This is a genomic window from Bacteroidota bacterium (assembly GCA_017303905.1).
Classification (GTDB): domain Bacteria; phylum Bacteroidota; class Bacteroidia; order B-17B0; family Aurantibacillaceae; genus JAHEYG01.
The window spans coordinates 461,371-692,056 of the sequence record JAFLBH010000002.1 but is presented as its reverse complement, the minus strand read 5'-3'; the positions used below and the strand labels follow the sequence as shown (position 1 = coordinate 692,056).

At 36.7% G+C, this 230,686-nt stretch carries 196 protein-coding genes, 2 tRNA genes, 1 other RNA gene, 1 pseudogene and 1 riboswitch (2 of these 201 running past the window's edge); of the genes and pseudogenes, 113 read left to right on the top strand and 87 right to left on the bottom strand.

Annotated features, from left to right (window positions below; translation table 11 throughout):
* Positions 1-726 carry the 5' portion of a GWxTD domain-containing protein gene (locus J0L69_10705; protein ID MBN8693657.1) on the bottom strand. Its footprint begins 507 nt before the window's first position, so the window shows 726 of its 1,233 coding nt (coding positions 1-726); its start codon is at positions 724-726; its stop codon lies beyond the left edge, outside the window.
* 90 nt (positions 727-816) lie between these two features.
* Between J0L69_10705 and J0L69_10700 the strand changes: the two genes are divergently transcribed.
* Both J0L69_10700 and J0L69_10695 read left to right on the top strand, forming a co-directional pair.
* A complete protein-coding gene (locus tag J0L69_10700; protein MBN8693656.1) occupies positions 817-1,902 on the top strand; it encodes an AI-2E family transporter in 1,086 nt (361 codons plus the stop codon).
* 5 nt (positions 1,903-1,907) lie between these two features.
* On the top strand, positions 1,908-2,570 hold the full coding sequence (locus J0L69_10695; GenBank protein ID MBN8693655.1) for a DUF2461 domain-containing protein: 663 nt from the start codon (positions 1,908-1,910) through the stop codon (positions 2,568-2,570).
* 161 nt (positions 2,571-2,731) lie between these two features.
* On the opposite strand, the gene J0L69_10690 is transcribed toward J0L69_10695, so the two are convergent.
* Together J0L69_10690 and J0L69_10685 are read right to left on the bottom strand one after the other, a co-directional pair.
* The gene (locus J0L69_10690; GenBank protein ID MBN8693654.1) at positions 2,732-2,992 is read right to left on the bottom strand and encodes a GIY-YIG nuclease family protein; all 261 of its coding nucleotides are present in this window, start codon (positions 2,990-2,992) and stop codon (positions 2,732-2,734) included.
* 45 nt (positions 2,993-3,037) lie between these two features.
* Positions 3,038-3,111 (bottom strand) — tRNA-His (locus tag J0L69_10685).
* Between the two features lie 99 nt (positions 3,112-3,210).
* Between J0L69_10685 and J0L69_10680 the strand changes: the two genes are divergently transcribed.
* Positions 3,211-4,446: a polysaccharide biosynthesis C-terminal domain-containing protein gene (locus tag J0L69_10680; protein MBN8693653.1), complete on the top strand. Its 1,236-nt coding sequence runs from the start codon at positions 3,211-3,213 to the stop codon at positions 4,444-4,446.
* Here J0L69_10680 and J0L69_10675 read toward each other — a convergent pair whose 3' ends face one another.
* Both J0L69_10675 and J0L69_10670 read right to left on the bottom strand, forming a co-directional pair.
* Positions 4,447-4,731, bottom strand: coding sequence for a DUF2752 domain-containing protein (locus J0L69_10675; GenBank protein ID MBN8693652.1), 285 nt, complete (start codon positions 4,729-4,731; stop codon positions 4,447-4,449).
* 60 nt (positions 4,732-4,791) lie between these two features.
* Positions 4,792-5,058 (bottom strand): hypothetical protein, encoded by a 267-nt coding sequence (locus J0L69_10670; GenBank protein ID MBN8693651.1) that lies wholly within the window; start codon positions 5,056-5,058, stop codon positions 4,792-4,794.
* Positions 5,059-5,208: 150 nt separating this feature from the next.
* Here J0L69_10670 and J0L69_10665 point away from each other — a divergent pair, with 150 nt between their 5' ends.
* The 4 genes from J0L69_10665 to J0L69_10650 all read left to right on the top strand — a co-directional run bounded on the left by J0L69_10665 (position 5,209) and on the right by J0L69_10650 (position 9,989).
* Positions 5,209-6,252, top strand: a complete 1,044-nt coding sequence (locus tag J0L69_10665; GenBank protein MBN8693650.1) for a quinone-dependent dihydroorotate dehydrogenase — start codon at positions 5,209-5,211, stop codon at positions 6,250-6,252.
* Between the two features lie 72 nt (positions 6,253-6,324).
* Entirely contained in the window at positions 6,325-7,179 is an 855-nt protein-coding gene (locus J0L69_10660; GenBank protein ID MBN8693649.1) for a hydroxymethylglutaryl-CoA lyase, read from the top strand.
* A gap of 82 nt (positions 7,180-7,261) precedes the next feature.
* Entirely contained in the window at positions 7,262-8,119 is an 858-nt protein-coding gene (locus tag J0L69_10655) for a hypothetical protein (protein ID MBN8693648.1), read from the top strand.
* Positions 8,120-8,162: 43 nt separating this feature from the next.
* Entirely contained in the window at positions 8,163-9,989 is a 1,827-nt protein-coding gene (locus J0L69_10650) for a T9SS type A sorting domain-containing protein (protein ID MBN8693647.1), read from the top strand.
* 52 nt (positions 9,990-10,041) lie between these two features.
* Here the strand turns inward: J0L69_10650 and J0L69_10645 are convergent, their stop codons facing one another.
* Entirely contained in the window at positions 10,042-10,998 is a 957-nt protein-coding gene (locus tag J0L69_10645) for a hypothetical protein (GenBank protein ID MBN8693646.1), read from the bottom strand.
* 122 nt (positions 10,999-11,120) lie between these two features.
* On the opposite strand from J0L69_10645, the gene J0L69_10640 reads away from it, so the two are divergent.
* Positions 11,121-11,780: a PorT family protein gene (locus tag J0L69_10640; protein MBN8693645.1), complete on the top strand. Its 660-nt coding sequence runs from the start codon at positions 11,121-11,123 to the stop codon at positions 11,778-11,780.
* A complete protein-coding gene (locus J0L69_10635; GenBank protein ID MBN8693644.1) occupies positions 11,761-12,333 on the top strand; it encodes a UbiX family flavin prenyltransferase in 573 nt (190 codons plus the stop codon). Before J0L69_10640 ends, J0L69_10635 begins: the two co-directional genes overlap by 20 nt.
* Before the next feature lie 15 nt (positions 12,334-12,348).
* On the opposite strand, the gene J0L69_10630 is transcribed toward J0L69_10635, so the two are convergent.
* From J0L69_10630 to J0L69_10620, 3 genes are all read right to left on the bottom strand, one after another.
* Positions 12,349-12,873 (bottom strand): GNAT family N-acetyltransferase, encoded by a 525-nt coding sequence (locus J0L69_10630; protein MBN8693643.1) that lies wholly within the window; start codon positions 12,871-12,873, stop codon positions 12,349-12,351.
* 378 nt (positions 12,874-13,251) lie between these two features.
* Positions 13,252-13,339 (bottom strand) — tRNA-Ser (locus J0L69_10625).
* Between the two features lie 39 nt (positions 13,340-13,378).
* Positions 13,379-15,058 (bottom strand): hypothetical protein, encoded by a 1,680-nt coding sequence (locus J0L69_10620; protein MBN8693642.1) that lies wholly within the window; start codon positions 15,056-15,058, stop codon positions 13,379-13,381.
* Between the two features lie 73 nt (positions 15,059-15,131).
* Between J0L69_10620 and J0L69_10615 the strand changes: the two genes are divergently transcribed.
* Positions 15,132-15,896: a class I SAM-dependent methyltransferase gene (locus J0L69_10615; protein ID MBN8693641.1), complete on the top strand. Its 765-nt coding sequence runs from the start codon at positions 15,132-15,134 to the stop codon at positions 15,894-15,896.
* A 44-nt stretch (positions 15,897-15,940) separates the two neighbouring features.
* On the opposite strand, the gene dapB is transcribed toward J0L69_10615, so the two are convergent.
* From dapB to dacB, 4 genes are read right to left on the bottom strand one after another with little or no spacing between them, the layout of a single operon-like run.
* A complete protein-coding gene (dapB, locus tag J0L69_10610; GenBank protein MBN8693640.1) occupies positions 15,941-16,651 on the bottom strand; it encodes a 4-hydroxy-tetrahydrodipicolinate reductase in 711 nt (236 codons plus the stop codon).
* Position 16,652: 1 nt separating this feature from the next.
* A complete protein-coding gene (locus J0L69_10605) occupies positions 16,653-17,219 on the bottom strand; it encodes a hypothetical protein (protein MBN8693639.1) in 567 nt (188 codons plus the stop codon).
* A complete protein-coding gene (locus J0L69_10600; protein ID MBN8693638.1) occupies positions 17,219-18,535 on the bottom strand; it encodes a YihY/virulence factor BrkB family protein in 1,317 nt (438 codons plus the stop codon). The genes J0L69_10605 and J0L69_10600 overlap by 1 nt, the downstream gene beginning before the upstream one ends.
* Before the next feature lie 18 nt (positions 18,536-18,553).
* On the bottom strand, positions 18,554-19,963 hold the full coding sequence (gene dacB, locus J0L69_10595; protein ID MBN8693637.1) for a D-alanyl-D-alanine carboxypeptidase/D-alanyl-D-alanine-endopeptidase: 1,410 nt from the start codon (positions 19,961-19,963) through the stop codon (positions 18,554-18,556).
* Between the two features lie 162 nt (positions 19,964-20,125).
* Here dacB and J0L69_10590 point away from each other — a divergent pair, with 162 nt between their 5' ends.
* Positions 20,126-20,500 (top strand): hypothetical protein, encoded by a 375-nt coding sequence (locus tag J0L69_10590; protein MBN8693636.1) that lies wholly within the window; start codon positions 20,126-20,128, stop codon positions 20,498-20,500.
* Between the two features lie 16 nt (positions 20,501-20,516).
* Here J0L69_10590 and J0L69_10585 read toward each other — a convergent pair whose 3' ends face one another.
* The 6 genes from J0L69_10585 to J0L69_10560 form a co-directional block, all read right to left on the bottom strand.
* Positions 20,517-21,710, bottom strand: coding sequence for a T9SS type A sorting domain-containing protein (locus J0L69_10585; protein MBN8693635.1), 1,194 nt, complete (start codon positions 21,708-21,710; stop codon positions 20,517-20,519).
* 114 nt (positions 21,711-21,824) lie between these two features.
* A complete protein-coding gene (locus J0L69_10580) occupies positions 21,825-22,553 on the bottom strand; it encodes a hypothetical protein (GenBank protein MBN8693634.1) in 729 nt (242 codons plus the stop codon).
* 32 nt (positions 22,554-22,585) lie between these two features.
* Entirely contained in the window at positions 22,586-23,527 is a 942-nt protein-coding gene (gene trxB / locus J0L69_10575; protein ID MBN8693633.1) for a thioredoxin-disulfide reductase, read from the bottom strand.
* 114 nt (positions 23,528-23,641) lie between these two features.
* Complete coding sequence (gene prmA, locus J0L69_10570; protein MBN8693632.1) at positions 23,642-24,469, bottom strand: 50S ribosomal protein L11 methyltransferase; 828 nt, start codon at positions 24,467-24,469, stop codon at positions 23,642-23,644.
* On the bottom strand, positions 24,469-25,224 hold the full coding sequence (locus tag J0L69_10565; GenBank protein ID MBN8693631.1) for a triose-phosphate isomerase: 756 nt from the start codon (positions 25,222-25,224) through the stop codon (positions 24,469-24,471). Before J0L69_10565 ends, prmA begins: the two co-directional genes overlap by 1 nt.
* Positions 25,225-25,228: 4 nt before the next feature.
* Positions 25,229-26,305: an ABC transporter permease gene (locus J0L69_10560; GenBank protein MBN8693630.1), complete on the bottom strand. Its 1,077-nt coding sequence runs from the start codon at positions 26,303-26,305 to the stop codon at positions 25,229-25,231.
* Positions 26,306-26,456: 151 nt separating this feature from the next.
* Between J0L69_10560 and J0L69_10555 the strand changes: the two genes are divergently transcribed.
* Positions 26,457-28,697 (top strand): patatin-like phospholipase family protein, encoded by a 2,241-nt coding sequence (locus tag J0L69_10555; GenBank protein MBN8693629.1) that lies wholly within the window; start codon positions 26,457-26,459, stop codon positions 28,695-28,697.
* Positions 28,698-28,764: 67 nt separating this feature from the next.
* Here the strand turns inward: J0L69_10555 and sucD are convergent, their stop codons facing one another.
* Both sucD and J0L69_10545 read right to left on the bottom strand, forming a co-directional pair.
* The gene (gene sucD, locus J0L69_10550) at positions 28,765-29,649 is read right to left on the bottom strand and encodes a succinate--CoA ligase subunit alpha (protein MBN8693628.1); all 885 of its coding nucleotides are present in this window, start codon (positions 29,647-29,649) and stop codon (positions 28,765-28,767) included.
* A gap of 48 nt (positions 29,650-29,697) precedes the next feature.
* Positions 29,698-30,138, bottom strand: a complete 441-nt coding sequence (locus tag J0L69_10545) for a hypothetical protein (protein ID MBN8693627.1) — start codon at positions 30,136-30,138, stop codon at positions 29,698-29,700.
* A 130-nt stretch (positions 30,139-30,268) separates the two neighbouring features.
* On the opposite strand from J0L69_10545, the gene J0L69_10540 reads away from it, so the two are divergent.
* The 7 genes from J0L69_10540 to dnaJ all read left to right on the top strand — a co-directional run bounded on the left by J0L69_10540 (position 30,269) and on the right by dnaJ (position 37,121).
* Positions 30,269-30,904, top strand: a complete 636-nt coding sequence (locus J0L69_10540) for a DUF4290 domain-containing protein (protein MBN8693626.1) — start codon at positions 30,269-30,271, stop codon at positions 30,902-30,904.
* A 17-nt stretch (positions 30,905-30,921) separates the two neighbouring features.
* Positions 30,922-32,226, top strand: coding sequence for a UDP-N-acetylglucosamine 1-carboxyvinyltransferase (murA, locus tag J0L69_10535; GenBank protein MBN8693625.1), 1,305 nt, complete (start codon positions 30,922-30,924; stop codon positions 32,224-32,226).
* Entirely contained in the window at positions 32,195-32,812 is a 618-nt protein-coding gene (locus tag J0L69_10530; protein ID MBN8693624.1) for a TlpA family protein disulfide reductase, read from the top strand. Before murA ends, J0L69_10530 begins: the two co-directional genes overlap by 32 nt.
* On the top strand, positions 32,809-34,047 hold the full coding sequence (locus J0L69_10525; GenBank protein ID MBN8693623.1) for an OmpA family protein: 1,239 nt from the start codon (positions 32,809-32,811) through the stop codon (positions 34,045-34,047). Before J0L69_10530 ends, J0L69_10525 begins: the two co-directional genes overlap by 4 nt.
* A complete protein-coding gene (locus J0L69_10520; GenBank protein ID MBN8693622.1) occupies positions 34,047-35,351 on the top strand; it encodes an OmpA family protein in 1,305 nt (434 codons plus the stop codon). Before J0L69_10525 ends, J0L69_10520 begins: the two co-directional genes overlap by 1 nt.
* 78 nt (positions 35,352-35,429) lie before the next feature.
* Positions 35,430-35,969 carry a nucleotide exchange factor GrpE gene (locus J0L69_10515; GenBank protein MBN8693621.1) on the top strand — a complete coding sequence of 180 codons (540 nt, stop codon included), beginning with the start codon at positions 35,430-35,432 and terminating at the stop codon, positions 35,967-35,969.
* Between the two features lie 3 nt (positions 35,970-35,972).
* On the top strand, positions 35,973-37,121 hold the full coding sequence (dnaJ, locus tag J0L69_10510; protein ID MBN8693620.1) for a molecular chaperone DnaJ: 1,149 nt from the start codon (positions 35,973-35,975) through the stop codon (positions 37,119-37,121).
* Between the two features lie 81 nt (positions 37,122-37,202).
* Here dnaJ and J0L69_10505 read toward each other — a convergent pair whose 3' ends face one another.
* A complete protein-coding gene (locus J0L69_10505) occupies positions 37,203-38,249 on the bottom strand; it encodes a hypothetical protein (GenBank protein MBN8693619.1) in 1,047 nt (348 codons plus the stop codon).
* A gap of 70 nt (positions 38,250-38,319) precedes the next feature.
* Here J0L69_10505 and J0L69_10500 point away from each other — a divergent pair, with 70 nt between their 5' ends.
* Entirely contained in the window at positions 38,320-39,126 is an 807-nt protein-coding gene (locus J0L69_10500; GenBank protein MBN8693618.1) for a 4-(cytidine 5'-diphospho)-2-C-methyl-D-erythritol kinase, read from the top strand.
* 184 nt (positions 39,127-39,310) lie between these two features.
* Positions 39,311-39,523: a hypothetical protein gene (locus tag J0L69_10495; protein ID MBN8693617.1), complete on the top strand. Its 213-nt coding sequence runs from the start codon at positions 39,311-39,313 to the stop codon at positions 39,521-39,523.
* Between the two features lie 3 nt (positions 39,524-39,526).
* Here J0L69_10495 and mtaB read toward each other — a convergent pair whose 3' ends face one another.
* A complete protein-coding gene (gene mtaB, locus J0L69_10490) occupies positions 39,527-40,873 on the bottom strand; it encodes a tRNA (N(6)-L-threonylcarbamoyladenosine(37)-C(2))-methylthiotransferase MtaB (protein ID MBN8693616.1) in 1,347 nt (448 codons plus the stop codon).
* Between the two features lie 113 nt (positions 40,874-40,986).
* On the opposite strand from mtaB, the gene J0L69_10485 reads away from it, so the two are divergent.
* Positions 40,987-41,424, top strand: a complete 438-nt coding sequence (locus J0L69_10485; protein ID MBN8693615.1) for a hypothetical protein — start codon at positions 40,987-40,989, stop codon at positions 41,422-41,424.
* Positions 41,417-42,337: a TIGR01777 family oxidoreductase gene (locus J0L69_10480; GenBank protein MBN8693614.1), complete on the top strand. Its 921-nt coding sequence runs from the start codon at positions 41,417-41,419 to the stop codon at positions 42,335-42,337. Before J0L69_10485 ends, J0L69_10480 begins: the two co-directional genes overlap by 8 nt.
* On the opposite strand, the gene J0L69_10475 is transcribed toward J0L69_10480, so the two are convergent.
* The 3 genes from J0L69_10475 to J0L69_10465 form a co-directional block, all read right to left on the bottom strand.
* On the bottom strand, positions 42,318-44,750 hold the full coding sequence (locus tag J0L69_10475; protein MBN8693613.1) for a TonB-dependent receptor: 2,433 nt from the start codon (positions 44,748-44,750) through the stop codon (positions 42,318-42,320). The two genes, J0L69_10480 and J0L69_10475, sit on opposite strands and share 20 nt — an antisense overlap.
* A 189-nt stretch (positions 44,751-44,939) precedes the next feature.
* On the bottom strand, positions 44,940-45,476 hold the full coding sequence (locus tag J0L69_10470; GenBank protein ID MBN8693612.1) for an AAA family ATPase: 537 nt from the start codon (positions 45,474-45,476) through the stop codon (positions 44,940-44,942).
* Complete coding sequence (locus tag J0L69_10465; protein MBN8693611.1) at positions 45,455-46,000, bottom strand: nicotinamide mononucleotide transporter; 546 nt, start codon at positions 45,998-46,000, stop codon at positions 45,455-45,457. Before J0L69_10465 ends, J0L69_10470 begins: the two co-directional genes overlap by 22 nt.
* Positions 46,001-46,018: 18 nt before the next feature.
* Positions 46,019-46,182, bottom strand: a riboswitch (TPP riboswitch).
* A 65-nt stretch (positions 46,183-46,247) separates the two neighbouring features.
* Here J0L69_10465 and purB point away from each other — a divergent pair.
* From purB to J0L69_10430, 7 genes and pseudogenes are all read left to right on the top strand, one after another.
* Positions 46,248-47,603, top strand: coding sequence for an adenylosuccinate lyase (gene purB / locus J0L69_10460; protein MBN8693610.1), 1,356 nt, complete (start codon positions 46,248-46,250; stop codon positions 47,601-47,603).
* Between the two features lies 1 nt (position 47,604).
* Entirely contained in the window at positions 47,605-48,066 is a 462-nt protein-coding gene (locus tag J0L69_10455; GenBank protein MBN8693609.1) for a hypothetical protein, read from the top strand.
* Positions 48,059-48,535, top strand: a complete 477-nt coding sequence (locus J0L69_10450; protein MBN8693608.1) for a hypothetical protein — start codon at positions 48,059-48,061, stop codon at positions 48,533-48,535. Before J0L69_10455 ends, J0L69_10450 begins: the two co-directional genes overlap by 8 nt.
* A 145-nt stretch (positions 48,536-48,680) precedes the next feature.
* Positions 48,681-50,210, top strand: coding sequence for a transcription termination factor Rho (gene rho / locus J0L69_10445; protein ID MBN8693607.1), 1,530 nt, complete (start codon positions 48,681-48,683; stop codon positions 50,208-50,210).
* 95 nt (positions 50,211-50,305) lie between these two features.
* Positions 50,306-50,812: a DUF4199 domain-containing protein gene (locus tag J0L69_10440; GenBank protein ID MBN8693606.1), complete on the top strand. Its 507-nt coding sequence runs from the start codon at positions 50,306-50,308 to the stop codon at positions 50,810-50,812.
* A 72-nt stretch (positions 50,813-50,884) separates the two neighbouring features.
* Positions 50,885-51,283, top strand: coding sequence for a hypothetical protein (locus J0L69_10435; protein MBN8693605.1), 399 nt, complete (start codon positions 50,885-50,887; stop codon positions 51,281-51,283).
* Positions 51,284-51,399: 116 nt separating this feature from the next.
* Positions 51,400-52,032 (top strand): annotated as a pseudogene (locus tag J0L69_10430) (hypothetical protein).
* A gap of 2 nt (positions 52,033-52,034) precedes the next feature.
* On the opposite strand, the gene J0L69_10425 reads toward J0L69_10430, so the two are convergent.
* From J0L69_10425 to recA, 9 genes are all read right to left on the bottom strand, one after another.
* The gene (locus tag J0L69_10425) at positions 52,035-52,460 is read right to left on the bottom strand and encodes a hypothetical protein (GenBank protein MBN8693604.1); all 426 of its coding nucleotides are present in this window, start codon (positions 52,458-52,460) and stop codon (positions 52,035-52,037) included.
* A gap of 25 nt (positions 52,461-52,485) precedes the next feature.
* Entirely contained in the window at positions 52,486-53,454 is a 969-nt protein-coding gene (locus J0L69_10420; GenBank protein ID MBN8693603.1) for a hypothetical protein, read from the bottom strand.
* A gap of 78 nt (positions 53,455-53,532) precedes the next feature.
* Positions 53,533-54,252 (bottom strand): MBL fold metallo-hydrolase, encoded by a 720-nt coding sequence (locus J0L69_10415; protein MBN8693602.1) that lies wholly within the window; start codon positions 54,250-54,252, stop codon positions 53,533-53,535.
* 289 nt (positions 54,253-54,541) lie between these two features.
* Positions 54,542-54,748, bottom strand: coding sequence for a hypothetical protein (locus J0L69_10410; protein MBN8693601.1), 207 nt, complete (start codon positions 54,746-54,748; stop codon positions 54,542-54,544).
* A gap of 163 nt (positions 54,749-54,911) precedes the next feature.
* On the bottom strand, positions 54,912-55,844 hold the full coding sequence (locus J0L69_10405; protein ID MBN8693600.1) for a hypothetical protein: 933 nt from the start codon (positions 55,842-55,844) through the stop codon (positions 54,912-54,914).
* Between the two features lie 206 nt (positions 55,845-56,050).
* Positions 56,051-57,331: a hypothetical protein gene (locus tag J0L69_10400; protein ID MBN8693599.1), complete on the bottom strand. Its 1,281-nt coding sequence runs from the start codon at positions 57,329-57,331 to the stop codon at positions 56,051-56,053.
* 245 nt (positions 57,332-57,576) lie between these two features.
* Positions 57,577-57,846 (bottom strand): hypothetical protein, encoded by a 270-nt coding sequence (locus J0L69_10395; GenBank protein MBN8693598.1) that lies wholly within the window; start codon positions 57,844-57,846, stop codon positions 57,577-57,579.
* A gap of 437 nt (positions 57,847-58,283) precedes the next feature.
* Positions 58,284-58,559, bottom strand: a complete 276-nt coding sequence (locus J0L69_10390; GenBank protein MBN8693597.1) for a hypothetical protein — start codon at positions 58,557-58,559, stop codon at positions 58,284-58,286.
* Positions 58,560-58,777: 218 nt separating this feature from the next.
* Entirely contained in the window at positions 58,778-59,803 is a 1,026-nt protein-coding gene (gene recA, locus J0L69_10385; GenBank protein ID MBN8693596.1) for a recombinase RecA, read from the bottom strand.
* Between the two features lie 590 nt (positions 59,804-60,393).
* Here recA and J0L69_10380 point away from each other — a divergent pair.
* Positions 60,394-61,938 carry a T9SS type A sorting domain-containing protein gene (locus tag J0L69_10380; protein MBN8693595.1) on the top strand — a complete coding sequence of 515 codons (1,545 nt, stop codon included), beginning with the start codon at positions 60,394-60,396 and terminating at the stop codon, positions 61,936-61,938.
* Positions 61,939-62,334: 396 nt separating this feature from the next.
* Here the strand turns inward: J0L69_10380 and J0L69_10375 are convergent, their stop codons facing one another.
* The 4 genes from J0L69_10375 to J0L69_10360 are packed head-to-tail and all read right to left on the bottom strand — an operon-like array spanning position 62,335 to position 65,835.
* Positions 62,335-62,490, bottom strand: a complete 156-nt coding sequence (locus tag J0L69_10375) for a hypothetical protein (protein MBN8693594.1) — start codon at positions 62,488-62,490, stop codon at positions 62,335-62,337.
* A 32-nt stretch (positions 62,491-62,522) separates the two neighbouring features.
* On the bottom strand, positions 62,523-63,797 hold the full coding sequence (fahA, locus tag J0L69_10370; GenBank protein MBN8693593.1) for a fumarylacetoacetase: 1,275 nt from the start codon (positions 63,795-63,797) through the stop codon (positions 62,523-62,525).
* Between the two features lie 3 nt (positions 63,798-63,800).
* Positions 63,801-65,033 (bottom strand): NAD(P)/FAD-dependent oxidoreductase, encoded by a 1,233-nt coding sequence (locus tag J0L69_10365; GenBank protein ID MBN8693592.1) that lies wholly within the window; start codon positions 65,031-65,033, stop codon positions 63,801-63,803.
* 49 nt (positions 65,034-65,082) lie between these two features.
* Positions 65,083-65,835: a M15 family metallopeptidase gene (locus J0L69_10360; GenBank protein MBN8693591.1), complete on the bottom strand. Its 753-nt coding sequence runs from the start codon at positions 65,833-65,835 to the stop codon at positions 65,083-65,085.
* Positions 65,836-65,930: 95 nt separating this feature from the next.
* Between J0L69_10360 and J0L69_10355 the strand changes: the two genes are divergently transcribed.
* From J0L69_10355 to J0L69_10325, 7 genes are all read left to right on the top strand, one after another.
* A complete protein-coding gene (locus J0L69_10355) occupies positions 65,931-66,419 on the top strand; it encodes a YajQ family cyclic di-GMP-binding protein (protein MBN8693590.1) in 489 nt (162 codons plus the stop codon).
* A gap of 42 nt (positions 66,420-66,461) precedes the next feature.
* On the top strand, positions 66,462-67,490 hold the full coding sequence (locus J0L69_10350) for a dehydrogenase (GenBank protein ID MBN8693589.1): 1,029 nt from the start codon (positions 66,462-66,464) through the stop codon (positions 67,488-67,490).
* Between the two features lie 47 nt (positions 67,491-67,537).
* Positions 67,538-68,485: a phosphoribosylaminoimidazolesuccinocarboxamide synthase gene (locus J0L69_10345; GenBank protein ID MBN8693588.1), complete on the top strand. Its 948-nt coding sequence runs from the start codon at positions 67,538-67,540 to the stop codon at positions 68,483-68,485.
* A 2-nt stretch (positions 68,486-68,487) separates the two neighbouring features.
* Positions 68,488-70,692 carry a tetratricopeptide repeat protein gene (locus tag J0L69_10340; protein ID MBN8693587.1) on the top strand — a complete coding sequence of 735 codons (2,205 nt, stop codon included), beginning with the start codon at positions 68,488-68,490 and terminating at the stop codon, positions 70,690-70,692.
* A 62-nt stretch (positions 70,693-70,754) separates the two neighbouring features.
* Positions 70,755-72,980 (top strand): tetratricopeptide repeat protein, encoded by a 2,226-nt coding sequence (locus J0L69_10335; protein MBN8693586.1) that lies wholly within the window; start codon positions 70,755-70,757, stop codon positions 72,978-72,980.
* 77 nt (positions 72,981-73,057) lie between these two features.
* Complete coding sequence (locus J0L69_10330; GenBank protein ID MBN8693585.1) at positions 73,058-75,226, top strand: tetratricopeptide repeat protein; 2,169 nt, start codon at positions 73,058-73,060, stop codon at positions 75,224-75,226.
* A gap of 59 nt (positions 75,227-75,285) precedes the next feature.
* Positions 75,286-77,499: a SpoIIE family protein phosphatase gene (locus J0L69_10325; protein MBN8693584.1), complete on the top strand. Its 2,214-nt coding sequence runs from the start codon at positions 75,286-75,288 to the stop codon at positions 77,497-77,499.
* A gap of 23 nt (positions 77,500-77,522) precedes the next feature.
* Here J0L69_10325 and J0L69_10320 read toward each other — a convergent pair whose 3' ends face one another.
* From J0L69_10320 to J0L69_10310, 3 genes are all read right to left on the bottom strand, one after another.
* Positions 77,523-78,524 (bottom strand): acyltransferase, encoded by a 1,002-nt coding sequence (locus J0L69_10320; GenBank protein ID MBN8693583.1) that lies wholly within the window; start codon positions 78,522-78,524, stop codon positions 77,523-77,525.
* Positions 78,525-78,608: 84 nt separating this feature from the next.
* Positions 78,609-81,038, bottom strand: a complete 2,430-nt coding sequence (lon, locus tag J0L69_10315) for an endopeptidase La (GenBank protein MBN8693582.1) — start codon at positions 81,036-81,038, stop codon at positions 78,609-78,611.
* A 123-nt stretch (positions 81,039-81,161) separates the two neighbouring features.
* Entirely contained in the window at positions 81,162-82,418 is a 1,257-nt protein-coding gene (locus J0L69_10310; GenBank protein MBN8693581.1) for an aminotransferase class I/II-fold pyridoxal phosphate-dependent enzyme, read from the bottom strand.
* Between the two features lie 142 nt (positions 82,419-82,560).
* Here J0L69_10310 and J0L69_10305 point away from each other — a divergent pair, with 142 nt between their 5' ends.
* The 3 genes from J0L69_10305 to J0L69_10295 are packed head-to-tail and all read left to right on the top strand — an operon-like array spanning position 82,561 to position 84,545.
* A complete protein-coding gene (locus tag J0L69_10305) occupies positions 82,561-83,418 on the top strand; it encodes an aminotransferase class IV (GenBank protein ID MBN8693580.1) in 858 nt (285 codons plus the stop codon).
* On the top strand, positions 83,415-84,227 hold the full coding sequence (gene pyrF / locus J0L69_10300; protein MBN8693579.1) for an orotidine-5'-phosphate decarboxylase: 813 nt from the start codon (positions 83,415-83,417) through the stop codon (positions 84,225-84,227). The genes J0L69_10305 and pyrF overlap by 4 nt, the downstream gene beginning before the upstream one ends.
* A 6-nt stretch (positions 84,228-84,233) precedes the next feature.
* Complete coding sequence (locus J0L69_10295; GenBank protein ID MBN8693578.1) at positions 84,234-84,545, top strand: DUF3467 domain-containing protein; 312 nt, start codon at positions 84,234-84,236, stop codon at positions 84,543-84,545.
* Positions 84,546-84,568: 23 nt separating this feature from the next.
* Here the strand turns inward: J0L69_10295 and J0L69_10290 are convergent, their stop codons facing one another.
* Positions 84,569-85,264, bottom strand: coding sequence for a Crp/Fnr family transcriptional regulator (locus tag J0L69_10290; protein MBN8693577.1), 696 nt, complete (start codon positions 85,262-85,264; stop codon positions 84,569-84,571).
* Positions 85,265-85,540: 276 nt separating this feature from the next.
* On the opposite strand from J0L69_10290, the gene J0L69_10285 reads away from it, so the two are divergent.
* From J0L69_10285 to J0L69_10195, 19 genes are all read left to right on the top strand, one after another.
* Positions 85,541-86,875 carry a lysine 2,3-aminomutase gene (locus tag J0L69_10285; protein ID MBN8693576.1) on the top strand — a complete coding sequence of 445 codons (1,335 nt, stop codon included), beginning with the start codon at positions 85,541-85,543 and terminating at the stop codon, positions 86,873-86,875.
* Between the two features lie 60 nt (positions 86,876-86,935).
* Positions 86,936-88,714 (top strand): chloride channel protein, encoded by a 1,779-nt coding sequence (locus J0L69_10280; GenBank protein ID MBN8693575.1) that lies wholly within the window; start codon positions 86,936-86,938, stop codon positions 88,712-88,714.
* Between the two features lie 105 nt (positions 88,715-88,819).
* Positions 88,820-89,641: a sulfite exporter TauE/SafE family protein gene (locus J0L69_10275; GenBank protein MBN8693574.1), complete on the top strand. Its 822-nt coding sequence runs from the start codon at positions 88,820-88,822 to the stop codon at positions 89,639-89,641.
* 124 nt (positions 89,642-89,765) lie between these two features.
* Positions 89,766-91,178 (top strand): MBL fold metallo-hydrolase, encoded by a 1,413-nt coding sequence (locus J0L69_10270; protein ID MBN8693573.1) that lies wholly within the window; start codon positions 89,766-89,768, stop codon positions 91,176-91,178.
* Positions 91,179-91,188: 10 nt separating this feature from the next.
* Positions 91,189-91,572, top strand: coding sequence for a rhodanese-like domain-containing protein (locus J0L69_10265; protein ID MBN8693572.1), 384 nt, complete (start codon positions 91,189-91,191; stop codon positions 91,570-91,572).
* An 89-nt stretch (positions 91,573-91,661) separates the two neighbouring features.
* Positions 91,662-93,395 (top strand): multicopper oxidase domain-containing protein, encoded by a 1,734-nt coding sequence (locus J0L69_10260; GenBank protein MBN8693571.1) that lies wholly within the window; start codon positions 91,662-91,664, stop codon positions 93,393-93,395.
* A gap of 2 nt (positions 93,396-93,397) precedes the next feature.
* A complete protein-coding gene (locus tag J0L69_10255) occupies positions 93,398-93,718 on the top strand; it encodes a DUF202 domain-containing protein (protein ID MBN8693570.1) in 321 nt (106 codons plus the stop codon).
* A gap of 108 nt (positions 93,719-93,826) precedes the next feature.
* Positions 93,827-94,135, top strand: coding sequence for a rhodanese-like domain-containing protein (locus tag J0L69_10250; protein MBN8693569.1), 309 nt, complete (start codon positions 93,827-93,829; stop codon positions 94,133-94,135).
* A gap of 4 nt (positions 94,136-94,139) precedes the next feature.
* Positions 94,140-94,967 (top strand): universal stress protein, encoded by an 828-nt coding sequence (locus J0L69_10245; protein ID MBN8693568.1) that lies wholly within the window; start codon positions 94,140-94,142, stop codon positions 94,965-94,967.
* Positions 94,968-94,972: 5 nt separating this feature from the next.
* Positions 94,973-95,530, top strand: a complete 558-nt coding sequence (locus J0L69_10240) for a YeeE/YedE family protein (GenBank protein ID MBN8693567.1) — start codon at positions 94,973-94,975, stop codon at positions 95,528-95,530.
* A 3-nt stretch (positions 95,531-95,533) separates the two neighbouring features.
* Positions 95,534-95,947, top strand: a complete 414-nt coding sequence (locus J0L69_10235; GenBank protein MBN8693566.1) for a YeeE/YedE family protein — start codon at positions 95,534-95,536, stop codon at positions 95,945-95,947.
* Positions 95,948-95,958: 11 nt separating this feature from the next.
* A complete protein-coding gene (locus J0L69_10230) occupies positions 95,959-97,062 on the top strand; it encodes a c-type cytochrome (GenBank protein ID MBN8693565.1) in 1,104 nt (367 codons plus the stop codon).
* 11 nt (positions 97,063-97,073) lie between these two features.
* Positions 97,074-97,517 (top strand): DsrE family protein, encoded by a 444-nt coding sequence (locus tag J0L69_10225; protein MBN8693564.1) that lies wholly within the window; start codon positions 97,074-97,076, stop codon positions 97,515-97,517.
* 14 nt (positions 97,518-97,531) lie between these two features.
* On the top strand, positions 97,532-98,947 hold the full coding sequence (locus J0L69_10220; protein MBN8693563.1) for an OprD family outer membrane porin: 1,416 nt from the start codon (positions 97,532-97,534) through the stop codon (positions 98,945-98,947).
* 8 nt (positions 98,948-98,955) lie between these two features.
* Positions 98,956-100,677, top strand: a complete 1,722-nt coding sequence (locus J0L69_10215; GenBank protein ID MBN8693562.1) for a 5'-nucleotidase C-terminal domain-containing protein — start codon at positions 98,956-98,958, stop codon at positions 100,675-100,677.
* Between the two features lie 40 nt (positions 100,678-100,717).
* A complete protein-coding gene (locus tag J0L69_10210; protein MBN8693561.1) occupies positions 100,718-101,350 on the top strand; it encodes a Crp/Fnr family transcriptional regulator in 633 nt (210 codons plus the stop codon).
* 196 nt (positions 101,351-101,546) lie between these two features.
* Positions 101,547-102,968 (top strand): MBL fold metallo-hydrolase, encoded by a 1,422-nt coding sequence (locus tag J0L69_10205; protein MBN8693560.1) that lies wholly within the window; start codon positions 101,547-101,549, stop codon positions 102,966-102,968.
* 60 nt (positions 102,969-103,028) lie between these two features.
* On the top strand, positions 103,029-104,144 hold the full coding sequence (locus J0L69_10200; GenBank protein MBN8693559.1) for a hypothetical protein: 1,116 nt from the start codon (positions 103,029-103,031) through the stop codon (positions 104,142-104,144).
* The gene (locus J0L69_10195; protein MBN8693558.1) at positions 104,144-105,292 is read left to right on the top strand and encodes a glycosyltransferase family 4 protein; all 1,149 of its coding nucleotides are present in this window, start codon (positions 104,144-104,146) and stop codon (positions 105,290-105,292) included. Before J0L69_10200 ends, J0L69_10195 begins: the two co-directional genes overlap by 1 nt.
* On the opposite strand, the gene J0L69_10190 is transcribed toward J0L69_10195, so the two are convergent.
* Positions 105,276-105,689 carry a hypothetical protein gene (locus tag J0L69_10190; protein MBN8693557.1) on the bottom strand — a complete coding sequence of 138 codons (414 nt, stop codon included), beginning with the start codon at positions 105,687-105,689 and terminating at the stop codon, positions 105,276-105,278. The genes J0L69_10195 and J0L69_10190 overlap by 17 nt on opposite strands.
* A gap of 2 nt (positions 105,690-105,691) precedes the next feature.
* Positions 105,692-107,320 carry an acyl-CoA carboxylase subunit beta gene (locus J0L69_10185; protein ID MBN8693556.1) on the bottom strand — a complete coding sequence of 543 codons (1,629 nt, stop codon included), beginning with the start codon at positions 107,318-107,320 and terminating at the stop codon, positions 105,692-105,694.
* A gap of 157 nt (positions 107,321-107,477) precedes the next feature.
* On the opposite strand from J0L69_10185, the gene J0L69_10180 reads away from it, so the two are divergent.
* The 4 genes from J0L69_10180 to J0L69_10165 all read left to right on the top strand — a co-directional run bounded on the left by J0L69_10180 (position 107,478) and on the right by J0L69_10165 (position 112,988).
* A complete protein-coding gene (locus tag J0L69_10180; protein MBN8693555.1) occupies positions 107,478-109,481 on the top strand; it encodes a SpoIIE family protein phosphatase in 2,004 nt (667 codons plus the stop codon).
* Between the two features lie 181 nt (positions 109,482-109,662).
* Entirely contained in the window at positions 109,663-110,238 is a 576-nt protein-coding gene (locus tag J0L69_10175) for a sigma-70 family RNA polymerase sigma factor (GenBank protein MBN8693554.1), read from the top strand.
* A 1-nt stretch (position 110,239) separates the two neighbouring features.
* Entirely contained in the window at positions 110,240-112,006 is a 1,767-nt protein-coding gene (locus tag J0L69_10170) for a hypothetical protein (protein ID MBN8693553.1), read from the top strand.
* A 166-nt stretch (positions 112,007-112,172) separates the two neighbouring features.
* Positions 112,173-112,988, top strand: coding sequence for an SUMF1/EgtB/PvdO family nonheme iron enzyme (locus J0L69_10165; GenBank protein MBN8693552.1), 816 nt, complete (start codon positions 112,173-112,175; stop codon positions 112,986-112,988).
* A 3-nt stretch (positions 112,989-112,991) separates the two neighbouring features.
* Here the strand turns inward: J0L69_10165 and J0L69_10160 are convergent, their stop codons facing one another.
* The 6 genes from J0L69_10160 to J0L69_10135 all read right to left on the bottom strand — a co-directional run bounded on the left by J0L69_10160 (position 112,992) and on the right by J0L69_10135 (position 120,603).
* Entirely contained in the window at positions 112,992-113,687 is a 696-nt protein-coding gene (locus J0L69_10160) for a TerC family protein (GenBank protein ID MBN8693551.1), read from the bottom strand.
* A 3-nt stretch (positions 113,688-113,690) separates the two neighbouring features.
* Positions 113,691-115,139: a TolC family protein gene (locus tag J0L69_10155; protein MBN8693550.1), complete on the bottom strand. Its 1,449-nt coding sequence runs from the start codon at positions 115,137-115,139 to the stop codon at positions 113,691-113,693.
* On the bottom strand, positions 115,126-118,284 hold the full coding sequence (locus J0L69_10150) for an efflux RND transporter permease subunit (protein MBN8693549.1): 3,159 nt from the start codon (positions 118,282-118,284) through the stop codon (positions 115,126-115,128). Before J0L69_10150 ends, J0L69_10155 begins: the two co-directional genes overlap by 14 nt.
* 9 nt (positions 118,285-118,293) lie before the next feature.
* A complete protein-coding gene (locus J0L69_10145; protein MBN8693548.1) occupies positions 118,294-119,403 on the bottom strand; it encodes an efflux RND transporter periplasmic adaptor subunit in 1,110 nt (369 codons plus the stop codon).
* An 88-nt stretch (positions 119,404-119,491) separates the two neighbouring features.
* On the bottom strand, positions 119,492-119,815 hold the full coding sequence (locus J0L69_10140) for a hypothetical protein (protein ID MBN8693547.1): 324 nt from the start codon (positions 119,813-119,815) through the stop codon (positions 119,492-119,494).
* A 98-nt stretch (positions 119,816-119,913) separates the two neighbouring features.
* Positions 119,914-120,603, bottom strand: a complete 690-nt coding sequence (locus J0L69_10135) for a uroporphyrinogen-III synthase (GenBank protein ID MBN8693546.1) — start codon at positions 120,601-120,603, stop codon at positions 119,914-119,916.
* 391 nt (positions 120,604-120,994) lie between these two features.
* On the opposite strand from J0L69_10135, the gene J0L69_10130 reads away from it, so the two are divergent.
* From J0L69_10130 to J0L69_10120, 3 genes are read left to right on the top strand one after another with little or no spacing between them, the layout of a single operon-like run.
* Positions 120,995-121,357 carry a GreA/GreB family elongation factor gene (locus tag J0L69_10130; GenBank protein ID MBN8693545.1) on the top strand — a complete coding sequence of 121 codons (363 nt, stop codon included), beginning with the start codon at positions 120,995-120,997 and terminating at the stop codon, positions 121,355-121,357.
* Between the two features lie 7 nt (positions 121,358-121,364).
* On the top strand, positions 121,365-122,006 hold the full coding sequence (locus J0L69_10125) for a hypothetical protein (protein ID MBN8693544.1): 642 nt from the start codon (positions 121,365-121,367) through the stop codon (positions 122,004-122,006).
* Between the two features lie 3 nt (positions 122,007-122,009).
* A complete protein-coding gene (locus tag J0L69_10120; GenBank protein ID MBN8693543.1) occupies positions 122,010-122,333 on the top strand; it encodes a hypothetical protein in 324 nt (107 codons plus the stop codon).
* A gap of 229 nt (positions 122,334-122,562) precedes the next feature.
* Here the strand turns inward: J0L69_10120 and J0L69_10115 are convergent, their stop codons facing one another.
* From J0L69_10115 to J0L69_10085, 7 genes are all read right to left on the bottom strand, one after another.
* On the bottom strand, positions 122,563-123,117 hold the full coding sequence (locus J0L69_10115; protein MBN8693542.1) for a PhnA domain-containing protein: 555 nt from the start codon (positions 123,115-123,117) through the stop codon (positions 122,563-122,565).
* 274 nt (positions 123,118-123,391) lie between these two features.
* The gene (locus tag J0L69_10110; protein MBN8693541.1) at positions 123,392-123,901 is read right to left on the bottom strand and encodes a hypothetical protein; all 510 of its coding nucleotides are present in this window, start codon (positions 123,899-123,901) and stop codon (positions 123,392-123,394) included.
* Positions 123,901-124,851 carry a hypothetical protein gene (locus tag J0L69_10105; protein ID MBN8693540.1) on the bottom strand — a complete coding sequence of 317 codons (951 nt, stop codon included), beginning with the start codon at positions 124,849-124,851 and terminating at the stop codon, positions 123,901-123,903. Before J0L69_10105 ends, J0L69_10110 begins: the two co-directional genes overlap by 1 nt.
* Positions 124,848-125,393, bottom strand: a complete 546-nt coding sequence (locus J0L69_10100) for a hypothetical protein (GenBank protein ID MBN8693539.1) — start codon at positions 125,391-125,393, stop codon at positions 124,848-124,850. The genes J0L69_10105 and J0L69_10100 overlap by 4 nt, the downstream gene beginning before the upstream one ends.
* The gene (locus J0L69_10095) at positions 125,393-126,619 is read right to left on the bottom strand and encodes a hypothetical protein (protein ID MBN8693538.1); all 1,227 of its coding nucleotides are present in this window, start codon (positions 126,617-126,619) and stop codon (positions 125,393-125,395) included. The genes J0L69_10100 and J0L69_10095 overlap by 1 nt, the downstream gene beginning before the upstream one ends.
* A complete protein-coding gene (locus tag J0L69_10090; protein ID MBN8693537.1) occupies positions 126,619-128,532 on the bottom strand; it encodes a type II and III secretion system protein in 1,914 nt (637 codons plus the stop codon). The genes J0L69_10095 and J0L69_10090 overlap by 1 nt, the downstream gene beginning before the upstream one ends.
* Entirely contained in the window at positions 128,522-129,961 is a 1,440-nt protein-coding gene (locus tag J0L69_10085; GenBank protein MBN8693536.1) for a type II/IV secretion system protein, read from the bottom strand. Before J0L69_10085 ends, J0L69_10090 begins: the two co-directional genes overlap by 11 nt.
* A gap of 283 nt (positions 129,962-130,244) precedes the next feature.
* On the opposite strand from J0L69_10085, the gene J0L69_10080 reads away from it, so the two are divergent.
* The 4 genes from J0L69_10080 to J0L69_10065 are packed head-to-tail and all read left to right on the top strand — an operon-like array spanning position 130,245 to position 144,794.
* Complete coding sequence (locus J0L69_10080; protein ID MBN8693535.1) at positions 130,245-134,990, top strand: hypothetical protein; 4,746 nt, start codon at positions 130,245-130,247, stop codon at positions 134,988-134,990.
* A gap of 9 nt (positions 134,991-134,999) precedes the next feature.
* Complete coding sequence (locus J0L69_10075; protein MBN8693534.1) at positions 135,000-135,425, top strand: hypothetical protein; 426 nt, start codon at positions 135,000-135,002, stop codon at positions 135,423-135,425.
* A 7-nt stretch (positions 135,426-135,432) separates the two neighbouring features.
* Positions 135,433-144,057, top strand: coding sequence for a hypothetical protein (locus J0L69_10070; GenBank protein ID MBN8693533.1), 8,625 nt, complete (start codon positions 135,433-135,435; stop codon positions 144,055-144,057).
* 53 nt (positions 144,058-144,110) lie between these two features.
* Positions 144,111-144,794 carry a hypothetical protein gene (locus J0L69_10065; protein ID MBN8693532.1) on the top strand — a complete coding sequence of 228 codons (684 nt, stop codon included), beginning with the start codon at positions 144,111-144,113 and terminating at the stop codon, positions 144,792-144,794.
* A 60-nt stretch (positions 144,795-144,854) separates the two neighbouring features.
* Here the strand turns inward: J0L69_10065 and J0L69_10060 are convergent, their stop codons facing one another.
* On the bottom strand, positions 144,855-147,293 hold the full coding sequence (locus tag J0L69_10060) for a T9SS type A sorting domain-containing protein (protein ID MBN8693531.1): 2,439 nt from the start codon (positions 147,291-147,293) through the stop codon (positions 144,855-144,857).
* A gap of 302 nt (positions 147,294-147,595) precedes the next feature.
* Between J0L69_10060 and J0L69_10055 the strand changes: the two genes are divergently transcribed.
* From J0L69_10055 to J0L69_10025, 7 genes are read left to right on the top strand one after another with little or no spacing between them, the layout of a single operon-like run.
* A complete protein-coding gene (locus J0L69_10055; GenBank protein MBN8693530.1) occupies positions 147,596-148,306 on the top strand; it encodes a hypothetical protein in 711 nt (236 codons plus the stop codon).
* The gene (locus J0L69_10050) at positions 148,306-149,556 is read left to right on the top strand and encodes a hypothetical protein (protein ID MBN8693529.1); all 1,251 of its coding nucleotides are present in this window, start codon (positions 148,306-148,308) and stop codon (positions 149,554-149,556) included. Before J0L69_10055 ends, J0L69_10050 begins: the two co-directional genes overlap by 1 nt.
* Positions 149,538-149,882 (top strand): hypothetical protein, encoded by a 345-nt coding sequence (locus J0L69_10045; GenBank protein ID MBN8693528.1) that lies wholly within the window; start codon positions 149,538-149,540, stop codon positions 149,880-149,882. Before J0L69_10050 ends, J0L69_10045 begins: the two co-directional genes overlap by 19 nt.
* 28 nt (positions 149,883-149,910) lie before the next feature.
* Positions 149,911-150,369: a hypothetical protein gene (locus J0L69_10040; GenBank protein ID MBN8693527.1), complete on the top strand. Its 459-nt coding sequence runs from the start codon at positions 149,911-149,913 to the stop codon at positions 150,367-150,369.
* A 1-nt stretch (position 150,370) separates the two neighbouring features.
* Positions 150,371-151,525 carry a type II secretion system F family protein gene (locus J0L69_10035; GenBank protein ID MBN8693526.1) on the top strand — a complete coding sequence of 385 codons (1,155 nt, stop codon included), beginning with the start codon at positions 150,371-150,373 and terminating at the stop codon, positions 151,523-151,525.
* Positions 151,526-151,535: 10 nt separating this feature from the next.
* On the top strand, positions 151,536-151,955 hold the full coding sequence (locus tag J0L69_10030; protein ID MBN8693525.1) for a type II secretion system protein: 420 nt from the start codon (positions 151,536-151,538) through the stop codon (positions 151,953-151,955).
* A 1-nt stretch (position 151,956) separates the two neighbouring features.
* Positions 151,957-152,427 (top strand): hypothetical protein, encoded by a 471-nt coding sequence (locus tag J0L69_10025; protein ID MBN8693524.1) that lies wholly within the window; start codon positions 151,957-151,959, stop codon positions 152,425-152,427.
* Here the strand turns inward: J0L69_10025 and J0L69_10020 are convergent.
* Positions 152,420-153,076, bottom strand: a complete 657-nt coding sequence (locus J0L69_10020) for a response regulator transcription factor (GenBank protein MBN8693523.1) — start codon at positions 153,074-153,076, stop codon at positions 152,420-152,422. The genes J0L69_10025 and J0L69_10020 overlap by 8 nt on opposite strands.
* A gap of 287 nt (positions 153,077-153,363) precedes the next feature.
* Between J0L69_10020 and J0L69_10015 the strand changes: the two genes are divergently transcribed.
* Positions 153,364-153,918, top strand: a complete 555-nt coding sequence (locus J0L69_10015; protein ID MBN8693522.1) for a response regulator transcription factor — start codon at positions 153,364-153,366, stop codon at positions 153,916-153,918.
* A gap of 1,175 nt (positions 153,919-155,093) precedes the next feature.
* On the opposite strand, the gene J0L69_10010 is transcribed toward J0L69_10015, so the two are convergent.
* The gene (locus J0L69_10010) at positions 155,094-155,369 is read right to left on the bottom strand and encodes a hypothetical protein (protein MBN8693521.1); all 276 of its coding nucleotides are present in this window, start codon (positions 155,367-155,369) and stop codon (positions 155,094-155,096) included.
* A 180-nt stretch (positions 155,370-155,549) separates the two neighbouring features.
* On the opposite strand from J0L69_10010, the gene J0L69_10005 reads away from it, so the two are divergent.
* The 4 genes from J0L69_10005 to J0L69_09990 all read left to right on the top strand — a co-directional run bounded on the left by J0L69_10005 (position 155,550) and on the right by J0L69_09990 (position 158,527).
* A complete protein-coding gene (locus J0L69_10005; protein ID MBN8693520.1) occupies positions 155,550-156,140 on the top strand; it encodes a C39 family peptidase in 591 nt (196 codons plus the stop codon).
* A 190-nt stretch (positions 156,141-156,330) separates the two neighbouring features.
* Positions 156,331-156,903: a hypothetical protein gene (locus tag J0L69_10000; protein ID MBN8693519.1), complete on the top strand. Its 573-nt coding sequence runs from the start codon at positions 156,331-156,333 to the stop codon at positions 156,901-156,903.
* Complete coding sequence (locus J0L69_09995; protein ID MBN8693518.1) at positions 156,904-158,022, top strand: ImmA/IrrE family metallo-endopeptidase; 1,119 nt, start codon at positions 156,904-156,906, stop codon at positions 158,020-158,022. It abuts the gene before it with no gap.
* A 43-nt stretch (positions 158,023-158,065) separates the two neighbouring features.
* On the top strand, positions 158,066-158,527 hold the full coding sequence (locus J0L69_09990; GenBank protein MBN8693517.1) for a hypothetical protein: 462 nt from the start codon (positions 158,066-158,068) through the stop codon (positions 158,525-158,527).
* Here J0L69_09990 and J0L69_09985 read toward each other — a convergent pair.
* Entirely contained in the window at positions 158,506-159,576 is a 1,071-nt protein-coding gene (locus J0L69_09985; GenBank protein ID MBN8693516.1) for a hypothetical protein, read from the bottom strand. The two genes, J0L69_09990 and J0L69_09985, sit on opposite strands and share 22 nt — an antisense overlap.
* 1,351 nt (positions 159,577-160,927) lie before the next feature.
* Here J0L69_09985 and J0L69_09980 point away from each other — a divergent pair.
* The 8 genes from J0L69_09980 (at position 160,928) to J0L69_09945 (ending at position 183,959) form a co-directional block, all read left to right on the top strand.
* Positions 160,928-161,599: a response regulator transcription factor gene (locus tag J0L69_09980; GenBank protein ID MBN8693515.1), complete on the top strand. Its 672-nt coding sequence runs from the start codon at positions 160,928-160,930 to the stop codon at positions 161,597-161,599.
* Positions 161,600-162,016: 417 nt separating this feature from the next.
* Positions 162,017-172,036, top strand: coding sequence for a hypothetical protein (locus J0L69_09975; protein ID MBN8693514.1), 10,020 nt, complete (start codon positions 162,017-162,019; stop codon positions 172,034-172,036).
* 12 nt (positions 172,037-172,048) lie between these two features.
* A complete protein-coding gene (locus J0L69_09970; protein MBN8693513.1) occupies positions 172,049-179,146 on the top strand; it encodes a VCBS repeat-containing protein in 7,098 nt (2,365 codons plus the stop codon).
* A gap of 1 nt (position 179,147) precedes the next feature.
* Positions 179,148-180,005 carry a hypothetical protein gene (locus J0L69_09965; protein MBN8693512.1) on the top strand — a complete coding sequence of 286 codons (858 nt, stop codon included), beginning with the start codon at positions 179,148-179,150 and terminating at the stop codon, positions 180,003-180,005.
* Positions 180,006-180,051: 46 nt separating this feature from the next.
* Positions 180,052-181,392 (top strand): T9SS type A sorting domain-containing protein, encoded by a 1,341-nt coding sequence (locus J0L69_09960; GenBank protein ID MBN8693511.1) that lies wholly within the window; start codon positions 180,052-180,054, stop codon positions 181,390-181,392.
* Positions 181,393-181,394: 2 nt separating this feature from the next.
* Complete coding sequence (locus J0L69_09955) at positions 181,395-181,925, top strand: hypothetical protein (GenBank protein ID MBN8693510.1); 531 nt, start codon at positions 181,395-181,397, stop codon at positions 181,923-181,925.
* Between the two features lie 46 nt (positions 181,926-181,971).
* Positions 181,972-182,706, top strand: a complete 735-nt coding sequence (locus J0L69_09950) for a hypothetical protein (protein MBN8693509.1) — start codon at positions 181,972-181,974, stop codon at positions 182,704-182,706.
* A 2-nt stretch (positions 182,707-182,708) separates the two neighbouring features.
* Positions 182,709-183,959 carry a patatin-like phospholipase family protein gene (locus J0L69_09945; protein MBN8693508.1) on the top strand — a complete coding sequence of 417 codons (1,251 nt, stop codon included), beginning with the start codon at positions 182,709-182,711 and terminating at the stop codon, positions 183,957-183,959.
* Positions 183,960-184,093: 134 nt separating this feature from the next.
* Here the strand turns inward: J0L69_09945 and J0L69_09940 are convergent, their stop codons facing one another.
* From J0L69_09940 to J0L69_09920, 5 genes are all read right to left on the bottom strand, one after another.
* Positions 184,094-184,810 (bottom strand): hypothetical protein, encoded by a 717-nt coding sequence (locus J0L69_09940; GenBank protein ID MBN8693507.1) that lies wholly within the window; start codon positions 184,808-184,810, stop codon positions 184,094-184,096.
* A gap of 13 nt (positions 184,811-184,823) precedes the next feature.
* Positions 184,824-185,192 carry a hypothetical protein gene (locus J0L69_09935; protein ID MBN8693506.1) on the bottom strand — a complete coding sequence of 123 codons (369 nt, stop codon included), beginning with the start codon at positions 185,190-185,192 and terminating at the stop codon, positions 184,824-184,826.
* 15 nt (positions 185,193-185,207) lie between these two features.
* Complete coding sequence (locus tag J0L69_09930; GenBank protein MBN8693505.1) at positions 185,208-186,557, bottom strand: hypothetical protein; 1,350 nt, start codon at positions 186,555-186,557, stop codon at positions 185,208-185,210.
* A 587-nt stretch (positions 186,558-187,144) separates the two neighbouring features.
* Positions 187,145-187,381 carry a hypothetical protein gene (locus J0L69_09925; GenBank protein MBN8693504.1) on the bottom strand — a complete coding sequence of 79 codons (237 nt, stop codon included), beginning with the start codon at positions 187,379-187,381 and terminating at the stop codon, positions 187,145-187,147.
* 10 nt (positions 187,382-187,391) lie between these two features.
* Positions 187,392-187,898, bottom strand: coding sequence for a hypothetical protein (locus tag J0L69_09920; GenBank protein MBN8693503.1), 507 nt, complete (start codon positions 187,896-187,898; stop codon positions 187,392-187,394).
* An 82-nt stretch (positions 187,899-187,980) separates the two neighbouring features.
* On the opposite strand from J0L69_09920, the gene J0L69_09915 reads away from it, so the two are divergent.
* From J0L69_09915 to J0L69_09905, 3 genes are all read left to right on the top strand, one after another.
* A complete protein-coding gene (locus J0L69_09915) occupies positions 187,981-188,916 on the top strand; it encodes a MerR family transcriptional regulator (protein MBN8693502.1) in 936 nt (311 codons plus the stop codon).
* 75 nt (positions 188,917-188,991) lie between these two features.
* Positions 188,992-189,180, top strand: a complete 189-nt coding sequence (locus tag J0L69_09910) for a hypothetical protein (protein MBN8693501.1) — start codon at positions 188,992-188,994, stop codon at positions 189,178-189,180.
* Entirely contained in the window at positions 189,143-190,696 is a 1,554-nt protein-coding gene (locus J0L69_09905; protein ID MBN8693500.1) for a recombinase family protein, read from the top strand. The genes J0L69_09910 and J0L69_09905 overlap by 38 nt, the downstream gene beginning before the upstream one ends.
* Here the strand turns inward: J0L69_09905 and ssrA are convergent.
* Positions 190,659-191,029: a transfer-messenger RNA gene (gene ssrA / locus J0L69_09900) on the bottom strand. The two genes, J0L69_09905 and ssrA, sit on opposite strands and share 38 nt — an antisense overlap.
* A gap of 134 nt (positions 191,030-191,163) precedes the next feature.
* Here ssrA and J0L69_09895 point away from each other — a divergent pair.
* The 4 genes from J0L69_09895 to J0L69_09880 all read left to right on the top strand — a co-directional run bounded on the left by J0L69_09895 (position 191,164) and on the right by J0L69_09880 (position 196,845).
* On the top strand, positions 191,164-191,688 hold the full coding sequence (locus tag J0L69_09895) for a hypothetical protein (GenBank protein ID MBN8693499.1): 525 nt from the start codon (positions 191,164-191,166) through the stop codon (positions 191,686-191,688).
* 15 nt (positions 191,689-191,703) lie between these two features.
* Positions 191,704-193,953, top strand: coding sequence for a tetratricopeptide repeat protein (locus J0L69_09890; protein MBN8693498.1), 2,250 nt, complete (start codon positions 191,704-191,706; stop codon positions 193,951-193,953).
* Positions 193,954-194,079: 126 nt separating this feature from the next.
* Positions 194,080-194,457: a DUF1987 domain-containing protein gene (locus tag J0L69_09885; GenBank protein ID MBN8693497.1), complete on the top strand. Its 378-nt coding sequence runs from the start codon at positions 194,080-194,082 to the stop codon at positions 194,455-194,457.
* A gap of 102 nt (positions 194,458-194,559) precedes the next feature.
* Complete coding sequence (locus J0L69_09880; GenBank protein MBN8693496.1) at positions 194,560-196,845, top strand: SpoIIE family protein phosphatase; 2,286 nt, start codon at positions 194,560-194,562, stop codon at positions 196,843-196,845.
* Positions 196,846-196,863: 18 nt separating this feature from the next.
* Here J0L69_09880 and J0L69_09875 read toward each other — a convergent pair whose 3' ends face one another.
* Positions 196,864-197,709 (bottom strand): carboxypeptidase regulatory-like domain-containing protein, encoded by an 846-nt coding sequence (locus J0L69_09875; protein ID MBN8693495.1) that lies wholly within the window; start codon positions 197,707-197,709, stop codon positions 196,864-196,866.
* Positions 197,710-197,890: 181 nt separating this feature from the next.
* On the opposite strand from J0L69_09875, the gene J0L69_09870 reads away from it, so the two are divergent.
* The 5 genes from J0L69_09870 to J0L69_09850 all read left to right on the top strand — a co-directional run bounded on the left by J0L69_09870 (position 197,891) and on the right by J0L69_09850 (position 201,209).
* A complete protein-coding gene (locus J0L69_09870) occupies positions 197,891-199,039 on the top strand; it encodes a pirin family protein (GenBank protein MBN8693494.1) in 1,149 nt (382 codons plus the stop codon).
* A 72-nt stretch (positions 199,040-199,111) separates the two neighbouring features.
* Positions 199,112-199,441 carry a winged helix-turn-helix transcriptional regulator gene (locus tag J0L69_09865; protein MBN8693493.1) on the top strand — a complete coding sequence of 110 codons (330 nt, stop codon included), beginning with the start codon at positions 199,112-199,114 and terminating at the stop codon, positions 199,439-199,441.
* A 32-nt stretch (positions 199,442-199,473) separates the two neighbouring features.
* Positions 199,474-199,947 carry a hypothetical protein gene (locus J0L69_09860; protein MBN8693492.1) on the top strand — a complete coding sequence of 158 codons (474 nt, stop codon included), beginning with the start codon at positions 199,474-199,476 and terminating at the stop codon, positions 199,945-199,947.
* A 4-nt stretch (positions 199,948-199,951) separates the two neighbouring features.
* A complete protein-coding gene (locus tag J0L69_09855; protein MBN8693491.1) occupies positions 199,952-200,578 on the top strand; it encodes a protein-tyrosine-phosphatase in 627 nt (208 codons plus the stop codon).
* Entirely contained in the window at positions 200,565-201,209 is a 645-nt protein-coding gene (locus tag J0L69_09850) for an aquaporin (GenBank protein MBN8693490.1), read from the top strand. Before J0L69_09855 ends, J0L69_09850 begins: the two co-directional genes overlap by 14 nt.
* 31 nt (positions 201,210-201,240) lie before the next feature.
* Here J0L69_09850 and J0L69_09845 read toward each other — a convergent pair whose 3' ends face one another.
* From J0L69_09845 to J0L69_09800, 10 genes are all read right to left on the bottom strand, one after another.
* Positions 201,241-202,218: a YitT family protein gene (locus J0L69_09845; GenBank protein MBN8693489.1), complete on the bottom strand. Its 978-nt coding sequence runs from the start codon at positions 202,216-202,218 to the stop codon at positions 201,241-201,243.
* Positions 202,219-202,310: 92 nt separating this feature from the next.
* Complete coding sequence (locus J0L69_09840; GenBank protein MBN8693488.1) at positions 202,311-203,516, bottom strand: DEAD/DEAH box helicase; 1,206 nt, start codon at positions 203,514-203,516, stop codon at positions 202,311-202,313.
* Positions 203,517-203,586: 70 nt separating this feature from the next.
* Positions 203,587-204,252: a nitroreductase family protein gene (locus J0L69_09835; protein MBN8693487.1), complete on the bottom strand. Its 666-nt coding sequence runs from the start codon at positions 204,250-204,252 to the stop codon at positions 203,587-203,589.
* Positions 204,249-205,223: a GSCFA domain-containing protein gene (locus J0L69_09830; GenBank protein MBN8693486.1), complete on the bottom strand. Its 975-nt coding sequence runs from the start codon at positions 205,221-205,223 to the stop codon at positions 204,249-204,251. The genes J0L69_09835 and J0L69_09830 overlap by 4 nt, the downstream gene beginning before the upstream one ends.
* Complete coding sequence (locus J0L69_09825) at positions 205,223-206,623, bottom strand: HD domain-containing protein (protein ID MBN8693485.1); 1,401 nt, start codon at positions 206,621-206,623, stop codon at positions 205,223-205,225. The genes J0L69_09830 and J0L69_09825 overlap by 1 nt, the downstream gene beginning before the upstream one ends.
* Positions 206,624-206,644: 21 nt before the next feature.
* The gene (locus tag J0L69_09820) at positions 206,645-207,607 is read right to left on the bottom strand and encodes a PorP/SprF family type IX secretion system membrane protein (GenBank protein MBN8693484.1); all 963 of its coding nucleotides are present in this window, start codon (positions 207,605-207,607) and stop codon (positions 206,645-206,647) included.
* Positions 207,608-207,642: 35 nt separating this feature from the next.
* Complete coding sequence (locus J0L69_09815; protein MBN8693483.1) at positions 207,643-208,980, bottom strand: PrsW family intramembrane metalloprotease; 1,338 nt, start codon at positions 208,978-208,980, stop codon at positions 207,643-207,645.
* Positions 208,981-209,049: 69 nt separating this feature from the next.
* Positions 209,050-209,496 (bottom strand): 50S ribosomal protein L9, encoded by a 447-nt coding sequence (locus J0L69_09810; protein ID MBN8693482.1) that lies wholly within the window; start codon positions 209,494-209,496, stop codon positions 209,050-209,052.
* 19 nt (positions 209,497-209,515) lie between these two features.
* The gene (locus J0L69_09805; protein MBN8693481.1) at positions 209,516-209,782 is read right to left on the bottom strand and encodes a 30S ribosomal protein S18; all 267 of its coding nucleotides are present in this window, start codon (positions 209,780-209,782) and stop codon (positions 209,516-209,518) included.
* A gap of 25 nt (positions 209,783-209,807) precedes the next feature.
* Entirely contained in the window at positions 209,808-210,179 is a 372-nt protein-coding gene (locus tag J0L69_09800) for a 30S ribosomal protein S6 (protein ID MBN8693480.1), read from the bottom strand.
* Positions 210,180-210,400: 221 nt separating this feature from the next.
* On the opposite strand from J0L69_09800, the gene J0L69_09795 reads away from it, so the two are divergent.
* Positions 210,401-213,124: a T9SS type A sorting domain-containing protein gene (locus J0L69_09795; GenBank protein ID MBN8693479.1), complete on the top strand. Its 2,724-nt coding sequence runs from the start codon at positions 210,401-210,403 to the stop codon at positions 213,122-213,124.
* On the opposite strand, the gene J0L69_09790 is transcribed toward J0L69_09795, so the two are convergent.
* A complete protein-coding gene (locus J0L69_09790) occupies positions 213,121-213,360 on the bottom strand; it encodes a hypothetical protein (protein MBN8693478.1) in 240 nt (79 codons plus the stop codon). The two genes, J0L69_09795 and J0L69_09790, sit on opposite strands and share 4 nt — an antisense overlap.
* Position 213,361: 1 nt before the next feature.
* Between J0L69_09790 and J0L69_09785 the strand changes: the two genes are divergently transcribed.
* Positions 213,362-216,205, top strand: a complete 2,844-nt coding sequence (locus J0L69_09785; protein ID MBN8693477.1) for a PD-(D/E)XK nuclease family protein — start codon at positions 213,362-213,364, stop codon at positions 216,203-216,205.
* Position 216,206: 1 nt separating this feature from the next.
* On the opposite strand, the gene J0L69_09780 is transcribed toward J0L69_09785, so the two are convergent.
* Positions 216,207-217,100, bottom strand: a complete 894-nt coding sequence (locus tag J0L69_09780) for a DMT family transporter (protein MBN8693476.1) — start codon at positions 217,098-217,100, stop codon at positions 216,207-216,209.
* 26 nt (positions 217,101-217,126) lie between these two features.
* Here J0L69_09780 and J0L69_09775 point away from each other — a divergent pair, with 26 nt between their 5' ends.
* From J0L69_09775 to frr, 5 genes are all read left to right on the top strand, one after another.
* Positions 217,127-218,248 carry a cysteine desulfurase gene (locus J0L69_09775; protein ID MBN8693475.1) on the top strand — a complete coding sequence of 374 codons (1,122 nt, stop codon included), beginning with the start codon at positions 217,127-217,129 and terminating at the stop codon, positions 218,246-218,248.
* Positions 218,249-218,343: 95 nt separating this feature from the next.
* Positions 218,344-218,826: a hypothetical protein gene (locus tag J0L69_09770; protein ID MBN8693474.1), complete on the top strand. Its 483-nt coding sequence runs from the start codon at positions 218,344-218,346 to the stop codon at positions 218,824-218,826.
* The gene (locus J0L69_09765; GenBank protein ID MBN8693473.1) at positions 218,826-221,453 is read left to right on the top strand and encodes a gliding motility-associated C-terminal domain-containing protein; all 2,628 of its coding nucleotides are present in this window, start codon (positions 218,826-218,828) and stop codon (positions 221,451-221,453) included. Before J0L69_09770 ends, J0L69_09765 begins: the two co-directional genes overlap by 1 nt.
* A 72-nt stretch (positions 221,454-221,525) precedes the next feature.
* Entirely contained in the window at positions 221,526-222,320 is a 795-nt protein-coding gene (locus tag J0L69_09760; GenBank protein ID MBN8693472.1) for a thymidylate synthase, read from the top strand.
* 38 nt (positions 222,321-222,358) lie between these two features.
* On the top strand, positions 222,359-222,919 hold the full coding sequence (gene frr / locus J0L69_09755) for a ribosome recycling factor (GenBank protein MBN8693471.1): 561 nt from the start codon (positions 222,359-222,361) through the stop codon (positions 222,917-222,919).
* 22 nt (positions 222,920-222,941) lie between these two features.
* Here the strand turns inward: frr and J0L69_09750 are convergent, their stop codons facing one another.
* From J0L69_09750 to J0L69_09730, 5 genes are all read right to left on the bottom strand, one after another.
* Entirely contained in the window at positions 222,942-224,000 is a 1,059-nt protein-coding gene (locus J0L69_09750) for a PKD domain-containing protein (GenBank protein MBN8693470.1), read from the bottom strand.
* A gap of 142 nt (positions 224,001-224,142) precedes the next feature.
* Positions 224,143-224,796, bottom strand: coding sequence for a hypothetical protein (locus J0L69_09745; protein MBN8693469.1), 654 nt, complete (start codon positions 224,794-224,796; stop codon positions 224,143-224,145).
* Between the two features lie 4 nt (positions 224,797-224,800).
* Positions 224,801-227,029 (bottom strand): TonB-dependent receptor, encoded by a 2,229-nt coding sequence (locus J0L69_09740; protein MBN8693468.1) that lies wholly within the window; start codon positions 227,027-227,029, stop codon positions 224,801-224,803.
* 135 nt (positions 227,030-227,164) lie between these two features.
* A complete protein-coding gene (locus tag J0L69_09735) occupies positions 227,165-227,536 on the bottom strand; it encodes a hypothetical protein (protein ID MBN8693467.1) in 372 nt (123 codons plus the stop codon).
* Positions 227,537-227,620: 84 nt separating this feature from the next.
* Positions 227,621-227,950: a hypothetical protein gene (locus tag J0L69_09730; GenBank protein MBN8693466.1), complete on the bottom strand. Its 330-nt coding sequence runs from the start codon at positions 227,948-227,950 to the stop codon at positions 227,621-227,623.
* Positions 227,951-228,038: 88 nt separating this feature from the next.
* Between J0L69_09730 and J0L69_09725 the strand changes: the two genes are divergently transcribed.
* Positions 228,039-228,407, top strand: a complete 369-nt coding sequence (locus J0L69_09725; protein ID MBN8693465.1) for a phage holin family protein — start codon at positions 228,039-228,041, stop codon at positions 228,405-228,407.
* Here the strand turns inward: J0L69_09725 and msrB are convergent, their stop codons facing one another.
* On the bottom strand, positions 228,408-228,926 hold the full coding sequence (gene msrB, locus J0L69_09720; GenBank protein ID MBN8693464.1) for a peptide-methionine (R)-S-oxide reductase MsrB: 519 nt from the start codon (positions 228,924-228,926) through the stop codon (positions 228,408-228,410).
* 127 nt (positions 228,927-229,053) lie between these two features.
* On the opposite strand from msrB, the gene J0L69_09715 reads away from it, so the two are divergent.
* Together J0L69_09715 and sucC are read left to right on the top strand one after the other, a co-directional pair.
* Positions 229,054-229,776, top strand: a complete 723-nt coding sequence (locus J0L69_09715) for a YfiR family protein (protein ID MBN8693463.1) — start codon at positions 229,054-229,056, stop codon at positions 229,774-229,776.
* A 98-nt stretch (positions 229,777-229,874) separates the two neighbouring features.
* Positions 229,875-230,686, top strand: partial view of an ADP-forming succinate--CoA ligase subunit beta gene (gene sucC, locus J0L69_09710; GenBank protein ID MBN8693462.1) — the 5' portion only. 385 nt of this gene lie beyond the right edge of the window; only the first 812 of its 1,197 coding nucleotides appear in the window; its start codon is at positions 229,875-229,877; the stop codon falls past the right edge of the window.

The window sequence follows — 230,686 nt, the reverse complement described above, 5'->3', positions numbered from 1 at the left end:
ACTTTCCGGTTCTGTGATTAAATGAATAAAACCTTGTGGTGGCACAACTAATTTAAAATCGTTCTGGGTGCGGCTTATGGTATAAAAACTATCCGGTTTATATTGGAAAACTTCTCTTTGCCCTGCCGTAAACGGAGGTAATGGCAAAGCAAAATCGCGCTGAAAATAATCAACAACAAGATTCACGCTCTTATTGCGTTGGCTTTGCAAAACAAGTGTATCACCGGGATTAACATAATAACTGAACAATACATTGCCATTATTTTTTCTAACCAAAAAATTCTGACGGGAATAAACATTTTCCTTCTCTATTCGTACGGAATAAGCGCTTTTTGAGCGTTTGTTCAAATCATACACAGCAACTTCACAAGTCAGATTTCCTTGTTTTGCTTTCATGAATAAGCTGCCGCTAATGTCTTTGGCAAAAACATCAGTGCCTTGTCGGTCGAAAAACACAAGACTTCCACTATCGGCAACGGTTTTATTGCCATTATCGGAGTACAGAGCGTATTTTACACGACAAGAGGCGTAAAATGCTAAAGTAGTGTCCGGACGTTTGTATACAAGATTCTCATTTGGGATGTTAAAAATCAATTCGCTGACAGAGTCGTTGAGATGATAAACTAAAAAACGTGCGTTTAAAGATTGATTGCTCTTCTGGTAAATGTTTTCTTTACTCTGATAAGATTGTTTTGGTGTACTACAGCAAAATGCCAGCAGAAACACGCTGAGTAGAAATAAATGAAAAGTTATGTTAAACCTGCGAAATGGCATGACAGCATAAAGTTAAACTTTTACTACATTTGTTTTAGATAAATGAATATAAAAAAATATATATTGCCAATAACTATTATTGCCATCGTGGCATTAGCGTCCTGGTTATTTTTAAAAGTGCTCATTTATCTGGTTATTTCTTTGGTGTTATTTTTAATTGGTTATCCTTTAACGAGCACCCTCGAGAAGATAAAGATTAAAGGAAAACCAATGAATGATGGTTTGGCTTCATTAATTACTCTCATGGCCATTTTTTCAGTTTTTGGATTGTTTTTCTTTTTAATTGTTCCTCCGCTAATTCAGCAAATAGAGTTTATGTCGGAGTTAAATTTTTATGATGTCGTAAATCAAATCATTCAACAGTTTCCAAGTTTACAAGCACTCACAGCTAAATTAGGCGACAGAAGCGCTTTGAATTCTGCGATTAACGAGCAATTGAATCAAGCATTTAATTTTGATACAATATCGCTGGTCATAAATAATATTTTTGATTACACATCAGCCATTCTAGGCGGATTGTTTTGTGTTTTATTCATTACTTTTTTTCTTTTAAAAGATCAAAACACGGTAAGTCGTACTTTTTTATTGTTAACACCTCAGCGCTACGAAGATGAAATGAAAGATATATTGCGAACGTCGAAGCGTATGCTCAGTAAATATTTTTCGGGACTCATCATCGATGTTTTAATTGTGGGAACATTAGCGGGTGTGTTAATGTGGATATTGGGAATTAAAAACGCGCTGATTATCGGGTTTATCGCCGGACTATTTAATGTAATTCCGTATATCGGTCCGTTTATTACTTTATTGCTAGCCTTGTTTTTAGGTGTGAGTGGTTGTATTGAAGCGGGACAATACGATTTAATTCAATCCACCATCACTAAAATTATTATCGCGTTATTAAGTATTAATATTATTGATGCGGTGTTTCTACAACCTTATATTTTTTCCAATACGGTTAAAGCGCATCCGTTAGAAATATTTTTAGTGATTTTAATGGCCGGAACCTTAGCCGGAATAGGAGGAATGGTAGTAGCGATTCCGGTTTATACATTAATTAGGATTGTCGCTAAAGAATTTTTAACGCAATTCAGATTTTTCAGAAAGATTACCGAGAAAATAGATTAACACGTATGCTTGATAAATCATTACAGTTTTTAAAAAAGTTAAAGAGCAATAATAACCGCGATTGGTTTGAAGCTCATAAGGAAGATTTTAATGAAGCAAAATTGGAATTTGAGGAGTTTGTACAAAAACTCATTGGCATAATTTCAAAATTTGATAAGTCTGTATCGCCTGACTTAAAAGCAAAGGATTGTGTGTTTAGAATTTATAAGGATGTACGTTTCAGTAAAGACAAAACACCCTACAAAACTAATTTCGGAGCGAGTATAAATCCCGGAGGAAAAAAATCTTTACAGGCGGGTTATTATTTTCATTTGCAACCGGGTAATGTTTTTATTGCCGGAGGAAATTACATGCCACCGGCCGATATGTTACAAGCGATTCGTCAGGAAATAGATTATAATGGGGATAAACTCGAAAAAATCATCAAGTCCAAAGCATATACGGCTTATTTCAACGGATTGGATCAGGAAGATAAATTAAAGACCGTTCCGAAGGGATATGATAAAGAACATAAACATATTGACCTCTTGAAATTAAAGAGCTTTATCGCTTTTACGAATGTGGAGGATAAGAAACTGAATGCAAAAGATGTGTTCACTTATTTAGGTAATGGTTATAAGGCGATGTTGCCTCTCAATCAGTTCTTACGCGAGGCTATCGACAATTAGTTAAATTCCGCTGTGCGGTCTTTTTTTATTTTACACCTTCACTTATGAAAGCGGAGCTTTCAACGCTCAGTTGTAAAATAAAAAAACCGTGCCAAAGGCACGGTTTAATTGTTTGGGTAAATGATGGGATTCGAATGGCGAGGTAAACTCGCCATCGCGAGCTATGCCTCGCGACCCACGATATGTTTCAAAATAAACTTTTTCAAATCTTCTGTATTTAGGTTCTTAAGCTTCTTTTCAAGTATCATAGCTTCAGAGCGTGTTCCTTTTTCAATACTTCCAATCATTCTCCAAGGAATAAAAGGTGAAGTGGATTTTTCCATGCCTGAATTATGACGATAAAGTCTGTTTGTGAGATCATTGGTTTGACCAATGTAGTATCTTCCATGGCTTTCCGAAAAGAGTATATAAACGTAAAACATATGGCAAAAAGAAAACCTTGCATTTCTGCAAGGTTTAATTGTTTGGGTAAATGATGGGATTCGAACCCACGACCCTCAGAACCACAATCTGATGCTCTAACCAACTGAGCTACATCTACCGTTTTGGGAGAGCAAATGTAATAAATTTTTTATTTACTGAAATATATTATTTAAAAATCCGTTTTTGATGTATTTTCGTTTGATACAATATCTTCACTATGATTAAAAACATCCTGCAAACTCTTTTTTCTAAGGGATTTGTAGCTGTCATAAATTTTTTAATCCTTATCCTTTCGGCTAAGTATCTGGGCGTTAATACCCGCGGAGAAATAAGCCTATTTGTATTAAACATTGCCAATATTCAAATCATTAACGAAATCTATACCGGATACTCCCTGGTTTATTTTGTTCCTAAGTTCAACCTCAAACGAATATTTATAAATGGCATCATCTGGACTTTCATCACCACCAGTTTGTCCAATTTGGCTTTCTTTTTAATGGGTAAGGAAATTAAGGGATTCGAAATTGATATGTATCTCCTTTCGTTATTAATCATTTTAAACACATTTAATATGGTCAACCTTTTAGCTCGTGAAAAGGTGAAAACTTATAATTTTCTAAGTGTACTGCAGCCTTTACTTTTATTACTAGGCATACTTTACTTCACCATCATAAAAAAAGATTACACATTTAAAGCTTACGTTTGGCCTTTATATATTTCTTTCTCCGTAGCCTTTATCATCTCCTTTATTTCGGTACTTAAACTGGTGAAACTTCCCGACTCCAAAAACGAATTTAATTTGAAATCCATCCTTGAAAACGGTTTTTTCTGTCAGTTAGCCGGCTGGTTTCATTTATTGGCGAACCGATTTAGTTTATATTTTTTTAGCACAAGCGCGCTGGTTGGTTTATATTCGGCAGCTTCCTCATTAATCGAATCGGTTTGGATTATTGCCACAGGAATTTCTCCCATTGTGTTATCTAAAATTTCCAATACAGGTGACACTGATTTTAACCGCAGCATTACTTTAACACTCGCTAAGGCCAGTTTGCTTTTAAGTACCTTGGCTGTTGTAGTTGTTTATTTTCTGCCCAATGAATTATTTACCTATCTCTTGGGAAAAGATTTTAGTCCGATTAAAGGCGTCATGCTCTGGATAGCTCCCGGTATCTTGTTTATTAGTTTCTCAACCATCATTAGTCATTATTTTAGCGGACTTGGTAAACTAAAGTTCATTGCTTTTTGTAATTTCTGTGGCTTTGCCATTACCTTGGCTTTGGCTCCTTTTTTAATTAAACTATATGGTGTGAAAGGGGCTGCTTTTGTTGCCAATTGCAGTTATGGCATTTCGTCGCTGGCACTTTTGATAGGATTTGCCATAAATACAAAATTGAAGTTGAGGGAAGTTTTCAATTTCACAAAAGATATTGAAAACATTAAAAAGGCTTTTTAATCAAATAAATTTTAGTGTATAATTAATCACCGTAATTGCCGAGGTGATAATAAAGAGCCAAAGTGCCAATAATCCGCCTTTAGGATGTTTTATTTTAATCTGAATTAAAACAATGGCTACTGTGAGCATAAAAGGGATAAGAGCGGGGTGGTAGTGTATAGATTCGGATAGATTTCCTTTTAAGAGGGCTATGAAAGCACGTTGCATGCCGCAACCCGGACAATCAATACCGAAGTGGCTTTTGAAAAAGCAAGAAGTTAAATTATTTTCCAGCCATTGTAGCATGATGTAAAATAAAAAACCCCGCACAAACTGCAGGGTTTTTTAATGCTTGTGTGGTTAAAATTATTTTTTACCACCTTTTGCGTTAGCAGCAGCAGCAATTGAATCAGCTACACGAGCAGAGTCAGCAGCAGCTTTAGCTTTAGCTTCAGCTTCAGCAGCAGCAGCAGCTTCAGCAGCAGCGATTGAATCAGCTTTTGCTTTTTCTACAGCAGCAATTGAATCAGCTTTAGCTTTTTCTTTTGCTTCGATTTCTTCTTTAGATGGGCCGCAAGCTACGAAAGCAGCAGATAAAGCGGCAACAGCTACGATTGATAATACTTTTTTCATTGTTGTGGTTTTGTTTTAGTTTTAATTTGAGCGCAAAGATATAAGTATTTTGAATTGAAACACAAAAAACCTTAAAAAACGCTAAATTTTTCAACTTTGAGTGCCGCCCTTCCAACTTTGCCGCACATTGCCTAATTTTACCCTACCATTATGTACAAACTTTTAAAACGCTATCTCTTTACTTTAGACCCCGAAAAAGCCCATTATTTTACTTTTTCTCTAATCAAAAGAGCTTCCATTATTCCTGGTATGCCATTCATTATGAATAAGATGTATTCTTATTCGCATCCTGCCTTGGTAAGGGAGGTGTTCGGATTACGCTTTACTAATCCTGTTGGGTTAGCAGCGGGTTTGGACAAGGACGCTAAACTTTTTAACGAACTGGGGAATCTTGGCTTCGGTTTTATTGAGATCGGGACCTTAACCCCTAAGCCACAACCGGGTAATGATAAACCCCGTTTGTTCCGAATTATTCAGGATGAGGCTATCATTAACCGTATGGGTTTTAATAATGAAGGAGTGGAGCCGGCAGCTTTGCGTTTAAAAAAACGTTGGGATAAAAGTGTATTAATAGGTGGTAACATTGGTAAAAATAAAATCACACCTAATGAAGAAGCGGTAAATGATTACGTGATTAATTTTAATGCGTTGTTTGATGTGGTGGATTATTTTGTGGTGAATGTAAGTTCTCCGAATACGCCTAATTTGCGCGATTTGCAAGAGAAGGAGCCTCTAACCAAATTATTAAATACACTGCAAGATCTAAATCGCAAGAAAAGTAATCCCAAACCAATATTATTAAAAATTGCTCCTGATTTAACCGATAGTCAGCTTGATGATATTATTGAAATTGTAAAAACCACCCAAATTGCCGGTGTTATTGCAACGAATACAACGATTAGCCGCGCCGGACTAACCGTTAGTAAGGAAGAAATTGAAAAGATTGGTGCAGGCGGACTTAGCGGAAAGCCTTTAACAAAACGCAGCACGGAGGTAATTCGTTACCTGAAGCAAAAATCAAATAATGCATTTCCTGTGATTGGGGTGGGAGGAATTCACACAGCGGAAGATGCCATCGAGAAAATTCAGGCCGGAGCCGATTTGATTCAGCTTTATACCGGATTTATCTATGAAGGTCCGGCATTGATAAAAGAAATTAATAAAGCTCTTATTGAGAAAAATATATTGAAATGAAATGAGCCGTAAATTTCTTATGGGTATAAGAGTTTATGGCGAATAACATGTGACAATAAAAAAACACTACACATGAAAATTACAGAATGTCCGCGTGATGCCATGCAAGGTATCAAAACAATGATTCCAACTGAATTAAAAGCCGAATACATTAATCAGCTTTTAAAAGTTGGATTTGATACGATTGATTTTGGAAGTTTCGTTTCTCCAAAGGCTATTCCGCAAATGCAGGATACAGCGGAAGTTTTAAAACGTTTGGATTTGAGTTCAACCAAATCAAAATTATTAGCCATTATTGCCAATGCCCGCGGTGCGCAAGACGCTGCAATGTATGATGAAATTACCTATTTGGGCTTCCCTTTTTCCGTTTCAGAAACATTCCAGCAACGTAATACCAATTCTTCTATAGCCGAATCATTATTACGCGTTGAAGAAATTCAAAATCTATGTTTGAAACACAACAAGCAATTGGTGGTTTATATTTCCATGGCTTTCGGAAATCCTTATGGTGATGATTGGAATTCTGATATCGTGATTAAATGGACAAAGAAAATGGCGGATATGGGCATAAAAATAATTGCATTATCTGATACGATTGGTTGTTCTACGCCTGATTCTATTAATTACTTGTTCTCAAATATCATTCCTGAATTTAAAGGCGTACAAATTGGTGCGCATTTACATTCAACACGCGACACGGCCATCGAAAAAATTGAAGCTGCCTACAACAACGGTTGTCAGAGTTTTGATGTAGCCATTCATGGCTTCGGTGGTTGTCCGATGGCGAAAGATGATTTAACCGGCAATATGGCCACTGAAGATTTAGAAGCCTTTACCAATAAAAAAGGTATCCAGTTAAACCTGAATACTTCTGAATTATTAAAATCTTACGAGCTAAGCTGGAAGATTTTCAATAACTATCATTAAAGCTTTTGTTAATAAAACATTTAATTGTTTTTTTTCTTTAAGTCTGATTTGCAGGTAAAAAGCCTATTTTAGTAATGCAAAAATGGTCAGATTTATTTTTATATTAATTTTCTTCGCAGTTAATTTTTTATCATTCGGACAAAATGAATTCGATAAATACGGTCCGCTTGGAAGTCGTGTTTATACAGATTTGAAAGAAGCCCTCAAGATTAATGCCGGTGTGTATAAAATGGATTTGAGTTACAAAACGCTTGATCCAAAATCCTACGAAAAACTAAGTACGCTTAAAGATTTGCAAGTACTAAAGCTTAGCGGAAACATGGTGACTGATTTTCCGAAGAATATCGGAGATTTATACAACTTAATTTATTTCGCCAGTTATAATAATCCCTTTACCGCATTACCGGCCGATTTTAAAAAATTAGTGAATCTGTATCATTTAGAATTAAGTCATACTAAAATGGATAGCATCCCTGCAAGTATCGCTTATAATTCAAAACTCAAAACCATTAAATTCACCGATACAGAAGACACCTTAAAGCTTCCTGAAACTTTAAAGTATTTAAAATACCTCGAAGATTTTCAAGTGGAGAATTGTATCATGGATAGTTTTCCGCGTCAAATTTTCCGCGTACAATCGCTCAAGTTTTTATACCTGGCTAAAACAAATACACACTTTGTATCCGGGCATTTTGAGCGTTTACCAAACCTGGAAATTTTAATTTTAGAAAATAATCCGATTACTTCAATTCCTGTTACCATATATAAAGCAAAGAAATTGAGAGTTATTTCGTTAAGAAATAATCAGCTTACCAAACTCCCTTCTTCCATTAGTCAGATGGAGAATTTAGCCTTGCTTGATTTACGCGGCAATCCCATGAGTAAGGAATATATCGAAGAAATTCGCGCCATGTTACCCGGCTGTGAAGTGAAGTTTTGATTTTACTTGCTTTTTTATATCTTAGTTACATAAAACCTATCACATGAAAGCGATTTACTATTTGGCTTTGTTTTTATTTCCTGTTGGATTATCAGCACAAAGTCATAGCACTAATTTTATTATCCCTAAAAAGGCAACCATCAATTTTTCTGATGTAAAGGAAGATTATTTTACGGCTCTTCAATGCATCGAAAAACCTGTGCCGGGAGGTATTCCTGATAAATCGAAAATGAATTTAAATGCACCATCGAATTCAAAAATTGCTTCACCCAGCGGTACCTTGAGTCCGATTTTTTTAGGAAAGAATTTCTTGGGAAATCCTTTTGGTAATTCAACGCCTAATGACAATGATATCGCTGTTTCTAACAATTGTAAAATCGTTTCTGTTTCTAATACACTTATTTATTTTCACGATTGTGTGGTAGATTCTTCAAAAGGGGTAGTTTCCCTTTCTGCTTTCTCAACACCCTTAGGAACTTTTTCGCAAGCTTTCGATCCTAAAGTAGCCTATGATCCAATTGCAGATAGATTTGCATTGGTGTTTTTAAACGGTTTCACGCCTGCAACGAGTACAATAGTTGTGGCTTTCTCTCAAACAAACGATCCAAAAGGTAACTGGAATTTTTACATGATTCCGGGCAATCCTTTCAATAATAATTTATGGTCGGATTACCCTATGATTTCGTTTTCGCAAAAGGAATTATTTCTAACTATTAATCTTTTAAATCCGGGTGGTACATGGCAAACCAGTTTCAATGAAACCGTTATTTGGCAAATAAACAAAGCCAATGGTTATGCCGGACAACCTTTAACTACACAATTGCATAATAACATTCAATATGCCGGAAATAATATTCGAAATATTTGTCCTGTTAAAGGCGGAAGTACTTTATATGGTCCGCAACAATATTTTTTGAGTAATAAGAATTTTGGTGTTAACTGCGATTCTGTTTTTGTCATCGATATTTCAGATACAGCTAATGCACCCGGTCAAACACTTACGGTTAAGTTAACAAACGCGAGCGTTCCTTATTCAATGCCACCGGATGCGCGTCAAACACTTCCACATTTATTTGCAACCAATGATGCCAGGGTGTTAGGAGCGTTTATCGAAAATAATAAAATTCAATATGTACATAATACAAAAGACCCCGCTACCAATTTTTGTGCCGTATATCATGGCGTGATTGATGGTTATGCAACAACTACGCCAACGGTTACAGGAAATATTCTGGGACATCCGGTAATGGATTTTGGTTACCCGAATATTTCTTATGTAGGTTCATCATCTACCGATCACACATCCATTATTAGCTTCAACCATTGTGCGCCAACCGTTAGTGCAGGATGTTCGGCCATGAAATCGGATGCTGCCGGAAATTATTCGGCCGTATTTGGAATCAAAAACGGCACAACGTATGTCGATGTATTATCAGCCACGCTTGAACGCTGGGGCGATTATTCAGGTTCACAAAGAAAATATAACGAAACAGGGAAGGTGTGGATGAGTGGTTATTACGGACAATTAGTTGGTACTTCTGCAAGAAGACATGCTACCTGGATTGCTGAGATTGGATTGAATGCCATCACCGGAATAAATGAAGTAAAAGAAAACGAGAATGCGTCTGTATTTCCAAATCCATTTGAGAATTTAATTAGCGTTGAGTTTGAAAACAAAAATGCGGAGACCATTCATTTCAAATTGTTCGATGTGCAGGGTAAAGAAATGAAAACTTTATTAAGTGAATACATTAAACCGGGCAAGCAACGCTTTTCATTTACCTTGAATCCACTTCCTTCGGGGATTTATTTCTTGAAGATATTCTCGGATAAAGAGGTTTACGGCTCTCAAAAATTAGTGAAGCAATAAAAAAAGCCCCGAGTAAAAACCTCGGGGCTTATTATTTATTTAATAATGAAAATTAGAAATTGAAAGAGTAAGTGATGCCTTTAATGGTTACTGTAGCGTTTCTATCACAGCTTCCTGAACCGTAATTGATGTAACGGGTAGGACGGGTTCCAGGCGTGAAATCTAAATTTCCTGAAATGAAAGGGTACATGTTTCCAATTTTACATCCACCGAAATCACGAACCAGGTTAGTAATTGTAGCTGTGTAATTTTCACCACCTGCAGTCATGCCGCTCGCACTACCATTTAAGCGAACTTTAGCTTTTGTCCAGTCGATAGGGAAGGCCTGACCTTTATAGCAATTTGGATCATTAGTATTTAATAATTCCTTTGTACGTGAACAATTCCAGGTTACAGTACCTCCGTTGCTAGGTTTAGCAATACTCACATTTGCACTAACGCTCCAGGTTAAATTAGTACCCGGATTTGTACCGGTTGGAATACTCATCGGTGTAGTATTTTCAATGGTTTTATTTGAAATGGTAACGGTATAATTATCTACCACGTAATTGTTAGAGGTAACAGACATTTTAAAGCCCGGTGTGCGGTAGTAAATCGGCGTTATAGTATTTGTAGACATTGAATAATCAAAATACAATTGACCTGAACGCGTTCTGTTATCAGCACATAAACATCCTGAACCAAAATCAACAGTAAATGTCTTTGCTCCTGTGTTAAAGCTCAAAGTAGCGCAAGCTGCAGCCATTAAACTGTTTAGCTCCATCGGAACAGAAACAACGCCATTAAAGCCTTGTTTGTAGGTAGTAAGGGTAGTGTTTTCAGAAGCCTGAGAACCCATAGCTGCCACATCATTCATGAAGCTTTCAGCTAAGTTATTGTCGCTAATGGTACCTTGTTCGGTATCTGGTTCTTCTTCTTCCTCTTTTTGTTTTTTCTTACAGCTCGTTAATGTTAGCGATCCTGCTAAAATAAAGGCTGTTAATCCAAATACTAATTTTCTTGTTTTCATAACGTATATTTTATTTGTGTTTTAACGAATTTGAACTTTTGACGATAGGAACTGTTGAAGGTTTAATCTAATTTAAAAAAAAAGTTTAAAAAGTCGTAAATTTGAGTGATTATCAGATTTTTTTGAAAGCCAGAACCCTCATATTTTTCCTTTGTATAGCCTTTTCAGCCTTAAAGGCGCAGGAGCAAAAATTTGCTTTGATGCCGGCTTTGGGCTTAACGGCCAGCCAAATTCATGGCGATAATTACGCGGGCTATAATAAATTGGGATTTATGGGTGGTTTGCTGATTGAAGCCAAATTAAATAAAGTATTGGATGCCGATTTTGGAATTACATTTATTCAAAAAGGCTCACGCAGGAACCAAAACCCTGAAAAATTTGATTATCGTTTTTATTATGTGAACTTAAATTATGTAGAAGTTCCATTGATGTTAAAGTACAATACCAAAAGAGTTTTTTTAACCATCGGAGGAGCTTTTGCCTATCTTATTAATTATGTTGAAGAAAGTGAAATAGGTAGCCTAACTGGTATGTTTCCTTTTCAAAAATATGATTACAGTGTCAATGTTGGGATGGGTATGAATATAATGCCCAAGCTCGCCTTTGAGTTAAGATGCAGTAACTCCTTTATGACGACACGTCCGTTTGGAGGAAACTTCGCGCCTTATTACAATAATATATTAGCAAGAACTTTCAATAAGGGATATTACAACAATGTGTTACAAATGTTGTTTACTTATAAAATAACGCCAAAGAAGAAAAGTGAGTCAGCCCAAAATTAAAATAGTAGTCGCCATTACCGGCGCTAGCGGTAGTATTTATGCCAAAGTGTTGTTAGATAAATTAGCTAAACACAAAGAGCAATTAGAAGCTGTTGGCGTGGTAATGAGTGATAACGCGAAGGAAGTTTGGAAACATGAGTTAAAGCAAAATGATTTTGACAAGTATCCATTTACTTTTTATTCAAAGAATGATTTTAACGCGCCTTTCGCATCCGGTTCGGCAAAATATACGGTAATGATTGTAGTGCCTTGCAGCATGGGAACGATGGCGCGTATTGCTTCAGGAATCAGTAACGATTTAATCACACGCGCCGCAGATGTTGTATTAAAGGAGCGACGAAAATTAATTTTGGTAATGCGCGATACACCTTTAAGTCTTATTCATATCAGTAACATGAAAACCGTTACCGAAGCAGGCGGAATTATTTGTCCGGCTTCACCATCGTTTTATTCAAATCCTACCAATTTTGAAGAGCTGGCTGCAACGGTAGTCGACAGAGTTCTGGATTTGGCAGGCATTGAGCAGAAAACCTATAGATGGGGCGAGAAATAGCCTGAAATTTTTCTTTTAATAATTTAATTCCAGTTTCATCATAATATCGGTTTGTTTGTCGTTACCGAGAACGAAAATATGTTTATCGAACTCAAAAAACCCGTTTTTCTTATAAAAACTAATGGCTCTCAGGTTCTTTTCCCATACCCCTAACCAAACATACTTCATCTTTTTTTGATGTGCTATATCAAGTGCCTTTTGGTAGAGTAGTTGACCAATCTTTTTACCATGAAATTCTTTTAGAACATAAATGCGTTCAATCTCTAAAGCATTGGTGTCTTTCAATTCTGTTTGTGAGGAACCAAAATTTATTTTCAGATAGCCGATTATTTGTTTGTCTTGTTCCGCGAAATAAAATTCAGAATGGATGTTTTGAAGTTCAGTCTGCATTTTTTCTGCAGAAAAACCTTCCTCCAAATATTTTTTCATATTCTCTTCGGTATTTTCTTCTGAGAATGTTTCTATAAAAGTTTCACGTCCGATTTTTTGTAATTGCATTACATCATTAGTTAACGCTTTTATGATTTTGATTTCTGACATATTTTGAATCAAGGAAATATTATAAGTGCAATTTAATAAGAATAATTTATTGTCACGATCAGATTAACTTCGTTGATCTCTCATAACCGAGAGTCATAATGAAAACCATATTTGCTACGCAAATCAGGTTTTTTAGTTCTCATGCTAATGCAAATGAATTTGCAACGCATTCAAACTAAAAAACCCGCTAAAAGCGGGTTTTCATTTATCAGCGGTGAATAAGAGATTATTAAAATGATCTCTTATTCACCGGAAGTCAAAATCAAATTATCCGCTACGCTGATTTTTATTTTCCTACAAGACCTTAAAAGCAAGCTTTACGGTCTTTCCGGAAAACAAAAAGTCCCGCTTTGGCGGGACATAATTTGATTTATTCAGCGGAGACTGAGAGATTCGAACTCTCGATACGCTTTTGGCGTATACACACTTTCCAGGCGTGCTCCTTCAACCACTCGGACAAGTCTCCTGATTAAGGGCTACAAAAATACGAGATTTATTGAATTAATTACTTCTTTATCTCAAACAAATAGCATTGTTCTGCTACACCTTCTGTATGAATAAGTCTAAGCTTATCCGGATATTTTTGCATGATAGGCTGTACAATGTTGTGAACCGTATTAATGATTTGTCCGGTATTTTTGCTCGGATCAATTCGCAAGCTTGCCACCATAATATGCGTTACATTTTGTGACGCAAAATAAGCCAAGGCGCTGTCAGGATGCGATTGCTGTGTTAAAGAATCTTTTTTAATGACACTGTAAATAGGGAAGAACTTCTTACCCTTTCCATACACGAAACTCATTGGCGCTTTACGGCAAGCTACCAGGTCTTCTTTCTTTAAACTGTCGGCACACCATTCGCTGCAACGTAAATAGTTTACCCAATCAGGTGAATAACCAAAATATTTATCGCCTTTTAAATTCTTCTGTACAATCGGAATATTTGGCATACCACGTTTTACGCTTGATAAAAACACAGAACCAATAATTAAAACAGTAATGGCAATGTAAATTAATTTGCCCATGCTCATTTTGTGGGTGTAATTGTAGAATAAGTTAAAGATGAGTAATAACATGATAGGCATACACACTAATACAATACGTGGTTGATCCCATCTGGCTTGTAATATCACAAAAGAGAGAACTAATTGCGCGCCTGTAAATAAACCAAACAGAAACAAAGGTTTATTCTTTTGTTTAAACACCATCCACAAACCCAGTAAAGTAACTGTAATCACTAGAAAAGCTAATAGACCATAAACTTCCAATGATGCTTCATCACGCCATCCGATAATTTGAAAGAAACGTTTTGATAAGTATAATTCACTGTTGTCAAAAAAGCGCTGAATAAATCCTGAAACATCTTCATCACCTAATGATTTATCATAGGGATCTTTCTGCATTAAGATGCGGCTTTGTCCTTTAAATTGATTTTGCGCACCCCAGATAATTCTTACAATGCCTTCGTAAGCAATTTTGAAAATAAGATATGATGCAATAGAGAAACCTAAGGCTTTGTAGTTTTTCTCCAGGAAGAAATATAAAACGATAGCAGGAACAACAACTACCGCCGCACTTTTCGCGGTACTCATTAAAAACATACTTAAGCCCAACATTAACCAAAGTTTCCATTGGGTATTCATGTTTACGTTTTCTTTCTGAACGGTTTCTACGGTTTTAGTTGCATAAAAGAAAAACAAGCCTTGTAAGAAAAAGTAAAACGCCTCCGTAAAAGTCATGCTGGCGTAATACATGATTAAATGGTTGATGGCTACGAATACAGCAACCGGAATAAACACCGCGTATGGCAAACGTTTTTCAAAGGCTTTATAGAAGAAAACAAATCCGAAGAAGTTAAAGGCAACTGAAAAAAGTTTAAAGAGAATAAGTTTTAATCCGAATAACTTAGTGAGTAAGGCAAGGAACAAAGGATAGAGCGGGGCATTTTGCGTGTAAAAATAATTTGGGAATTCATTCACAAAACGCCAGCCGGCTTCAAGATACAAAGCATCGTCATGCGCCTCGCTGATGCGGGCATTAAAAAACATGAGGGAGAACAATAAACATAAGGAACTTAAGGTGTAAAAAGTTTTCTTGCTGTTTACGGTAAACCAGTTTTCCAACTTACTGATAGTGTCGCTCGGCTTTTTTACTGTTGTTTTTGCTTTAGCTTGTACTTTGCTCATAACTCTGCAAATGTAACAATTTAGGCTGTTTTTTTGGTTATTTAAGCCGAATAAACCCTATTTTTGCACCTGTATGTTTCACTTTTTATTAAGGGTTATTCCACGCCCCATATTAATTCAATTTAGCTTGCTGTTTAGTAAAATAGCGCCATTGTTATATTATGGAACACGTTACGAAGATCCTATTAGCGGTAAGACCTATCGTAAATTTTTACCTTATGGTTATTCGGGTCGTGCCAAACGTAAAAACGTACTTTGTCCGGGTAGTTTGTCTTTAGAGCGTCACCGCTTATTATGGTTGTATCTAAAACAAAAGACTGATTTCTTTACTTCTAAACACAAAGTCCTTCATATTGCGCCGGAGCAATGTTTTTATAAGTTATTCCGCGCCATGCCGAATTTGGATTATACAACCGGTGATTATAACTCACCAATAGCAGACATACATTTCGATTTACACAATGCGCCTTTTCAGGATAACACTTTTGATGTTATTTTTTGTAATCATGTTTTGGAACATGTAGAGGATGCGGATCGTTGTATGCGTGAGCTACACCGCATCATGAAGCCGGGAGGATGGGGTATTTTTCAGGTTCCTTTGGATACGACCAGAGCAACCACTTACGAAGATAAAAGTATTACCAGTGAAGCTGATCGCGAATTGCATTACTGGCAAAAAGATCACGTGCGTTTATTCGGATTGGATTATAAAGATAAATTGGCTGCAGCCGGATTTAATGTAACGGTGGATGATTTTGTGAATACAATCGGCGCCGATTTAGTAGATCGTTATCGCTTACCGGCTGGAGAAATGATTTATTTGTGTAGGAAGAGTTAGGTTGCTCTCTGCGTAAATCCGCGTCATCAGCGGGGAAAAGAATCCTAAATCAAATCACTCATCGTGTAAATCCCTTCTTTCTTATTGTGCATAAATTCGGCAGCTAGTACGGCGCCTAAGGCAAAGCCTTTGCGGTTATGTGCCTTATGCATGATTTCAATATCATCAATTACTGAGGAATATTTAATGATGTGCGTTCCCGGAACCTCACCTTCGCGGATGTCTTTAATAAATAAAGTATCCGGATTTTGTTGGTCGATGCTCCATCCTGTTTTGCGGTCAATCTTCTGAATGATTTGCTCTGCTAAGGTGATAGCAGTTCCGCTAGGTTTATCTAATTTGTGGATATGATGAATTTCTTCCATGCTCACATTATAGTCAGGGTAGTTGTTCATCAGCTCCGCTAAGTATTTATTCACTTTAAAAAATAAGTTAACTCCGATACTAAAGTTAGTGGCGTAAAACAGAGAACTTTTTTTAGTAGCGCAATCACTTTTTATTTTTTCAAATTGCTCGTACCACCCTGTTGTTCCAACTACGATGGGTAATTGTGCATCTAAACATTTATAAATATTATTGACTACGGTGTGAGGTGTGCTAAATTCAATGGCAACATCTCCCTTTTTTAAATCTTCTTTGGTAATGGTATTGGCATTCGTTTCGTCAACTTTTAAAACGATTTCATGTTTTCTGTCGAGGGCAATTTTTTCTATCTCTTTGCCCATTTTTCCATAGCCTAATAAAACAATACGCATATTACTTGAAGTTTAAATGTATGGCGATTCCGTTTTGGATACCGCTGTTGTTATTGAATGAATAAAAATTGCTGTAAGGTTTAATTTGCAAACTCAAATCATCGCTTACATCAAAAGTGGTTAAGTGCGCGTCCACGTTCGCGTCTAAAATATTTAAAGCATAAAATACAGCACAACCAATTAGTCCCAAATCACGCGTTTTGCGATAATCTGCCTTTAAAGTTTGTAATTGCGTTCCGCTGTAACCGGTTTCATTAATAGTTGAAGCATCATCGTCGTATTCTGCTTTTAAATTTTTGCTGTAGTAAGAAAATCTTTCCTGATTGACATAAAATAAATAACCAAAACCGCCGAGTCCGGCATAGATGATAGGAACTTTCCAATACTTTTTATTGTAAACTTGTCCGGCACCGGGTAAAACAGCACTCATGATGGAAGCGGTTCGAGCACGGCGGTATGTAGAAACCGTTTTTTTCTTTTCCACTTTTACGGTATCTGTTTGCGCAAGATTTTTTCCGCTGAAGAAAATTAAGAGAGATAAAATAATTATTGCTTTAACCGACTTCATTACACAATGTCTTTCACCGGTAAATTTCCCTTAGGATTATCCATTACATTATCTAAATCAACCAACAAACGGTTAATTATTTCTAATTCTTTTTGGTCAGTTATTGGTAAGGAGTTAACACCCTTTTCATCCAAACGATCCATAATGAATTTTATGGTGAGTTTAGAATCTGAAATAGCCGGTTGATAAGCGATTTCTTTATCGTTCTCGGTTTTTACTTCTGCCAAAACTTTTGTTTCAACCAATTCATTAATTACATTTCTGGCTAATCTTACCGGTAAATCCAAGTCATTTGCAATTTGTATCGATGTGTAAGGTTGATTTCCTTCTGCGAAATTTTTCACCACTCTGTTGCAAATAATTAAAGCCATTACGCGTTTATAGCGCACACTTATGTTTTTAATTTCATTTTCCAACTCATAATGGTCCACATTTTGATTCGCGAAAGCGATTTCAGCTCCAAATAAAACAATGTACCAACTATACTGTACCCAAATTAAAAATAAAGGTAAAGCAGCGAAACTTCCATAAATTTTGTTGTAGTTAGAAGCGCCGATCTGAAAAGTAATGTAAGCCCATTCTAATAGTTCAAATAAAACAGTGGCAATTAAGGCTGCAGAAAAAGCTGACTTAAATGTAACGCGCGTATTTGGAAGCACCATGTAAATAAAGGTAAATACGCCGGCTAACATTAAAAACGCTACGAGCTTTAATACGATGGCGGTTGCGCCGGAAAAAAGTAATGTATCAGCATTGCTTTGAATCATTACTGTTAAACTTCCGGAGAGAATTAAAAAAATTGGAGAAACCAACATGATTGTTAAGTAATCGGTGATCTTACGGTACCAGGTTCTGCCTGTTTGAATTTCCCAAATATCATTGAAGCTGTTTTCAATATTCATTAAAAGCGAAATGATACTCCACAATAACAATACAGTTCCAAATCCCGCGATGATTCCACCACTGGTAGTTTGCAAAAGCGAATCTGCATAAACAAACACATTATTTAAAATGGTGGAGTACTCGTTATAATCTTGCAACATTTGCTGCTTTAGTGTTTGATCAAAACCAAAGCCTTTACCAATGGCGAAAATAAGCGCTACAATTGGTACAATGGAAAATAATGTATAGAAAGTAAGCGCGGTGGCTTTAATTAAACATTTGTCTTCGTTAAAGCCTTGAATAGATAAGGAAAAAATACGGAGTTGTTTTACTAAAAAGCCCTGACGCTTACTTAATTTATCTAAACGGATGATCCAAAGTTTTTCGGTTAAAAAACTCCAGCCTTTTTTAATAATGGTGACAACATTTGCCATGCTATACAAAAATAGCAATTATAGCTCAGCCAACGCAATTAAAAACTGCTCAATTTTGAGCTTCATATCCTTTGGACTGCAATTGTAATTGTTGAAGAGGACTGAAAAACAAAGGTCTTTGCCTGCTTTGGTCTTCACATAGCCGCAATAACCGCGGGCACGGTTAATATAACCCGTTTTGGCACGCATGTTCTTTTCTATGAATGTTCCTTTACCAACTTGTCGCATACTGCCGCTAAATCCGGCTTGCGGAAGTGAGTTGTAAAAGGGTTTGAAATTGATACTGTCCGAATACATTTTTTGTAGTAAGCTTGTTTCAAGATGGGTTGTTACCGTATTTGCGCGTGAAAGTCCGTTGCCGTCTACCATAAATAACTCATCCACATTCAAACCTTTTTGTTTCCAATATTCTTTTGTTTTCTCAATACCTGTATAGGAGCTTCCTTTGCCAATGGTTTTCAAAAGGGTTTCGCAGAACAAATTATTACTATAGAGATTTGTGTAAAAAACGATTTTTTCAAGCGCTGAAGAATAATGGGTGTGCATGAGATTTTTTTCTTTCTTCAAAACTTCATTTTCCGCATCGTAATTACTGTAGGCGCAAAGTGTCGGTGTTTTAATGCCTGCTTTGTTAAGTGATTGTTGTAAAAACTCGGCGCATAAAAGAGCAGGGTCGGGGAGAGTGGCGCGCACTTCTAACGCCGCTTTGTTAGGAGGAATGGTTCCACTGATAATGCGTTTATTTCCGAAAGGGTCACCGGTAACATAAGCTTCATCTTCTTTACCTGCAGCTTTGACATTGGCAATGTGTTCTAATTGAATGGTGGTGTAATTGGGTTTGATTTCTTTAATGCTTGCTTTGGTTCCTGCTTCTCCACTTTTGAATATTATTCCATATAAGTTATCGTTGAAGGAGAGTCCGCATGGTGCTGCTCCAAAATAATTGGTAATGTCGCCCCAAATCCAATTAGCCGGAATGTGTTGTTCGAAACAGGAAGCATCAGCAATGATTTTACCATTCAGTTCCTTCAATCCTTTTTTAATAAGAACTTCAACCCATTTATCGGTGATTTCGTTACTGTCTTTTTTTGATTTAAAATGTTCGGAGTTTAAGGTAGGATCGCCGGAACCTTTAATGATGATATCACCATTTAATATTCCTGTGTTTTTATCAAAACTTCCGGTGAAATATATTTTTGTTTCGTAGCGGTAATATTTCCCTAAAATACCCAGCGCAGCTGAGGTGGTTATTACTTTTAATGTGCTCGCGGGAATGACAGATGTATGAGCGTTTAATTCTTTTAAAACTGTTCCTTCTTTTGCATCCATGACGCAGAAGGAATGTGTGCCATTAATTAAGGCTTTGTCGGTCTTCCAAGATGAAATTACATCGTCGAGGCCGGTTTGCGCGATTAATTTCGTAAACAAAAAAAAGATTATGGTAAATGTACGCAGCATGGTTGGCGGCGCAAAGTTCAAAAATTATTATTGATATGCTGAGTGTATTTAATAACATGTTAAAAATATTTGCTCCGTTTATTTTCTATCAATCATTCGTTATTTTTCATATATTTGATTATAGCTTATTCAATGAAAAAAATTCTTACACTATCAATTCTTGTTGTTCTAGGCAACAAAAATTTGTCGGCTCAAAGCTTGCAAAGTCCGAAAACAGAAGAGCTGGAATACGTGTCGGCTATTTTTGATCCTGCCAGTGAAGAAACGCAAATACATTTTGTTAATGCAAGTAATGGTAAGCGCATTTTTTATTATAACAAACAGGATAGTTTAAAATTGGAAGAGTCATTTTTTAATAAACCGGCTTATCCAATTAACACCAATAATCTTAATTTAACCAAGACCGAATTGGTTGGAAAGAAGTATAAAGTTCAATACTACGCACTCACCGAGACAAGTACGTCAGAGTGTTGTTTCAAGATTAAAAAGGCCGACGAAGTAAAATAGAATTGAAATAAATTCTTTATTCGAATACTATGAATTTTCGGCTAATCGTTTTTCCTTCAGATGTATTTAACACAGCAATGTAATTTCCTGCTGCGAGATTGTTTAATTTAATATTTTGGTAACAGTCGAAGTTTTGATTGTAAACTACAATTCCGGCAGAATTCATGATAATTAAATTGCAAACTTTATTATCTGAATTGAATTCAATGTTTAATTCATTATTGGCAGGCACCGGATATACATTGATATAAACATTCATTTCTCCTTTTGGTTCTATGGCAACCATGGTTGAATAATGCGATTTACCATTATTATCAAATTGATGTAAGCGGTAGTAACTTGTTTTCCCGTAAACAGGGAAATTATCTGTAAAGGAATAAGTATGTTCTGTTTGAGTGGTGCCATTTCCGTTAACGCGACCTAATTCTTCAAACGTTTTTCCGTCCGTGCTTCTCTCAATTACAAAGTGTTTACATTGAAGTTCAGCCGCTGTTTTCCAATCCAATTCCACTTTTCTGTTTTCAGCTTTTCCTGAAAACGATAATAATTCTACGGGTAAAACAATTCCGCATGCGCCCGGCGGACCTAAACACGCATCGTCCATAAAATAATATCCATAGTAAAAACTTGATGCTGGACCAACATATTGCCAGGTGGTTGTAGCTTGTGTATTGAAGTTGCCAATAATTACCCAGGCATCAGCTGAAGTAGCCACAAATGTTCCGAATACCTGCGACCATCCTGTTTTATTAGTCATAACACTTGGTGTTGCGTATACGGGAGTAAGTGGAATAGGTGCATTGCTAAATGCATAGTAAGGATTAGCAACTGTGGTAACAAAACCAATTTGATTGCAAGCATAAGAACCATAATTTTCAGATAAGGAAACCCAAATAGAGCATTCGTATGTGTTTCCCGGAATTAGTGGTGTTGTTAAGGAGTTCTTGATGTACTCTCTGAAATCGGTTGCGCCACCGGCAGGAGATCGTCCCATGGATTCTCCCATATAACGTGTGCCCGTTCTTGCATTTTCCGCGCCAAAAACATTGGTGGGTCCGGTTAGCCAATCGGCACTACCGCTGTTAGCTTGTGCCCAACCTGCTGTTTCAAAACTCGGATTTGGAATAAGATTCTGAGCAATTAAAGATGAGTTTAGAAGACAACTAAAATAGATTGTAATAAGTGAAATATTGTTGGAGAAAACTTTCATCGTGATTACTCACCACTAATATAGTGTAAGAATCAAGGAAAGCAAGGCTAAAGGGAAAATACTTCTGAGAATATTTATGTTTACAGTAACTAAATCGATGAAGGAAAAGAATGGTTAAGGTTTTGTGAGCGTGTTTTTGAAGCTTTCCTTCTTCACCGCTTCGCCTTTTTCATCGTAATAAGTCCATTCACCTTCTTTGATGTATTGTTTGGTGTCTGGTTTGTACAATAAAAAACCTTCTTCTTTTAACTTTCCGTTTTCGTAATATTCTTTGGCTTCGTACTTCTTAATTTTCTTATCAATGAGTGTAAGTTCACTGGCAGGAAATCCATTCTCATAATAATATTTTCGCTTAAAAATATATTGAACTTCCTTGTCTTTTTCTACAATACTTTCCGGACTTCCGTTTTGAAAATACGTGTATTCGTTTTGCGGTTGTCCGTTATAATAAAGAATTTGTTTCTGAACTTTTCCGTTAGGATAATAAATGTCAAAGGAGGAACGGGCCGGATCGGAATTAATAAAACTACGTTCAATTTGTCCGTCTTCATAGAAATTTTTAAAAACTTTTATTTGCCCGTCCACATAAAATCCTTTGTGTAATATTTTTCCACTCGAATAATAATCTTCCTGCCAGCCTTGTAAATTATAGCCTGCTTTGTTGTAGCGAATAGAATCACCGCCAATTGTTGGAATTAAGCGATTATACATTTTAATTCCGCCATTTGGATCAAATGCGTCATCCTGGGTGTAGCGTTTTAATTGAGGCACCTGATCAGCAAAACGTTGAGCAGAGCAAACACTGCTTAAAATCAAACTTGATATGATAATAATATGCCTCATTTACTTTGTATCAGCAAAAACCATGCTGGTTTTTAGTGAATGCCCATGTCTGCTAAATATCTTTCCGCATCCAGCGCACCCATGCAACCGCTTCCGGCAGCCGTAACCGCCTGACGATATACTTTATCTTGAGCATCACCAACAGCGAATACACCTTTTATATTCGTTTTACTTGTACCCGGAATTGTTTTAATATAACCTTGCTCATCTAAGTCTAACCACTCTTTAAAAATGTCGGTGTTCGGATGATGACCAATAGCCACAAAGAAACCTGTTACATCTAACTGGCGTGTTTCACCGGTTTTGGTGTTTTTAATACGTGCTCCGCTTACACCTTTTTCGCCTAAAATATCTTCCGTTTCAGAGTTAAATAACACTTCAATGTTTGGTGTGTTAAGTACACGTGCTTGCATGGCTTTACTAGCGCGCATTTCTCCTTTACGAACAATCATGTATACTTTTTTACAGAGCTTTGCTAAATAAGTTGCCTCTTCAGCAGCAGTATCTCCGGCACCAACAATGGCTACGTCTTGTCCTTTAAAGAAAAATCCGTCGCACACCGCACATGCAGAAACACCAAATCCGTTTAAGCGTTGTTCGTTTGGCAGGCCTAACCATTTTGCGGATGCACCTGTAGCAATGATTACAGTGTGAGCTTGCAATTCGGTTGTTTCATCCACCCATACTTTGTGCACCGGACCGCTAAAATCAACTTTATTTACATAGCCAAAGCGAATGTCTGTACCAAAACGCTCAGCTTGCTTTTTAAAATCTTCCATCATTTCCGGACCATGTGTTCCGTTAGGATAGCCCGGAAAGTTTTCTACTTCTGTAGTTGTTGTTAATTGTCCACCCGGTTGCATGCCGGTGTACATTACCGGTTTTAAATCAGCACGGGCAGCGTAAATTCCGGCAGTATAGCCTGCAGGACCTGAACCTATAATAAGGCATCTTAAAATGTTAGAATCTGACATAAGAAATGGGGCAATTAATGATTAGAATAAAGAACAAATTTACAGTAAGATTTGTTCGTGACACACAATTTTAATCTTTTTTATCAAACAATGAAGGCAGGTTGTTAAGAACGATTATTGTTTCTTTAGAATCACAACAGCCCACTCGTTTTTATGTTCTTGTTTGTGTAAGCTTAACAAATGGTTTGAGGCTAAGGCTATTAATTCGTCGCAATCGGTTTTGAAAAAGCCGCTTAGAAAAAGAAATCCACCGGATTTTATGGTAAGCGCAATTTTAGGAATATAAGATTTAAGTACATTTTTATTGATATTGGCTAGAACAATGTCGTAAGCGTTGTGCTTCGAAAACAAATCATTATCGCCTTTAACTATCTTAATGTCTTTGCAATTATTGTTGCTGCAATTTTCGAGCGCGTTTTCAACCGACCAATCATCGATATCATTCCCCACAATTTGAGTGGCACCAAGTTTTTGAGCAAGAATCGCCAACACACCTGTACCACAACCCATATCAAACACGTACTTGTTTTTAAAATCGAAATCCAGCATGTTTTTACTCATTAACCAGGTGGTATCGTGATGACCTGTGCCAAAACTCATCTTTGGCATAATAATGATATCGTATTTTGGTTGATTTTCTAAGTGATGAAAAGGAGCACGAATAACACAGTCTTCGGTGACAATAACCGGATTGAAATTTTTTTCCCATTCTTCATTCCAGTTCACTTGCTCTATTTTTTTTGATTCGAAAGAATAGGAAAAATCATCGAAAGCTAAATCCGATAAATCGAGAGTCGCGTTTTCTGCTTCAGGTATATAAGCGACAAATCCGCTTTCATTGGTTTCAAAACTTTCAAAGCCGTAATCCGCTAATAAAGCAATGAGAATATCGGATCCGGGTTCAGGAGGCGTAACAGTAAAATTATATTGAAAATAATGCATTAAGCAGACGCGATAATTTTGCAGAAATCTTCAGCCTTAAGGGAAGCACCGCCAATTAAACCACCATCAATATCTTCACAAGAGAATAAATCCTTTGCATTGCTTGCGTTGCAACTGCCGCCATAAAGTAGGATGGAGTTATCGGAAACAGACGAATCAAATAAATCCTTCATACACGTACGAATAAAAGCGTGCATTTCCTGGGCTTGTTGTGGTGTGGCGGTTTCGCCGGTTCCAATAGCCCAAACAGGTTCATAAGCGATAACTACTTGTTTAATTTGATCGGAATTTAAACTACTTAAAGCTTCAGTAATTTGCGACTTTACAATTTCGAAGTGAGTGTTGCTTTTTCGTTGTTGAAGTGTTTCACCTACGCAATAAACCGGTTTAATATTATTGTTGAGTGCCTGCACTATTTTTTTAGAGCACAAGACATTTGTTTCGTTATAATATTGTCTTCTCTCTGAATGACCAATTAATACGTAAGAGCAACCTAAAGAATTAAGCATAGAGGCGGACACTTCCCCGGTATATGCTCCGGCATTGTGTTCACTGCAATTTTGTGCACCGACAAAAAATCCTTTTTTGTTTTTTAAAATTTCATTGACAGATTGTATAAACGGGAAAGGCGGGAAGATAATTTTTAGGCTATTGTTTTCAGGAGAAGAATGAATTATTTCCTGTGCGAGCGATACGGCTTCACTCAGGTTTTTATTCATTTTCCAATTCCCAGCAATAATTTTGTTTCTGCCCATGAGTTTATTTAAATCTTACACGTGGGTCGAGGATGCCATAAGCGATATCCACTAAAATATTTATGAATACGAATATGGTTGCAAAAATTAAAGTGGCACCCATCACAACCGGTAAATCATTTTTAGTTAGAGCTTCAAAAACTTCGTAGCCGATACCTTTCCAACTGAAAATAAATTCAACAAACACCGCACCTGCCATTAATCCTGCAAACCAACCTGAAATAGCTGTTACTACAGGGTTCAATGCATTCTTTAGCGCATGTTTGAGAATTATAGCGTAAAAACTCAAACCTTTAGCTTTAGCTGTACGAATGTAATCTTGCGACATAACATCCAATAAGGAGCTGCGCATTAATTGAACAACAATGGCAAGCGGACGAATACCTAAGGTGATAGAAGGCAGGATTAAGTTTTTTAATTCAAGCACTTCACCGTTCCAAACATCTATATCATATAAACTTCCGGTAGGGGATAAACCTGTATATTCCGTTAAAACGTAACCAAATAACCAGGCAATAATTAATCCTACAAAGAAGGAAGGTGCGGCCATTCCTAAAACAGATAAAACCAAGGATAGCTTATCGTAAAAAGTATTACGTTTTACGGCGGCTACAATACCTAAAAACACCCCAATGATAGATGCAATGACAATGGATGTAAAAGCTAAAACGGCAGTTTCAGGTAAGGTCTCAATGATAATATCCGAGACAGGTCTTTTAGTGATGTATGAACGACGTAAAAAAGGGATTTTAAGAACTATTACTTTCGATTCACTTACCTGAAACAGAGGAATCCAACTGTATTTTTGAGGATTAAGGTACCAATGACTTTCTGTATCCTTGAAATCGTGGAAAGAAACTACGAATAAGTCGTTAAGGTACAGGGCATATTGCTCCATAATAGGCAGGTTGGTCCCTAAATCACGGTGAATGGCTTCAACCGCTTCTTTATTCGCACGCTGCCCTAACATAATGGAAGCTGGGTCGCCGGGCAAAACATTAAACAAGAAGAAAACGGTGGTAATTACCCCTAAAAGAACCACTATACCGTAAAATACCTTCTTGGCTATAAATTTTAACACAAATTCCTGTTTTAGAACAAACTGCTAAATAAATAAATATATTTATGATTTAAAACTGTTTTTAGATAAAGTTTAACTTTGAGCAAACTAGTTTTTGACTAAAAATCCTAAATATTTCTGCTTTTTTCTGGCATTGATTCTATTCTCCAAAATGTTTCCACAAAAAGTGGGCTTGGTGTTAAGTGGTGGTGGATCAAGTGGAATTGCTCATATTGGTGTAATTAAGGCTCTTGAAGAGAATAATATTCCGATTGATTATATTACAGGTACTTCTATTGGTAGTTTAATTGGAGCTTATTATGCGGCGGGTTATAGTCCGGCCGAAATGGAGCAATTAGTTAAAAGTGAATTTTTTTCACAAGTCACGCAGGGCGAAATGCCGGCCAAATACAATTATCATTTCAAGAAAAATGGTGAAAATGCTTCATGGATTAGGTTAAAACTTTCTTTGAATACGAATTTGATTAACAACCTTCCAACGAATGTCATTAATTCAGTGCCCATTGATTTTTATTTGATGGAAGCTTTTTCTGGAGCAAATGCCTTAGCAAAAAATAATTTTGACAGCTTATTGGTGCCTTTTCGATGTATTGCCTCAGACGTTGAGAATAAGAAAACAATTGTGTTTAAAGATGGAGATTTATCAAGCTCTGTGAGAGCCAGCATGAGTTATCCTTTTTATTTGCGTCCTATTGAACTCGACGGAAAATTGTTGTTTGATGGAGGATTGTATAATAATTTTCCGACGGATGTGATGTACGACGAATTCTATCCTGATTTTATCATTGGTTCTTCGGTGGCAGAGCGAACAGCGCATCCGGATGATGATAATCTATATCTTCAACTACGACACCTATTGATGAAGCAAACCAATTTTGATCCTATTTGTGAAAATGGAATTTTAATTGAACCCTGGAGTAATGTCAATACATTTAGTTTTGATGAGATTGACCGTTTAATTGATAGCGGATACGTGAGTACTTTACGCATGCTTCCTCAAATTAAACAACATGTAGAAAGAACGATTAATGCGGAAGAATTGGAGAGGAATAGAAAGCGCTTTAAAGCAGCATCTGTACCCGACGATATAATTTTTAATCAGGTAGAAATTTCAGGAGTTAAGAAGCCAGCGCAAAATTTCATCCGTAAAAGTATTATTCATAAAAACAGACCCTTTTCATTATCACAGCTGAAGAAACAGTACTTCAGGCTAACAAGTGATGATAAAATCAAATCAGTTTATCCCATTGCGGAAAAAGATTTACCAAGCGGCTATTATAAGTTAAAATTACTGGCAAAACGAGAGAAAAGTTTTTACCTGGATATAGGTGGAAATGTTTCTAACCGTCCGATAAGCGAGGCTTTTTTAGCAGCTCAGTACAATTATTTGGGTAATATTGGTTTTACAGCCTATGCGAATGGCTATTACGGAAAACTTCACAGTAGCGGACACGGAAAATTACGTTTTGATTTTCCGGGTAAAGTTCCTTTTTACATCGAGCCTACCGTTACTTATTCGCGTTGGGATTATTATCGAAGCAGTGCTTTGTTTTATGATTTTTTGAAACCGGCGTATTTGTTACAGGAAGATGTTTTTGGTGAGCTGAATGTTGGTTTTCCGCTCGGAAATATGTCAACCGCTATTATTTCAGGAGGGGTTGCCGAATGGGGAACAAAATATTACCAAACCGAAAATTTCACCAAATTGGATACCGCAGATGCTTCGTATTTCGGTTTTGCATTCGGACAATTCTCATACGAACTCAATACACTGAATAGAAAACAATACGCAACGGATGGAACTCGTTTGTGTTTTAAAGCGAAATATGTAAGCGGTTCTGAGAGTTATTATCCGGGTACTACATCCATCGATTCATTAAAATCGATTAACTATCCGCATCATCAATGGTTAACGCTAAAATTAACTTTTGATAGTTATATCAGAACTATTAAACGCTTTAAAATTGGCGTGTTTGCGGAGGGTGTTTATTCAACCCAAACCTTTTTTACAAATTACACTTCCAGTATTTTATCGGCTCCTGCTTTTAACCCAACATTGGAAAGTCAAACTTTATTCATTCCTGCTTATCGCGCGCATCAATACGTTGCCGGAGGGCTTAAAACCGTTACTACTCCGATTAAAAATTTCGATATCAGGCTGGAGGGTTATTTGTTTCAACCAATTAATACCATTACTTCAACACCGAAGCAAACCGCGCAATATTCCTTACCATTATTGTATCGTAATTTCATTGGTACGTTTGCATTGGTATACAACACACCGGTTGGCCCACTTAGTGTTGGTGTGAACTACTACGATAAAAACGAAAACAGCTTCTCGTTTTTCTTCCATTTCGGATACATTATCTTCAATAAAAAATCAATTGATTAGAATTGAATGGAAATAAAAAAGTCGCAAGTTTTTTCTTGCGACTTTTTATATTTTTTATGTAAAAGAATTAAGCGACTACTTTACCTAACACTTTTGCCATTGTTTTACCAATTTCGGCAGGTGATTCACAAACGTGTAATCCACACTCTTTCATGATGGCCATTTTAGCTTGTGCTGTATCATCTTTACCACCTACAATTGCACCGGCATGTCCCATAGTACGACCTTTAGGCGCAGTTTGTCCGGCAATAAAACCTACAACAGGTTTTTTATTGCCATTGGCTTTAATCCAACGTGCCGCATCCGCTTCATAAGTACCACCGATTTCTCCAATCATAATGATACCTTCTGTTTCAGGGTCATTCATTAATAATTCAACCGCTTCTTTTGTGGTAGTTCCAATGATAGGGTCGCCACCAATTCCAATAGCTGTTGTTACGCCTAAGCCTGCTTTTGCCACTTGATCAGCAGCTTCGTAAGTTAAAGTACCTGATTTAGAAACAATTCCGATTTTGCCTTTTTTGAAAACAAAGCCCGGCATAATTCCAACCTTCGCTTCTCCTGCAGTGATAACACCGGGACAGTTAGGGCCAATTAAACGGCAATCTTTACCTTTCAAATATTCTTTCGTGTAAATCATGTCCTTCACAGGAATACCTTCAGTAATACAAATAATTACTTTGATACCGGCATCAGCAGCCTCCATAATTGCATCAGCAGCAAATGCCGCAGGAACAAAAATGATAGATACATCCGCACCGGTGTTTTTTACCGCATCGGCAACTGTGTTAAATACCGGGCGATCCAAATGTTTAGTACCGCCTTTGCCCGGCGTTACTCCGCCCACAACGTTAGTACCATATTCAATCATTTGTGTAGCGTGGAAAGTTCCTTCGCCACCGGTAAAACCTTGAACAATGATTTTAGAATTTTTATTTACGAGAACTGACATAAAGTATGTTTTTAAAGAGGGCTAAATATAAGATTTATTTTTTGATTCTTAGTTTTTGTCGCCGCCAAAATAAAGTGATTCAATCGCATCCGCGTTAAACGCCACGTCATAAATTACCTCATTTAGAATCGCTTCATTGGTAAACTCAATCGGCTGAACAGCTTGAACGATAACTGTCTCACACGGAGAGCCATCGGCACGCTTATCTGTTGTTACAGTTACAGCAGAATAAGTACCATAACCACCTTCTTTTAATAATTTGTATAAATTTAAATTTTGCGTGAATTCACCGCAGCGGCTGTTCATATACACTACGTCCTTACCGAAATAACGTCCTTGAATTATCCAAACGTACACAAACTGGTAACGGAAAGTTCCATCTTTCATTTTAATGGCTACATCCATTCTGTATACCCCAGGAGAAACTTCGTCTACTTTGTAGTTCCAACGCGCTGCAATATTCGTCACCGCTACTTTTAAATCAAACATAATTGTAATTTTTTAATGGTTTATGACGTAAAAATAAAAAATCAGGTAATAAACATGCGATTGGTTAATAAATAGTTTAAAACTTTAAATCCTACCCTTATTTTAGCTATATTTATACTTTGAAACTACTATGGAATACAACACCCAACAGCCCAAAATGATTATCCCCGAATATGGTAGAAATATTCAGGGAATGATAGAATATTGCTGTACCCTTAAAGACCGTGATGAAAGAAATTTGTGTGCTCGCGCAATTATTCAGGTAATGGGGCAGTTAAATCCGCATTTGCGTGATGTAGCGGACTTTACGCACAAATTATGGGATCATCTTTTTATTATTTCAGAATTTAAATTGGATGTGGACTCGCCTTATCCGAAACCATCACCTGAAACCTTTAAAGAAAAGCCGGAACGGTTAACCTATCCTAGCGGAAAAATCCGTTATAAACATTATGGAAAATCCATCGAAAAAATCATTGAGCAAGCTAAAAAATTGAAGGATGGTCCGGAGAAGGATGAATTAACTCGTCACATAGCCAATCATCTAAAAAAGTCTTACCTCAACTGGAATAAAGATTCGATAACTGATGATGTCATTTTTAAAAATCTTCAGGAATTATCGGGAGGTGAGTTAAAAATGGATGAATCAGCGGTATTGAGTTCTCATCAGGAATTGAGAGGGAATAATAACAATAACAAACCTCGCCACAAGTTCCAAAATAACAAGCATAAGCATAAACATAATAAACACCATCGCAAACATTAATCTCATTTCCCTATACTATGGCCATTTTTGAAGTTACCGGAGGCAAACAATTAAAAGGAGATATCATTCCGCAAGGAGCTAAAAACGAAGCGCTGCAAATCATTTGCGCCGTTTTACTTACCAACGAAAAAGTTACCATCAGTAATATTCCTGATATCGTTGACATCAATAAGCTTATTGATTTATTACGTGATTTGGGTGTAAAAATTGAAAAAACCGGCCATGAAGAATATACTTTTCAGGCCGATGAAGTGAAGGTTGATTATCTCGTATCGCCTGAGTTTAAAAAGAAGGGCGGAGGTTTACGAGGCTCAGTAATGATAATTGGTCCGATGTTAGCACGATTTGGAAGAGCTTACATGCCGAAACCGGGAGGTGATAAAATTGGCCGTCGTCGTATGGATACTCATTTCTTGGGCTTCCAAAATTTAGGAGCGCAATTTGATTACGACGGACATGATGAAATGTTTAAAGTGCATGCCGATAAATTAAAAGGCACTTACATGTTGTTGGATGAAGCTTCTGTTACAGGAACTGCCAATATCATTATGGCAGCTGTTTTAGCAGAAGGCACAACCACCATCTACAATGCGGCTTGCGAACCTTACATTCAGCAATTATGTAAAATGCTGGTGAGCATGGGTGCGAAAATTAGCGGTATTGGTTCTAATTTGTTAAACATTGAAGGTGTAACATCATTGAAAGGAACAAAACATCGTTTGTTACCTGACATGATTGAAATTGGTTCATTCATTGGCCTAGCAGCCATGACTCAATCTGAAATTACCATTAAGAATGTTTCGTATGATAATCTAGGTTGTATTCCTCGTGTGTTTTCTCGTTTAGGAATTCAAATGGAACGTAGGGGTGATGATATTTACATTCCAAGCCAAAGTCATTACGAAATCGATACTTTCATCGATGGTTCAATCTTAACCATTGCAGATGCTATTTGGCCTGGATTCACGCCTGATTTATTAAGTATTGTTTTAGTTACTGCAACCCAAGCACGCGGAAATGTTCTCATTCATCAGAAAATGTTTGAGAGCCGTTTATTTTTCGTAGATAAACTAATCGACATGGGTGCCCAAATTATTTTATGTGATCCGCACCGTGCTACTGTGATTGGTTTAGATAAAAAAGTTCAGTTGAAAGCAATTCAAATGGCATCGCCGGATATTCGTGCGGGTGTATCGTTATTAATTGCAGCTATGAGTGCAAAAGGCAAGAGCACCATCTTTAACATTAATCAAATTGATAGAGGCTATCAGAATATAGATGGAAGGTTAAATGCTATTGGTGCTGAAATTATCAGAAAGTAAAATGGAACTTAAAAGAATATATTTAGTATTAAGCATTTTTTTGACGTTTGCTTTTGCATGTAAATCTAAGAAGGAAACAAGTACCGATTCAAAAAAAGAAACGATAGTAGCGACTACAACAGTAGAAGCTCCTGTAGGGTTGAATCTGGGAAACAAAGCACCGGAAATTGAATTGAACTCTCCGCAAGGAAAACCGGTTAAATTATCTTCATTAAAAGGACAGTTAGTACTGATTGATTTTTGGGCCAGTTGGTGCCGTCCGTGCCGAATTGAAAACCCATCGCTCGTTGTAGCTTATAATGTTTTCAAAGATCAGAAATTTAAAGGCGGTAAAGGATTTACAATATACAGCGTTTCATTAGATAATAATAAAGACGCATGGCAACAAGCTATTTTAAATGATGGTTTGGTTTGGAACAATCATGTAGGTGATTTAGGCGGTTGGAATAATTCGGCAGCTGTAAAATATGGCGTGTATTCAATTCCAACCAATTTTTTAATTGATGGTAACGGCATTATTGTAGCAAAAGCATTAAGAGGTGATGATTTGCATAAAAAGTTAGAGGAACTCAGAATTAAAGAATGATAAAACGCTTGTTAAAAATAGTTGTTGTTCTGAACGTTTTGTTTGCTTTTAAATTAAGCGCGCAAACACCGAATACTGTATTAAAACAAGGTGATCCCACCCCGGCTCTTATTCTTTATAATAATCAAAACACGCAGCAAAGTATTTCATTCCCTTATATTAATAAAGTTGTATTACTTCATTTTTGGTCATCAAGTGTAAGTAAATCGAAACCATTTATACCTCGTTTATTGGATATTCATGAACGTTACAGTAACGCGGTTTATCGTAATGCCGACGGATTCGAAGCTTTTACTATAGCTGTGCAAAGTGATAAAACTGCATGGAATGAGGATATCGTGAATATGAAAATGGAGGGTGTCAGTAATTTAATTGCTCCTCGTGGATACAATGATTTAACTATACGTAATTTTAAAATCACTCAATTGCCACTCACGTTATTAATCAGCGAAACCGGACAAGTACTTATGGTGAATCCAACTCAATTGGAAATAGAAGATGTGTTAGACGGAAAGAAAAACTCACCGGTGAATACAAAAGATTTAAAAGCCCGCTTATTGTTTTCAGAAGCGCCAACCGACGCAGTGAAGAATCAAAAAATGGTTTTGAAGAATAAATTTGGTGATACTTTAAGTCGTACAACCACTGATAACTCAGGTGTATTTACTTTTTACGGCGTTAAGTTTTTAAAAGATTATATTATCAAATTAGATACATCGGGTAGTTTGCAAAACGTTTCTAAAGCTTATTTAAGCACTTCAGCCGGTGCTGTATTTGGTATGATTAACAAAACTGAGGTAGGATTTGAATTGCCTTTAACACTAAACGAGATTAATAAAATGAATGCTTCCGACAAGGAAACAATGGCTCAGAAAAATGCACTGACAGTGAATCCTAATGTTACATTTAAGGCCGGTACAGCACAAATTGATGAAGGAACTACTCCTGAATTGGATAAGGTAGTTACCATGATGACAAAAAATAAGGAATATACTTTGGAAATTATTGTGCATACAGATAGCCGTGGAGATGATGCCGCAAACCTTGAGCTTTCAAAAAAACGCGCAAGCGCAGTAAAAACGTATTTAGTGTCGAATGGTATCGTTGCGACTAAAATACGAACCATAGGGAAGGGTGAAACCATGCTTCTGAATAAATGCAAAAACAATGTGAATTGTACTGAAGCAGAGCACCTCGAAAACAATCGTGTTGAATTAAAATTCATTAAACCTTAATGAAAAAAATCGCCGTCATAGTTTGTCTGTTTTTTGTCTGCAACGTTGTGTTCGCACAAAAAAAATTAAGAGTCGGTGAGAAAATTCCTTTTGCTAAAGTTGAGGTTTATAATAAAGACAATCAGAAAACTTCCATCGATTTACCTACAGGAAAACCGGGGAGTCCCGATCGCTTTGTGTTAGTTTTGTTTTTCACCACACAACAACCCCTTAAGCAAATTGTAGATATTAATCAACGCATCGAATTTATCTTGAATCGTTTTCAAAATAATGCTTGCAAGGGCGCTTCAGAAATTGAATACGTAACTGTTTGTGCCGAGGAAGATGACGCTAAATGGCAAACCTATCTCAAAGATGGTAATTTGGTTAATTCTAAATTCAAGGGTAAAAAAACAAATTACTTGGCAAAAGGCGGAATTCAGGATAAGGCTGTTCAGGTATTTGGTGCCGATAAATTCCCATCTTTTTTCGTTGTGAATCCTAAAGGTCGTTTATGGATGGAAACCGATAGTGCTAAAGTATTGGAAAGAGCATTTGTAAATATTTGTCGCACCAATGCGGCTTATTCAACAGCGGATATTTCGGGTAAACTGTTGATTGGTGAAGCCGTTAAAAAGCCATTGACTGATCACAATGTTTATTTGGTGAATCAATTACAGGATACTTTGAAAACTGCTAAAACAGATGGCTACGGTGATTTTCTTTTTACAAAAATAGATACCACTCAAACTTTGTCGATTCGCATTGAGCAAAACGACAAAGTTAAAGGCGGACCAAAAGTATACTTGGCCAAGCAAAATGGCGAGATGGTTGGTGAATTAACCAAATCAAGTAAAGGTTTTTTTGAATATAAATTACTTAAGGCCGATGTGGTGACTTTAGCGCCTATTGAAGAGGAAGATGATATCACCATGAAGTATAAGAAGTTTGATAAATCCGGAGAAAAAACTTTATCGGTTACCGAAAACATCTATTACGAATCAGGGAAGTTCAATATCACTTTTGAAGGGGAATTGATTTTAGATCAGGTGATCACAATTCTTGAAGCCAATCCGGGCGTGAAATTGGAGGTAATCTCACATACCGATAGTAGAGGTGATGATGCTTCGAACCTTGCCTTATCCGAAAAACGTTCCAAGGCCGTAGTTGATTATCTGGCCTCCAAAGGGATTGATAATTTCAGATTAACACCAACCGGAAAGGGTGAAGCACAAATCAAAAACCGCTGTTTAAATGGGGTTGAGTGCTCTGACAAAGAACATGAATTAAACCGGCGAACAGAGTTTAATTTCCTTAAAAACTGACAGAATTTCCACTTATTTTTATTGGCAAAATTATTGATTGACAATTAAGCAATCACGAACTTATATTGATTTGATACTATGAAAGAACAGGATAATGTAAATAATACCGAGAATAATACCGAGGGGCAAGAAGAAAATACTGCCACTAATGCTGAAAATACGTCAGTTTCTGAGGTAGATCAATTAAAGCAGCAAGTAGCGGAATTAAACGATAAATACCTTCGTTTATATTCAGAGTTTGATAATTACAGAAAGCGTACCATGAAGGAAAAAAGTGAGCTGATAAAAACTGCATCTGAAGATGTTTTTAAAGCCATTTTGCCTGTCATTGATGATTTGGAAAGAGCAATAAAGGCGAATGAGAACAATAACGATCCTGCTTCCATTAAGGAAGGTATTGTTTTGATTAGTAATAAAATGAAGCATAATACCCAACAAAAAGGTTTAACGGCATTTGAGAGTGTTGGTTTAGCTTTTAGTGAAGATACCATGGAGGCGATTACACACATTCCTGCCAGCGATGAGAATCAAAAGGGGAAAGTAGTGGATGAGGTGGAGAAAGGTTATAAATTAGGTGATAAAGTAATTCGCTACGCAAAGGTAGTGGTAGCAAATTAAACTATGGCAAAGAGAGATTATTACGAAGTACTGGGCGTAGCTAAAAACGCAAGCGATGACGAAATAAAAAAGGCGTATCGTAAGCTGGCTATTAAATACCATCCTGATAAAAATCCGGATGATAAAGCTGCTGAAGAAAAATTTAAAGAGGCCGCAGAGGCGTATGAAGTTTTAAGTAATGCAGAGAAAAAACAACGATACGATCAGTTCGGACATGCGGGCATGAGTGGTGCAGCAGGTGGCGGCGGCTATGGTGGCGGTGGAATGAACATGGATGATATTTTCTCTCAGTTCGGAGATATTTTTGGCGGTGCATTTGGATTTGGTGGCGGAGGCGGAGGAAATGGCGGTGGCCGTCGTGTAAACCGTGGCTCCAACTTACGCGTTAAGGTTAAATTAAACCTGAACGAAATTGCTCATGGCGTAGAGAAAAAAATAAAGGTGAATAAACAAGTCGCCTGCGGAACCTGTAAAGGAAGCGGCGCTAAAAATAATAATTACGATACCTGTAAGATTTGTAATGGTTCAGGAGTACAAACCCGTGTTCAGCAAACCATATTGGGTGCTATGAGAACGCAAACAACTTGTAGCTCTTGCCATGGCGAAGGAAAAATTATTAAGGAGAAATGCGGGACCTGTCATGGCGATGGTGTTGTAAGAGGTGAAGAGGTTATCTCTGTAAATATTCCGGCCGGTGTTGCAGAAGGGATGCAACTTTCTATGAACGGAAAAGGGAATGCAGCACCAAGGGGTGGCATTAACGGTGACTTATTAATATTAGTAGAAGAGGAAGAGCATCCGGAGTTAAAACGCGATGGAAACAACCTTATATACCATTCATTTATTAGTTTCCCTGAGGCAGCTCTCGGAACTCAGGTCGAAATTCCAACAATTGATGGTAAAGTAAAAATTAAGATTGATCCGGGTACACCAAGTGGAAAAATCCTTCGTTTAAAGGGCAAAGGTATTCCTGATATAAACTCTTATGGAAAAGGCGATTTATTGGTGGATGTGAACATTCATGTGCCAACCAATTTGAGTGCTGATGAAAAGAAAATGATGGAGCAATTACAGGATTCTAAAAACTTCAAGCCTAATCCAAATAAAAAGGAGAAGAGCTTCTTTGATCGCATGAAAGAGTATTTTGAATAAATGTCATAAAGAGAAATAAATGCCAATAAAAAAGCCCCGAGGTTTGCGCTCGGGGCTTTTTGTTTTATGATAATGCTTTTATTAGCGGATATCGTGAGAGTAAGTAATACCTTCAATAGTTACTTTGGCATTGTAATCTACGATAGTTCCAGACTCACCAAAGTCAATAACTCTGTCAGACTTACCTGTTGGTTTAAAGTTTAAAACTCCCGTTAAGAATGGGTGACGTTGAACTGTAATTACTTCGCTACCTACAACTACGAATAATTCAGGAGAGCTAACAAAATTACGTGTTAACGGATTTGAAGTAGCAAGTGTATAAGCAGTTCCGTTAGCTAAAGTTCCTGTACCTTCAACAGTATAAGAAGAGTATTGTAAGTTTAACTTTAAGAAGTTATTGTTTACACCACTATATCCAAATACGGTATAAGTTGTAGCAGATGGGCCCGGAGGCATTGGAATTGAAGTGTTATTGGTGTTTTCTAATGTTTTATTGATAGTACCGTTAAATGTAGTGGTAGAAGTGCTTGTTCCATTTGCCCACATTACGCTAACATCAGCTGTTTGTTTCCAGCTCATTTTGGTAGCGCTAGGTAAAAAAGGAGCAGTACCAGGGAAACCAATTGGAGTGGTATTTGAAATACGCATGTTGTTGATGCTGATAGTGTAGTTATCTACTGAATAACCAACAGAAGTTACATCCACAATAAAGCCGGGAATACGATAAAATTTATTAGGTACAGTAGCAGGAGTTGCAGTATAATCAAATACTAAAACACCATTACGAACGCGACCATCACGACCTACAGTATTGTTGAATGTTAAAGTGTATGAGTTTGACCCAACATTAACCAATGCATTACTACTATTAATAGTGTTTGTTCCTTGCATAATGGTAACCGGAGTTGCATCATGATCGTTCAATAAAAATGCATTCGATTCACATACTTGTCCGCATAACTCCTGGATATCGTTAACAATCATTTGAGTGTTTACGGCCTCAGTAGTAGTGGTCATATCTTTATCCGGTTCAGGCTGAGGATTCGTTTTGTCTTTGGTACAATTAGTTAAAACTAACGAACCAGCCATTAATAACATTAAACCAATAGTAGATTTTTTATTTTTCATGGTTGTGTTTTTATAAAATTTTAGTGCAATTTAGTAAAAAATATTTAACAAAGCCAAAAAAGCCCAAAAAATGATACTTTTTCCAAATGCTAAGATTAACCTGGGACTGAACGTGATAGAGAAAAGACCGGACGGTTTTCATAACATCGAGACGGTTTTTTATCCCATTAATTGGTGTGATGCCCTCGAAGTTTTGGATGGAGGCTCTCAGCCTTTTGATTTGGAAACAAGCGGTTTAACAGTAGCCGGACCCATTGAAGAAAACATCATTTATAAAGCCTGGAAGGCCTTGAGCGCTGAGGTTAAATTACCCCATTTAAAAGTCAATTTACGTAAGGTTTTGCCAATGGGAGCCGGACTCGGCGGGGGCAGTTCCGATGCGGCTTTTTTTCTGAAAATTATCAATCAAAAGTTTAGTTTAGGATTGAGTCAAGAGCAGTTAACCAATATTGCCCGCAAATTAGGGTCTGATTGCGCTTTTTTTATAGAAAATACCCCCGTTTTTGCGGTGGGCAAAGGGGATGAGTTCAGTTCGGTTAAGGTAAACTTAAAGGACTATCGTATTTTAGTGGTACATCCGGGCATTAATAGTAATACCAAGGAAGCTTACGATGGCGTTATTCCCAACAAACCATTACGTTCGGTTAAGGAAATTGTAGAAAATGAACCCATTTCCAATTGGAAAAATTGCTTGGTTAACGATTTTGAAAAAAGCATTTTTAAAAAGTATCCCGAAGTGGAGAAATTAAAAAACCAACTCTATGAAGCCGGTGCCGTTTATGCATCAATGAGCGGAAGCGGAAGCGCAGTGTTTGGGATTTTTAAAGATAAACAAACCATCACATTTCCGGATACATATAAATCAATGTGGACTTAGTTTCCACATTAAAAAAACAACCACTTATAAACCCAAACCGGGTATCCACACTGTAAATCTTGTTTAGGTAAAAGTTCAGGATTACATTTAAACGCACCCATTGATTTCTTTAGATATACCCACAGGCGGGTATTTATAAAAGAAAGTACAATTCATAATTTGGCTAAAACAGATCCCTTGTACTATGAACTTAATCATTGATACCGAACAACGCACCTTAACGGTTCAACATGATTCCGATATCCATTCGTTTAAATTATTTAATCAGGATGGATTTCTTGTAGAAAGCAACTTTGAAAAGAACACCTATAATTTTTCACATTTACCTAAAGGAACCTATACGGTTTGCGTAACCGATAAAGAAAGTCGTTTTTTTTCTGAAAAGTTTGTGGTGTGATTTTTAAGCAGGAATCTCCTCTGAAATTTTACAGATTACATTTCCTTCTTCATCGAAGTCGTTCAGTGTAACTTTTACGGCTGTATTTACTAAGTCGGCATTGTAAGTGTGCTTCACCTTTACGTAATTCTCCGTAAAACCAAACATGAAATCACCTTTTGATTCGTTCTCGAAAATAACCGTTGAGGTTTTACCAATGTTTTGCTCATAAAAAGCGCGCAGTTTTTTCGCCGATAAAATTCGTAACATCTTATTGCGTCTTTTTCTTTCAGAAACAGGAATCGGATTTGGCATTTCAATGGCCTCGGTATTATCGCGTTCGCTATATGTAAACACATGCAAGTACGAAACGTCTAATCCATTAATAAAATTATACGTGTCTAAAAATTGTTCTTCCGTTTCTCCCGGAAAACCTACAATTACATCCACACCAATACAGCAATGCGGCATTAAAATTTTTATTTTCGCTACTCTGTCGGAATACAGCTCTCTTAAATAACGGCGCTTCATGCGCTTTAATAATTCGTTGTTACCGCTTTGAAGTGGAATGTGAAAGTGCGGCATAAAACGTTTGGATTGCGCCACAAATTCAATGATTTCGTCTTTTAATAAATTGGGTTCAATAGAAGAGATGCGGAATCGCTCAATACCTTCCACTTCATCCAATGCCTTGATTAAATCTAAAAACGTATAGTTCTTTCTCTTCTTTACATCCCCATCAATATCTCTTCCGTAACCAAAATCACCAATGTTAACTCCTGTTAACACCACTTCTTTCACGCCGCTGGCTGCAATCTTTTTAGCATTCTCCACTACATTCTCAATAGTATCGCTTCTGCTTTTGCCTCGTGCGAGAGGTATGGTGCAAAAAGTACAACTGTAATCACAGCCATCTTGCACTTTTAAAAACGAACGGGTTCTGTCGCCAACCGAATAAGCATCTACAAAGAAATCAGCATCGTTAATTTCGCAACTCTGAATTTGAGTTGATTCGTTTTTACTGCTGAGGTTAATGTAGTTTAAGAGTTTGAATTTTTCTGTAGCGCCTAATACAACATCCACTCCTTCAATTTGCGCGATTTGTTCCGGCTTTAATTGCGCGTAACAACCTACAATAGCCACAAAAGCTTCCGGATTTTTTTGCAAGGCCGATTTTACAATTTGCTTACATTCTTTATCGGCATTTTCGGTAACCGAACAGGTATTAATCACATACACATCAGCCGGACTCCCAAAATCTACTTTCTTAAAACCTTTCTCCAGCATTAAACGGGCAATGGTAGATGTTTCTGAAAAATTCAGCTTACATCCCAGTGTATGAAACCCAACGGTTTTGCCCTCAAAATTCATGGCGCAAAGATAATCAAATACTCTTGGTTTTATAAGCTTTTTTAGTCTGTTAAAAAGCACTAAATAATACCAATTTAATGATCATGAAGAATTGCTTTGGTTACATTTATACTATGAAATTAACCAATATCATCACTCAAGGCATCTTATTAGGTGTTTCGTTCATCACCATCTTCTTGGCCATTATCAATAATCCATCTTATGAAGGAGGTATAAAATGGAAGGAGGTTTTAATTTGGACAGCCCTTGTGCAATTTTTTGTGGGTTTATATCAACTTATTAACGCCATCATTGTTACTATACGTAAAGTGGCTAAAAAACAAATGAACGATTACTTAAAAATATATTGGTTAGCGGTATTGAGTTATTTTGTAATTGGTGGATTATTGGCTTTTTTGATTGAAGAGGTGGCACATGGAAGCATTCCAAATAATAAAGCCGAACGAATTTATGCGTATTGGTTTGTGAGTGCATGGGGCATTGCCATTTTTTATTTTGTAATTACGATTAAGGATTGGCTCGAATATAAACAGCAAAAGACAAATGCGTAAAATAGTTTTAGCAGGAGGTACAGGATATTTAGGGAAAGTGTTGTCACAACATTTTCTTAATTCTTTCGATGAAATAGTGGTGTTAAGCAGATATGCAAAAACTTCAGAAGGGAAAATCAAATTTATGAAATGGGATGGTGTTCAACAGGGCGAGTGGACAAAAGAACTCAATGGAGCCGAAGCGATTATTAATTTAAGTGGAAGAAGTATTAATTGTCGTTTTAACGAAACGAATAAAAAGGAAATTTTAGAATCCAGAGTGAAGTCTACCCAAGCTATTGGAGAAGCCATACAAAAACTCAATCTGCCGCCAAAGGTGTGGATTAATTTTTCGGCCGCCGCGGTTTATCAAAATGCGGTAGGCGGACCACACGATGAGTCGAGTCAAAGTGAAGGTTCGGGATTTATGTTTGAGGTGTGTAAGCAATGGGAGCAGGCTGTCAAGTCGTTTCAACTTCCTCAAACGCGTCAGATTATTTTAAGAATTTCCATGGTATTAGGGAAGAGTGGAGGCGTGGTGCCGACACTTTTGCCATTGGTGAAATTAGGGTTAGGAGGTGCTGCAGGTAGTGGCAAACAAATGGTAAGCTGGATTCACGAAAAAGATGTATGTCGTTTAACCGAATGGTTGATAAACACTCCGGAAGCTAACGGTGTGTACCATGCGGCTTCACAAAATCCGGTAACTAATTCCGACATGATGAAAGCATTTAGAAAAGCTTGTAAAATGCCGATTGGTTTTCCTGCACCAACACCGGCAGTTAAACTTGGCGCTTTGTTCATGGGAACAGAAGCGTCTTTAGTATTAGATTCTGTAAATATAATCCCCCGAAAATCACTCTCCGGGGGATTTGTATTTGAGTTTCCTGAAATAGAGAAAGCTCTTTGTAACCTTATTGAAACTTCAAACTAATACCGGCTAAAAAGTTGATAGGTGCAGCCGGCGCCAAATAATTAAAGGTGTTCAAGGTTTGATCAGTGTAATAACTGAATGTATAGCCATTGGTTTCATATCGTGTATTAAATACATTATTCACGGTCAAGTTCAAACCTAATTCGGTATGGTATTTAGTTTTGATACTGTAATAAACGCGCGCATCTGCAACGTAATACGGATTGATACTTCTGTTTACATTGGTCGTATTATCTAAATACTGACGACCTACATATTTATTAATTAAGGAAATCTCCAAGCCTTTAATTGGTTTAGCCGTTAATACACCACCTGCAATCACATTTGGGGAGAAAGAAATATCTGTCTCCACATAATTGATTTTATATTGGGTATAAACACTCCAGTCGGCATTGGCGCTATCCAGATATTCCGTAAATGTTTTTATTTTATTGCGTGATAAAGTTAAATTCCCGCTCAAAGTAAAATATTTACTAAGGTTAACACCGGCCTGTATTTCAATTCCTCTTCTGTAACTTCTGTCAACGTTAACGCGATTATAAGCCCCCACATCATTTACTTCACCGTTTAATACTAATTGGTTGGTATAATCCATGTTGTAGAAATTAATTTCACCAAACACATCTTTGGAAGCATAAGTAGCGCCAATTTCCAAATCATTTAATGATTCATATTTCGGACGACTTTTCCCGCTGCTATTAACAAAATCATCACGGTTTGGTTCTTTGTTTGTCATGGCATAGGAAGCATACACGCGAATTTTATCATTTACGTTATAGTTCAAGCCGATTTTCGGATTAAAAAAATCATACGTTACGCTTTGTTGCACTTGTGCCAATGTTGTATCAAATCCTAAAAAGGAATAAAATACATTGCGGTATTGCACATCTAAAAACACAGTCAATCCTTTTGTGAGGGTAACTGTTGATTTAAAATAAATGTTATTGTCATTTTTAAATGCCTGGTTTTGATAATAGCGTTTACCCATATCACTTGTGCTTGCATAACGTGCCCAGATGACTTCACCCATATGTCTACCATAATAACCATTGTTGCCTCCACCGATGTTAAATTTTAATTTGGAATTTGGGTTGTAATTTAAACTGTAAACAACGCCGGCAAAATCATTGTCGAGCCATCGTCTTCTGATTAAATCGGTCGAAGTAATAGTATTTGTTCCAATCACAATATCTTCCATGCCGTAATTGGCAAAATCATCGTTGCCGCGGTATTGTTCATAATAACCTTTTCCTTCGGTATAATGTCCGGCAATGGTAAAATTTAATTTATTATTAATGGTTTGAATCCAGTGAATCTGATAATTATCCTGAACGTAATTATCGGTTTCGTTATCATAATATTTTACGTTACCATTTCCATCCCAGTATTCTCCTGCCGGATTATAGGTTCTGTTTCCGTTTTTAATGGAATCTTCCGGTACATAATACCAAGCTTGATAGGTTTTTTCCTTTCCGGAAAACATAATGGCTTTCACAATTGTTTTTTGTCCGTAATAACCGCCCGCTAAATAATACGACGATAAATTGGATTTGGCTCTATCTATGTAGCCATCACTTTTAATATTACTTAAGCGGGCATCTACTGCAAAATGGCCGCCTATCAATCCGCTCCCTACATTCAAGGTGTTGCGCATGGTTCTATAGGATCCTGCCGAATGAATGAGCTCGGCGTATGGTTTTTCATTCAGTGTGTTAGTTTGCATATTAATGCTGGCACCAAATGCACCGGCGCCATTACTGGAAGCACCAACGCCGCGTTGTATTTGCACCGAATTAACAGACGAAAGCAAATCAGGCATATTAACATAAAACACACCCTGACTTTCGGCATCGTTAACCGGAATGCCGTTAATGGTTACATTAATACGTGTTCCATCGGTACCTCTAATTCTTAATCCGGTATAACCAACACCATTGCCGGCATCACTATTACTGACAACGCTGGGCGCCTGACTTAAAATCATTGGAATGTCTTGCCCTAAATTCAATTTGGCTATTTCCTCTTTACCTATTTCCGTATAAGCCATGGCGCTTTGTTTGGTAGCGCGCGTTGAACTTACGGGAATTTCATCCAGCCGTATGTCGTCGACCGTTAGTGTAATATCCAGTTTTAGGTTTTCGTTCAATTGAACCGTATCATAACGCATTTTATAACCAATGCAATTCGTTATCAGAACATATGTTCCGGCTTTCAGGTTGGTGATTTTATATTCGCCAAAAGCATTTGCTTGCGACGAAATAAAGGTGTTTTTAACGCCAATGACCGAATAGGGTATGGCATTTTTATCCGGAGCGGTGACAGTACCATTGATAGAAAATTGCGCTTTCACCATGGGCATATACAATACACCGAAGGCAAGGCTGCACAAACGAGCCGCTTTTTTTAGTTTCATTTTTGTTTCTTTTTTATGTTAAACCATCAAATGCAAAGGGGTTGCATTTGCTTTTTAACTGTTCCCTACGCAGGCATTATCCTGTTCAGGTGCATAACAACAGTGGTTGGACACTTATTGTTATTGGGTATAATCTCAGCCTATAGTAAACTATAAGCACCCCTTAAGACCGAGGCAAATATACGAAAATTAAGTCAGCGCAAAATGCTTTTTAATAATACTGACAGCATTCGTTAAGCGTTGTTCTTGCAAACCTTTCACTATTTCGTAACTTGCCTTAAGTTCCTTTAGTAGTTCAATGTTTTTGTTGAGTAATTCGCCGCGGTTATGCGGATTTTTTCTTTGTCCGTCGGCCACCCAAGGCACATCATTATCAGTGACCAAGTAAAAATCGTAATGATGTTTGAAAATTCTTTCGTTTATAAAAGGAGCGGTTTTTCCGAAAACCTCTTCGCTCCAAATCTTACCTGTTATTAAGGTTGTATCACAAAATAAAAATCTTGTAGCATGTACAGATTTTAATTCTTCATTCTCCAATTGTTTGCTGTATATTTTATCAAACACATCAATCGAATAATCATCGATGTTGTGTGTGTTAAAATATTCGCGGGCATATTCCTCCACATATTCGGTATGGAAATACTGAGCCAATTCTTTTACAAGAGTAGACTTACCGGTACTTTCGGCGCCGATGACGGCAATTTTTATGATACTGTTTTTTTCCAATTTAAGTAGCTATATAAAGCAATGATGGTAAAGAATAAATATAAAAGAGCATACAAATAAAGATCTTTTGAAAAATAGAGACCAATGTAAGCGAAATCAATCAGCACCCAAAACGCCCAGTTCTGAACCCATTTCTTCGTCATCATATAAGTGGCCGTTAAACTACATGCTGTGAGCAAAGCGTCCATAAAAACTTTATCACCTTTAAATACAACGAGCAAATAGTAATAAATAAAAAATTGAGCAACCGTGAATGCGCTGAGCGGTAAAATAAGTTTTATAGGTAGCGATGTAACTTTAAAATCATCTTTCTTTTTTTTATTCCAATATACCCAGCCGTAAACACCGCTGATAAAATAAAACACTTGTAAGGCCATGTCGCCATACAAACGCGATTCATAAAATTCAATACCGGAAGTAAGCACCGAAATTAAGGCCATTGGCCAGCACCAAATACTTTGTTTGATAGTGAGGATAACGCCCGCTACACCGCTAATTAAAGCTATGATACCAAGTAATGTCATAATTTAAAAGGGGAGCGCGAAAACAGAATTACTTTTCCCTTCGTCGGCATTACCCGCATCAGGTAGTAAGGGTGTTTTCTCAGCTTACTATTGATTATTTCTTGTTTAATGTTTCTTGTTAGTTATTAACTAGAAACCAGAAACCTCAAATAACCTAATAGTCAGCACCCCTAAAGTGCCCTAAAGGTAAGTTTTTAATGTGAGATTACAGATATAAAAAAACCGTATCTTTGCTTTTTACATTTTTATGGAATTAAGTGCTCTTACAGCCATATCGCCGGTTGACGGCAGATACAGAAAAGCAACAGAAGATTTAGCGGCCTACTTTTCGGAGTATGGCTTAATTAAATACCGCGTATTAATTGAAATTGAATATTTCATCGCGTTAACTGAGAACAAGCTTCCACAGCTCAATTTGTTAAGCGCGGCGCAAAAAGAAAGCTTACGTAAAGTGGTGAGTGAATTTTCTTTGGCGGATGCGCAAAAAATTAAAGACACAGAAAAAACAACCAATCATGATGTGAAAGCGGTGGAATATTTCGTTAAAGAAAAATTAACCGCAGTTGGTTTGGAAAAATATTTGGAGTTTGTACACTTCGGATTAACTTCTCAGGATATTAATAACACTGCCATTCCTTTATCCTTAAAGGATGCTACTCACAACGTATTATTCAGGCAAACCGATGCTTTAATATCCAAACTCAAAGATTTAGCGAAAACCTGGGAAGCAGTTCCGATGTTGGCGCGCACTCACGGACAACCCGCCTCTCCTACAAAATTAGGAAAGGAAATTTATGTGTTTGTAGAAAGACTGGAAAAGCAAATCAATCAATTAAAAGCCGTTCCTTATTCAGCAAAGTTTGGCGGCGCAACCGGTAATTTCAATGCGCATCAAGTAGCTTATCCAAAATATAATTGGGTTGAATTCGGAAATAATTTCGTGAATGGGACATTAGGTCTATCACGCTCGCAATTCACCACACAAATCGAACATTACGATAATTTAGCGGCTTATTGTGATGCCTGCAAGCGCATCAATACAATCTTAATCGATTTGTGTCGCGATATATGGTCGTACATCAGTGTGGAATATTTCAAACAAAAATTAAAAGCGGGTGAAGTAGGATCATCAGCCATGCCACATAAAGTAAATCCGATTGATTTTGAAAACGCGGAAGGAAACTTAGGTGTGGCGAACGCCTTGTTGGAGCACCTTGCTGCTAAACTTCCTGTATCACGTTTACAACGCGATTTAACCGACAGCACTGTTTTAAGAAACATTGGTGTGCCGATGTCGCATATGTTGATTTCATTCAGAAGTATTTTAAAAGGATTGGATAAATTGATTTTAAACGAAAAGGCTTTTGAATTAGACTTGGAAGATAACTGGGCTGTTGTGGCGGAAGCGGTACAAACGATTTTACGTCGCGAAGGCTATCCTAAGCCATACGAAGCATTAAAAGATTTAACACGTACCAATACACATGTAACGAAAGATTCTATGCACGCGTTTATCGATACATTAAATGTAAGTGCGACCATAAAAGAAGAATTAAAGAAGATTACACCTCATAATTACACCGGTATTAATCCTAAATATTAACATGACAGAAAGAGTTTGGATATACGTTATCAGCAAAGAACTTAGCAACGAACAATTACAAATGCTAAGTGAGAATTGCAAGAACTTCGTAGCGGGTTGGACTGCACACGAAATTAAGTTGGCAGCTTCATTTGAAATATTTAAAAAGCGTTTGTTGATTTTTAAAGTGGATGAAAGCGCTTATAACGCCAGCGGATGCAGCATTGATAAATTACAACGTTTTGTTAAAGAGCAAGAAATTCATTTCAATATTGAGTTGTTAAACCGTTTATTGGTTGTATACGATAAAAACGAAGAGCCTATTGTCATTCATTCATCTAAAATTACAGAGCTGTTACAATCGGGTGAAATTACCGGCGATACGCTTATTTACGACAATACCATCAGCTCTTCCTTACAATGGGCAGAGTGGAAGAAGCCTCTTAAAAATACATGGCTCGCTAAATATGTAGTGAATGTTTAAGTATGTAATAATATTATCTGCAGTTTTTTTAATTGCATGTAGGAAGGATAAGGGAATTAACCCTGACTTAGCTTACAAGGATTATTCTTTATTGGATAGTTGTAAAAACGAGGCAGCCTTTAATTATTATAAAAACGATCCAAACATTATTTATCCCGGCAATAACGGAGCACACGGCAGTTTTAAATTAAAATTTAATAAAACCGCATTTGCCGCATTAACAGATAACGGTAAACTTCCATTAAACACAAAATTCCCTGAGCGATCCATGGTAGTAAAGGAAGTGATGTCGGGAACCAGTTTGAATTTTTATGCATTTATGTATAAGTATAAAGGTGCCTGGATTTGGGGAGAAGTCAAGCCAAACGGAGAGGTTATTTATAGTGTAGAAAAAGACCCTGCATTATGTATTAATTGTCATCAACAGACCGGAAATCGTGATCTTGTGGATACTTTTATTTTTTATTGAAATATTTTTGGATTTCAGAAAAATCCCTTATACTTGTACTACGATATCTGAATGCCTTATATTCTTGAGGCATAAAAATCAGAACCCATTTTAGTATAAAAAAATTATCACATAATTAATCTCTTAATTTAATCTACTTAATCCTATGTTTCAAGTAATGGATTTAAGCAATCGCTTATTGTCAGACCTAAAAGACATCGCTAAAAAGTTTGGTATTGATACCAAAGGCATGAATAAAGGCGACATTGTTTTAAAAATTATTGATGCTCAAAACGCTAATCCTGATTTGGCTGCTAAATTAAGCGGCAAAAAAGGAGAGGTTAAAACCGAACGCAGAGACCCCGATGGGAAACGTCCGCGTAAATCGGTGAAATTAGAGCCTATTGTTGACGATACAGTGGAGCCTATTGCGGAAGAAGAAGTTATTCCCGTTGTGGAAGCAAAAGTGGAAGAGCCTGCCGTTACAGAACCTGTACAGCAAGCTGAATCATCCGGAATGCCGGAAGTTCATGAGGAGCCTGTTGAACATAAGAAAGCAGAGAAGGTACATTACAACTGGGATAATATTGTGTTTGCAGAAGGTGTACTTGAAATTATGCCAGATGGTTATGGTTTCATGCGTAGTTCGGATTACAATTATTTAAACTCACCGGATGACGTATATGTTTCTCAATCGCAGATAAAATTATTCGGATTAAAAACGGGTGATGTAATCCGCGGTGGAATTCGTCCGCCACGTGAGGGTGAAAAATATTTCCCTTTAATTAAAGTAGATAAAATTAACGGTCGCGAGCCGGCCTACGTGCGTGATCGTGTAGTGTTTGATTATTTAACACCATTATTCCCGAACGAAAAATTAAAATTAACCGGACATCCTCAAGAAACCATGAGCACACGTATCATTGATATGTTTGCACCTATTGGTAAAGGTCAGCGTGGATTAATTGTAGCGCAACCAAAAACCGGTAAAACGGTTTTATTAAAAGAAGTAGCTAATGCGATTGCATATAACCATCCTGAAGTTTATTTAATTATTTTATTAATTGATGAACGTCCGGAAGAGGTAACCGATATGGCACGCAGTGTAAAAGCGGAAGTAGTTTCTTCTACATTTGATGAGCCGGCAGAAAAGCATGTGAAGATTGCCAACATTGTATTGGAGAAATCAAAACGATTGGTAGAGTGCGGACATGACGTAGTTATTTTATTAGACAGTATTACACGTTTAGCGCGTGCTTATAATACCGTTTCTCCTGCCAGTGGTAAAGTATTAACCGGTGGTGTGGATGCAAACGCCTTACACAAACCAAAACGTTTCTTTGGTGCTGCCCGTAAAATTGAAAACGGAGGTTCCTTAACCATTATTGCAACCGCGTTAACTGAAACCGGTTCTAAAATGGATGAAGTTATCTTTGAAGAATTTAAAGGAACCGGTAACATGGAGTTGCAGCTCGACCGTAAGTTAGCGAATCGTCGTATTTATCCGGCGGTAGATTTATTGGCCAGCTCAACACGTCGCGATGATTTATTATTAGAGAAAGACATGTTAAGTCGTTTATGGGTGTTAAGAAAACATTTGGGCGACATGACACCGCAGGAAGCGATGGAATTTTTACAAGACCGCTTACGCAGAACGCAAACTAACGAAGAATTTTTAATTAGTATGAATGGATAGGGGATTTAGTTGGTAGTTGAGAGTTCGTAGAAACTTCCTTTCAACTCTAAACAACTAACTATTCTCTCCCAAGTACAAACTCCGAACTAAACAACATGAACAAACGCGTACTTTATATAGGATTAACTTACAGTATTCTTGTTATTATTTACAAGCTCATTATTGTATTAGGAGGTTATCAGCTAACTAAATTCGGATTTTATTATTCGCACATCCTATCGGTGTTTGCTATTATTCCTTTTATGGTATTAGCCATAAAGCAGGTGAGAGATAAAGATTTGGGTGGATTTATTGCAGGCAGAAATGCCATGGCCGTAGGCATGACTGTAGCAGCCATCGCCATGGTGATTTTAAGTGTGTATCAATACATAGAGTTTGAATGGAAATTAAAAGACTTATCCATTCAGTATTATAACGGCGCAGAGTATTTAGAGTTTTTAAAGAAGAATCCGAAAATAAAGGCGGAGATGTATCCAAAAATCATCGAAGAAAACATCGCGGCTTTATCGGCTTTTAAAGCGATAACAGCTAAATTATTTAGCTTCTTATTCATTACCGTAAGTACCGCCTTTATCAGCGCGGTGTTTATGAAGAAAAATTAAATCTTTTTACAGGATTTACTTGTTGTAACACTTTCTTTTATTAATTTCATAATAAATTATTAAACCCTTTTTATGAGATTATTTTATGTTTTGGCTACTGTGCTCGTTATGAGCGCCTGCGGAAATAAAGATGCCGCTAACGGAGAAGAAAGTGGAGCTGCCACTGAGCAAGCAGGATTTGAAGCGGCTGATAAATTCATCGGTAAATGGCATGCCGAAAATGCGCCAACCGAAACAATCAACATCGCGAAGGCCCCTGATTTCGATAAAACGCATAACTGCGTGGTGAATGATGGTAAAACCGAATTCTCATTTAATTTTTTGAAAGATGAAAAAATGCTGCGTTTACGTCAGCCTGAATACTGGATACAAATTTTGCACGACGAAGCCGCAAATCAATTATTATGGAAAGTTGTACACTTTGATGAAACCGAAGGGAAAGTAGTAAAGAAATATATTTTTCAAGAATAAAAAAAAGGAGAGCAAACGCTCTCCTTTTTTTTATATGGTATAAAAACGCACTTTCATATGCGCTATCTTGCTTATTGACATAGTCGTAAAAGTATTGTAACTTTGTATAAATGTCTATTAAACATGAATTACAGAATATCATTTCAGGAAATGGATCGGTTAGGAATGGAGAAATTATCCAAGCAATCAACCACCACCTTAGAGGAAAAAAGAAGGCAATTTCAGAATCTGAATAAACAAAGCTCCTCAAGAAGCAAGAAGCGAAAATCTTAATTGAATTTATCGATGCTCAAGGTCTTTGGGTTAAGGAAATCGATAAAACAAAATATATCGGAGAAGGGGCAGAGCAAAAAATTTTCGAGTTTTCAAATCCTCAATTTGTACTTAAATTAAACGATTCCATTTTTTATGAATTCTGGGAGGATTATTTTAATAGTCTCCTTATTCATAATTTTTTCTTTCCTCATTTGGCGTATGAACTATTAGGATTTTATCATTCAGACGATAATCTGTGTGCCGTTGTTAAGCAGCCTTTTGTTAAATCAACCGAAATCACTAATCTTAATAATGTGAAGGAATTCCTTGCTGAAAATGGTTTCATTAACAAAAAGGACAATGATTACTATCATCCTGATTTAGGTATCATATTAGAAGATTTGCATGACGAAAATGTATTGACTGAAGAAGGGTCGTTACAATTCATCGATACTGTTTTCTTTTTGATGCCCTCATTTTTCGAGAAGGAATGAAATTATTGATTCCCGATTAATTTTCCATCCTGATAAACTTCCATTTTATTAACCGAACCATCTTCGTTGTAATAGGTCCAGGTCCCGTGTTTTTTATCATCCATATATCTGCCTACACTCAAAACTGCAGGTTGAAAAACAATCTCCGCTTTTAATGTGCTGTCAATTCCCTTAATGGAATCTTTCGGAATTTTAGGTAAACCCGCCGCGCAATCGGTTTTAATAAACCAGCGTCCTTGTTTACCTTTTGGTGTTGTTACATTAATGGTATCGTTTGTAACGGGATCTAACTCAAATGAAAGTTTGGTGTCTTCATAGGATTCCTGACTTTCACAAAAAATAAAAAGGAGGGAAATCAAACACACTACTAAAGAATTAAACACTTTCATGGCAACTAAAGTAGAGATTTTTTGTTTCGATGCGTTCAAAATAATGTTAACGCACAATATTATCTCATTGTTTTTCTTTTATTCTGTCGAGGAAGAAAAGAATCACCGCGAGATTTACATCAGAAGTGGTCCAATGCCCAACGTTTTCAAATGTTTTAAATACGGGTGAAATACCATTCGCCTGATAAAGTTTTTGGCAGGCTACATAACGTTCTTGCACTGTTTTCGCGAGGTGACGGTTAATGATAGCACGTTCTTCTTCATTATACGCATCATCAAATTGAACCGCATCATTATCATCTAATTTTCCCATGTAAATAAACTGAGGAATCGTTGCATAAGTTGCTTTATCAAAATTTTTCCCGAATAATTTATTGAAATCATTTATTCCGAGCGGATAATTAAGCGCGGTGTTGTTTATTTGTTTTTGCGGTAACATCAATTCTCCGTTAAATCCGCCGATGGCTAAGGCTTGAATTATGTTGGGATGTATAAACGAAAAACGATTGGTAAAAGTAGCGGAAGCGGAAAAACCATTCATGAAAATTTTCTCGTTAACCGAAATACCCATCGACTTCAATACTGTTTTAGCATCTTTAATCATTTCCAGTAATTGTAAATCGAGACGTTTAAATTCCTGTGATTTTTCCATAATCACATCCCGGTCTAATGCATGCGTGTACATAAGTGGTTGTGAGGCGGGACGAGAAAAAACAGGCACCAACAAAGGAATTTTAAGTTCTGTAGAAATGTTATTGCCCACCGAACTCACCGAAGCCAAATCAATGGCGTATTTTTTATGGAATTCGATACTATCCGAAAGTTTACCGGTATTATTAGGTTCAACAAGCAGGAAAATAGTTTTGTTAAGTGGTGTGCCTTTAGGAATAAATAAAATATAATCGTTATAAAATCCTTTTGTCGGATTTTTTGGAATGATAATTAAGCTGTCTCTCTGCAATTTTGATACGGCAGATTGAGTATAGGAAGCAAGAGAGCAGAGCAGGAAACTAAAAATATAAATCGCACGCATTTTAAGGGTTTTTATAATACGACGATGAAGTAGGGGAAAAAGTTACAGGTGGAGGGTTAATTAAGAATAAAATATTTCTCACTTCTTAATTTCTACTACATCTTTGGCTACCGTTTTGAATTTGCTAAACACCAAAGGGTCATGTCCCGGAATAATAAGATCTGTATCTCCCCCGGAATATAGTTTCATGTTTCTTAAGTTACGGATATAGGCTTTTTGATCGCTGGTAGCCGGACTCGACAGCATGTTGGTGATATTGCGGTAATATTTACAATTGTCGGAAGCAATAATCACATTTTGATTGCCATTATGTGCCATTACATATTGTGATCCGGGGGTGTGTTTGGAACCGGAAATTAATACAGTAACGTTGGGAAGAATCACGTGATCATGAAGAGGCTTTAAAAGCGTGAGACGACCTTTAGCTTTTAAGTCGATGACTTTTTGAATATCTTTTTTATTGAAACCAAAGGCTTCGGGATTTTTCTTTTTCGAAAGCAACTCATTGTAATCTTCTTCCTGCAGCCACACCATGGCGTTTGGGTAAAGATGAATGCCACCGATATGGTCCCAATGCGGATGCGTGATAATAATGTCGGTAACCTCCTCAGGTTTTATCTGAATGGAAGCAAGTAATTTATCGGGTTGAATGAAACTAATGGTGTTCGTATCAATGTCTGCATCCGAGGTAAAGCCCGCGTCAACCAAGATGATTTTATCTTTATTTCTCAGAACCCAATACATAAAGAAAACTTTTGTGCTATCACCGCCATTGTAACCCACGACTTGATCCGACATATGGACATAATTTTTTCGCTCACCGAATTTGAGAGCGTATATGTCGTAGCTTTGCGCGTTGAAAGTAAAAGCAAGACCAATAAAGAAAAGTATAAATAAGCACCGTGTCATAAATTAAAGGTAAGAAGTATTTATTAATATTCCCCGCATTTGATACGCTTCACAAACCTTTTTGAAATGCATCCTGCAAAAAGGACTATAAAAATAAAAGCAAGGATTTTTTTCATTTTTTATTTCCTATAATTCAGTGTCGTTTTAAGCGATAAAGTAGGGCTGATTATTGTTAATGTTACAGGTGTTTGTTATTTTGATTCTTTTTAAATTGATAGCGATTGATGAAGAAGAATACAGTTCCGGAAAGTATTAAGAACAAAGGTAAAGCCCCGGGTTCATCCTCTACAGTAATCATAAAAATCAATAATATAATTCCTAAAAGGATGGTTACAATGGAGAGTATTTTCCCCCATTTTAGTTTTTGACTAATTTCTGTTTTCATGAGTTACTGATCATAAAAAATAAATCCTACTCGTATGGCTTTTCGGTGTCGCCCCGTTTATGGAATGGTTGCCGGCTCCATTTTAATTGTCTTTTTATAAATGGAGTTAGTAAAAGTCGAAGTTCAAAGTGAGGGATTGTTTTAGGCAAATGTTAGCTCTCTTTTATTTAAGGCCTTTGTTCAGAAATTCAATAAACTCTTCTTTATTGTTAGTATAACCAATTTCAGATAAAACTTTTCCAGAGTCGTCTATAATGCAAAAATATGGTTGGTAGTTTGTTTTAAAATTGTCTGTTTGCATTTTAATGAATTTTTTACCCATAGTAGTTTTTGTTATTTCGTCTTCACTATTGTCATCTGTGTATGCAATAAAGTAGTTAAAGTTTTGTACAATTAAAGTTTTAATTTTATCGTCAATCAAAATTCTGTCTTCTATTTTTCTAGCGTTAATGCAACCATAGCATGAGAAATATAACAATATTTTTTTTCCATTTTCTTTACCTGCCTTAATTGCGGTTTCAATTTCTGTAAGTTTGCTAAACTCGATTTTAGAGGGAATGCCTGAGGTTTTATTTTCTTTTGATGTGGTGTATAGGCTGAAGGCTTCTTTATATGTTAACTTTTGCGATGGATTAGCTTCAATGAATTTTTTAAAATTATCAAGTTCCGAATTAGGCATTCCAATTTTTTGAAGTAGTAAACGATCGTTTTCAAACTCTTCAATTGTTACAATTTTTTTCTCAAGAGTTTTTGAAACAATAAATATTTCACGATTGGTTAAATAAGTCGTTGTTTTTTTAAATTCATTAAAACTGTCTATTATTGCTTTATAAGTGACTTTTTTCTTGTCGTTTGTTAATTGGATTGTAATTTGGGCAACCATAGGACCATTTAAAATATCAACGTCAATTGAGTCAAGATTACCGCAAGTTTTTATAATCTCTAAATCTAAAAGTATTGAGTCTTTTGATGGAGATGAGTTTTGTCTTGCGAAATAAGGGACTTTATTAATTGTCTTACTACAGTCGATATTGCTCCTTTGTCCAAATGAGGATATAGATAGAATTAAGGTTAGGGATATTATTAGTGTCTTCATAAATAAGTGCTAACGTTTTGCAAATAGACGAAGGCGGGTTTTAAAGCTTCCTTTGTCTCACGCACAATGTTAATTTAAAGATACAAATGATTATTAGCAAAGCCAAAACAAATTGAAGGTCTGTAAAGCGAGTAATAAATAGCTTTTCGATTACTATGTCTGTGCTAATTTATGGTAAGTGTAGTTATCCGTACGGGTACGTATTACTATGGAAATATTTTATCTCTGTCCATAGTGCTTAAAAAATCAATGCAATTTTTTACACCAGTTTTTCGTCTTTGGACTTTAGTTAAGCCATACGTGTTTGCGTTTTTGTATTTTATTTCACGTAAATATTTTGTCTTAATACCGAAATCAAAATTTCTAAAAACGTTATAAAGTTGAATGTCTACGTAATCGTCGATTAACGGAATATCTCGTTCAAGGTCAACAAATTTAAAGGCAGCTAGCCAACCTTCAAGTAGATTTCTTGTCTTAGTTAGAACTGTAATAAGATTTTTGTTTGAATTGGTATCAGTAACATCTCTTATTTTCTCTTTTAATGATTGAATTTTTTTCTTGTCAACCCACAAGGTTTTTCCATCGAATCTAATTGAAAGAAATTGAAATTTGTCAAATGAAGGATTTACAATTTTAGTTTTGGCGTCTTCTGCAGTATTCAATTCATGAATTTTTAATTTTAGTTTCTCTTCAAGAATTGATTTGGTTAATTGGTAAGCTTTTTTTGCTTCATCATGAGATTTACATAGTATAACAAAATCGTCAGCATACCGAACTAGTTTATATCCGGAATTTAAAACTTCTGCATCAAAGTCTGATAAATAAATGTTTGCAAATAGAGGAGATAGTGCGTTCCCTTGTGGAATACCATTAACTGAATCTTCAAAGTAATGTGCATTGATGGTATGTTCATTCATGTTTCCAACTTCCTGACTTAGTCCGCTTTTTATTAAGTCGTTTAAACTGTTGTCTGGAATATTTTTGAAAATTTTCTCTAAAAGAATCTCTCTATTAACATTGTCAAAAAACTTAATAATATCTGCCTCCAATATTATTTTGTTACCGTTGTTATAGTGCTTTACAATTTGTTTTATAGCATCGGCTATGCCAGTATTTTTTCTGTAAGCAAAGCTTGCCTCGTTGTTTAAATTAAATACGGGTGTCAATAGCTCATCAAGTTTAATAGCGATTGCTTTGCAAACTAATCTATCACCAATGTCGGCTATTCTTAGCGGTCTGTATTTACCTTTTTCTTTTTTAGGGATTAAAACTCCACGATAAGGTTGAAAAGTATAAGTTTTTTTACGAAGTTGTTTTGAAATATCTTGGATCCTCGTTTCAAGAGTATCCTGAAACTCTTTTATAGTTTCATTATTTAAACCTTTTGAATCTTTATTGGCTTTGTTTAGTGAGCTCCATGCTTTTCTAAGAAAGCTAGGTTCGGAAATTTCCGATAGTAGGTCGATTGTCTTTTTTTCGCTTTTCATTTCTTTGTCGTTTCCATTTTCATCTGTGATGAACCAGCAGACACAAAGCTAAAGACACATAGTATTGAGCCTAATACCCAAATGAACAAAATTGTCTTTGTCCTATTGAACGGCAATAGCTCCATCGCATTGGTTAAACAGTCAACAAAAGTTGAATGGGTAACATTTCCGCCAGACTTGCGCGCGAAATCCGCCACAAAACTGAGCTTAACCTTAAGCGTTTTTTCACCATATTAAATTGTATTTTAGTTGTAAGGTCGATTTGCGGTAAATGTCCGGCTTTTTTCGACTTTTGCAACTTTTTTGCAATTTTCTTTGGCTTGCGTCCCACCGCTGCACTTTAAAATTCCTTCATCCACCAAATTGGAAACGGGAAGCCCGCTGGTTTTAGTGGTTAAAGGAGCACAGAGTAGTGAGCCTAATACCCAAATGAACAAAATTGTCTTTGTCCTATTGAACGGCAATAGCTCCATCGCATTGGTTAAACAGTCAACAAAAGTTGAATGGGTAACCATAATATAAAGATAACATAAATGCCTCAGTAATTTAGGAGAAATAAATTAACATAAAGTTAATTTATTATGTTGATAAAGTTAGAACGCGTTTTTTGAGATCTTTCCACGCCTTGCGATTAATATTTGGTGGCTACTCGTTATTAGGATTTTGAACCACCAACATACTATAACTTCAGATGTTTATTTAAGTATGCCCAAGATAATTAGTCGCTGCAAATAAAAATTCATGAAGTAACCTTTTAATAGCGCATGGCGATGCGATACTTCTGTCTAATAGCCATTAGGTGCTGTTAGCTGTGGTTATGAGATAAACAGATTCTGTTAGTTGTTTTCAAAACTGAAGATTTGTTCAACGTGCCTGTCGAGCCAAAGAAAATAAACCACAAGAAGTAAAATTGTCACCAAGACAGTAATCAAAATCTTTCTTCTTTTGAACATTATTTTTTATATTTCGGTTCGCTGCCTGGTATGTCATATCCAATAGGAGTCGGCTTATGTTTTATTCTTGGAACGCCTTTTACTTTCGAATTTAATATTTCCAAAAAGTCAATAAGGTTCATCTTCTTGATATCATCAAGTTTTGTAATGTCATTGTCAGCTAGAAAAAGCATAATGTCATTCCAAATTTCCTTAGTGTTCTTTAGTTTTTTGATTTGAGGAATGTCCACATCGGCTCCGTAAACCAGTTTAAAAACGTTGTCTGATAACTCCATTATTATTAATTTTTATTTGTCCGCGTTGCAATTGCAGTTAACTAATTTATATCCGTAATTCAATCGCAAATTATTCTAAAATTATTTATTCTTCATATACTCAAAAACCATCGCTGTTTTCACAACGATGGTTTTCTTTACCAAAACAATGTGGCGTCCCTTATTCGCCACCGCGGGTACCACCCCGCAAACAAAACTCATAAAACCAAACCAATGGCTTATTCAGTAGGGGCAGAGTCTTCTTTTAAGGCTTCCTTAATTTTGTACTCTATCTCTCCTGCTAATTCAGGATTATCACTAAACAATTGTTTCACCGCATCACGTCCTTGTCCTAATTTGGTGTCGTCATAACTAAACCATGATCCGCTCTTCTTAATAATCCCTTTCTCCACACCAATATCTAATATCTCTCCAACACGGCTAATACCTTCTCCAAAAATGATGTCAAACTCCGCCTGACGGAATGGAGGCGCAACTTTATTCTTAATTACTTTCACACGTGCACGGTTTCCACTCACGGTTTCTCCGTCTTTCAACTGACTAATTCTGCGGATATCCAAACGCACCGATGCATAAAACTTTAACGCGTTACCGCCGGTTGTTGTCTCCGGATTTCCAAACATGATACCAATCTTTTCACGTAACTGGTTAATGAAAATACAGCAGCATCCTGTTTTATTAATGGTACCGGTTAACTTACGTAAAGCCTGGCTCATTAAACGTGCTTGTAATCCCATGCGGCTGTCGCCCATTTCTCCTTCAATCTCCGCTTTTGGCGTTAATGCCGCTACCGAGTCAATCACAATTAAATCAATCGCGCCCGAGCGAATTAAATTATCGGCAATTTCCAGTGCCTGCTCACCGTTATCTGGCTGAGAGATTAATAAACTTTGTGTGTCTACACCTAATTTCTCGGCATAAAAACGATCGAAAGCGTGCTCCGCGTCAATAATAGCTGCAATGCCGCCTTGTTTTTGTACGTTAGCAATCGCGTGAATCGCTAAAGTAGTTTTACCTGAAGACTCCGGACCGTAAATTTCTACGATACGTCCTTTTGGTAAACCGCCAATGCCTAAAGCGATGTCTAATCCTAAAGAGCCGGTTGAGATGGCTTCAATAGGTTCAACTACATTGTCGCCTAATTTCATGATGGCGCCTTTGCCATATGTTTTTTCTAATTTATCGAGTGTAAGTTGCAAAGCTTTCAGCTTTTCGCCGCTTACTTGTTTTTTGTTATCTGCCATTTCTAAAACTTCGTCTGATGATTTACGTGCCATGATTTCTGATTTTTTTGAGGTTATACTTTTTGCTTTTTACAATTAATTACGCTTTATACTACTACTATATTCTAAATTTACCGCTCTTATCTTTTATTCTTTTTTTTACTTATTCACTTCTTGTTTGAGTTATTCACGCTTTCCCTTCATTCAACAAAACAAAGGTATGCACGTTTTATAGCAAGCTGTTGCTACAAATTGTAGTAATTTTGAAAATACCTGATTTTCAGTAGTTTTACGATGTTAACAGGCCCATTTTGGACTATTTTTTCGCCCGCTATAAATAGGCAATGGCTCATTTAAATCGACGTTTGGCTCAGTATTACCTAGGTGTGGCTAAATAGCACAAGGGAGTACAAGATACTTGAGTACCTTTACTAGTGACTCGTTGTTTGTTTGTAGAATAAAAGAATGTTTGTTTGAAGCCTCACAGAAATGTGGGGCTTTATTTTTTTCGTTCACTCAGTCACTTTTTTCTTACTCATTAAATCTTCTGCTTTACTAATTTGCTCGTTTATGTTTTAGAAATTGAAATACATTCGTTCAAAATTTAAAACATGAAAAAATTATTTACGTTTCTTTTATTGATGGCGGCTTTCAATTTCATGAAGGCGCAAACATTACACAAACAATATCCCATTAATTATTGCGGTACTGGATATTGTCATCAATCTACTTTATTGCATGGCGGAAGATATTACATCGCTTACGTGGAAGATACAACCATGATGCCAAGTAATAAATTATGTTTAACGGTGTTGAAGAATGACGCGAATGGTAATTTAATTTGGAAACGTCATTACCGCATTAACGGAACGTATACCGCCACTGCGGCTCCAAAAAAGATTTTAGCAGGCGGCGCTAATTTATACATCGGCGGAAATTTATTTGAGTCGGCAGGAAATTATCCTTTCATCACCAGTATTGATACAACTAACGGTAACGTGAATTATTTTAATAAATACACGTCGTCGTTTACCAGCAGTGATATTATGATTAACGATCTCACTGTTTTAAACAATGGAGATATCATGGCGGTGGGAAGAATTATTAGTGGTCTTAATCGTTTCTTTTATGCTTTACGTGTTGTTGGCACTACGGGAACAATCGTTAATAATGGCATGAGTACTTTTTACACCGATCAGGAAGCTTTTAGTGTATGTCAGTTTAGTAACAGTTCCATTTTTGTGGTTGGACGCAGAGGTTCTTACCCTTTCATCGCGAAGTTGAATAATAATTCCGGTTTGTCGCCTGTAGGTTCTTATACCATTAACGCGGGAGCCATGCCGGTTTCCTCAAGCTTTAATCAAATTATTAAAGCCGGAAATAATTTAGTGGTGATGGGATCAAGTAGCGGAACGGGTCAGAACGATTTTATAGCACGCATCGATTCGAATGTAAACATGAGCTCTACACCACCTTATATTTTAAACAGATTTACAATGAATAGTTATTTGCCTACTTATCTTTATCAAAGAGGTTCACTAACCTTGGTTGCCGGATTATCGGGAAGCGGAAACTCATTGGCCTTTTTTAATTCAGCGCTAAACTTTGTAAGTGGATATTCTTACGGAAGCACAGGTTCTATGAATCACAGTTTGCAGTATTATAACAGCAAAACGTATTTAACTACCGGTACTTATTTCACGGCCGGAAATTTATACTTATACAAAGGAGATTCTACAGGTTTAACTTCATGTGCCATGATGATTAATCCAACTTACTCTGTACTTACCGTAACTACTGCTATGGCGCAAATAGGTGTATTTACCTCAGGAAGTATTACGCCGGTAAATCCTTCTCCGGTTGTTGTTCCAACAAATCCTATTACTACTTGCTTAAGCACAGGTTTAAATTCATTGAGTGAAAATTTAGCGGAAGTAAAATTATTAACCTTGAATGAAGCCTATGTATTCAGTTCAGTAATGGAAACAATTAATGCGGTGCAGATTTATGACATCAACGGAAAATTAATCAGCGATGAAGCAAATTTAAAAACGAATGAGTATCGTTTTGAAACTTCTTCATTACCATCCGGAATTTATTTAGCAAGAGTAGGGCATGGCAATCAGCAAAAAGTATTTAAGCTGATTAAGAATTAAGATAAGTATTTTGTGTGAATGAAAGGCCCTGTTCCGGAATGGAATGGGGCTTTTTACTTTTTTCCTTGATGCAGTTAGTTTGGGTTTTCTTTTTTGCTGCCATCAAATGATTATCTCCTTTCTTTTCTGCCTTGATGCAGAAAAGAAACAAAAGAAATCAAGGCTTCATTTTATCCTTTACTCCCTACGGTCGTAATTTTTTATGCTTACAAATTGCTACCAAATGGGTGATCTCCTTGGTCCACCTGCGGAGCTTCCCATTTGGTTTAACGCAATTTGTTGCGCATAAAAAACCGGATAAAATGAGGCCGGATTACGGTTGTATCGTCTTCGATGATCTCTCCGAATGGAGTACGTTAGAATATTGGGAACGTTTAGATACAATCGAGTAAAATGTTAATCGGAGGAGCCGACGCCAGGCAGCATAGTGAACAAAAAGCAGGGTGGGGTCTCCCGGCTCGGCACAGCCGAGTTGGGGCCTGCTTTTTGGAACGGTGCGGCTACCGCCGCAATGCCTTCTGGCGTCTTGATTTTTTTGTTTACTTTTTTCATCAAGGAAAAAAGTAAAAGAAAAAAGAAAAAAATTATTTCGCGGGTAACAACTTAGCGCGGCACTCGCCAAATCCAATTCTTAATTTTTCATTCTTGCAAAATCCTCTGATAATAATGCTGTCATTATCATTTACGAATTTTCTTTCGGTGCCATCACTTAATTTAATAGGCTTAGTGCCTCTCCAGGTTAATTCTAATAAAGAACCAAACTCATGCGGTTGCGGACCACTAATCGTTCCGCTGGCCATCATATCCCCCACATTAATGTTACAACCATTCACGGTGTGATGCGCTAATTGTTGCTCCATCGTCCAGTACATGTATTTATAATTGCTGGTAATGATTTTATTTTCATCGCCACCTTCGGGTTGTAAATACACTTCGAGATTGATGTCTAAATTTCTGTCGCCGCTGTATTCCAAATACGGTAATACTTTTGGTACTTGTGTGTAGCCTTTTGTGCGGAATGGTTCCAATGCTTCTAGAGTAACAATCCAAGGAGAAACTGTTGACGCGAAATTCTTCGCTAAGAACGGACCTAATGGAACATATTCCCATGTTTGAATATCACGCGCGCTCCAATCGTTAAACAACACCATTCCGAAAATATAATCATCGGCTTTTTCGGTGCTCACGCTTTCTCCCATGTTGGTTGATTTACCAATGATGAAAGCGGTTTCTAATTCAATATCCAATAATTTACTCGGACCAAACACAGGTAATTCCGCATCCGCCGGTTTTGTTTGTCCTTTCGGACGGTGGAAGGAATGTCCGCTTACACAAATACTCGATGCTCTGCCATGATAGCCCACCGGTAAATGTTTCCAGTTAGGCAGCAGGGCATTCGCCGGATCGCGGAACATAGTACCAACGTTAGTAGCATGATCAATACTGCTGTAGAAATCGGTGTAATCACCAACATGCACAGGCAATAACATTTTTACTTCACTTTGTTTTTTGAAAACAAGAAAATGTAATTCTTTATGATTTTGTAATTCTGTGTTCGTGTCGCGTAATAATTCGGAGATGCGTTCACGTAAATGATTGGTGGTTGTTTTTCCCATCGCAATCAAATCGTTTAATACCGGCGATTTAAAATATTCTTGCGGAATATTTAAGGCATCAAAATAACCGTTACGAGAGAGTTCGTATAAATCCACAATATGTTCACCAATGGCAGTACAGGCATGATGTGCTACTTTGTTATCGGAATAAACGCCAAAAGGAATGTTTTGTATAGGGAAATCTGAATTTTCGCTTACAGGCATCCAGCTTTTTAAGAGGGGATTGTTGGCTTTAGAACTCATACATTATTTTTTAAACGGTTTTATGATTAAGCGTAAGGATTGGTCAAACGTAAAGTATTTCCACATCCAGTTTACAAATATGATTAATTTATTTTTTACTCCAAGTATAAGCATTAAATGGAGAAACATCCAGAATAACCAGGCAAAAAATCCCTGAAATTTAAATTTAGGCAAATCTACCACCGCTAAATGTCTTCCTACAGTGGCCATGGAACCTTTATCGCTGTATTCGTAAGGTGTAGCGCTGTTGTTTTTTAAATTATTTGCCAAATGTTTGGCTTGTTCAATAGCCACCGTTGCCACTTGTGGATGTCCGTTAGGGAATTTTTCGGTTTTCATCAGCGCTATGTCGCCAATAGCATAAATGTTTGAATGACCGTTCACTTTATTGTTACGATCCACCAATAAGCGATTACCGCGGGCGATGGAATCTTTTTCTACACCATCAATCAAATTTCCCTTAATGCCGGCGCTCCAAACCACTGTTTTAGTAGCAATGGTGTTACCGTTATCTAATTCTACTTTTTCGCCATCAAAACTTTTTACCTGTGTAGAAGTTAAAACATTCACGCCCAATTTTTGCAAATATTCTTTTGATTTTTGAGAGGCATTCTCCGACATGGCACCAAGTGTTTTAGGACCGGCTTCTACGAGGTAAATATTCATTTTTGAGAAGTCGAGTTCGGGGTAATCCTTCGGGAGAATGAATTTTTTCATTTCTGCTAAAGCGCCTGATACTTCAACGCCTGTTGGTCCGCCACCCACTACCACCACATTCATGTACGACTGACGTTGAATATCGTTCGCCGAGAGAGCATCTTCAAAATTTTGTAAAATGCGATTACGTAAATAAAGCGCTTCGTTCACCGACTTCATTGGAATGGCATTGCTCTCGATGAGTTGATTGCCGAAGAAATTAGTAGAAGCACCGGTAGCAATGATAAGCGTATCGTATGGAATTTCACCAATGAGCGTATGCACAACATTTTTCGGCGCATCAATTTTGGTAACCTCTGTGACGCGAATGTGAATGTTTTTATGGTTTTGAAAAACTTTGCGTAGTGGAAATGAAATGGAACTTGGTTCTAAACCCGCTGTAGCAACTTGATAAAACAAGGGCTGAAATTGATGAAAATTATTTTTATCAATCAACCATATTTCAAAGGGTTGGTTTTTTAATTCGCGGGCTAATTTTAGTCCGGCGAAACCTCCTCCTATGATAACAATACGTTTCATTTTGCGATGTAAAATTACGAAAATATCAAAGGAGAAAATCTTTTTTATCTCATTCTATGAGCTTGTAATTAGCGGCCGCATACGCTTTATTGCAGGCGTTAAAATGCCACCATTCGGAAGTTATTGGATAGAAGCCGCTTTGTATCATAATCTTACGTAATAATAAGCGGTTGCAATAGGCTTTTTTGCTTAAAGCCCCGGATGTATAAAATTCATTTTCCATACTGGGGCGGGCTAAATCACCGAAAAAATCATAGGGAGTTCCCATGTCCAATAAAACACCATTTTCATTGATGATGCTCACGTCAACCGCGGCTCCGTAATTGTGTAAAGAAAGCTCATCCGGTCGCGCCAAATAATCGTATTTCACAATGGGTTGGAGCTTTAATGAATCCCACATGAGTTTTTGAATGTGCGCCGGTCGGGTAGCATCAAACACAATGAGATTATAGAAAGGAAATTGTTGTTTTAATAATTTTTGAGCGTTATTAAGTTTGGTAGCGGCATCACAGTTCAGGTAACATTGATTGAGTCCTTTGTAAAAGCTTTTTCCTAAAAAATTCTTATCGGAGTTATACATCAATACCACTCTGATATCACTGTCCATTTCACAGATATTGACCAGCCCGTTTTTTACGAATAGCTTTTCATAAATCGAAGAATCGCTACGAAGAACAGTGTTTTTTTGGGTGTCGGAAGTGTTGCTTTTTTTATTGGATTTCAAGAAGGATGCGCCGCTGTTTTTGTCGATACAGGCATTAAACAGGATAAGAATGAAAAAAGTATAGAAAAAAGCTCTCAAAATGGTTAATTAATTGTGCAAACAATGCCCTTTTACCAAGGGGCTTTTTGTTAAATTTACCTTCACTAAAATAACAGCTTAAAATTAGAAATAATATGCCATCTTTTGACATAAGCAGTAAAGTAGATCCGCAATTATTGGATAACGCCATTAATGTGGCTAAGAAGGAAATATTAAACCGTTGGGATTTTAAAGACAGCAAGAGTACCATTGAATTAAACAAAAAGGATTTGGTGATTAATATTACTACTGAAAACGACATGCGTTTGGATGCGATTTTAGATGCCATTCACAGTCGCATGATAAAGCAAGGTTTAGATCCGCGTTCTTTGGATGAGAAGAAAGAACATTATCCGAGTGGACCCATGATAAAAAAAGATATTACGGCGCGACAAGGGATTGATGCAGAAGCTTCACGTAAAATCATGAAGGATATTAAAGAGAGCAAAATAAAAGTAACGGCACAGAAAATGGATGATATCATTCGTGTGTCGAGCAAAAGCATTAATGATTTGCAAGCTGTGATTGCGTTGTGTCGTAAGAACAATTACGAAGTTCCTTTGCAATTTGTGAATATGAAATAAATATCAGTTTTCATTGCCAACCAAAACAAACTACGAACTCACATGATCATAAGAAGTAAAGCTCCATTACGAATTGGTTTAGCCGGCGGCGGAACAGATGTGTCGCCTTACAGTGATATTTATGGAGGAGCAATTTTAAATGCCACCATCGACTTATACGCGTATGCTTCGCTCGAACCGTTGAATAATGGTAAAATTGAATTTTGCATCGATGGTACCGATAAATGTTTGGTGTTGGATTCGAAAGCGCAATTGGAATTAATAGAGGGATTCGAATTATTCATTGGAGTTTATAACCGCGTTATTAAACAATTTAACTTAAAACCTTTATCCTTTCGTTTAACTTCATTCATAGAAGCACCGCAAGGTTCAGGTTTAGGAACATCTTCTACTATTGTTGTTTCCATCTTAGGTGCGTTTATCGAATGGTTGAAGTTGCCCTTAGGGAAATATGATATCGCGCATCTCGCGTACGAGATTGAACGCATCGATTTAAATATGGCAGGCGGAAAGCAAGATCAATACGCGGCTACTTTTGGCGGTATCAATTACATCGAGTTTTTAGCGAATGACCGAGTGATTGTAAATCCCCTTCAGTTAAAGCGTGAGGTGATGAATGAACTGGAAGTGAATTTGCTTTTATACTTTACGGCAACACAACGTTTATCGGCTGCCATCATTAATGAACAAGTAAAGAACGTGAACGATAAGAATGAAAAGTCGGTGGATGCCATGCATAATTTAAAAGAGCAGGCGCATCAGATGAAAGAGAGTTTACTGCGAGGTGAACTCAATAAAATAGGTGAGATTTTACATTTTGGGTGGCAAAACAAAAAACAAATGGCGCAATCCATTTCCAATCCTTTAATTGATTCGATTTATGAAACCGCCCTTAATAACGGTTCTACCGGCGGAAAAATTTCAGGCGCGGGTGGAGGCGGATTTATGTTTTTCTTTTGTCCGAAGGTCACCAAAATAAAAGTGGCGCACGCCATTGAACAAAAAGGCGGACGCGTTCAACCATTTAAATTTACAACCGAAGGTCTTACTACATGGACCATTGATTATTAAAACACTAAACACCAAACATTAAACATCAAACAATAAAACATCTAAAAATGCAAACAATAACCAGTACCAATTTTAATTTTCCTAAGCAAAAGAGTGTTTACAAAGGTAAAGTACGTGATGTGTATAACATCGACGGTAAATATTTAGTAATGGTGGCGAGCGATCGTATCAGTGCTTTTGATGTGGTATTACCAAAAGGTATTCCGTATAAAGGACAAGTTTTAAATTTAATCGCTTCTAAATTTTTGAATGCGACTAAGGATATTGTGCCGAATTGGTTAATGGGAACGCCGCATCCAAACGTTAGCGTTGGTAAAATGTGTGAGCCTTTTAAAGTAGAAATGGTTATCCGCGGTTATTTAGCCGGTCATGCAGCGCGTACTTACAATTCTGGTAAACGCGTTTTATGCGGTGTAACTTTACCGGAAGGATTGAAAGAGAACGATAAATTACCGGAGCCAATTATTACGCCAACTACAAAAGCTTCTGAAGGACATGATGAAGATATCAGTCGCGAAGAAATTTTAAAACAAGGTATTGTGGAAGAGAAGTATTATGTGCAATTGGAAAAATATACGCGTGCCTTGTATCAGCGCGGACAAGAAATTGCGAATAAGATGGGATTGATTTTGGTGGATACGAAATATGAGTTTGGTTTGTATAATGGTGAAGTAACATTAATGGATGAAATTCACACGCCGGATTCATCACGTTATTTTTATTTGGAGGGGTATGATGACCGTCAGAAGAAAGGTGAGGAACAAAAGCAGTTGAGTAAAGAGTTTGTACGTCGTTGGTTAATCGAAAATGGATTTCAAGGGAAGGACGGACAGAAAGTTCCGGAAATGAATGAAGCTTGGGTGAATGAAATATCAGAACGATATATTGAATTGTTTGAGAAAGTAACCGGTGAAAAATTCCCGCGCCATTCAACGGATAATTTTACGAGTGATATTGAAAAAAGTGTTACTGATTATTTAAACAAATTATCGTAAGCTTGAGATTTAAAATCACGTTCATATTTTGTTTGTTTGGATTGATTGTATTCTCTCAGGATGCGGAACTGGATTCTTTATTGGCGCTATATAAGAACGTCAAACATGATACGGTTAAATGTGAATTGCTTTATCAGTTGGGGGATTTAGTGCCCGAAGAGGAATTGGAAAAGTATTCCGACGAGTTAGAATTATGCGCGAAACGCTTACTGAATACAAAGCTTGATGAGAAGAAGGCGATTAAGTATCGCGGTTATATCGCCACCGCTTACAATAATAAAGCATTAGCGCTTCAGCATAATGGCGATGATTACAACGCGCTCATTTATTACAAAAAAAGTTTAGAGTTTAGTGATAGCGATGAATGGTTGGCTCAGAAAGCCAGCACGCTGTTAAATATTGGTACAGTTTATTTTTCACGAGCCGACTATCCGAAGACAATCGATTATTATTTGAAATCGATTAAAATTTCAGAGAAAATAAGAGATACAGTAGAATTGGCGAATGCCTGGAATAACCTTGCCTTAGTATACGCTCAACAAAACGATCGGAAAAAAGCCATTGAAATTTATACCAAAGCTTTGAATTTGCGGGAGGCTATACATGATATGAAAGGTGTGGCAAACTCATACTATAATATAGCTACGAGTCATTTAGCGATGAAGGACTTCGAAAGCTCAATGGAATATTTCAAAAAGTGTTACGAAATCAGATTGCAATTAGGAAATGGACATTATATTGCCAATACTTTAAATGGAATTGGGAAATTATGGAATACCATCGGACAACCGGATAGCGCGATAAAATATTTGAACCAATCCATTGAAATTTCGAAAGAAATAAAAAACAAAGAGCCCAAGGTAAACGCCATGTTGAATTTAGTAATGGCGTATGCCAAAAAAAAAGATTATAAGAAGGCTATTTTAATTGGGGAAGAATGTTTAGCGTTGGCAAAGGAATTAGAAAATCCAAGACTGATAGAGTCAGGTTCAAATCAGTTGTATAAACTGTACCAATTAACGGGGAATTCGGAGAAGGCCTTCAATGCTTACGTGCTTTACATAAGCATGCGTGATAGTTTAATGAGTACTGAAAATCAAAAGGCGGCAATAGAGGCCGAGATAAAATACAATTTTGATAAGAAAGTGCTTGAAGATAGTCTCTCACACGTAGCGAATATTGAAAAGGAAAACATGCGTCATCAGCAAGAAATTAAAACGCAAAGGACATATACCTACGGTGGATTTATAGGATTAGCATTGATGTTGGTAGTAGCGGGTGTATCGTTTAAAGCCTATAAGGATAAGCAAAAGGCGAATGTTCTTATTACCGAACAAAAGCAAATTGTAGAAACACAAAAGCATTTAGTAGAAGAAAAGCAAAAAGAGATTTTAGATTCCATTGCTTATGCCAAACGATTGCAGGAAGCCATATTGCCTCCTCAAAACATAGTAACTAAATATTTACCTGATAATTTTATTTTGTATCTGCCGAAGGATATTGTAGCAGGTGATTTTTATTGGTTCGAGCATTTAGATAACGGTTCATATATTGCGGCGGCTGACAGTACCGGTCATGGCGTACCGGGCGCGATGGTGAGTGTGGTGTGCAGTAACGCGTTGAATCGTGCAGTGCATGAATTTGGGTTAAGAGTTCCCGGCGAAATATTGGATAAGACACGTGAATTGGTATTGGAAACATTTGCCAAGAGTGATAAAGATGTGAAGGACGGAATGGATATCAGTTTAGTGAAAATAACGGAATTACCTGCCGAGAAAGATATTCCCGGAAGATTAGTGATACCAAAAGGACAGACATTGAAAGATGTGATGAGTTCTCAAACTAAATATAAAATTGAGTGGGCAGGAGCGAATAATCCGCTTTGGTATTATTCAGAAGGACAAATACACGAAATAAAAGCGCACAAACAACCTATCGGGAAGACAGAACAACCCACATCTTTTCCGACTCATTCGTTTGAATTAATAAAAGGTGATGAATTGTTTTTGTTTACAGATGGTTTTGCCGATCAGTTTGGTGGTACGAAAGGAAAGAAGTTTAAGTATAAGCAATTAGAAGAAGTATTGCTTCAATCATCCACATTACCATTATTAGAGCAAAAGCAACATTTAGCGAGTGTTTTTAATAATTGGAAGGCTAATTTAGAGCAAGTGGATGATGTAACAATAATTGGAATTCGGATATGAGACTTCTCTATTTGTTTATCATACTAAGCTTGCATTCTGTTATTGTGAATGGCCAAAATCGGATGGCTGATTCACTTAATCGCGCGTTTAATTCAACTCATGATGATTCTCTGAAGTGTCAGATTTTGTATTATTTGATGGAAAGTGATTATGATCCTGCTGTTTGGTCGCCATACAATGATAAGTTAGGCGCCCTTGCATTAGAAAATTTCAGAAAACAAAAAGGGCATATCAGGTCGTATTATCTTTTTTATTATTCTATCTACATTTCAAATGTTGGTTATCTATACAATATAAGAGGTGACTACCAAAACGCATTGAAGTATTATAATTTCGCTCAAAAATTTCAGAAGGGATTAGAAAACTATGAGGGCGCGGGGGGTACACTCAATAACATTGGTTATATCTATCGGATGCAAGGTAATATACCAATGGCATTAAATCATTATTATGAGGCTTTAAAAATGTTCGAGAAGGCAGGTGATCAAAATAATATGGCAGCTTGCTACAATAATATTGCCTATGTAAATGTATCCCAAGGCGAGTATTTAAAAGCCGAGGGATTATATGATAAGGCGATTGCTATTGTTGAAAAATTGAATGACAAAAGCAGTCTTGGAAATTATTTGGCAAACAAAGCTAAGTTATATTATTCGGGTAATATTAAATTAAAAGGAGGGTTAAAAGAAGGTGTCGTTGTTGGAATTAGCTTGTTGGAAAAAGCCCGTCAATTACAAACAGAAATTAATGATACCGAAAAATTATCCGGGACTTTAAATGTGTTGGCAAGCTTAATAGAAGCGTATGGTGATCCCCAATGCAAAGATGATTCATTGAAGTGTACGATACATTCTAAAAAGCGCGCGTATGAGTTGTATCTGGAAGCACTTAGTATACGAGAGAAAATGGGAGATAAACCAGGTTTGGCTCAATCCTATTCGGCGCTTTCTTCCTATTACGCAAGAAAAGGTGACATGAAGGCTGCGATAGATTTTGCGCAAAAATCGCACAGTTTAGCCTTGGAATTAGGTTTTCCGGAATTAATAGAGAATTCATCAGAAGAATTAAGTGCATACTATAAAAAAAGCGGATTATTTGACAAAGCGCTTGACATGCGGATTTTATTTGTTCAAATGCGCGATAGTGTCAACAACATAAACACCAGAAAGGAAAACATTAAGAAGCAATTTGAGTATGAATATAAATCACAAGCAGTAAAAGATAGTGTAAGCAATGCCAATAAACTAATTGAAGAAAAATTCCGTCATGAGCAAGCTATCGGACAACAGAAGTTATATACCTACGGTGGATTTATAGGATTAGCATTGATGTTGGTAGTAGCGGGTGTATCGTTTAAAGCCTATAAGGATAAGCAAAAGGCAAATGTTTTAATTACCGAACAAAAGCAAATTGTAGAAACACAAAAGCATTTAGTAGAAGAGAAACAAAAGGAGATTTTAGATTCCATCGCCTATGCCAAACGATTGCAAGAAGCTATTTTACCGCCTCAAAACATTGTTACAAAATATTTACCCGATAATTTTATTTTGTATTTACCAAAGGATATTGTAGCGGGTGATTTTTATTGGTTCGAACATTTAGATAACGGTTCATATATTGCGGCAGCTGACAGTACCGGTCATGGCGTACCGGGTGCGATGGTGAGCGTGGTGTGCAGTAACGCGTTGAATCGTGCAGTGCATGAATTCGGATTGAGAAGTCCGGGAGAAATTTTAGATAAAACCCGTGAATTAGTTTTAGAAACATTTGCCAAGAGTGATAAGGATGTGAAGGACGGAATGGATATAAGTTTGGTGAAAATAACGGAATTACCTGCCGAGAAGTCAGTGCCCGGACGATTGATCATACCAAAGGGACAAACCTTGAAAGAAGTGATGAGTTCTCAAACCAAGTATAAAATTGAATGGGCAGGAGCGAATAATCCGCTTTGGTATTATTCTAACGGAACCATTCACGAAATAAAAGCGCATAAACAACCAATCGGGAAGACGGAGCAACCTACATCTTTTCCGACTCATACTTATGAATTAATGAAAGGTGATGAATTGTTTTTGTTTACAGATGGTTTTGCCGATCAGTTTGGTGGTCCGAAAGGAAAGAAGTTTAAGTATAAACAACTTGAGGAGATTTTAGTATCTTGTAGTGATAAGGCACTTGTTCAACAAAAGGAAATTTTGAACACTTCGTTTAATGAATGGAAGGGTAATTTGGAGCAAGTGGATGACGTAACAATAATTGGAATAAGATTGGGAGAAGTATTCTTTTGAATTTATTTTGTAATGAAATTTTATACGTATACTCTGGTACTTTCATATTAACTTGTAAGTTTAAATATTAACATATAATGATAGAAAGATTACTAATATTTTGTTTGTTTATTTGTTTGGGTCGAAGTTATTCACAAGTACCGGCATTAGACTCCTTAAATAAAATATATGCGTCTATAAAAAATGATAGTTTAAGGATTAAAACACTCATTGCAATCACGGATATATATTTACAACAAGATTTAAAAAAGGCAGAATCTACAATCCATAAAGCAATATCAGCCAGTAAAAGAATTAAATCCAAATACCTTCAGGCAGAAACGATGGGGTATATGGGGTATATTAAGGACGCATTAGGTGAATTAGATAGTTCGTTTGCATATTATAACAAAGCTGTTGAGTATTGCATCGAGGTAAAAGATGAAGAGACTTATCCGGTACTTTTAAATAATCTTGCTTCAATAAACCAGCGGAAAGGGAAATTTAATGAAGCCATTGATTTGCAAATGCGCGCAGTTAAGGTGTTTGAAAAAAATAATGATAAGAAAGGAATGGCCTATTCGTATAATAATATCGGAGAAATGTTTTGGCAACTTAAGCAAAAACAAATGGCTTTTAAATACGTGTTACTTGCGCAAGAACTTGCTGATTCAATTGGCTATGTGCTTGTTTCAGCTTATTCTGCCAATAATTTAGGTTCATTTTATAATTTTTCAGATGAATATGATAAAGCGATTATTCAATTAGAAAAAGCGGTTAAACTTTATGAATCAATTGGTGATGAGGCTGCTAAAGCTCGCTCGTTACAAAATATAGGAAGTACTTATAAGAATTTAAAGGATTTTAATAAGGCCATATTTTATACGCATCAAGCTTACGATATTTATTCACGACTTAATCATAAGGATGGATTAGTACGATGTGGTTATGCTATTGCCTCAGTTTATCATGATCAGGGAAATGACGCCGAGGCGTTAACTTGGTTGAATAAGACCTACAAATTAGCTATGGAGATTAAAGCTGTCAGCCATTTGCCGGGCGTATTAAGGTCTTTAAGTGAAATTTATGCCAAAAAAAAGCAGTTTGAAAAGGCCTATAATTATTTTGTAGATTTTAAAAATCTAAAGGATAGTATTTTTGATTTAGAAACCACGAATAAATTTCAAGAATTAGAGGCGCAGTATCAAAATGACAAAAAGACACTCGAGATAGAAAATTTAAAAACAAAAGAGGCGCTTAGTAAAGTGGAACTGGATAAACAGTTCTCTGAAATTAAAAAGCAAAATCAGCAAAAGATATTTTTCGCTATTGGATTTTTGTTCATGCTGATAATTGTGTTTTTTGTTTATAGAAGTTATAAGCAAAAGCAAAAAGATAATTTAATAATAACAGAACAAAAACATTTAGTAGAAGAAAAACAAAAGGAGATTTTAGATTCCATCGCCTATGCCAAACGATTGCAAGAAGCTATTTTACCGCCTCAAAACATTGTTACAAAATATTTACCCGATAATTTTATTTTGTATTTACCAAAGGATATTGTAGCGGGTGATTTTTATTGGTTCGAACATTTAGATAACGGTTCATATATTGCGGCAGCTGACAGTACCGGTCATGGCGTACCGGGTGCGATGGTGAGCGTGGTGTGCAGTAACGCGTTGAATCGTGCAGTGCATGAATTTGGGTTAAGAGTTCCGGGAGAAATTTTAGATAAAACCCGTGAATTAGTTTTAGAAACATTTGCCAAGAGTGATAAGGATGTGAAGGACGGAATGGATATAAGTTTGGTGAAAATAACAGAATTACCTGCCGAGAAGTCAGTGCCCGGACGATTGGTCATACCAAAGGGACAAACCTTGAAAGAAGTGATGAGTTCTCAAACCAAGTATAAAATTGAATGGGCAGGAGCGAATAATCCGCTTTGGTATTATTCTCAAGGAACCATTCACGAAATAAAAGCACACAAGCAACCGATTGGTAAAACTGAGCAAGCAACGCCATTCCCAACCCATTCATTGGAGTTAAGCAAGGGTGATGAATTGTTTTTATTTACGGATGGCTACGCTGATCAGTTTGGTGGAGTGAAGGGAAAAAAATTTAAGTATAAGCAATTGGAAGAAGTGTTGCTTCAATCAGCACAATTATCATTATTGGAGCAGAAACAAAATTTAGAAAACAAATTCCATGATTGGAAAGGGAATTTAGAGCAAATAGATGACGTAACCATAGTTGGAATTAGAGTATGAGATTTTTAAAGTTTATTTTTTTATTTTTTCTTTTATCCTTGCAGGTAAAATCCCAAAAAGTGGATTCACTTGTTAGAGTGTTTAATAGTTCGCCTTCCGATACAAATAGCATTCGGCTAGCTTTAAGAATCGCAGATCTTTATAGAAAGGAAAAAAATGAAAAGGCTTTAGAATATTCTAATAAGGCTCTTTTAAGGAGTGGTTTGGCAAATAGTAATTATTTAAAGGCATTATCTCTTGAATCATACGCTAATTTTTATTTTACCATAAAAAAGTTAAGCGAAGGCTATAATTATCTGATTCAGATGGAGTCTTTGTATGATGAAACAAAAGATACACTCATTCTTTTGCGATCTCTTGATACGCGCAATAGTTTAATGCAAGATTTACAAATGCTTCCTAAATGTGTTGATATTAGAGAGAGAATGGCGGCTATCTACCGAGTTAAAAAAGATAAACAAAGAGAAGCTCGAATGTTGTGGTTGGCAGGTTGGCATGCGTTTAATGGAAAAGTGTTTAATCGTGGAGTGGATGATTTACACAGATCGGCCGCACTTTATAAGACACTGAAAGATAATCAGAGTTATTTTAATGCATTAGGGTGGCTTGGTCAGAATTACAGCGCTTTAAAAATGTTCGATTCAGCCCTTTATTACCGCGATCAGGTATTGAATTATTATTTAACAACAACCAATATATCAGGTATAGCGGAAGCATATCGTTATCGTGGTGATGTTTATTTAGTGAAACGTCAGTATGATTTAGCATTAAATGATTATGAAAAATCAATTGAATACTTCGCTAAGGCGAAATGGAAGGGACGTGAATTGTTACTGTATGAATATAAGGTAAGGGTATATGACAGTATAAATAATACAAAGGAAGCTATTCGTGCATTAGATACGGTTAAAATGCAATTAAACGATAAAATTGAAGGGATTGTCTGGATGTTCTATTATCAAATGGGTAAGCGGATTTATTTTAAGAATGGCGACTATCAGCAAGCACTTTATTGTTTTAATAAGTACGATAGCATTAAAACAGCTAATAATCAGGATCAGGCACAACAACAAATTGTGTTAGCTGAATTTAAAAAGGATGTAGAAAAAAATGAAGCCATTTTAAAAGCTGAATTTGATAAGAAGGAAGCACTGTCTTCAGCCGAGTTGGCCCGTAAGCAAGCCATGCTCGAAAGAAATAAGCAAATGTATTTGATTTTGGAGCAGGAAAGTAAACTCAAAGAAATGGATCTTGCTAAATCTGAACTTGAACTAAAACAAAAGGCAACTGAAACCGAAAATCAAAAGAAGCAATTACAATTATTGGCGCAAGACAAACAACTTAAGGAAATAGAAGCTAAACAAAAGGAAGAAGAATTAAATAAGCAGCGCATAGTCAATTATGCAGTTAGTTCTGGGGGATTACTGGTAGCAGGTTTATTGTTTTTCGCTGTAAGGGGTTATAACCAAAAGAAGAAGGATAATAAAACTATTCAGCAGCAAAAGATAATAGTAGAGGAGAAACAAAAGGAAATTTTGGATTCGATTACCTATGCCAAACGATTGCAGGAAGCTATTATGCCTCCTACTAATTTATTTAGAGCTACTTTGCCAAACAGCTTTATTTACTATAAACCCAAGGATATTATCGCAGGAGATTTTTATTGGATGGAGCGAGTGAATGAGGTGGTGTTCTTTGCCGCTGCAGATTGTACAGGTCATGGTGTTCCAGGTGCGATGGTAAGCGTGGTTTGTAGTAATGCCTTAAATCGTGCGGTGAAGGAATTTGGAATTAAGTCTCCTTCAAAAATTTTGGATAAAACGCGTGAGTTGGTTATAGAAACTTTTGAAAGAAGCGAAAGTGAAGTGAAAGACGGTATGGATATTTCTTTATGCGCTTTGAATTTAAAATCCATGGAAATGGAGTGGGCGGGCGCCAATAATCCATTGTGGCTGGTAAGAAATAGGGAATTGTTGGAGTATAAGGCGGATAAGCAACCCATCGGAAAATACGCGGATGAAAAACCATATACCAATCATACTGTTAATTTACAAAGTGGAGATTCTATTTACATTTTCACGGATGGATTTGCCGATCAGTTTGGCGGACCGAAAGGAAAGAAATTTAAATACAAGCATCTGGCCGAATTATTAATTGAAAATTCAAATAGAAATCCGGATGAACAAAAGAACACTTTAAGCGTCACTTTTGATTCCTGGAAAGGAAATCTCGAGCAAATTGACGATGTGTGTGTAATTGGCTTAAGATTGTAAATTAAGTTTTATTCTTTCAGGAATTACTTAAATTTTTTTACCAGCCATTTTCGGCTTGGTTCCTCAATCATCTTATAACTTAGAAAAGCAAGAAAAATTGTTAGTACGAAGGCTGCAACTAAATTTATTGAACTAGAGCCGAAATGTGTTTGTGTTATTTTTAGAATCGGACGGTGCGCCATGTAAAATCCATAGGAAATTTCTCCAAACAGAACAACCGGTTTAGTACCTAGAATAAAAAAATATTCACTATTGGCGATGAGTGACGTAAAGAATAAAAATAGCAGTGCCAATTGAAATGGATCATACCAACCACCAAGAAATAAAAAGTTTAAGTATGTTTTTGTGAATGGCATAAGTAAAAATAACAGTAAACAAATGCGTCCTATCCACATCATTACCGGTCTTTTGAAAAAGGATAAACTGTTGTTTTCTTCGCCTATGGCTACCATACTTCCTCCAAAATAAAAAATAGCCATGGAGGGCATGATATGAGGAATTTTATGGATGTAAAGAGCAATGCTAATAGATACTATCAAAAGTGAAATACCTATTCCTACCGCAATAACATAAGGTGATATTTTTGTTTTTTTGCTAAGGTACCAGAGTAAAATAAAAAAGATGTATAGTTGAAATTCTACAGGAATCGTCCAGGGCTCGTAAGGTGAATTGATTAAAAACAGTGTAGTAACAAATTTGATTGGTGCTGTAAAATCGTAATGAAAATCCGGATAAATAGTTAGCGTAATGAGAACTGAAATAAAAAGAACAAAGAAATACAAGGGGAGTATTCGAGCCGAACGCGCGATAAAGTATGATTTTAAATTTTCACGGTTAAAATCCCGGTTTAAGTAGATGCGTGTAATGAGATAACCACTTAAAATAAAAAAGGCAATGATGGCAGGTTTGTTATAGGCGCCTTCTAAGAAAGCTTTCGGAAGAAAACCATCTTTTACGGCGTGAACAACAAAAATCATAAGGGCTGTTAATCCACGTAAACCGGTTAATTGCGGAATGTATTTCATTGGTATAATGAATGTACTTAATCCGTTTCAATAAAACAAAACCCCACTTTTTATAGCGGGGTTTCTGATTTAATCCGTAAATAATTATTTTGCTTTTTCTTTGAGTAAAGCCTGTTCCAGTACCTCACTCATTTGTGTTACATACGTGAATTTTAAACCTTTTAAGTAATCGGCTTTAATTTCATCCACGTCTTTTTTATTGTCGGCACATAAAATAATTTCTTTAATACCTGCACGTTTAGCTGCCAGTATTTTTTCTTTGATACCTCCCACAGGTAATACTTTTCCGCGTAACGTTATTTCTCCTGTCATTGCGATGCTTTTCTTTACTTTACGGTGCGTTAAAGCGCTGGCAATGGAAGTTAACATGGCAATCCCGGCACTCGGACCATCTTTAGGTGTAGCGCCTTCCGGAACGTGTAGGTGAATATTATAATTATCAAAAATCTCGTGATCCAAATTCAACACATCCGGATGTGCTTTCAAAAATTCCAAAGCTAAAGTAGCGCTTTCTTTCATCACCTCTCCTAAATTACCTGTTAAGGTTAATTTTTGAGATTTCCCTTTGCTTAAACTGGTTTCAATAAATAATATATCGCCGCCCACTTGTGTCCAGGCCAAACCTGTCACCACACCGGGAGTGTCATTTCCTTGATATTTATCTTTGATATGAGCAGGCCCTAATATCTTAATTAATTCTTCTTCTGTGATTTTTGGTTCCGGTTTTTCACCGGCAATATGTACAGCTACATAGCGTGCAATTTTCGAAATTTTCTTTTCCAGATTACGCACACCGCTTTCTGCTGTGTAATTTTCAATCACATGTTCAATAACTTTATCGCTTAATTTTAATTGCGATTTCTTTAATCCGTTTTCTTCTATTTGCTTCGGTACTAAATGACGCTTGGCGATTTCCAGTTTTTCCTCAATGGTGTAGCCATTTACTTCAATAATCTCCATACGGTCGCGAAGCGCAGGCTGAATGGTGTTTAAATTATTGCAGGTAGCAATGAACATCACTTTACTTAAGTCGAAATCCAATTCTAAAAAATTATCATAGAAAGTAGAGTTTTGCTCAGGATCTAACACTTCTAATAGAGCAGAGGAAGGGTCGCCATGAAAATCACTACCTACTTTATCAATTTCGTCCAATACAAAAACAGGATTGGAGCTTTGCACCTTTTTTAAATTTTGTAACACACGTCCGGGCATAGCACCAATGTAAGTTTTGCGGTGACCGCGAATTTCACTCTCGTCTTTTAATCCACCCAAACTCATTCGAACGTATTTTCTGCCTAAAGCCTTAGCAATACTTTTTCCTAAAGAGGTCTTTCCTACGCCCGGAGGTCCGTATAAACAAATAATCGGCGCTTTTAAATCACCTTTAAGTTTAATAACAGCTAAATGCTCTAAAATGCGTTCTTTTACTTTCTCTAAACCATAATGATCTTCGTTCAGAATTTTCTCCGCATGCTTGATGTCGAAATTATCTTTAGTATAATCGCCCCAAGGTAATTCCAACATTAACTCAATATAATTTGTTTGTACAGCGTATTCGGCCGCATTTGGATTCATGCGTTGTAATTTGCTGAAATTTTTATCGAATACCGCCTGAACTTCCTTACTCCATTTTTTGCTTTTCGCTTTTTCTTTAAACTCATTCAATTCTTGTTCGAAATTATTTCCGCCCAATTCTTCCTGAATGGTTTTCATTTGTTGGTGAAGAAAGTATTCGCGCTGCTGTTTATCTAAATCATGTTTGGTTTTATTTTGAATCTGATTTTTTAATTCAAGCATTTGTAATTCCTTATTCAGATTAGCCAACACCAACATCGAGCGTTGTTTCAAATCCGGCACCTCCAGCATGCTTTGTTTATCCTGCGTGCTGGCATTCATGTTGGAAGAAATGAAATTGATTAAGAAAGTTGTACTCTCTATATTATTAAGTGCAAAACCTGCTTCGGTCGGAATGTTTGGTGATTGCTTAATGATTTGATGAGAGATTTCTTTCAGGTTAGAAATAATGGCCTGAAACTCTTTATCGTTTTTAGGCGGTTTAATTTCATCAAAAGCTTCCACAGCGGCTTTATGAAATGGCTCGCTCTGAATAAATTCTTTTATTTTAAAACGCTTTTTACCCTGAATAATAACGGTTGTATTACCATCGGGCATACGCAACATTTTTATGATGTGTGCTACAGTTCCAATATTGTTTAAGTCCTCATAATTGGGTTCTTCAACGGCATCGCTTTTTTGAGAAACCACGCCAATAGTTCTATCACCTTTATAGCTTTCTTTTATAAGAGCTATGGATTTATCACGACCAACAGTAATGGGAATAACCACACCCGGAAATAAAACTGTATTACGGAGCGGTAAAATTGGCAGAACATCAGGCAATTTCTCAGCCTGCATGTTATCTTCATCCTCTATAGACAAGAGGGGAATAAAGTCAGTATCCTCGTCAATCCCAGGGTTAAAGGGCATTCTGTCGCTATCACTAAAAAAATTCATACGTAAAATGTTAAATGCTTAGTGTAAGTTACCATTATTGTGCCAAATGGCAAAACCCGACTTTATGGCATAAAAAAGCCCCCTTAGTTCAGGAGGCTTTTTATTACAATGATTATAATTTGATTACAAATCCACTTTTACTTTCGCGAATCCTGCCTTAGCATATTCACCGCTCTTCAACTTATGTACGATTTTAGAGAAAGTGTCTACTGTGTATTTCACATCTTCTAAAGTGTGTGTTGCAGTTGGAATAACGCGAATAATAATCATTCCTTTCGGAATAACAGGGTAGGTTACCACCGAACAGAAGATGCCGTAATTTTCACGTAAATCGTGAATAATATTGGTTGCTTCAGCAACTTCTCCACTTAAATAAACAGGCGTTACGCAACTATTAGTATCTCCTAAATTAAAGCCGGCATCTCTTAATCCTTTTTGTAAAGCATTAGTGATTTCCCATAATTTCGCTTTGTATTCAGGGTGTTTGTTGATTAATTCAAGACGTTTTAACGCGCCAACTACCAATGGCATTGGCATTGATTTAGCATAAATCTGCGAGCGCATGTTATAACGTAAATAGGTAATGATTTCTTTTTTCGAGCTGATGAATCCACCAATTAACGCAAATGATTTTGCAAAGGTTCCGAAGTAAACATCAATACCATCCTGACAGCCTTGTTCTTGTCCGGTTCCTCCACCTTTAGCGCCTAATGTTCCGATACCGTGCGCATCATCAACAAATAAACGGAAATTGTATTTTTTCTTTAATGCAACAATCTCTTTTAATTTACCTTGGTCGCCACGCATTCCAAAAACACCTTCTGTAATTACTAAAATGGCACCACCTGTTTCATTGGCTAATTTAGTGGCGCGCTCCATTTGCTTTTCAAAGTCAACCATGTCGTTATGCTTATAAACATAACGTTTACCCATGTGAAGACGAACTCCATCTAAAATACAAGCATGACTTTCAGAATCGTAAACAATTACATCATGACGGTCAACCAAAGCATCAATTGCGCTAACCATAGCCTGGTAACCAAAGTTGCAAAGAATAGTATCTTCTTTTTCTACTAATTGCGAAAGACCTTTTTCAAGTAATTCGTGATTGTCCGAGTTTCCACTCATCATCCTTGCACCCATAGGTAAGCCCAAACCGTACTGTTGTGCAGCTTCCGCGTCTGTTTTTCTTACTTCAGGATGGTTTGCTAAACCTAAATAATTATTTAAACTCCAGTTCAACATTTTTTTGCCACGATACTCCATATGAGGACCGATTTCTCCTACTAGTTTAGGAAAAAAGAAATAGCCATGACCACTTTCGGCATGCATACCAAGAGGTCCCATATTTTTTACAACTTTTTCGAATATATCTTTCATAATGTGTGTAGATTAAGATGCACAAAAGTAGGCATTTTTAATGGATTTTCATAGGCTTAAGACCCTGAGTTAGAGAGGTACTTTATTGTTCAATTATCAACATTCACGCTACTTTGGAGGCATATCCTTAACTTTGGAACTTATGCTTGATACGCACTGCATATATAACGGACATATCATCAGTATCTACGAACCGGCGGTAACTTTCAGTAATCGTGCGTTCAGGTACGGTGATTCTATTTTTGAAAGCATACGCGTAGCTAACGGGAAAATCATGTTTTTAAAAGACCATATTACCCGCTTGAAATTGGGTATGACGGTGATGCGCATGAATCTTCCGGCTGAATTTAATACGGAGAATATCGAAGCATTAATTAAACTCCTATTGGTGAAGAATCATTTAGGCAGGGACGCAAGAGTTCGATTCACTGTTTTTAGAAATGAAGGCGGTTTTTATACTCCCGAAACAAACGATATCTCTTTCTTAATTGAAGCAGAAGCAATAGAGAATGAGGGGTATGTGTTGAATCAAAAAGGATTGTGGGTAGATATTTATACCGACATAAAAAAGCAGTTAAATAAACTCTGTAATTTAAAACACGGTAACGCGCTTTTTTACGTGATGGCAGGATTGGCAAAAACGTCGATGAAGCTCGATGATTGTTTGCTGATAAACGAAAACGGAACTATTTGCGAAGCTATCAGTTCAAATATTTTTGTAGTTAAAAATGGCGCACTATATACACCGCCTTTAAATGAAGGTTGTGTAGATGGTATCATGCGTAAACAAATCATGCGACTGGCAACTGCCAATAAAATATTGACTTTTGAAATGCCGATTACGATTAACTCACTCATGAATGGCGACGAATTGTTTTTAACCAATTCTATAAGAGGAATTGAGTGGGTTGGACAGTATAAAAATAAATTTTATACTAATCGAATGGCCACATTTTTTACTGATAAATTAAACGAACTTACACGACACGAACAGTTATGAACCGCAAAAAATTAATTGAAGAAATTAAAAAGAAAAAAAGTTTTTTATGCGTTGGACTCGACCCCGACGTAGATAAAATGCCAAAACAGTTTTTGGACGAAGAAGATCCCATCTTCGAATTTAACATGGCCATCATTGATGCTACTGCCGACTATTGCGTAGCCTTTAAACCGAACACAGCTTTTTATGAAGCTTATGGTTTAACAGGCATGGAGAGTTTGGAAAAAACCATTAAGTACATCAAAGCAAATTATCCGGATCACTTTGTAATTGCGGATGCAAAGCGTGGTGACATCGGAAATACCTCGATGATGTACGCGAAAGCATTCTTTAAACGTTTAAATGCGGATGCTATTACCATTGCACCTTACATGGGAAGTGATTCCGTAAAACCATTTTTGGATTTTGAAAACAAATGGGCCATTATATTGGGGTTGACAAGCAATGAAGGTTCGGCTGACTTTCAAATGAAAGCGGTTAACAATGAACCTTTATTTATGAATGTGATTAAAACCTGTGCCACGTGGGGAACTTCAGAAAACATGATGTTTGTTATCGGCGCTACCAAAGCAGAGATGATGGAACCTATTCGTGCAGTAGTACCTGATCATTTTTTCTTAGTACCCGGAGTAGGCGCGCAAGGCGGTTCGTTGGAAGAAGTTTGCAAATACGGTTTAAATAAAGATATTGGATTATTAGTCAACGCATCGCGAAACATTATTTACGCGAGTAATGGAGAGGATTTTGCGGAGAAAGCAGCTGAAGAAGCCAAAAAATTAAGTTCACAAATGAGTATGTACATAAAATAAAATACAATGGAAGAAAATAAAAATCCCAACCAAATTGATATAGAATTAAGCGAAGAAATTGCTGAAGGAATTTATTCAAACTTAGCGATTATAACCCATTCACAAAGCGAGTTTGTTCTTGATTTTATAAAAATGATGCCGGGTGTGCCAAAGGCAAAAGTTAAATCACGCATTGTGCTTACCCCTCAACACGCCAAGCGTTTGGTAAAGGCCCTAGCGGATAATGTGAATCGTTTTGAAGCCGCTCATGGTAAGATAAAGGACTTGGAAGCGGGAGCACTCCCATTAAACTTTGGCGGACCAACAGCTCAGGCCTAAATGTAATTTCTCGGATTGTTTATTTAGAATCCATCTACCAGATGACGAATAGCTTCTTCATCTTGAAGAATGATTTTTGTTCCTTTTGATACAATCATGTTTTCATCTTTATAAAAACGAAGCATTCTAACGAGTGTTTCTTTGGCCGTTCCGACAAATCCCGCAAAATCATTTCTGCTTATATTAATGATTACTTTTTTATTGTTATCATTGGATACACGATAAACTTCATTGAGGATTAATAGACTTAATGCTACTCTTTCTTTTACACCAAATTGCGAAAACACGGTCATCTTATTAATCCAAACCGAAAATTCTTTCGATAATGAAACGAGTAGTTTATTGGCAAGATTACCTGAAAATTCGAGCAGCTCCATAAAAGTTTCTTTTGGTATGAAGCTTATTACAACATTATCCATGGCTACCGCAGAAACAGGTTGTGCTTCACCGGCTAAAATTGGCCGGTATCCAAAATAATCTCCCTTCTTATATATGTAAACAATGCTCTGTTTACCCTCACTGTTGGTTTGAAAAATTTTAACCTTTCCCTTTCTTATTACGTAAATACCTTTAGGATAACTTTTTTCTCTAAATAAATAAGCTCCTTTGTTAAATTCTTTTCTCTGAATTTTATTTTTAATAAAATTCTTTTCAGTTACCGATAAGTAATCAAGTAGTGCCGTTGATTTTAAGTGATAGTTCTCTATATTAAATTCCATATTTTAAGTATAATGTTTTTATTTGTTTCATGGATTGACAATTGTCAATTTTAACAATAATTGATTTTGTAACTTTGTCCATTCGAATAAGAGTTCTGTTTTAGTTAAGCCTGTTAACGATTCAATTGTTAACGGGCTTTTTTTATTTATAAGTAGTTCTTGTTTTGATTTTTTAACGAATGAAAATCAAACACAGATATTTAATTGATGATTGTCAATGACTTTCCATTTGTTGTTTTGTTACTTGCATCTTATTAACTTTTAAATCTGTTGATTATGAAAATGCAAGCTTATTCTTTACACAATTACAAAAGTATCCCACAGATTAATAAACTTAATTCGCAGCAACTGGAAGCAATTGAAGTAGTTGGTAATGTTTTACCATTTAAGGTAAATAATTATGTTATTGAGCAATTAATAAATTGGGATAATCTCGATAATGATCCGATTTTTAAATTGACATTCCCTCAAAAAGGAATGCTTTCAGAAACACATTATGAAATGATGAAAAATTGTATATTGACAAATTCATCAAAAGACGCGATAAAAGCCTGCGCCAATAAAATTAGAAATGAGTTAAATCCACACCCGGCCGGACAATTAGAACATAACGTACCGGAAATTAATGGCGAAAAAATTGAAGGCATGCAACATAAATACCGTGAAACTGTTTTATTTTTTCCGAGTCAGGGACAAACCTGCCATGCTTATTGCACTTTTTGTTTTCGGTGGCCACAATTTGTTGGTATGAACGAATTGAAATTTGCAAGCAAGGAAGCGTCGCTACTTCAAACATATTTAACTGAACATACTGAAGTTACGGATGTGTTGTTTACAGGTGGCGATCCAATGATAATGAAAGCGAAAATTTTGGCAACTTACATTGAACCACTCATTAATTCTGACATAAAAAATTTACAAACCATCAGAATCGGAACAAAAGCATTGTCTTATTGGCCTTATAAATTTGTAACAGATGATGATGCCGATGAAATGTTGGCTCTCTTTGAATCAGTAATAAAAAAGGGAATTAATTTATCCATCATGGCTCATTTTTCACATCCGGTGGAGTTAGACACACCAATTGTGAAAGAAGCCATAAAACGTTTACGTGCTATAGGTGTTCAAATAAGAACCCAATCCCCAATTTTAAATCATATTAATAATTCACCCGAAGTATGGGCTGAAATGTGGCGAAAGCAAGTGAATTTAAATTGCATTCCTTATTATATGTTCATACCACGTGATACCGGTGCACAGGAATATTTTGCAGTAACTTTGGAAAATGCTTGGGAGGTTTTCCGAAAAGCTTACCAATCGGTAAGTGGAGTTTGCAGAACTGTACGCGGACCAAGTATGTCTTGTCAGCCCGGTAAAGTTCAGGTATTAGGCATCACTCAAATTAACGGGAAGAAATATTTTGTTTTAAGAATGTTGCAAGGACGCAATCCTGATTGGGCGGCTAGACCATTTTTCGCCGAATATGACAAAAATGCGATATGGATGGACGATTTAAAGCCGGCATTCGGGCAAAAAAAGTTTTTCTTTGAAGATGAAGGGAATAGTTTAATACAACTCTTTAAATCAAAATCAGAAGAAGAAGCGGCATAATTTTATTAAATGCTATATTTGGGTCGGGAAATCTTGTTTGATGTGTTATAGGCCCGACAAATGAACTTAAAGAAGCATAATATTGTTGAAAAACTCATTAACTGGATTCATGAGAAAACCAGCGAAAAGCAATTTTTGATATTCGCCAGTATTTTAGTTGGATTAAGCGCGGGGTTGGCTGCGGTTATTCTTAAGTTATTTGTTTCGGCGATAAAGCACTACTTAGTCGAAGGCTATCTTTTAAAAATAGATTTCAAGTATATTTATTTGCTGCTGCCATTAATTGGTATTGGTGTAACTGTTGTAATTGTTTCGTACTTTTTTCGTAACCAAATTCATAAAGGGGCCTCTTATATTTTGTATGCGATTGCTAAGCGCAGTAGTTTTTTACCATTCCATCAAATGTATTCTCATATAATTACGAGTGGACTTACCATCGGATTTGGAGGTTCTGCTGGTTTAGAGTCGCCTATTGTGAGCACAGGTTCAGCCATTGGTTCTAATTTCGCGCGTACCTATAAACTTAATTATAAGGATAGAACAATGTTACTCGCTGCAGGAGCCGCCGGTGGAATTGCAGGCGCTTTTAATGCACCAATAGCCGGTGTATTGTTTGCTCTCGAAGTGATTTTGGTGGATATTAGTATAAGTGCTTTCATTCCTTTATTAATTGCAAGCGCTTCCGGAGCATTACTGTCTAAAATTATTTTGCACGAAAGCAGTTTGCTTTTTTTTAAACTTAAACAACCCTTCGATTACCACAATGTGTTATTTTATATTTTATTGGGCTTGTTGTCAGGAATCATTTCCCTTTACTATGTTAACTTTTTTGAAAGGGTAGATCAGTTTTTTTCAAGAGTTAATTCGCGCATTACAAAATGGGTGATTGGGAGTTCGGCTTTGGCTTTGCTTTTTGCCTTGTTTCCTTCCTTGTTCGGAGAGGGTTATGAAAGTATCAAATCCTTGTCGGAAATGAATGTAGAGCAATTGTATCATAATAGCGTTTTATTTGAATCGATAAATAATCAATGGATTGTTTTGATTTTTATTCTTTCAGTTATGTTGTTAAAATCGGTTGCTGCCGCTATCACACTGGGGAGTGGAGGTAATGGCGGTAACTTTGCGCCATCCTTGTTTGTTGGAGCTTATCTTGGTTTTGCATTTGCTTTTTTTCTGCGTTTGCTTGGGTTTGATAATATTCCTTTGGTAAACTTCACTATTGTGGCAATGGCCGGAATTTTAAGTGGAGTTTTTCATGCACCTTTAACAGGTATTTTTTTAATTGCAGAAATAACCGGGGGATATGAATTAATTATCCCTCTCATGATTGTTTCTTCCTTTAGTTATGTTATTGCAAAATATTTCCAACCCGATTCGCTTGAAATAAAGCGGCTAAAGAAGATGGGAGCTATTGTTTCAGAGGATAAGGATGCAAGCATTCTAAGTAAAATTTCGATTAAGGAAGTAATTGAAACCGATTTTTCCGTTATTCATTTCAAATTAACTCTACGTGAAATTGTAGAAGTAATAAAACACTCAAAGCGCAATACATTTCCCGTAGTAAAGAAAAATAATAAATTGATTGGCATTATCTACCTCGATAGTATACGCGAAGAAATGTTTAATCCTGAATTATACGACAAAATTATTGCACGCGAAATGATGCAAAAGCCATCTACAATTATTGAGTTGAATGAAGATATCTTTACAATTATGAGAAAGTTCGAGGAATCCGGACAATGGAATCTGCCTGTAGTTGAAAATGGTTTATACATTGGTTTTCTTTCCAAATCCAGTATACTTGATAAGTATAGGAATCAATTAATGGCGATGGCTTAATTGCTATAATTTATGCTATATTCGTAATTCTAATGAAGCTTTGTAACAATTGTAACCGTTAATCCCTCAACCGTATCCGAACTTTGTGCCCATAAAATAATAAACATGGAAATTTTTGGTTACATATCTTCAATCATTATCGGTATATCTTTAGGTTTAATTGGTGGCGGTGGTTCTATTCTTACTGTCCCTGTATTAGTTTACTTATTTGGTGTTGAGCCTATGATGGCTACAGCCTATTCACTTTTTATCGTTGGTACCAGTAGTTTAGTTGGAGCCTTCCCAAAGTATAAACAAGGATTAATCAGTCTTAAAACGGCTGTCGTTTTCGGAATACCGTCTATCGCGGCTGTATTTGCCACACGTAAGTTTATCGTTCCGGCTATTCCTGCGCAAGTATTTACTTTGGGCGATTTCGTAGTTACAAAATCCATTTTAATGATGATTCTTTTCGCTGTTTTAATGGTGGCCGCTTCTGTTTCCATGATTCGTGAAAAGAAAAACAAAACAAATACGGAAGAGTCTTCTGAACAAAAATTTAATTATCCAATGATTATCCTGGAAGGTACCGTGGTTGGGGTGTTAACCGGATTAGTTGGAGCCGGTGGAGGTTTTTTAATCATTCCTGCTTTAGTAATGTTGAGTAAACTCCCAATGAAAATGGCTGTAGGTACTTCTTTGCTCATTATTGCAGCAAAATCTTTAATAGGATTCATTGGCGATTTGTCTACCAATGCCGCCAACATGGATTGGACTTTACTAATGTCAGTAACAGCTCTTGCCATCGGTGGCATCTTTGTTGGTAACACACTTTCTAAAAAAATCGACGGCAACAAACTCAAAAAAGGGTTTGGTTGGTTTGTGTTGATAATGGGAATCTACATTATCGTTAACGAATTATTTCTGAAAACCGGCGGCGGCCACTAATGTAACTCTTGTTACATTTTAATTTCGCTTGTAACTACTGTTACACTCTATGGGATTTTATCGCCCTAACTTTGTATCATAAAATTAATCCAAATAAATAATAACAAATAAAACAAACAACAATATGAAAGTAGAGCAAATATATACCGGATGTTTGGCACAAGGCGCCTACTACATCACTTCAAACGGTGAAGCAGCAATTATTGACCCGTTACGTGAGGTACAACCATATATCGATCGCGCTGCGAAAGATGGTGTAAAAATAAAGTACATTTTCGAAACGCATTTTCATGCCGATTTCGTTTCCGGGCATCTTGATTTAAGTAAAAAAACAAATGCACCGATTGTATACGGTCCAACTGCTAAACCGGAGTTTGAATCCATCATTGCTCAGGATGGCGAAGAGTTTAAATTAGGTAATGTAACCATTAAGGTATTACATACGCCGGGTCACACCATGGAGAGTTCTTGTTTCTTATTAAGAGACGAAAATGGAAAGGATACTGCGTTGTTTAGTGGAGACACCTTGTTTTTAGGTGATGTTGGTCGCCCTGACTTAGCACAAAAAGCAGCTTCCATGACACAAGAAGAGTTGGCGGGCTTATTGTATGAATCTCTAACAAAAAAGATCATGCCTTTGTCGGATGATATTACTGTCTATCCTGCACATGGTGCCGGAAGTGCTTGCGGTAAAAACATGATGAAAGAAACTGTTGATACTTTAGGTAATCAAAAGAAAATGAATTACGCTTTAAATCAACCAAGCAAAGAAGCATTCATTAAAGCGGTAACGGATGGTTTATTACCTCCTCCGGCTTATTTCCCAATGAATGTAGCTATGAATAAAAAAGGTTACGAGAGCTTTGATAAAGTATTAAGTATGGGAATGCGTGCTTTAAGTCCGGATGCTTTTGAAGCGGCTGCTGAAGTTACCGATGCTTTAGTATTGGATACTCGTCCGGCTGCTGAATTCGCTAAAGGTTTTATTCCGCGCTCAATCAGTATTGGAATCAATGGCGATTTCGCACCATGGGTAGGTGCTTTAATTAAAGATGTAAAGCAACCTTTATTATTGATTACACCTGTAGGAATGGAAGAAGAAGTTGTGACTCGCTTAAGCCGTGTAGGATTTGATAATGTAATCGGACATTTGGAAGGTGGATTTGAAGCATGGAAAGCAAGTGGCAAAGAAACAGATACCGTTAATCGTATTCCTGCCACACAATTTGCAAAAGAATTTGATGTAAAAGCCGGTAATGTATTTGACGTGCGTCGTGAAAGCGAATATCGTGCAGAGCATGTTGAGGAAGCATACAACAAACCTCTTGATCAAATCAACAACTGGTTTGCTGAAATCGATACTAACAAACCGTTTTACATTCACTGTGCTGGCGGATATCGCAGTATGATTGCGGCCAGTATTTTAAAATCACGTGGTATCCACAATTTTAAAGAGGTAGAAGGTGGTTTTAAAGCCATCGCAGAAGCGGGTGTTTCAAAAACCGATTATGTATGTCAAAGTAAATTACAAAAATAAATCAAGAGCGATGAAACTACTGAATGGAAAATGGGCGCTGATGTTAACGATGGTGTTTTCATTCATTGTATTAACAAACTGTCAGTCGCAAACAGAAAACAAAACAAAAGTTGAACCCAAAAAAGAGAATATCATGAAAAATAGTAAAGAAATAATCGTAGATGTAAGAACCGAAGAGGAATTCGAAATGGATGGTCATGCCGAAGGTTCAGTTAACTATCCTTTAGATCAGATTCAAAACAAGATTGAAGATTTAAAGAAGTACGACCACATCATTTTAGTGTGCCGCAGCGGAAATCGCGCCGGTATTGCTAAAAACATACTTGAGCAAGCGGGCATAAAAAATGTGGAAAACATGGGGCCTTGGCAGAATGCAGTTGGTGTCGTTAAGTAATTAGTTGTTAGTGGTTTGAGGCGTAATGTGACAAATGTTACATTACGCCTTTTTTATTCTCCTTATTTTAGTTTTATATTCAACTTATCATGAAAAAAGTTCTATTCTCGTTATTCTTAAATGCAGGTCTTATAACAGCTGCTTTTTCGCAGTCGTTTACAAATTCTCTGGCAATTCCATCTGTTTTAACAGGAACAAATATTAATCTCTCCATTCATACCGGAACTGTTTCATTTTATCCCGGCTTTAATACAAACACAATTGGCTTTAACGCGTATAATTATCTCGGACCAACGCTGATGTTGAACAAAGGTGATTCGGTTCATATTAATGTAAGCAATACCATGGCAGATACAACTACTGTACATTGGCATGGAATGCATGTGTCTCCAAAAAACGACGGAGGTCCGCATACCGTTATACCTCCCGGAACTACCTGGTCACCAAAATTTAAAGTTCGTGATGATGCTGCGATGTATTGGTATCACTCGCATCTTCACATGCTCACCGCCGAGCAAGTTACGAAAGGTGAATCGGGCTTAGTGATTGTGAAAGACCCAATAGAAGCAGCTTTAACATTACCTCGTAACTATGGAACGGATGATATTCCTCTTGTTGTTCAAACGCGCGCTTTCGATGCGACCAAACAATTTGATGCAATGTCGGCTATAGATAGCGTAGTACTCATAAACGGCACAAAAGACGCCTTTGTAAATTTACCTGCGCAGGTGGTGCGTTTACGATTAATAAATGCGGCAACTATGCGTTTGTTTAATTTCGGTTTTAGCAATAACGCAACGTTTTATCAAATCGGAACAGATGGAGGTTTGCTTGCTGCACCTGTTTCCATGACACGTCTTCGTTTGGCTCCGGGCGAAAGAGCAGAGGTATTACTCGATTTAACAGGTATGCAAGGACAAACCATTTATTTAACGAATTATGGAAGTCAGCTTCCTAACGGTTACTATGGTGCTCCAAATCCTGCCGCTATGGGAATGGCAACAATTCCAGGATATAGTAGTAATGGATTAAATGGTACCGATAAAAATCTAATGCAAATTAATGTAGCAGCACCAACGTCTTCTCCTGTTACAACCATTCCTTCATCACTTACTGTGGTTACACCAATTCCTCAGTCGGCGGCTAACTTTACAAGAACAAAAACGTTTACGCCCAAAACTATGGGTGGAGGCGCAGGATTAAATGGTCCATTTGTAATAAACGGACAAAGCTTCAATATGATGGTGATAAACGATACTATACCTTTTAACAACGTTGAAATTTGGAATTTAACAAACAATACGGCCATCGCACACCCATTTCATATTCACGATGTGCAGTTTTATATTATTGACATTAATGGTGTGGCACCTCCGGCTAATATGGCCGGACGTAAAGATGTGGTGGTTGTACCTTCTCAGCAAACCGTTAGATTCATAACTAAGTTTGAGAATTTCGCTGATCCAATGATGCCGTATATGTATCATTGTCATATGCTGGCTCATGAAGACGATGGAATGATGGGCCAGTTTTTGGTTTATGATTATTTTGCCGGTATTAAGGAGAATACGTACAATACTGTTTTTGCCAAAGCTTATCCTAATCCAGCCGATATTTCTTGGAGTATTATTGTGGAGGATGTTAATTTGGTTAAGACTGTAGAATTATCGAATGCAATTGGACAAAAAGTGGAGTCAGTGAAAATTGTTACTAATTATGACGGAACAATTTCTATTAATAACAATAATTTATCATCGGGAGTTTACCATCTCAAAGTTAATACATCTAAGGGTATAGCGACTTTAAAATTAATTAAGAATTAATTATGGCCGGAGAGTCAACGAAGATAAACAAAGAACTAATTTTAAGAGAGCGCCTGGCATTGCAGCGCACGCGTTTAGCTAATCAAACTACTTTATTGTCGTTTATTCGTACTTCACTTTATTTTATTGTAGCAGGATTAAGCATCAGAAGTTTATTAAAACTCGAAAATGGCTTGCTGTTTGAAATTTTGTTTTTTATTACCGCCGTAATCATATTTATCATTGGTGTTTTTAATTATTTCCGCCAAAACAGGATAATTAAGGAAAGTGAAAGACATGTGGGCGGTTATAAAGACGAATACCTACACGAAGACGAAGTTTAATAAAATTTGTTAATCTCTTAGCTATTTAAGTTAAGCCTTCCACAATGTAACTTTTGTAACCGTTTAAGCCCTGACTTATGTCATACTTTTGTGATAAATAAAGAAATTATGTTATCACTATTTAAAAAACTATTCTCATCAAAGAAAGTTGATTTAGCTACACTTATCAAAGAAGGCGCATTGATTGTTGATGTTAGAAGTAAAGCTGAATTTGCAGACGGACATGTAAAAGGCTCAAAGAATATTCCTCTCGAACTAATCGGTAATAGTGCCGAAACTTTAAAAAAACACAAACATGTGATTGTTTGTTGCCGAAGCGGAAACCGCAGTGGAATGGCACAACGCGTTTTAGAATCAAAAGGACTAACCAATGTTGTTAACGGTGGTAGTTGGCAAAATGTAAATCAATACCTATAATTATATGGAATCATTAAAAGTTTTAATCCCAACCGATTTTTCAGTTCAGGCTGAATATGCTTATCTGATGGTGAAAAAATTGGAAGAAAAAATTCCGGTTGAAATTCATTTCATTCACGTTTTATCTGTTCCTGATACAGTAACCATGGATAAGAACGGTAACATTCAAACATGCGGCGAAATCAGTGTAGATTATGTTGTATCACAAAAAGACATAGCAACACGTAAACTCAATAATTTGAAAACTATTTATGGTAATCAAGTGAATGTTCATTTGGAACTGGGAAAACTAACCGATAAAATTGTTTCCTATGCTAAGGATAATAATTTTGATTTAATAGTAATGGGTACAAAAGGCGCTTGGGGAATTAAAGAAAAATTATCCGGTTCTGAAACACAAATGATAGCGCGCCAATCGCAAATCCCGCTTTTATCACTCATGTGCGACCGATCTGACTTAGTTATTGAAAATGTTTTATTAGTACACGATTTTACAAAATCAAAAAATGAAAATCTCAATTTATTACATAAACTCATTAAAGCTTTCAATACTAAAACTCATTTATTACATATTCTAACGAAGGAAAGTGAGAGAGATACTGTGATAGCAGGTATGGATAAATTTGCCAGTGAAAATAGCATTGTTAATTACGAAAAACATTTTTTAATTGATAAGGATGTTGAGAATGGTGTGGTTCATTTTAATCAAATGCATGAGATGGATGTGATATGTATCGGTACGCACGGAAAAGGCGGTTTGTTTCATACCAGTGCCACCGAAAAATTAGTAAATCATTTATTTAAACCAATTATTTCATTTCATTTAAAATAGGAACCATGTTAGAACTCATTCAACAACCCTGGCCATGGTACGTGTCGGGTACAATAATAGCAGCAATCATGTTTGTTCTGATTTTTTTCGGACAATCATTCGGTTTTTCTGCAAATCTTCGAACCATATGCGCAGCAGCGGGAGGGGGAAAAAAAGTAAAGTTTTTCGATTTCAATTGGAAAAGTCAATTATGGAATCTGGTATTTTTAATTGGTGCCATAATTGGCGGATTTATTGCCGCTCAGTTTCTTTCCAATGGCGAACCGGTAAAAATTTCTGAAAATACGATTAGTGATCTAGCTAAGTTGGGAATTGCTGCTCCAACTTCGGCACAACCAAACGAGCTCTTTAGTTTAGACGCTGTGTTTTCTTTGAAGGACTTTTTAATTCTTGCTTTAGGTGGAATTATGGTTGGTTTCGGTTCGCGTTATGCCGGCGGATGTACCTCGGGCCACGCCATCAGTGGTTTATCTGATTTACAAGTACCATCTCTTATAGCTGTAATTGGTTTTTTTGCAGGTGGATTATTAATGACTTTTGTTTTATTACCTTTAATTCTATAAAAAATGAAATTTCTTAAATTCTTACTAGCCGGAATTGTTTTCGGTATTGTTATGGCCAAATCAGAAGCATTTTCATGGTTTCGCATACAAGAAATGTTCCGTTTTCAATCATTTCATATGTATGGAATAATTGGCACAGCGGTTATACTCGGAGTAATTGGTGTATTCCTGATCAAAAAATATAAAATGCGCGATATGAATGGTAACCCAATCATGTTTTATCCAAAAGATAAATCAATTGCAAGATACTTAATAGGAGGAACCATTTTCGGTTTAGGTTGGGCGTTGAGCGGTGCGTGTCCGGGTCCGATGGTGGTGAATATTGGTTATGGATATTTAGCTATGATTGTTGTGTTTCTTTTTGCTATACTTGGTACTTTCTTATACGGAGCCATAAAAGATAAATTACCTCATTAAAATATTTACTTATGAGCAATTCAAATAAACCTGATAGAGACCTTGCGGCGATTGTCATACGCCTGACGCAAATAATAATTGTTCTCGTTGTATTTATTATAGCTCTTGTGATTGCATTGGCAAAATTTATTCCCGCGCCTAAACCGGAGCCTGTTGTGGAAACCCCGGTGCCGGATGCTTATGGAAATTTTACAGAAGCAGGAAAGCAATCTACTGAACAAAGATTAAAGGATACTATCAATTATTGGAAGGCACCTGATGAATCTACACTGGAAGGAAATTCGAAAAAAGAATCTATTTTATATGGTAAAGATTTAATTGCACATACTTCTGTTTATTTTGGTGAGAATGGTAAAATATACAATTCTACTAATGGAATGAATTGTCAAAATTGTCATCTGGATGCAGGAACTAAAGTGTTTGGTAACAATTACAGCGCCGTTACTTCAACCTATCCAAAATACCGTGCTCGTTCAGGCGCTATCGAAAATATTTACAAACGTGTAAATGATTGTTTCGAAAGAAGTTTAAATGGAAAAGCATTGGATACAACATCGAAAGAAATGCAAGCCATTGTAGAATACATTAACTGGTTAGGTAAAGATGTGGCAAAAGGAAAAAAACCGGAAGGTTCCGGGTTCAAGGACTTAGCTTTTCTGGATAGAGCAGCCGATCCTGAGGGCGGAAAAAGTGTTTATGTAGCGAAATGTCAAAGTTGTCATCAGGCTAATGGAGAAGGAATGATGAATGGTGATAAAACGGCTTATACTTATCCGCCTCTATGGGGAGATAAAAGCTATAACGATGGCGCAGGTTTATACCGCTTATCCAACTTCGCGAAGTTTGTAAAGTATAATATGCCATTGGGTGCTTCGCATGATATGGTACAATTAACCGACGAAGAAGCTTGGGATGTGGCAGCATTTGTGAATTCGCAACCGCGCCCTAAAAAGGATATAAGTAAGGATTGGCCGAAGATAGAAGAAAAACCTTTTGATCATCCATTTGGTCCCTTCGCGGATGGGTTCAGTGAGAAGCAACACAAGTTTGGACCATTTAAGCCTATCAAGGAAAAGCAAGAGGCGATGAAGAAAAATAAAAAATCTAAAGCGTAATTATTTTTACTATGAAAAATTCAATTAAAAAAATCACAGTTGTAATCTTGATGATTGTGTCGTGGAATATAACTTCAGCACAACAGTCTCCGGTTACAAGTTCAAAGCCCGAACATAAAATTATCTTTCAATTAACTACCGGCGATACTACTTCGCATAAGCAATTAATGAAACAGTTTAGTAATATACTCTCCGTTTCTCCAACTACGCAAATAGAAGTGGTGTGTCATGGTCCGGGCTTAGATATGTTAGTTGCTGGGAAAACTATTGTGGGTGATAAAATTAAATTAATGGCCGAAAAGGGCGTTGCATTTAAAGCATGTGAATTCTCGATGAAGGAAAGAAAAGTGGAAAAAGAGAAAATTATTGAAAGTGCCGGATTTGTAGCCGCGGGAATTGTAGAAATTGTAAGTAAACAGGAACAAGGTTGGAGTTATATTAAAGCAGGAAATTAAAAATTAGTACTTAAATGAAAAAAGGCCTCTCATATTTATTTTTTATCATTTCGTTTTATTCTATTGCGCAGGATAACGGTCAGCACCATTCTACCGATAACCATCATATTTCTTTGAAGCCAAAAGACTCTACCTGCTTAAAAGATTGTTTTCTGAAAGCACATTGGGAAGCGCATTCGCGAACTTTTTTAATGCATACGATTAATGAAGGTAATTTAAAAGACGATTATGCTTTGGCATCAGGTGCCGGTATCGGAGTATTAACACAACCGGTGTATGGGTTTCAGGTAGGGGTAAGCGGATTTTTTATTTACAATTTATGGTCGAGCGATATTCATAACATAGATTCACTTACTAAACTTCCGAATCGATATGAAGTTGGCTTATTTGATGTGGAAAATCATACGAATAAAAATGACCTTGATAGATTGGAAGAGCTTTACATCAAATATAATTTATCCAAAAGTGCTATTACGGTTGGGAAAATTAACATCAATACACCATTTTTAAATCCACAGGATGGACGTATGCGTCCCACTATTGAGGAAGGTGTATGGCTGCAAATTAACGAGTCGAAAAAAATCGGGTTTAATGGTGGTTGGATATGGGAGATTTCACCTCGTTCCACAGTACAATGGTTTACGATGGCAAATTCGATGGGCATAAATCCAATGGGTGTTAATGTGGATGGTACCAAATCAGATTATCATGACCATATTAAAAGTGAAGGGATGGCTATTGCAAATGTGTATATTAAGCCAAATGAGAACTTAAAAATCAATTTGTGGAACTCTTATCTCGATAATGTGATGAACTCAGCGATGATTGAAGTAAATACCACTCAATCACTAAGTGAAAATTCAAAATTGTATCAAGGTATAATGTATATTCATCAGGATGCAGTAAATGATGGCGGTAACGAGAATCAAAGGGAAACGTATATAAACAGAGGCGCTCAGTCAAATGTAATCAGTGCGCAAATTGGAGTAAGAAGTAAGAAAAGCAATACTTCATTAAATTATACCCATATTACAGGTGATGGTCGTTATTTAATGCCGCGCGAGTGGGGAAAAGAACCATTCTACACCTTCATGCCGCGCGAAAGAAATGAGGGATTAGGTAACGTCCATGCTATTATGGCTAAAACAACACTCAACGCGTTTAAAAATAAATTCAAAGCAGGTTTAGCTTACGGATACTATTTATTGCCGGATGTAAAGGATTATCGTTTGAATAAATACGGAATGCCTTCTTATCATCAAATGAATCTGGACTTAGGTTATTCATTTGACAAATTTTTAAGGGGATTGGAAATAAAGTTTTTAGCAGTGTATAAACTAAAAGCCGGTGAAACTTATGATAATTTAAGGTATGTTTACAATAAGGTAAATATGGTAAACTTGAATTTAATTGTCGACTTTAAAATTTAAAACTCATTATGGAAAATAAAAGCGAAAAAGAAATTAAAGCCGATAATCGTCGTGATTTTTTGAAAAAATCAGCGTTGGTGGGATTGGGCACTATACTCAGTCCGGTTACGAATGTGGTAGCGTCTACTCTGGAGAAAGAAGCTACATTGGAGAGTATTGAACTTCCGCCTACCGGTAAACAAACTGTTACAGTATTAATCACAACAGATATACATTCTCAATTAAATACCCATGATGAATTTTTCTGGGAGAATGGCAAGGCTGTTTATAAAAAGCGTGGCGGCATGGCAGTTTTAAAAACGATGATTGAGTCGTTTCGTAAGAAAAATCCGGCTAATACAATTCTTTATGATGGCGGTGATTATTTTCACGGTCATGCGGTTGCCTCACTAACAGAAGGCGAGGCACTCATCCCCATTTTTAATAAATTGGGTTACGATTTAATGTTACCCGGCAATTGGGAAGTTGTTTATAAAAAGAAAAAAATGTTGTTTGATATGGGACATGCCAACGCTGCTAAAATCTGCGCGAACATGTGGCATAAAAGCGACGATAATTATAACGGTGAGCTCGTTTACCCTCCTTATTGGATAAAGTATGTGGCAGGCGTAAAAATTGGATTTATCGGTTATACCGATCATTTAATTCCGAAACGACAATCACCGGCTTACAGCGAAGGTTTACGCTTTGAGCATGCAGAAAATAATTTAGCCAAGTATGTAAAATTATTGCGTGAGGTAGAAGGTTGCGCGGTTGTAATTGTAGCCACGCATATGGGGCTTGCGCAACAAGTTGGACTAGCCAATAATCCCGTTGCAGAAGGTGTAGATATAATTATGGGTGCGGATACACATGAGCGAGTACGTGAACCTATTCAGGCAAAGTACACCAAAGTTATTGAGTGCGGAGCTTTCGGTTCATTTTTAGGTAAGCTGGATTTGGAAATTGAAAATGGTAAATTGATCAATACAAAATATCAATTACTGGATGTAGATCCTCTTAAATACTCTGCCGATAAAGAAATGCAAGCATTGGTTGATAAAGCGTACGAACCATTTAAAAATGATTTGCAAACGGTAATAGGAACCAGTAAAACGCCATTGGTGCGTTACTTTGTATTGGAGACTCCAATGGATAATCTTATTACGGATGCCGTAAAGTGGAAATTTAAACCGGATATTGCTTTATCCAATGGTTTTCGCTTTTGTCAGCCTTTAGCAGTTGATCCTAAAACAGGTTTAGCCAGTATAACGAAGGAGTTTTTATGGAATATGTTACCTGTTAATAGCGAAGCAAAAACAGGTATTGTTACCGGAAAACAATTGTGGGATTGGTTAGAAAAGGAATTACAAAACGCATTTGCTAAAGATCCTTCCAAGCGATTTGGTGGCTGGTTCGTTCGTTACAATGGAATGGAAGTGAATTTTACCGTAGGAAATGAATTTGGAAAGCGCGTAAATTCTGTGAAAGTAGGAGGGCAACCAATTGATTTAAATAAAGAGTATTCAATTGTAGCTTGTGAACGTGAAGGTGATCCGGATGATACATTATGCAGAATTGAACATGTAAAAAATCCTAAGAAGACGCCGTATTTGCTACACGATGTCATCATGGAATATTTAAAGGCAAACTCCCCGGTTGAGCCAAAGCTGGAAGGCAGAGCAATTGCTACCGACGAACCTGCTACATTGCTAACACAACTTAAAGGAACCACCTACGAATTCAGATAATAATTTTGCTCATTCTTAATTAATAAATATCTTTATAAGGATGAAAGATCTAAAAGAAAGATTGCGCAATTTTCTGGAGTTAAAACTCATTGAAGAAATTGAGAAAGAAGGCAAATTCATGTCTTTTAAGGAAGGCGATGTAATTATTGATTACAATAAAAACATCAAGTTCATGCCTTTAATTATAAGCGGAACGATTCGTGTGATGCGAAAAGATGAGGAGGATAATGAAATCCTATTGTATTATTTAAGTTCGAATGAAAGTTGCGCCATGGCTTATACCTGTTGCATGGAAGCGCGCAAAAGTGAAATTAAGGCCATTGCTGAAGATAATGTTGAATTAGTAGCCATCCCTCATGAAAAACTTGATGAGTGGTTAACTAAATATCCAAGCTGGAAAAGTTATATTTTCAATAGCTTCACGCAACGTTTTAATGAATTATTACGCTCATTGGAAAGTATCGCGTTTCATAAGCTCGATCAGCGTTTAATAAAATATTTAAAGAATAAATCTAAAGTTACCGGTAAATCCGCTATTCAGCTTTCCCATAATCAAATTGCGGAAGAATTAGGAACGAGCCGCGTAGTTATTTCTCGCTTGTTAAAGCAACTCGAAAACGAGAAAAAATTAGTCTTGTACCGCAACGAAATCAAACTCCTCAGCGATTTCTGATTTTTATCATCTTCCATCTGTAACAGTTGTTACTAAGACAGGGAAATTCTGAATCTAATTTTGTTTTAACTTATTTCGTAAAAGACTTCTCCCTCTAATAGTTAGAAGTAGTGTTTTACCTGACTTAAATCATAGGTAGAATGGAGATGCTTTATGAAATTTGCAATAAGTAAAATTAACTCTTAAAGAAAAATTCATGATCATAGAGCAAATTTACACAGGCTGTTTAGCCGAAGCAGCGTACTACATTGAAAGTAATGGAGAAGCTGCTATCATCGATCCTTTGCGTGAGGTAGAACCTTATATTCAAAAGGCTAAATCCCGTAACGCGAAAATTAAATATGTATTCGAAACACATTTTCATGCTGATTTCGTAAGTGGACATATTGATTTATCTAAGAAAACAGGTGCCGTAATTGTGTATGGTCCAACCACTATGAAAACCGGTTTTGATATGTTAGTGGGTCATGATGGTGAAGAGTTTAAATTGGGAAATATTTCCATAAAATTGATTCATACTCCCGGCCATACCATGGAGAGCTCTTGCTTTTTATTGAAAGATGAAAATGGAAAGGAGAAGGCGATTTTTACAGGTGATACTTTGTTTATCGGCGATGTTGGTCGTCCGGATTTAGCTCAAAAAGTAATTGCTGAGTTAACGCAAGAAAAGTTGGCCGCTCATTTGTTCGATTCGTTACGCAATAAAATTATGCCGTTAAGTGATGAGTTAATTGTATATCCCGGACACGGTGCAGGAAGCGCTTGCGGTAAAAATATGAGCAAGGAAACAACAGATACACTCGGACATCAGAAACAGGTGAATTATGCATTGAACCCAAATCTTAGCAAAGAAGAGTTTATTAAGCAAGTGTTAACTGGATTAACGCCTCCTCCGGGATATTTCCCGCAAAATGTGCTAATGAATATTGGCGGTTACGAAAGTTTCGATAATGTATTAAAGAAGGGTACACGCGCATTAAGCGTAACAGAATTTGAAGCGGCCGCAGAAGAAACCGGCGCGCTCATCATCGACGCCCGTAAGGCGGATGATTTTCGTAAGGCGTATATTCCTAATTCAGTAAATATTGGAATTGATGGTAGTTTTGCAGTATGGGCAGGTACATTAATTCCGGATGTTAAACAAGCATTATTAATTGTGTCTGATGCCGGCCGCGAGGAAGAAATCATCACGCGTCTTGCACGTGTTGGATACGATAATGCCTTGGGTTATTTAAAAGGAGGAGTAGAAGAGTGGATCAGGGCAAAAAAGGAAACTGATTCAGTTCAACAGATTACCGCAGAAGAATTAGCTCAAAAGTTGAAAACGGAAGCAGTAAATATTTTGGATGTGCGTAAAGCCAGCGAATATTACAGTGAACATGTTTTAGATGCAATCAATGCTCCGTTAGATTATGTAAACGATAGTATGACGAAGGTGGATAAAAATAAAACCTATTACGTGCATTGCGCGGCGGGTTATCGTTCCATGACCTTCATTTCCATTTTACAGGCGCGAGGCTACCGTAATCTGATTGATATTAAAGGAGGATTTACGGCAATTAAAAATAGCGGCTTATTTAAAGTTAGCGATTATGTTTGTCCGACTACCATGCTTTAATAGCTAAAAACTCACTTATAAAAGCCGCATTATTGCGGCTTTTTTTGTTATTTTTAGGAAGTGATTTATTTAACCTATAACGATCAGCCTAATGGAATTTATTACAGTCAGGTAATTGACGTAGTGAACTATTTAAATAGCATTCAATCCAAAGAAAAGGTTAAACTGGTAGCACTTATTTCCATTCGTAATTTCTTCGAAAACCGGAAAAAAATCAAGACACGTTTGCCGGATGCTGTTGTGTTGCCTATGGCACCGGGAGCTTCCCGATGGAAATGGAATTTGTTTCAATTAAATTCTGTTTCGGGGAAAGAAAAAATTATGGCACGCGGACCATTTGCAACGGCATTAGCGTTAAAACTCAAACAGAATGGTCAAACTAAAAAAGTGATTTTTGATGCTAGGGGTGCCTATAAAGCTGAGTTGAATGAATACAATGTGGTGAATGATGAAATACTTAAAAGTGAAATTGCGGGAATTGAACAAGATATTTTAAGAAGGAGTGATGCAATATTATCGGTATCGAAGGCTTTAGTGAAGTATTGGAAGACGGATTACAATTTCGATTCGCAGAAGCATGTTGTAATACCTTGTACTCTCAGTAATGATTTTATTTTTGAATTCCCGCCTTCCTATGAGTTATTGAATTACAAAAAGGAAATTGGATTTAGTGAGGATGACATAGTCATGGTTTATTCCGGTTCATCAGCAGGTTGGCAGTCTTTCTCGTTAGTAGAAAGAAAAATGACCGAGGTGATGGAGAAGAATGATAAAGTAAAACTGCTTTGGCTAACCCATGATTATGATCGCAACTCGGCTTTTGTTAAACGATTTGGAGATAGAATCATCACCAATTGGTTACAACCAAAAGACGTGCGCAAATATTTATTGGCAGCCGATTATGGAATTTTATACAGGGAAAACTCAATAACTAACCTGGTAGCTTCACCTGTAAAGTTTGCAGAGTATTTAAGTTGCGGATTGAATGTGTTGGTCAGCGATAATTTGGGTGATTTTAGTGAATTTGTAAAAGAGCAGGGATGCGGACAGTCAGGTGAGGCTGAATGGGATTTACAACCGGTAAATTACGAACAGAAAATAAAAAATCATGGTCTGGCCATGAAATATCTGACAAAACAAAATTTCACAGAACAATACCTTTCCCTTTTGGCTTAATGAAAAAAATTGCACTGATAACGGATGGGATTTGGCCTTATGTGTTAGGGGGAATGCAGAAGCATTCTTATTACCTCTGTAAATATTTCGCGCAAAACAAAATTGAAGTCGATTTGTATCACTTTAATCAAAGCGAATTCGACATAAATGAATTAAAAGTTTTTACCGAAGAAGAAAGAAAGTATATTCATTCTTTCATTCTGAAATTTCCAAATGAGAAAAAGGGTTTCGGACATTATTTAAAGAATTCAAGAAGCTATTCAGAACTAGTTTACGAAGTCATTAAACCACATTTAGCAACTTATGACTTTATTTATACCAAAGGTTTTTCAGGGTGGAAGTTAATAGAAGAAAAGCGTAAAGGAAATATTGAGTGTTGTAAAATAGGTGTGAAATTTCATGGGTATGAAATGTTTCAAAAGGCACCTGATTTCAAAATTTATTTACAGCAATTACTATTGTTAAGAAAACCTGTAAGGCAAATCACATTAATGGCGGATGTTGTTTTTTCTTACGGTGGTAAAATTACAGATATCGTTAAACAATTAGGTGTTTCTTCGGAAAGGATTATTGAAATGCCTTCCGGTGTTGAAGAGAATACACTCGTTGAATTCATTAAGCCAACCGGTAAAATAATTGAATTTGTATTTTTAGGACGGTACGAAAGACGAAAAGGAGTAGAAGAGTTAAATGAAGCACTGAAGTCACTCGATAAAAATTCATCATTTAAATTTCATTTTATTGGCCCTATCCCCAATGATAAAAAAATAATTGATCATCGAATCGTTTATCATGGCGAAATAAGAGAGAAGGAGACACTGAATAATTTATTACGCACTTGTGATGTGTTGATATGTCCGAGTCATAGCGAGGGTATGCCAAACGTGATTTTAGAAGCCATGAGTAATGGATTATGCGTAATAGCAACGGATGTAGGAGCCACCAATATTTTAGTGAACCATCAAACGGGCTGGTTATTAAAAGCAGGCGCTTCTGTCGCCATAAAAAATTGCATGAAAGAAGTTTTGGAAGTAAAAACTGAAATAGTTGACGAGAAAAAGAAGAATGCGTTAAGCTTAATAAAAAGTGCATTGACCTGGGAGCACTTGATACCGCAATTGCTTGAAAAAATCAGGAAAGTAAATTAATTTTTTTAAACCAATCTATTGCTGCGTTCACATCAGCAACAACTTGATATTGTCCTTTTGGTTTTTGCACTTTTAAAAAGAAATTCGCAATTATTCGATAAGCTAAATTGGGCGCAATTACAGCAGATGCCAGAATAGGAGTAGAGTCTTCCAGTTTAAGTGCATTATCTCGCGCTTCTTTTGTAATGGTAACACCGTCGCCTGCTTCAAATATAAACAGAGAGCGTTGTTTATTCGTGATTTCATTAAATGAATCAGCCATTTTTAATTGCAACTCTACATCCAAAACAGTATTGTCATGATAATATACATGTACAATACCATTTTCCCATAAACTTAAAGTTGCTTCCGGGTGTTTAATTTGTTTTATGATTTTAAAATCAGATGCTTTAACCATAATTATGTTTGAAGCACCCCCACATTGTACTGTTTTGTAATTGGTGAATGGTTTGCCATCTCAATTCCCATACTGATCACTTTTCGTGTTTCCAATGGATCGATGATTGCATCTAGCCACAAACGCGATGCCGCGTAATACGGTGTGGTTTGAGAATCGTAACGGTCTTTAATTTTATTAAATAATTCTGCTTCTTTTTCAGGAGTGATTTCTTCGCCTTTGGCTTTTAAACTGGCCACTTCAATTTGTACTAAAACTTTTGCCGCTTGCGCGCCACCCATTACCGCCACCTGAGCTGTTGGCCAACCTACAATTAAACGTGGGTCGTATGCTTTTCCACACATTGCATAATTAGCTGCGCCATAACTGTTACCAAGGATAATAGTAAACTTAGGTACTACTGAATTACTCATGGCGTTTACCAATTTGGCACCATCTTTAATAATTCCGCCATGTTCACTGCGCGAACCCACCATAAACCCGGTAGCATCTTGTAAAAACACCAATGGAATTTTCTTTTGATTACAATTCATTATGAAACGTGCTGCTTTATCAGCACTGTCACTATAAATTACGCCACCAAATTGCATTTCACCTTTTTTGCTTTTTACTACTTTGCGTTGATTGGCAACAATACCTACAGCCCAACCATCAATGCGCGCATAAGCACAAATAATGCTTTGTCCGTACAATTCTTTGTATTCTTCAAACTCACTATTATCCACCAGGCGTTCGATCACCTCGTGCATATCAAATTGTTTGTCGCGTGTATCAGGAATGATGCCGTAAATTTCTTTTGGATCCTTTTTAGGAAGAGCGGGCGTTTCACGGTTAAAGCCGGCTTTTTCATAATCACCAATTTTACTCATGATGTTACGAATGCGGGTTAAACAATCGGCATCATCCTTGCATTTATAATCTGTTACCCCGCTAATTTCACAATGTGTTGTTGCTCCACCTAAAGTTTCGTTATCAATATTTTCGCCGATAGCGGCTTTTACTAAATAGCTTCCGGCTAAAAAGATAGAACCTGTTTTATCTACAATCATGGCTTCATCGCTCATGATAGGTAAATAAGCTCCACCGGCCACACAGCTGCCCATCACTGCAGAAATTTGTAAAATCCCCATGCTGCTCATCACTGCATTATTTCTGAAAATTCTCCCGAAATGTTCTTTATCAGGGAATATTTCATCTTGCATTGGTAAATAAACGCCGGCACTATCAACCAAATATATAATTGGTAAACGGTTTTCCATGGCGATTTCCTGAGCACGTAGATTCTTTTTACCCGTAATCGGAAACCAAGCTCCGGCTTTTACAGTAGCGTCATTGGCAACAACAATACATTGCTTGCCGCTTACATAACCTATAATGATTACCACACCTCCGGCAGGACAACCACCATGTTCGGGATACATTTCATATCCGGCAAAAGCGCCAACTTCAACACGAGGACTGTCTTTATCCAAAAGAAAATCAATACGCTCGCGCGCAGTCATTTTTCCTTGTTCGTGCAATTTTTCGATGCGCGATTTTCCGCCACCTAAATATATTTTAGCTAAACGCTGTTCCATTTGTGAAATCAGCAATCGCATTTTGTCGTCGTTTTTATTGAATTCCAAATTCATAATATAAATTAGAATCGTAAATATAGCATTTAGTTTCTTTTTTTTCTTTCATAGTGGTGGTTTTTTCATCTTGTGTTATGACTGGAAATAGCTGATTTGTAAAGTTTTGGCAAAAAAGGCTGAATAGTGCTATATTTGGTTAAATCTATAAGTTGTATTGAAGAAAATTCTATCCATATTTTTAACGCTTATTGTTTTTTCTGTAAGTGGACAAAACTTCAATCTAGTAGATTCAACGGATGTTCACACAAAGGAGTTGATGAGTGGACTTAAGTCAAAATGGCCGCAACAAAAAATCTATGACTTTATAACTAAACATGAATTACAAAAGCACATTCTCAAGAATAAGGATAGTATCTTGTCTAATTTTAGTGATTTTGAACCTCAATATTTCTTATTGGTAGTTACTGCTGATGTTTTTTCGGATAATCTGGAATATGATGAAGCGCAAGAATTGGCATTAGCCTCATTGAAAACAGCTGATTCTTACAAACAAGTTTCAGCAAAGGGTGTTATTTATAACATGCTCGGAAATTTATATGGGGAGTTGAAATTATACTCAGAAGGAGTTAAATGTTTTTATGAAAGCATAGCGATTTTGCAAAAAGAGAATAAACAAGAAAAATTAGCGGTTATATATTCCAATTTTGCCGGCTTATTGTATAAAATGGGGCATGCTTCGAGAAACTATTTTGATAGTACCAGAGTTTACTTAGGAAAGTCAATTGCGATTGCTAATGAATTTGGCGATAAAGCTCATTTACAGTCGGCCTACCAAACTTTAGGTCTGTTAGAAACAGATTTGAGGAATTTTTCTGATGCGGAGCGGGCTCTTAATAAATCACTACAGTTAAATAAACAACTGGAAGATTCTGAAATGGTCGGGTATACATATTATCAATTAGGACGTTGCTTTGTTGGACAAGGTAAAGAAAGAACGGCACGCATAGCGATACGATTTCTGGATACAGCCTATCAATTTGCTATTTCTCTTTCTGATATGGAGCTGGTAGAAGAAGTGGTATACGAAAAAGCCTATGCTTATAATCAGATGGGAGAATACAAATTAAGTTCTGATCACGCGTTACGTTATGCTGAATTAAATGACAGTTTAACCATTGTAGGTAATGAGAAAATGATTGCAGAGTTAAATCAGAAGTATGAGTCGGCTCGAAAAGAAGCGCAAATCAAAGATTTGAATTTGATTCAAAAAGAAAAACAAGTTCAGTTAAATCGTCAGAGATACTTTTTAATTGCGTCCGTAATTGTGTTGTTGATTGTAATAATCGCCGTCATCACACTTTATAAATCCAATCAAATAAGGAAACGGGTGAATAATCAATTAAACGAAAAAAATCAGTTAATTGAAGCGCAAAAGAGGGAGGTGACAAATCAAAAGGAACTTATCGAAACCAAAAACAAGGAAATTCTTGATTCCATTAATTATGCACGTAAAATTCAATTGACTTTATTGGCAAATGAAGAGTTATTAAAGAATAATTTGAGTGATTATTTTGTTTTATTTAAACCGAAAGATATTGTAAGCGGCGATTTTTATTGGGCTACATTGAAAGGAGATAAATTTTACATGGCCGTTTGTGATTGTACAGGGCACGGTGTGCCGGGAGCTTTTATGAGTTTGTTAAACATTGGTTTTTTGAACGAAGCTATCAATGAAAAAAGCATTTCTCAACCAAACGAAATATTTAACTATGTACGTCAACGATTAATCGAAAGCGTAAGTAGAGAAGAGCAACAAGACGGAATGGATGGCGTATTGCTTTGTCTCGATAAATCTAACGGTCAGCTTACCTATGCCGCGGCTAATAATGCCCCTGTTTTAATAAGTTCAAATACGATCAGCGAATTACCATTTGATAAAATGCCGGTTGGAAAAGGCGTACATGAAAATAAATTTAATCTGTATGGTGTTAAGTTAGCGCCTTCCGATACTTTGTACTTATATACCGACGGGTATGCCGATCAATTTGGCGGACCTAAAGGAAAAAAATTCAAGTATAAGCAACTCAACGAGCTATTATTGAATATTCATTCTGAATCGACAAGTTCTCAAAAAGAAAAACTCGAAACTGTATTAATGAATTGGAAAAAAGGCTTAGAACAGGTAGATGATGTGTGTATTATGGGTTTAAAAGCATAACCATTCACTCATTCAAAATAACGTTTCACCCTCCTTTAACAATGTTTCACTCATTATTTTGATAATTTCTGTAACTGATACTCAGCAACTTAGTTATATATGTATAGTTTTTTGAAATTTTGGCGTAACCCCAAGGTGCGTTAGTCATTATAAAGATATAATGCTACTCAACGCAGCTGATATGAGTTTTAACCCGCGATACCATCACACCACCGCACAATTGCACGACGAGCAATTGATTATTGAAGCTGCAAAGGAGAATCCGGAGTACTTCGGACCGTTATACGATAAATACTACAAGCAAATTTTTGGCTATGTGTATCAACGTATGGACGACAAGGAATCGGCATTCGATATCACAGCTCAGGTATTTTTAAAAGCCTTAACTAATTTGCACCGTTACGAATTTAAAGGTGTGCCTTTTGCAAGCTGGTTATTCCGCATTGCACACAGTGAAGTCATGCAATTGTTTCGCGATCAAAAAAACAAACGCGCCATTAATGCTGATGTGGGCGATTTGAGAAATATTTGTGAAGAAGTTCAGGAGCCGTTTTTTGAAGAGTATTTACCGCACATTCAGGTTTTGATAAAGCAATTGCCCGATGAAGATTTACAATTAGTAGAGATGCGTTTTTTTGAGCAAAGACCATTTAAGGAAATCGCCGAAATTTTAAACATCACCGAGAACAACGCCAAAGTGAGAATGTACCGCATATTAGAGAGATTGAAAAAGAGTATAACGAATATTAAAGTATAGTATGGAACCAAAATTTAATTTGGATCGCCCGAAGGTAAGTGACGATGAAATAAACAAGCACAAGGATTTTAATAACCTTGTGAAACAGTTTAAAGAACAGAGCATTCAAAAGGCCCGTAGTGATGTTAATTTTTTAAAGAATAAAAAAGCAACATACGCTACGGTAATCGCCGGAATCGCTGTTATCTGTACCGTTACTTATTTTACTGTATTTAAAAACCAAAACACCAAAATTGCCAATGATAAAACCACTACTTTAAAAGAAAACAAAGTTGCCGAAAATACCACTGTTAAAAAACCATTCGTAGCGCCACCTGCTAAAAAACTGAATGTTCCTTACAGTACCTATAAAGTAAATACATCTAAAGGAGGTGAAATTGCGCATCACACCAAATCAAAAATTAAAGTACCGCAAAATGCTTTTGTAAATAAAGCCGGACAAGATATTATTGGTGATGTAGAAATTCAGTATCGTGAAATGCATGACCAGGCAGATATTATCGCCAGTGGAATACCAATGACCTACGATAGCGCCGGTACAAAATATCATTTTGAGAGTGCCGGTATGTTTGATATCAAAGCCTCACAAAATGGTGAACAAGTATTTTTAAAGCACGGCAAACAAATTACCGTAGATATGATTTCGAGGCAAGCTGCCGACAGTTATAATCAGTATTATTTAGATACGGTAGCACAAAACTGGGTGGTTATTAAACACGATACCCCAATCGCCGATAAACGCAAACCGCCTGAAAATAATTCAGCACATAAAGCCCAGGAACCAAAGCAAATAGTAAACCTTGAAAAGAAAATTGAACACATTCCCGTTCAAGTAGACAGCGTAAAAACTGTTTACACCAAAAAAATTAATAAACTGCCGGCACCATCCCAACCTAATAAGCCGGCTAAAGCTTCCGGTAAACCTCAGTTTGAACTGGAAGTGGATTACAAAGAGTTTCCTGAACTCAGCGCCTTTAAAAATGCTGTTTTTGAAGTTGGCGCAGAAAATAAAAATTACACCAAAGAGTTACATCAAATCACCTGGAATAGCGCGGTTGTTTCCGAAGGTCCGCAAAAAGGCAAAAACTATTTACTTACATTAAAATCTCGCAACAGAGTAGAGAAGTTGGTTGTATATCCGGTGTTGAGTGAAGATGATTACGAAACCGCCATAGCAGGTTACGAAAAGAAATTTACGGAGTACAATAAATTAGTGGAGAAGAAAGAGGCGGAAGAATTAAAATTAAAGCAAGAAATGGAAGCTAAGCAGAAAGCTTGCATGGAGGAGCAAAAGAAATTAAGCGCTGAATTAGTTAAGGAGAGGATTCGTTTTCAGCAACAGCAAGAAGCATTATTAGCTTCGCAAGCCGGTAGCCTCAATAATATTCAAAAGGCAACCCGCATATTTCAAGTAAATAATTTCGGGATTTATAATTCGGATTGTCCAAAAACTTTGCCAACCGGAGCAGACATCAATGTAAGTTATGCACTCAATGAAAACAGTACATTGTTGTCACCACGTTTGGTTTATGTGATTGAGCATGGCAAAAACCAGGTGTATACTTATGATGGAGCTACCATTTATAATTTAAAGTATAATCCCGGAACAGAATATAGTTTGTGTGCCGTGGTAAACGGACAACTCTATGTTTATTCGAAAGAGCAATTCAGTGCAATAGCCGGTGAAAAGAAAAAGAAACTTATTCTTACACCATTGCCTGAACATATCAGCGATGTGGCCGATTTAAGAAAGGCCCTGCAAATTTAGAGAAGAAGTGATTTAAGGATATAGGATTCAGGAGTTAGTGCGAAAAAATACACTTGTGTTACACGCATTGTCATTTCGAATATAGGGAGGAATCTAGTTAAAACATCCGCGTTTATTTGCAGCAAGATGTGTTAATTTAAAAATTACGCAACAACCAATATTAAATATGAAAAAACTATTACTACTTATCATTCTTACAGCAATCTCTTTTTCATTTATTGAAAGAAAGAAAAAAGAATTTACACCGCCCGGTACGGTTAAGATTTGTGATACCTTATTTGTAGATGAAACTGAAATAAGTAATTTTTCATGGGTTCAATATGAGTTATGGATAGCGAGAAAATATGGAGTCAATTCTACAGAGCATAAAGCTGTTTTACCGGATACTTTGGTATGGAGAGAAAAATATGCGACAAATGAACCATATGTGAAATATTATTACCGTCATCCCGCTTATAGGGATTATCCCGTTGTAGGCATAAGTTACGAGCAAGCTTTAGCATTTTGTAAATGGCGTACTGAAAGAGTGAAGGAGTTTATGATTATTTCAAAAAAATATCAGGACATTAATTTCGAATATAGGTTACCATCAAAATCAGAATGGGAGTTTTTAAGCAATAATGGAAGTTATAGCGATGGTTATTCGGTATTCTCGAGAGGTGGAAGGAATGAAAAAGGCTTGGTGACTTTTAATCATCGTTGGGCAAAAGATTCTGCAGAATGGGTGAGTAGTGGTGGCGATAAAAGTAGAGTTGGTATGGAAGTGTTAGCACCGGTATATTCTTATTGGCCAAATTATTTCAAATTATATAATATGATTGGAAATGCTTCCGAAATGGTATTAGAAAAGGGTATAAGTAAAGGCGGAAGTTGGAGAAATTTACTGGAAGAATGCAGAGTAGGGAAGGATATTCCTTATGAAAAACCTACAGCTTGGTTAGGCTTTCGTTGTGTTTGTATTGTAAAAAAATCGGCTGTATAACATTTAAATCTTGTTTAGCTTTTTCATTTGTATTACATCTACAATAAAGGCAAAAGCCATTGAGAAATATATATAACCTTTTGGTATTACAAAATGCAAACCTTCTGCTATAAGCGATACTCCAATCATCATTAAAAAACATAATGCAAGAATTTTAAAAGAAGGGTGTTTCTGAATGAAGTTGCTTATTGGTTTAGAAGCAAAAAGCATAATTAATACAGCACTTATCACGGATGCATACATAATCCACAATTCCTGAACCATTCCAACAGCGGTAATAATCGAATCAACCGAAAAAACTAAATCAAGAATAATAACTTCCGTTAGGAGTTTTTTATAGTTACCTGTTTTCGTTTTGTTTAATTCTCCCTTCTCATCACCTTCTGTTTTGTGTAAGATCTCTTTCGTACTCTTATAAATAAGAAATAACCCTCCTGCCAATAAAATCAATCCTTTTCCCGAAAAATCCACATCAAACAAAGTAAACAGTACATTGTCCAATTTTAAAATCCATGCTATTACTGTTAAGAGTAAAAGCCTTATTAGCATAGCCAGTCCTAATCCCCAAAAGCGTAATTTATCTCTTTGTTCAGCGGGTAATTTATCTGATAAGATGGATATGAAAATAATATTATCAATTCCTAAAATTACTTCTAGTGAAATAAGTGATATTAAAGGGATTATTGTTTCTGCTATCATGTTTTAATTATTCCAACCTCCACCTATCGATCTGTACAAATCTACAAGGGCAATGTTTTGGCGGTTATATAAATTTATTAATTCTAATTGTGACTGTAGCGCATTTTTCTGAGAAGTTATCACTTCAAGATAATTAGCCCTGCCGGCTTTATAAAGTTCCCCTGAAGTTGCAATTGATTTTTTTAGTATGTCAACCTCTTCTTTTTTTAAATCATACATAGTCTTAATGTTTTTTATGTTCTTAAGCGCAACGTATACTTCTGAAAAACTGTTTGTAACAGTTTTTTCGTAATTGATATAGGCTTGCTTTTGTTCTGCTTTCGCAGCCAGTAATTCCGATTTTAATCGACGTCTGTTAATTAGAGGAGCAGTAAGTCCGCCTGCTAAATTGTAAGCTAATGAAGCCGGAGTTTCCAATAAAAGTAATGAATTAAATGCTTGCAATCCCATTGCAGAATTAATGCTTAGGCTTGGATAAAAAGCGGCCTGAGCCGATTTTACATCAGCATTGGATGCATTGAGTTCTGCTTCTGCTTGCTTAATATCAGGACGATTTTTAAGTAAATCCGAAGGTATACCTGTGTTAATTGTAGTGGTTAAATGTTGCGAAAAGTAAGAAGTGTCCCGGTTAACAGATTTAGGATATGTTCCACAAAGGAAATTAATAGTGCTTTCTGTTTCAAGAATCAATTGCTCTACTTCAGTTTGAATAACTTTTGAGCTTAGCAACTGAGCTTTCATCATCTCAACGGCAAGTTCATTTGATTTTCCGGCTTCCTTTTGAGCAATAACAAGATCTAAAGCGGCTTGCTGAAGTTCAATATTGTCTGCCAAAATTTTTGCTTCATTGTCAAGTGCAAGTAAGCGGAAGTAATTAGAAGCAATTTCAGAAATCAAGTTTGTTATAATTAAATCTCTTCCATGCTGAGACGCAATAAATCTAGCTGCAGCTGCTTTTTTCTTGTTTTTTAGTTTGCCCCACAGATCAATTTCCCAGGAAGCCGCAAAACCAACGTAATAATCCGGCAGTGGATTAGGGATTTGCTGTTTGTCATTAATGTTTGGCGAGAATTGAGTGTCGTAATTTCCAACTCCATCCATTGTGTAGTCGCCAAATTTTCTTTGTCCGATAGAAGCATTAGCTCCCACCTCAGGTAAGCGAATCCCTTTATTTAGAGTAAGGCCGGCTTTATACATCTCAATTTTTTGTAAGGCCATTCTTAAATCAAAATTATTTTTCAATGCTGTATCTATTAGATTTTTCAAATCTGAGTTAAAAAAAATCAATTGCCATTTTTGGGGTTGATTTGAAACAGTGTCAGAATCTTTAGAAAACATAGTCGGTAAATGTTTCTTGATTGATACCGTATCTAATTGCGTTGTTTTGCATCCTGAAACTAATATCAGGAAGACAATACTGTTAAATAAAAATATAGACTTAAATTTCAACATGAGTTTCTGCGATTTCTTCTGAAGGTTTTGACTTTTTATGTTTGATTTCTTTTTTTGAAAAAATTATGTAAAGCCCCGGCACAACTAAAATACCAAATACAGTTCCTAATAACATTCCGCCTGCAGCGGCGGTACCAATCGTTCGATTACCTATTGAGCCTGCTCCTGATGCCATCATCAGCGGAATTAATCCGGCAATAAATGCGAAAGAGGTCATAAGAATTGGTCTCAAACGTGCAACTGCGCCTTGCATAGCGGCTTCAGTCGCACTAAGGCCGAGTTTTTGTTTTAAAATAGCATATTCAACAATTAAAATGGCATTTTTGCCTAGAAGTCCAATCAACATTACCATGGCAACCTGTGCGTAGATGTTGTTTTCCAATCCGGTAATTAGCAACAAAAACAATGATCCGAAAATCCCTACGGGCAGAGATAAGATTACAGGTAGTGGTAACAAAAAGCTCTCATATTGCGCACTGAGTAGGAGATATACAAATATCAGACATAGAGCGAAAATATAAATAACCTGATTACCTGAAAGTATTTCTTCACGTGTCATTCCCGACCACTCATATGAATATCCTCTTGGTAAAATTGTTTTTGCAATTTCTTCAATTGCTTTAATCGCATCACCACTGCTATAACCATCGGCCGCTTCACCATTTAGCATTGCTGAAGTATACATGTTGTAACGGGTTAATTGTTCGGGTCCGTAAATACGTTCAATTTTGCTGAAAAGCGAGTAGGGCACCATTTCACCATCTTTATTTTTAACACGGAGTTTTAAAATGTCTTCGGGTTGTGCTCTGAATTTTGGATCGGATTGTAACATTACTTTATAAAGCTGACCGAACCGGATGAAATTGGTAGCGTAATAACTTCCCATCAAGGTTTGAAGATTACTCATAGCATTATCAACAGTGATACCTTTTTTTGCTGCCACATCCTGATCGATGTGGATTAAGTATTGGGGAAAAGTTGGATTAAAACTGGTGAAAATGTTTTTGATTTCTTTTCGCTTTTTAACCGCGTCCATAAATTTTTGAGTAACCTCATAAGTGTTATGAAGGTTACCGGAACCTGTTTTGTCTAATAAACGCAATTCAAAACCTCCCGCGTTACCAAATCCCGGAACTGCGGGAGGCGGGAAAAATTGTATTTCGGCGTCTTTAATGTGTTTTGTTTTTTCTTCCATTTCTGTGATCAATTCACTTGCGGTTTTGTCTCTGTCTTTCCATGGTTTTAAACTAATAGTGCTCATGCCGAAAGAAGCACCGGATCCGTCGGTCATCATACTAAAGCCGGCTAAGGACGATGTTGACTCTATTTCCTTTAATGTTTTTGCAACATCATCTATTTCGGCCATTACTTCTTCAGTTCTTTCAAGGGTTGCGCCAACGGGAGTAGTAACATTTACATAAATAGTTCCTTGGTCTTCGGTAGGAATAAAGCCTGTGGGCAATAATTTTCCAACGCCCCAAGTACCTAAACTAAAAATGAGTAAAACTCCAATAGTTATTGAACGCCTGTTGATGAATAGACTTAGTGTTTTCTTATAACGAAGCGATATCGCATCATATTTGCGGTTAAACCAATCGAAGAAGCGTGTTAGTCTGTTTTTTTGTTTATGGTGATGATGAGGATTTTTTAGTAGTATAGCACACAATGCAGGTGTTAAGGTTAAAGCGTTTATACCGGAAATGATAATTGAAATGGCCATTGTAATAGAGAATTGCCTATAGAAAACACCTACCGGTCCGTCTAAAAATGCAACAGGAATAAAAACAGCCGACATAACAAGAGTTATGGCTATGATTGCTCCTCCGATTTCACTCATTGCTTTCATGCTGGCTGTTTTAGGATCGGAATTGGTTTCTTCCATTTTGGCATGCACAGCTTCAACCACTACAATGGCATTATCAACCACAATACCAATAGCGAGCACAAGTGCAAATAATGTTAGGAGATTAATGGAGAAGCCAAATAGTTGCATAAAGGCAAAGGTTCCAATAAGAGAAACAGGTACCGCTAAAACCGGAATTAAAGTTGATCGCCAGTCCTGAAGAAAAATAAATACAACTAAAGCTACCAGAAGAAAAGCTTCTAGTAATGTTTTTATAACCTCGTGAATAGACGCATCAAGAAATCGCGACACGTCATAGCTAATTGTGTAATCCATTCCTGGCGGAAATGTAGTTTCTTTTAAGAAAGACATTCTTTCTTTTATGTTACTAATTACTTCGGCAGCGTTGGATCCGGGTCGTTGCTTTAAAACAATTGCCGCAGAAGGCCGACCGTTTTCTTTTGATAATACATCATAATCCAGTGAGCCGAATTCGATATCGGCTACATCTTTAAGCCTTAATATTTCGCCTCCTTCACCAACTTTTACAACCAGATTTTCATATTGTTCTTTTTGTGTGAGTTTTCCGGTATAACGTAATACATACTGTAGCGACTGTGATTTTCTGCCGGAACTTTCGCCAATTTTTCCGGGCGCAGCTTCAATGTTTTGAGAACGCAAAGCTGTAACAATATCTTCCGATGAGATTTCGTAGGCATCAAGTTTTGCGGGTTTAAGCCAAACTCTCATTGCATATTCTCGCGACCCCATAATATCAGCAAACCCTACACCGTCAATCCGTTTTAATTCTGCCAATACATTAATATCCGCAAAATTGTAAATAAACTTTTCATCTAATGTTGTATCGCTGCTCACAAGATTTAAATACATCAGCATACTGTTCACTTCTTTTTCGGTAGATACACCTGCTTTAATTACTTCTTCGGGTAATTCATCCAGTACAGTGGCAACACGGTTCTGTACATTTACAGCTGCTAAATCAGGATCGGTGCCTACTTTAAAATAGACCTGAATAATACTTGTTCCATCATTACCTGATACGGAAGTCATATATGCCATTCCCGGCACACCATTAATTGCTCGTTCTAAAGGTGTAACCACAGCTTTGGCACACACCTCCGCGTTTGCCCCCGTATATTTTGTTGTAACAGATACAGCGGGTGGAGCAATGTCGGGATATTGCGTTACCGGCAGCTGTGTCATTGCCAATAATCCCAAAAGTGTAATAAATACGGAGATAACAAGGGATAGAACCGGCCTTTGTATAAATTTCTTGAACATAATTGTTGATTATTTGGAGGCTAATTCTTTAATGATTTGAGTCATGCTTATTTCTGAAGGTTGGATAATCATGTCAGTTTTTACATTTTGAATACCTTCATAAATAATTTTATCGCCTTCTTTTAACCCTTGGTTAATAATGTAAAGATGAGGTAATCGGTGTTTGATGGTAATGTTTCTGATATTAACCTTATTGGTATTATCTAAAATGTATACATAATGTTTATCCTGAATCTCGAAGGTTGATTTTTGCGGTATTAAAAGAGCGTCGTTAAATTTTTTTCGTAATCGCACTCGTCCACTTGCTCCGTGTTTAATTATTTTACCTGGATTACTGAAGCGAGCCCTGAAGGCAATCGTGCCGGTTTTTTCATTTATGATACTTTCTATAGTTTCGATTTTCCCCTTGTAAGGATGTTCGCTGCCATCGGCAAGAATAAGTGAAACCACTTTTGATTCAACGCTGTCTGATTGAAGATTGCGGGCATAACCGAGGTATTCCTTTTCCGATACATCAAAATAGGCATACACATCGTCGTTATGTGAAATGGTAGTAAGCAATGTTCCTTCATCAATCAAACTTCCTGTTTTGTGAGGTATTCGATTGATTATACCATTGAATGGTGCACGGATTTCTGTATTAGATAAGCGGATCTGCGCGTACGACTGGTGAGCTGATGCTTCCTCCATTTTTGCTTTTTGTGCTTCCAGTTTGTTTTTAGCAAGTGCGAGTTCAGTCGACGAAACAATTTTTTTCTCGGCGAGGTGCTGAACATTTTTGAGTTCTAATTCAGCAGCATCCATATCTGCAACCGCGCTTTTATAAAGTGCTTTTGCTTTAGCCAGCTCTTCTAAATACTCACGATTATTAATAGTAAAAAGAAGCTGATTTTCTATTACATATGTTCCCTCATCAACATGAATTTTTTCAAGATAACCTGTAACACGTGCACGCATTTCTACATTTTGAATGGCGTGAACTTCGGCTACATAATCGGTAAATGTAGAAGTATCTGATTTAATTACATGAGTAACGGGGAATGTTTCTCTGATTTCACTTTCATTTTCTTTACTTCGGCAACCAGCTAATAAAAGATGGCTCACTATGTATAGCGCAATAATGTTTGTTTTCACAATAAGAATAATTAATTAAACAAAGCCATTAAGGCTTTGCTAAATACAACAAAAAAAAACAGCAACAATATTATCAACTCCTGGGAGGAGGAGTATTGAGGCCTGATAAGCCGTCAATTAAAGATACATTTTGGTACTTGTAATAAATTTGAGAATAACACAAATTAAATTTATGTTCAAGTTCTATTGAATGCAAAAGGGATTCTTCTAATTCATAATTTGATTTTTCTTCAGATGCGTCGGATTTGGCATCTTGATTTAAATTTATCTCAGTTTGTTTGGATTTGCTTTCAATCCATTTAACTGAAGACAAGCTTAACGCAGATAATGTGCCTAATAAAATAAGTATAACAAGTATATGTCCGGAAAATCTAACTATGTTATTAATTACAGGCATATCAGTTATGCAAAAATATATCTTATTTATACAAATGCTATATGAAATAAAATAAAAAGTAGTTTTTTTAGATTTTTTCACAAAGACAACCAAATTCCTTATTGACAAATGTCAATAATACACTTGTATAAACCGTTTTCACTAAACTCCGCAGGAACCAAAACATTTTTAACTCCAAATTCCGAAAGCCTATATTTAGTTGAGTTTCCCATACCTATAATAATTTGCCTGCTATCCGGTTTGTATTGATTATAGTATGCAGTTACGTTAGAAGGACTGGTAAATACTAAGATGTCGGCATAAGGAACGTTGATATTGGTTTGGATAATTGTTTTGTAAGTGTATAAATTGTAAACAGTGTTACTAAATGCCAATTGTTTTTGAATGGTTTGCATGGAATCCATGGCTTGTGGAAAAAGTACACTTGCATTTCCTAGTGTTTCTCTGAATGTTTTCGCGATTTTTAAAAGATCCGTACCCTGACCAATAAAATGAGCTTCTTTTTTATGTAATTTAAGCTCATTGGCTGATGAATTACTGATAACGCCATATTTAATTGAGTCATTTATGTCAGGATTTTGAGCAAAGAAAAAATTGATAGCATTCTTGCTTGTGAAAAAAATCCAATCAGTTTTTGGTGTATACGAAAAAGGAATTCGAACTATGCTAATGAGTGAAGTAGCATTTAAACTTACATCATATTCTGTAATAAGTTTGTTAAAAATGCTTGTGTTTTCAATTTTTCTTGAGATGAAAATGCTTTTGTTTTTAAGAATATCAGTATACATTTATAAATAACAAATCTTAACGATTAGATGCAAATTAGTTTCATATATTTGTAATAACAAAAATGAACAATATTGCTTATATATTAAAATCTTTAACACCAAAGCGTGTTATTAATGTTGAGAAGTTCATTTTTACTTCCAATAACAAGGCCTTTGTGATTTAAGCCCCGCGCGCTTTAAGGGCGGGGAAGATCCCAGTAATTATTTAACGGTATTATAATTTAACTTCTTAATTTTTTAAGCTATGAAGTGTGTTGTTATTTCAGGTAGGACGCCTGTACTTTGTCTCTTCTGAAAATTATAAAAAAGCACAGTGAGATAAGAAAAAAGAGAATTTCACGTATTAATGCCATTAAAAAAATTAAATCCAAAATTTTAAAACACTAATCGTATGAAACCAATTATTTCAGAAACAGTTTATCGCAGGTTATTAAACTTGCTTAGGAAATTTAAATCGCCTGAAGGAAAACAATTAGGCGTGGAGCTGTCCAAAGCCCAGGTTGTAAAGGATGATGAATTAAGGAAGGATATTGTAAGTTTAAATTCAACCGTGGAGTTTATAGAAGACTCTATGGCTAAGCCTATCCGTTTACAAATTGTTTTACCTGACGAGGCTGATTTATCTAAACGTAAAATTTCAATTTTCGCGCCAATAAGTATTGCTTTAATCGGATTCAGGGAATCTTATTCATTTAAATGGCTTTTGCCTTCAGGAACCAAGCGGTTAAAGATAATTAGAGTTATTAACGAATAGTTGTATAATGAAAGGGTTTTATGCGATTAGACACAAAGGCAGAATTGCTTTTTTGTTGCTGATGCTTATTGTTATTGAAGTGTTTAATAATAGCAGTCAGAGTAATAATTTTTTGCAGTTAGAAAACGCATTTAAGGAAGTGTATGCCGACCGTTTGATAGTACAGGACTATATTTATTCAATGTCTGAAAAGATACACGTGCAAAAATATGGTTTGATGAGTGAGGATTCTAATAACCTAGAATTGATTTTGCGCGATGAAAAAGCGATTGAAGATTTAATTAATCAGTATGAGTTAACAAAGTTAACAGATAATGAAAAGGTTGTTCTGACAAATTTCAAGAAGAATGTAAGGGAGTTCGAGTTATTGGCTGTTAATTATGTGAAAGAAAGAGATACCTTATTAGATAAACAAACTTGTTTAAGGCAAGCTGATATAGTATTAGCAGATTTGGAGGAATTGAATAAAATTCAATTGAGTCGTAGCAATAAAATTAATAATGAATCTGTTAAAATAGTTTCATTTGCCGGTACAATTAGCCAGTTAAATTGGGCATTAATTATTGTTATTGGGCTGATTATTCAGATGATTGTATTTTCATCCGGCTCTGCATACCCAAAAGTTAATCAGAATGAATTTATGAATTAGTATATGTCGTTATATAAAGAATATTCTGAAAACGGTGAGCTTTTACTGGAAGGTCAATTTGATTCAGGAGGATTAAAATCTGGATTATGGATTGAGTATAGCCGATATGGAACAATTATTATTGAAGAGCATTATGCGAATGGATTTAGACATGGGTTTTACAAATCCTATTATGATAATGGTATACTTTGGTGTTCGGGGTGGTATAAGGAGGGTAAGAAAGAGGGTGAATTTAGAATATATGATCAGTCAGGTAAATTAAAGCAAACCCGCTTATATTTTAAAGATCATTTAGTTGAAGAGTTGAATAAGCCTTTTATACGTTAATGGTCTTCTTCGGCCTGGTTTTATGGAATAACAGAAAGATATTTTCTTGGCAGTGAAGGTAGGGAGACGCAGCGTTGTATATTTCGTATCTCTGTCCATAATATAACGCACAGATTTATAGTAATGTTGGAGTATAGAAAATGATAGGAGGAGATTAATAAAAGTGTTTGAAGTCTCAGCGAATATTCGCTTATTCTGCAGGAAGCCTTGTCATACCTGAATTAATCCATCAATTTTTCTTTACAAACTTAGTTAGAATTACAATCGACTGCTCGTTGATTTTACCTTCAATTTGTTCGTGATTGTCAGCGATTAATTTAATACGCTTAACCACCGTTCCTTTAGACGCGGTAAAGTTGGTGCCTTTAACATCCAATGCTTGTGTTAATACAACATTGTCGCCATTTTCTAGAACGTTTCCAAATGCATCCTTGTGAATTTCTTTCACGGCCAAAGCACTCATGGCCCATGAAACTGTTTTTTCGTCTAAGTCGATAGAGGAAATTAAATCGTTTGCCCAATCTTCATTCTTGAATTTCTGTAATAATCGATAACTTAAAGCTTGCACGCTGGGCTCCGTACTCCAAATGCTGCCTTCCAATACGCGCCAGTAAAAAGCATCGTCTTTATCCAGGTTCTCTAAACATTTCGGGCATAAAGCTACTTGATTGGCAATGGAGTCGTCATTTTTCGGACTAACCGTATAAGCAGTTGTAGCGGCTTCGCTATTACATAATTCACATTGACCTTGGTTGCGTTCTTTTAGAGATGGAGAGATTGACATAAGATTAAATTAGGAGCGACAAATGTAGAATTATTTTTGAGATAATATTTATAGACTAAAAAAGTGTATCCGAAGGGTTAGTTTTACTTTTGTTTATACTTTATACGTTAAAACGGAAGATTAAAAGTTTGTTGACACAGAAGGGTAACATTCAGCTAATCATTTAAATAACTAACTAAGCAATTCGATGGTTTATGAAATTAAATGAGGCTACTAATTTAGGAATCCTGTTATAATAAGTTCAAAATGCTTTATAGAATATCTATACCGGCAATTACTGCAGCTTTCCAATCGTCAATGTTTTTTTTCCGTCCTTTACGCAAATGGATTCGTTTTCTATGGATTTAATGGTAACACCTTCCACTGTCTCTGATTTTTTTACAATGTAAGAGCGGCCATTAATGCTTAGCATGGCAGTCGAAATTCCGCTTGTTTTATTTTGAATGAGTCCCAGATATTTGATTTCTTTTGGAGGTGTTATGTCAACCGGCTTTTGTGGTTTGAGGGTTTGCGAATTGCTTTTGTCGTTTTTAGGTACTGACCTTGGTTCCTTATGAAATTGTTTTGTTTCAATTTCTTTTTTTAAGAATGGATCATCATAATTTAAAGATAAAGTGTATTCAATAGAATCAGTCTTGTTGATTTTCGTTTTTGTAACTTTTAGATCTTGTGGCAAAACGCCTTCATCTTCATTTAAAACAGAGTAAATTTTATAGCCAATAAATCCCCATATCAATAAATTGACCGGCAGTAAAATGTATATGCTTTTCTTACCTTTTAACATTAAGGTACCAGTTTAAACTTTAATTGATTACTAAATCCTGATTTATTACCTACCGTGTCGATTGATTTAACTCTCCACCAATAATAATTGGATACTACAGGTAAGTTAGGACTCAACGCATTTATTTTTATTTGCGTTTGATATACTCTTGCCTTACTTACAACCGAGGTGAATGCCGAATCGATGCTTACATATAAACTATCGTATCTTGTGTCGGTTGAGCTTCTTGTCCATTTTAAATCAACGGTGTCTTTTACAAAACTGCCATGAGCGGGCGATGTAAGTACTGAAACGGTTGGGGGAGTAATATCAATCGTGAAATTCTGCGAACTGTTATACTGTGAAATGCTGAAACCATTCAAAGCTCTTACTTTCCATGTGTAGCTACCGCCATTTACGTTTGACCAATAGTAGCTAGTGTTAGTAGTGGTTGTATCTTTAATGATGGCACTTGACGCGTTTATTATTTGTAATTGATAGAGTGTAGCTGAAGATAAAGGGTTCCAGTTAAATGTAATAGTGCTATTTCCGGTAATGAAATTATTAATTGGATTGGTAGCCTGAACAAGCTGATTGCTCAAATTACTGGTGGTGTCAATCGTTAAATTATACGTTGTATACCCGGTGCTCCCTGCCGAATTTTTGGCTTTTATTCTCCATTGGTAAGTACCGGGATTTAATGTGTAATTAAATTTATCTCCTGTTACATTTGTATCTACTATTAATTGTTGGATAGCGCTGAAATTAGGTTTTACAATCTGAATGTTATATTTCTCTGCTCCGTCAATTTCCTCCCACCAGAATGTTACCGCGTTTGTGGAAGTGCTTAAATTGTTGGCAGGAGCTAATATGCTTACCGTTTCGTTTTTTATATCTTTTACAATAAAATCTTTGCTGCAGGCAATCAATAGCGTTATTAAAATTAAGCTTAGTATTTTGAATGATTTCATGATGGATTGGTATTAGGTTCAATTTCTTTAAATGATTGTGTAATGAGTTTTAAATAGAGTTGTTTTCTTTTGGTTTGAAAATCTTTGTTGCTGTAAAATTGAGCCGACATAATTCTGGCATTGTATTTATGCGTGTTTTCTAATTCAAATATTAAGGTGAGTAAATTGTGAAAATTGCCTTTAATAATAAAGCTGTTAGTTTGTATGGCAAGGCCTTCATTCGTATAAAAGCTATTCACCGGAATTTCAGTTACAATGCAGGCATTTTGTTCTGAGAAATCGGATATAAATGAAGTAAGTTTATCGCGCACTGAACCGGTATCATTACCGCATACTTCTTCGATCATATCTAATCCTGATTGAAGAAAAGGAATCTCCTTCTCTTTTTCTTTTAGCCATGACAGTTTCGTTTCTTTCTCTTGGATTTCCGATTTTAGTTCGAAGGTTTTTGAGAACGATACCCGATACCCGATAAGCAAAAAAGCAAGAAAACCCGCACATAGTACGATACACTTATTTTTGTATGTTAGTTTGCCCCACATTACTCGGTAATTATTTTTAATTCAAAATTTGGAAGGTTACCCTCATTATTAAACCGAAAAACTTCCAGGTTCACATTTTTAATAAAGTCTAAGGACTTTAAAATATTAACCCATTCATTTACCATCAGGCTTTTTCTGCAATTACCCTTAATAATTAGTACATCTTTTTCAAATCCCGCCAAACTATCAGGTTCCTCATCTTTATTTAAAGGCGGACTAAAAATTAGTTCCGTTAGCACCACTTCTTTAGGAATGGTTTTAGCAATTTTATCGGCGTATTTAGCAACAGGATTTAAATCACTCACGCCTGCTTTATCCAGCAGACCTTTCTTTTTTTCGTAACTGTTAAGGAGCTCGTTAATTATTTCATGCTTGCCTTCATAAACCTCTAGTTCTCCTTGTAATTCTTTGGAAGTATTAAAGTAGTGTGAAAAGGCAAAAAAATTAAGAAGGCATAAAAAGAAAGTTAATCCTACTAAACAGTAACTCAAAAGCTTTATTTTTTGTTTTTCAAGGTGTGTTTGTTTGTAGGTTAAGATTTGATGATTGAAATGAATGTTTTGTTGTGTGAGATACAAGAAAGCTCCGGCAAAACTCAATAAATTCTGTCGGCTAATATTTATTCCGGCTACATTTAAGTGATGGTTTTCTATCGTGTCATTCGAAACCATTTCAATAGCATCAATACAATTGTTATTTATGTTGATTTTATAACAAGCAGACTGTAAGGAAGTGTTAGACGGAAGCAAAGAAGTTATTCCGATAAGGGCGGCCGGACCAATGAGTACTTCAGCAAGGTCAAATTTATTTTTTTCGAAATCACCGGTTAATTTTTGAATTTGCACATTTCTTATAATCGAGCAAACAACAGAGTTATTCGTTTGCACGTAAGATTGACAAAAGAATTCAGGTGCACTAAAGGCCGGTAAGTTTTGTGAGAGAAAATCTTCTCTTAACAATTCTGTTTCATTGTTTATTTTTAAGCGACGTGTAATTATACCTTTTCCGGTGAGAATAATAACAAGCGGAATTTTATTTTTTACGATATGCTGCGGTAAATCGGATAATGCGTGACAAGTTCCGGCCTCTGACAAAGTGATTTGTTCGTTTTTCGTTTTAAGTATAGTATAATGATAAATTATAGATTCATCAGTTAAAACTAATTCAAGCCCACAAACAGATGAATTGAGCAGCCATTTTTCAGATATCCACTTATTCAATAGCATTAGCCGTAAATAATAGTTGGTTTAATAAATATGGTGAGTTTATTTTCAGATTTTGTTTTAGTTCTGTCTCCGAAAATCCAACGTAACACAGGTATTCTTGAAATTCCAGGTAAGCCTTTTCCCGAATGAGAGGTGGAATTTTCTTCAAGACCGCCTAACATAATCATCTCTCCGTTTTTAATTCGTATTAATGATTCAAAGTTGCGGTTGATAGTACCCGGAGGCGCCGTATTAGAAATTCTCTCTGTAAAGGAAGATTGTTTCACATTAACGGTCATGGTGATTTGTTCGTCACCCGACACCTGCGGATCGATGGTAAGTGATAAATCCGCGTTTACCGGTTTGTATTGTTGAGATTGCAATAAATTCTGCTGGACAGTGGTGTTATTAACCAATTGATTTTGTACTTCGAGATAATATTCGGTTTTACCAATGCTTAGTTTAGCTTCGTGTCCATTAAGTGTTGCAATTTGAGGTGTTGAGCGCAATTTTAAAACACCTTGTTGTTCCAGGGCTTTTAATGTAAGATAGAAATTTGGAGTAACAGCTCCTAGATTAATAATGCCTAATCCATTAATGCCGCTAATTAAGTTGTTAATGGACGTAGCATTAAAAGACAAATCAACTTGAGGGAGAACACCGCCATTACTTTGATTCGCAGGTTTTGTGCCAATACCGGCGGAAATCCCTGCTGATAAAGTATTGCTTTTTCTAACATCAGCTATAATAACCTCTATGTGTACAAGCGGTACTACTAAATCAATTTGACGAAGGAATGCTTCCAATTCATTGATACGGGGCTGTGATCCACTGGCAATAATCCCATTTAAATCTTCAAATAATTTTAAGTCAACACCTTTTTTAAGCTCAGCAGGAATAAAATCCATTATTTTTTCGATGGTCCGGTTTTTAAGTGTGATGAGCTTGCTTGCACGTAAGCCTTCGAGATTTCTGTCACCAAACAAATAAATTTCTCCTTCTTTTTTAAATGTAAAGTCTGTACCATTAAAGAGAAGCTTCAAAAAATTGTCATAGGTTTCATTTTCAATTTTTATGGTGGTATTACCTTTTAATTCTGAAAACAAGAAATAATTTTTATTTAAACCTTTTGAAACTTGATTTACAATCTCTGAAATGGATTGGTTTTGCACGTCTAATGTTATTAATCCATCCGTAAATTGTGTTTTATTTTCTGTTCCGTCATTTTTACTTTGGTTTTGACCAAGTGTTCCCAGTGTGTTTGAATTAGTATTGTTTTTATTTTCTGTCAATAATGGTTTTTTCTCAATGATGTAAAAATTATCGGGACTAATACTGATTTTTAAATCATTGGCGAAAGCTAATTTTTCCAGAGCATTATTAAATGGAGCACTTTGTACGAAGCCACTAACGAGTTTACCTGTGACTTCGGGCGAAAAAATAATATTTTTCCCGCTTAGCTTAGTAATTTCTTTTGTTACCTGTGTTAATGTGTCAGCGTTTAAATCGAAGCTAAGTAAATCGGCGGTGCTTTCGTATTTGATGTTTAAAGATTTTTTCGTTGGAATTTTTACCGGTGTAATAGGAGGAACATATTTTGAGAATGACATAATCGGGCCAACGAAAGTAATATCCAGATCATGTTTACGGCAAAGGAACATAAATACATCTTTTGCACTCACATTTTTAAAATTGTTGGCTACTTTAATGTCAAGAGTTGGTTCTACATTCACGTTGAGATTGTTGTTTGTTCCGATAGCCCGCACAAAGTCCTGAATCGAAACATTATTCACCGATAACTCAACATTATCATTAAGGCCGGGATAATTTTTGGATAACTGTGTGAGCTTTTCTTCTAAAAGCTCAAAACGATCCTGCGAATAAGCCAAGCTAAACGCAAAGAATAAAATGAGTATGCTAAGTTTAATTTTCATTGAGTAGATATGGATAAATTTCTTCCAGACTTGTTTCTCCATTCATCAGGAGTGAAAAGGCATTCTCCGAAAGCTTGTTAATATGATGACGCTTGCAGTACTCGTCAATCTGAGTTGTGTTTGATTTGATATGTTCGCTTAATTCCTTGGTAATAGGTATTACTTCGTAAATGGCTTTTCGTCCTTTATAACCTGTGTGATAGCAGCTATTGCAACCTTTGGCTATATAATGTTCTTTTAGATTGTAGTTGCGAAATTGTTCAGGTAATTCATTAGCATCAAGTGGATTTTTTGTTTTGCACGAAGGGCAGAGAGTGCGTACCAATCGTTGAGCTACCGACAAGTTAAGAGTGCCTGAAAGTAAATAAGCGGGAATACCCATGTCAATTAAACGCGATATAGTTCCCCAGGCAGAATTTGTATGGATGGTAGAAAGAACTAAATGTCCGGTTAATGCGGCGCGAATGGCCATTTGTGCTGTTTGCGCATCACGTATTTCACCGAGCATGATAATATCAGGATCCTGGCGCAAGAAGGAACGCAAAGCTTCTGTATACGTTAATCCAATGTCTTCTTTTAATTGAACTTGATTTACACCATCAAGTGTGTACTCAATTGGGTCTTCAATGGTGGAAATATTAAGTGTTGGTTTGTTTAACTCTTTTAAAGTAGCATATAGTGTTGTTGTTTTACCGGAACCTGTAGGACCGCTAATGAGAATGATGCCATGTGTTTTTTGAATAGCGTTTTTGAAATGGTTTTTTTCATCATTAGTAAAGCCGAGTTTTTCCAGATCCAAATGATTAGCATCACTTCCCAGAATACGTAAAACTATTTTTTCACCATAGAGGGTAGGTAAGATGGAAACACGAATTTCAACTTTAGAATTATTCACTTGTAAGCGTATACGTCCGTCTTGCGGCAAGCGTTTTTCCGCGATATCGCAGGAAGCTGAAATTTTTATTTTATTGATAACAGTTGGATATTCGCTTTTATTGAGTTTATGGCGATCTACCAATACACCGTCAATGCGAAAGCGAATACGGCATTTTTCATCATAAATCTCGATGTGAATATCAGAGCTGCCCAGACTTTTCGCCTCTTTCACCAAAGTGTTGATGAAAGAATCGGACTGAATATTAAGTTTAAAGTTATCGTCAGCTAGTAAGTTGTTTTGATGAGAGCCGGAAGATTTTGGGTAATGTTTGAATAAAAGCGATTCAATATTTGACGTTTCAGTTTCCTGCAAATGTATTTTGTAACCGGTAATAACTTCCAGTTCGGTGGCTATGCTTTGGTTAATCGAATCTTTTGCGATTAATAGTTCGAGTGTGTTTTGATTTAAGGAAAGCGGAATGATTCTATAATACCAGGCCTGATCGACGGTAATTAGGTTTTTTATTTCGGTATGAAGTGTAATGCTTTCCACGTAATAGTATTAATGCACGCGTTAAGTTAGCGCAATAAATAAGCGCTTTTTTACCTGTTCGTATTTCCAAAAAATGCTTAGGGGTGAATTACGGTTTTTTATATCCGTGTTTTACGCAGTTTGTATCCGTGTTTTGCGCAGTAAATATTATAAACTATTATAACTGAGTAATTCAGTGTATTAATAAATCATTTCAAGCAAGAATGAAAAATAAACACGCTAAAAAGGTGGTTTAAATAAATAATAATATAGCGGTGTTTTAAAAGAAATAAAATTAATTTCTATGAATATTCAAATTATTAAAAAGACATTCGCATTTACGTGTATTTTTTCTTTGCTCACCAATGTTGTTTATCCAACAGTATTGGCTAATGAAATAATAAATTCAAATTTAATTCTTACATCATCATCCTCTAGTGGAGTAGCTGATGCTGCTGACGGTATGGTTGACTTATACACTGGTGATTTTAAATACTCAGTTCCTTTAATGTCTGTTCCTGGACCAAATGGGGAGAACGTTGATATTACTTTAGGTTATCAAGGAGGAATTCGGATGAATCAAGCTTCATCATGGATTGGATTGGGTTGGGATTACAATCCGGGTGAAATTTCAAGACAAGTAGTTGGTTCACCTGATGATTATAATGGGCAGCCAGTGTACAATGGGAAAATAACCCAATATATACCAACTAACGTCTTGAATCCAGAGTTTATTTACGGACCATTCAATTATGAAAATATAAATACTTTTAACTCAACATATGCAAATTATCTTAATGATTTTACACATTCATATACTTACAATGCTCTTACTAAATCGTGTGATTTAGTTGCATTTGAGAACAAGATTGATAACTATGATGCTATTGCAATGGCATCAAATACAACTACAAGCGCCTATTCTTCATCAGGTTTTCCTCTTAGGTATTTTAAGAAGCCCACTGCTCCTTATCAGGCACCCGCCTATGATCATTATAGTATATCAGGTCCGGGCATAGGTGGTAAATTGAGACCTTATATTTTTAAAGATGCGTTACTCGTTAATGGGAAGGCGATGTCGTATAATAGTTATTATACTACTAAGGGTAAGACACAATTTTATTTTGAAGGTTCATCAATGAAAAATGTTTATCAGGCTGATGCGCCTAATAATAGAATTAAGTCTAGTTATTTTATCAAGTATTTGACAAATACAGAAATTAATAATATAAATAGCGGATCTTCAGTTTTTCTTGATTATAGATTAATAACTGGTACAAACGTTAGGAGACCTAATACCGAATTTGATGCAACTGGTATTGGAGCAATACAGGTAACTAATCCCAATGGAATAACCTACCATTATTCATTACCTGTTTATACACAGTCTGAGGTTGGAAAGTCTTTTAATTTAACTACTCCTGCTAAGGATGATATCACATTGAAGAGTAATAATCTTGCATCAACTAATATATTCTGCAAGCCCCATAAATTTGCTAATTCATGGAAACTTACAGCGGTAACAGGACCCGACTACGAAGATAAAAACAACAATAAATTAGCGGACGAAGGAGATACAGGGTATTGGATTGCTTATAATTATTCATTATGGGATAATAGTTTTTTAACTGCGTCAAATATTTATAATTATAATGATGGCTTTGTTAAGCAAACAACTAGTTTAAGAAGGGCTGACGGCTTTGGTGGATACATACCTTCAACACATAAAAAAACTTTTAGTACTGCACAATCAATAAGTCAAGTATATTATCTAGATTATATTCGCACAGCAACGCATACAGCATATTTTATAAAGGATGTTAAGTTAGATGGGCATAGCTATGATAATGTGCTTAAAGGTAATTCGCCGAAGCCCTTGTTAAAACTAAAAAGAGTTGTTTTATTAAGGAATGAAAATAAGAGTTTAATTGAAAACAACACGAATTGGAATCTTTCATCAATTGATAGTAGGTTTAATACATCATTATTCTCGTCACCATTTAGTGCAAGCTTGATACATATTGGAAAGTACAACGTTAACAAAGCACTAATAGATTTTAGAAGTATAAAATCGGTTGATTTAAGCACCGATTACTCGTTATGTAAGAAGCTATATAATAATATCAATAATACATATACATCAACCAATGTAAATTATTTTCCAAATGTTAATCCTGCAAATCAAACAGCATTCTATGTATTGAATTCCTCATCGAACCTTCTCTATTCATTAGTTAATAAGTCAAGTTTTTCTACAACAGACTTGTCGAATAGTGGTAAGTTGACTTTAAATGATATAATGTTTTACGAGGACAACTCAACTAAAGTTTTCCCTACTTATCAATTTAATTATTACAAAAGTCAAAGTCAAGATAATCCTGACTATGATGGTGATAAAACGGACATTTGGGGATATTATAAATCTGATTATACAGGTCTTGGGGATAGTCACTTTACTACACCAACATCTTCAAATAATGCAGATGCCTGGTCGTTGAAAGAAATTGTAACCCCTATTGGTGAAAATATAAAGATTGAGTATGAAGGTGATGACTATGTACGAGAAGGATATCTGAAAGATCCGCATAACGGTTGGTATAATATTCCAAACCCAACAATGGAAATGCCAAAGATTATTTGGCCTTTAAATACTTTTGATTTATCCAATGGGAGGTTTACATTAATGTATAAGGATATTGATCTTTTTGCGCTCGATTATAGCAATTATAGTTCTACTAATATTAAGCTAAACTATCTTGTTGTTCCAATAGCAAAAGGTTGTACAACATGGGCTAGTAATCCTCCCCCTAATTACTCATGGTTGCTAACGTATTTACAAGGTAATTTATTACCCGGATTTTATGGATTGCCTCACGGTGATAATGAGTTAATATATCCTAATGGATTTAATCACGTAAACGGATCCAATCTTTCCCCTGGAACGGTAGAATACCCAGATTTATATACCAGTTGCAATCCTTATGGAAGCTATAATCCTCATGGTTATTGGAAATTTAATGCAATGGGTTATTTACTTATGAAGTTTTCTAGATTATTTGGTGGTGGAATCAGGGTAAAGAATATTATTCGAAAGGATCCATTGACTCAAGAAAGCTATATGAGAAACTATACCTATGAAGATGGATATTGCAAAGTTCCGCCTATGCCATTTATGCTAGCTGCTCAAACGGAATTTACTCAGTATCTATTATGGGATAATGTGAATATGTTATTGCCAGATGGAGGAGGAGGTAATGTTGGATATAGTAAGGTAACAGCAAAAAGTGTAAGCAAGTTTAATACCTCTAACGGGTACACCAAGTATAGTTTTATTAATAATACAGTAAATAATCCGTTGATTACTACCGCTTCTTATCAGTTTAATAATATCATTAATCCAACAAATTGTTCAGCTCCTTCGTTTTGCTATAATAATACGAATAATCCTTCACCCACTATGAGGGCTCAAATATATAATATTACATCGTGGTATAGTAACAAAGATTTATCAATGCAAGGTAAAGTTGAGAAGGTAGAAAACTTTGATGTAAATAATAATCTGATTTCTAAGTCAGAGTATGTATATGATAATCGTGCAGAAATCAAGGAAACTTATCCGCATGAACTAGAAAGTTATATTTCATTGCCAATGACTATTATGTGTCAGCATCCAAATTGGAATAACAATCAACCCTATTATATAAACTGTAGTGATAAAGAATGGTATAGGTATTATATGCATAACTCACATCATTGCCCAAGGTTGATTAAAGTGATTAAAACTCTTGATCAAATCACAACTGCTATTAGTTATGGGTACAATACTGATCTTGGCGAAATTTATAAAACTGTAAATGAATCTGGAACGGATTTGAGTAAGGTTAACGAAATTGAGCGCGAATTTGTAAACAATTCCTCTTTAGGTTTTAAGTGTTTAAATGAGAATAATAGAAATCAATTATTGTTGCCTAGTAAAATTAAAACTGCGAAGGAGTCACCTTTAAACAACACCGGATATCTTATTGGTGAGAAAACAATAACCTATAAGAATACTTACAATATGAGGGTGTATAATTCAGGAACTTCACTTTATGAAAACAGTGTTGTCACTAAGAACTGGTATACGGTAGATGAGATTTATGAACGATTGTTGAATGATAATACCCTTGAGACGATGACATCAGGCACTTCGCGTCTAACTTCTAAAACAACATTGTTTTCATTGGATTGTTCCGTTCTTGAAGAAAGAGGATTAAACAATAGACCATCCAGCGTTAAATATGGTTACAATAACTTATTTAAATTATGCAGCATTAGAAATGCTAATTATACTTCCTTTACTTATAGCGGATATGAAGACACAGTAACAGTTGCGCCGGGTGTGGTTCATTTTGGTGGGGAAATTAGCACAGGCAATCAGCGATCAGGCTCGGTTTATTCGCAATGGATCAGTACTCCAATCGGCTCTATTCCGGTATTTAGTTCATTGGTAAATCCGCATACAGGTAATTATATGGCTAAAGTTCCTGCCAATAACTTTGGACCAACCTATCGCGCAACTAATTTTGAAATTGATAGAACTTACAGAGCACAAGTTTGGGTTCATAAAAACAGTCCTTCTAATTCAAAATTAGTTTTACATCTCCAAGGTACTACCACAGGTAGCGCGCCAATTAACGATTATCAGGAGATTTCAAAAAGCTCAGTGAATAATATTCAGGTGGGAGATTGGTTATTAATGAGTCTTGAAATAAGTGTGCCGGCGAATATTGATCTGACTCAAGCGCATACATTAGCAGCTTATGTATGGAATTTAGGAGGCGATTTCGCTTACTACGATGATTTTAAATTTCATCCCATCGATTCACCAATCATAGGAAATGTTTATGATCCAAAAACCGGCAGGGTTATAGCTGTACTCGACGAGGAGAATTTTGCTACTAAATATTCTTTTGATGCTGCCGGTAGAATTACCGCAACCTACAAAGAGACTAAAACCAATGGCGTAGTTAAAGTTTCAGAACACGGTTATCACAATTCAAGACCTTAATCATCTCATATGAAAAAAATCAATTTAATCGCAGGCCTGATTTGCTTTTTATCAACCTCTTTAATTGCTCAGAGCAATTCCACTATTCAGGATTTATCAGTTGAATATAAGCCTGATGCAGGGCATCAATTAAGTTCGGAAAACTTAACTCTTTGTAAACCGAATATAGAATTAGTAATGGCGAAAACGGATAGCATATCAGTTTTATATATAAAAGTTTTTACTTTAAGTACTGATTCAATTGTTTATACAGTACATTTCGATTTCAGCTCTCATCAACATGTTTCTCCGGCGGGAGAGTTGCTCTATAATCGTGTTGATAATAAAATCACAATTAGCAGTATGCCCATCCTATCCTTGCAACCTTATCGGTACGAAATCTATACCGCGGATATTTTAGGCAAGCCATCAGAGATATTTACAAAAATTCAATAATAAATTTATGAGATTAGTAAAAGCAATATTACTCCTTTTGTTGTTTAATGGTTTATTAAATGCACAAATTAACGTAAAAGCCAGAATCGATCATGTTAAACCTGATGGTGTCGATACTCAGGGTAATATTTACCTAACAGTGACGGGAGGCACTTCTCCTTACACCTATTTATGGAGCCCGGGTGGTTCAACAAACAAAGATCTTACGAATGCCACGGCTAATTCTTATACAGTAAGAGTTAAGGGGGCGAACAACGATAGTGTGTTTTATAAATATAATTTAGGTTATAAAACATATTGGACAAATTTTACGGCCAGCTTCTTTCGCAACGATACATTACATTATGTTTCAACGCCAAGCCATTCCGTTACTTCCGGATACTGGTGTACCGCTGTATCCAAAAACACCTTAAAGTCAGATCAAAATGGATGGACACAATGGGTTATAAACAGCTCAACAAGTGTTGTGGCAGGAGGATTTGCTGACAGCATATCAGTGGCAAGAACCGGAATATATACTGATATTGATTTTGGGTTTTATCAGCAATCCGGAACCTTATATCGTATCCATTACGGTGTATTGTACAGTTTAAGTACTTGTACGGCGGGTGATGTTTTGCGATTAGAACGTAATGGTTCAACAATGTATTTTAAAAAGAATGATGTAGTATTAACTAGCTACACTATTGCAATAAATAGTAAAGATTGGAAAATTAAATCAGCCACCTATGGAACATATAATGCAAATATTGGCGCTAGTTTCTTAGATACTACAAAAACAATGTTTCCTAATTATGTGGAGGATGTTCCTCTAATTACACATGCCACTCCCGGTTCTTCCAATGGTTCTATTAAGTTAAACCCAAGAATTACCGGAACAAGCCATAATTACACATGGACGCCCGGTGGCGCAAGTACTAATTCTTTAACTTCTTTATCTGCTTCAGCATATTCAGTGCAAATAATGGATGTTGATTCCAACCGTAGTAATTATGTTTATAATATTGGTAATAAAACTTATTGGACAAATTTCTTTGGTACACGATTCCGAAATGATTCTTTACAATTTCAAACACCAACTTCTCCAACAGGGTGGAATTCGGCATTAAGTAAAAACACACTAAAAGCCGGAACAAATGGTTGGATTGAAATAGTAGCAAAACTTCAGACGGAGATTTATATGTTGGGTTTTTTGGATAGCGTAACGGCAGTGCCGGGCGTTTATACGGATTTAGATAATTATGTTTATATACACAACAATATAATACGAAGTAACGGTTCAACTATAATCGGTAGTTATCGAAGCGGTGATATTATTCGTCTAGAGAGGAATGCTTCAACGTTTTACATTAAGGTGAATGGACTTACTATACATTCGGAAGCATGTTCTACTAATCGTGACTGGAAGGTGAAGGCGATGCTATATAATGCCGCCATATGCAATATTGGCGCGAGTTTTATTGATACGTCTAATGTTAACTTCCCCAATTATGCGCTTACAGTTCCTTTAATAAAGCATTGCAGTCCCGGATTATCGAATGGCAGCATTGCTTTATCTCCAAGAATTTCCGGTTCAACACAGTCGTATACCTGGCAGCCCGGTGGAGCTACTACTAATTCAATTACAAGTTTAAGCAATGGAAATTATTCGGTTACAGCGCAAGATGCCAATAATAATGCAAGCAGTTTTAATTTTAATGTTGGATATAAAACTTATTGGACCAACTTCTATGGAACAAAAGTCAGCAACGACAGTTTAACCACAAAGGCTCCTTTGTCTCCTTCAGGATATAATACCGCCATTAGTAAAAATACATTAAGAGCGGGAAACAACGGATGGATTGAATATGTTATAACCAGCGCAAGTAATCTTAACAAAATTGGATTTATTGACAGTGTAGCTCATATGGTTGGATTATGGGAGGATATGGATTTTGGATTTAACTTTGTAAATAATTACTTATATAGATATACCAGTTCGGGGAGCGCTTTAATCGGAGGCTATAGCATTGGCGATGTTGTAAGGTTAGAAAGAGTTGGGAGTACAATTAATTATAAGTTGAATGGCGTTACTTTAAGTACTGCGACCTGTACCACAGCGCGTGATTGGAAAGTAAAGGCTGCTGTTTATAGCGGTACAATGAATAATATTGGTTGTAGTTTTTATGATTCCACTAACGTAAATATGCCGGGGATTGTATTGTTTAACCCGGTTATCACAAATAGTTCAGGCTATTTTGTATCGGATGGTAAATTTACTTTTAACTCATATAATCAGGGCTCTGCCTTAACTTATAGTGTCAATCCTGGAAATTATACAGGAGCAGCCATACAAAATGTTTCTAAAGATAATTATACGATTACTGCCGTTGATGCTAATAATAATTCAAGTACTTATGTTCATCCAATGGGCTATAAAGTGTATTGGAGTAATTTTTACAGTACAATTTCAAGAAACGATTCTATTTTGAATTCTACTCCTCCCATTGGAAGTTGGGGTTCCCTAGTCTCAAAGAATTCTTTGATTCCGAATGTAAATGCACGCGCACATTATGTTGTAGGAACTGTAAGTAATAACTCGCATGTTTTAGGTTTTTTGGATAGCGCTTATTTGCCTGCTTCTTATACCGACATTGATTACGGTGTATATCAGGCTTCCCAGCAATTGTATTATTGCAGTGGAACTTCGCTAGTAGCATTTTGGTATTGCAGAGTGGGTGATATAGTGAGTATTGAAAGAAATGGAAATGTTTTTTCGTGTAGAATCAACGGAATTGTACGTTACTCAACTACAATTTCTGCAGGATTACTAACAAAAAAATGGTGGCTAAAAGCAGCTAAGCATAACTCTACACCATATTTCGCCAACATTGGTTGCAGTTTCCCGTCCGACTTTAACGCAGCCGTCGAAAAAAATCACGCGGATGCGGATAATTTAAACAATGGCTCTATCAGCGTTACACCATATGGAGGCACAAAACCTTTTACTTACCAATGGAATGATGATGATAATTCAAATTCTAAAAATAATTTGAGTCCCGGCACCTATACCGTGGTTATTTCTGATTCTCTCGGGAAAGAAAAAGTTGGAAAGGTGATTAATATTGGTGTAAAACCAAATTGGAAAGTCCGCAAGAACATACGTGTAACATCTGATTCTACTTACATTATTAATGCCGACTCTTTAGGCCGACTCATTTCTGAAAATTACATTCGTAAAAATGATAAAGGATGGCATGAAGTTACAGTTAATAGTATTACACAGGATATGGCCATTGGTTTAATTGGTTTGCCTCCTTCTTATTTAGACACTACAGTTACTCCTCCTATCTATGCAGATTCGTCTATGAATCGTAAATCTGATTTAGCCTATGCCTTAATACGCAAGGCTACTAAGGATAGTTTGGTATATAGTGTAGATAATAATTTGTTGCAGCTAAGTACTGATTATAATTATGTTCATTTAGCCCGAATCAAAAACGGACAAGTTAGACCTCTATTCCGCAATACGCCTATATCGGCTGTTTACAGTTATGCTGTTGGCGATGTATTAAAAGTAGGCAGAGACGAAAATGGAAAAATGTTTTTAGCAAGAAATGATACAGTGCTCTATAAGCAAAACGCCTCCAATTACGATCCTTATTTATACTCAGCACTAGTGGCGAAGACAAATCCTAAATCAGGTAAAAATGGTGTGTCTAATCCTATACCAATAATTCCATTTCCAACTTGCGTAAATGACAATACCTTAAATTGGGCAAGCTCAAGAGAATTTGATGAGTATGGTAATGTTGTTAGTGAGTCGCGACAGTATTTCGATAACTTTGGCAGGAGCACTCAACAGCAAGTTAAAATTATAACTGATAACAATGTGCTTGCAAGTGAAAGTTTATATGATTCGTATGGACGTGCAATTGGTGCAACATTACCTGCCCCACTTTATTCAACTTATAACTGTTATGCTCCAACTTTTTTCTCAAATTCGTCAGGTACTCACTACAGTTTGGATGATTTTGATAAACCAAAAACAAATTCAAAAGCTGTTGGTGAAACTTACAATCCTTCTTTGGTTGGAAAAACTTTACAGGGTACATTGGGGTGGTATTATAGTGACAATAATTCATCCGAGCCTTTAATAGCTTCAGATTCATTTCCATATAACCGTTTAGAATATAGCAACGACCCTTTAAATCGTGTTGTGAAAACCGGTGGTGTTGGTCGTCATCATAAAATGGGTAGTGGCCACGAAGGAATTATCATTTATACTAAATCAGGACAGGATTTAAAATCAGTTTACCCAAAGGAAACGTATGAGTTAGATGAGAATTTTATTACAAAAAACTATCCATCTATAGGAATCGCAAAAAACATTACAGATGCGCGTAAAACAATACAAATTAATCCTGATGGTCACGACCAGATCACATACACAACCGACGAAGGAAAAATTTTGGCAACCTGTGTTACCGGATACGATGCCAATTGTCCTTCAAAATCCGTAAATACTGATTTAAGTCGTGAATCTTATGCCTTATTGCACATTACAAAACAAGAGAATACAACTTTAAAAATAACCGAAATTACAGGTTCAGCAGGTATTACCATAAGTAATATGAGTTTCCTTTTAAGAAATTATAATACTAAGCAAGCTTTAATACTTAATACAGACTATTCTTTAAACATAGTAAGTAATGTATGTTCAGTCACTTTTTTAGGTGATTATGCCAATAGAGATTTGTTTCTTGAAATCGCCTACAAATTTAACACCGGATATACTCCTGTATCAAACTATAACTACAGATTTTTTACCACGCATAATTTGGGATATACCCAATGGACAGTATACTATTATGATGTAAAAGGTAGGTTAAAGGCTATTCAGTCACCTAATGATGTTGTTTGCGGACAAAATTTAGTTTCTTCTAAAACGCGACAAGATACTTCTGATTTAGCATTCCCTTGCGACAGCGGCATTGTTGGTAATATAAGTCTTGAAAATTTGAGTGATGATCCCGCTGATCCTATTTATGCTCAGGATATTTCTATCGAATTAGAGCCGCAGTTTAATTTATTTAATCAGTTTGTTTCATATAGTGGTGGGAATAATTGGCGCTTTCAAACCAATGATACATTAGCTTCACGTGATACAATGTTTAATTATCCGCCTTATTACAAAACACCGGATAGCACAATTGTTTTTCAGGATACAGCTTTTAGGCCTCGTTATTTTGCGGTTGATTCAGTATTAGTACAAAATTATGAATACCATAGGAATGATATTCTTTCTCGATTACAAGGCAAGCGGGTTACCTATGAGGGTAAGTACCAATATTCAATATTGAATGGTAGTGGAAATTCAGTAACTCATACAGCTTTTACCAGAGACTTTAATTTTACTTTGAGTTTTGATACGGTAGGGAATGGAAAGTTTGTAAATAATCTACCTGGACGTGGCTATGCAATGTTTGTGCCAGATAGTTTACTTGATGGCGCAAGTAACATAATCTTTAAATGTACAAATCTGAAAATTAGACTTGATGGCTTTTCTGATTCTCCGGTTAGAGCGTTCAGCCCATGCGACAAACAACTTTATGTTTGTCCGTCAGACACCGAACTTCTAACCAATATCAATGCGAATGTTAGCCTAATTGCGAAGGCTATTATTGGAACTACACCGCCGCCATCATCACCGGTTACACCAACCTATAGTCGCAAGTATTCCTATAACGAATACGATCACTTAATCACCTACGAAACAAAAGATGAAGGGCGAACTGATTATGTATATGATTTAAAAGAGGATAAGTTGAAGTTTTCACAAAATGATAAGCAAAGAGCTGATGGTAATGATTTTGTTTATTATAGTTATGATAAATTAGGAAGGCCTACGGAATCAGGATTATACGATCCAACTAGTAACTCATACGTTAAATTTCAAAACTATAACGATTGGAAAAACAATGTATCTGTTAGCCCTGCTATTCAATCAACAGGATACTATGCACAGAATGATTTCAATTTAATTGTTTCTTCAGAACAAAAAGAACAAAATTATGTTGAATACGATTTCCCTGCTGCAGGAATGCCGCTCACTTCGTTTGGTTACACACAAAAGTACCTTGGAGGTAATGTTTCAAGAACCTATAATAGTAATTCTTCTACTTACTATAGTTATAACGAGTTAGGAAGGGTAACAACGGTAATTCAGGATTTGGCAGGACTTGGCGGCAAATCTATGGAATACTCGTACGATTTAAGAGGTAAACTAATTTATAGTATTTATCAGCGTAATAATTCTACTGAAACTTTTGCGCATGCTTATACCTATGATTCAGATCAAAGATTGAAAAAAGCATATATAGCAAGAAATACATCCATGCCAAGTAATCCGGTTGTAGAGAATAATTATTATAAGCATGGCTCGCTTAAAAGAAGTGTTTTAGGCAATAATTTACAAGGTCTCGATTACGTTTACACCATAAATGGATTACTTAAGGCGGTAAATAATCCATTCTCCGGTGGCGACCCTGGTAATGATGGAAGCAATGGTGTAAGTGCGGATATTTTTAGCTATGCCATGGAGTATTATCCTAAAGATTATGAACGCGCTTATTCTCTATACAACAGTAATAAAAACACAGGAACGTATTCTAACTTCAACGTAAGTTATACAGGCATAGCGAACGCCATTCGCTGGCGTAATGTGTATCCAAGCGGAGCGCCAGCGCCAAGCCCTTCGGCTTTAAGCGGACCTTTTATGTACGAATATGATTATGATGAATTGTATCGTTTAAAAGGCGCCACTTTTGGAAATTATAGTGTTGTTAATCCCGGAAATGGTTACCTGACTGACGTTGCCTTTAATCCTACAAGTGCCTTTAAATTACAAGACATCGCTTATGACCGTAATGGTAATCTCCAGAATTTAAAACGTTACTCCAATACCGCGAATGTATTGATGGATGAGTTTACCTATCATTACGATAACAATAAGCGTAACCGCTTGGCCAGAGTAAATGATGCCGTAACCACCTCACTTGGTTTAGGCGCTGATATTGATTTCCCGAATCAAACCAATGCTAACAATTATAGCTACGATGCCATTGGCCAGCCTATAAATAATATACAGGACGATCAGGTATATACCTATAACAGCCAAGGTTTGGTGACTTCTGTTAAAAAATACAGCAACAACAATTTAATTGCGGAGTTTTCCTATAACGACAGAGGCATGCGCCACTCTAAAACCAGTTACAACAGCAGTGGCACCGCCATTAGCAGATTGTATTACGTGTATGATGAAGCAGGAAGTTTAATTGCCACCTACAATCAAAATTTAACGGTTGGCGGTAATCCTATAAGTATACAAGACTTTGCAATTTATGGCGGTGGAAGATTAGGTGTTTACGATGCAGCAGGCAATAAACCTTATTTTGAATTAACCGACCATTTAGGCAATGTACGCAGTGTATTTACCGATAACAGCGGTGTTGCCAGTGCGGTAAGTTATACCGATTATTACCCGCATGGCGGTGTAATGCCGGGGCGTAATTATGTAAACAGCCCGGCATACCGTTATAATTACCAGGGACAAGAAAAAGACGCGGAAACCAATTTGGTAAATTTTAAATTAAGACAAATGGATGTTAGGTTAGGTAGATGGTTATCTATTGATCCATTTGGACAGTATAATTCACCCTATTTAGCTATGGGAAACAATCCATTAGATTTTTCTGATAAGGACGGAGGATGGTCCCGGTCTGTTAATTATAATATTACTAGTTACTTACCAAGCAATACTTTTGGTTTTAACGAAGGAACTTATGCTTTTGATGATATGAGTAGTAATTCGTTTATTACAAATGCTGTGGAAAATTTTGCGCCATACGTTTGGGACGCGAAGAAAGTCCCATTTGAAGAAGTTGGTCTTTGGATGCAAAGTATAGGGGAAAAATCGAGTAAAATAACTGGTTATTATGGGAAAACAATCGATGGTCGTACATATAACATTAGTTTAAATGATGCTTTTGCACACATGGAAAATAAAGGTACCACAAGCAAATTAAGTAAAGAGTTATTAATGGAATTCCTTAAGGAAAACAATATGTGTCCAGAATGTGGTACAAGTAAGGGAAAATGGGAGGCGTTTGCAGGTAATTATTTTGAAAAGTCTTTTGTGATGGCAAATAAACACTTAATTGCAACAAATGATTTACAGCCATATAAAGGTAACTCATTACCAACACTAAGTTCAAGAAGAGTAATGCCAGATTATACAATGTCAAGTTCTTATCAAAGGGGGATTTCTACAAATGGCAGTTCTTTTGATGTAATTAAGATGCCAAAATCAGTTTTTGTTGAGGTTAAGGCAACGAAAAACAATATTTATACTTCATCATTCACTGGTCAAGTAAAGGGGCATATAGAAGCTTTAAAGCTTTCACAATCTGGCAACATGCAAAGATTTCCAAACTTTCATCCACAATTAATTTTGGTTACTACAAGTGGTGTAGATGTTAGTAGGGATATAATTCATAATGCACATGGAATTAATGTAGTGCAATATGAGTCTTATTTTAAAGTGGTTGATGGGAAGATAAATATTTTCTTCAATGTGAAAAATAATGAGTAATTTAGATAAAGTAAACTCAAAAATTGAAGTGTGTTTTTTTTATATTGTGTTTAATGTGGAGTAACGATGATGTTTTTTATAAGGTTATAGATTCTAAATTAATTCAAGAATTAGTTAAGAATAACAAAATCAAATTGATTGATTTTTTAGATTTCAACAACTCTTTTGTGTATCAAGATTCTGAAGAAAATTATTATGTTACACCTTCTAATTCAAATTATAATTCTTTGGTTATATACAGTAAGGATAAATACCTTGAATATGTTAGATTAAAGAGTTTTCCATCAAATGATAAACTATGGGAATACTCATTAGGAGCGGAATTCAGGAATGAGGTCAAATTCAATTTATTTATTAAAGAATCTATTGATCAAATATGTCAGCTTTTACTTATAGATAATTTGGAACAATTTACCATCGAAGAGATAATTACAAGATATAATTTACTTAGCAAGGCTATTAGGTCTAAATCGAGAATTGCTTTTACATTTGCACTTGGTGAACGTATTAGACGGGAGGTCAATGGCAAATGGTACTTGCAAATTGAATCAGATGCTTTAAATCCGTATTACCATGCTGTTATTTTTGGAAATAAAAACGAACATATTGATGTTGTTAAGTTGGTAAAGGAAACTCTTAGTAAACCGATGGATTTTAAGTTTAATTTGAAACTTATTAGTATGATCTCCTACGAAGTAATTCCATCTCATCTATTTATAAAAATGGAAATATCATAATTGAAGAATAATGTTTTTTCTACGCAAAGTAAAAATATCCTCAGTAATGGGTTTTTGCTTTTATTCTATCATCATCACCTTTTTATTTAAAGTACGCCCATCTTTTTTAATGGCATTAATAAAATAAACACCGGCAGGTAAATTAAGTTTTAGTTGAGGTTTTTGCGTGTGGTAATTTTCTTTGTGTACAATAACGCCAAGTTCATTTATAATGGTTATCTGTAAATCTTCTTTTGCTAAAAGTGTAAACTCACCGGAGTTGGGGTTAGGGTAAACTACTAATTCGTTGTTGTCATTAGCTTTAGTAAATTCGTTTATCCCAATAGCACCGGTGTTGGAGAATTTACCAAACATACCCACAATTAATTGTAAGGAATAATTGTCGTAATTTGGCTGATGACATCCCGGTGTTGCAATTTTTGTTATTGAACGGGTACGGCCACCAAAATAAATTTCGTTAGGTTGAGTAACACTTAATGTTTGTATATCGTCACTTTCATCTCCACCAAATAAAGTACCAAAAACTTTAGTTCCAGAACTATCGAACCGAAGAATGAAGGCGTCACCGTTGCCATCAATAGTGGTTTGGTAGGCCCCCGGAGTCGCAATATTGTTTGCGAAAGCGGTGCCACCTCCACAATATAAATTTCCAATTGAATCAAAAGCGAGAGTTAAGGCTGAGGATGGTAAGAAAGTGATTGCAGGTCCTTGGTATGTTCCCCAATAACGAATGCCGTTTTTGTTTAATCTGCCAATAAAATTATAGCCATAATTTAATTGATAAGCATTAGTCGTTGCAATATTAACGCCTGAGGTTGTATTACCGCACACGCCAATGTTGCCAAAGCGGTCACAATTTATTCCATATATATAATCGCTGCCATCGCCTCCATAATAAGTGCCCCATTGTCTCATTCCTGAGGGAGTGAATTTCATAATGAATCCATCATATGCTCCGCTAATAAAATTGTTTTGCATGGTGCCTGGTGTTGCGATGCTATCTTGTGAGCCGGTATAACCACCAATAATAGGATGTTGGTCCGGGCCGATACAAATACCGTGAATGTATTCATAGCCTTCGCCTCCCAAATAAGTTGCCCATTGTCTATTTCCCATGCTATCAAACTTGGCTAAAAATCCATCAGTACCAATGAAAGAAGCACTTGAGTAATAATTGGGTTGAAATGAACCAAGCGTGGTGATATTTGCCGTTGAGCTTGTGATGCCTGTCAAATAAATGTTACCTAAAGTGTCATTACATGCAAAGCCTAGTTCCTCTTCAAAATTTAATTCAACTCCGCCATAATAAGTAGCCCATAAACGTTGCCCGGAGTTGTTTAATTTTACTAAAAGTATATCCTTACTTCCGGCTAAGCTTGTTTGATAGGCGCCGGTGGTTGAAACAGTGCCTGTGCATCCTGTGTGACCTGCTGTAATAATATTGCCTGATCTGTCTAAGCTGATGCTATTTAAAGTTACTGAACTGCCACTGCATAGATAATAAGTCCCCCATTGTCTAACACCTGCGGTAGTGAATTTGGTAATAAACCCGCAATTATAACCCGGTGAAAAAGTAGTTTGATATGCACCTGAAGTAGCAATGTATTTTGAAGAACCCGTAATGCCGGAATAATAAATAAAATTGTTTTTATCTATTGTAGAGGCGCGAACTTCATCTCCCATTCCTTCGCCAAAGTAACTGGCCCAATCCAAATTAGGCGTAGGGTCGATAATAAGCGTTTGTGAAATAGTTTCACTTAATCCGTTAAATCCAACAATTGTATAGCCATTAGATTCTTTTATCTGATATTTGATATTTACTTTTTTCCCTGTTTTACTCCAAAAACTTAAAGGAATATTCTCTTTAATGTATCCATGATTGACTTTTAGTTTAATTTCTCCGTTTTTTAACTCTATCGAATGCGCACCCTTGTATTGCAGTTGAATATCTTGAAGTCGCGCACCAGGGTGAAGAATAAAATTATACTCAGCAGTACGGGTTTTATTACTTAATACAAATTCAATATCAATATTATTATAAATGTTTTTATAGATTACTTTGTTGTATGTGTGGACATTTGTTGCACCGGCTTCCGGAAGAAAATCGGCATAATAATTTAGGTAATCGTTGCTTTTTCCTTCAGTAAGTATAATACTGTTACTATTGCAATTAATAAAATCAACATCGATTCGGTGAAAAGTGCAGTTGATTTTCCTGTTCTCTTTTTTAATAGGGTCGATTAAATCTTCCCATTTTTCAAATGAATCTAAGTTTGTGATTTTATAACTATCGTAACTAAACCCTTTGCTTTTTAACAGAAGATTCATTCCATTCATGGGTAGAATAAATTTAACATCCGAATTAGGTTCGTAGAATTGATTTCGAATTTGTCCTTTATTCTCTATGTATCCTGATTGAGTAGAAAATTTCCCGAAATCATCACTACCAAATGCGAATAGGTTTGATGTTAAAGCAAAAGAAAAGAATAGTTTTTTCATGTATTATAAAGTATGTAGTAAAAATAGTAAATCTGGATAATAAATGGAGACTGAAATTTAAGTATCTGATATTGGCTATACTTTTGTTGTATAAAAAACTTGTTAACTCCATTGCCTTTTAAAAATAAATAAGTCTACGTTTTTTACTGAATTCAATATCCGTAAAAACACCTAATTTAATTTATAAGTATTTGACTATTAAATCATCTTGATTTTCGATAAATCAACATCGTTTTGTTTTTCCCATTCTTAAATAGGTTTTAAGTCGGCAAAAAGCACTCGTCATTTCGTAAATTTAGAGAATGCGTTTTCTAGTGTTATTTCTCGTTTTTTCATGGGGTGTTTGGGCACAAAAACCAATCGATCCCGATAAAATTATCGCGTTCAATATTACCGTTAATACCGAACAGAGCACCATCAAAACACAAATGCTTAAAAACAATAAAAGCATTAAGATACATGATGATGCCGATTACCTCTGGTACAGTTCCAATAAAATAATGGAAACAAAGGGTGGCTACGATGGTAAATTAATTCATGGTTATTACAAATCATTTTATTTAAACAACCAACTGAAAGAAAAGGGCAAAGTAAAATACGGCCTCAAAAACAGCGAATGGAAATACTGGTACGAGAATGGTATGCTCAAGGAAATTATTACCTGGAAGAACGGTAAGAAAAACGGTAAATATTGTCTCTATAACGAATACGGCGAAGTAATGGCAAAGAGCCGTTTTAAAAATGATGTTTTACACGGAAAATTTTACACCTACGCGAAAGGCGGTAAAGTTTTAGAAAAGAAAAAGTTTAAGCACGGAACGGAAATCGTTAAGCAACCAAAGTCTGTTAAATCAAAAAAGAAGAAGGAATCCTCTCACGAAGAAAAATTAAAGTCGGAATCCAATACAAAAGAGAGAAAGTGGAAGCAAAAAATGAAGTCGTGGTTGAAGCCTAAACCAAAAACAAAAAAAGATAAAAAAGCTAAACCGGTTCATCAACAAACCATCAGCTAATGTGGTACAGCATTAAATTAAAAGGAGGCGCGCTTTATTTGTCGCTAATTATCGGCATCGTCATCAGTTTGTTTCTGGGTTTGCTGGTGGTTTTGGCGCGATATAATCACACTTCTGTTTTGGTAAGCGCTATTGAACAACAATTGAAGTATGATTTGCAAAGCGGCATAAACATGGCTTTATCGCCTGCTTTCTCTCAAGAGCAGAATAACCGCTGGCTAATATCGGATAAAGGCGATTCGATTAAAACTAAAAAAATAATCTGGGGCGCTTATCAGATTATTGGTGTGAGTTCCGGCAGAGGGAAATTCAGTAAACACTTTTCCGCCTTATACGGCACCGCCACTAAGCGTGATACGGCTTTGGTGGTAGAAGATAACGGTCGGCCAATATCTGTTTCAGGAAAAATAGAAATGAATGGCAATTGTTATTTGCCTTCTCCCGATTTACGTCCCGCTTTTATTGAGGGCTTGTCCTTTAACGGTATCAGTAATTCGGGATTTATAAAATCGTCGCCTCGCCATCTGCCTGAGCTTAATCAAAATTTTGTGCAAGCTGTTACGGAGGATGTGTATCAATTAAATCCTAATTCGGATAGCATAGTCAGCGAACTGCATGATTGGACAAAGCTTAGTTTCACAAGTAAAACCGCCGTCTGGCAAAGCACCTCTTTGCGATTACACAATGTTCATTATGACGGCAATATTAAAATGATGTGTGATGAGGTTTTACTTGAAAAGGATGCGTTTCTGGAGGATGTTTTAATAATTGCCGATAAAGTGCGTATTAAGGAAGGCTTTCACGGCTCTGTTCATATCATTGCCCGCGATTCGATTATTGTTGAGGATAGTTGTGTTTTAAAGTATCCGAGTTCGCTTGTGGTTGCAAAGAATAAAACTTCCGTTGAAGGTGGTTTAAAAGGTATTTACATTGGTAAAAATTCGGTGATACAGGGCAGTCTTATTTGTTACGCGCCCGATGTAAACAATAATGAGGTACCCCGTTGCTTTGTAAAATTAAATCAGGGATGTGAAGTGTATGGCTTGCTTTACAGCAGCGGGTATTTGCATTTGCAGGGGAAATTATTCGGCAACGCTTATGGCAAACGCCTGATGGTAAAATCGAATTCAGCTACTTACGAAAACCATTGGATCGATACCTATGTGAATCCTGTTAAACATAGCGGAAGTTTAATGGTGGCGATGTGTTTTAATGATAATCAAAAACTAACATGCTGCAAAAGTTATTGAATAGAAAACTGAACGGAAGTACTTTGCCGGAGGTGTTAGTGGCGCTGGTCTTGCTCACGTTTTGTACAAGTCTGGCTGTTATGATTTACTTGAACGTACAGGAAAGTACACAGCCTTTTGCCAGAATAAAAGCACAGGAGCTGTCTGAAAAGCATATGCAAAAAGTCCTCACATCAACGGTATTAAATGAGTATGAAGAAGAGGAAGCGGGTTTGCGGGTTCGTTGCAGGATTGGTGAACTTAATCAGTACGGAAATCGCTACATAAAAATTACAGTGTTTAATTCATCGGATAAAGTGATCAGTGAATTGCAGGTGCTTAAATAAAAAATTGCATGGCTTTACGCTTGCGGAAATGCTGGTAACACTGGCTTTGAGTTCGTTATTGGCTTTATTCGCCTATAAGGGAATGGGGCATGTACAAAACATGTTTCATGAGTATAACCGTCAAACCGCATTTATAGCCGCTTTCCAAAATTTGCAGCAGCGTCTTACTTTTTTTGAAGAGCGTAAGTCTGTTCTTCTCCACGAAGGCAATAAGTTTTTTCATAGGAATGATACGTTAAATGAGTTTATAAAAGTGGAGAAGGATTTTATATTGATTCACCACCGTCACAAAGCCGATACGTTTAAAATGCCCTGCGGTGAAGTAAAAATAAAGTATGCTTCCATGGCATCGGAGTTTAATCCGCAAAAGGCAGTGGAGCAAGCCGAATGGGAAGTGTATTACAAACAGCAAACGTTTGTGATATCCATTCTTAAGCGATATGACGGGCTGACGCGTTTTAATTACGAAACACAAAAGATAAATTAAAATGCAAACCATCGATATCTCAAAATATAAAAACACTAAAACGGTAACGGCTGCTGCTAAGGGCGATGAAAATTCGTTTAGCATTCAGAAGCTATTACAAACCGAGATAAAATTCCTGAGTAAAAAGTTTGGCGATAAACAGAAGGAGTGGTTTTATGCGGAGCTGGGACTTTTACTGTCGGCGGGCGTTGATATTATTACCGCGTTTGAAATTCTTCAGAATGAATTAAAGGAAGAAAAGCATAAAGCCATCTTAGTAACAATAAAAAACAGAATTATTTCGGGTGAGCCTGTCAGTTATGCTTTCAGACAATTTGATGAATTGTTCAGTAACTACGAAACGGAGAGTATAAGAATTGGGGAGGAAACAGGAAAACTTTCTGAAGTGTTGATTGAGCTGGGTAAATACTACGCGGATGCCATCAAATTAAGACGCCAAATTATAGGTACGCTTACGTATCCGATTGTGGTTATCAGTTTGTCGGTGGCCATTGTATATTTTATGTTAACATTTGTGGTGCCAATGTTCAGCGACATATTTAAACAAACGGGCGGACAATTGCCTGCCATTACGCAGCTATTAATAAAAATCAGTAATAAATCCGGTTTAATATTTTATTCATTGGCAGCTTTCATTTTTTCATTTTGGTTACTGCACCGGTTTAATGCTAAAAAAGAATGGTACCGTAAAGCGGCCTCCGCCTTCATATTGCGTTTGCCATTGGTGGGCGCGTTAGTCAGTAAAATATATTTAGCCAGATTTTGTCAGTCGATGCGTTTATTATTGAGTTCGCGTGTACTTCTGATGGACGCTTTAAATTTGGTAAAGGGTATGATTGCTTATTATCCGATTGAAGCGGCCTTAGAGCAGGTGAGTAAAGATATTTTAAGCGGGAAACAATTACATGAGAGTTTATCGGCACATAAAATATTTCCGCAAAAACTCATTGGTTTAATTAAAGTTTCGGAGGAGGTAAATGCGCCGGAACAAATATTTTTAAAGTTAAGTACACAGTACAGCGATGAAATAGAGCATCAGCAAGCGGTCATGGGAAAAGTGATTGAGCCCTTTTTTATTATTGTGCTTGGCTTTATCATTGGCTTCATTTTAGTGGCCATGTACTTACCATTATTTCAACTAAGCAACGGATTTTAATTATTTATATATGAAAAAACTCAAACAAATAAGAACTAAAAAATTAAAGGGCTTTACACTCGCCGAATTAATGGTTGTATTGGCAATTATTGGTATTCTGGTTTTATTGTCGCTGCCGGTACTCATGCCGCTTATTTCCAAAACAAAAGCCATGGAAGCGCAGTTACAATTAAAGCATTTGTTGCAATTACAGAAGAGTCACTTTTTTGTGCATTCAAAATACAGCAATAATTTGGAGGAAATTGGTTTTGAGCAGGCCAAATTGGTAACCCAAAACGGACACGCCAATTACAAAATTGAAATTGTAAGCGCGGGAAACAATGCGTTTAAAGCGCTTGCCACATCGGTTACCGATTTCGATCAGGATGGTGTTTTTAATGTATGGGAAATCGACTCGCAGGAGAATTTAAAGGAAGTCACCAAAGATTAAGATGAGTCATCAGTTGCTTTGGTTAGTGCTATCGTTTGTGTTAGCTTTTATTATAGTTGTTCAGGATTTCAAAGAGCGACTCATAAGTCTTTGGCTGGTCATTATTTATTTTTTGAGTTGCTGTGTTTATGTGTGGTATTTTCAGGGAATAGCTTCCTTATTAAGTAATGCTCTATCTGTTAGTTTATACATGGCATTTACTTACCTGGTTTTAAAATTGTATTATTTCTTAAAAGAAGGAAAGTTTAATAGGGTAATGGATAAAAAAATAGGATGGGCGGATGCCTTGTTGTTTTTTTCGGTGGGCCTCACTTTTGATGTTGTAACATTAATTGTTTTTTCGGCCGCCTTATTTGTTTTAAGCGCTTTGCTAAGCTTGCTGTTAAAGTCGTTCAGGCATTATATGCCTTTCGGAGGTGTACTGGTTTTGTTTCACAATCTCTTAATAGCCGGATTTTTAGTCGTTAAATAAGTCGGTGTGTAAAAGCAAACAAAGCCACGCCAACGCTGTTTTTAGCCCCTGTTTTTTGAAAGATGCTTTCGCGGTAGGTATCGATAGTGCGCGGACTCAAACACATGATGGTTGCAATTTCGCGATTGGTATGTTGGTTACAGATTAATTTTACCACTTCCAGTTCGCGTTTAGAAAGTTTTGGTGCGTTTTTATCAGGGATTATTTTTCGTGTAACGGATAATCCCTTTGCGAGCGCTACTGAAACTTCATAATCGAAATAATAACCTTCCGAAATAACGGAATTAATGGCCTTGATGATTTCTTCTGTTTTGGTGTTTTTGGAGAGAAAAGCATTGACCCCTTTTTCCATGAGTTTAAAGGCGAGTTCCTGTTCGTAATAGGAAGTTAGAATGATGATTTTTACGTGAGGATATTTTTCCCGTACGATTTCTGTTGCTTCCATGCCGTTCATTTCCGGCATTTCAATATCCAGAAGTATAACATCCGGCTGACGTACTTTCAATTTTTCAATCAATTCTTTACCGTTTTCGGCTTCAAATAAAACATCAATATGTTTGTATTCCTGAAGCAACGCTTTAATGCCTTTACGAAATAGGAAATGATCATCAACGAGTGCAATTGTTTTTTTGAATTTGATGGGGGTCATAAGTTTGGCAAGATAGTGCGCTAGTTGATACGTGTCAATTAGGAGAATTCCTACATTTTATAAAACGGTTTAGCGAGATTGGTAAATTCGTCGAATTTTCGGAAAAACAAGCCACTTATTAATTCAAATCCTATTTCTTATAGTATTGGCATAAAATTTGAAGATTTAATCGATATTTTTAAGACCTGTATGATTAAAATAAATCGGATTAATTCACCGTTTAAGCAACCTGATATTGTACTTTGTTTATGAGTGAAATTAAAGTTCTTATTGCCGAGGATCACCGTATGTTCAGAGTGGCGATCCGAAATCATCTTATGGATTATAATATTGAAATCATTGGAGAAGCTTCCAACGGTTTAGAGCTTTTGGCACTTTTGAAATCGCATCAGGTTGATGTAGTTTTAATGGATATAGAAATGGATGGTTTAGACGGAAGCAAAACTCTTGATATTCTTGTTAAAGAGTATCCGTTACAAAAAGTAGTCATGTTAAGTCAGTATGATGATTCATTATTAATACAAAATTTTCTTAGTAGGGGAGCTGCTGCGTTTGTGAATAAATCAGAATCAATAGATAGGCTTGTTGAAACAATCAAAGCTGTTATGTATTCAGATCAAACCATAGAGTACAGTGGTGACATTAGTTTCACACGACGTGAGATGGAGTTAATACCGTATTTATGTGAGGGCTTAACCAATGAGGAAATTGCTGAAAAATTAAACATTGTTCCTAAAACAGTAGAAGCACACCGTTATCGTCTCTTCAGCAAGCTTGGCGCGAAAAAGCTTTGTGATTTTCTGAAAACGGCTTTTCAAAAGGGATTTCAGTTTATTAAATGAATTATGTTTCGCGTCAGTTATGATTCATATAGTGTTTGGCAAGTTGATGATGCTACTCATAATGCATACAATGAAATTTAAAAGAGAAAACGTCGCCACCACGCATCGGTTTTTTGTTTCCACCTTCGCTTTTGAAAATTTATTCAATTGGGAGTAACTCCGTTGATCCCTTCTTACCAAGAGTCAAAATGCAAAAATCCGCTGCTACGCATCGGTTTTTTGTTTCCACCTTCGCTTTTGAAAGCAAAGCTTTCAACGCTACAGCGGAAACAAAAAATCCCAAGCCAAAAGCTTGGGATTTTTGCATTTATCGGTGGAGAAGCCAGACATATTCTCGAACTCTTTTAAGCAGGATTTGGGTAAAATAACCATCATTCTAAAACAAATTCTAAATAAAAGGTCGTATGAAGTATCTATTTAAGCGGCTACAAGAAGATAAAAACGGTTGCCCCCAGCGTTTTTGTATATTTACTTAGCACACGGATGTAACCGGTTACAAATATTTGAAGCGTCGCCTATCCGTAAGTTATGTTCAATGCGCACGGGGACTCGTCTTCGGCAGACAATTCCTCGACAGAAAAGAATTTTCGTTAGCCGCTTTTCCGGACAGGTTCCAAACAACCATTTCGGCGGACAATAACCAAGGTTTATTTTTTTGCTTTCCCGGCACTCTTTTGGCTGAAAGCCAATTAGAGCAGCCATCTCACAAGCCAACGCACTTTTTCGGCTGACACAGCAGTAGTACCGCTATCCCAAGCTGCGGTCGTTTGTATTTTTTCCGTTCCTCCAAAAATCCAAACCACCTCGCGCCAACGCGCAGACAATAGGGTGTGGCGAAGCCACGTTTGTGCGATACTCCCTACGGTCAAATAAGGCGCAAGCCTGCGGCAGCATGGTATTTTTTAATCTTTAAATCGCCAAAACTTTTCATATGAATATCAAAAAAATCGGATTTTTTTTTCATATTCATCAAAAGTAAAGTATGTTGTACTCCCTGTCAAAAAAGTACCATAAGTAACATCCTTTCTCTTTTCCTCATCAGTAATAATAAATGGATTGATGATGTAGGCAGTTCTTTTACCCTCTTCGTCTCTAAAGTGATACCATTGTTGGCTAAAGTATGATGCGGTTGTACCTGTATCCGGTGCAATATTAAAAACATCAATATAAAAGGACTATTTACCCTTAAAAATATCTTTTCTTCCCAATGCGATGGTTAATAGAAATGGTGATGCTGTACTCCCCGAATAAATTAGATCAATGGATTCTAAATTATCTTTTTGTTGATCGACATAAGCCGCAGGTAGCAATGTTAAAAGATTATTATACTCGGTAGGATTATTCCTTTTAGTAAAAGAATAAGCCGCTGATGCCGATAGTCCGGAGAGTTTGGAGCTTAAGTCTTCGTATTTAAACTCAGAATCAAACTTTGCGTATTTCTTTTTCGCCACTTTTTAATTTATAATACAAATACTAATTCAATTTTCATAAAAGTCAATATTTTTTCCCTCATTTAAAAGACGCTTTCGCTCATTTGCAAGATTTTACCAATGAAAAGTTGCAAAATGAAATGCTAAAACTTTGTAAAGTCCGATTTTTTAGTTATATATTTGTATAACAAACAAATTACCATGTTACAAACTGTACAGAACAATAGTCCGCTCGCATTTCTTGCACCAACTCAATATTTCGCAGGAATCAAATCCAACATTATGGATAGCGTTTACGCAAAACAAAACGACACCAATTGGTGTTGGGCAGCCTGCATCGAAATGATTGCAAAATATAATGGTGTAAATATTTCTCAAGAATATTTTGCTCACTCTTATTGCGGAGTTGGTTTCAATGGCTACATCAAAAATTGCCCAGCGCCGGTAGATATTATTACCGAGAATTTAAATTGGTGTGCGTATACAGGTTGGGATAGAAAAAGAACACATTGCATAAGTACATCCGCTCATCATGGTACCCCTAACGTTGAAACTTTAATAACATTACTCAAAGCAAACATTCCAGTTATTATTGCTTATAATACTGGATTAAATGTAGGGCATGCGGTTGTTCTTAGCGGAATATCTTACACCGACGGTATTTTCGGAAAAGAATTGGTTTACGTTGTTGTGCGTGATCCTGCAAATGGCAAACTGGTTTACCGTAATCCTGAACAGTTACTAAAATTAATTTACGCTTGGTGGGTTCCAACCGTAACCAAATACAGATAAATAAAAGAAACTGCTGAGACTGAGGGATCATTCCCCTTCGGATCCACTATTAAATATAACTATATGGGCTCGTAGTTTAACTGGCTAAAACACAGCACTGTCATTCTAAGGAAAAGGAGGCAAATTGTTCCTTTTTTCATTCTGAAAACTTCTTAATTTTAACCTCAAAGAAAATTATATATTTGATGCTATGAAAGGATATATATATACAATGTTTGCCGGTGCAGATCCCGGTGCAGGTTGGGAAATGACCGACCCAATTTTTGATAGTCCTCCAACACTTGGGGCTTGCATGCCGCAGATTCGTCGTGCTGTCGAGATAAACGACCACATCTTTACTATAAGCGGTCGTACTTCAGGATTCAAGCAATATTTGGTTGGTGGTTTTCAAGTACAAGAAAAAATTAACGCTATGATTGCGCGTGATAGGTTTCCGCAGTACCGCCAACGCTTACTTGAAGATGGTAGTATTGCTGGTAACATTATCGTTGATGAAAAGGGAAAACAAAATAAATTCGATTATCATGAAGGTAATTTTGAAAAGCGAATTGAAAACTACATTATTGGTAAAAACCCTCTTATTTTAAAAAAAGAAAAAGAGATCGAAGCCGCGCGAGGTAAAGAGACCATGGATATTTTAAGAGAAGTGTTTAAGAAAAGAGGAGGTAAAATTCCGTTTGATGTTATCGGTCGCTGGAGAAAGTTAGATGAAAGGCAAATCGAATTACTCAATAGTTGGCTAAGAGAAATAAAGAGAGGTTAAATGAAAAACCTTTCGCACTATATTCATAATTCAACTTTAGGTATAGATCTCCTATCGAAGAAGTCTGGTGTCGCAAAAAAAAGACTAATAGAACTTATAGAAGGTTTTGAAGCAGCATACAATGAATTAAGTGCAATTTCTAACGTTTTAAATCTGCCCATTTCTTTTCTTTTAAAAGAATACAAGCAGGAAAATCAATACGAGGTATTATTTAGAAAACAATATGGAGCGGCAGCCGATGTATCTGTTGTTTCCAACTTTGATTTTTTCGTAAATAATGTTTTGGAACTTCAACCCGATGCTTCTAAAGTTGAAAAATTTAGCGCAATCGTAAAACATGTTGAAAACACTTTCGTTAATGCTGATGCATTAGCATCATTTTTCCGCGATGTTTATTTTGACGGAAATCATTTTGATCCATTGACTTCTCTACCGGAACTCTTATCTAATAAATTAAATTTTATTGTAAAGGTCAAGGAACTTGGTCCTAACGCCGATGGTGCGTCCGCCTCAATAAAAGATTACGTTTTTTTAATTGTTTCTCCACGCTTTGAGGGTCGTATGCTATTTACATTAGCTCATGAACTTGCTCACGTTCTGAATCATCATGAACAAGGTGATTATGTTTACTTTGATAAAAAAATAAGTCTAAGACCCAAAGACGACAAGTTCAAGATCGAGGGCTTTGCAAACGCTTTCGCATCCTGTTTGCTCCTTCCGGAAAAAGGGGTTGCAAAATTTATACAAAAGGTAAGAGACAGTTTTCACATTGATCCGCAAGCACGACTGAGTGATGTGGAAATTGTGCATCTTGCCAGATTTTATGGTGTTAGTTTTGATGTAGCTGCTTTCCGTTGCGAAACTTTAAGTTTGCTTCCAAAGGGGGGGGCCTATACCTTGTCCCAAAAAATAAAAGAAGATTTTGGAAGTCCTGAAAAACGCGCGGATTCTCTCGGTGTTGCACCACGAGACCCATTGTACTTTCCAGCTGCACCAAATTTCGTTCTTGATAAAGCAGTTTCGCTAATTGAAGAAGAGAAATACTCAATTGGCAAAATTGCAGATTTACTTTCTATTCCTGTTAACGCAATATTAGACCATCATTCAAAAATTGGCTGATTCAAAGGAGATAGTTCTTGACGCTTGTTCATTAATTAATCTGATGAACTGCGATAGGCTTGATACTGTTTTGAATTTAGCTAACACAAAGTATTACATAAGTCAAGCTGTTTATTACGAGGTTGCTAAAATAACGTCTCAAAAAACTGAAGTTGACAAATTCACTGCTAATGGTAAACTAATTGTTTGGACACAAAACATTAGTGTTGGATTACTTTCACACCTGTTTGATACCTATGGTTTAGGCGATGGAGAAACAGAATCAACGGCTATCTGTGTAGAAACTGGTTTTTTACTTTGCTGCGATGACAGAAAGGCGAGAACCGCGGCACAAAAAGAAATAACAGATGCTCGTTTAATGGGTTCCTTAAGACTTCTTAAGCATGCTGTCATCGAAAACATTATTAAGTGTACTGACGCACAAGTAAGCTATATCGAAATGGTAGTTAAAGGCGGATTCTTACCGAAGAACGTCGAAAATGATTATTTCTGTAGCGCATCGTAGTTTGCTTGTAATTGCCTCAACTTTTCAATTATCGGATTACCCACGCACTTTGTTGGCGTTGTAAATTCAGTACTGCAAAACTCACACAAATGGTGTTCGTGCGGTCTAACCGCATTGTCCAAACGATCAGTATGCGGCTCATTGCAATTCGGACAATTAATTGATAAAATTTTCCCTTTAAGATGGGTCAAAGATTGTTGCACCATTAAAATTCGGATTTCCGTGCCGTTGAGTTCAATCCCATCTATGTTAACTTTACCGAAAGTTTCATCGGCAAAAGCCTCAGTCCCTCCTTTATCTTTAAATACATGCACGTGGATTCCTGCTTCTTCATTTCTTTTAGCTGTCCAAATAATTGCCGGATTCGATCCCCAAATCTGAATTCCTCCAGGATAATCCTTTTGCTGAATATTCAATTCACGATCCACAATTTTTATTGTTCTGTCGTTAAATGAACTTCTGAATATTTTCTGTATTTCAATCACTGGGTTGGAAATTCCTCGCTCAGTGTCTAAGAAATCCTTTCCACAATAGGTACACATATGTTTCTTATGATAAGTAACAGCAAAAAAATCCGCGTCAATATGTGGTTGGTTACAATTCGGACAATTAATACACTTCATATCTTTGCCAAATACCATAGATGCCGTATAAGCGTGGGCAATCTCGGTATTTAACATTATCCGTTGTTCATTTCCGAATAAGTCCTTTTGTGGTGTAATTACTTCAATTTCTTTAAAAGTATAATCAATTTGTTTTTCGCCTGTTTCTTCCTGTCTTGTATGAAGATGTATTCCTGAATCATGTCCAATATGAGGAGAGGTGTTATAAACAGGATCAAGCGAACCCCACACACCAACTCCGCCTTCCCATTCATTGGGATCAAGAACATATTTATCGTTTTCATTAATCTTGGGAAGGTCATGCTTCCTACATTTCTCTGGCGTTTCAAATCCTATCGAATCCGCTAAAGCAAAATGGGTCTTGCACCAGAACTTTGGCTTACCATTCCGATACTTCCCCATATACTCGATTTTGCAGATATCCATGACTAAACGAATTTACAAAATTTACAGCTACAATACAATTTCCTATATTTATGAATGAATAGTTCAATAACTGATAAAGAAGCCCTTGATATTGCATGGAAATACTTCCAGCAACATGCGCAACAACGATATACGTACCTAAACTATTTTGTGATTTTCTCTGCTTTTTAAACGACCGGTTTAGTCGCAACCTTTCAATCCAACTTTAGCGCACATTACATAGGCACAGGGCTTGGTGTTATGCAGGTTTTTTGTTGCGACAATTTTTTGGAAAATAGATCAGCGAAATAAATTTTTAACCAAGCATGCAGAAAACACTATTAAAGAATTTGAATCCTGAGTTCAATAACCTAACGTCAAAAAGACAAGAGTAACAATATAAAAAAATGCAAGACATACTATTAGACTTTATATCAAAATACATTTCTCTGACAAAAGAGGAGAAGGACGCATTACTTTCATTAGACTTGTTTCATACAGTAAAGAAATGAACGGAACGGTTTTACTCGATGAAGGATAAAAAACAAACAATGGCTATTTTGTATTAAAAGGCTGTATCCGGACTTATTACATCTTAGAAGGAGATGAAAAAACTACTGCTTTCTATACGGAAATGGATGTTCTGACACCTCCTTGTGTAATAAATAAAGCTAGACAAGGAAGACCGTAAGATATGGAAACAAGAAGTAAACGGAGGAAAAGTGGCTATGGTTAGAGTAGAATGAAATTATCAAAAAAGTGGGTAATTAAACAATGTGTCCTCATTGAAAGGATGAATGGTAAAATTTCAAGTGTTATTCCAAAAACAACATAATCAATTTTTTCCGGCAACAATATTTCGTTGACCAAAATATAAGTAAAAGCAAGATAAATTAAACTCGAAAAATTGTGAAAAGAAAATTTTTAACTTACGACTTTGTTTTTTATTCTAAGTGTTTTCCCTTAGCCATTTAAATTTTTAATATTAATCGGAACAGCCATTTGAATGAATAATAAAGCCCCAACATAAGCTGAGGCTTTATTAACTTTAATCTCGAAAGAAAATTATTCCTTCACAATCTTCACGATAGTTGGAGTAGCCAGATATATTCTTGAACTCTTTTAAGCAGGATTTGAATAAAATAACTATTGTTTTAAAGTATATTCTAAATAAAAGCTAGTCTTAAATATCTGTTCTAGCAGTCACAAGAAGATAAAAGGATTGAATCCCCACCTCACATGATCGCTAAACGCACATAACCGATCTTCTCTACCAAATCGAAAGGTGTTGAACTCTATGGTCCTAATTTTTTCATTCACAAAAAAAATAAGCCCAAAAAATTAATCAAAATCAATACCTTAGTGTCTACTCATGAACGTCCTGCAAATAGATATTGTTATTGTTGACGATGAGTCTCTCTTCGTGAAAGGCTTAGTTGCATTGCTTGAACCCGAATACATAAGAACGCTTGATACCGCAAAGAATGGAGAGGGAGCACTTAGGCTTTTAGAAACCTTGAAACCCGATATTGTTCTGCTCGATCTCGAAATGCCATTGCTTAATGGAAGCAAAGCATTGAACAGTATTCGAAATAGATATCCAAAGCTAAAAGTGATTATCGTTTCCTCTTATCATGACGAAGAACTAATTAAAGACTTGTTAAACCGAGGAGCTTGCGCTTTTGTTTCAAAAAAAGATAGTAAAGAAATCCTTGTTGAAGCAATAAAGGTTGTACACAACAAAGGTATTTATAAGAAGAATTTACCAGAATTGTTCCAGAGTCCGGCGAAAAAGGATAGGCATTATTATAAACTTATATTTACAAAGAAAGAGTTGGGGATAATTTCTCTCATGTGCCAAGGCAAAACAATTAAGGATATTGCCGAACAGCTTGATACATCTGAAAAAACTGTAGGAGGACATTTGACAGCTATATATAAAAAGGTGGGAGTTAAAAATAAAGGAGAATTCTTGAAATATTCCATTGAGGCCGGACTTCAGTTTGTAAGTTATCCGAGAGATTTTAATTCTAATTTTATTTAACAAAATAAAATTAAACATGTCATAAGTAAAAACAAGGAGTATCCCTTGGGTTTTTAATTTTGGTTAATATCGCCTTGATCATTTGTTAATAATTAAGTACACATAGCATTACACTAATCTAAAAAATCTTGCGTTTATTTGAAAGCACTCATCTGCGTTCTTTTTTCATTCCGACCTTTTGTTCTCTCTAATTTAATTGCGCTCCAGTTCTATTTGATCCTGTCCCTGCCCTTTGCCTCTTGGTATTAGAAAATAAACACAAAACAGCAATTATTCACCCATCATATGAAAAGACTCCTCCGCCTCGTATTAAGGAATTCCATTTCCATCATTAAAAACCTTCAATTGTTTAACTAAAATTATTATACCGGTTTAACCGGCCTAAACATCTTTAAAAAAAATTAAACCCACCAATTTATGAATACCAGAAATTTCAGAGTAAAAGGACAAATCAGTTGCTTATTCTCTCCTGGCGGCGGTGTGCCTCCAGAAACCTTACATCTGGCCGATATAGGTTATCAGCTTTGGCGTAAAACGCCACTTGGAACAGTTTTCCTGGGTAAGGGTGTTACAGACAATAATGGCGATTTTGTTTTTGATATACGAATTGATAGTCCAATTGACTATATAGTTGAAGGAAAAATCCATGAGGTCTTTGCAAGCATCTATTTTAACGGGGCCGAATTAACTCCTACAGTTCCTATACCCGCAATTACATTGCATGAGGGATTCAATGATGTTGGTGTCTTTGAGGTTGAGGTATCAAATATAAATAATCAAAAGGTTCCGGATAGTAATTCACCCATCAGGGTTTCAAAACCTGTGTCGAACTCAACTACTTTTCATCTCCATTATTCTGCGGATGTGCCTCAGACCGTACCAGCCGATCTGATCGCAAACTTTACAATTTATGAGCCCGATGGCTCCACCCAGTCTCAAACGACTTTACACCCTAATACAGAAGGTTACATACAATTAAGCTCGCCGGTTCAATCTTTGGTGGTAATAAAACCGGAAGGCGAAACCGTTATTAATTATTTTGTGACCGGACCGTTTGACAGAAGAGATGAAGAAAATTATCTTGAAGTAACTGGCGCTGATCCAGCAACCAGCATATATACCCTGATTTGGGATATCGTTGTCCATGACAACTCGCTTCACATTAAAGATGGAGATGGCAATTTTCACCAGATCCTACCGGCAATTTCACTATCCACCAACACGAAAGCAATCTTTATTAATAAAAATGGACAAGTATTTGGATTTAATGACTCAACAAGTGAGTGGGAATTGTTGGGTACGTTGCAGTTTACAAGATTTGAGTTTCCGGAAAACCTTACTGTTGTTTCTGATGGTTTTTATGAGCCATCGGCCGGTAGTGGAACAATAACAACCGGAACTTTAGGAAGCCCCGGAACTCCTTTTGAAGATTTCTTTGGAGCTACACGAAACCGGGAACCTTATTTTACCAAAGTTTTACTGGAAGTGTTTACCGACAACTCAGGAACTCCTCCAATTTTTTCAGGAAATTTTGTAGTTAAACCCGGAGATACAGATGTTCATGACGTGCTTCTCCCCGGCGTACCACCCACAGAACCTGATAACTCGCCAAGTATTACCGATATACAGACCATAAGCGGAATTACTTTTTCGCCATCGTTTGAAGACTTTTTAGTATCGAATGGGCTCACCACAACAAATAAGATAAGACAAGCCGGACCAATCACTTATATTAATGGTTTTCCTGCTCCCGAAGTCGGTGAAGAAGAACTGAAGACTTTGCAAGGTCACGTTGATTTATTTTCCCTCAATGCAGATGCGACACAAAACCAACATCTCATAGCAGAAGGATATGGTGATCTTCAGAGAATTGGAAATACTCCAAAAGATCAGTTTCTCAACGATGTGGTAGATTCAAGCATGCCTTTATTCGAGGCCGCCAGAATTCATGAAATAGCAGTTCAAAATCAAAAACTCGTTGGGAACCTGCTGAGTGGATTATTGACCGATTTAAAAATGGTCAATCCGGCCATACCTGCCGTGACTAATTCCAATTTTATTACAACCTCGTTGGCGAATGCTGTGAACTCCTGCGGATGCGATGATTGCAAATCAGGAATAAGTCCTTTTGCTTATTTAATGGATCTGATTAAATATGGAGCGGCACACCTTGATCATAATGGAACACCCCCATATGTACACGGCGGAACCATCAACTCTTTTGTCAGTCTTATTTCAGATTTATTTCAACAGCCCTTTGGCAGTTTAAATGTGAACTGTAATACACTACACGATGAATTTTGCAGGGTAAGGTTAGTGACCGAAGTTCTTGAAAAGATAGTTGATATAAAAATTGCAAACGGCCAGTTATCGCCTGCGCAGATCGCGAAATTGAATTCTGAAAGGAATCAATTCTTCATGCTGGTTTATAAATCCATTTTAACAGAAGCCGGTACTTCACTAGAAGAACTCAGGGATGTTGTAACAACAAAACCGGAATCTGATAAGATTGAAGCGGCACAGGCTCTAGCCAATAAACTTGGTATACCTCTTTATGATCCGGTATATCCAAATTTCACCGCCGATAGAATGTATCTGACCTTGGTGAACGCGAATCCAAACCAGTTGTTAAATGCAGCGAATCTTGAAGCAATTTTTGGTTTCAGGAATACCAAGAGAAACGTGCTCACAAATACACCGCTGTCAATTATGGAGCAATGGCAGGCCATTTATTTAAGGAGCATTTGGAAAACTGAAGATTATGCTTTCACAAACTATAGCCGGGAGGATGTAGTATTCAATAACGACAGTACGTTTAAGCCAAGCTGGCTACCTATTATTGATCCGGATATCATGGGCTGGAGTGACATGACCTATGTTACTTCGCCTTACGCCAAAGCCTTATGGGAAAACAGAAAACAGCAATCAGATATCTTTCTTGATTACTGCATAAGCAATAACACCAACACAAGAAGAACATCGGCTGATTTCAACAACAGAATAATTAAAGTTTTAGACAGAGACATTGTTACCCATGTTATAGAAGGAAACATCATACAAATACAAAGACCCTTAAACGTCTGGAATAATTTTAATGTATTGAATTTAAGTCTTAATCAAACGAATACAGATGTTGCTTTAAAAAAACCCACACCAACTGTACCTCAGCCTAGCATGGTTCGGCCGCTCGGAGTAAATCCGAAAATGAGATACAAACGGGTACTGACGGTTTTATCGGGTTACGTAGATACAAGTGGGGGAGCTTTAAATCCTGTCATAAATTTTCCGACAGGTAATCCTGTACTTATGGATCAACTTGCGGGAGGATATGCCAAATTTGAGAGTACAGCAGGCAGCTCGCCATATCAAACCAGTCCGCCGGTAACTTCTTTAGTTATCAGTTCAATTGTTTTTAATTCTTCAACACAGGTTACTTTGACATTGACAGGTGGAAATGGCGCAGACGCAACTTTTCTTTCGGGAACAATGAATTTTGTGTACGAGGTTGAGGTGCCGATTTTCACGGATGTGATTGTATATCCAGATAACCTCACTGACAATCTTTTTACTGTAACACACAACTATAACCTGTTAAGCCCGGTACCATCTGGCATGACCAGTCCGTTAGTGTATACAACATGGAATCCTCCCGGAAGCTGGCCACCAGTAATAACGGCGACAACGAATTGGGAAAGGTTAAAACAAACCTACAACGCGCTTGCTTCTGGTATTTCAGTTTCAGAGCTAACGGCGATCATTAATGTGAATTTACGCATGTCGGTAGCGGCATTCAATCAAATGATGCTGTTAATGCTAAAATGTGAAAACTACCAGAATTCAATGTTTACGTTTGAGCGGCCGACTACCAGTGAGCTTTATAATCTTGCATCGATCATCTGGACAAGTGCAAAGGTTCCTCAACGAGATACATGGGTGAAAGAAGAAATAAAAGGATCTTCTACCCCTCCGGCAATGTTGAGATTAGACAGCCAGTTCTTCTGGAAATCAATTACGGAGCCCGTAGAGGGTTCCTGGGACCCGAGCTTACAAACCATACCAGCAACAGTTGGAGCCATTAACTCTACACACTCAGCAATCATCGACCCGGAATTGTTACCTGAGATCAATCTCGTTGTTAATCCAGAAGCGGAGCCCTACAGAGTTCTTTATAATGCAAGGCAAATTATTTTGGATGGATACTTCACAACGTTCAAAGGTTTTACAACAACCGTAACTTTTGATCCGGATGCATTTACAAAAATGCTGAACCAGATCAATACAGGAAATCCAAATACAGCATTTAATATTTTACCATATACATCTCTTGACACTTTAATCGCCGATCTTCAAAGCACAGATGCTTTTAAGCAAAAGGAGGCGAGTGATATTGCCTGGGCCGCATTCAGATTAACCAGCGCTCAGTTACTCGAAGTAGCTCCAGTTAAAACATTGTGGGAATTGAACGATCCGACTAAGCTTCCAACTTCCGCCCAGATTGATAAGGCCATAAAGATTTTAATATCCGCTTTTAAAAGGCAACGTTTGTATCCAACAACGACGTCTACGGGATCGGGATGGATTCCAGAGGAAATAACAGGAAGTTTTCCTAATGGCGTTCCAGTGCTGTATTATAATGTCATGAAAATGAGAATGGCACCAGGACGCGGGAATGTGGAAAATAGGACGGCTTGGCAACTTACCCTTGCCGAATGGAACCGCCAGCCATTCATACAATCGGATATTATTCCACCAGAATACATTAAGAATTTTGTTCCGTCCAATTGGGTTTATACAACATGGAATTTAAGACGGATCGCACTAATCAATACTTACAATGCGATTGCGGTTTATATCAACCCATCAGTTCCAACAGCGGGGCAGCTTTTTACTAATTTACAAGGCCAGCTCGATCTGATAGTGCAGCGCGTTTCTTCTACAACCCCGCCTTCGCAATTCGATTATCTGCCATACTTTACCGACCTTAAAGTAAAGGAGGAAGACAAAGAAGATATTCGTCCATTTGTGGCACAGTTAGGAATGTCGATGACGGAATACAGGTTCTTAAGTAAGATATATTCAGTACTTGAAAACGCTACGCCTTCTGGCCCCTCTCCGTTAATAGAATCGGAATACGGTGATATTATTGATATCCTCATTCATATCAGGAACATCAATCTTCCATTCAGCCAGGTTCAGGAAGAGTACACGCAAGGAATTATACTTGATCAGGATTATTTTCAAGTGTTTGTACCTCCAATTTCAAGTTTTCCGCTTACGGACCTTCAAACTTTAAACAGATGGCGAGCGCCTTATAGTGCGCGAAAAGAATGGTTAGACGCCTTAAAAACCAGAATTGCGAAAGAAAAGGCGGTGCAAGAAAGATGGAAAGATGTTTTGCTTGCTGCGGAAGATGCGAACATGCCTTATATGCGTGATGCCCTGATCCGAGCGTTACAACAGCCTTGCGAATTATTTGCAGATGCCTGTGAGCGACTGGCTAAAACTTATTTTATTGAAACCAAAGATAATTGCTGTGTAAAACATACCAGGGTTTCGTTTGCGATAGAAACTTTGCAAGGATTGTATTTTGCACTTCAGACAGGAGTATTTGATGACTTTGTAAGCAATTTCAAACTAATAGCCCCGTATTTTGAAAGGGAATGGCTTTGGCTGGGTTCATACGCTACATGGCGTTCGGCGATGTTTATATACCTCTATCCTGAGAATCTCCTCTACCCAACCTTAAAGAGAAAGCAAAGTCCCGCGTTTATTAACCTTTCTTCTACACTTCGTAGCTCTAACCGGTTTAGTCCTGATGACGCTTGTTTTGAAGCCAAGCAGTTTCAGCAATATCTGATCGATATAGAGAATATGGAGATCACATGCAGTACCAGCGGCAGGTCTTATTACAGAGATTTAAATGCCAGTGAGTGCTGCAATGATTCAAATATTCTCAAGTGGGAGACCTATTTTTTCGGTCAGGCCAAAAGTGGCAAAACATATTGGTGCAAGAAACAAACCGAGGATCCAGATGGTTTGGAATTCTGGCAGCCTTTGCCATTAAACATAAAAGATGTAAAGTTGCTTGGCTGCTATATTCTTGGCTCAAGAGATGGCGGATGGAAACCAATTGAAATGTCCCTATATCTGTTTTACCGTTACCTGGATAATGGCAAATTGAAAATGGGTCAGTTAAACAAGCCCCTCTTTGATCCTGACGGAGGGTGGTCTGCGCCGAGTGATTGCGAAGACTTACCTAAACTGGATGACGTTGAGCCGGCATTTGTTACCGCCTGCCAGCACAGCATGGATTGGGAAATGCCACAATTTATTTTTTCTTATGGCAAAACTACCAACTTTGAGAAAATCACATACGTCAGGAATCCTTGGAGGCGACACCCATTCTGGAAACCGCTTGACTGGTTTATGAATCCAGTTACTCCTGTTATCACTGTTACAACATTTTCGAATGTCCATAAAGAATTCGGCTATGACTTTGACAACAACAAGTTTATTGACAACAAATACAGGATATATACAGATGGTCCTGCAAATGTAAAACCTGTAACAGCCATCTATCATCCTGTAACCTTTCCACCACCACCACCAAACCCTGCTCCAAGTCCAAGTCCGAGCCCCAGTCCGAGTCCTACAGCGCAATATAATTATGGCTTAGGCGCCATTACTACTGTTTTCCCCAACTCTCTATACTTCGGCTATGTTGGGAAAGAAGACGCTTATGGGTTTATAGATACGGGAATTGGCGATGTCATTGGTGCATTTGAAAGCCGTTACCAACCGAATGCAATTGTCTTATTATATAACAATAATACAACCAGAACATTCGCTTATAAACCTGCTATTAGTAGTTATAATCCACCAATTCCGACTCTTCCTTCGAGCAATTTAACACCAGCAGAGATAACAATTTTCTCTCCCCAGCTTTTCAGTTCCCCCAATTCCTGGATAAAGAAGGTGTACCCGTTTTTCCAAGACAGAGATGCACCAAGAGGTTATGCGTTAAGAGATTATGTGATTGATCGTAAATTCAGCGTAAGAATACTAAATCATAATTCAGCTTCAAATTTTTGTATTCTTCATCCGGAAGAGATTTCAGATATACTAATTGAGTCAGCCGAGTGCATCACCGACATGGCAGCCCGTAAACTAACAATTGAACAGAAGCTGAAAGAGAACATGAATCAGCCACAGGGCATTTCCGCTGCCTGGATAAAACGTCCAGCTTGTGTAAAAGATCTTTTGTACGAGGCATTCTATTTTGTTCCCATGATGCTTGCCCTTGATCAACAGAAACGAGGTCAGTTTATTTCAGCACTTGAATGGTACAGGTCAGTTTACGATTATACTATCGCGCTCATTGATCAACGGAAAATATTCTATGGTCTGAAACTGGAGCAAACGATACCAAATGTATTTTACCAGGCTCCTGACTGGCTGCTTGATCCGCTTAATCCGCATTTGATGGCGCAAACCCGGACAAACGCATACACAAAGTACACAATCATGAATATAGTACAATGTATGAACGCATATGCTGACCGCCAGTTTACTCTTGATACCATAGAGACGGTTCCGATTGCCCGTAAATTTTATAGCGAAGCGCTTGAACTATTGAAGATAAACGGTCTTCTTGTAAAAGATAATATGTGTGTAACAGCAGCTAATGCCTGCCTTGACGCAGCCACTGGAACTGAAACTGCCAGAACCTGGAGCACGATGTATATAAAACTGAAGGATGATCTTGCCGGAATAGGCAGTTCTGCAGTTATTGAAAGTATCTCGCCTGATATTATAGACCTATTGAATTCCGCTACTGAGGAGACCTATCCTGAGAAATTCGCAGCGGCATTTGAACTGATTGAAAGCTCAACGCCAGCCCCACCACCTGAGGAAGATGTGGTTGCATTTATGGACGGACAAGACCAAAGGCTAAACGATGCAGCGCGATATGTACTTGCACTAAACGATCCCAAAGATTTTAATCAATCGGTAGGTGAGTGGTATGCTACGGCCGTTGCGGGAATCTCAGGAATCAATGTAGATGATCTGTCAACTCCAGATGGCGCAGCCAAAATAAGCTGGTTGACCAATCCTGTGCCGGATAATGCTACTGGGTTTACTTTCGGATTTACCGATGTAGCGGGAAAACAATTCTTCGCAGGTGACCTGTCTTATAATCCAAATAATCCGGGACCCGTTTCTTACAATGTTAATTTAAAATATAAGAACGCGCCATCTGTTATAGGATTACAACCAATTGAAATGCCTGTAAGTTTTAGTCCGCTTATAGATTTCAAATTCTGTTCACCGAGCAATCCTGTATATCAGAGCTTGCAGATGAAATGCAACCTTGAATTATTCAAGATATTCAATTGCAGGAACATTGCGGGGATTGTGAGAGAATTGAGTCCATTTGCTGCACCTACCGATAGTACAACAGGAATCCCAATTATTGGAGCAAGCGGAAACCTTGTGCTGCCGGGCGTGAATAACTTTGCACCAACCCAATACCGCTTTAGTGTGCTCCTGGAAAGAGCGAAGCAGATCGCACAGCAAGCCCAGCAAATGGAGAGTTTATTTTTAGCTTCCATTGAAAAAGAGGACGCTGAAAACTATGCAGTCTTAAGAGCAATCCAGGATCTTGAAACTACCCGTGGTACAATTAAGCTGCAAGATCTGCGAATTAATCAGGCAAAGGATGAAAGGGTTGTGGCGAGCTTGCAATTAGACAAAGTGAATTTTATTCAAAATCATTATAATGATTTAATAGCAGATGGATTATTGGATTTTGAACAAAACAGTTTACTTCTTTTAAGAATAAGCGCCGGATTGCAGATAGGCGCTGCCGCACTAAATATAGTTGCATCAGGTGTATTCAGTAGTTCGACTAAATTCGGAGATGCTGCTGGGCAGCTTGCATTGGCGGCTAGTAACTTAGCTTCGTCACTTTCTACTTTTTCATCTGTTCAATCTCAATTAGCTTCCTTTAAACGACGAGAACAGGAGTGGAAATTCCAGAGCCAGCTCGCAGGTTTTGATATTAGCATAGCAAATCAACAAATTAAGATTTCAGATGACAATATCCGGATTGTGACTCAAGAACGTGAAATTGCGGTATTGAATAACAATCATGCGCAACAAACCGTGGATTACCTTAAAAATAAATTTACCAACGCTGAGCTTTATAATTGGATGGGACAGGTTTTAGAGGGGGCTTACAGCTATATGCTAAATTTATCCACTGCCATTGCAAGAACAGCAGAGCAGCAGTTGTATTTTGAACGCCAGGAACAAGCTGGGCCATTTATTCTTGACGATTATTGGGAAACTCCGTCATCCGGATTTACATCTGGAACCTCGGATGCGAAAATTGACAGGCGGGGTCTGACCGGTAGCGCACGTTTGTTAGTGGACATAACCAAACTGGAACAACACGCTTTTGAAACCAACAAACGGAAACTGCAAATGACAAAAACAATATCACTTGCTCAAAACTTCCCTTCAGAGTTTCAGAATTTTAAAGAAACAGGCGTGTTGAATTTCGAATTGACTAATAAGCAATTTGATTACGATTTCCCCGGACAGTATTTACGCCTGATAAAAGGCGTAAGAACATCTGTAATTGGTTTAATACCTGTTTATGACAGTGTAAAAGCAACTCTTACTGCTAATACCATTTCATATACGGTTATTGGGGGAACTACTTTCCAGAAAGTTCCTATCCGTCGCGTAGAAGTTGAATCTGTGGCGCTGACATCTGCAAATAATGCAACCGGCGTTTTCGAGTTGCAACCTGTACAATCGGAATTACTGAATCCATTTGAAGCCATGGGTGTTGAATCTCAATGGGAATTCAAAATGCCACAATACAGTAACCGCTTTGATTATAGCAATATTGCGGACGTAGTCATAGCTGTTGACTACACAGCTATAGATAGCTTCCAGTACAAAACCCAAGTGTTGCTGGATAACGATAACACGTTATTCTTTAACCGCGGATTCTCATTAAAAAATAATTTCCCTGACCAATGGTATGAATTGGGAGAGGCACAAGAAGGACCGTTGACCTTTAGTGTTACAATAGAGTTGAAACGGGAACTGTTCCCGCAGGGAATTAAGGACTTAAAACTTGATGGAACGAACCTTAGTCTGTTATTCGCAAGGGCCGATGGATTTGAAGATGAAGTTGAAAATTTTGACTTTTTATTAGCCGGAGGAAATGTTTCACTAAACAAGAAGACAAATAAAGGGATTCTTTCCGTTGGTGTAAATACACCGAATAACAGCCCTGTAATGAACCTGACGCTTGTGTTCGATAATAATTTTACGAACAGGGAATTATTTTCAAAAGGAAATGTAACGGATATTGTATTAATTGTTGGTTGCAGAGCTGAACTCATTAAATATCCTTTATAAGATTGGAAACCTATGTCGAATACAAAGGGTACATCAGTAATTAATAATCCACAGGGCGGAGGTGCTCAAAGCGGGCTTGGAGAAAAATTTTCTCCCGACCTGTTTACCGGTACCGGTAACTTCTCAGTGCCTATTGCTGTGCCTCCCGGCAGAAACGGCTTTCAGCCCGAATTGACTTTAGGTTACAGTTCAGGAAATGGAAACGGTGTTTTTGGAATGGGCTGGGCTTTGGGAATACCAGGTGTTATGCGAAAAACTTCCAAAGGAATTCCCATCTACAAGGATGATTCAGATATTTTTATTTTATCAGGAGCGGAAGACCTTGTGCCGGTTAAAATTGAAAAAGAAATTCTTACCGGAAACATTGGCTATGAGCGGACCTTTTATCGTCCGCGCACAGAGGGATTGTTTGCAAGAATAATCCGACATAAAAAAACGAATGGTGAACATTATTGGGAGGTGCGAAGCAAGGATGGGTTGATAAGCTGGTATGGCACACCGGGTGCTTCCCCTTCGACAAACTCAGGGAGCGGCGACCCGGCAATTGTTGCTGACCCGGAAAACAGAAGTAATATTTTTTCATGGGCGCTCACCAAAACCGAAGATCCTTTCGGAAATGTGATCCTTTACGATTATGCGCGCGAATTGGTCTCTGCTCCTGTTAACAAAAACGATCCGCACGTGTATGATCAGATTTATCTTTCCAATATAAAATACGCGCAGTACCTGGCAGGCTCGCTAACAAAATACCTTTGCGAGGTACATCTTGTTTACGAAGAACGCCCCGACCCTCACTCGACTTACAAGCAAGGCTTTGAAGTGCGAACTACTAAACGATGTGTGAAGGTGGAAACATACACTAACGCCGTTTCTCTTATTAAAACAAAAACCTATCATTTCAAATACGATACAAATTTACCGCTTAACGGCGCTACACTTTTAAAATCGGTGAGTGTAGAAGGCCATCCTTCGGCAGGCTCAGGAGAGGATAGCGAGTTCATGCCTCCATTAGAATTTGGATACTCGGTGTTCGATCCGGCTAAACGTGATCTTAAAGAAATAACAGGCCCTCTTCCTTTGAACTCTCTCGCCGAACCAGGTTATGAACTGGTGGATGTAACGGGAAACGGCCTTCCTGATCTTTTACAACTCAATGGCGCGGCCAGGTATTGGACCAATAAAGGTAACGGACAATTCGGTCCGCCAAAAAAATTAAATCTTACGCCTTCTTTTGAAATGGTACCAAGCGCTAAAGCAGAAGGAGCGGGAATGCCGGGAATCGCTTTTATCGACGCAAACGGCGACGGGCGCACTGATCTTTTAGTAATGAACGGGCTTACCTCGGGATATTTCCCCGGAGCGTTTCAAAAAGTGTGGGAAGAAAATGGATTTCGACCTTATTCCCAAGCACCATCTTTTAGCCTTGGCGACCCGGAAGTTCAGTTAATAGACCTGGATGGTGACGGTGTTACAGACGTCTTACGCAACGGTTCAAAGTTTGAATGCTTTTATAATAATCCTGAAAAAGGATTTAATAAAATAAGAACGGCTGCAAAAACATTTGCCGACTTCAGTTTTTCAGACCCCCGCATACGGTTTGCGGATATGACTGGAGACGGAATGCAGGACATTGTGCTGATAAGTTCAGGACGGGTTCAATACTGGCCTAATTTAGGTTATGGACGCTTTGGAAAAAAGGTGAACATGAAAAACGCCCCGGTTTTCCCGGAGCAATATGATCCGAAGCAGATCTTGTTAGGGGATTTAGATGGAGACGGACAAGCGGATATTGCCTTTGTAGAAAATAACAGGATTACACTCTATGTAAATCAAAGCGGTAATTCGTTTTCTGCAGGAGTAAAAATAGCAAATACACCGAGAGTGTATAATTTAAATGCCATTCGGATCTGTGACATTATGGGTACAGGCCAGGCAGGCCTATTGTGGAGTTTTGGGCCAGACAGCGGAACACCGGGGAAAATGTTCTTTCTTGATATGACCAAAGGCAACAAGCCCTATGTATTGGAACAAATGAACAATAATATGGGCAGCCTAACAAGAGTAGCTTACGGTTCATCTGTATACCATTTTCTAAGAGACCAGTTAAAACCTATTACGCGTTGGAAAACACAATTGCCATTTCCTGTGCAAGTAGTAAATAAAGTTGAGGTACTTGATCTGCTTTCGGGCGGAAAATTAGTAACAGAATATAATTACCATAACGGTTATTGGGATGGTGTAGAACGGGAATTCAGGGGCTTTGCACATGTGGATAGTAAAGACACAGAGAGTTTTGAAAAATTTAATGTGCAGGACCTTTTTGCCGATGAAAATGTTAATACTGTTACCTCTGAGTTTTATAGTCCGCCAACGCTTACTAAGAGCTGGTTCTATGTAGGGCCGGTAGGAGACGGATTTAGCCGATGGAAAGAGCCCGATTTCAGCGACGAGTATTGGACCGCCGACGCTAATATTTTACAACGCCCGCTCTCAATGACAAACTTATTAAACGAATTGCCAAGGCGAGCGAGACGAGATGCATTGAGAACGCTCAGAGGAACATTATTGCGAAGTGAATTATACGGATTGGACGGAAGTTCTTTTGAAGAAAAGCCTTATACTGTAACAGAAAGCCTATCCAGTGTTAGAATGGAGTTTGATCCAGCGCTTTTGCCCGATCCGTTGTGGGCTGAAACTTCGGGCTACGCCTCAGGGGGCGGTTATATATTTTTCCCTTTCAACATTGCTCAGCGCACAACACAATATGAACGCGGAACAGACCCTATGCACAACTTCAGCTTTACGAAAGAATACGATGCATACGGGCAAGTACAGGGGCAACTGAGTGTGGGTATGCCTCGCGGATCAAATCCTCTGAGTGGAGGAAATGGCGATTACCTAGCCACCTTTAGCATTAGCGATTTTATATACAAAGATCTTGGTGCCGGACAATATATGGTGAACCGTGAAAAAAGAAAAATTGCGTACGATGCCACGCAAAGTGCGATCAATAAAAATATTTTTGCTCTTCGGGATAATGTTTTCGACAGCCAAACGAATCTTGATATAATAAACTGCACACTTTGTTTTTATGACGGGAATGCTTTTGCAGGTTTGCCATACGGGCAGATTGGGAATTTTGGAGCCCAGGTAAGATGTGAAACATTGATAATAACCGATGCGATCATTGGGGCTGCTTATACAAGTACACCGCAATGCTTTGTTTCCGGAACTCCCAATTGGGGCATAACAGCAGGCTATCCTCTGGCTTTTGCAGGATTGCTTCAAGGAGGATCTTATTCTGACCGACTTGGCTACGTAAAAAAAACTGGTGCTGAGTATGTTACCGGATGGTATTCTGAAAGTCCAAGAATAAAATACGACTTCCAAGTTGGTTCACCTTTTTATGGACTTGTGCTGGAAAGCAAGGATGTGTTTGACAATTTGAGTACGATTGAATACGATATGTACAATGTATTACCGGTTAAGAGCAAGCAGTGGCTGAACGGAACGGATTACCTTGAAACCATTGCCGCGTATGATTACCGTGTGATGCAGCCTTTTGAAGTGAGGGATGTAAATGAAAATTATGCTGAATTTGATTTTTCGCCACTTGGTTTGCTGAGGGCTACCGCTGTGATAGGAAAAGGAACTGAGGGAGATTACAAAAGCAGTACCGGAGGATATTATGACAAGTACGCACCTTCGGTGCGGATGGAATATGATTTTTTCGCATTTAAAAATACCGGTGATCCGGTATTCGTGAAAACAATCAGTCGCGAAAAACATTATCAGCAAAGTGCTATAAGTCCAACCATTGAAAAAGTGGAGTATAGTGATGGATTTGGAAGGTTGATGCAAACAAGGGTGCAGGCGGAGGATGTTATTTTTGGGAATCAAACCTTTGGCACGAGCGGATTACCTCCCGATCAGACTACCCAGAACGCCAATGCTGTTGGAATTGAAAGAGGAACTGGTGATCCGCTGAATGTTGTGGTAAGCGGATGGAAAATATACAATAATAAGGGAAAGGTAGTGGAACAGTATGAACCTTTTTTTGACAAGGGATTTGATTACGTGATGCCTGATTTGTTTGGAGTAAAAGTAAAAATGTTCTATGATGTGCTCGGAAGAGTGGTTAAAACAAAGAACCCTGATAACAGCGAGCAATGGGTGATTTATGGTGTGCCCAATTCCTTGAACGCTCCAAGCAATCCGATTTTACAGAACGCTACATTTCTACCCACCCCCTGGATTAATTTTACTTATGATGCCAATGACCTTGCGCCGTTAACCAATCCTACGGGCAGCAATGTACCGGCAACACATTACTACACGCCCAAGAATGCTGAGGTTGACGCACTCGGAAGAACCATCAAGACAAAAGAGTATTTTGACAATAGTAATTATAATAATACTATTGAAATGAATTACTTCTATGATATACGTGGTAATTTATTATTGGTAAAAGATCCTTTGTCCAGGAATGCATTTGAGCACGTTTACGATTTGAGGACACCGGGAGAAGATCAGCCCTTACCGCCGTTAAAGACGGTACACATTGATAAAGGATTAAGCACGGTACTATTTGATGCTTTAGGAAAACCGATAGAAAGCCACGATTCCAAGGGTGCAATAGCGTTAAGTGCTTATGATGTGTTACAAAGGCCTACTCATGGCTGGGCAAGAAATAAAACAGCAGATGCGACAGGATTAAGGACAGTGATACAATACGGAGACAGCTCCGGGCTTATCAATCCTCAAATTCAAAATCTTAAAGGTAAAGTGTATCGCAATTACGACGAGGCCGGGCGTTTGGAAATGATTGAATATGATTTTAAAGGAAACCTTTTAAAGAAGATAAGGCAGGTAATTGACGATAGCTTTATTAAACCTTCACTCAACACTTATACAGCTTATCTGGTGGACTGGACTAGTTTTCCTGCTATCTTAAACGGGTTCCTTTATGAAACAGATTCAGAATTTGACGCGCTAAACAGAGTTACAAAACTCAAACTACCGACCAATGTGAATTCACTGAGGAAAGACATCATACCTACTTACAACAATGCCGGGGCACTTGAAAAAGTGAATTATGACGGAACTGATTATGTAAAACATATTGCATACAATGCAAAGGGACAAAGGATTTTACTGACCATGGGTAATGATGTGATGACACGTTATGTTTACGATACTTTAACTTTCCGTTTAATAAGACAAAGAAGCGAATCGTTTGCCTTTTCTCAAGTTGGAAATACAATCACCTGCGCTTACCAGAGCGGAACCAACAAACAGGATGATAAATACATTAATGATCTGATTGGGAATATTACTGAGATAAACATCAGAACAAGCACCTGTGGCGTTGGCGGTACAAACAGCCTTGACAGAAACTTTACTTACGACGCCATATACAGGATCATACAGGGAACTGGGAGGGAAAATGTCACAGGCGCTACATATCCTTTTCCCGGCTGGCAGGATATGACCAGAAGCAATACGCCAAATACAACAGTAGCTTATACACGCAATTATTCGTATGATAAGCTCGGGAACATCCAACAAATTCAGCAGGTAGGAACCAATGCCTTTACCCGAACCTATAATTACACTAGCGGCACGAACAAGCTGAGCGGTGTTAACATTGGCGCCAACTCGTACTTATATACTTATGACAGTTGCGGCAACCAAATCATAGAAAATGTAAACCGGAAGTTTGACTGGGACGCCGCGGACAGACTTTTGTTTTTCAGAGACCAGGTTGGAACATCGGAGCCTACGGTAGAGGCCCAATACATGTACGACTCATCAGGACGACGCGTAAAAAAGATAGTACGAAAACAGGGTGGCCTTTTTGAGATAAGGATTTACATTGATGGCGTTTTTGAATTTTATACCGACGAAACAGATGTGCAAAATACCGTGCACATTATGGATGACCAAAGCCGCGTAGCCACCGTACGAATTGGGGCAGCAATTGGTGACCCCACACCAGCTATTAAATACGAACTGAATAATAACATAGGCTCGAGCATGGTGTTGTTAGACAGTATTGGCGCGGAAGTGAACTTCCAGGAATATTATCCTTTTGGTGAAACAAGTTTTGGCAGTTACGCGAAAAAGCGATATCAGTATGTGGGTAAAGAAAGAGATGAAGAAAGTGGATTGTACTATTACGGAGCAAGGTACTATGCCGCTTGGACGTGTAGGTTTATTTCTGTCGATCCCTTGGCGAAACACTATATGTATCTTTCGCCTTATAACTATTCAAACAATAACCCAATTAATGATTACGATATTGATGGAAATCAAGATAATGAGTCAAAAAAGGATAGCCCACCCAATCAAAATAACAATACAGGAAATTTGGTAATTGTTATAAGGAAAGAAGGTGACCCAAATTTAGACTCAAACCAATTAAAGGATTATGCATCAGGATGGGATGTTGTTCAGGTTAAGGATTTTTCAGAGGCGAAAGAATGGATAAAAAACAACTATCAAGTTGATGGTAAAGCAACAGAGATAAAGAATTTAGTTATAGCTACTCATGCAATACCGCAAGGAGGGAAAGAATACTCATTAATAGTTGGTGAAAAAAAGTACGGATTCACGGCTGAGGTTACAGCTAAAACTCTTGATGAAAGATCAATTAAAGGGCCCAATGATTACGTTAAAGGAAAAGTTATTAATTACGCTAAAGATCAATTAGCGGCGTTACAGAGCATAATTAAGGAAAACACAAGTAGCACTGCCACAATTATTATGGCTGGATGTGAACTTGGAAGAGCTAATAATGCCTTAAATTGGGCTTCTTTTTTAAATACCGGAGGCGATCGTACAGTTTTTCTAAATACTGATCGCACCACGTTTGGTGGGACTGCAAAAGTAGGAGGGGCAAAAGAAAAATCTTTTATAGTCACTTCTCTAAATATGACTGATATGAAAGAGTTTGCAAATGGAACCGCAAGCGGTTGGATAAAGTATAAGTTTAATGCTTTAACTGGAGGGCCTTTGGAAAAAACTCAGAGTGTTGTTCTTCTATTTGACGGGAAAAATGGTAAATTAGTGGAACATAAAACCACTGATTATAGAAAGAAGCAGAATTAGAATGCAGACAGGAAGAATAATAGTATTTATTTTAGTGCTTTTTGTTTCAAAAGTTTATGCTCAGAACGTGCTTACAAAAACCACTTCAATAAATCAACTATTTTTATTGAATAAAAGTGGATTTCCAGAATCTGATCTCACATTTAACATATTTGATTCTATAAAGAGTCCAATTTATACGCGAGTAAGCCTGAGTAATTTGAGAGGTAGTTTAGGAAAAAATAGCAAAAGTGGGTATAAGATCGTGATGACTTCTCCAGTTGATGCACTCATTTATTTTAATTTTGATAGTGTTGTAGGTATTATAAAAAGAACTCAAATTGACAGCTCAATATGGTATGGAAGGTTGAAATGCATTGATAAAAAAAGTAAAAAAGAGCTATTAAATTTTAATAATAACCTTTTGGTTGGTAATAATGATTTAATATTACTTTTCACTAATAATACACCTATTTTTAGAAAGAGAGCATCTGTGGAAAAAATCGAAGATGTTACAAGAATCAAAATATTGGATGATTCATTGAGATTTAAAGAACTGCTCTTCTTAAGCGTAAATTTTAAAGAACCAACAACGTCTGTTATGATTTCATATAGTGAAAAATACAAATGCGATTTTGTAAACACTTATGTCGTAAATAAAGATTTTGTGGGTGCTTTATTAGGGAAGACTATAGGAGGAGTATTAAGCATGTATCATGAGTACATAGATAGTCGTTCATTTATTTTACAATACCCAGTTTCCTTTTTTAAATTAATAAATTACCGTAAATACATGTATCGATTGGATAGAAGAATCCTTTGGTTATACCATGAAGATTTTTTTCTCAACCCATTCTCTCCAACGAATTGTTGTGATTAGTTAAGAGTAATAAGACATTGGAGTAGCATTACAAAATCAATATGAAATGAAAGCAAGAGGATTTCTTAAAGTTTTAATTATTGCGTGTATACTTTTTTGTAAAGTTAACGCCCAAAACATTTACCCCTTTGCCTTTACCGGAAGCTTAGGCAATAGTGGCGATGGCGGCCAAGCTGTAAATGCGGAGTGTGTAAATCCGTTCTATGTTGCTGCCGATGCAGCTGGTAACGTTTATATTTCCGATCAGAATAACAACAAGGTGCGCAAAGTAAACACGTCGGGCATTATTACTACCTTTGCCGGAACAGGCAACGCCACATACGGAGGTGATGGAGCATCGGCCAATTTTGCTCACATAAAGGCCCCGGGGGGTGTCGCGTTTGATGCTTCAGGTAATGTGTATATAGCGGACACCTGGAATCATCGCGTCAGGAAAGTAGATTTGTCCGGAATTATTACAACCTTTGCTGGAGACGGCACATTCGGTTTCAGTGGAGATGGAGGACCAGCAACCAACGCGAAATTAAATTTTCCACAAGATATTGCGACTGATGCATCCGGAAATATTTACATAGCTGATGCAGGAAACACCAGAGTCAGAAAAGTAGATCCATCCGGTATTATTACAACCTTTGCCGGAACCGGGGTTTCCGGCTGGCAGGGAGACGGAGGACCTGCAACTAGCGCAGATTTAGAAAAATTAAGCAGTTTAGCTGTAGATGGAGCAGGTAACCTGTTTATTGTTACCGGTCCACGTGTAAGGAAGGTAAATACTTCCGGCATTATATCGACATATGCAGGCACCGGGAGTTCAGGTTTTACTGGTGATGGAGGCCCAGCTACCAGCGCAAAAATTGCCGCGGAAGGAATCGCTTTTGATGCCTCAGGTAATCTATATATTGCTGATGGATACAATCACAGAGTAAGAGTGGTGAGTACCTCCGGAATAATTTCAACTTTTGCCGGCAACGGTGTTGCAAGCGGCGGGGGCGATGGCGGGCTTGCTACCATTGCCCAATTAAACCATCCTCAATCGGTTGCTGTGAATGCGTCGGGTAATGTCATCATTTCTGATTCATGGAATAACCGAATAAGGATAGTGTGCATTAATGACTGCCTAGCCGGAATACCCTCTTTAACAAAAGACCACGCTAACCTGAAAATTTATCCCAATCCGAATAATGGAGTATTTAGTATAAAGACCGAAGGAGAAATTAATAAGGGAGAATTGACCGTTAGAAATGCGTTAGGCCAGGTTGTTCATTCGCAGGAGCTAACTGCCGAAACAAACAAAATTGACCTTTCTCATCTTGCAGCCGGATTGTATAGCTGTATTCTTCTCGAGGATAAAAGATCAATGTACAGCAGTAAGCTATCAATAGAATAGATATGGGCAGGATAAAATATGGAAGTATCGAAGCCGACGTAAATTGGCAATGGCCAACCAGAGAAATATTCGAAAGCTGGAAATGCGATTTTTTTAAACTGGAAGAAACTAAATTCTTCGATATTTATCTTGTCGGTGGTTTTTTAGAAAAAATGAATGGAAAGAGGGAACATACCCAGGATGTAGATATTATTCTGACAAAAAACGAGAATAGGGCTCAGATAAAAAAGCTCATTCACGAAGGAACTAAACTGGGAATAGAAAAATACAATGTTTTTTTTGATATACTTTGGTTTGATAACCTGTTGTTTTACTCTGAATTGAAAAGAGATGAGGTGGTCCAAACAAGAATCTATTTATTATCCGATAGATGGATCATTGACGGCGAGTTAAAAAAACAGTATCACAATGCCATTCAAGTTGAAGAAGACCTATGGCAAATGCAGACCGAATACCCCACAGAAAAGCAGCTGCAATTAATAAACTCCGGATATATGTTTTCTAACCCGGTATTGTTATCGGAAAATAATTAAAGAACATTAGCACTAGGAATGAATTAAAAACCACTTACCATCATTTATGAAATTGACAACCGATTTATTTCACACGACTATCGATAGGTTAAAATATAAGTGGTTCTCAGATTCACCGAACCTAATCGGCATCCGTACAACACTTCAAGCCCCTGATATCTTCAATGACTTTTTATGCCTTGTTTTTAAACAGCCTGTGATCCCATCCAATTATAATGTACTGCAAAAACAAAAGTGGCTCAACAAATGGGCTTACAAAGGAAAAGACGGCAAGGCACTGGCAGAGGACGGGAAAATAGGTCGTAATACAAATTTTGCTTTGGCTCAGTACAACAGTGATAAAAATAAAGAACGCCTGAAGATATACGTGATCACAACCGATCCAGGGGTTTATTACCAGTCGGTGAGATTACTGAATGTAAAAGGATGCGCCGTTATGAAACCCGGGCAATATGTTAATTGTTACCAATTAGGAAAACATAAAAAAGCAGATCATAAAGCACTTGTACAAACGGGTGGCAAGATCACCGTTTACAGGGATAATGACAGGGACGGCATTGCAGAGAATCTTGGTGTTGAGGAAACCGGCTTTTTCGGATGCAACATACATGGCGCAAAAAAAATCACTAAGACAGATAAGATCGGCGCTTACAGCGCGGGTTGCCAGGTTTTTGAAGACTGGTATCAAAAGGAAGAATTTATAGGCATATGTGAACAGTTTAAAAATACAGGCGGGAACAAATTCACATACACTTTGATTGAAGAAAAAGATTTAATCTAAACATGAAAGTTGAGCAATTTACAAATGAAGCTGCCGTCCTAAATATTATTTCGCAGTTAAAAGAAGAAAAAATCCATGAGAAGGAATTGTCTGATGTTACTGATGGAATACACCAATATGTTGATCTAGTTATGGAAGGCGGCGGGGTACTGGGGGTAGCCCTGGCCGGCTATGTTTATGTTTTGGAACAGATGAACATACGTTTCCTGCAATTGGGAGGCACATCTGCCGGAGCAATCAACACCATGCTCATGGCGGCCGCCGGACCGATACACGAAGCAAAAACGGATTGGATATTAGCACAGATATGCAACAAGAATTTTAATGATTTTGTAGATGGAGACAGAGATGCGCGCGGATTTATTGAAGCGTTGATCACAAATGCCGGTACGGTTAAGTTATCGATTAAGGGATTACAAGTAATTGATAACTTCCATAATGATCTTGGATTGAATCCGGGAACTAATTTTCACATGTGGATGAAATCATTACTACATTTAAAAGGAATAAAAACATTAAAAGATTTAATGGAGTTAAGAAAGAAAAGTCCTAATGGGGGATTGTTCAATCGATATGATAAAAATATTATTTACAGCTCCGAAATATTTGAGAGGGTTGTAATAGTTGCTGCCGACGTTTCAACAGAGAGCAAAATTATTTTTCCGGAAATGGCGAGTCTTTTTTGGCATGAGCCTGAAAATGTTTGTCCGTCTGATTTCGTAAGAGCAACTATGTCTATTCCTTTTTTCTTCTTTCCTTTTAGAATAAAAAATATACCGCAAGGAGCAAAAGCCTGGGAAAACTGGAAAATTAAGACAGGTTATGTAGGTAATACGCCGACTGAAGTAACATTTGTTGATGGGGGGATTATGTCTAATTTCCCGATTGATATATTTCATCAACATACTAAGGTGCCACATGCGCCTACTTTGGGTGTAAAGCTTGGAGAAGATAGAACACAGGAAAAGAAAACCGATAAATTTTTCCCATACTTAGGAGCTATATTTGATTCCGCAAGGCATATACACGATTACAATTTTCTACTCAAAAATCCGGATTTTCAAAAGCTGATTTGCATGGTAAATATTGATGGGCATAACTGGTTAGATTTTGGAATAAAGGACGAAGCAAAAGTTGATTTGTTTGTGAGAGGCGCAAAAGCAGCATCCGACTTTTTAAGAACTTTTGATTGGACTAAATACAAACAAATTAGAAAAGGACTTGCAGAAGCATACAAGGCTGCTAATGCGTAAAATCTTTTCCGTATCTTCTGATATATTTTTCAGGTTCTTCATTTCCTTTTCCGTAATTTGTAAATAGAACCAAGGTTTTTGAATTTAATATGAGCTCGAAAAACAGTGATATTCTCGTTATTTAAGATAATGTTTTATCGCCTTGTGGGATGTACAAACTTAATATATGGCGGCTCTCCGCTTTTTCTCTTTTCACTGTTCATTTGCTTATAGTAAGCATTTGACTTTGAATTAGGATAAAGATTAATAAACTTGGTCATTCCTTTCAAATTTGGGATTCTAATAGTTGAAACATTCTCTGGAATTATCCTTTGTTCTAAAAGCCTTGCGTTACTCGTAATAATAGTTGTTTTGTCCAAAGGAAATTTTACAGTCTCAAGTCCATTCATGTGAAAAAAATTATCCAGTTGAGGGCAAATGGCAATTGAATAGACTTTAGTTTTTTGAAATACATCCACTAATTCTAAGAATTTAAGAAAATCCAACTTTGTCGTAAAAGTATTAATGAAAAGTGGCGAAATTGAATTATTAAGTTTGTGAAATCCTTCAAGTTTTCTGATATCCTTTAAAATTTGTTCTTTATTGTAGCATCCATTCTTAAATTCAATCACTACATTATTTTTATATGATTTTGATCGAGGATCTGCTAGATAGAAATCTGCTCTACCATTATATTTTGTATGTCTCATCATATTCTCTTCAACAGTTACAATGTGATCAGGCGCTTCTTTTTTCAGGTGATAAAAGAAATTATGCTTGAAAGTAGCTTCATTGGTATGATATTCTCTTTCAATTGTATTAACAAGAGCCTTAACTATTTTCTTTAGAGTATGGTGCTGCTTCAGTCCCATTAATTATTTTTCCTTAGTCAGTAAAATTTACAATACTTTCTTTCTTAATTACAAGTTCCTCACCAAGTGAATAGTCCTTATCATGATTAAATGGATAGTGCGTGTTTTTATCAAAATCTTTTATTGTTTGAACTCTTATAGCAGTACTGCCAAATCCATTATTTATTATATAACCAAAGAGTTTTTTATCGTCATTCAATTCAAATTCGTGACATAGAGTGAACTTTTTATCGATCTCAACTCCCAGAACCTGCTCTTTGTTCTTATACTCCCGTTCAAACATTGACCCAATGTTTAGTTTGAATATTTTCCCCACCCCGTGAACATAAACATCATCAGTGTCTATTTCGGCTACAATTATTCCTCTTTCTATCTTTACCATAATTCTATTTTTAGTTTATTCTTCTTGAAAATTAAAATCTACATTCAAATCTGGATCAATACCAACACCAACCATTTCTTTGCCGTTTAAATTGGAAAAGCAGACATAAAAATCATTAACGATGTAATGTTTTATATTTGGATTCCGGTAAACAGTTTTATAATCAATCATTATTGTTTCTGTTAAGTCTTTTAGCTCATCAAAACTTTCAAACCATTTTGAGAATTTCTTTTGACCAATAGTTTTCATGTGGTTCAATTCCTTCTCAGTCCAAATTATTTCTTTAACATATCTATATTTGTTTATTAAATCCATGTGGTATTTTTCATCGAACTCTCCTTCTATCAACTCACCATTTACTCTTCTCCCGTTCTTATCATAATATTCCCAACCTTCTCCTTCTATTTCCCCATGCAGCTTTAAACGGTTGGCTTTAAAATAATCTGAAAATCCAATTCTTTCAATTTGACTAAATTTCGACGGAAGAATTACATCACCTTGATTATTTAGCACGCCGCAAACTTCTGTTCCATCCCAAAAAATCGAATCATATAAGTAAAGATCATCCATGAAAGGAATTAAGCTTTTTGCGTTAATCGCGTACAACTGTTTAAGCCTTTCACTATCTTCAAAACCCATGAAATCACCTATCCATAAAACAAAAAAATGATTGGCTTCGTGTAATTCATTTCCATTAAAAGTCACTTCCTGCTTTCCCTTTTTTACATAAAAATCAAAAACAACCGAATTACCATGTACGTTTCGTATATTAATGTTGTCGGGCAATTTCTTGTTGGTTTTTTTACCATTCATTTTTGCTAAAAATCTGTCCCCAAAACTTGTTTCAATTTCTAGCTTTACTAAATCATTAATCATAGACACAATAGCGTCTCGATACTCTGTGGATTTTTCTTTGTTGACTGAGATAAACACCTTCGGTGTGTTCAATTCCAATAATTCGAAGATTTTTTCATAATTGTTTTTATCAGAATCGAAAATCCTTTTGGCATTTTCTAATTTTGCAACAAACTTTTTTCTCTCCTCGTTCATCTTATAATTGATAAGAGCATCTCTTGTGTCGGGATTAATATCTGTTAATTGATCCATCATTACAGATCTATGCAAGTATTTTTTTAGCACATCCGATAATTCGATTGAATTTAACCTGTGAATTAATTCTGCTACCTCGTAATCACTGGAAAGTTTAAAATCTTCTCTAATCCTAGCAAGGACCGATTCGGGTTGTGATATCACAACTTGCTTTAGCCATTCAGAAGTAAGGCACACCTCTGTCATTTTTAGTATGTCAGTATTGGTGCAATGGTTAAGTACGTTTATTAAATCTAATTTGTAGTATTGGCTCATGTCGTTATAAAATAAATCGGCGTGGAAATTCAGAATACTGCACGCCCGACGTACCGCGAAGCACGTTGCTGTACAAATAAACTAAACCCCACGCCTTGACGTGAGCATTTAAGTTTTTCTTGTACAGCAGTTGAAATTTCGCGGTTTCCGGGTTGCTAAGAATTTTACTTACGCTAATATGTTATGTTTCTATATTTTTCCTATACGCTAATTTTTGTTTGTCTTATATCAAAGATAATCTATTCTTTTTGCCTTTGTAAACGTGTTAATAAAATGAATAAACCGAATTATAAACAACCTTTTATCAAGGGAAATTTATATTAGGATATAAATTTTGACCCGAAAGAACTCCCGTTATCCGGTATAAACGGGTGTTTTCCTCCGGATACCCGCATTTACGGGAGTTTACGGGCATAATTGAGGGTAACCCATTGGGAAACACCAATTTGATAAATCAACCGTAAACGGGAGTAAACGCCCGTTTACACCGGCACAAAAATTTCAAAAGAGTGAACCGGCACAAAAAGTACAGGGGCAAAAAAAGAGAGAACGTTTGTTCTCTCTTTTTATTTGGAAGAGTAATTAGTTTAAGCATCGGGTTGTGTCTTGTCTTTGTGTCTGAATTTGAATTCGGTCTTGCCTTCAAACTTAGAAGACACATCTTTAAAGATACAGTATGCGCCGTATGCTGCTAAACAAATAATAACCCCACCCACTACATAATGTGTCGTAGTGAGTTTAAAAGGCTGATGTGGCTTTGCAACATGATCTAAAGGTACGCCATACAGTTTTTGAATTTCCGGATAAGTAATTTTTGCAGTCATTTTTTAGGTTTTATGGTTTATAATAAATTAATACTTCAAGGGGCGAAACTAAGAAGGTTAGAAAGTTGCCGAACATTACACAGAAACCATTCTTAACATTGCAAAGCGGATAGAAGTAAGTGTAATGTCGGAGGTCGACCTTCAGTTCTTCTAGAAAAGAGATGCTGTAAATTGTTCCATTCTTCTTATCAATGGTCAATCTAGAAAAGACTTCGATGTTTTTTTCTACTTGTTCAGGATTAATCTCAAAGGCGGGAGCCGGTTCTGTTTTTTCTGAAGGAGGAATACCGGGCGTGATGGGTATAATGACTGGCTCGTCATCATCGAATTCATTCATCCTCCTTCCTAGCTTTAACTTTTTTAATTTTCTATTTTCATTGTAGTGGTCATCTGCACATTTATCGCAACAATAGATCCGACCGCTTGTTGTCATAAATGGTTCTGAGCATCTTGGATATAAACACACTCTGTAATAAGGTGAATTCACATCCAGTTTTAAGTGATTTCGTTTTTTCATAAGTATTGGTTTTAATTGTTTAAAGATTTATTTGCTAAAGTTCGATAAATGTAACATATTTGTAACAAATAATTATAAACACATGATTAACAAATCTATAAATATAAGAGATGTGGCGAGCTTTCTGCTTGGAAAGAGTGATCACGTTCGTCCTTATACACTATTGGACTGTAGAGTATCAAAGCGTGACATGGTATATTGGCAAGAGCGCGGCGTATTAATAAAAGACAATACTCCAAACAAAACTCGACGGTTCAATTTCAAAGAACTAGTGTGGATTCGACTAGTATCTAAACTAAGAAAGCTAACGGTAAGTTTTGAGGCAATCGCAGATATCAAAGAAGAACTTTTTCAGCAAACCAAACTCTCTGATTATTTAATGCATCCTGATGCTGATAAATATGTTGAAGCAGCTATTCAAAATTTAGATGAAGATCAATATGTGAAGCAAGAAATTAGAAATAATTATAAAACTTCTGAGCATGTAAATAAAATAAGCATAACAAATTTTGACATTATGCTATCCAAAATTCTTCATGAAAAAGGAAACGTAACATTATTACTTGCGATTCAAGATTCCGTGAATGGAGAAATTCAGCGAAGAGATGGTGATCAGTGGATGACAATTTTTATTCCTGATATTATTGAAGAATTAACTAAAATCGATGGCTATAATCAGATCTTTCTTCATGACTATATCGCCATCTCTCTAAATGATCTTCTGAAAGATGTAATTGTTTCAATTGATCCCGGTAAAATACCAGATAGGTTTTTTCAATTGACAAATGAGGAAAAGCAAATTCTTCAATTCATTCGTGGAGGCAAATACAAATCAATTGCCATTCGCTTCAACGACGATAAAAAACCATACTTAGCTGAGCTGACCGAAATTAAAAAATTAAAAAATGAGGCGCGCATATTTGAGCTAATATATAAAGGTGCTTATCAAAATATTGAAATCGGAACTCAGGAAGGTATGATATACTCCTGTACAAGTACAAGAAAAATAAAACTTTAAAGCTCGGAAATACCGAGAATCATATCAAAGTGATCTTATCAAATAAATTGAAAGATCTCGCATTCACTTAAAGAGATGCTACCAACATTTGAGGAGTGTAAAAAAATTTTAAATCAAGGCGAAGAACAATACACAGATGAACAGATCAAGCAAATTATTAGTCTGATGACCATGTGGGCAAAAATTAATGCCCGCACAATTATTAACCACATAAATAAAATTAAAAATGAGAAAAGCGGCGATAATGGCAAGGGTGTCTTCTGATGAACAGGCACAAGGTTATTCTTTAGATAGCCAGATGGAACAGTTAAAGAAATTTTGCGAGCAGAGAAATATAGAAATTGTTTATGAATTTCTCGAAGATCATAGTGCAAAAACATTTGAACGACCAGCATTCCAAAAATTTCTTCAACGTGCAAAAAGTAATCGTGGATTTGTAGACTGTCTGCTTTTTATTTCATGGGACAGGTTTTCGCGTAACACCACAGATGCTTATGTAATGATTCGTACTTTAAAAGGTTTAGGTATCGAAGCGCAAGCTTCGTCACAACCAATAGACTTTAGTATTCCTGAAAGTAAATTCTTATTGGCGTATTATCTTACATTCCCGGAGGTAGATAATGACAGAAGAAGTATAAAAATCAAAGATGGAATTCGAGCCGCATGGAAAGCAGGAAGATGGACAAGTACAGCCCCGAAAGGATATTTGAATAGTAGGGACGAATACAAAAAGCCTTTGCTTATACCTAATCCTAAGTTAGCACCTGCGGTGTTAAAGATGTTTGAATTGGCATCAACGGGAATGCCTCAATACAGAATCCGATATGAAATAAAGGAGATGGGATTAAAGTATAGTAGAAATGGCATCGCAATCGCTCTTAGAAATCCCATATACATGGGAAAGATATTTATTCCACCAGATGAAAGCAATCCGGTTGCTTTAATGGTTGATGCAGTTCACGAAGCAATAGTTGAGCCTGAACTATTCTACAAAGTACAAGATGTTATTAATCGAAAAAATAATAGACGAATTACTCCTAAGAATACTAAAATTCGACCTGAATTTCCTTTACGTGGTTTATTAATTTGCAATAAGTGTGGTGGTTTAATGACTGCTAGTGCAAGTACCGGGAAGATGAAGAAAAAGTTCTTTTACTATCATTGTAATTCATGTTACCAACAGAGATTTCCAGCTCATATTGTGAACGACGAACTTGATAAAATTAAAAAACTGTTAAGTTTTAAAAACCATCCCTCAACAGTGTATAAGCTTTTTTTGAACTCATTTCTAAGTGATACGAACAAACAATCGCAATTTGAAATTAATAAGGCTGAAAAAGAGCTTGAGATAGTTAGCAAACGTTTGGAAAATTTGCAATTATTATTTGTTGACGGCAGCATTTCAGCCGATGAATATTCAAAACTGAAATTAAAATTCAACTCTGAGATGGAAGAATTAAAGAGCGTTGCATATGGGAGCCGGAATACATCGAGAGAATTATCAGAAGGAATAAGAGAGTCTATTAATTTATTCGCAAATTTCGGGAAGACCCTAGAATCAATGGAACTAGAGGATCGATATCAAATATGGAGTTCGATATTTCCAGAAAAAATGAAATTTGACGGAAAAAATTGTCGAACTCACAAAATAAATGAAGCTGTAGCTCTACTTATCAGTATTGACGGGGGTTCCAGAGGAAATGAAAAAAGGGACAAACTCAAAAAATTAAGTTTGTCCCTTCAGGTGGACCCGCAGGGATTCGAACCCTGGTCCAAATAAGGAGTTGATAAGCTTTCTACACGTTTAGAACTTATTTGATTTTCGATTTAAAACAGGCATAAATTCAAACCAATTTTAAACTTAGATGCTAATATTGCTTTAGATAACATCATCACTAAAACAACCTGCTATTTTATGATGCAAGGTCTCAATCGCTAAGCAGAAACGCTACTGAGTTTGCAAAGGCCGAATCAACTGAGTTGATTAAGCAGCCATAGCGTAAGAATTCTCTTCGCCAATTATAGTTTTGAGAATTAGGATTAAAGTGCCATATCCACAACGCACTACATGCTTACTTACCCACCGCGCTCACTGTCAAAACCGGTCGGGCCCCATTTAGAATTATAAGTTATGAATGTTGAATTTCAGAACCATAATCCCGTTCAAAGAACTTTTCACAAAGATACTACAATTTAAGGGGGATTTTACCATTTTTAATATATTTAACTCTGCTAATATCCAACACTATGAAAAAAACAGGTCTTTTACTCTTGATTTTATTTTCTCTTTCTATGCATGCGCAAAAAGCCGTTAAATCAAAAAATTTGCAGTTAAAATATACGCTGCTCGAAAACTGGAGCGCCGAAGAATTTGGCGGTATGTCGCCATGGGAAGATGGTAACAGTACGTATTGTAAATGCGCCGGCGTCGCTTTTTCCAAACCTCACAAAGATGGTAAAATGCATGTGGTGGTTTATCCAAGTACCGTTGGCGGACTTGATTCCGCCAAACGTTCAAACGTAGGCCATCTACATTTCGAGAATGTGATTAAGTACGATAAAACCACCAATAAAAATTTTTCCTTCGAAAAACGTAAATCCAACTTTACCGATCTCAAATCAAAATCGAAATCATTCGAGGTAATTCGCTTCCAGGCTAAACATGAAGGGCGCATTTATGTTTTTTATGCCTGGCAGGAAAGTATGAATGCTTTAAATTCTACCAATGAAAGAGAATTGATGGAAATGGTTAATGCTATAGAGCCACTTTAGTAATTGTAATAGTAAATGAAATACTTTAGAATTATAAATTTTCTTTTAAGCATTTTCTTATGTTTTTACCTGCGTGTTTCATACGCCCAAAACATTGATTCGGTTAAGCAGGTATTGAAAAATGCTACGCACGATACAATCCGCTGTCAGGCTTTGTTTTTTCTTTCAGAGAATGCAGATGATAATGAATGGCCTGCTTTTAACGATCAATTAGGTGAGTTAGCTCAATTGAATTTGAAAACAGAGAAACAGGGAACTTACTTATTTAATTTTTACACGGCTTGTTTAGCGGCCTATTATAATAATAAGGGTTATTTCATTCGAGAAAATAATAATCCCGACCAGGCCTTATATTATTATTTTAAAAGTCTGAGGTATTATAAAATAGTTGATGATAAGTATGGAATGGCCGGCTGTTACGGTAATATTGGGAGTGTTTATAGCGGACAAGGAAATTTGAGATTAGGATTGGATTTCCAACTCATGGCACTCAAAATTAGAAAGGAGATGAACGATTCATCCGGTATTGCTCTAAACTTGAATAATATTGGACATACTTATTCAAACATGGGTAATTATACGCAGTCTATAAATTGCCATCTTCTTAGTTTAAGGATAAAGGAGGCTTTGGGCGAAAAAAGAGGGATTTCTGCTTCTTATAATCATTTAGCGGGTATTTATGCAGATTTAAGGGAATTCGATAAAGCCCTAGAATATTACAATAAGAGTTTGGCTATTCGTGAGGAATTAGGACTAGAGAAATTAGTAGCGGAATCCTTCAATAATATTGGCGCTTTATATTACGATTTAGGTTTAAATGATAAATCAGCTTTATATCATAACAAGGCTCTTGATTTGAGATTAAAGATGGGGGATAAGTATGGTGTTGCTTCCAGTTATCATAATCTAGGTTCGTTAAGCATGCGTCAAGGTAAAATAGATGAAGCTCTGAACTATTACGAGATGTCTTTAGCTATTCGCAGAGAGATACAAGATAACGATGGTGTTGCCTTTTCTTTAAATAGTATTGGAAGTGTTTACCTGGAAAAGAAGGAGTATAAAAAAGCACTGCAATTTTGTGAGGAAGCCTATGAGATGAGTAAGAAGATGAGTTATGTTTCCATTGTGATGAACACAACCAAAAAACTAAGTACTATTTATGAATCTTTGAATCAACATTCCAAATCTCTTGAAATGTATAAAACTCATATTTTGATGAGGGATAGTTTAACTAACGAGAATACACGTAAAGCAGCTCTTAAAAGTCAGTTTCAAGTGGAGTATGATTTGAAGGAACGCGACATGAAATTAAAATCCGATCTGGAATTAAAACTGATTAGACAAAAGAATGAAGCCGACCAACAAAGAAAAAACATAGTGATTATTTGTTCGATCATAGGTTTAGTAATTGTTGGGATATTTTCAATGTTTCTGTTTAATAGCTTACGTGAGAATAAAAGAGCGAACACAATCATAACACAGCAAAAAATGGAAGTGGAGGAAAGCAGAAAGGAAATTCTGGACTCCATTAATTATGCCCGCCGTATTCAATACGCTTTATTGGCAGGTGATAAATTGCTGTCGACTCATTTACATGATTATTTTGTTTTCTTTCAACCTAAAAGCGTTGTTAGTGGCGATTTTTATTGGGCATGCAATACGCCTGAAGGTTTTATTTACATTACAGCCGATTGCACCGGGCATGGTGTACCGGGAGCTTTCATGAGCTTATTAAATATTAGTAAACTCAATCAGGCAATAAATGAAAATAAAATTTACAGACCGGATTTGATTTTAAATACGGTAAGAACAGAAATAATTAACGCATTAAATCCCGAAGGCAGTTCGGAGCTTAGCCGTGATGGTATGGATGCTGTTCTTTGTAAAATCGATTTTAAAACGCTGAAATTGCAATATGCTTCTGCCAATAATACATTTTATATCATTCGCAACAACAACGTCATTTATTGTAAACCTGATAAAATGCCGGTGGGTGTTGGACAAGACAATTCTATACTGTTTACATTTAACGAAATACAATTACAGAAGGGTGATGTGATTTATACCTTTTCAGATGGATTCGCCGATCAGTTTGGTGGACCAAAAGGTAAAAAGTTTAAATATAAACAGCTATGCGAGCTTTTACTTTCTGTTTCAAATGAATCTATGAGTGTACAAAAGGCCAAGATTGAAGCCTCATTTAAAAATTGGCAAGGTATGCTTGAGCAAGTAGATGATGTGTGTGTAATTGGCATTCGTGTATAATTTAGTCTAAAACGACTTAAGTAAAATGTTTTAAACACATCCGTGTGATAAAACTCAAACGATTCTAAGATATTTCTGCTTATTTGTCGTAAATTCACTATAATTATAGCATAAAAGAAACTAAACATGGATGATTTAATCATTTCCGCTCAAGAAGATTCCCCAGAAGTAAATTTTAATGCAAGCACCGGCGTTCTTAGAATTACCGGTCGTGCCTATTCTAACGATATGGTTAACTTATTTAAGCAACTTAACGAATGGTTGGATGCTTATCTTGCTAAACCATATCAAACTACTACTTTAATGCTTCAAATAGATTATTCAAACTCCGTGACAAGTCGCTTGGTGTATGATTTTATTGTAAAATGTAAAAATGTACTAAACCAGGGAAAGGAATTAACCATTAAGTGGTATCATTACGGCGGCGATGAAGACGGGATTGATTACGCCAATCTTGTTTCTAAACTCATCAACTATCCCATCGAAAATATCGAATTAGATTAGTTCAAGACGGTGACCGGAAATAATTTCAGATATTTTCTTTCCTCTTTTCTTTCAATACTTTTTGTATTCTGTTCACTGGCTAACAGAAAAAGCGATTCTTTATTGGTAGTATTTAAAAATGCTGATTCCGATACCTTGCGCGTTCGTGTTTTACATCAACTTTATTTAGTAAACGATTCACTTCCTTACGCCGAACGTGAATTAGCACTTGCTGAAAAAATAAAATACAGCCGAGGTATAGCACAAGCTTTTCTGGATATCGGTCGATGGTACTATTTCGACGGAAAACAAGCATTGGCACTAGATAATTTAAATCGTTCTCTTAAAATTGCTGATGCGCTTGGCGACAAAAACATTCTCAAAAGCGCCTATCGTTATATCGGATTTATTTATCGTCCGCAGGAACCTTTTAAAGCAAAGGAATATTATGAGAAAAGCATCCGGCTTTGTCTCGAAACAGATGATCAAATTGGCGCTTCATACATCTATAGCGCGATTGGAAATATTTTTGAAGGCGTTTTCGATAAAACAAATAATAGCAACAGAAAAGCCCTTGATTATTATCTTAAAAGTTTAAAAATACGTGAGGAGAAAGGTTCTCCTTCTGAAATTGCGGCTTCTTTAAACGAAACCTCCAGAATTTACGAAACCTTGCATATGTATGATAAAGCAGTTGAGTTGCGTTTAAAAGGATTGGAAATTGCAAAGAGTGTAAATGATAAAGAAAATGTTGTTTATCTGTTAAGTGTTATTGGTAATGATTATTGCGGGAGAAAGAAGGATCATGCCAGCGGATTGAAATATTTACTGGAAGCTTACAAGATAGGGAAGGCCGGACTGAAGAATTACGGATTGCTGTATGACGTAACAAAATTTATCGCTAAATGTTATTATGAAACCAGTGATTATAAAAATGCAGGCGAATTTTTTACCATAAGTGAAAATTATTCGGATACATTAAAAAAAGCAGAATTAAAGAACTTGTTTAATTTATCCTCGGTTAAACAGGAATTGGAAAATGAAATCGCCAGACAAAAATTGTTGCTTAAGGATGCCGAAATTTTAAAGGAAAAAGCGCAATTGGAAAGACAAGCGGTATTGAATAGAGTTTACCTTATTGTGATTCTGTTTGTATTGATTTTATCCATTGTAATTTATCTGGCTTATCGTCAAAAACAAAAAGATAATTATAATTTGGATGCACGGAATCGAGAAGTGGAAATTGCTTATAAAACACTTGAAGTAAGCGAAAGTAAGTTCAAACAAATTACGGAAACAATTCATGACGTATTTTACCTTTATAATATAAGGGAAAAAAAGTACGAGTATATCAGTCCTAATTGCTTTGAAGTAGTCGGATTAAAACCTTCTTATTTATACAGTGGAAAAAGCATGAAGGAGGTTGTTCACCCCGAAGATCTTCAATCGGTGATTGACGCGAATATTTTGGTTGATTCAGGTATGGCTTATAACATCGAATACAGAATCATAGTTGATAGTAAGATTAAATGGATTGCTGAAAAGTCGTCACCCATTTTTGATGAGAAAGGTGAATTAATCCGAAATTCCGGTATTTGCAGAGATATAACTCTTAAAAAAAACAATGAAGAATTGTTGAGAAAGAAAAACCGTGATATTACTAACGGAATTACCTACGCCAGAAATATTCAGAAAGCTTTAGAAGTTCCACTTGAAACACTTGAAAAGTTTTTCAAGGAGGTTTTTATTTTATCTAAGCCAAAGGAAATCGTAAGTGGGGATTTTTATTTTTATAAAGAAACTGAATCAGGGATTTATTTAGCAGCTGTTGATTGTACCGGTCATGGTGTTCCGGCAGGTTTCCTGAGTATTTTAGGTAATAGTTTTTTAGATGACATTATAAAATCCGATAACAATTTATCGCCTGCCACAATTTTGGACCGTTTAAGAGAGAAGTTAATTGCATCCCTCAATCAGGATAATCCGAATACCGAAACAAAGGATGGAATGGATATTGCGCTGCTTTGCTTTGATAAAAGGTTTAAGACGGTTCAGTATGCCGGCGCCTTTAACCCATTATTCTTAGTAAGAAAGGGTGAATTAACTATAATTCCCGGTGATTTGTTTACGGCCGGACTTAAATTCGGACAAGAAACAAAACCGTTTACTAATCATATTGTAGATTTATTGCCCGGTGATATTTTGTATATAATGAGTGATGGATATGTTTCACAATTCGGCGGACCAAACGACAGAAAGTTTAGTAAAAAACAATTAGAAGATTTATTAGTTAAAATTCAATCTCAGAAGTTAACAGAGCAAAAGAATAGTCTTGATAAAGAATTTGAAACCTGGAAAGGAAACGGATCACAGGTTGATGATGTATTGGTAATTGGTGTAAAAGTTTAATCGCTTAGCTTAATTTTATTATTTCTTGCCTCCTATTACCGGAAGAACTTTTCGTCCGCCGGAACTGGTTTTTTGCGCAGTATTGCTTTGTGAAGTTGAAGTACTTGAATTTTGTTTTTGAACAATTGGTTTAGCCGCGTTTGATTTCTTTTTAGCATTTGAGTAGGCAACCCTCTCGGCAAGCATTTGTTCTTTTAATCCGTCTTCCGCTCTTTTCAATTGTTCCTTTGGATATTCTTCATTGCCTATAATGGTGCTAGCCATTTGATAGTATTTTTTTGCAATGGCATAATTTTTATTTTGCATGGCTATATCACCAAGTTTATTGCAAGTACAGAATTTTTGTATCACGCGTATTTCTCCATCATTTACATTCACCGGGAAATTTAATCCATTGTATTTTAAGATCTCGTTTTTATCGTCAGCCATTTGTACAATCGGAGCGCTTAAGCCTATATCTCCCACCTCTTTTATCGTTTTATCACCAATAAACCCGGTTAAATTGACAGAGGGAATAAAGTCTGCCGCACCGTTTTTAATAATGATACTGCTGCAATTGACGCTGAATTTTCTGGTGTTGTAACCTGCCTTACTAATAACAATCAAAAAATTCCCGCTTGAAGGAAGATCAAATCCAAAGTTGCCTTCTGCATCACTGGTGGTTTGAGCCAGACGCTTGGAACCTTCAAATAATTCAACAGTGGCGCCCGGTAAAACTTCTTCCAGTCTATAGGCTTTTGAACTTAAAGTCCATTTGCGAACAAGAGTCTTGCTTTTAAACTTGTAAATTAAACTTTGAGATGATAAACAAAGGGGTGCAAAAATCAAAAATGCAACAGCTTTTAAAATAAGTTTCCTGGTCATACACTCATGTATTTATTCAAAAGAACGAATTTTTACGAAAGAATACTACAATTTTGTTACAACAGTTAAAGATTCATCTAAAAATAATTTAGAATAAACTTTAACGCTTTTTAATTGTTAATGCTTGAGATATCCTTTTTGATACTTATTATTTATCTTAATTTTGAATAAACTAAACACAATGAGCAATCCATTACACCGGAGAAGTTTTTTATCAAGGGCGGCTTTCGTTGCAGGCTCTTTGATAGCATTGCCTTTTACTTCATTTTCGAAATCAGTAAAGAAAGCCATTGAAGAAAGCGATAAAATGATGAATCCTATTTTAAGTATTAAGCCACTTGGTTTTCAATGGGAAACCGCCGATCCGTTTTTATTTTGTGTCCATCACGAAGATTATTTCCCGAAAGGAAATGAGCAAATGGGACCGGCAACTGAATTATTAAAAGGTCGTCATATGGGTGATGATTTTATTATTAAAGATGGATTCAGAATGTATCATGGTAAAACAGTTCCCGGATTTCCCGGGCATCCACATCGTGGATTCGAAACGATTACTGTTGTTCGTAAGGGAATTGTAGATCATGCTGATTCGTTGGGTGCCGCCGGACGTTATGGAAACGGTGATGTTCAATGGATGACGGCCGGAAAGGGTGTACAGCATTCTGAAATGTTTCCGCTCATACATGCCGATAAGGATAACACCATGGAGCTGTTTCAAATTTGGCTGAACCTTCCAAAGAAAAATAAAATGGTGGAACCGCATTTTAAAATGTTATGGCGCGAATCCATACCAAATTATATTCATACCGATGCCAATCAGAAGAAAACAACGGTAGAGGTTATTGCCGGTAAATTAGCAGATAAAACTGCCGTTGCGCCTCCGCCGGATTCATGGGCGGCAGATCCGAAAAATGAAGTGGCGGTTTGGAATATCAAAATGCAAGTAGGAGCCACCTTTACTTTACCTAAGGCATCTGCAGGGATAAACAGGACTTTATATTTCTATGAAGGCAATCAGATAAAGCTTTCCGGAAATACAATTACTAAATATAATGCTGTACAGTTAAAATCTGATGTGGAAGTTATTATTGAAGGTGGAACTGAGGAAACCAGTATTTTGATTTTACAGGGAAAACCAATCAACGAGCCTGTAATGCAATATGGTCCGTTTGTAATGAATACGAAGGAAGAGATTAATCAGGCTTTCGAAGATTATCATAAAACACAATTTGGAGGTTGGCCTTGGCCTAAATACGATCAAGTTCACGATCGCACTAAAACCCGTTTTGCCAAACACGCCGATGGCAAAATAGAAATTAAAAACGCTTAAAATCAATCAATTCGCTTTTTTAACTTGACACAGGTTCTTATTTATCGTAATATTGCGATATAATTTAAAAAGATGGGGCTGTCAAAAAGCGAAGAGTTCACCGTTAAGGATAACAAAATTGCCAAATATGCAAAGGCATTGGCGCATCCGGCTCGCGTTGCTATTCTTCAACTACTGATTAAAAAGCAGGCATGTATGTGCGGCGATATTGTTGAAGATCTTCCACTTTCGCAGAGTACCGTTTCACAGCATTTAAAAGAGCTAAAAGAGGCCGGCCTGATTAAAGGTGATATTGAAGGCGTAAAAGTGTGTTATTGCATTGACGAGAAAGAGTGGGAGTCGGCGAAAAACTACCTTGCTCAATTGTTCGCTTCTTATTCAAGTAAAAACAAGTGTTGTTAAATGATCGTAATTAACCGATAAAACTAAATACCATGAAACTATCAGAATTCAAACAAAAATTAGCAAATGTAAATGATTTACAATTTGTGTTACCAAATGGTCAAACAGTGCCTTCACATTTTCATGTGACGGAAGTGGGACAAATAAATAAACACTTTATTGATTGCGGCGGTACTGTACGTAATGAAAAGGTTGTCAATTTTCAATTGTGGGAGGCAAACGATTTTGATCATCGATTAGCACCAAAAAAATTAAATGATATTATTCTATTATCAGAAAAAGTTTTAAATATTGAAGACGCAGAAATAGAAGTAGAATATCAAAGCGATACCATTGGTAAATACGGAGTGGAATTTAATGGTGAGAAATTTTTGCTTACATCTTTACATACTAATTGCTTGGCGAGCGATAAGTGCGGCATCCCGCAAGATAAATTAAAAGTGAGCTTAAAAGATTTACAAACTCAATCAAAAGCTTGCTGCACACCGGGTGGCGGATGTTGCTAAGTGTATGTACAATTCCATTAAAACTTATTGCGATGATTTAGAGTCATCATTCGAAGAGATTTCATCGGATAGAAAATCTCTACTTAGTAAAATCGCTACGTACATTCTTGAAAAAAGGAGTGAAAATAAAACCATCAATTTGATTTACGTTTGTACACATAACTCACGACGCAGTCATTTTGGACAGGTGTGGGCTCAAGTTGCGGCTGATTATTACCAAATAGAAAATGTCAGCACATTTTCAGGTGGCACAGAGGCGACTGCTTTTAACCCGAATGCCATCAATGCTTTGAAACGTGTAGGATTTAAAATTGAAACGACTGATTCCTCCCTTAATCCTCACTATGAGGTTTACTTCAGTGAAAAGACAAAGCCTATTGAATGTTTTTCAAAAGTATATAATGACTCCGTTAACCCTCAGAATAATTTCGCGGCCATCATGACTTGCAGTGATGCTGAGGAAAATTGTCCGTTTATTCCCGGTGTTGAGTTGAGAATAGGTACTACGTATGATGATCCCAAAGCATTTGACAACACGCCGCTTCAGGATGCTAAATATGATGAGCGTTGCCGACAAATTGCATTAGAAACTTTGTTTGTATTTTCGTTGGTAAGAAATGGAAAAGTATAAAAAATATTTAGCTGAAATTATTGGCACATTTGCCATGGTATTTTGCGGTACCGGTGCAATTATAGTTAATCAACACACTAACGGTGTTATTACACATGCCGGTGTGGCTTGTACCTGGGGATTAATTGTGGCAGCTATGATTTACGCATTAGGAAATGTTTCCGGTGCGCATTTTAATCCTGCGGTTACCGTTGGTTTTTGGCTCAGCAAATCTTTTCCTTCCAAAGAAATTTTACCTTATGTAACATCACAAGCAATTGGCGCTTTTGTAGCCAGTATTGTTTTAAAATATCTCTTTCCTTCCAACGAAACATTAGGCGCCAGTTTACCTTCGGGTTCTCCAATGCAGTCGTTTGTATTAGAAATGCTTTTGACGTTTTTTTTAATGTTGGTTATTTTACAAGTAGCTAAGGGAAGTAAGGAGCAAGGCATGTTTGCAGGATTAGCCATTGGTTCGGTTGTATTATTGGAGGCCATGTTTGCCGGTCCGATTTGCGGAGCCTCCATGAATCCGATTCGTTCATTGGCTCCGGCAATAGTTTCAGGTCATACCGAACATTTGTGGGTTTATTTGAGTGCGCCTATTATAGGCTCTGTAATAGCAGTGGGCTTGTGGAAGCTTATGAAATGAGAAGCTTTTTAATTTTCTCTTGTAAACGGAGTTAATGCGCAAATGATTTTTTCTTTATCATTCCACCAATGGTATCTTTAACACTGCTCATTACCACAAAAGCATTTGGATCAATTTTTTCAATTTCCAATTTCAATTTACTTATTTCAAGACGCGTGATAACAGTGTAAATAATGTCGAACTCGGAGTTGTGTCCCTTTTTACCGTAACCTCTTTTTCCTTTGTAAACCGTAACACCTCGCCCAATGTTTTCGGTAATCATCAATCTTAACTCTTCACTATGCGAGGAAACAATTGTAACACCGGTGTATTCATCAATACCTTCAATAACAAAATCCAATGTTTTGGAAGCAGCCAAATAGGTTAGCATTGAATAGAGAGCAGTGTCAATCGAAAGGAAGTAAGCCGCCGCCAAAAAAATCACAATGTTGATCACCATGATGATATCACCAATGGTAGCGCCCGCTTTCCGGCTAATATAAATAGCTAATACTTCCGTTCCGTCTAGAACGCCGCCACCTCTCACCGACATACCAATTCCGGCACCTAAAAAGAAACCACCGAAAATAGAAACTAGTAATTTATCATGGGTTACTTCAGGAAAAGAAAATAGTGCTAATGTTAAAGCAAGACCAATAATTGCAATAGTGGTTTTGATGACAAATGCTTTTCCGATTATTCTGTATCCCAAAATAATAAACGGAATATTAATGAGCGGTATCAGAATGTAGAGTGGAGTAGAAGTAATTTCTGAAGTTAAAAGTGAGATACCGGTAACACCGCCATCAATAAAATTATTTGGTAATAAGAAGCTTTCGAGGCCAAAAGCTGCCGACGCGATGCCTATTACTAAAAACAGAAAATCCTTTACGAAACCCTTATAGGTAACTTTTAAAATACGCCATTTTTTTGCAAACTCATATGCTGTCGCATTAGTATTCCCGGATGATTTATTCTTTTTCTCATCCAGAACTTGCTTGATAATTATTTGCTTGAAAATTGGGTTCAATTAAATTTTCACTTTTTGCTAATATAGTGAAAACTTATTTGTAGATAGAATTCAGAAGAAAAGTATCGTGTTAAAAAAAATTAAACAGAAGCTTAATTCTTATTCGGACGGTTATTTCCTCCTGAATTTCCTTTTCTTCTAAATCCGCCTTTTCGGTTTTGTCCACCCGGTTTAAACGGTTTCTTCTCAAATTTTTTATTGGCTTCCGGATTGTATTCAGGTCCCGCACCTAATTGTTCAGGAATCGGAAGTTTATTTACATCGTATCCCATCAAAGCTTCTATGCGCGCAAATTTTCCTTGATCTTTTTGATTAATGAAAGTGATGGCTACGCCGGCTTTTTGCGCACGAGCCGTTCTTCCGATTCGATGGATATAATCTTCCGGATCAGGTGGAGCATCGTAATTTACTACCAAACTAATTCCTTCTACATCAATCCCCCTCGATAAAATATCTGTTCCAATTAAAACACGCAATTTTCTATTTTTAAAATCACGCATAATTTCTTCGCGTTCGGCCTGCTCTAAATCACTATGAAACGCTTTTACCGATGGTTCCATTTTACGGATTGTTTTCTCGAGCGCTTTTACATTTTCCTTGGTGCTTGAAAAAATAATGACACTTTGATAATCTTCATTCTTTAGAATTTCCTGCAGTAAAGGCTCCTTTTGATTATCATAAACAACATACGCTTGCTGATTAATGCCGGCAGCAGGTTTACTAATTGCAATATTAATGGTTTCAGGCTCGGTTAAGATTTGGTTTGCCAACTGTCGGATTTTAGGAGGCATGGTAGCCGAAAACAAAATAGTTTGTCTTTTTTTCGGAAGATAACTAATAATGGTTCTTATATCATCAAAAAAGCCCATGTCTAACATTCGATCGGCTTCATCTAAAACTAAATGCTGAAGGTGTTCAAAATTGAGTTGTCCCATTTGCAATAACGCAATTAAACGACCGGGTGTGGCGCACACAATGTCAACCCCTTCTTGCATGGCTTGCCTTTGTTTCTCGAACGTTATGCCATCACTACCTCCATATACAGCAATTGAACCCACCGAACAAAAATAGCCCATGCCATCAATTTGTTGGTCAATTTGCAATACTAATTCACGTGTTGGGGCAATGATTAATGTGTTGAGATGTCGAGTGGGAGCGTGTAAAATGTGATTTATAATTGGTAAGAGATATGCCGCCGTTTTTCCTGTTCCGGTTTGCGCACAGGCAATAAGGTCTTTGTTTTGAAGAATTACAGGAATAGCCTGCTCTTGTATGGGAGTGGGCTGTTTGTAACCCATACTATAAAGGCCATCCATTAAGGCTGAATCAAAATTAAAATCGTCGAATGTCAAGGTGATATGTTTTATTTTATTTATAGAATACAGCTATATCTGTTAATGTTTTTCTTTTAATATCGGGCACCATGGTGTTTTCTGCAGGGTAGCCAACCGGTATTAATAAAAATGGTTTTTCGTTTTCCGGTCGGTTTAATAATTTACTTAAAAAATTCATCGGACTTGGAGTATGTGTGAGGGCAACCAATCCACAGTAATGAATAGCTTCGAGTAAAAAGCCACATGCTAATCCTACGGACTCAGTCACATAATAATTGTTTTTCTTTTTTTCGTTAACTATTTCATAGGAGCGTTTAAAAACAATGATAAGCGCCGGCGCCGTTTCCAGAAATGGTTTTTGCCAGTCGGTGCCTAATGGTGCTAAATCTTCCAGCCACTCAGGAGTCATACGCCCGTTATAGCTTTCGTATTCTTCTTTTTCTGCAGCTTCCCGTATTTGTTTTTTTAATTCGGTATTGGTAACAACGCAAAATGTCCATGGCTGTTTATTGGCTCCTGAAGGTGCTGTAGAAGCTGATTTAATAATGTTTTCCAGTACTTCCATTGGAATCTCTTTGTCCGAAAAATCACGCACTGTACGACGTTTGTTGTAAAAATCGAAATGCTCTAACGCGCGTTTAATTACTTCCGCTTCAGGGTAAGTTTCTTTTACATAGTTAATGAAGGGATATTGACTCATGATGTAAAGAAATTTTTTTCGGTTTGAAAATTAATATTTGGATGTGCCTTTTCCAGCTCCGTACATTTTTGTAGAAATGATTTTTTAAATTCAGCATGAGCTAAAGTAGATTCCTTTAACGGTCGGTGATTCATGGCTGAATTTATCTCTTTTATTTTTTGAATTATTTTTTGCGTTGATTCTGTAAAGTAACTTACCGAAAACTTATCCCATACGTACTCAATGGCTTGTTCGTTAGGATGAGCCATGTCGGTTTTGTAAAAACGATAATCACGTAAATCGTCGGTTACTAACTCATAGGCGGGAAAATAAGAACAATAAGAATGCTGCTTTAGGATTTCATGAATGCTATAGATTAATACCGCTTTGCTCAAATTATTCTCAATTAATCCGTCTTTTAAATATTTAACCGGAGAAACCGTGAAGATGATTTTTAATTTAGGATTAAATACTTTTAAATCTTCAATTAACTGTTCATAACGATTAATGATTTCACCGGGCTGCAATTGCTCTTTTGTAAAGTGGTGTTGCGGGAATTTATGACAGTTGGCTACTACTTCGCTATTTGCATTGTTAACATAAACGTTAGAAGAGCCAAACGTAATCAGTAATACATCGGCATGTTTTAAAGCGTTATGGGCCTGACGCGTATTGTGATTTATTTTGTTGATGAGTTCTTCTTTATTACCGCATGAAAAAAAGCCATGATGATTGAAACTGTGATATAATTCGTTATTAAACACAACTTCTTCTTCCGATAAAATGGTATTGTTTATATAGGAACTTAATGCAGTGGCAATGCTAATGGGGTTGAATAAAATTCCGTTTGGGTTTAAGGTACAGTTAAATTTGAGTTCGTTTAATTTATCACCTATGTTCTCCGCAAAGCATGATCCCATCATGAATAATTTGCTTTCATGAGTAATGTCAAAATCTTGCTTCGGATGATTATAGTTAAGGTGAAACTGCATTATTTAACCATTAATTCTTTATGCTTGTTTATGAGAAAGAGTTTGGCGGCTTCATAGTTGTTTTCGATAACGCCATCTAAAATAGCATCTCTTAAAGCGTTTTTTAAAATGCCAATTTCTCTGCCGGGACTTAAATTAAACATTTGCATAATTTCTTCGCCCATAACGGGAGGCTGCCAATTTCGTAAGCGATCTTTTTCCTCTATCTCAACTAATTTCTGACGCACAATTTCAAAATTGTGCATGTAGCGTTTTACTTTATTCGGATTCTTTGTTGTGATATCCGCTTCGCATAAAGCCATTAAATCATCAATATCATCACCCGCTTCAAAAAGTACGCGTCTCACAGCACTATCTGTTACTTCAGTTTTTGCCAATACAATCGGACGAAGATGAAGCAATACTAATTTTTGTACGTACTTCATTTTTTCATTCAGGGGTAATTTTAAATTGGCAAATATCTTCGGTACCATTCGGGCGCCTTTATCTTCGTGGCCATGGAAAGTAAATCCGTGTCCGGGTTCAAATCGTTTGGTGGCAGGTTTTGCGATATCGTGTAAGATGGCCGACCAACGTAACCAAAGGTTATCGCTTTTGCGCGCCACATTATCCAATACTTCTAATGTGTGATAGAAATTGTCTTTATGAGATAATCCGTTTATTGTATCCACGCCATGAAGTTTAGCCATTTCAGGAAATATGATGGGGAGTAAACCGGTATCGAATAATAATTTGAATCCTACAGAAGGAATGGGCGAGAGTATGATTTTATTTAACTCATCAGCGATACGTTCTTTCGATACGATTTTAATACGCTCTTTATTTTCCGTGATGGCAGTTAATGATTTTTCTTCTATACTAAATCCCAATTGTGATGAAAAGCGAATAGCCCTCATCATCCTCAATGGATCATCACTGTAGGTGATACCCGGTTCAAGCGGTGTGCGGATGATTTTGTTTTCAATGTCATTCAGTCCCCCAAAAGAATCGAGTAGTTGACCGTAATTATTTTTACTGAGACCGATTGCCAATGCATTGATGGTAAAATCGCGACGATTCTGATCATCTTGCAGAGTTCCGTCTTCAACAACCGGTTTGCGGGAGTTACGATCATAACTTTCTTTTCGTGCGCCAACAAACTCTACGTCCAAATCACCGCACTTAATTTGAGCAGTTCCGAAATTTTTAAAAACGGAAAGATGCGCTTCTTCTCCCAGTTTCTGATGTAATCTTTTAGCAAGGTCAATTCCTTTACCAACCGTTACCACATCAATGTCTTTGGTTGGTCTTTTCATTATCACATCACGAACATATCCGCCAATAACATACGCTTCCACATGAAGCTCGTCAGCGCATTCAGAAATAAGTTTAAATATATGTTGATTTAAAAAGGAATACATGCAATAAATTAGGAGCAGTAATTAAAGTAAATATTGAAATTTTTGTTTGAGGAATCGTCCGTTAAATCCACGTTTTTGTTGATTACGTCCCAAATCAGACGAAAAAACAATACTTAGTTCGTGCGACCCGCTTTGATATTTACGTAATGGCGAAGTAACATAATCATAGGTGTAAGCCACTTGAAATTGATTTTTTATATTAAATCCTAAATGCAAAGCAACAGCGTCTTTAAATCGGATACTGAAACCGGTAAGTAAAATTTTATTGATATGAAGACGTAAAGTGTAATCGATATAGATTGGAACTCCACTTGTGTATAAAGCCATAAGTGAATTCTCGAAAGTATAGTTCGGGTTTTCAGCGTAGTTATAGCCTGCAGCTACGCTATAAGCGGCCTCATTTTTATATTTACCTAAAAAGCCGGGTGTATTGTAATACGTGTGATTCATTTCTTTTCCTAAGATATTAATCCCACCCACTCCTAAATAGAATCGGTCGTTAATCAACACAAGGCCAAAACTACCGTCATAAGCAGTGGTTTTAGAAGAGGCTAAAAGATTAATGCTTTGATCAGCCTGATTATGTAAAGTTAACTTTGTTCCATTAAACAATTGTTGCATATAACTCCCTTGTAAGCCAATCGATAATTCAACATCATCAAATTTCAAGTGATAAGCAAAGCTTAAAGAAGCATTGGTGTTTTTAAACGGACCAATTTCATCATTGAAGAAAATTAAACCAGTACCAACTTTGCCTTCCATTAAACGCATGTTAAAAGTTGCGGCATACGTTTTAGGCGCACCTTTATAACCGGCCCATTGATAGCGATAAAACAATCGTAAATCAACAAAACGTTTTGTGCCACAAAAACCGGGATTAAACATATAAAGATTGCTACGGTATTGTGTGTACCAAGGAAATTGTTGTGCATTAGCGGCAAGCGCTGAAATGAATAGAGCGAATATGAAGATTGATTTTCTCAAAATGTTGCAGTACTAATTTACGTAAAAAACAGCGATTATTTTACATAAATCCATTCTATAAAATTAAGGTCCTTATAACTAAGCACAGCCTCATTTTCTTGATTATAAACCTCTTTTAAAGTAAATAAACCCGCAATAGGATGTTCTTGCTCGGTTTCTGTATCGCCATTGGTTTTGGGCTTAATGTAATAGGTTTGATTTTGATGTTGTGCTTTATAAACAATCACATCATCATTCAAGAGTATTTTGTCGCAGAGATTAACAGTTAAAGGTTCTTTTATTTGCGTTTCTTTTTCCGACAAAGGAAAGAGTTGAACCATCTTATTTAAATAGGTGGTGAGTTTGTATTCGTAAGCGCTCTCTCCCCTTATTTTAATTGGAAATAAATATAAGAGCTTAAAATCTTCATCACCGTTTTTTGTGAAATAGAATGGTAATTCAATATTAACGTTAAAATATTTGCGGTAGAATATTTTAAATCGACTGGCGCGCAGAATAACGATGACTAATAATAATCCGTCGGAGCTTAAACTGTTAAAGAAGTAACTTAGCGCGCGTTTCGGATCAAATACAATCATGTTATAAACGATTGTAAAAATGAGAGTAGCTAAATACCAAAATAAGAGGCGGTAAAAAATAGTACTCGAGAAATGAATCTTTTCGTAGCTGAAGTTTTGCGAATAATTATTGGCGTTGTTTAGCATCTGCACCCAAAAATTAATACCAATTAAGTAAACAATTGTTGCAAAGAATGGTGTTACCGGTCCGAGAAAATTATTAATGAGAAAAAAATCAAACAATCCATGTGAAGAAGCCGAGGCAATGAAGGCTACAATGGTGTTGGTATATTGATTGCCTTTATTAAAAAGTTTCAGCCGGAAAAATCCGTAAACAATAATTGTTGTATTAATAATGTGAACGAGGGCAGAGTAGAAGGCGCGTGTTGAAATAATTTGAATTCCATAATTATTGAAGTATTTAAAGTTTTCTACAATTGAAAATCCCAGCGCGGTTACGCCGGCATAAACTAAATAATCGATAGGTTCATTTATTTTATTCTTGAAAACACGGAATACAATCAGAACACCAACAATTTTTGAAAGTTCTTCATTGGCGCCAATTGCAAAAATGGTATACATTAAATCATTGTAAAATTCACCATTCAAATCGTAGCCGACCATATGAATGAGTCGGTATAGATATATACTCAGAAAAGGAGTAATACATCCAATGAGCATGGCGAGTACAAGGTTCCTTATTTTTTCAGGTTCAAATACATCAATCTTTCTGAAATAATCAATCCACATACTAATGCTTATGATGGCCGCTACTCCCGAAAATGACAGATATAGATAGAAAAACAAATTGTACATGTTTGATAAAGATAAAATAAAAAACCCCGTACTGAAAGAGTACGGGGTTTTAAAATAAAGTGATTAAAATTATTCAGCTACAACTTCAAAGCTTACAGTTGCAGATACTTCTTTAAATAAACGCACTTTAGCGTTATAAGTACCTAAAGCTTTAATTGAATCTTCGCTGATTTCAATGTTTTTACGCTCTACAGGGTAACCTGCTTTGTTTAAAGCTTCAGCCACCTGGATAGTAGTAACTGATCCGAAAATCTTACCATTTTCACCGGCTTTAGCGCCAATTTTAATAGTAACACCTGCTAATTTCTCAGCATTTGTTTGAGCTTCTTTACGTAATTTCTCTTCTTTAAATGCACGTTGCTTTAATACTTCAGCATGCATTTTACGAGCACCTTCAGTAGCTAATACTGCCATGCCGCGTGGGATTAAAAAGTTACGACCGTAACCCGGACGCACTTTTACAAGTTCGTCAGCGAACCCTAATCCTTTGATATCTTGTTTTAAAATAACTTCCATTGTAATAATTATTTAAATTTTATTTTAATAAATCGGCCACATAAGGCATTAACGCTAAGTGACGGGCACGTTTTACGGCTTGAGCCACTTTACGCTGGTATTTTAATGAAGTTCCGGTTAAACGGCGTGGTAACAATTTACCTTGCTCGTTCACGAACTTTAATAAAAAATCAGGGTCTTTGTAATCGATGTATTTAATACCGCTTTTCTTAAAACGGCAGTATTTTTTCTTTTTTACCTCTGCAGTTGGAGGGTTTAAAAAACGTATTTCGTTATTATTTGCCATACAAAATTTCTTTAAAGGTTAATAATTAAGCGTTAGCTGATTCTTTCTTTTTAGTCTTACCTTCAGCCACTTTACCTTTACGTTTTTCGCTGTAAGCAATAGCGTGTTTATCTAAAGCAACGGTTAAGAAACGTAACACTCTTTCATCACGTTTGTAAGTAGTTTCAAGAGTAGAGATTAAGTTCTCTGCATCTCCTGAAAACTCGATAAGGTGATAAAAACCTGTTGTTTTCTTCTGAATTGGGTAAGCTAACTTACGTAAGCCCCAGTGTTCTTCGTTCACTACCTTCGCTCCCAAATCGGTGAGTGCTTTTTTAAATTTTTTTGCGGCCTCCTTTGCCTGTTCATCAGACAAAACGGGAGTTAAAATGAAGACCGTCTCATAACGTTTTTCCATAATTGTTTTTTAATAGGGGTGCGAAGTTAATGAATTTACTTGGTTGTAAGAAGAAATACCTAAGAATTAATTTCAATACTAAATCGGTTTAACACACACTTTCTTTATCTATTTGAAAATCAATAATATAAATTAGTTGTAAACTCATAAGTTTTTGCTAAAAAACTGGACATTGACTGTGCAATGGTTTAACTTTATTTAACATCCCTAATCATCTAACTATGAAGTATCTCTACTCGCTTTTCTTTACGCTTTTCTGCACCTCAATTTTTGCCACTCAAAACTTTTCCATAGGTGAAAATTTAGCGTTTGTTCCAAACCGAGGACAAATTGTAAATGATGCAGGAGCTCCGGCAACAATGGTACATTATCGTGCCAGTATTCCTGGAATTGAGTTTTATATTACAGATAATGGCATTTCCTATGTTTTTTTAAAACACCATCGCGATGAGTATGATCCGGCTTTAGGTGGAAGTCCGAACCCCAATTTCAATCCCACTACCGATTTTGCACGTACGGATATGATTCTCAAAAACGCGACTATTAATCGTAGTAATGTAATTGAAGAATTTGAAACCGCATCAGGCTGGAATTATTATTATGCGCATTGTGCTGACGGAATTACGAACTTAAAAGGATATCACAAATTAACATATCGTAATGTTTACCCCAATATTGATTGGGTTATTTACAGTGATAATTCCGGAAAATTAAAGTATGAGTTTGTTGTAAAGCCCGGAGGTAATCCTGCGGATATAAAAATGGAATACAAATGGGCAAAAGTTAAAATAGAACCTACAGCAATTACTCTTACCAATCCAATGGGTGAGATTAAAGAACAAAATTTATATGCTTATGTGAAGGAAACTAACACGCAAGTTCCTGCAAATTTTATTGAAATAGCTGAAAATACAGTGGCATTTAACGTGGCGGCTCCAACCGGAGGAAAAACCCTGGTCATTGATCCACCCTTATACTGGTCAACTTATTGGGGAAGTGCAGGCGGTGAACAAACCATGGCTCTTATTTGCTCGGGTACCGGCGAATATGTTTATATAGCAGGTTATACCAATAGTACGAGTTACCCTACAACTAATCCGGGAGCCGGTGTTTATTATCAAGGAACTTTAGCAGGAGGAACAGATGCTTTTGTAGCGAAGTTCGATACTCTGGGTGTTCATTTTTGGTCAACCTATTATGGAGGTTCTCTCAATGAAGGTGCAACAAGTTATACAGGAATTTCAATTGCGGTTGGACAAGGAAACACGTTATGGATGGTTGGTACAACTAACTCTACTAATTTGCCATTACAAAATGGAGGAGGAGGCGCTTATTACCAAGCAGCATTAGCGGGAGGGTATGATATTTTCGTTGCAAAGTTTGATTTGGCCGGTGTTCGTCAGCATGCAACTTACATTGGCGGTTCACTTGATGATGGCGGTTTGTCGCATGGTAATGGTGCGGATTGCGATGCTTCCGGAAATTTATTCATTGCATCACGTATGTTGTCTACTAATTTTCCATTGGTAAATCCTGGCGGAACTTCATATTTTGATAATACACAAAACGGTGCAGATGATATTGTACTCATTAAATTGAGTCCAGCCGGTGCTATGTTATGGTCTACTATTTACGGTGGTACTGGCGATGATATTAACTACTCTATGGATTTACATGTCGATAGAATAAACAATAAAGTTTATTTGGGAACATGTTCTGCTTCAACAAACATTCCAACACTTAATCCGGGTGGCTCTTTTTATTTTGATAACACACAAAACGGAGCTACTGATATGTATTTGGCGCGATTCTCGTTGACAGGTACTTTAGAGTGGGGTACATTTATTGGCGGAAGTGGCGATGAGTGGCTCGCTATGTCGGTTTCAACGGCGCCCGACGGAGATGTAGCTATGATTAATTTAACCGGTTCTACAAATATGCCTTTGGTAAATCCAGGCGGTACTGCGTTTTTTGATAACACGCACAATGGTGGAAGCTGGGACATTTATGTTTGTCGTTTCGAAAGTACGGGTCAAATGAGTTGGAGTACATATTATGGCACGGCTAATAATGAACATTGTCAGCATAATTTAACGTTCGATGGCAATGGAAACATTATTATTTGTGGAGTGTCAGACGGAACAGCTTCCCCACCAACGTTTAATCCGGGTGGTGCACATTTTTACGATGGTACAAAAGATGCTCAAGGTACTTACTGTTTAGTTCAATTTGACCCTACAGGTACAATGCTTTGGGGAACTTATTGGGGAGGTTCCGGTCACGACCACATTTTAGGCGCAGTAGGAGCATGTATTGGTGTAAGTGCTCACAGTGATATATTTTTAACAGGTGAAACAAACTCAACTGATTTGCCAATGCTTAACCCAGGTTTAGGCGCATTTTATAAGCCTACTAATAGTGGTGGACAAGAAGGTTTTGTGGCAAAATTTGAAAATGACATTCTGGCTCCATTGCCTGTAGAGTTAAAATCTTTCAGTTGTGAGCCGGCCATAAATGGAATTAATGTGTTTTGGTCGACCGCCATGGAAATTAATAACGATTATTTTCTCTTAGAGAAAACGTATGATGGGAATAATTTCACAACACTCACAAGCGTAAAAGGCGCCGGTAATTCAGCATCTTCAAAAAATTATTATTATCTGGATGAGAATCCTTCGCGCGGCGCAAATTATTATCGCTTATCTCAATACGATAAAAATGGTGGCGTTAAATTCTTTAAGCTCATCAGTTGCGAGCAAAGCGCTTCAATGAATGATGAGGTTACTATTCATGTTTACTCGGTGAGCGGACAATTCATGTTTTCGCAAAAGACCATTGATTATAGAGAATTGTTGGATAAGTCAGATATCGCTCGCGGAATTTATTTGGTGGAGATTATCGGCAGCAACGAATCTCGCAGTGTTAAGTATGTGAAAACAAATTAGGCGTTGTAAGTTTCTTCGTATTCTTCTTTGGTAATTTCTAAAGCTAAATCTTTATTATAAACCAAGTCAAACACATGGTTCATTTCAGGAAGCTGAATAGCTTTGATGAGATTTTTTATTTTTTTACTTCCGATTACCTGAATTTCTTCGAATTCATTTCGTGCTATAATTTTAAAATAACTTTTACCATTCTTATACTTACGGTAAACAGGAAAATTTATATCTTCAAAGGCCATTATGCTCGCTTTTTTAAATCAGGTTGCTCAGTATATTCATCAAAATTACGATAAAAAAATCGATCAGCTTTGTATTGTCCTTCCCAATAAGCGTGGCGCTCTCTTTTTAAAAAATTATCTGGCTAAAACATACAACCAAACTATTTGGCTGCCCTCCATCATTTCGGCCGAAGATTTGATACGTGAACTTTCCGGTTTGCAAAATTTGGAGGAGGTAGAACTCATTTGCAGTTTGTATGAAACGTATATAGAGGTTTACAATGAAAATCCCGAAAGTTTCGAATCGTTTGCCAAGTGGGGAAATTTAATCTTACAGGATTTTAATGAAATTGACCGCTATCTGGCAGATGGTGTTTCCCTCTACAGTAATCTGCGCGACATTAAGGAAATTGAAAATTGGAGTTTATCACACGAGGAATTGACCGATTTTCAGAAAAATTACATCAAGTTCATGGGTAAACTCGGTAGCATCTATTCACAGTTTACTTCCAAATTACTTGAGCAGGGCAAAGCTTATCAGGGATTAGCTTACAGACAAGCTGCTAAAAATCTCGAGAAAACCAATTTTACCAATCGATATCATAAATTTATTTTTTGTGGTTTTAACGCTTTAAATAGTGCAGAAACTTTTATTTTTTCCAAACTATGCGAAGCCGGAAAAGCAGAAATGTTATGGGATGCCGATACATATTATTTGGACAGTACGGTGCAGGAGGCGGGATTATTCCTTCGTCGTAATCAGAAAGTTTTTGGCGAAAAGAATTTTAATTTCATTCACAGTTATTTTAAGGAAGAAAAGCAAATTGATATCATCGCGGTTCCTAAACAAATAGGACAGGCGCAAACCGTTAGTAAAGTTATTGATGATCTGATTCAACAAGGAGAGAGTCCGGATACAATTGCGGTAGTTTTGGCTAATGAAAAAATGTTATGGCCGGTTCTGAAATTATTACCGAATAGTATTGAGCATGTCAACATTACCATGGAGTATCCGGTAAAATACACTTCTCCATTTAGTTTTATTGATAATTTACTCAAGTTGCATGTCGCTTTTGAGAATCAAAACAGAAGTAATCCGACAATATATTATAAGGATTTTTTAAGTCTGCTGCGCCATAACTTTTTTGCTGAGTTTTCCCTTATTAAGTCTTTGAAAAACACAAATGAAATTATACATCGCGTTTTAGATAAAAATTACGCTTTTATTTCGGATAAGCTTTTGAAAGAATTGTTTGCCGATGATTATAACAGTATAAAACTTTTATTTACTCCCTGGAAAAGCGCGAAGGAAGCGGCCCATGTCATAAGTAATTTATTGTCGGAGGTTAAAGCACATTATTTAAATTCTGAGATTAATTCATATAAAAGTTTGGAATTGGAATACCTTGAGGTATTAATTCGAAATTTTAATCGTGTCAATGACTTCATCAACAAGTATTCTTACCTTGATTCTTTAAAATCGTTTCGGATTCTATTCAGTCAAATCGTTGGCACAGCATCTGCAGCATTTTTAGGAGAACCGTTAAAAGGACTACAAATTATGGGTGTTCTGGAAACACGAACACTCGATTTTAAGAATGTAATTTTTGTATCAGTGAATGAAGGTGTGCTGCCTTCCGGAAAATCCATCAATTCATTTATTCCTAACGATCTTAAAAGATATTTCAACCTTCCGTTATATGGCGATAAAGATGCCATCTATGCTTATCACTTTTACCGCTTACTACAAAGAGCTGAGAAATGTTTCATCACCTACGATACCGAAACAGATACATTTGGTAAAGGCGAAAAAAGCCGATTTGTAAGTCAGCTGCAATTCGAATTAAACAACTACAATCCTGCCATTAAAATGAATGAGTATGTGGCACAAAGTAATTTAGATTTTAATAAGGAAGAATATCAAGTTCGGATACCAAAAAACACAGCGGCTTTAGACAGAATTTTAAACAAGGCCCTTAGTAATGAGGAATACAAAGGTTTATCACCCTCTTCATTGATAACTTATAAAGATTGCGCGCTTAAATTTTATTTCCGTTATGGTGTTGGATTGGTGGAACCGGTGGAGTTGGAAGAGTCGGCAGAAGCGAACACATTTGGTTCTATATTACATGAGGTCCTTGAGAAATTATACACGCCCTATATCAATAATAAAATAACCACATCACTCATTAAGTCACTTAAACCCGGCGTATCCGGAGCGGTTGAATCTGCGTTCTTAAATTATTTTTCGGAATCGGAAGCATTTATGGGAAAAAATCTACTGCAACAAAATGTGTTAAAGGTGTATGTAGAGAAATTGCTTGATTTTGACATTGATCAAATCAATAATTCCGAAACAGATTCTTTTACCATTGTGGCTCTTGAAAAGGAAATGGAAGCGCACGTTAAAATTGTCGTGAACGGAAAAGAAACGAATGCTTTTATTAAAGGGAAAGCTGACCGTATCGATGATTTTGAAGGTAATTTTAGAATCATTGATTATAAAAGTTCGGTTAAAGACGGTGATAAATTTGAGTTTGTGGATTGCGCCACACTTTTCTCCAATAAAAAGTTTGATAAGATGCTTCAATTATTTATTTACGCATGGATGGCCTGGAAAAATAATTTGTCTGCACCCGAATCAATCCGCCCCTGTATAATACCTTTTAAAGTTTTCGAAAAAGAACCGCGTTACATTACTTTTAAAAAGCAACCTTTAGTGTTTACGGGCGAACTTTTAAGCGATTTTGAAAATCATTTAAGTGATTATATACAAGGTATCTTAACTGAAGGTGGCGAATTTGTTGCCACGGATGATGAAGATATCTGCGAGTATTGCGCCTATCGCTCCATCTGCAATCGCTAATTTAGGAGGCAATGGCATTTTTGTTAACGCGTCCTTTTAACCAGGCGTTAAAGAATATGGCGAGTAAAATAATTATCACACCAATATAAAAGGTAATGGATAATTGTTTGTTTTCCTGATAAATGAAAATAGCTAATATAATTCCGTAAACAGTTTCGAGGTTTACGGTTAAAGTAATGGTGTAAGGACTTAAATGCTTCATCAGATTCACACTGGCAATGAATGGGAAAGCTGTGCAAATTCCGGCTAATAAAAGCAAACCAATAATCGACTGTGAATCCAGTTGAAAGAACGAAGCATCAAAGCTTCCTGTGAATGCTAAATAAATACTCAAACCAATTAATCCAAACCATAATTCCACATATGATATCATGGTTGAACTCACATCCTTAATCATAATGGCATTAAATACGGAGAATATAGAGGATGTTAAGGCGGCCAATACACCTAAGATAATTCCTTGCCAATATAAATTTTCCACTGAAAATATCATGAGAATTGCACCAATGATGATAAGTCCAATCAATAATTCATACCAAATAATCTTACGTTTTAAGATCAAAGGTTCTGTTAAGGCAGTGAAGAGCGTTCCTGTTGAAAAAGCAGCCATGGTCACCGAAACATTGGATACCTTTATAGCGCCATAAAAGCATAGCCAATGTATGGCTATAATAATTCCGATTAATCCGAGTTTGATTAAGTTCATCGGACTCACCCGAATATTTTGCTTACTTACTATAATATAACCGGTAATTAAAACTAGGGTAATTAATATTCTAAACCATACCAATTGCATGGTGGAGCAAGTTATAAAGCGGCCGAGGATAGGAGAGAATCCCCAAATAAACACAATGAAGTGTAACAGCAAATGGTGTTTATTTATACCTTTAAACATTGAAACGGCAAATGTACTAATTAGGCATGAGTGATTTAATTTATTTCGATAATAACGCTACTACAAAAGTAGATGATAGGGTGGTAGAAGCTATATTGCCTTTTTTTTCGCAGAAATACGGGAATGCTTCCAGTAAATTACATGCTTACGGTTGGGAAGCAGAGGCAGCTGTAGATAAAGCCCGCGAACAAGTGGCAGACCTAATCGGCGCGGAACCCAATGAAATTGTATTCACAAGCGGAGCTACTGAAGCCATTAATATGGCCTTATGTGGTATTTACAGAACTTATAAATCAAAAGGTAAACATATCATTACTGTTAAGTCTGAACACAAAGCAGTTTTAGATACATGTCGGTTTTTAGAGGAGTATGAAGGCGCTGAGATAACATTTTTGAATGTAGATAAGGAAGGTCTTGTCTCGCCGGAAGAATTACAAAGGAGCGTTCGTCAGGATACCATACTTATTTGTATTATGGCCGCGAATAATGAAACAGGAGTTATTCAGCCCATTGAGGAAATTGGTCAGTTGGCACGTGAACATAAAATTTTGTTTTTCAGCGATACCACGCAATATGCAGGGAAAATGATGCTGGATGTGAGCGAAACCCCTGTGGATGTTTTGTGTTTGAGCGCGCATAAAATGCACGGACCAAAAGGAGTTGGCGCAATTTATTTAAAACGGAAGAATCCACGAGTGAACTGCTTGCCTTTCATATACGGTGGCGGACAAGAATCGGGAAGAAGAGCGGGTACATTAAATGTTCCGGGAATATTAGGCTTAGGCTTGTGTTCGCAAATTGCAAAGGGTGAGATTTGGGAAACAAACACACAAGTATCAAAACTCAGGGCTTATCTTGAACATCAACTTCTTGAAATTCCGGGATTGAGAATAAACGGAAGTACACGTACCAGATTATATAATACCAGTAATATTACTTTTCCGGAAAGTGTTAATATAAAAGAGCTTTTAAAGAGTTATGCTTTTTCAAGTGGTTCGGCTTGTACTTCAGGCTCGGGCGAGCTATCACATGTATTAAAAGCGATGGGATTAAATGACGAAGAAATTAAAAACTCCTATCGCTTTAGCTTCAGTAAATACAACACCATAGATGAGGTTAAAAGTCTGGTTTCTGCGCTAATAAGCTGATAATTAATGTTAAGATTCCAAGAAACTGAGTGAATTACCTTTATAAATTATTAAAAAACAAGGTTATTACGTTCCCTTATCGGTAACTTTGACTTATGATTAAGAAGCTATTTATTACTTCATTTATAATGTTGGCCACTTTTGGTTTACAAGCCCAAAGTGATTTATACAGCAAATTATCCACCTTTATTTCTAATCAAACTAAAGAGAGCACAAACGATCGTTTGATAGCAATCAATGTATGGTCGGTTAATAATGACAACAGCCGCAAATTAAATGCAGAGTTTGAAGAGGTTTATAAAACCTTTGAATACGCAAAATTAAAAGGTGGCGGACACGGCATTATTGTTATGGATATCAATTTCGAGAACGACAATGTCAATGCTGACATTACTTTACAAAAAGATGGCATTAAAAAATTAATTAAAGTATCGGCTGATAATACAGAAATTGTAAATCATTTGAAAGGTAAGCCGGCCGGTTATAATGTGGTATTTGATTGTAAAGGAAATCTTATTTATGAGAACTTAGCTCCCGGAGCTGTATTTAATAGTATTCAAAAGTTAATTACGAGATAATGAAAAAGATTTTATTAGCCATATCTGCTTTATTATTCACCGTTAACAGCTTTGCCCAGAACGTTGCCGCGTGTAACGCCGCTCAACCTGTATGTACCAATCCGAATTTTCAATTTACGAGTAGTGCGGGTAGCGGTTTAACAATGGGACTAAACGTTAGTAATCCATCAACCAATCCGCAAATAGGGAATGGTAACAATCCTGCAGCCCCTGCCAATAGTGGATGTTTATTTTCTCAAGGCCCGGGCCCTCAATGGTTGTTGTTAACCATTTCCAGTAACGGAACTTTAGGTTTTTCTTTTGGAGCTGCAGGAAGTGCGAATCCCCAAGTTGGTTTTTATGATTGGGCTATGTGGCCATATACACCAGCAAGCTGTACAAACATTTTTAATAATACTTTACCTCCTGTTTCCTGTAACTGGAATGCTTCAAGCAGTGGTGGTACCGGAATGGGACCTGTTCCTCCGGGTGGTGTAGTCGGTAACTATCAGCCGTCATTAAATGTAACAGCAGGTCAACAGTTTTTAATTTTAATATCTAATTATAGCGGTGTAAATACCGCGGTGTCATTTTCAAACACCGGAACTGCGGGTATTTCATGTAACCCTTTCGTGATCGCACCTCAAACAATCTGTAATGGGTCTTCTGCTGTTTTAACAGGATCTACTACATTAACCAACGCAAGCGCAACTATTACACCGGGAGGAGCAGTATCAACCGGCTCTAATATAGCATTCACAGTATCACCAACTTCCAACACGACATATACAGTAACACTTCAAGGAACTAACACCTTAAATTCAGTTGTTACAGTAACTACAATTACCAACGTAACGGTTATCACCCCTACGGTTGCCGTTAACTCAAACTCTACAGTTTGTGAAAACGGCTCTGTTAATTTAACGGCTAGTGCTACAGGTACCGTAACTTATAATTGGTCCGGACCAAACGGATTCAACTCAACTTTGCAGAACCCTGTATTAAACAACTTACCTCCGCAAGCAAGTGGAATCTATTCGGTGCAATTAGCTTCAACTACCGGGACTTTGGTTTGCTACGCAGGAAACACTACAAGTGTTACTGTAATTCCAGTACCTCAGGTCACTGTTGCTCCGTCAGTTATATCTGTTTGTCAGGACGATAATTTCGGGTTTTCAGCAGGCGCTCCCGGTGCTACAACTTATAGCTGGACTGGTCCGAATGTGTTTTCTTCAAGCTCTCCAAATATTGCAATTGGTAATGCTGTTCCGGCCATGACAGGAATTTATAGCGTAACTGCAACATTTGTTCAAAATGGTGTAACCTGCGCTTCAAGTAATTCAGTGGATGTGACTGTAAAACCGAAAGTTCACTTTACTTTAACGCCAATTCCAAATGTGTGTGATAATACCACATTATTAGTAAACGGACCTGCAGGCGCAACATCTTATACATGGAGCGGACCAAATGGATTTAATTCCAATACGCAGGATTTAACGATCAACAATGCTAATACTAGTCATAGCGGTATTTATACTTTAATTGTTGATGTAAATGGTTGTAAAACTCAGGATAGTTTAATCGTAAGTGTTTTAACGCCTGTTACTTTTTCAATTGTACCTAATAACGTATCCATCTGTAGAGGTGATACGGTTGATTTATATACATTGCCAATTGGCGGTACCGGAGTTTACAATATTTCGTGGTTACCAAATAGCGCAATCTTCGCCCAATTAGGAAATAATGCCATTGCCTTACCGGCTGTTTCAACCAACTATACCATTGTTGTGAATGACGTGGCTTGTCCGACTCAAAGTGTTACAACCAATTTTGTTATTTATGTAAATCCTGCTCCTGCTCCAAACATTGCGGCCTCAACTATTGAAGGATGTGCACCGTTATGTATAAATCTTCAAAGTTTCGCGGCGCCACAAGCAGTGAATGTGTTCTGGAGTTTTGGAGGTAATTTAAATGCAGTTGGAGACAGTATTAATTTCTGTTTCAAGAATCCGGGAACGTATTCTATCACCACCACTATTATAGATATTAACGGTTGTCGCTCTACGAGTGTAGCGCCTTTCCCAATTACAGTTTATCCTCGTCCGCAACCCGATTTCTCTTGGAACCCATCAGAACCAAGTTTAATTGAAAATATTGTCAACTTTACCAGTTATTATGTAAACGGACCAATTACCAAATATCATTGGGATTTTGGAGATACTTATGATTTAACTTATGATACTTCCAGTTTAGCGCATCCAACACACGAATTTAATTTAGTTGGAATGTATCCGGTAACCTTAATAGAAACGAATATTCACGGATGTACCGATACAATTACCAAAATGGTAACCGTTGTTGAAGATTTTACCTTATATGTTCCAAATGCGTTTACTCCTAATGGTGACGGGCACAATGATGTCTTCCAGCCAAAAGGCATGGGTTTCAAACCCGATTCGTATGAAATGCAAATCTTCGACCGTTGGGGAAATTCTATATTCAGAACAACGGATGTTAGTAAGGGATGGGATGGAACCGTTAAAGGATCTACTTTAAAAGATGATGTTTATGTATATAGAATTAAGTGTATTACTTCTAACGGAAACATTCGTAAAGAAAAAACAGGTCACGTTACTTTAATAAAGTAAGCTAAGTTTAAAATTATTCATAAATCTCCGTCTCATAAAGGCGGAGATTTTTTATTTTCACCCAGTATTACTATGAAACAATTTCACGATTTAATGCGCCATGTTTTAGAGCATGGGGTAAAGAAAGAAGACAGAACAGGTACCGGTACGATAAGCGTATTCGGTTATCAGATGCGATTTAACTTGGAGGAAGGTTTCCCATTGTTAACCACTAAAAAACTCCATACTAAATCTATCATTCATGAGTTATTATGGTTCCTTCAAGGGGATACCAATATCAAATATCTTAAAGATAATGGTGTAAGTATTTGGGACGAGTGGGCGGATGCCAATGGAAATTTGGGACCGGTTTACGGACATCAATGGCGCAGTTGGCCAACTAAAGATGGGAAAACCATTGACCAGATTACGAAAGTAGTGGAGATGATTAAAAATACGCCTGACTCTCGTCGCTTAATTGTGAGTGCTTGGAATGTGGCCGATATCGATAATATGAAATTGCCGCCATGCCACGCATTTTTTCAGTTTTATGTTGCTAACGGAAAATTATCTTGTCAGCTCTATCAGCGCAGCGCCGATATATTTTTGGGCGTGCCTTTTAATATTGCGTCTTATGCTTTATTAACCATGATGATGGCTCAGGTTTGCGGATTGAAAGCAGGAGAGTTTGTACATACGTTCGGTGACGCGCATCTTTATTCGAATCACATAGAACAGGCTAAATTGCAGTTAAGTCGTGATTGCCGTCCGCTTCCAACCATGAAAATAAATCCGGATGTAAAATCAATATTCGATTTTAAATTTGAAGACTTCACTTTAGAGAACTACGACCCGCATCCGCATATTAAAGCGGCCGTAGCCGTGTAATTGAGAAATAAATATAATTTTGTAGCAAATTAGAAACTATGAACGACGTAAAATCAGTAATGGACCATGCAAGTGCAGCAATGGATAAAGCCATTAACCATTTGGAAGTGCAATTAACTAAAATCCGTGCAGGGAAAGCTAATCCTGCTATTTTTGAGAGTGTAATGGTAGATTATTACGGAAGTATGGTTCCCATTCCTCAAACCGCTAATGTAAACACTCAGGATGCTCGTACCATTGTTATTCAACCTTGGGAAAAGAGTTTGTTAACGCCCATTGAAAAGGCTATTCAAATGGCGAACCTGGGTTTAAATCCGCAAAACGACGGCGTTATCATTCGTATCACCATTCCACCTTTAACTGAAGAACGCCGTAAAGAATTGGTAAAAACAGCTAAGGCAGAAGGTGAAGAAGCGAAAGTTGGTATTCGTAACGCGCGTAAAGAAGCCATGGAAAACGTAAAGAAACTACAGAAGAATGGTTTAGCTGAAGACGAGGCGAAGGATGCGGAAACAAAAATACAGCAATTAACAGATCAATATGTGCAAAAGGCGGATAAGCATTTTGAACAGAAAGAAAAAGAAATTTTAACCGTATAATAAATGCCCCGAAAGGGGCTTTTTAATTAACAATGATTTTGTAAGTCTTAACATCATCTGTGCCATAATATAATCGCAAGATGTAAGTGGCTTTGGCCAGGTTTCTGATATCAATATTAAATCCTCTTAAATTCTCAATTGCATTCAAGCCTTTAATTTCTTGTCCGAGTATATCAAATAATTTAATATCCGTTAACTCTGTTTTACGCTCCGATTCTATATATATAAGGTGACTGGACGGGTTAGGAAACACCAATGTTTCAGTCGCTTTTACGCTATCCGCAATAAATACATCTTGCTCTGTTTCCCATTCATTACAAAAAACCTCAACATGTAAGTGAACCGTGTAAGTGGTGTCTTTTTTAATAGATGGATATTTATGTCTTACTTTTTGTCCCGGGAAACTGAAAATCTCTTCCTCGGTTCCATCACCAAAATCCCAATGATATGTTACATTTCCACCCAAAGTGGTATCGTGTGCCATAAAAAACACAGAGTCCTTTTCGTGACGATACGTAAAAGCACCGGTAACAGCATTCGTATAAGAAAAAATTGATTTTGTGATTGAATCTTTATCGGTACCATTACTAACCACAAGTTTTACATTGTAACTTCCTGTATTGGCATAATAATGAGTAGGATTTTTTAAAGTAGAAGTATTTCCGTCACCAAAATCCCATTTCTGGCTTGTGGCACAGGGACTAAACGAACTGAATTTACTGTCGCAATCAATGTATTGGAAGTCGGCGTGAATTAATGAATCCATAATGATTCGTTGCTCCATACAATCCTGATGCCCGCCTCCGTTATCAGCGCAAAGTAATATGGTGTAAGTATCTTTTGCAGGAAATTGATAGGTCATATTCACTGTTGCAACGGTATAAACCGGTTGGGCAAATCCTTGTCGGAAAACCGACCATGTATAAGTAGCCGGGGCATTGGATACTGTTGTATTGGTGAAAAAAGTAAATCCGCCGTAACATAGATTGTTATAATCAAAATTAATGGCAGGGTGAAGGTGTTGTGAAAAGGTTAAGAATGGAGTTATGAAAATTAAAAGTGTAAGTATTTTCTTTTTCATCTTTCGGATTTTCATATAATCAAAGATAATTAACCAAGCGAGTAATCGCAATTAATGTGCCAAAACTTGTTAATAGGGGGTGTCAATAAAAACGGACCAATGCTTTAATATTGGTCCGTTCAATTAAACTTAGTATTTAGACTTATTGCACAGTCATTTTAAAATTAACATCTACATCGGTGTCCCCCGGGGTAATGGTTCCGTTTTTGGTTCCCGGTTGGTGCTTTAATATGATGTTTAATGGATGTTTTGTAGTGCCGGTTGCAGCATATGTTCTCCATCTTGTTTTAAGTCCGATTCCTCTTTGTGGCGAACCTCCGTCAAGATCGGTGTAAATAAGATGTATACCCGATCCACCTAATGTTAAACTATAAGGTGACCCGGTTGGATTGGTAGAATTAAAGAAAAACATATGGTCTTGTCCTTCTTCTTCAACTTCATTCGATATGGAATCAACCGGACTTTTTGTTTCGTCTAATAAGACTATTTCTGTAAAATAAGTTGTATTAGGACTCAAATTAAAAACCGAATCGCTTTGGGTAGAGAGACTGCTTGTACCAGGACCATAAAACCCTGCTTGTCCACCATCCCCATCCGGGTCTTTATACATAAATGTATAAACAGTGCTGGTGGCCGAATCCGTAAGTAATAATTTAAAGGTTGTTATAACTTCTGAAGCGTTGTCGGGAGGGAGCGGATTGCTAGGAGCCGGTTCGTTTTTCTTTTTCTTACAAGATAAACTTAATAAGAGTGTAGCAGTAATTAGTAGACTTGATAATTTAAATAGTGTTTTCATGATTTTATTTTTTGTCGTAAATAGTTAATGGAATTTTTAATCTAATAGTGAAATTTCTTCCCATAGCGTCTGTATAATAGCGGAAGCGGTCGAGATAATCGCGGTAAACAACATCAAGTAAATTATTTCCTGCAAGGCTGAGGTTAACAGTTTGTTTTCCGAATTTTAAATCACTTCCAATTTCAAATCCAAGTAGTCCGTAACCATCAGGAGGCGCTGCAAAATCCGTGTTTTGAGGTACGCGCCATTGTTTAGTTACATAAGTATAATTCACTTGAATAAAATTATTACTGAAATGTTTTCCTGCATTGAAATAATAATTTACCTCTGCGGTATAACGGTCGGAAGGCATGTATACTAAATAGTCGTTGAGGTTTTCATTCCATGCTCTGAGTAACATGGCCTTTGCGGTTACTTTCAAATGATTGAATACATCTGTAGTTACTTTTACATCCGCTCCGCTGATTCTGGCATTTGCTTGCTGATAATTAAATACCGGATACGCGCCTTTTATGGTAAGTTCAGGTTTGGTAGATGGATTTAAATAAATGAAATTGGTAAACTGATTATGATACAAGGTTGCCTCTGTAAAAACATGGTTTAATTTAAGCAAAGCCGTGAATGTAGCATTGTAAACTTGTTCAGGTAATAAGTTTTTATTTCCTCTTTCAATTGCCCCAACACTTTGATGAATGCCATTACTGTAAAGTTCATTTGGAGCAGGACTGCGCCAGGCTGAGCCAATATTTAAAAACAGATTTAAATATTTACCCTGTTTATAAATGGCACCGGCATTCCAACTTACATTATTAAACTTTAAAGATGGTGTTACAAGAATTTTGTTCTCATAGAAGAATGACTGAAGATATTTTTCATCGTATCTAAGGCCGGCTTCAAGTTCCCAATGTTCAGTAACAAATCGTTCGGTCGCGAAAGCACCCCAGGTATTGTTGATGAAATTGGGAATAAAGAAACGCCCTAAATAAACATTTTGTTGGTTCATATAACTGCCTCCAAATTGCCCTCTGAATCGTTTGATGTTATCGTGCTCCAAAACAAGCTCTGCGGTTTGCGACGTGATGCTGTAATCCAACTCAGGTAAGTTTAAAGAGGCGAGTGAATCATTCAAAGGTTTGTCTTTATCAAATTCCTGACGCGAATTATATTGATAAGCGTATTGAGCCATCAATCTCCACTTTGGTGCAAAATGATAGTGCAGTTTTCCTTTCGCTAATTCATGACCAATTTGCTGATAGGGTCTTCCGATATCATAAGAGAAACCCGCTAAACTATCCTGAGGTTTATTGGCATTAAACGCATTTTGTAAATCAGTTAAATTACCAATGTGCGCTCCCGGAAAGATGCCTACTTTAGTATTGAATTGCGAGTAATAAACTTCTGCACCTAATTTTTTTCGGTGATAACCTAAAGAATAGGAGAAATTGTATTCTTCAACCCCGGTATTCTTTAAATAGTATTCCGGCGTTTTTACATTACCACTTTTCTTATAGGTTCCTTGCACTCTCCAATTGAATCCTTTTAACTTATCGAAGTAGCCTTGCAAAATGGCCGAGCCGGTTCCTGATTGACCATTGCTGGCTCCAATCATGTTTACTTCACCGGTTACACTGGCCGTATCGGGTAAATCGGCCGGCTCAACTAAGATTACGCCGCCTAAAGCATCACTTCCATAGCGAACAGAATTGGCACCTTTTACAACCGATAATTTTTGCGCAACGAACGGATCAATTTCCGGTGCGTGTTCATTGCCCCATTGTTGTCCTTCATGTCGGATTCCATTATTCAAAATGAGAATTCTATATCCTTGCAATCCGTGAATCATCGGTTTACTGATCGTGCCTCCTGTATTTAATGTAGTAACTCCCGTAACTGTTTTAAGCGCATCTCCTAATGTTTGTCCGCGTGTTTTATCTAATTCTTTGCCGCTAATTTCATCTGCTGTTTGTGTTTTCACCATCTCCAGACGCTTATCCATGATGTCAATTTCACTTAACTCAATCTCGCTGTGTGGTAATTTTACCGATAAGAAGGAGTTTTGTTTCACCATGGTTTTAATTATGGTGTCCTTACATCCTAAATGCTGAATTAATAAAGAATAATTTCCTTCGCATAAACCGCTTATCGAAAAACGGCCATGATTATTGGTTACATAATTGTTCTTCGTCTCCAATAAGGTAATAACAGTCCCGTCCAGTTCTTTACCGTCATGCAAATCGATAATTTTACCCGATAAGGTAAATTTACATTCTTGCGCATGCAGGTTAAAAAACGGGAATAAGAAGAGAATATGTAAAATGATTCGCTTAATTATTCGTTGTTTTTATTTAATCCGTATTTAGAATTCAGGTTAAATAAAAGAAGGTGGTCCACGCAGATAATTCGTGAAAGAATAATTAAAATAAACACACTCGTTTAATGTTTGATAAGGCTCTACCGTGACTTGAATAGTAATTTTTGTATCAGATTTGTTTTGGATAAAATCCAATGATCGGTAACTAAAATATTTACAGGTAAAGCAATCCTCGTTTTTCGGTTTAATATGATCGTGACTTCCATCACAGTTTTCACTTTTTATATTGTGTACTTCAAATAAGTGGCACGCGTCATTATCTAACTCTACACTACAAACCGTTTCAGCTTCATGATGATGATGCAGTTGGGCATGAAAGGCAGTAGAAGTGATATTAAAAACAATACCAAGGCAAAGCAAATTTGCCATTAGAATACGTGTAAATACAGATATGTTTTTGAAATATCTCAAATAAGATTAAATAATGAATGAAATAAAATGATACGCGGATGATTAAGCTCTTGGAGGAGCGCGCGAAGTATCAGATTCTTTTACAAATGACTTGTAAAAAGTAGACTGGTAATTTAATACAGCTTCGTGTTTAGGTTTTAAAGGAACGAAGTTGTTGATGAATTTGAAAATGGTGAAATAAATAGGAGCATCATACTTGTCAAAATCGCAGTCTGGGTTTGCATCTGTTTGCACGGAGGTTTCTCCGTTGGTATGAATAAGCTCATGATTATGGTTTAACAACTTGTGTACATACACTTTTGGAGTTGCAATCCATAAAACCGTTAAAAACAAAACAGCTAGGGCACTGATTTTTGCTATTTTCGATTTCATAATCATATAACAAATATAGCTAACAATTTTTATAAAACAATTTCCCAAAATGGGGGAATTGCGTTAAAATTTGCGGTATTTTTGACCTGTGAAATTTCTGGCAAACATATTAATATCGGCAGTAGCCGTGGTTATTACAGCCAAGCTGCTTCCGGGAATAGAAATAAATGGTTTTCTATCGGCTATTTTGGTGGCTGTTGTTTTAGCGTTTTTAAATGCTGTTGTAAAGCCTATTTTAACAATTTTAACAATCCCAATTACCTTCTTCACTATGGGACTGTTTTTGTTAGCGATTAATGCCTTTATCATTATTATTGCTGATAAGTTGATAGATGAGTTTTATGTTCGCAGTTTTTGGTGGGCTTTATTATTCAGCTTTATATTATCTATTACTACGGGTTTATTAAATGCGGTTTTTGGAAATCAAGACCCTAATAATAATGATCAAAACCCATAATTACTTTTTCTTTTCCGGTTCAAAATCTATACTTACCGAATTGATGCAATAACGGTTGCCTGTTTTAGTCGGACCATCATCAAACAAATGGCCTAAATGTCCGTTACAGCGGGCGCAAACAACCTCGGTTCTTATCATGCCGTGCGAAAAGTCTTTGATTTTTTTTACTCTGTCACCGTTTCCGATTTCATTATCAAAGCTTGGCCATCCGCAATGGGATTCAAACTTTTGATCGCTCGTAAATAATTCATAACCGCAACCGGCACATTTATAGGTTCCTTTTTCAAAATGTAAATTGTATTTACCGGTAAAAGGTCGCTCTGTACCTTTTTCACGCAAAACATAGAATTGTTCTTCACTCAATGTTTTTTTCCACTCTTCTTCTGATTTATTAAAATTACTATCCATTGGATTACTATTTTTTTGTGTTGACGAAATTATGGCAGATGGTTCCTGCTTTGTTTGGCACGAAGCATTCATCAAAAGCATGGATGCCAATAAAATTAAAACAGCCTTCATGTTATGTTTATTTTAAAATTTAAAAGAGGCTAAACAAAATTAATAAGCATTTAACAATCCGGTTGGTCATTTGTTCGGAATTAAGTTAATTAATACTAAAACTATTATTCTAAATTTGCCCCGTAAAATGAAAATGAGATTTGCGGCGATAATAATCTGTGCCTTGTTTTTGGGAGCTTGTGTCTCAAAGAAAAAGTACAAACAAATGAGTGAGTTGGCGCAAAGTAAATCTTCCGAAAAAGACGCTTTAGAAGAAGTACTGAATCGATTAGCCGTTGAAAACGATAGCTTAAATAAGTGGTTAGTTGAATTAGACAGCTTGTATCGAACAGAAAAAGCTCGCAACGAGGCTTTGGCCAATGCCGGTAAGCGGGAGGGTAGAGGTTATGTAGGTAAATTGAAGCCAAAGCTTATTTCCGCTAAGGAAGAATATGAAAAGAAGGCGCTTTTTGTGTATAGTTTTATTCAGTACATAGTGTGGCCGGTTACCAATTCTGAAAGTTTTAATATTGGTATTGTTGGCGATTCACCCATTAAAAATTCATTATCCAATTATGTGGCAGAAAAGAGGGCAGGGAAACTACCCATCAAAGTAGAAACCTATCAGCCGGATAAAGTTTACCACATTCTCTTCTTTAGTGAAGGCGGTTTATCTTCATTCAATAAAGTCAAAAACAAGGTCATAACAATGCCGGTTTTGTTGATTACAGAGAACGCCTTATTGGAAAAGATAGGCGGCCATATCAGTTTATACGTAGATGGCGCAAAAGTTAAGTTTTCTGCAAACAAAAATGCCCTCAATAAGAGTAAGTTAAAGGTAAGTAACTCTTTTTACAGTTTGGCCGATTAAGGCTGTGAACAAATTCTCATTTTTTTATTCAAATTTCTTACAAAGCCGCTTGCGGTTTGCATAAAAAGCCTATTTTTGGGAGCTATAATACACAACGTATGAACATTCACGAGTACCAAGGTAAAAGCATCCTTAAAAGCTTTGGCGTAGCAATTCAAGAGGGAATTGTTGCCGACACACCTGAGCAAGCCGTTGCCGCTGCAAAGGAATTAAAAACAAAATATAACAGCGACTGGGTGGTAATAAAAGCCCAAATACATGCCGGTGGGCGTGGTAAAGGCGGTGGAGTTAAATTAGCTAAAAACCTTGATGAGGTGAAAGAAAAAGCTACAGCTATCATTGGAATGCAATTAATTACACCTCAAACAAAAGCTGAGGGTAAAAAAGTAAATAAAGTTTTAGTGGCGCAGGATGTTTATTATCCGGGCGCATCTCCAACCAAGGAATTTTATATGAGTGTATTATTAGACCGCGCCAAAGGTCGTAATACCATTGTGTATAGTACCGAAGGTGGTATGGATATTGAGCACGTTGCAGAAACAACTCCGGATAAAATCTGGAAAGAGGAAATCGATCCTCGTATCGGTTTGCAAGCATTTCAGGCACGTAAAATTGCGTTTAACTTAGGTTTAAGCGGAAATGCGTTAAAAGAAATGGTGAAGTTTGTGACAGCTCTTTATAAAGCTTACGAAAGTATTGACGCTTCATTATTCGAAATCAATCCGGTTTTAAAAACTTCAGATGATAAGATTATTGCGGTTGACTCTAAAGTAACGTTTGATGGTAACGGTTTGTTCCGTCACCCGGATTACGAAGCCATGCGTGATGTTACAGAAGAGGATCCAATTGAAGTAGAAGCTAAAAATGCGGAATTAAACTATGTAAAACTTGACGGTAACGTGGGTTGTAT

Excerpts from the sequence above, each read along its gene's own strand:
- J0L69_09805 (MBN8693481.1), bottom strand. The coding sequence starts at position 209,782 with ATGGCAAATAATAACGAAATACGTTTTTTAAACCCTCCAACTGCAGAG.
- J0L69_10310 (MBN8693581.1), bottom strand. The coding sequence starts at position 82,418 with ATGAAAGATATATTCGAAAAAGTTGTAAAAAATATGGGACCTCTTGGT.
- J0L69_10255 (MBN8693570.1), top strand. The coding sequence starts at position 93,398 with ATGGCCGGAGAGTCAACGAAGATAAACAAAGAACTAATTTTAAGAGAG.
- J0L69_10295 (MBN8693578.1), top strand. The coding sequence starts at position 84,234 with ATGGAAGAAAATAAAAATCCCAACCAAATTGATATAGAATTAAGCGAA.
- J0L69_09995 (MBN8693518.1), top strand. The coding sequence starts at position 156,904 with ATGAAAAACCTTTCGCACTATATTCATAATTCAACTTTAGGTATAGAT.
- J0L69_10235 (MBN8693566.1), top strand. The coding sequence starts at position 95,534 with ATGAAATTTCTTAAATTCTTACTAGCCGGAATTGTTTTCGGTATTGTT.
- J0L69_10590 (MBN8693636.1), top strand. The coding sequence starts at position 20,126 with ATGAAAAAAATTCTTACACTATCAATTCTTGTTGTTCTAGGCAACAAA.
- J0L69_10420 (MBN8693603.1), bottom strand. The coding sequence starts at position 53,454 with ATGCGTGCGATTTATATTTTTAGTTTCCTGCTCTGCTCTCTTGCTTCC.
- J0L69_10155 (MBN8693550.1), bottom strand. The coding sequence starts at position 115,139 with ATGTTGAAATTTAAGTCTATATTTTTATTTAACAGTATTGTCTTCCTG.
- lon (MBN8693582.1), bottom strand. The coding sequence starts at position 81,038 with ATGAATTTTTTTAGTGATAGCGACAGAATGCCCTTTAACCCTGGGATT.
- J0L69_09745 (MBN8693469.1), bottom strand. The coding sequence starts at position 224,796 with ATGAAAACACTATTTAAATTATCAAGTCTACTAATTACTGCTACACTC.
- J0L69_09780 (MBN8693476.1), bottom strand. The coding sequence starts at position 217,100 with ATGTTTAAAGGTATAAATAAACACCATTTGCTGTTACACTTCATTGTG.
- rho (MBN8693607.1), top strand. The coding sequence starts at position 48,681 with ATGTTTCAAGTAATGGATTTAAGCAATCGCTTATTGTCAGACCTAAAA.
- J0L69_10485 (MBN8693615.1), top strand. The coding sequence starts at position 40,987 with ATGAAATTAACCAATATCATCACTCAAGGCATCTTATTAGGTGTTTCG.
- J0L69_10035 (MBN8693526.1), top strand. The coding sequence starts at position 150,371 with ATGCAAACCATCGATATCTCAAAATATAAAAACACTAAAACGGTAACG.
- J0L69_10140 (MBN8693547.1), bottom strand. The coding sequence starts at position 119,815 with ATGCCTGTAATTAATAACATAGTTAGATTTTCCGGACATATACTTGTT.
- J0L69_09960 (MBN8693511.1), top strand. The coding sequence starts at position 180,052 with ATGAAAGCAAGAGGATTTCTTAAAGTTTTAATTATTGCGTGTATACTT.
- J0L69_10080 (MBN8693535.1), top strand. The coding sequence starts at position 130,245 with ATGAATATTCAAATTATTAAAAAGACATTCGCATTTACGTGTATTTTT.
- J0L69_09940 (MBN8693507.1), bottom strand. The coding sequence starts at position 184,810 with ATGGGACTGAAGCAGCACCATACTCTAAAGAAAATAGTTAAGGCTCTT.
- J0L69_10520 (MBN8693622.1), top strand. The coding sequence starts at position 34,047 with ATGAAAAAAATCGCCGTCATAGTTTGTCTGTTTTTTGTCTGCAACGTT.
- J0L69_09955 (MBN8693510.1), top strand. The coding sequence starts at position 181,395 with ATGGGCAGGATAAAATATGGAAGTATCGAAGCCGACGTAAATTGGCAA.
- mtaB (MBN8693616.1), bottom strand. The coding sequence starts at position 40,873 with ATGAATTTTGAGGGCAAAACCGTTGGGTTTCATACACTGGGATGTAAG.
- J0L69_10045 (MBN8693528.1), top strand. The coding sequence starts at position 149,538 with ATGCTGCAAAAGTTATTGAATAGAAAACTGAACGGAAGTACTTTGCCG.
- J0L69_10250 (MBN8693569.1), top strand. The coding sequence starts at position 93,827 with ATGTTATCACTATTTAAAAAACTATTCTCATCAAAGAAAGTTGATTTA.
- J0L69_10160 (MBN8693551.1), bottom strand. The coding sequence starts at position 113,687 with ATGATAGCAGAAACAATAATCCCTTTAATATCACTTATTTCACTAGAA.
- J0L69_10195 (MBN8693558.1), top strand. The coding sequence starts at position 104,144 with ATGAAAAAAATTGCACTGATAACGGATGGGATTTGGCCTTATGTGTTA.
- murA (MBN8693625.1), top strand. The coding sequence starts at position 30,922 with ATGGCCATTTTTGAAGTTACCGGAGGCAAACAATTAAAAGGAGATATC.
- J0L69_10345 (MBN8693588.1), top strand. The coding sequence starts at position 67,538 with ATGCAAACAATAACCAGTACCAATTTTAATTTTCCTAAGCAAAAGAGT.
- J0L69_09910 (MBN8693501.1), top strand. The coding sequence starts at position 188,992 with ATGCTACCAACATTTGAGGAGTGTAAAAAAATTTTAAATCAAGGCGAA.
- J0L69_10320 (MBN8693583.1), bottom strand. The coding sequence starts at position 78,524 with ATGAAATACATTCCGCAATTAACCGGTTTACGTGGATTAACAGCCCTT.
- J0L69_10605 (MBN8693639.1), bottom strand. The coding sequence starts at position 17,219 with ATGAAGTCGGTTAAAGCAATAATTATTTTATCTCTCTTAATTTTCTTC.
- J0L69_09775 (MBN8693475.1), top strand. The coding sequence starts at position 217,127 with ATGAGTGATTTAATTTATTTCGATAATAACGCTACTACAAAAGTAGAT.
- J0L69_10350 (MBN8693589.1), top strand. The coding sequence starts at position 66,462 with ATGATCATAAGAAGTAAAGCTCCATTACGAATTGGTTTAGCCGGCGGC.
- J0L69_09990 (MBN8693517.1), top strand. The coding sequence starts at position 158,066 with ATGAACTGCGATAGGCTTGATACTGTTTTGAATTTAGCTAACACAAAG.
- J0L69_09830 (MBN8693486.1), bottom strand. The coding sequence starts at position 205,223 with ATGCAGTTTCACCTTAACTATAATCATCCGAAGCAAGATTTTGACATT.
- J0L69_10030 (MBN8693525.1), top strand. The coding sequence starts at position 151,536 with ATGAAAAAACTCAAACAAATAAGAACTAAAAAATTAAAGGGCTTTACA.
- pyrF (MBN8693579.1), top strand. The coding sequence starts at position 83,415 with ATGAACCGCAAAAAATTAATTGAAGAAATTAAAAAGAAAAAAAGTTTT.
- J0L69_09930 (MBN8693505.1), bottom strand. The coding sequence starts at position 186,557 with ATGAGCCAATACTACAAATTAGATTTAATAAACGTACTTAACCATTGC.
- J0L69_10330 (MBN8693585.1), top strand. The coding sequence starts at position 73,058 with ATGATAGAAAGATTACTAATATTTTGTTTGTTTATTTGTTTGGGTCGA.
- recA (MBN8693596.1), bottom strand. The coding sequence starts at position 59,803 with ATGGCAGATAACAAAAAACAAGTAAGCGGCGAAAAGCTGAAAGCTTTG.
- J0L69_10660 (MBN8693649.1), top strand. The coding sequence starts at position 6,325 with ATGAAAATTACAGAATGTCCGCGTGATGCCATGCAAGGTATCAAAACA.
- J0L69_10600 (MBN8693638.1), bottom strand. The coding sequence starts at position 18,535 with ATGGCAAATGTTGTCACCATTATTAAAAAAGGCTGGAGTTTTTTAACC.
- J0L69_09815 (MBN8693483.1), bottom strand. The coding sequence starts at position 208,980 with ATGTACAATTTGTTTTTCTATCTATATCTGTCATTTTCGGGAGTAGCG.
- J0L69_10150 (MBN8693549.1), bottom strand. The coding sequence starts at position 118,284 with ATGTTCAAGAAATTTATACAAAGGCCGGTTCTATCCCTTGTTATCTCC.
- J0L69_09870 (MBN8693494.1), top strand. The coding sequence starts at position 197,891 with ATGAGCAATCCATTACACCGGAGAAGTTTTTTATCAAGGGCGGCTTTC.
- J0L69_10060 (MBN8693531.1), bottom strand. The coding sequence starts at position 147,293 with ATGAAAAAACTATTCTTTTCTTTTGCTTTAACATCAAACCTATTCGCA.
- J0L69_09885 (MBN8693497.1), top strand. The coding sequence starts at position 194,080 with ATGGATGATTTAATCATTTCCGCTCAAGAAGATTCCCCAGAAGTAAAT.
- J0L69_10395 (MBN8693598.1), bottom strand. The coding sequence starts at position 57,846 with ATGGTTACCCATTCAACTTTTGTTGACTGTTTAACCAATGCGATGGAG.
- J0L69_10210 (MBN8693561.1), top strand. The coding sequence starts at position 100,718 with ATGAAAGATCTAAAAGAAAGATTGCGCAATTTTCTGGAGTTAAAACTC.
- J0L69_09790 (MBN8693478.1), bottom strand. The coding sequence starts at position 213,360 with ATGGCCTTTGAAGATATAAATTTTCCTGTTTACCGTAAGTATAAGAAT.
- J0L69_09950 (MBN8693509.1), top strand. The coding sequence starts at position 181,972 with ATGAAATTGACAACCGATTTATTTCACACGACTATCGATAGGTTAAAA.
- J0L69_09860 (MBN8693492.1), top strand. The coding sequence starts at position 199,474 with ATGAAACTATCAGAATTCAAACAAAAATTAGCAAATGTAAATGATTTA.
- J0L69_09715 (MBN8693463.1), top strand. The coding sequence starts at position 229,054 with ATGAAAATGAGATTTGCGGCGATAATAATCTGTGCCTTGTTTTTGGGA.
- J0L69_09920 (MBN8693503.1), bottom strand. The coding sequence starts at position 187,898 with ATGAAAAAACGAAATCACTTAAAACTGGATGTGAATTCACCTTATTAC.
- J0L69_10690 (MBN8693654.1), bottom strand. The coding sequence starts at position 2,992 with ATGTTTTACGTTTATATACTCTTTTCGGAAAGCCATGGAAGATACTAC.
- J0L69_09785 (MBN8693477.1), top strand. The coding sequence starts at position 213,362 with ATGCTCGCTTTTTTAAATCAGGTTGCTCAGTATATTCATCAAAATTAC.
- J0L69_10175 (MBN8693554.1), top strand. The coding sequence starts at position 109,663 with ATGAGTTTTAACCCGCGATACCATCACACCACCGCACAATTGCACGAC.
- J0L69_10495 (MBN8693617.1), top strand. The coding sequence starts at position 39,311 with ATGAACTTAATCATTGATACCGAACAACGCACCTTAACGGTTCAACAT.
- J0L69_10645 (MBN8693646.1), bottom strand. The coding sequence starts at position 10,998 with ATGAAAACAAGAAAATTAGTATTTGGATTAACAGCCTTTATTTTAGCA.
- J0L69_10005 (MBN8693520.1), top strand. The coding sequence starts at position 155,550 with ATGTTACAAACTGTACAGAACAATAGTCCGCTCGCATTTCTTGCACCA.
- J0L69_09865 (MBN8693493.1), top strand. The coding sequence starts at position 199,112 with ATGGGGCTGTCAAAAAGCGAAGAGTTCACCGTTAAGGATAACAAAATT.
- trxB (MBN8693633.1), bottom strand. The coding sequence starts at position 23,527 with ATGTCAGATTCTAACATTTTAAGATGCCTTATTATAGGTTCAGGTCCT.
- J0L69_10170 (MBN8693553.1), top strand. The coding sequence starts at position 110,240 with ATGGAACCAAAATTTAATTTGGATCGCCCGAAGGTAAGTGACGATGAA.
- J0L69_10655 (MBN8693648.1), top strand. The coding sequence starts at position 7,262 with ATGGTCAGATTTATTTTTATATTAATTTTCTTCGCAGTTAATTTTTTA.
- J0L69_10480 (MBN8693614.1), top strand. The coding sequence starts at position 41,417 with ATGCGTAAAATAGTTTTAGCAGGAGGTACAGGATATTTAGGGAAAGTG.
- J0L69_10095 (MBN8693538.1), bottom strand. The coding sequence starts at position 126,619 with ATGCTATTGAATAAGTGGATATCTGAAAAATGGCTGCTCAATTCATCT.
- J0L69_10110 (MBN8693541.1), bottom strand. The coding sequence starts at position 123,901 with ATGTTAAAAGGTAAGAAAAGCATATACATTTTACTGCCGGTCAATTTA.
- J0L69_10375 (MBN8693594.1), bottom strand. The coding sequence starts at position 62,490 with ATGAAAAAAGTAAACAAAAAAATCAAGACGCCAGAAGGCATTGCGGCG.
- J0L69_10190 (MBN8693557.1), bottom strand. The coding sequence starts at position 105,689 with ATGGTTAAAGCATCTGATTTTAAAATCATAAAACAAATTAAACACCCG.
- J0L69_09800 (MBN8693480.1), bottom strand. The coding sequence starts at position 210,179 with ATGGAAAAACGTTATGAGACGGTCTTCATTTTAACTCCCGTTTTGTCT.
- J0L69_10290 (MBN8693577.1), bottom strand. The coding sequence starts at position 85,264 with ATGGAATTTAATATAGAGAACTATCACTTAAAATCAACGGCACTACTT.
- J0L69_10650 (MBN8693647.1), top strand. The coding sequence starts at position 8,163 with ATGAAAGCGATTTACTATTTGGCTTTGTTTTTATTTCCTGTTGGATTA.
- J0L69_10240 (MBN8693567.1), top strand. The coding sequence starts at position 94,973 with ATGTTAGAACTCATTCAACAACCCTGGCCATGGTACGTGTCGGGTACA.
- J0L69_10305 (MBN8693580.1), top strand. The coding sequence starts at position 82,561 with ATGCTTGATACGCACTGCATATATAACGGACATATCATCAGTATCTAC.
- J0L69_10270 (MBN8693573.1), top strand. The coding sequence starts at position 89,766 with ATGAAAGTAGAGCAAATATATACCGGATGTTTGGCACAAGGCGCCTAC.
- J0L69_10465 (MBN8693611.1), bottom strand. The coding sequence starts at position 46,000 with ATGACATTACTTGGTATCATAGCTTTAATTAGCGGTGTAGCGGGCGTT.
- J0L69_10450 (MBN8693608.1), top strand. The coding sequence starts at position 48,059 with ATGTTTAAGTATGTAATAATATTATCTGCAGTTTTTTTAATTGCATGT.
- J0L69_10620 (MBN8693642.1), bottom strand. The coding sequence starts at position 15,058 with ATGAGCAAAGTACAAGCTAAAGCAAAAACAACAGTAAAAAAGCCGAGC.
- J0L69_10365 (MBN8693592.1), bottom strand. The coding sequence starts at position 65,033 with ATGAAACGTATTGTTATCATAGGAGGAGGTTTCGCCGGACTAAAATTA.
- J0L69_09795 (MBN8693479.1), top strand. The coding sequence starts at position 210,401 with ATGAAGTATCTCTACTCGCTTTTCTTTACGCTTTTCTGCACCTCAATT.
- J0L69_10185 (MBN8693556.1), bottom strand. The coding sequence starts at position 107,320 with ATGAATTTGGAATTCAATAAAAACGACGACAAAATGCGATTGCTGATT.
- J0L69_10565 (MBN8693631.1), bottom strand. The coding sequence starts at position 25,224 with ATGGGCAGAAACAAAATTATTGCTGGGAATTGGAAAATGAATAAAAAC.
- J0L69_10670 (MBN8693651.1), bottom strand. The coding sequence starts at position 5,058 with ATGAAAAAAGTATTATCAATCGTAGCTGTTGCCGCTTTATCTGCTGCT.
- J0L69_10415 (MBN8693602.1), bottom strand. The coding sequence starts at position 54,252 with ATGTCGGATCAAGTCGTGGGTTACAATGGCGGTGATAGCACAAAAGTT.
- J0L69_10205 (MBN8693560.1), top strand. The coding sequence starts at position 101,547 with ATGATCATAGAGCAAATTTACACAGGCTGTTTAGCCGAAGCAGCGTAC.
- fahA (MBN8693593.1), bottom strand. The coding sequence starts at position 63,797 with ATGAGTTCTAAAGCCAACAATCCCCTCTTAAAAAGCTGGATGCCTGTA.
- J0L69_09765 (MBN8693473.1), top strand. The coding sequence starts at position 218,826 with ATGAAAAAGATTTTATTAGCCATATCTGCTTTATTATTCACCGTTAAC.
- J0L69_10115 (MBN8693542.1), bottom strand. The coding sequence starts at position 123,117 with ATGTCAATCTCTCCATCTCTAAAAGAACGCAACCAAGGTCAATGTGAA.
- J0L69_09970 (MBN8693513.1), top strand. The coding sequence starts at position 172,049 with ATGTCGAATACAAAGGGTACATCAGTAATTAATAATCCACAGGGCGGA.
- J0L69_10230 (MBN8693565.1), top strand. The coding sequence starts at position 95,959 with ATGAGCAATTCAAATAAACCTGATAGAGACCTTGCGGCGATTGTCATA.
- J0L69_10220 (MBN8693563.1), top strand. The coding sequence starts at position 97,532 with ATGAAAAAAGGCCTCTCATATTTATTTTTTATCATTTCGTTTTATTCT.
- J0L69_10525 (MBN8693623.1), top strand. The coding sequence starts at position 32,809 with ATGATAAAACGCTTGTTAAAAATAGTTGTTGTTCTGAACGTTTTGTTT.
- J0L69_10135 (MBN8693546.1), bottom strand. The coding sequence starts at position 120,603 with ATGTATACTGATATTCTTAAAAACAAAAGCATTTTCATCTCAAGAAAA.
- dapB (MBN8693640.1), bottom strand. The coding sequence starts at position 16,651 with ATGCGTATTGTTTTATTAGGCTATGGAAAAATGGGCAAAGAGATAGAA.
- J0L69_09925 (MBN8693504.1), bottom strand. The coding sequence starts at position 187,381 with ATGACTGCAAAAATTACTTATCCGGAAATTCAAAAACTGTATGGCGTA.
- J0L69_10075 (MBN8693534.1), top strand. The coding sequence starts at position 135,000 with ATGAAAAAAATCAATTTAATCGCAGGCCTGATTTGCTTTTTATCAACC.
- J0L69_10530 (MBN8693624.1), top strand. The coding sequence starts at position 32,195 with ATGCTATTGGTGCTGAAATTATCAGAAAGTAAAATGGAACTTAAAAGA.
- sucD (MBN8693628.1), bottom strand. The coding sequence starts at position 29,649 with ATGTCAGTTCTCGTAAATAAAAATTCTAAAATCATTGTTCAAGGTTTT.
- J0L69_10335 (MBN8693586.1), top strand. The coding sequence starts at position 70,755 with ATGGCTGATTCACTTAATCGCGCGTTTAATTCAACTCATGATGATTCT.
- J0L69_09890 (MBN8693498.1), top strand. The coding sequence starts at position 191,704 with ATGAAATACTTTAGAATTATAAATTTTCTTTTAAGCATTTTCTTATGT.
- J0L69_10265 (MBN8693572.1), top strand. The coding sequence starts at position 91,189 with ATGAAACTACTGAATGGAAAATGGGCGCTGATGTTAACGATGGTGTTT.
- J0L69_09840 (MBN8693488.1), bottom strand. The coding sequence starts at position 203,516 with ATGGGTTACAAACAGCCCACTCCCATACAAGAGCAGGCTATTCCTGTA.
- frr (MBN8693471.1), top strand. The coding sequence starts at position 222,359 with ATGAACGACGTAAAATCAGTAATGGACCATGCAAGTGCAGCAATGGAT.
- J0L69_10280 (MBN8693575.1), top strand. The coding sequence starts at position 86,936 with ATGAACTTAAAGAAGCATAATATTGTTGAAAAACTCATTAACTGGATT.
- J0L69_10050 (MBN8693529.1), top strand. The coding sequence starts at position 148,306 with ATGTGGTACAGCATTAAATTAAAAGGAGGCGCGCTTTATTTGTCGCTA.
- J0L69_09895 (MBN8693499.1), top strand. The coding sequence starts at position 191,164 with ATGAAAAAAACAGGTCTTTTACTCTTGATTTTATTTTCTCTTTCTATG.
- J0L69_09835 (MBN8693487.1), bottom strand. The coding sequence starts at position 204,252 with ATGAGTCAATATCCCTTCATTAACTATGTAAAAGAAACTTACCCTGAA.
- J0L69_10275 (MBN8693574.1), top strand. The coding sequence starts at position 88,820 with ATGGAAATTTTTGGTTACATATCTTCAATCATTATCGGTATATCTTTA.
- J0L69_10000 (MBN8693519.1), top strand. The coding sequence starts at position 156,331 with ATGAAAGGATATATATATACAATGTTTGCCGGTGCAGATCCCGGTGCA.
- J0L69_10225 (MBN8693564.1), top strand. The coding sequence starts at position 97,074 with ATGAAAAATTCAATTAAAAAAATCACAGTTGTAATCTTGATGATTGTG.
- J0L69_10500 (MBN8693618.1), top strand. The coding sequence starts at position 38,320 with ATGATACTTTTTCCAAATGCTAAGATTAACCTGGGACTGAACGTGATA.
- J0L69_10260 (MBN8693571.1), top strand. The coding sequence starts at position 91,662 with ATGAAAAAAGTTCTATTCTCGTTATTCTTAAATGCAGGTCTTATAACA.
- J0L69_10380 (MBN8693595.1), top strand. The coding sequence starts at position 60,394 with ATGAAAAAATTATTTACGTTTCTTTTATTGATGGCGGCTTTCAATTTC.
- J0L69_09825 (MBN8693485.1), bottom strand. The coding sequence starts at position 206,623 with ATGTATTCCTTTTTAAATCAACATATATTTAAACTTATTTCTGAATGC.
- J0L69_09905 (MBN8693500.1), top strand. The coding sequence starts at position 189,143 with ATGAGAAAAGCGGCGATAATGGCAAGGGTGTCTTCTGATGAACAGGCA.
- J0L69_09850 (MBN8693490.1), top strand. The coding sequence starts at position 200,565 with ATGGAAAAGTATAAAAAATATTTAGCTGAAATTATTGGCACATTTGCC.
- J0L69_10405 (MBN8693600.1), bottom strand. The coding sequence starts at position 55,844 with ATGAAGACACTAATAATATCCCTAACCTTAATTCTATCTATATCCTCA.
- J0L69_10455 (MBN8693609.1), top strand. The coding sequence starts at position 47,605 with ATGACAGAAAGAGTTTGGATATACGTTATCAGCAAAGAACTTAGCAAC.
- J0L69_10585 (MBN8693635.1), bottom strand. The coding sequence starts at position 21,710 with ATGAAAGTTTTCTCCAACAATATTTCACTTATTACAATCTATTTTAGT.
- J0L69_10680 (MBN8693653.1), top strand. The coding sequence starts at position 3,211 with ATGATTAAAAACATCCTGCAAACTCTTTTTTCTAAGGGATTTGTAGCT.
- J0L69_09965 (MBN8693512.1), top strand. The coding sequence starts at position 179,148 with ATGCAGACAGGAAGAATAATAGTATTTATTTTAGTGCTTTTTGTTTCA.
- J0L69_10545 (MBN8693627.1), bottom strand. The coding sequence starts at position 30,138 with ATGTTTGATTTAAAAGTAGCGGTGACGAATATTGCAGCGCGTTGGAAC.
- J0L69_10120 (MBN8693543.1), top strand. The coding sequence starts at position 122,010 with ATGTCGTTATATAAAGAATATTCTGAAAACGGTGAGCTTTTACTGGAA.
- J0L69_10515 (MBN8693621.1), top strand. The coding sequence starts at position 35,430 with ATGAAAGAACAGGATAATGTAAATAATACCGAGAATAATACCGAGGGG.
- J0L69_09855 (MBN8693491.1), top strand. The coding sequence starts at position 199,952 with ATGTACAATTCCATTAAAACTTATTGCGATGATTTAGAGTCATCATTC.
- J0L69_09875 (MBN8693495.1), bottom strand. The coding sequence starts at position 197,709 with ATGACCAGGAAACTTATTTTAAAAGCTGTTGCATTTTTGATTTTTGCA.
- J0L69_10580 (MBN8693634.1), bottom strand. The coding sequence starts at position 22,553 with ATGAGGCATATTATTATCATATCAAGTTTGATTTTAAGCAGTGTTTGC.
- J0L69_09985 (MBN8693516.1), bottom strand. The coding sequence starts at position 159,576 with ATGGATATCTGCAAAATCGAGTATATGGGGAAGTATCGGAATGGTAAG.
- dnaJ (MBN8693620.1), top strand. The coding sequence starts at position 35,973 with ATGGCAAAGAGAGATTATTACGAAGTACTGGGCGTAGCTAAAAACGCA.
- J0L69_10065 (MBN8693532.1), top strand. The coding sequence starts at position 144,111 with ATGTGGAGTAACGATGATGTTTTTTATAAGGTTATAGATTCTAAATTA.
- J0L69_09750 (MBN8693470.1), bottom strand. The coding sequence starts at position 224,000 with ATGAAAAAGAAAATACTTACACTTTTAATTTTCATAACTCCATTCTTA.
- J0L69_10100 (MBN8693539.1), bottom strand. The coding sequence starts at position 125,393 with ATGTGGGGCAAACTAACATACAAAAATAAGTGTATCGTACTATGTGCG.
- J0L69_10390 (MBN8693597.1), bottom strand. The coding sequence starts at position 58,559 with ATGGAGTTATCAGACAACGTTTTTAAACTGGTTTACGGAGCCGATGTG.
- J0L69_10440 (MBN8693606.1), top strand. The coding sequence starts at position 50,306 with ATGAACAAACGCGTACTTTATATAGGATTAACTTACAGTATTCTTGTT.
- J0L69_10055 (MBN8693530.1), top strand. The coding sequence starts at position 147,596 with ATGCGTTTTCTAGTGTTATTTCTCGTTTTTTCATGGGGTGTTTGGGCA.
- J0L69_10020 (MBN8693523.1), bottom strand. The coding sequence starts at position 153,076 with ATGACCCCCATCAAATTCAAAAAAACAATTGCACTCGTTGATGATCAT.
- J0L69_10105 (MBN8693540.1), bottom strand. The coding sequence starts at position 124,851 with ATGAAATCATTCAAAATACTAAGCTTAATTTTAATAACGCTATTGATT.
- prmA (MBN8693632.1), bottom strand. The coding sequence starts at position 24,469 with ATGCATTATTTTCAATATAATTTTACTGTTACGCCTCCTGAACCCGGA.
- J0L69_10285 (MBN8693576.1), top strand. The coding sequence starts at position 85,541 with ATGAAAATGCAAGCTTATTCTTTACACAATTACAAAAGTATCCCACAG.
- purB (MBN8693610.1), top strand. The coding sequence starts at position 46,248 with ATGGAATTAAGTGCTCTTACAGCCATATCGCCGGTTGACGGCAGATAC.
- J0L69_09980 (MBN8693515.1), top strand. The coding sequence starts at position 160,928 with ATGAACGTCCTGCAAATAGATATTGTTATTGTTGACGATGAGTCTCTC.
- J0L69_09735 (MBN8693467.1), bottom strand. The coding sequence starts at position 227,536 with ATGGCAAATTTGCTTTGCCTTGGTATTGTTTTTAATATCACTTCTACT.
- J0L69_09915 (MBN8693502.1), top strand. The coding sequence starts at position 187,981 with ATGATTAACAAATCTATAAATATAAGAGATGTGGCGAGCTTTCTGCTT.
- J0L69_10410 (MBN8693601.1), bottom strand. The coding sequence starts at position 54,748 with ATGAAAACAGAAATTAGTCAAAAACTAAAATGGGGGAAAATACTCTCC.
- J0L69_09760 (MBN8693472.1), top strand. The coding sequence starts at position 221,526 with ATGAAACAATTTCACGATTTAATGCGCCATGTTTTAGAGCATGGGGTA.
- J0L69_10025 (MBN8693524.1), top strand. The coding sequence starts at position 151,957 with ATGAGTCATCAGTTGCTTTGGTTAGTGCTATCGTTTGTGTTAGCTTTT.
- J0L69_09770 (MBN8693474.1), top strand. The coding sequence starts at position 218,344 with ATGATTAAGAAGCTATTTATTACTTCATTTATAATGTTGGCCACTTTT.
- J0L69_09975 (MBN8693514.1), top strand. The coding sequence starts at position 162,017 with ATGAATACCAGAAATTTCAGAGTAAAAGGACAAATCAGTTGCTTATTC.
- J0L69_10665 (MBN8693650.1), top strand. The coding sequence starts at position 5,209 with ATGTACAAACTTTTAAAACGCTATCTCTTTACTTTAGACCCCGAAAAA.
- msrB (MBN8693464.1), bottom strand. The coding sequence starts at position 228,926 with ATGAAGGCTGTTTTAATTTTATTGGCATCCATGCTTTTGATGAATGCT.
- J0L69_10040 (MBN8693527.1), top strand. The coding sequence starts at position 149,911 with ATGCTGGTAACACTGGCTTTGAGTTCGTTATTGGCTTTATTCGCCTAT.
- J0L69_09945 (MBN8693508.1), top strand. The coding sequence starts at position 182,709 with ATGAAAGTTGAGCAATTTACAAATGAAGCTGCCGTCCTAAATATTATT.
- J0L69_10555 (MBN8693629.1), top strand. The coding sequence starts at position 26,457 with ATGTTTCCACAAAAAGTGGGCTTGGTGTTAAGTGGTGGTGGATCAAGT.
- J0L69_10245 (MBN8693568.1), top strand. The coding sequence starts at position 94,140 with ATGGAATCATTAAAAGTTTTAATCCCAACCGATTTTTCAGTTCAGGCT.
- J0L69_10505 (MBN8693619.1), bottom strand. The coding sequence starts at position 38,249 with ATGAAAAATAAAAAATCTACTATTGGTTTAATGTTATTAATGGCTGGT.
- J0L69_10695 (MBN8693655.1), top strand. The coding sequence starts at position 1,908 with ATGCTTGATAAATCATTACAGTTTTTAAAAAAGTTAAAGAGCAATAAT.
- J0L69_10125 (MBN8693544.1), top strand. The coding sequence starts at position 121,365 with ATGAAAGGGTTTTATGCGATTAGACACAAAGGCAGAATTGCTTTTTTG.
- J0L69_10070 (MBN8693533.1), top strand. The coding sequence starts at position 135,433 with ATGAGATTAGTAAAAGCAATATTACTCCTTTTGTTGTTTAATGGTTTA.
- J0L69_10130 (MBN8693545.1), top strand. The coding sequence starts at position 120,995 with ATGAAACCAATTATTTCAGAAACAGTTTATCGCAGGTTATTAAACTTG.
- J0L69_09730 (MBN8693466.1), bottom strand. The coding sequence starts at position 227,950 with ATGAAATCGAAAATAGCAAAAATCAGTGCCCTAGCTGTTTTGTTTTTA.
- J0L69_10630 (MBN8693643.1), bottom strand. The coding sequence starts at position 12,873 with ATGTCAGAAATCAAAATCATAAAAGCGTTAACTAATGATGTAATGCAA.
- J0L69_10615 (MBN8693641.1), top strand. The coding sequence starts at position 15,132 with ATGTTTCACTTTTTATTAAGGGTTATTCCACGCCCCATATTAATTCAA.
- J0L69_10675 (MBN8693652.1), bottom strand. The coding sequence starts at position 4,731 with ATGCTACAATGGCTGGAAAATAATTTAACTTCTTGCTTTTTCAAAAGC.
- J0L69_10435 (MBN8693605.1), top strand. The coding sequence starts at position 50,885 with ATGAGATTATTTTATGTTTTGGCTACTGTGCTCGTTATGAGCGCCTGC.
- J0L69_09935 (MBN8693506.1), bottom strand. The coding sequence starts at position 185,192 with ATGGTAAAGATAGAAAGAGGAATAATTGTAGCCGAAATAGACACTGAT.
- J0L69_10700 (MBN8693656.1), top strand. The coding sequence starts at position 817 with ATGAATATAAAAAAATATATATTGCCAATAACTATTATTGCCATCGTG.
- J0L69_10540 (MBN8693626.1), top strand. The coding sequence starts at position 30,269 with ATGGAATACAACACCCAACAGCCCAAAATGATTATCCCCGAATATGGT.
- J0L69_10165 (MBN8693552.1), top strand. The coding sequence starts at position 112,173 with ATGAAAAAACTATTACTACTTATCATTCTTACAGCAATCTCTTTTTCA.
- J0L69_10015 (MBN8693522.1), top strand. The coding sequence starts at position 153,364 with ATGTTCAGAGTGGCGATCCGAAATCATCTTATGGATTATAATATTGAA.
- J0L69_10475 (MBN8693613.1), bottom strand. The coding sequence starts at position 44,750 with ATGAAACTAAAAAAAGCGGCTCGTTTGTGCAGCCTTGCCTTCGGTGTA.
- J0L69_10400 (MBN8693599.1), bottom strand. The coding sequence starts at position 57,331 with ATGAAAAGCGAAAAAAAGACAATCGACCTACTATCGGAAATTTCCGAA.
- J0L69_10355 (MBN8693590.1), top strand. The coding sequence starts at position 65,931 with ATGCCATCTTTTGACATAAGCAGTAAAGTAGATCCGCAATTATTGGAT.
- J0L69_10090 (MBN8693537.1), bottom strand. The coding sequence starts at position 128,532 with ATGAAAATTAAACTTAGCATACTCATTTTATTCTTTGCGTTTAGCTTG.
- J0L69_09810 (MBN8693482.1), bottom strand. The coding sequence starts at position 209,496 with ATGGAAGTTATTTTAAAACAAGATATCAAAGGATTAGGGTTCGCTGAC.
- J0L69_10215 (MBN8693562.1), top strand. The coding sequence starts at position 98,956 with ATGGAAAATAAAAGCGAAAAAGAAATTAAAGCCGATAATCGTCGTGAT.